Source organism: Psychroserpens citreus (assembly GCF_055686305.1).
Genome location: NZ_CM145999.1, coordinates 930687 through 1161372, shown reverse-complemented (window position 1 = coordinate 1161372; position 230686 = coordinate 930687). Strand labels below are relative to the sequence as shown.

Below are 230686 nucleotides of genomic sequence, written 5' to 3'. Positions count from 1 at the left end.
AACCTTAATCTGTTTCAACTTCCAAAGTTAACCTTACCGAGTTCATTAGAAGTTTATGAGCCAGAGCACAATGAAAAAATTCGAACTAACTTAGGTGGAATGCGAGGTTCAATTTCAGATAATTATACTATTGTACCTCAATACAAAGGCAAATATCCTATTCCGAGCGTGTCATTTTCTTATTTCGATTTAGAGACAGAAACTTACAAAAGGGTCTCTTCAGGTGAGATCATTATTGATGTTATTGAAGGCCCGATTAATAACTCTTCAGGGGATGATAATATTGCTACTTCAGAAGCTAATAAAACTGAAGTAACACTTAATGGAAATCAATTCGCTTTTATAAAAACAGATGCTAATTTAAAGCCAATTAGTAAGGATAGTTTCTTTAAATCAACTGGATTTTGGACGTCCTTACTATTGCCAATATTGGCAATTCCGTTGGCTATGGTTTATCGTAAAAAGAAAGAAGAACGTGATGCTGATGTCTTCGGAAATAGGATTAGAAAAGCCGATAGATTGGCCAAAAAGTATTTGAGTGAAGCTAAAAAATCATTAGGAAACAAGGAAGCATTTTATATTGCACTTGAAAAAGCCTTGCATAATTACTTGAAGGCAAAACTTCAAATTGAAACGAGTGATTTCAGTAAAGAAAAGATTCAAGGTATTTTATTAGAACGTCAAGTTAATGAAAATACAATACAAGAATTTATTGGCATTTTAGAACACTGCGAATTAGCGAGGTATACGCCAATTACTAATGTTGAAATGAAGCAAGACTATGAAAAATCGGCTTCTACAATCTCAATTATTGACAAGGAAATTAGATAGTGATGAAACAACTAATTTACATACTAATAAGTTTAATGTACACAATTGGCATTGCTCAAAACACCACTGTTTTTGAGCAAGCTAATACCTTATATAATGAAGGTAATTATACAGATGCTTTAGAAAAATATAAATCGATATTAAACACAGGACAGCATTCTGCTGAATTGTATTTTAATATTGCAAACGCGCATTATAAACTCAATCATATTGCGCCTAGTATATATTTTTATGAAAAAGCCTTACTGTTAAAACCTAATGATGAGGATATTCAAAATAATATTGCCTATGCAAGAAATATGACCATCGATGCCATTGACACCATACCTGATGTTGGCTTTTCTAAGGTATTAAATACTGCGACTCATACATTTAGTTTTGATAATTGGGCAAAGTTATCAGTGAGTTTAATGGTGCTATTTGTGTTGATTTTTCTAATGTATTATTTTTCGCATTCAACTACAAAAAAGCGTTTGGCATTTATTACGAGTTTTTGCGCTTTTGGCTTAGCATTAGTAAGCGTGTTATTTGCATTTCATAAGTATGAGTTAGATAAAAATGATCAACCAGCCATTGTATTTGCCCAAGAGGCACAAATTAAAACAGAACCCAATCTAAGAAGTAGTGAAGCATTCAAAATTCATGAAGGCACTAAAGTTCAAGTGATCGATACTGTTGATAATTGGAAAGAAATTAAACTGGCAGATGGGAAATCAGGATGGGTCATTAGTGATGATATTAAAATGTTGAAGATATTTTAAAGGTTCTTTAACAAAAAAATCAAAATCTAATTTTATATTTGCCCTTCACTAATAATATATGAGTAAGAAATTACCAGCCATTTTTTTTTCATTAGTGTTTTTGACACTAACTATTGTACCTACGATTATTCATATTGTCGATAGCTCTATCGATGTGTCTTTGCTGTGTGATATTTCTGAAGAAGAAGAAGAAAAAGAAAGTGAAAAGAACAAGGAGTTTGAAGTTTTTGTAATAGAATTTGACAATGAAGCAGAAGATATAGATACTGTTTATAAGCAACTAGCTTCATGTTATTCCTTCAAAACTTATCCTAAACCACATCTTAACTTAATATCCCCACCCCCCGAATTCATTTTGTAATTTTTTCGATCAAGGATAGACAACTTTATCCTAAAAAAGTATTACAAATTAGCTATTGGCAAAAATGCCTTTAGCACAAATGAATTATGTTATGTTTAAAACTCTTAAGAATGACTTACCAGCGAGTATCGTTGTATTTTTTGTTGCTTTACCGTTATGTTTAGGTATTGCATTAGCCAGTGGAGCACCACTATTTTCAGGTTTAATTGCAGGAATTGTTGGAGGTATTGTAGTAGGATCTCTAAGTGGTTCCAAAATAGGTGTTAGTGGACCAGCAGCTGGTCTAGCTGCAATTGTATTAACAGCTATCGGTACTTTGGGAGGCTATGAAAATTTTTTAGTTGCCGTTGTTTTAGGTGGAATTATTCAATTAATTTTTGGATTACTTAAAGCAGGTATTATTGGTTATTATTTCCCTTCTTCTGTGATAAAAGGTATGTTAACAGGTATAGGGATTATAATCATTTTAAAACAAATCCCACACTTTTTTGGCTACGATCCAAGCCCTGAAGGTGATTTTGCGTTTATCCAAGTTGATGGAGAAAACACTTTTTCAGAAATCATTAATGCCATTAACCATATTGCCCCTGGATCTGCTATTATTGGAGCTATTGGATTAGGAATATTATTACTTTGGGATAAGGTATTATCTGATAAAGGGAAATTTTTTAAATTAGTCCAAGGACCTCTTGTTGCCGTTATTGTAGGTATTGTGTTTTATGTATTGACACAATCACATGAGACTTTTGGTATAGACAAATCTCATTTAGTTAGTGTGCCAATACCAGAAGATGCTGCGTCTTTTTTAGGGCAATTTAGCTTACCAAACTTTGCTGCTATTACTAGAGCAGATGTCTGGATTGTTGCATTTACAATTGCCTTAGTAGCAAGTTTAGAAACTTTATTATGTGTGGAAGCTACCGATAAATTGGATCCTCACAAAAATGTAACTCCTACCAACAGAGAATTACTTGCTCAAGGAACTGGAAATATTATATCAGGTATGATTGGTGGTTTGCCAATTACACAAGTAATTGTTAGAAGTTCTGCAAATATCCAGTCGGGTGGACGCAGTAAAATGTCGGCAATAATTCACGGATTTCTCTTATTGATTTCAGTAATCTTAATTCCGAGATTATTAAATATGATTCCATTGTCAGTCCTTGCAGCAATATTATTAATTGTAGGTTATAAATTGGCAAAACCTGCGTTATTTAAAAAGATGTATGACTTGGGATGGAAACAATTTTTACCATTTACAGTAACTGTTTTGGGAATTGTCTTCACAGACTTACTTAAAGGAATTGCTTTAGGATTATTGGTTGGAATCGTCGTTATTTTAATAAAAAGTTTTCAAAACTCTCACTTCTTACATATTGAAGATAAAAGTAACGGAAAGCATAAAATAAAAATGACCCTTGCAGAAGAAGTGACATTTTTTAATAAAGGAGCTATTCTCAATGAATTAGATAGTTTACCAAGAGATACTTACTTAGAACTCGATGTTAGAAAAACAAGGTATTTAGATAATGACATTATTGAAATTCTCGAGGATTTTGCCTTCAAAGCTAAAGAACGACATATTGATATCAAGCTTATTTCAGAACGTGGAATTGTAGAGAATCCAGATAGTTTCATAGAGTTTTTCAAATTGAGACCAAAAACAGCTTAAAATTAGATAATTATGAAAAGTAATAAATATAAAATTCTGGTACTTTCTAATTTAAAAGGAAGTACAACAAGTACCTTAAAAAATACCATTAGCCTTTCAAAGATGATTGATGCTAATATTGAATTTTTTCATGTAAAAAAACCTACAGATATTGTAGAAACGGATAGTCAATTATCAGCTATGCGTACAATAAATAAAGAACGAATTGTTACCGAAAAGAAAATAAAACAACTCATTACTTCAATTTCCAATGATTATGATGTAGATATAAAGACGTCTTTTGCGTTTGGTAATATAAAAAACGAAATAAAAGACCATATTGAAAAAACAAAACCAGATATTATCGTTTTAGGAAAACGAAAACAAAAAGCGTTGAGTTTTATTGGAGATAATGTAACTGGTTTTGTGCTAGATACATTTGATGGGCCTGTCATGTTAGCTTCAGAAAAGTATGGCTTAGAACCTGAAAAAGAACTGTCATTAGGGTTTTTTAATAACAACAAGCACACATCCAATTTAGGATTCACAGAACATTTAATTAACCAAACGGATCAACCACTAATGTCATTTAATATTGTTGATAAACCAGGTCAACAAAATGAGAACTTGATAAGTAGCTCAAATAATACTGTAGATTTTGTATTCGAAAAAAATGATAATGCTTTTAAAACGCTTTCTAATTATTTAGAAAAAAACAATGTCAATCTATTGTGTGTTAATAGAAGTCATATTTCTGGTAGACAAAGCAAAGTAAAATCTGAAATTAAAGAGGTTGTAGATAAAGTTAATGTTTCTCTTTTTTTAACAAGATAGAAGCAATATCTTAGTTAGTAATTAAGTCAAAATGTATATGAAAAATCTAAACTACAGCTTTCTTTTCGTTTTTTTTATTGTTGTTATGTGTCCCAAAATGTCATTAGCTCAAGATAGCAATCTTGGAAATTGGCTCATCTATATTGGCAACAAGAAAATTGATGAAAAATGGAGTATTCATAATGAAATACAATACAGAAATTATGATGCTATTGGTGATTTAGAACAGCTGTTGTTGCGTACAGGATTGGGATATAATTTAACTGAAAACAATAATAATATTTTATTGGGATATGGATATATCTTATCTGAAAACTATATCGATGATTCGAGCGACAAGGTTTCAGTAGAAGAGCACCGAATATTCCAACAATTTATTACCAAACAAAAAATTGGTAAGGTTGGGTTAAGTCATCGTTACCGATTTGAACAGCGGTTTGTAGAAGATGATTTTAAAATGCGTCTTAGATATTTTCTGGGACTACGTATTCCGCTTCAGTATAAAGAGGACAAAAAAAATCCATTATACTTATCGGCATATAATGAGATTTTCTTAAATACTAAAAGTGCAGTATTTGATAGAAACAGGCTTTATGGAGGTTTAGGTTACGAATTTTCAAAAGCATTGCGCTTAGAGTTGGGCTATATGAATCAGTTTTTTAAATCTTCAGGGCGAGATCAAATTAATATCATTGCGTTTGTTAATTTCTAAATAAAGTTGGCTTACATTTTTTCATTTTTTTAAAAAATAAAGCTAACTTAGAAGATTAAGATAACAACCTAATTATGAAAAACTTATTTACAAACATCAAAGGAGATGCATTTGGTGGAATTACAGCTGGAATTGTAGCCTTGCCGCTTGCGTTAGCCTTTGGAGTATCATCAGGTCTAGGTCCTAGTGCAGGATTATATGGCGCTATATTTATAAGTTTTTTCGCAGCGCTGTTTGGAGGAACTAATACTCAAATTTCTGGGCCAACTGCTCCTATGACTGCTGTAAGTATGGTTATTATAGCAGGAATAATAGCAACTAATGACGGCAGTGTTGAAAAAGCGTTACCAGCCATTCTAACCGTGTTTTTACTGGCTGGATTGATGCAAATTGGTCTTGGTGCTATTGGTTTAGGTAAGTATATTAGATATATTCCTTATCCTGTAGTGTCAGGTTTTATGACCGCTATAGGTGTGATTATTTTAGTAACACAAATCTTGCCCGCTATTGGATATTATCCTAAAGAAGATGTAGATTTTGTTGAAAAATTTAAGCCTCAGGCCGAAGAAGTGATACTTGAGAATATTCTAAAAGAAGAAGCTGGTGAAGGAATTTTAGTATTAGAAGACTTTAAAGAGACAATAACTAGAGCAGAGAGGATCACTCAAGGTGATATATTGAAAGAGTCCCAAACACTAGCGGCTAAAAATGCATCTGGCGTACTCGGTGCTCTAAAGGTACTGCCTAGAGCGCTTAAAAATATTAATTGGTTAGAATTAGCTTTAGCACTAGGAACCATTTTTATTATTTATGGATTTAAACGAATTACCACCAAAATACCTAGTACACTGGTTGCTCTTGTTGTAATGTCTGCTATAGCGATGTTAGCAAAATTAGATTACAGAGCAATCCCTGAAATTCCTGAGGGCTTACCTATTCCTAATTTAGAAATTATTACAAGCTTTAATTTAAGTGCCATTACGCCTTATATTTTTACGGCATTAGCCTTATCTCTTTTAGGAGCCATTGATTCGCTTTTAACGAGTATTGTAGCTGATAATATGACCAAAACTAAACATAAGCCGAATAAAGAATTAATTGGTCAAGGTATTGGAAACAGTATTGCAGCTTTATTTGGAGGTATCCCAGGAGCAGGAGCAACGATTAGAACTGTGGTAAACATAAATTCTGGTGGTAAAACAAAGTTGTCAGGTATGATTGCTGGAATATTATTGTTTAGTATTTTAATGATTCCTGGTCTCCCAAATTTAGCATCCCAAATTCCAGCAGCAGTTTTAGCAGGTATTTTAATTACTGTAGGTATTGGAGTGATGGATTATAAAGGGTTAAGAGCTATTCCTGCAATGCCCAAAGATATTAAATTAGGGCCTTTAAAATTGAGTTCGGAAGTGCTAATCATGCTTGTGGTACTAGTGCTATCTTCGCTTTGGGATTTAGTATATGCTGTAGGAATTGGTTTAGTAATTGCTTCACTAATGTTCATGAAGAAAATAGGAGACTTAACAGCTGAGCGTTCAGATGTTAAATCGCTCAAAGAGGAAGCTTGGGACGATGAAGGAGGGTTTCCTGTTAGTTTAAAAGAAGAAGTTTTTGTAAAACACATTAAAGGACCGTTGTTTTTTGGATCAACAAGTGATTTTCAAGCGCTAACATTGCAAATTCCTGATACAGCTTCCATTGTAATTTTAAGATTAGATCGAATGCAATATATGGATCAATCTGGTCTGTATGCCATGGAGGATATGCTTCAAGATCTTAAAACTAAAGGGGTTGAGGTCTTATTCGTTAACGTCTTGAGACAGCCGCGTTATATGATGGAACGCATTGATATCATACCTGATTTTGTTTCTGAAGATCATATTTTTAAGTCCTTTAAAGATTGTTTAAAATGGATAAAAGAAAATGTAAAAGACGAATATTAATTATAAAAAATCAAACAAATGAAAAACATAGCAATAACAAAAGAAGTACAAAATACATTTACACCAAACAGTGTATTGAATGATTTATTAGAAGGGAATAATCGTTTTGTAAACGGAAATTCAGAGCCAAAAGATGATTCGGCTTTGGTAAATCAAACCACTACAGGTCAATTTCCTAAGGCTGTTGTTCTATCTTGTATAGATTCACGTGTACCAGTAGAAACCGTTTTAGACCAAGCAATTGGAGATATTTTTGTTGCGAGAGTCGCAGGAAACTTTGAAAATGTAGATATTCTAGGAAGTTTAGAATATTCGTGTAATGTTGCTGGTAGTAAGCTTATTTTAGTTTTAGGCCATGAAAGTTGTGGTGCAGTTAAAGCCGCTTGCGATGGAGTAGAACTAGGAAACATTACTGCAATGTTAGATAATATCATGCCAGCAGTAAGACAATCTGCAGAAGAAGTTGAAGGCGAAGCTAATTCTTCTAATGCCGAATTTGTAGCAAAAACAGTAGAAAACAATGTTAAATTAACGATAGATCGCATTCGTGAAAAAAGCCAAATCTTAACAGAAATGGAAGACAATGGTGAGATTAAAATCGTTGGTGGTGTATATAGCTTACATACTGGAAAAGTAAATATGCTTTAAAAGTAAAATCATATAAAACTATTAAAACTGTCTATTAAAGTAGACAGTTTTTTTATGCTTCAGTATCATCTTCAGATGTATCCTCATTAGGATCGTCTTTCCCTTTATTTAAAATACTAGGAAATATCATTGGCGCTAATGCTTTTACTGGCTTATAAAGAATAGATGCTTCTAAATCCTCTTTGTCTGCAAACGGAATAGAATTGTTCATATTATCAAAAACGATAAGCATTACACTAAGAATTAACCCAATTTTTAAGGCACCAAACACACCTCCTAGAAGCTTATTCAAAATACCAAGAGCAGCAAAATCTGCAAGTTTAGTCAATGCCTTTCCTGCAAGTGCAATGATTAAAACAATAATCACAAAGGTGATAGCAAAAGCTACGATATTAATATATTTTTCATCCCAATCTAATTTACTATCTAAAAAATCAGCAGCAAAATTACTAAAATGAATGGCGCCATATACACCAGCTACAAGTGCTACTAGCGAAGCAACTTCAACAAAGAGTCCTTTCATAAACCCACGAATGAGTCCAAATAATAACAATGCGCCTAAAATAATATCAATTAATGCCATAGTTCAGTTAGTTTTAACAAACGTACATAATTTTTACGATTTTAAACAGATAACGCTAAAATCCATCACTTAGTTTAGTAACTTTGACATCTTAATTATTTGAACATGATTTATGGCAAGAGATGAGCAATTAAAACAGCGATGGGAGTTGGTGGTTGAAAAATTATCAGCACGATTTTCTGATGGAGATCCTCTAGATTTAGATGCTATTATTTACTTGATTGGCGTTCAGGAATTAGGACAATTAGATCGTAAATTTAAGAAAGACCATAAACTCGATTTAATGCACATCGCCATATGTAAATTATTGTCGCCTTATGGCTACTATGAATTTGATTTTGTCGATGACGATGGCTGGCCACATTACACGGTTAAAGAGCAATTGCCACCTTTAAAAGCAGGAGAACAAAGTGTATTGATGAAAGATGCTATCGTTAACTATTTTATTGAAACCGAATTTATAGATTAGTTTTTGGCGTTACCCACTTTCGCTAAGTGCTACAGTGCGTCAGGCTCTCGGTAGTCGCTCTCTGCGAGGAGCTTCAACAAAACCTCCATCCTTAACGCAAATTTGGATAAATTCATTAAATTTGCGGTTCATTTTTAGGTATTATGATAGATAAGATAAAAGAACTCATAGCAGAAGCCGAAGCATTTACAGCTCAATCAAAAGAAGAGGTTGAGGCATTTCGCATCAAGTATTTAGGATCCAAAGGACTTCTAAAAGACTACTTCGCCGAGTTTAAAAATGTAGCAAACGAGCAGAAAAAAGAGTTTGGGCAAACCATAAACCAACTTAAAAAAACTGCTGAAGAAAAAGTTAATGCCTTAAAAGCCGAATTAGAAAGCCAAGAAGAGATACAAAGCGTGTATGGTGATTTATCGCGTCCAGGTGAACCTATAGAGATTGGTGCACGTCATCCTATTTCCATAGTAAAAAATCAAATTATTGATATCTTTTCACGTATTGGTTTTAATGTGAGTGAAGGTCCAGAAATTGAAGACGATTGGCATAATTTTACGGCACTCAACTTACCAGAATATCATCCTGCTAGAGATATGCAGGATACGTTTTTTATACAAACAGATCCAGATATATTATTACGTACCCATACCAGTTCGGTTCAAGTGCGTTATATGGAAAATAATAAACCGCCTATTCGTACAATTTCTCCTGGGCGTGTGTTTCGTAACGAAGCTATTTCAGCGCGTTCACACTGTTTTTTCCATCAGGTAGAAGGCTTGTATATTGATAAAGATGTGAGTTTTGCCGATTTAAAGCAAACCTTACAATATTTTACTACCGAAATGTTCGGGAAATCTAAGATTAGATTACGCCCATCATATTTCCCATTTACAGAACCAAGTGCTGAGGTTGATGTGTATTGGGGATTAGAAACGGAGACCGATTATAAGATGACTAAAGGAACTGGATGGTTAGAAATTATGGGCTGCGGTATGGTCGATCCTAATGTTTTGGAAAATTGCGGTATAGATTCTAAAGAATACTCAGGTTTTGCCTTTGGAATGGGCATTGACCGTATAGCATTGTTATTACATCAAATTAGTGATATCCGCTTATTGAGCGAAAATGATGTGCGTTTCTTAGAGCAGTTTAAGAGCGCTCTCTAACTAAAAATTTCGAGTTAATAATTTTTGTGTTTTCGAAGTCTTCAAGATCAATAACATAAACTTCTGATGACGCTGCTTTGGTGTGGGCATTTTCTGTAAACCCTCCAAGTATATAAAGCTTGTTTTGATAATAATGCAATTTAGGACTCTCTAAATCTACATTTAGATCATACATTTCTATAAGTCCAGATATAGTATCGAAACGAAACATTCTATTGGCATCATATATGTATATGATGTGATCATTAGTGGCTAAAGCTGGTTGTTCCATTGCTTGGAACAAATCTCCAATATGTGACCATGCCTTCGTTTTGATATTATAAGATTCTATCGTTTTTAGTGGCTGTCCATCATGTCCTCCTATAAGATAAATAGTATTGTCTATAATCACACCTTGTGTTTCTTTTTGTGTTGTCATTTTTGGAAGATCATACCAACTTCCGGATGTGATGTTATATATATGTGAGGCATCAGTGTAGATTTTTTTACCATTCTTATTTATTGATGTAGAACCTCCCATTAAAATCACATTATCATTGTAAATGAAGGAAGCAAAATTAATAGCTTGATGTGGATTGGTATGATCAATTATCACTTTGTCAGAAGCCATGTCAAATACTTCAATGGTATTTTCTAAATACTCCTTTTTTCTATTTGTTGATAATCGTTTTCCGCCAATGCTATATAGCGTATTACCATAGCAATTGAGATTGTGATACGCACGTTCTCTAAACGATATTTTAGAAACAGACCAAGAATTATTTATGATATCATATATCTGTAGTTTATTGCTATAACCTTCATAGTAAAACCCTCGTCTTAACTCTCTCAGTAAATCGGCAAGCGTTGCATTTGGTATGAGACTAACCTCCATAAGAGCTTTCTTCCCCATGTCTTGCAAATAAGAAGAGTTTCCGCTAACTACATAAATGTAATTACCAACAACTAGAGAACCAAAATCTGAAACTCTAGATCTTAAAGGAGCTAATCTTTTAAATTTTAATTTGTCGTTTAAACTTTCAGCAGAGTTAACAACAACCTGATCAAGATTTTCCAATTTTTTAGAAAGGAATATAGTTGACAGTTCGTTCTTAAGGTCTCGAATAGACACAGATTTAGAATGATAACCAATACAAGATATATTTAAACTATCAGTCTTTGATATTTTAGATTTTAATTTCAGATAGAATTTGCCGCTGGCATTAGTTACTGTACCAGAATTATCTTTTTTAAAAGAAATCGTCACATTTTCAATTGGGACTTTTGTTTCAGAATCTAATACAATACCGTTAATGCGTTGCCCAAATAAAAATTGTGTAAATAGGAAACATATCAAAAAATACCGCATAGCTTGAAGTTTTATCTGTTAATCAACATTTTACTAAGATCGACTAATTCTTTGAGATAATCAAAAGTAGTATGTTAACTTATTGCTTTACTTTTTTAAAGTCGTTTCAAATAATTTGTAAATGCGTCGGTATTCATCAGACCAACTAGAACTTTCTATAAAGCTATGACCTTCAAGGGGGAAAACGGCTAGCTCCCAATTTTCCTTTTTCAACTCTATGAGACGTTGAGACAAACGAACAACATCTTGGTAATGTACATTAGTATCAATCATACCATGCAACATTAATAAGTTTCCTTTTAAGCCTTCGGCAAAATATATAGGAGAACTACGTCTATAAGCTTCAGGGTCTTCAACAGGTGTATTTAAAATTGGAGCAGTATATCCATGATTGTAATGCGCCCAATCGGTTACAGAACGTAATGCAGCACCACTTTTAAAAGTATCTGGAGAATTAAACATAGCCATTAAGGTGATAAACCCACCATAAGATCCACCATAAATTCCAATACGATCTTTATCAATACCTTGATGTTTAACGAGATATTGAGCACCATCAATTTGGTCGTTTAAATCTTTCCCTCCCATATGTCTATAAATTGCCGTTCTCCAATCACGTCCATAACCTTCACTTGCTCTAAAATCTATGGCTAAAACAGTATATCCATTATCTACAAGGATATTGTGAAACATATATTCTCTAAAATAAGAAGGCCACCAACGATGTACGTTTTGTAGATACCCTGCACCATGAACAAATATAACCGCTGCACCATTTTTATTGTCTTCTTTTGGTTTATACAATGTGGCTGGTACTTGAGCACCATCACGAGCTGTAAAGTTGATAATTTCAGAATCTATCCAATTGTAAGATTCAAATGCTTTAGTTGTGGAGTTTGTTAGCTTGGTCATTGTTGCACCAGCTTTGTTTGGCATAACGAAAAGTTCCCATGGCTTGTTGGTGTAGGAATATCTAATGGCTAATTGTTCTTCATTAGGGGAAACGATGACCTCATAACCTCCAACCAACGATGTGATTTGTTTCATTTGCCCTCCTTTTGACGACAAATGATAAAAATGTTGTTCATGAGGACTTACTTTATTACTTACAATAAAAAAGGTCTTGTGATCTTTTGATAAGTTCACTTCTTGAATTTCAAATTTACCTTGAGTTAAGGCTTTTATCTTTCCTGTATTGACATTAGCCGAATATAAATGTGAATAGCCCGTTTTTTCAGATTGAAACCAAATGGTATCATCATCTATCCAACCAAGATTCCCATTGGAAAACCATCCAATTCCTGGACCTCCTATCCAAGCATCATCATGTTGACGATCTATCAATTTTAAACCACCATTGCTTAAATTTAATGACATGATCCAACGATCCTTGTGATCAGCAGATACGATATTCACGACCGCTTTCTCATCTTGAGAAAAGCTTAAATTATTGATATTAACTTCTCTTGCATCGTTGTAAGTCTCTTCATATTCTGAGACATTTTCAGTATAGTCTTTTAAAAAAGCGGGTTTGTCTTTAATACCTTCAATAGCATCTGTTTTAATTTGATAATGTGCTCCTGTTTTAAGGTTTAAAACCCAAGATTCATAAGTGTATTGTGGGCTACCAACATTTGATCTAGCGGTTAAATCTGTGGTATAACTACTTTCAGTAACATAATCAGGAACAATAGTGTTTTTGTCGTTAGGGGTTTCATATAGGTTATACACCACATAATTTAAATCTGGAGACACAGACAATCCAAATACATTTTTATCACCTAAATAAATCGGCTCTAATTGGTCCAATTGGGTTTGTTCGGCTCTATAAGAGCTCGCTTTACTTTCATTCTTTCGTTTTTCTAAGATATTGATAAGCTCCAATTGGTCATCCATAAGCCATTGATCTTGTGAGTTAGGTTTACGTTCAGGCTGCTCACTACCCGATTTAAAATTGGTTAATTGTGTCAATGTACCATCAGTTATTTGCCACTGATAAAGATTATTATTGAGTTGATAAATAATCGATTTTTGGTCACCCGAAAATCGAGGATTGGATTCATAAGCAGTTGTACTTGTTAGACGTTTGGTGGAATTAGTTAATAGATTTAACAAAAATAAATCACCACCTTTTTGATACACCTTTAAACGATAATCTTTTGAGAAATCACCATTGTTGTCGAGTGCTTTTAATTCATTAAATGATAATTTTTTAATTTGTTTTGTGTTAATATTAGCTTGATAGGTAGATCGTATAGTATCATTGTCTGGATTCCAACTAAAATTAATATGCTTGCTATCACTTGTCCAAGAGATATTGGTTGGTAAATAACCAACAAAATTATCACCTTGCATGATTTGATCAATGGTTAACTTTGAGTCGTTTTTTACTTGTGCAACACTTAAATTTGTCACTAAAAACAGTAGGAATATAGAACGGAGTTTCATTAAAACGTATTAAATGGGTTATTTTTGCTCTAAATTAAAGTATTTCCAAAGAAGCACGAAATGAGATGAGAAAAGATATTGAAATTCCAAGTGTTAAAGACGTTTATGTCGCAGTTGTTCAAGAACAACATCCTGAATATAAAACCAATGATTGGAATGCCTATATCATTAATAATAAAGATGTTGATTTAGAAACTGTTTTAATTGTGTCTAAAGGATATTCTGAGACCAAAATGACACCAATAATGCGTCATACTATTGCACTACTACCGGCAAGAAGTTATGCAAAAATTGAGTTCATGCAACAGGATGTTTTGGCGCTCAATAACGAATTTAAAGTGACGTTTTTTGAAGGCAATCAAATGCTAGATAAAACCTATTTGTTTAGAAAAAACACGATCAATACTAAAGCGTTACAACCTGTTCCTTTAATGCAATTAAAAGGGGTTTTGGTGAAATAGACATAGTCGTTTCACCTGAAATGAAGTTTAGTATAAGAAGAGATTTCTCGACAAGCTTGAAATGACAAGGAATGATTTAATGTAGTAGTGTATCATTTCGACCACAATGAAGGAATCTAATCCAGTTTTTCCGTCAATTTTTTGAATACTTTCTTCGGATTTTTATTCTCGTACAAAATACTATACACTGCATTGATTATAGGTAAACGCGTTTTTTTTGTGTTTTTAAGATTGAGTTCGTGAGCACTTTTTGTTGCATAATAGCCTTCGGCAACCATATTCATTTCCATTTGTGCCGACTTTACGGTGTAGCCTTTACCAATCATGTTACCAAACATACGATTACGAGAAAATGTAGAATAGCCTGTCACTAATAAATCTCCTAAATAGGCCGAATTGTTAATGTTACGTTTCATCTTGTGCATTTTTTTAATAAAACGTTTCATCTCACGAATCGCGTTACTCATTAACACACTTTGGAAGTTGTCTCCATAGCCTAAACCATGAGCAATACCGGCAGCTATGGCGTAAATATTTTTGAGCATCACAGCATACTCAGTACCGATGATATCATCACTAATTTTAGTTTTAATATAATTACTTGATAAAGCATCGGCTATGGTTTGCGCTTTTACGGCATCAGCACATGAAATCGTTAGGTAGGATAAGCGCTCTAATGCAACTTCTTCTGCATGACATGGTCCAGCAATAACGGCAATGTTTTCAAATGAAATCTTATAAATATCATGAAAATGTTCTCCTACTAATAATCCAGATTCTGGTATTATACCTTTTACTGCAGATACCACAGTTTTATTTGAAATATCTACACTGAGTTTTTCTAATTCACTATGAATAAATGCCGATGGGATTACAAAAATTAAAATGTCTGCCCATTCAGCAATGTCATTGATGTTGTTACTTAATTTAAGTTGTTCAATTTTGAATTCTACAGAACTTAAATAACTCGGGTTATGCTGCTCTTTTAATAAATGTTCTTTAGTGTAAACACTACGCATATACCATCCAACTTCGTCTAAGTTTTCACAAAGCATTTTTACAATAGCAGTTGCCCAGCTTCCAGCTCCAAAAACGGCATATTTTAATGGTTGATTCATAAATGGATTAAAATTAGAGTCTTTCAAAAATACACATTTTATATACGTTTTCCGAAGAGAATACTATAGACTTTTGATTTTTGGCACGCGTTTTGAAATCTAATTCATATAAACAATAAACAGGGAGATTATGAAAACGACTAAACTACTTTTGAGCTTTGCTTTAATTACAACTTTATTTACCTCATGCTATACAGAAGAGGTGATTGTTAATGATTTTGACAATCAACCAGGTATTTCATTAAATCAGTTGTTAAACTCATACGAATTGTGGTATGTAGATATCAACCAAACCTTAGGCCCTGGTGAAACGCCATTTTTGCAAATTGCATTTACATTATCGTTTAGAAACGGTTTGGTCTACGCAAATAATAATCTGGTTGGCTTTGGAAGTCAAGGTAATGGTTATGGTATTGATGTAGGAACCTATGATGCTTATGATATGATTTTAGACATTAATCATGATATTGATGGTTTTGAAACTTTTGATGTCTATCAGATAGATAATAATACTATAGAATTATACAATCCGTTTAACGATACATCGTATTTCTTAAATGGATATCAAAGAAGCACCTTTGATTACGACTTTGTATTCTATGATAATATTCATTATTTCTTACAAGAATATGAAGCATGGGAAAAAACATATACTAGTGAAATGGGCGTGTTGAATGAGTTTGATAATGAAAATTACCTTCAGTTTTTAGCTGGTGGAAATGATTCAGAATTTAGAAGCTCTCAAGATGTAAATGTTGGAAATCCAGATAATATCTACTGGGATTACACAGGTGTGTATGGCGTAGGAGATATCAGCGGAAACATGTATTTGAAAACATTAACACTAGATTATGATTTCTTCGACAATGAATACTTCGAATTAAGCGTTATTAATGATCAAAGGATAGAATTGTTTCATCCGTCGTCAGAAACCATATATGAATTTACTGGACGTGGATACATTCAATTCTTAAGAGAAACAGATGCTTTAGGACGTAAAGTTGAAGGGACAAAACAATTAAAGAAACGTAAGCAGAAGACTGCTAAAAAAGATAACCCTAGAGTAAATACAAGGAGCTAGATTTTGGTTGGTTATTTAGACTCCAGAGACGCCCACCTCATTCAGTTGAGTTGGGCGTTTTCTTTTACTTGTGTTTTATTGTCCTACGGAAAGTGACTTCAACATCAAAACCTGTGTCATAATAATTGAAGTTGAATATATAATTGGAATTGACACTAAAATTCACCAACTTTATAACACAAATTTATAACCTTAAAACATTACAGAAACATGGGATTATTTTCATTTATTAAAAACGCAGGCGCTAAAGTCTTCGGAATAGGAAAAACAACAGAAGAGGAAGCAGCTGAAGCAAGAGCTAAAGCAAAACGTGAAGCAGATGCGGCCGAGTTACGCTTAGAGGAAGCAGCAGCTAGAAACTTGGAAGAAACGATAAACGATTTGCAATTACAAGTAGACGGTCTAAATATCTTTGTTGATGATGATATGGCTAGAGTATCTGGAATGGCTTATGACCAAGCCACTAAAGAGAAAGTTGTTTTAGTGATTGGAAATACTGCTGGAATTTCTACGGTAGATGATCAAATGACTGTGGAGCATGTAGAGCCAGAAGCACAATTTCATACGGTAGCTAGTGGAGACACATTAGGAAAAATAGCAAAGCATTATTATGGTAATGCAATGAAATACCCTGAAATTTTTGAAGCTAATAAGCCAATGCTAACAGATCCTGATAAAATTTACCCAGGACAAGTATTACGTATTCCAAACTTAGATTAAGTTAAGTTTTAAATCAATAAAAAAGGCGCAACATTTTGTTGCGCCTTTTTTATTGATGATAATATCTAAGTCTTAAGATGAAACAATGTTATTTGATATGATTTTTATCAGGTTTTAGAATTTTTAATAGTCTTTCCTTTGTTATTAATGATAAGGAAATAGGATTGTTTTGAGGTGAAGGCACAAGTATAGATTATTAAATTGTTAAAAATCTTTTTTGTAGAATATATTCGCATATTTTTTCTTACATTTAAATCGACGTTCAAAGTTGAGATTGAATGTCCATCCTAATTAATTAATTTATTTGATTACAATCAATTCATCTGCTTTATGTAGAGCAAATTGTATTGTTATAAGTTGAACAACAACGTTTAATATAAACCAAATTAAATTAATTATGATTTCAAAAAGGTTATCACATTTTTTGGTATTACTTATTTTTCTAATACCAACTTCAAATTTTTCTCAAAACTTACTAGACACGTCTACTTGGACAGTTGGATCTGGTTCTGTTGTAGGGTTTTCACAGCATGGAGTTACATCAGAAAATATTAGGGAACTTGGTTTCGACCATGTCAATAATGAGGTGGTGCTCTGGACATCAGTTCCAGATGTTTCTGGAGGAGGTTCTGATGGTGGTTTTAATACGTCATATGTTAGTATTGATAATACTAAAACATATAGATTCTCCGTATGGATAAAGAAGACTAATTCAAATGATGGCGTTACTTTTTTTGGTACACGAAGCTATTCCTTTGGTTCTTATCATATTTTGACTTTAGGAAATAGTAACAATACAAATCCATATTTTTTAGCTGCAGATTTACCTGTTTTAAATAGATGGTACTTACTTGTGGGGTATGTACACAATAAAGATTATTCCTCATCTGTAAATCTTGGTAAAATATATGATGGAACTAATGGAGAAGTCGTTCAAAGCTTAACCGACTTTAAATTCAAAAGTACAGCAATTAATGTTTTGCATAGAGCATATTTATCTTACGATGGAAATACTTCAGATAGGCAATATTATTTTGATCCAAGAATAGATGTTGTTGATGGTAATGAACCTTCAATTTTAGAACTCTTGAGTATCAATGAAAATTCTCAATTACTATTTGCTTATGACAATATGGGAAGTCAAAAACAACGGTTTTATTGTTCCGATTTAGGGTGTTCTGTTCCTAATCCTCCATTAGGAAGAACCACAAATCAACAAAGTGTTGAAGACATGCTTCTAGATAATATTGAAGACAGTGTGTTTATATCACCAAACCCTACTAGTGATTTTGCAACATTAACAATATCTAATGATATATTTAAAAAAATTGAATCCATTTCTATTTATGATATAAACACTTCTTTAGTAGATCAAGTTTCATTTGATATTAAAAAAGGTAAACCTTTAGTGAACTTATCAGGTAAACCCGCAGGGATCTATTTTGTACACATACATTTTAATGATGGTCAAAGTTTAACTAAAAAAGTCATTAAAAAATAGCACAATATTTCTCAATTGTTACTCAAAATCAAATAAACATGAAAAAACTAATATTATTATACATATTCATTTTACCAATAATCTCGTATTCGCAAAACGATAACACAACATATGAAGAGGATAAATTTACTTATGAAAGAGAAAAAATATTAGAGTCTAGCGAAGGAAATATACTCTTAACAGGAGGTAATAAAACTATTCGGAAATCATCTAATTCTAGTGCTAATCGTTCAGGTACAGGTGTTGGAGAAACTTTAGGCCAGCTTTCAGTGTCATTGTCAGGGGCTGCACAATATAATATCCCAATCGCAGTACCTTCAGGAATAACAGGAATTGCTCCTGAAATATCCCTCTCTTATGATAGTCAAGGCGGAAATGGAATTGCTGGTTATGGCTGGAACCTTAGCGGTATATCTTCAATTTCTAGAATTCCATCTTCAAAGTACCATGATGATAATATTGATGAGGTAGATTTTAATTCTTTAGATCGCTTTGCATTAGATGGAGAACGATTAATTTTTAAATCAGGAGTATCCTATGGCGCTCATAGGGCTAAATATGAAACAGAGCACTTTTCTAATATAAAAATAGTTTCAGTTGGGACTTCTCCTTATGGAGCATCTTATGGTCCAAAGTATTTTAATGTATTCTATCCTGATGGTTCATTCGCTCAATATGGTAATAGTACAGATTCAAGATCTCAAACTGAATATGCAATAACCTATTGGGAAAACCCTCAAGGTGTTAGAATTAGTTATGAATACACTACGTTTGAAAATAGTTTATCCATTGATAAAATTAAATATGGAGGCTTGAATACGTCTAACCAGATTAATGAAGTTAGATTTATTTATGATAATAGTGGTTCTATAAGATCACGATGGGAACAATCGTATGTAGGGAATGTGTCAATTGCAAGGAAAAATATACTTACAAGGATAGAGTCTTTTAGTAATAATGTTAGGTTTAGACGCTATAACTTGTATCATGATACAACAGATTTAGAGTATAATAGATTAACTGGTGTTACTGAATATAGTGGTGATTTGTCTCAGTCACATTCTTCTGTGACATTTAATTATACGGATACAACACCCTCTGTAGGATATCAAGAAATTGTTACTAGTTTGGGTCTTGCAAATATTGAGCAGAGAAACTCCCAGATGGCTTCATTAGACCTTACAGGAAACGGCTCTATGGATTTTGTTATTTATCCAAATGACAAATCCAAATTTTGGTTGTTTAAAGATCTTCAGCCCGGAAGTAGTAATGCTCCATATACAGTTAATTCTGGTACATTTGAAGCAATATTTCCGACAAAACTTATTAATTACAACGACGTAGTTTTTCCTGGCCAAGGTTTAACTGTTGTACAAAATGGTTCTGGAGCCCAAGTAAACTTTAAAGTGTATGCAAATGGAATAATCAATCCAATTACTCTTCAGTATACAAAAACTTGGAACTCTTCGGTATATGTTAATGATGTCGATTGTAGTTTTTGGAATAACATTAATGTACCAAAAGAATATGTTTCGGGAGATTTTAATGGTGATGGTTTAACAGATGTTCTTGCCATACAAATCCCATATCAAAAGCAAGATTGTAATTATGAATCATGTGATAAATTTGAACTGCCCGATGGCCCTGGAGGAACGTGTTGTCATTGTTCTACATCTACAGTCTATGCCAAAGGGGTTTCATTTATAGATTTAAGACAAGATTTAACTACTAATTTTGCTTTTAATGCAGGGAGTCTTGATTTATCTGTAGGAGAAGATGATGTATTAACAACAGGTGATTTTAATGGAGATGGTAAGACAGATCTTTTTCATGTTAAAGAAGATAAAATTAAAATATATACATTAACAAGCTCAAATTCAATTATTCTTTTAGAAGAAGTAAATGATACAGGTATAAGTCCAAATGAACCGCCATTATTTGGCGACTACAATGGAGACGGGAAAACAGATTTTATTGATCCAATTTCTAATAACAATTATACATTTAAAGTATTTATTTCTACTGGAACAGAATACGAATCAAATCTTGAAATTCAACCATTCAAGTTTAGAAAAACAAACTTTGAAGCACTTCCTTTTGGGATAGACGGAATATTAGATTCTTACAACCTTATTCCTTTAGATGTTAATGGAGATGGTAGAACCGATATTGTCGAATATAATACCGTTACTTCTAACAATACCAATAATGGAACACAAACCATTAAGGTGTATAATAACGATGGGATTAAGAATAATATCTCATCTACTGGAGTTAGATTTTCTTATGTCGGCACTGCAACAAAAACAGGAAACTTAGATCATTATCCTATTCCAATATTTTTAACATCTACTCAACCTAACAAAAGCCTTGATTTTGCATCTATAAGTGACCAGTGGGTTACGCATTTTACATTCACCCAAGATCATCGAGAAGATGTTTTAATGAGGTCAGTAACTAATAATGGTGTTACCTATAATATAGATTATAGTAATTTAAATCCCGATGAAGAAAACAACAGTTTTGTGCCTGTATATGAATCATCCAATAGTATGACTTACCCGTATTCTAATATAAATTATGCTCCTGGGATTAAGCTAGTAAAAATGTTAGAGAGAGTTACCTCTGGTGCAACAACACTACAACAACAGTATAGGTACAGAGGCGCTATATTTAATTACGAAGGTCTAGGGTTTCAAGGTTTTGAAGGTGTTGCTATTAGTAACTGGCATACCAATAATATGGATAGAATTTATAATGTGTCAATATTTGACCCAGTTTCTAGAGGGATTATGTCTGCGTCCTATTCACAAGAAAATTTTGTAATATTTGACCCTATCCCCACATCTGGATATATAGATAAAACAACTTATGTGAATTCATCATCTATTTCAACCTCTAAGGTGTTTAAATCATGGGTGGATTCGAGTTTGTATCAAAATAGCTTAGAAGGAACTTCTATTAATAGTACTTATACTTATGATAGTTATTTAAATACAACAGGTATAACTACTCAGTATACAGGAGCAGGATTTGTTATCACAACTAACGAATATTCTAATAACATAGTCTCTAGTTATCATGTTGGCAGATTAACCAAACAAACTATTACATCATCTATTACCAACAATACTTTTAATACTGAAGTTCAATTTATCTATACAGATAATTTAGTTACAGAGAAGAAAATAAAAGGAAATGGAACAAATTTCGATTCTGAAACTTACGAGTATGATACATTTGGAAATGTTACAAAGAAAACAATAACGCCTTATAATGAGTCATCAAGATTTGTTGAATTTGAGTATGATACTTCTGGAAGATTTCTAGAAAAAACTATTGACTTAGAAGGCTTAGAAACTATTTATGTAAATAATCCAAATACGGGAACCTTATCTTCTGAAACAGATCCTTATGGAAATTCTACATCTTATGATTATGATTCTTGGTTAAGATTAACTAAAGTAACTGATTATCTCGGAAATGAATCTACAATGTCGTTTTCTGAAGACTCTAATAATATTTACACTGTTACTAGTGTTAGTGACGATGGCAGTAGTTCTATTACAATTTATGATCGACTTAAACGTGTTTCCCAAGTCAAAGAAAAAGACATTATGGGACAATGGGTGAATAAAAGTTTTGAGTATGATAAGTTTGATCGTTTGTGGAAAGAGAGTGAACCATATATTGGTAGTAATGCTACGCAGTGGAATGAAATTTTATACGATAAATATAGTAGACCTGTAACTCAAAACTTATATACAGGCAGAACAATTACGATGTCATACAATGGGTTGACAACAACCGTAAATGATGGTGTGAAAGTCGTGTCATCAATAAGAGATGCCATGGGCAACACCAAATCAGTAACCGATCCTGGAGGCACCATTAATTACACATATTATGGTAATGGTAATTTAAAAACAGCTAATAATAATGGTGTAATTGTTTCTTTAGAACAAGATGGATGGGGAAGAAAGACCAAACTTTCTGATCCTTCTGCAGGTGTGTATGAATATGAATATAATGGATTTGGAGAACTTACTCGTCAAGTAAATCCAAAAGGAGAAGTTGAGTATGATTACTCAAATTTTGGAAAACTTTTAGAAAAGGAAATCACAGGTGATAATACTGAAGTACAATTTCAATATTCTTACGATGCAACGAGTAAGCTTCTTGATAAAATAACAACAACTAATGTTGATGGTAATAATGGCATAATTGATTATAATTACGACACTAATAAGAGATTAAATAATGTCATAGAAACCAACCCTTATGCTAAATTTGAAAAAGATTATACCTATGATAACTTTGGTAGAATAGAAACTGAGGAGTACAAGGCTACGCTACTTTCTAATAGTAAAACTAGTAATAAGAAAATTAAAAATATCTATCAAAATGGAGGTGTAAAAGCAATTCAAGATTTCACATCTAATGCTGTATTATGGGAACTCACAGGAGTCAATGCTAGAGGGCAAATGACATCTGCCTCAATGGGGAATAATATGTTGGAAAATAAAACCTATGACAACTATGGGTATTTAACCAATAATACGGTGTTTAAAAACACTGGGCAACAATCTGTTGTGCTCATGCAATTGGCAAACGATTTTGATGTACAAAGAGGTATTCTAAATAGTAGAACAAGTAGTCTCTTCTCATGGTCTGAAACCTTTGGCTATGATAATTTAGATCGATTAATTACATTCAATGATAATGATGGTAACAATAGTTTAAGCTATGATACTTTTGGAAGAATTACTAGTGATAATACAATAGGAGACTATAACTATTCGGGGACTTCATACCAAATATCAAATGTAGATTTAAACCACACAGGAGATTTGTATTATCAGCAAAATGAATTACAGCAGGTGTCTTATAATGCATTCAAAAAACCTTTTGAAATCAATGAGGAAGGCAAAGAAAAAATAGGATTTCAATACAACGCATTTAACGGCAGGTCGCATATGTTTTATGGCGATACCGAGAGTGATATTCTAGACCGTAACAATCGTAAGCATTATTCTTTTGATGGTAGTATGGAAATAAGCTATGATGATGATGCTAACACGTCTACTTTTGTGACGTATATCGCAGGAGATGCCTATTCGGCCCCAGTCATATGGAGATCAAACCAAGTTGGGTCTAATACAGATGACGACTATTATTACATTGAACGCGATTATTTGGGAAGCATACTGCTTATTAGTGATGAAGATGGGAATCCTATGGAGAAACGTCATTTTGACGCTTGGGGTAATATTGTTAGAGTTGTAGATGGCAATAATGTTACTTTAGATAAACTCACATTTTTAGATAGAGGCTACACAGGTCATGAGCATTTAGATGGTGTCAAACTCATCCATATGAATGGGCGATTGTACGACCCAAAACTCAAACGCTTTTTATCACCAGATAATTACATACAAGATATAAGTAACACCCAAAACTTTAATCGTTATGGTTATGTATTAAATAATCCATTAATGTATGTCGATCCTAGCGGTGAAACGACTGAAACTCCAGGAGGAGGTTCAGGAGGGCAAGTTGCTGCTGGAAGTCTAGCAGGATCATTATATAATTCTCTAAGTGGTGTAGATTTTAGACCTGCACGCGAATGGATTGGTAGAAATGCTAGAAGTATCGTGAGAGATGCTAGTAATTTAGTAAGAGAAATAGGACGAGGTATTAAAGAACTTTTTGGAGGAGGTGATCGCATTACCTATATGGATAACCCAATTAACCAAAACAATGACCCACTAACAGGCTCGAGTTCTAATATGCAATCCTCATTTTTTGGGAGTTCTGGTAGTGAAGGTAATTTGGGATTGTCCATGTTTAAAAATCACTTATCTTGGCTTGGCGATAAATTTAATACTTTTGCACAGTTTAGCATGGGTGCAAGTCATGGTTTTGCTGCTGGAGGCAAGAGTACATGGGATTTTGTTAAAAGCTTAGGCACGATTAATGGGTGGTTAGAGTTAGGAGCTGGCGCCTTAAGGTCTTCTGCAATGGTTAACCCATTTTCAGATTATGGTGCAGGTTTAAGGTCTGATATGGCAAATTCTGTTGTGGGTTATATACAAAGTATTCCTAGTATGAGTGCCTATGAGGCTGGTTATCAAGTTGGTTATGTTACAGAAAAGGTTGCTGAAACCATTATTGTTAGTAAAGGCGTAGGATTATTAGCAAATACTGTTTTTAAAGCAAGTAGAGTAACTATGTATCGTAATTTCGGTTGGAATGAATTAAAATCAATCAAATCAGCAGAAGGTAAGTTTTCTATACATCCTAGACATTTTCAAGGAAAACAATTTTGGGTAGGCGAATCAGGATTGGAAATGTGGAGTCAAAAATCTAGTTTTGTCAAACCTTTTACAGCTAGAGTTACTATCCCTAAATCATACGTTACTCCTGGGCATAGAAATTATATTTTTATGGAGAATAATATGATAATTGATGGTCATCCTGGTGGAACAGTTTTACCTGCAAATTTAAAAAAATTCAATTCAGTAATAACTATTGATTGGATTCGATTTTAAAAACAAAATAAAATGAGAGAAATAATAATAACAGCAGAAATACTATTTTTTGAATTAGCTAAAGAAAGATTTAATTTCCCAATTGTAAATACAATAAGGACATCATTTTGGTTGTTAGAATCTAATCAATCTACTTTCTCTGAAATCTTGATGTGTAGCAAAAGGTTAGATGTAGGTATAAAAAGTTTGGTTCGAATTAAACTATTAGAACAGGAATTCTTGCAAGATAAAATTAAAGAAGATGTAGATTTTCAAATAGGAATATTTCCAGAAGTAATTGCAAAAGGTAAGATTCTCAAAGTTGAGTAGTTTGATTCTAATATGTTTTCTTATATGATAATAAATATTATAAAAAAAACAGCCCTACTCTTTTGTATACTCATAACCCATGTTGGCTTCACTCAAAATGAGGCCAATATTTGGTATTTTGGTGAATATGCAGGGATTGATTTTAATAGTGGTACTCCTATAGCTTTAACAGATGGAGAGTTAAATACTATAGAAGGCTGTGCGACCATTTCAGATGAAAATGGCAATCTTTTATTTTATACCAATGGTGTTTCGGTTTGGGACAGTACACATCAAGTGATGCCAAATGGTACAGGCCTCAATGGCAACGAATCTAGTACTAATGCCGCACTAATTATACCAAAACCAGAGAGCACAACGGTGTATTATGTGTTTACTTTAGATGAGCGCGGCTATGCTAATGGGCTGCAGTATTCTGAAATTGATATGACTTTAAATGGAGGTTTGGGAGATGTAACCGCTAATAAAAATATACTATTACATACACCAGTTGCAGAAAAAATTACAGCTACTAAAGTGCAAGATGAAGATGCCTTCTGGGTCGTGGCACATAAATGGAATAGTACTGAGTTTATATCTTATAAAGTTACTAGCACAGGGATTGATACTAATCCAGTGATTAGCAATGTAGGTAGTTATTTAGGAGGTTATACAAGCAATGCCATGGGAGCCATGAAAATCTCACCTGATGGAAGTAAATTGGCTGTTGCAAATTTAGGCCTATGGGAGTCTCAATTATTCGATTTTGATGACGTTACAGGCGTGGTGTCAAATGCTTTAACGGTCATGGACTTTGATTCAGAATCTTATGTTTATGGTGTCGAATTTTCTCCAAATAGCAACGTACTGTATGTTTCGGTTAGATTAAAGGGTGTTTTTCAATTTGATATAACAGGAAGTACTACAGAGATATTAAATTCTGAAACCCAAATAGGAACATTAAACATTAGTAATTCTGCCTTACAATTAGGACCAGATGGTAATATTTATTTATCTACTATTGGGTCGTATTACCTAGATGCTATTAACGCTCCAAATATATTAGGAGTTGGTTGTGATTATTTGAGTGATGCGGTTTATCTAGATGGCCAAAGATGTAATTCGGGCTTACCACCTTTTATTCAGTCGTTTTTTAATTTTGGTTTTAATGCTGAAAATGTGTGCTTTGGTGAAACGACTCAGTTTAATTCAAATATTTCTGAGCCTTATGATGCATTACTATGGGATTTTGGTGATGGTATAACATCAACAGATGAAAACCCTACACATACATATTCAAGTCCAGGTACATATAATGTGCAATTAACGCTTACAATAGGATCAGAATCTTCAAGTGACACAAAACAGGTAGTTGTTTATGAGCAACCTACAGCAAACCAACCTAATGATATTATCATTTGTGACGACGATAATGATGGGTTTTATGATTTTGATTTAACCTCTAAAGATGTAGAGGTATTAAATGGGCAAAGTGATGCTACATTTGAAATCGTTTATTATGCGTCTATGGATGATTATGACAATGGAATTGCTATACCGAATCCAGAGTCATATTCAAACACCAACGCATATACTTCCGAGATCATTGTTGCTAGTATTCGACATATATTAAATAGTTCATGTGAGGATATGACGCAGTTTGATATTCAAGTTTTTGAATCGCCAACTCCAAGTCTAAATGTACCAGAATTGTCATTTTGTGATAATGACAGTGTAGGTACTGATAACGATGGTGTAATTAGTTTTGATTTGACAGACAATGAGGCATCAATTCTAAATGGGCAATCTAATAGTGATTTTACAGTGTTATATTATACAGATAGTGGATTTACGAATGAAATCACAACCCCTGATAATTATCAAAATACGAGTTTGAGTGAAACGATATATGTACAGGTTGTAAATAATAATAACGCCAATTGTGTAGAAGAAACGTCTTTTAATATCAACGTATTTGAACTGCCAACAGTGAATTCACCTGTAACCTTAAGTCAATGTGACAATGATTTGGATGGCTTTTCATTATTTAATTTAAATGAAGTGGTTCTTGAAATCACAAGCAATAGTACCAATGAAGTCATTAGGTTTTATGAATCTTTAACTGATGCAGAATCCAACAACAATGAAATAACGAATATTGTTAATTATGAAAATGAAAATGTAAGTTCCGATACTATTTGGGCAAGAATCGAAAATTCAAATGGATGTTATAGAACATCTGAAATCAATTTGTTAGTGTCTACAACTCAAATCCCTAACACTTTCGAACGGGAATTCTATCAATGTGATGATGGTTTAGATATTACAGATGGCATTTCAACCTTTGATTTTAGCTCAGTTAATACCGAAGTTGAAGCTATGTTTCCAAGCGGTCAACAATTAACAATTAATTATTATAGAAATGAATCTGATGCATTATCTGAATCTAATCCAATACTTGATATTTCAAACTATCAAAATATAGGCTCTCCAAATATGCAGAACATCTACATTAGAGTTGATAGTATAGTAGATAATGACTGTCTTGGGTTTGGAGATTATATTTCCTTATATGTTGATCCAAGACCGCTAATTACAGGTCCAGTTATCATAGAACAATGTGATGAAGCTAACGATGGTACAGAATCTTTTGATACCTCTGGAATTGAATCAGAATTACTTCAAGGGCAAACAGAAACTATTACTTTTTCTTATATAGATGAATTAGGTAATGATTATGGAAGTACACTACCAAATCCGTTAACGATTAGTCAATCTGCATTAAATATTTTTGCGACAATGACCGCAACAAACCCTAATAATCCAAATGGAGGCTGTAGTGTTGAAACTACAATTACCTTGCTTATTGATAATGGTGCCATAGCAAATCCAGTTAACGATTTTATTGTTTGTGATGATGACAATGATGGTGAATTTGCTTTTGATACGTCTACTATTGATGCAACTATTCTAAATGGTCAAACCAATACCACAGTTCGCTACTTTGATGGAGATGGTGCGGAGTTACCAAGTCCATTGCCTAATCCATTTGTGACAAGTACGCAAACCATAACAGCTCGGGTTCAAAATACTGCGAGCACATTTTGTTTTAGTGAAACAACATTCGATTTTGTGGTTAGCTCGCAACCAATAGCAAATACAATTGAAGATGATATCGTTTGTGATGATATCAGCAATGATGGAGAATATGAATTTACACTGTCTGATTACAATTCTCAAATTTTAAACAATCAGTCATCTACAATATTTGAAGTGTTGTATTTTGAAAACAATACTGATGCAGAAAGCAACCAAAATGAGTTGTCTAACATCTATTTGGTAAATAGCCAATCTCAAACCGTTTTTGCAAGAATTCAAAATATCATAAACCCAGATTGCTATGATATTACCTCTTTTAACTTAGGAGTCATTTATCTTCCAATTGCAAATCAGCCAAATGATCAATTTGTTTGTGATGATGAAGTAAACGATGGTTTTGAAACGTTTAACCTAACAGACCAAAACATGTCGATATTTAATGGTCAATCTGAGACTGAGAATACGATTAGTTATTATTTGACTCAAGTCGATGCCGATAATGGAGTAAATCAAATTCCAAATGATTTTATGAATACAGAAAACCCACAAACGATATATGTGAGATTAGAAAGTAACATGTCATCTGAATGTTATACGACTACAAGTTTTAATCTAGTAGTTAATGAATTGCCAACTATATCGATTGATGATAAGGTGGCTATTTGTGAAGGTGAAGCGCTAGAATTAGAGGCTGATGCTGGATACGATGAATATTTATGGTCAACAGGTGAAACGACTAGAGTAATTACTGTTAATGAAGCAGGAAACTACAACGTAACTATTACTAATAATTATGGAACAGAAAGCTGTAGTACAACAAAAACAATTAGTGTTGTGGAATCTAACATTGCTAGTATTGTGGATATCGAAACCGTAGATTGGTCGCAAAGTAATAATACCATTACCATATTTGTAGAAGGGAATGGAGATTACCATTACTCGCTAGACGGTATTAACTATCAAGACAGTAATGTATTCACGAATTTGAGCATTGATGAATATACTGTTTATGTGAGAGATAAGAACGGTTGTGGTGAAGTCTTAGAAGATATTTATCTACTCTATTATCCTAAATATTTTACGCCAAATGGAGATGGCTATCACGATTATTGGCAACTCTACAGTGCAAACAGAGAGCCAGGCAATAAGCTATTCATCTATGACAGATACGGCAAGCTTTTAAAAATTTTAAAGTCCACAGATTATGGATGGGATGGCTACTATAATGGTAATAAATTGCCTGCAAGCGATTATTGGTTCACATTAGAACGTCAAAATGGTAAGCAATACACTGGGCATTTTAGTTTGAGATATTAATCTATTTTTTCAAAACGGTTTCCAAAGCCTCCACATCATAAGGTTTGGCTATGATATGTTTGTCTTTATCTAATAAAAAATACGATGGTGTAGATTCTATACCATAAGCCTTTGAAGTTGGGTTGTCCCATTTTCCTAAACCTAATACATGTATAAAATCTGGATAATCTGTAATCTTACTTTGCCAGTTCTCTGGCGCATCTTCTAATCCAAAAGCAATGACTTTAAGATTTGTCTTGTCGGCAAGCATCGCTTTTACTTTTGGGAGTTCGTCTAAACAATGTCCACAACCACTGCTCCAAAAGATAAGTAAGTATTGCTCAGCAATATCTAAATCGTGTAGTGTTGTTGTGATGGTTTCTCCATTTTTGGTCAAAGCCAAATCAAAATTTGAAGCTTTCTTACCAAGCGTATTGTTTTTATAAGCGATTAATTGCTCAGCTAAAGCGTCGTAGTTCGTTTTTTTGGTTAATTCTAGTAAATGATTATCAGTCACGTAATTTGCTAACTCGGCATTATCCATACTTTTAAAACGCCTCCAAATCATTTCAAATAAAATGGTTTTAATATCAGTATTACCATCTCCAATTGTTGCCATTAAATCATCGACATCTTTTTTGTAAACAGCATTACTGGTGTTTGCAGACATTCCGAAGATATAGGCTAAAACACGATCTACTAAGAAATCTGAACTTTGCAAGAGCGGATTGCTAAAATCAACATGTTTAAGATAGCTTTGTTTTAGGTTATTTGAATAGGTTGAAAGGTCTTCAAAGCTTTCAGGAATATAAGGTGCATTGGCTTTTATAAACACCGAAGCTAAGGTGCCTTCGGATGAGGTTTCGTATGCTGTTTGTGTGTCTTTTAGGGTTTTAATGATATCAGCATATGCTTTTTTATCTGTGCTTTCTTGAGTGTAAAAGTTGCTAATGGTCATATTCACCATTTCCATACTTTTGGTATACGACGCCCACAATTTATTGTCTTGTCCGTCAGTAAATTCGAGTCCATCATCAAGGCTAAACGTAAATGCTACTGATTCTTTTCCGCTGTAAATAAAATCGAAATTATTCTCCTCAGGCGGTAAGGCATAAACAATTTTATAAATACCTGGAGTGGCTGTAGAGTCTAAGGGAATACTAAAACTTCCATCTTCACCAATTTGAGCTCTGTTTACATAATCGGAACTTGTAGGTGTGGCATGGTATAAAAAGGCATAGGTAAATTCTTCTTTTGGTGTAAAAATTCCATTCACACTGTGTTGTGCAAAATGTATTGCTGGGAATAAAACAAATGCTAATAATAGTTTTTTCATTGGTATTTTATTTTAAAACACATAGTCAATTTCAAATATCAAGCCAAATATCTGAATTTTATTGTTTTAATCTATGTTTTGATCGTATACTTTCAATAATGACAGTTGAAATAATTAATGTGCCACCTATAAACGTGTTTAAAGTTGGGATTTCTTTCAGAAATAAAAAAGCTATAATGATTCCAAATACGGGCTGTGTACTGGCGATAATACTTGCTGTACTCACTTTAAAATATTTGAGACTATTTACAAATAGGGTATGCCCAACTGCAGTCGTAACTAAAGCTAAAATAATAACATAAGGATACTGCGTTGAAATCCCTGAAGTGTCCTTATAAAATAAGACTGGTAAAAGAACGATTGTAAGCATTACAACTTGATAGAGCATAATCATGCTGCCATTATATTCTGAAACGTGCTTTTTCAACATTAGAGTTCTAATAGCATAACAAATGGCAGAGATAATACCCCAAAACACACCTTTGAGCTGCGTGCTTTCTATGTCAAAATCGGGAGCTAAAAAGTAAACTCCAAGTAATACTAATCCACCAAGCACGATATGAATAGGATCAAATTTCACTTTTGAAAACAAAGGCTCGAGAATGGCTGTAAACATAGGAAATGTAAATAAAGATAACATCCCTATCGCAACGTTAGATACTTTTAATGCATGAAAATAGGTGATCCAATGTGCGCCTAAAAACAAGGCTGAAATAACAATTGTCAATCCATCTCTTTTAGAGTTGAATTTCAATTTAATGGTTTTGAATTTACAATAGAGGAAGAGAAATACGCCAGCTAAAGCACATCGCCACCAAATAATAACGGCAATTGGCATATCAATAAATTTGCCTAAAGCGCCAGATGTACTGATAAAAATTGTTGCCAAAGTAAGCCAAAGCACATGTTTTAGATGGGCATCTTTCATATCTCTTGAAGCCTTGTGAGCGCTTGCTTTACCGACTTGATATGTTCGAAAGTAAGAAGTAAACGCAATCCGTTTCTGGTTTGCTTTTCTTTCATCTTACAGTCTTTAGGTCGTGATTGAATGTACTGAAGCACTTTCGTAAATTGATCACTTTGATAAAACGGACTTTGTTGATTGTTTATAAAATAACCTACAAAACGACCATTTTTCATGATGATTTTTTCAAGACCAATATTGGTAGCAATCCATTTGATTCGAACACTATTGAGTAAATCAATGACCTGTATAGGTAACTCTCCAAAACGATCGACAATTTCGGTTTCGAAGGTGTTTAGTTCGGCTTCAGTTTTAAGTGTATTGAGTTTGGTATACAAATTTAAACGCTCTGTTATGCTATTGACATAGTCATCTGGAAATAATAATTCAAAGTCGGTATCAATGGTAATGTCTTTGACATAAGTTTTAACCTTACCAGTATCTTTATATAGATCTTTAAACTCATTTTCTTTGAGCTCCTCAATGGCTTCATTTAAAATTTTCTGGTAAGTGTCAAACCCAATATCATTAATAAACCCGCTTTGCTCACCACCAAGCAAGTCGCCAGCACCACGAATTTCTAGATCTTTCATAGCGATATTGAAACCACTTCCCAATTCGGTAAATTGCTCTAAAGCTGTAATACGTTTTCTAGCATCTGTAGTCATGGCCGAGTATTCTGGTGTAATAAAATAACAAAAGGCTTTTTTATTACTTCGTCCCACACGACCTCGCATTTGATGCAAGTCACTCAATCCAAAGTTATTGGCATTATTGATAAAAATGGTATTGGCATTAGGAACGTCTAGTCCGCTTTCCACAATAGTTGTACTCACAAGCACATCAAACTCTCCGTTCATAAACGCTAGCATGAGTTGCTCGAGTTTTTTGCCATCGAGTTGTCCATGACCAATAGCAATTTTTGCATCAGGCACCAGACGTTGTATCATTCCGGCGACCTCTTTTATATTTTCAATACGGTTGTGAATAAAGAAGATTTGTCCACCACGTTGAATTTCATAAGTTACGGCGTCTCTAATGGTTTCTTCATTAAATCGTATCACATGACTTTCAATAGGATAACGATTTGGAGGAGGTGTTGTAATTACAGATAAATCACGAGCTGCCATCAGACTAAACTGTAAAGTTCTTGGAATAGGAGTTGCTGTGAGCGTTAAAACATCTACATTATCTTTTAATGTTTTAAGCTTCTCTTTAACCGCTACACCAAATTTTTGTTCTTCATCAACGATGAGTAAGCCCAAATCTTTAAACTTGACATTCTTGTTAACGAGCTGATGCGTCCCTATAATGATATCGACATGACCTTTTTCTAATTTTTCTAAAGTTATGCGTTTCTCTTTTGCTGTTCTAAAGCGATTAAGGTAATCCACGGTTACAGGAAAATCTTTTAAGCGTTCTGTAAACGTCTTATGATGCTGATAAGCTAAAATAGTCGTCGGCACTAAAACGGCCACCTGCTTTCCATTGTCAACAGCTTTAAATGCTGCACGAATAGCGACTTCAGTTTTACCAAAACCAACGTCACCACAAACGAGACGATCCATTGGTCGTTCACTTTCCATATCGGCTTTAATATCGGCAGTGGATGTGATTTGATCTGGTGTGTCTTCATACAAGAACGATGCTTCTAATTCATGTTGAAGGTAGCTGTCGGGCTTGTGTTGATAACCTTTTTCAAGTTTACGTTTTGCATAGACTTTGATTAAATTAAAAGCAATTTCTTTGACCCGAGATTTAGTTTTTTGCTTGAGTGTTTTCCAAGCTTTGCTTCCAAGCTTATAAACTTTTGGAGGTTTCCCATCCTTACCATTAAACTTGGTGATTTTATGAAGCGAATGAATACTTAAATACAAGACATCTCGTTCGCCATACACTAATTTTATGGCTTCTTGCTTTTTTCCTTCAACGTCAATTTTTTGAAGTCCGCCAAACTTTCCAATTCCATGATCAATATGTGTTACATAATCCCCTACATCAAGATTTGTGAGCTCTTTAAGGGTAATGGCTTGTTTTTTAGCGTATCCATTTTTAAGATGAAATTTATGATAGCGTTCAAAAATTTGATGATCTGTATAGCATGTGATTTTTTGGTCATGATCTACAAAACCTTGGTATAGAGATAGGACTATAGTTTGATAATGAACATTTTGCTCGACATCCTCAAAGATATCATGAAAACGCTTAGCCTGTTGTTCACTTGAACATGCAATATAATTGGTGTATCCCTTATTGTGGTTGCTATTGAGGTCATCAATTAATAAATTAAATTGTTTATTAAATGACGGTTGAGGCGTCGTATTACATTCTATTGTGTTTTCTGAAAACAAACTTGTTGTGCCAAATTCAACTAATTTAAAATCTAGAAGCTGACGTTTCAGTAACTCAGAGTTACAGAATAACTCTTCAGGTTCAGAATGCTTTAATTCAGAAGATAAGTTCTTGAAGGTGTCTTCAGCTTTTCCGAAGAATTCATCAATTCTAGAATATAGGAGGTCTGTGTTTTTAGAAAACACAACTGTTTTTTGAGCTATGTATTTTAAGAAACTTTGCCTGCTTTCCTCTAAAAATTTATTAGCAACATTTGGGATTACGCCTATTTTTTTTATCTGGTCTGTAGAGAGTTGTGTTTCTACATCGAAGGTTCTAATACTATCCACATCATCGCCAAAAAATTCAATACGATAGGGTTCGTCATGAGAAAAGGAGAAGACATCTACAATGCCTCCACGCACTGAAAACTCACCAGGTTCGGTTACAAAGTCAACACGTTTAAATTGGTATTCAAAGAGCACTTCATTTACAAAATCGATAGATAATTGATCACCAATAGCAATTTTTAAAGTGTTTTTTTCGAGCTCACGACGTGTGACTACTTTTTCAAAAAGTGCATCAGGATAGGTAACAATTATCGCAGGTTTTTTTCGAGAGTTGATTCGATTTAACACCTCTGCTCTAAGAAGCACATTTGCATTATCAGTTTCTTCAATTTGATAAGGTCTTCGATAACTTCCTGGATAAAATAAGACATCCTTGTCATTGAGTAAAACTTCTAGGTCATTGAGATAAAAAGCAGCTTCTTCTTTGTCATTAAAAATGAGTAAAAAAGGGAGTTGAGAAGCTTTAAATGTTTCACTTATCATAAGTGAAAACGATGATCCAACAAGGCCTTTTAAATGAAGTTTTGTACTATCTCTAGCGGCATCTAAAGATTGAGTTTGGGCAATAGCAGTTTGCAGATTTTGCGTTTGCAAAGCCTGTGCATAAGTTTGCGAGAGAATGGTTTTACTCAAAGCATTTTATTTTGTGCAAATATAAAATTTTTGTGACATTGGTTATTGTTAAAATGTATTAATAGAACTATCTTTGTGGCACTTAAAATAAAACATATGTCATTTTCAGAATTATTCGAAAGCGGATTCAAAAAGCGTAATGAGGATCACTTTGCTGCTATTGTTAGAGTAGCCATGAGTGATGGGATTATTAATGAAGCAGAAAAAACCTTTTTAGACCGTTTAGCAACGCGTTTAGATATTACAGAATCCGATTATAAAGCCATACTTAAAGATTATCAAAGTCACCCAATTAACCCTCCAACATCTTATGATAAGCGTTTAGAACGTTTGTATGATTTAGCACGTATGGTTTGGGCTGATCATATTGAAGGAGAAGATCAAGTACGATTGTTAGAAAAGTTATGTATAGGTTTAGGATTTAATCAAGATAATGTAAAATATATTACAGATAAAGCATTGCATCTCGTACATTATGAAGTAGACTTAGATGATTTTGTTGATAGAATGAAAAAAATGAATCAGTAAGTAAATTACAATAAAAAAAGCGACTTTTAAAGTCGCTTTTTTTATGCTTTACGCATAAATTCTTCAGCTTTTTCAACCATATTTTTACTGCCACAAATAAATGGTACGCGCTGATGCAATTCTGTAGGTTCAATATCCATAATTCTTGTAAATCCATCGCTCGCTTTACCATTGGCTTGCTCGGCCAAAAATGCCATTGGATTGCATTCGTAGAGTAGTCTTAATTTTCCGTTTGAATTTTGAGAACTTTTTGGGTACATGTAGATTCCACCTTTAATCATATTTCTGTGGAAGTCGGACACCAAGGATCCAATGTAGCGACTAGTATATGGTCTGTCACCTTCTTCCATTTGACAATATTTGATATAATTTTTTATGCCTTGTGGGAAGTGAATATAATTCCCTTCATTTACAGAATAGATTTTACCGTTTTCTGGGAATTGCATATCTGGATGCGATAAATAAAAAGTTCCTATAGCAGGATTTAAGGTAAATCCATTAACACCATCACCTGTAGTATATACAATCATAGTTGAAGTTCCATAAATGATATAACCGGCTGCTACTTGCTGATTTCCTTTTTGCAGAAAATCATCAATCGTTACAGGTGTTCCAACGGGAGTTATTCGCCTGTAAATTGAAAAAATAGTTCCTACAGAAACATTAACATCAATGTTTGATGAGCCATCTAAAGGGTCAATTAAAACAACATATTTGTTTTGATGATTTTCATCCTGACTATTTATTGAAATAAAATCGTCCTCTTCTTCACTAGCAATACCACAAACAATATTACGTTTAGTCATAGTTTGGATAAACTTATTATTGGCATAAACATCCAATTTTTGTTGATCTTCACCTTGAACATTCGTGTCGCCAGCAGTTCCTATAATATCAACTAACCCTGCCTTATTTACTTCGTGGTTAACAACTTTAGCTGCTAAACGTATTGAGTTTATAAGACGCGATAATTCACCAGATGTGTATTTAAAAGAGGATTGATTCTCGATAATAAATTCACCTAGTGTTTGATTTTTTCTAGACATGTAGTGTGATTGTTTTTGCAAATATCTCATTTTTTTAATCAACTACAACGTTATAGTAAGATTATTATATGATAAAATTGATAAGTTTTAGATTATATTTGGGCTAAAGAAAATCTATGAGTTTCATAATCAGAAAAGCAGTAAAAACGGATATGCCTAGAGTGCTTGAACTCATTACAGAATTGGCTGTTTTTGAAAAAGAACCCGACGCAGTTGAGGTGAATTTAGAGACACTTGTCAAAGGTGGATTTGAAAACCCAAAACAGTTTGTGTGTTTCGTTGGTGAATGTGAAGGCTGTGTTGAAGGGATTGCTTTAGTTTATAATCGTTTTTCTACTTGGGTTGGTCCAATAATCCATTTAGAAGACCTTATTGTTAGTCAGAGAAAAAGAGGTGGTGGTTTAGGAACAGCACTTTTAAATGAGGTTGTAAAATATGGCTATGATTTAGGTGTTAAACGCATTAGTTGGGAGGTTTTAGATTGGAATGAACCTGCTATTGGATTTTACGAGAAAAAGGGAGCAGACGTTAAACGTGATTGGGATGTTGTTCATCTTAACGAAGACGGCATAAAACATTATATAGCAAATATTTAATATGCAAGTATTTAAATTTGGAGGAGCATCGGTAAAAAATGCCGAAGGAGTTAAAAATTTAGCTTCAGTATTGCAAAATGTAGGTTATGATAATACGTTGTTAGTGGTTTCAGCAATGGGAAAAACCACCAATGCTATGGAATTGGTGATAAAAAATTATTTTGACAATAAAACCGAATTGCAAAGTTCTATTCAGGATGTAATAAAGTATCATAACAACATATTAATTGACCTTTTTGAGAATACGCATCATCCAATATTTAAAAGGGTTTCGATAATTTTCGAAGATTTGGATTATTTTTTAAGACGGAATAAATCACCAGATTATAATTTTGTATATGACCAAGTGATTGGCTTTGGAGAACTAACATCTACAACAATTATATCGGCTTACCTTAATGAAATTGGATTAAAAAACAACTGGCTAGATGTTCGAGAGTTTATAAAAACAGATAATTATTATCGCACAGCTAATGTGGATTGGGAGCAAACCCAATTACATATTAAATCTAATTTTGATCCAAAGATTCTCAATATCACTCAGGGATTTTTAGGTAGCGATTCTAATAACTTTACGACAACTTTAGGCCGTGAAGGAAGTGACTACTCAGCAGCTATATTTGCGTATTGTTTAAATGCCGAAAGTGTTACGATATGGAAAGACGTTCCAGGTGTTTTAAATGCCGATCCTCGTTATTTTGAAAACGCCCAATTACTAAATAGTATTTCTTATAGAGAAGCGATTGAGTTAGCATTTTATGGTGCTTCTGTGATTCACCCTAAAACATTACAACCATTGCAACAAAAGGAGATACCATTATTTGTAAAATCATTTTTAAATCCGGAAGATTCTGGGACAAGAGTAGGAAAGGGCTTTGGTATAGAACCAAATATTCCTTGTTATATAGTTAAGAAAAATCAGGTGTTAGTGTCCTTATCCTCATTAGATTTCAGTTATATTGTTGAAGAAAACATCAGTGAAATTTTTAAATTATTACACCTGTATAAAATGAAAGTAGATGTGATTCAGAATTCAGCCATTAGTTTTTCGGTATGTTTTGAAAACACATATAATAACCTTGAGCGATTATTACAGCACTTAAAAGCAAAATTTAAAGTAACAGTTCACGAAAATGTGAGTCTTTATACTGTAAGACATTATAATGAACAAGCAATAGCTTCGATTGAAAAAGATAAAGAATTGCTGTTAAAACAGTTAGCTCAAGAAACCGTTCAAATCCTAACTAAATAAACATTTTAGTACTTTTACACTCATGACCAAACAACAAGATACAGGATTAGTTACCGCAAAAGAAGTTGCTAAAGCAATTAATGCTGATAAGTATGGTTTCTTAGGAACCTTTGTTGGATGGTTACTTATGAAGGTTTTGAAAATTTCGACGCTTAACAGAATTTATAAGCGAAATAAACATCTAAATGATGTTGAGTTTTTAGATGCCATTTTAGAAGACTTTCAGATTAAATTTGAAATTCCAGAAGAAGATTTGAAACGACTACCTAAGGATGGTGCTTATATTACGGTATCAAATCACCCACTTGGTGGAATAGATGGTATTTTATTGTTGAAATTGATGATTGAGCAACGCGAAGATTTTAAAATCATTGCAAATTTTCTATTACATAGAATTGAGCCTTTGAAGCCATATATAATGCCTGTAAATCCGTTTGAGGATAGGAAAGATGTAAAATCTAGTATTGCTGGTTTTAAGAATGCAATTCTTCATTTAAGAGATGGACATCCATTAGGTGTATTTCCTGCTGGTGAAGTGTCTACTTATAAAGATGGAAAGTTAGTTGTCGATAAACCATGGGAAGAAGCCGCAATGAAGCTCATTAAAAAGGCTGAGGTTCCTGTAGTTCCAATTTATTTCCACGCTAAGAATAGTAAATTATTTTATAAGCTATCTAAGATTAGTGATACTTTCAGAACAGCTAAATTACCCTCGGAATTACTTACCCAAAAGCATCGAACTATAAAAGTTAGAATAGGAAAACCTATTTCAGTAAATGATCAAAAAGAACACAAAACACTTACTGATTTCTCAGAATTTATAAGACGAAAAACGTATATGTTGTCTAATGCATTTGAAGATAAATCAAAGATTTTAGATAATTTATCAAATACATTAAAGCCTCCTGCAAAACCTCCAAAGCGTATTGTCGGTTCTGTTAGCACTGAGAAAATGGCGGCTGAAATTGACGCCTTGCGTGAAGGTGATTATAGGTTGTTAGTTAGTAAGAATTATGAAGTATATTTAACGCCTGCAGATCAAATCCCTAACATACTTCATGAAATTGGACGCCTTAGAGAAATTACATTTAGAGCTATTGGTGAAGGAACAAATGAAGCTATAGATTTAGATAGTTTTGATACCTATTACCATCATATGTTTTTATGGGATACAGAGTCTAAAAAATTAGCTGGTGCCTACCGAATGGGATTAGGCTCAAAGATTTATGCACGTTATGGTATTGATGGGTTTTACTTACAAGATTTATTTAGATTTGAACCTGAATTATACAAAATGATGAGTGAATCTATTGAAATGGGTAGAGCGTTTATCATTAAAGAATACCAACAAAAACCAATGCCGTTATTTTTGCTTTGGAAGGGTATTGTTCATACTACTTTGCGTTATCCTGAGCATAAATTTTTAATCGGAGGTGTGAGTATTAGTAATCAATTTTCAAACTTTTCAAAGTCCTTGATGATTGAGTTTATGAAGTCACATTACTACGATCCTTATGTGGCACAGTATGTACATCCGAAAAAAGAATTTAAAGTAAAATTGAAGGATGCCGATAAAGACTTTGTTTTTGATGCTGCTGAAGCCGATTTGAATAAGTTCGATAAAATTATTGATGAGGTAGAACCTGGAGCATTACGGTTACCTGTTTTACTGAAAAAATACATCAAACAGAATGCAAAATTGGTGGCATTCAATGTAGACCCATTGTTTAATAATGCGGTTGATGGTTTGATGTATATTAAAATCGCTGACTTACCAGAAAGCACAGTTCGTCCTGTGATGGAAGAGTTTCAAGCCGAGTTAGAACGTAAGTTTTCTAATGGCAATACAGAAGATTCTTAAAGATACTCTTTTACAAAGTTTTCAAAATAACTTTTAATTTCGTTTCTAGCTTTTAAAAACGCCTGGTGTTTTTCATCATCAGATCCTATTACTTTAGATGGGTCAAAGAAATTATGGTGTAATCTAATGGCATTTTTACTTGGAATATAAGGACAATTTTCATTGGCGTGATCACATACAGTAATTATAAAATCAAAGTTGACATGTGCGTATTCGTCAACGTGATTAGAGGTGTGATTTGAAATATCAATACCATCCTCTTTCATAATGACTGCTGCCTCAGAGTTGATACCATGAGTTTCTATTCCGGCACTATAAATATTGGCTTTTCCTTCAGTGAATTGATTAAGGTAGCCATGAGCCATTTGACTTCTGCAAGAATTTCCAGTGCAAAGTACGAGTATGTTTTTCATTATATGTCCTATTATTTTACTTCTTTTTTCTAAAAGTACATTATCAAACCAAGCATTGTTTAGTTGGCCTATTTTTTCTCGAGTTCCAACAATTCTAAACCCACAAGATTTGTGCAAATGTATGCTAACTTTATTAGTTGAGAAAATTCCAGCTTGTAAGGTCCAAAATCCATTGTTCTCACTTTCGGTAATGAGTTGTTGTAGTAACTTTTTGCCTATACCTTGACCTCTCAAGTTTTCGGCAACACATATACTAACTTCAGCAACACCTTTATAAACGGATCTATTAGATGCTAAAGATAATGCCGCAAATCCAACAACACTGTCCTTATGTTGGGCTACAAGTCGTGGGTTTAGAACATATTTTTTATTCCATTTTTGCCAATTAGGTAGCGTTGTTTCAAAAGTAGCTATACCAGTATGAATACCTTGCTCATAAATAGCAATTACTTTATTGAAATCAGCCTTCTGAAAGGTTCTAATGGTTATATCCATTACAGGTTTTAGCAACATCCACTTTCAGGAGAGCAGCATACTTCAACTGTGGAACTTGGTGCTTTAATTTGTTCTGTTATGCCACATGCCTCTTTAGCTTTGCAATCGGTTTTTTCGACGTTTAAACTTAGAATAAGATTGTTGTTTTCAATTTTGAAATCATTTACAAAGAGTTGAGCAGTATGAAATGTATTGTTACTATATTCAAATTTTATTTCAGCACCTAAATCGTAAGGTTTCATTTTTCCAACTTTTTTTAGAATTCCCAATGCTTTTAAAACAGACATATACTTTGTTTTGTGAAGTTCAGATGGGCTTTCCCATAATTGTATTATGGTTTCATTCCAAGAATCGGTTTGAGAGCCGCAATCGACTGAATCTATTGAGATGTGTTTTACTTCAGTAATGTGATAATTAGCGCCAACAAAATTATTTGGAGTGTATTCAAATAGTAATGATTTGTCTTGGTGTTGTTCTAGTAATGTAAAAAATTCTTGTGTTTTCATAATATTATATGATTTAGTTTATGCTTATGAGTGATTAAAAAAATACTTTTTGGCTTAGCAGCAATTGGCTGTTGTTTTAATAAAAAAAGAGTTTAATAAGATTTGAAATTCTTGAAATCGTTCAACATTAAGGCAGTAACATTTTTTCTTGCCTTCAAACCTTCCTTTAAGTAAGCCAGCATTTCCAATGACACTTAAATGTTGAGAAATAGTAGCTTGTGATAATCCAATTTCATCAACAAGATCATTACAAATACAGCCTTCTTGTTCACTAATATATTTTAAAATAGAGACTCTTGCTGGATGTGCAAAAACTTTAGCGATATTAGCTATTTCGTTAATACTATCTGTATAAATAAATCGTTTAGTTACTCCCATTGTTATGTATTTATGGTACAAATATAGTATTATTATCGTAATATAGCGATATTACGATAATAATATTTATCAAAAAAGCCAGAATTAAAGTTCTGGCTCTCTTAATTTATAATGATTTAAACCATTCTTGAAATTGTTTTCCGAATAAAAATGTTGGCTGCATTTTTCCTCCTAAAGCACTTATCAAACTCATTATCCATGCTACAAACACAACAATCCATAAGAAAAGTCCTAAAACTGGAATGATACCTACTAAGCTACAAAGAATTAAACCTAACATTTGTCTTACATAAAAAGATCCAAACTCTGTTTTATTTCCATTATTCATAACTAAAGCAATAATCCATCCAATTAGTGTGAAGTGAGCTATGATAGCAACATTTTTTCCATCACTAAATACTTCTTTTGCCTCACTAGCAAACTCTTTTGCTGAGGCTTTTGCTTCATCTGCAAATTCTGAAGCTTTTTCTCTTGCTTCTCCAGCAAATTCTTTAGCATCATCAGCAAGCTCACTTGCTTTTTCACTTACCTTATCGGCTGCCTTTTTTGCACTTTCTTTGGCATCTCCTAACATATCATTTAGGTCATTGCTTAAATTGTTGTTATCGTCAGACATTTGTTTATATAGTTTATGGTTAGACTATAAAGTTAATAAAAATGTAGTAATTTGTTATTTATTGCCAAATAGTCTTTTAAAAAAACCTTTAGTTTTCTCTTTGGTTTCGTCGTAAGCTTCTTTTGCGTCTTCAGCAAAATCTTCTAGTTTGTCTTCTGCTTTATCTGCTAATTCTGAGGCTTTGTCTTTGGCAATATCGGCATAAGTCTCTAATTTTTCGCCAGCATCTTCAACAAATTCAGAGGCTTTATCTTTTACTTCATTATAGGTTTCTTTTACATCATCTCTAAGTTCTGCTGTTCTTTCTTTTGCACTATCTGCAAATTCACTTAGTTTTTCACTAGCATCACTTGCTAGCTCTGATGCCTTTTCTTTAGCATCATTAATCATGTCTTTGCCTTCTCCTTCAAAAAATTCTGTAGCTTTATCTTTTACATTATTAAATGCTTCTTTAGCATCTGAGGCTAATTCATTGGCTTTGTCTTTAGCAGAATTTAAAGCATCACTAGCATTTTCTTTTAGGTCATTTGCTTTTTCTTCAATTGCTTCTGAAGTACTATCTATGGTATTTTCAGTAGATTTAACAGTTTTGTTTAATTCGCTGTCTAGGTTGTTGTTGTCTTCGGTCATTTTAATCGTTTATTAGTGAGTAGTTTAAAAATAATATTTGTTACAATATGACTACTTAAAAGCTTGATCAATTGGTTCCCAAAGCTCAATTTTGTTTCCTTCGTTATCCAGTATCCAACCAAATTTCCCATAGTCGTATTCTTCTATGTCTCCTACTATTGTGACCCCTTCTTCTTCTAAAGTCACTAATAATTCCTTTAAGTTTTCAACACGATAGTTAAACATAAACTCTTTTTTTGAAGGCTCAAAATATTTGGTATCGTCTTTAAATGGACTCCATTGTGTAGAACAATCATTTCCTTCTTTATCTTTCCACCAAAATGTACAACCATAATCATCAGTGTTAAACCCTAAATGTTTTTGATACCAATCTTTTGATGCATTTGGGTCTTTTGATTTAAAAAATAACCCTCCTATTCCAGTGACTCTATTTTTCATTTTTTAAGTATTGCATTTTCATAAATTTCTATCCATTCTTCAACAGTCATTTTCCCTAAAAGTTCTTTTATTAAATCATAAGGTATGTCTTCCATTTTTTTAAATCGAACACAACTTTTTCCCATATCTAATTTATATTTAGAGTATTTAGGATATTCAGATACAAACCAATCGTATAATTCTTTTTTGGCATACATACCAGAGTGGTAAAGCGCTATAAAGTTTTTTTGAGATGCTAAATTTATAAATGGCAAAGGTGGAAAAGGCTTACAATGATACCCTTTTGGATAAATAGATTTAGGAACATAATAAGCTAACATACCATATCCCATTCCAGTTTCAAGTCCTTCTGGCATATGTTTTTTAATTAGATTATCTAATTTGGTAATTGGTCCCTTTCTGTCCTCAGGTAACTGACTTATATAGTCTTCTGGAGAGGTTGCTTTGTATTGCATAATCGTTAGTTTTATTTGCGTTGAAGGATTAATCCTGAAATTAAAGATATAATAAATCCAATTATAGTTACAAGTATGAGCATAAATAGTGCGGCAGTTGTACTTGTGATTTCCATGATTTGATCTTCTTTACCTTGTTCAATTAATTGTTTTTCGAAATCACTAAAAAAAGATGGGTTAATAAACTTGGTATATATAAAATCTGCTATTGCAATACCTGTACCAACTAATAGTGATATTAGAACACCAATAATAATAGCTTTACCTAAAGAAATACTACCATTATTGATATGGTCTCTATAATGTTTTATACCAAAAAAGATAAATGAAAGGGATAGAAAAATAGATATATAACCTAATATTTCATTGGTTGAATAATCTAAATTATCGATACCAAAAACAAGGTGTAAGGTGAAAATGATAAAACCTGTAATAAGTCCATAAAGACCATATTTTTGAACTGTATGTTTCATAATTAATTAGTTTTAGTTAGCTTAAATTAAATGTGCTGATCAATAAGAATGGTATTGCCATCAGGATCATAAAGTACGATGCTTGCTGGACCTGAAGTACTACCATCAGTATCGCGCTCTAAAGGAATATTATTAGCTTTTAGATGTGTTTCAATAGATCTAATATCATCGTAATTGTCTAGTGTTTGTGCATTTTGATCCCAACCTGGATTAAAGGTTAGTATATTGTTTTCAAACATGCCTTGAAACAACCCAATAATGGCGTCTCCGTTTTTCATGATTAGATAATTGTGTTCTATATCTCCAGCAAATACTGAAAAGCCTAAAGTTTCATAAAACGTCTTTGAGGCATGAATGTCTTTAACATTCAAACTAGCCGAAAAAGCACCTAATGTCATAATAATTCGTTTTTGGGTTAATATACTACAAAACTATATGAAGCCGTTTAAAATGAGGTCATACTAAAGTACCAAAGGACTCATACTTTCGTTTAAAAGTAGATAAATTATATGATATTATAGTCTTTTGCAATTTGTAGGGCCTGTGTTCTACGTTTTGCATTTAATTTAGAGAGCAGATTAGATACGTGTGTTTTTATGGTGCTTTCAGATACGTATAATTTATCACCTATTTCTTTATTTGAAAGTCCTTCCGAAATGCCAATGAGCACTTCGTATTCTCTATTGCTTATTTCAAGTTCTTTTATTTTTTGATGATCAATATCTTCGGAAATTGGAGTGTTTTGATGTAGACTCTTTTTATTAATAATAACACCTATAGCAAAAAACACTATTGCAATCACAGCAATAATGATTTCTGTCTGTAAATCACCAGAGACAATTGCATATTTACTAAACTGAAAGAGTAATAGCAAAGCTAGAATAAGCAATCCAAAAACAAGAATAGTTTTTTTCATGACTTAAATTTAGCAAAATTCTGCTTTTATTTTATCTACAATAGTTTGAGCTAGTTTTTCTTTACTCTCGACAGTCCATCCAGCAACATGTGGAGATAAAATTACATTGTCTGCTGAAATGAGATATGTAAAAGCCTCTGGCATATTTGAAGAGAATAGGTTTTCAAAAGATGATTTTTCGTACTCTAAAACATCTAAACCAGCTCCTAAAATTTTACCCGATTTTAATGCAGATACCAAGTCTTTAGTTACAACACTCTTTCCTCTTGCTGTATTGATGAGCCAAAATGATTTTGAAAAGCCCTCAATAAATTTAGAATTGATCATATTAATAGTTAAAGGTGTCTCAGGAGTATGCAAACTTAATATATCACATTTATCTTGAAGTGTTTGTAATGAAACTTGAGTAGCATTCTCATCACCAACATGAGCTTTAATGTCATAGCAAAGTACTTCAACATCAAAGCCGAGTAGTTTTTTAGCAAAGGCTTTTCCCATATTACCATAACCAATGAGGCCCACTGTCTTGCCGTCTAGTTCTATTCCACGGTTGGCCTCTCGTTGCCATTGACCGTTTCTAACTTCTTTATCAGCTTTGTTTAGTTTATTGAAGAGGGAAAGTAGCATGGCCAAACTGTGTTCTCCAACGGCATTGCGATTACCTTCTGGAGCAGAAATGAGCGAAATGTTTTTTTGGATTGCGTAATCACAGTCTATATTTTCTAGACCTGCACCTACACGACCGATAAATTTTAAACGTTTAGCAGCATCTAAAAATGAAGCATCTATTTTAAAACGACTGCGAATAATGAAGCCATCATAATTATGAATTTTTTGAATAATTTCATCTTTAGAAGACGTATAATCTTCATCGTTTTTAAATCCTAAGTCATTGAGTTGCTCAATGAGTAAATCGTGATTGCTATCTAGATGTAATATTTTCATAAATATGGAGACACTTCGACTGCGCTCAGTGTGATATTTTAATTAAGTTTTAAATTTCGGGATATTCAGTTTGGGTCATTTCATCTTTGACGTTTCCAGTATGAGCTGTATCAAGTTTTTCAAACAATAATAAATGCACTTCTTCTCCATTTTTAGTCGAAGGGTTATGTTCAACTCCTTTTGGTACAACGATAATTTCTCCTTCGTTGACCACCTCTGTACGATCTCTAAATTGCATATATAAAGTGCCTTTAATAACTTGAAATAATTCGTCTTCTTTATCATGACTATGCCAGACAAATTCACCTTTAATTTTGGCTAATATGACTTGCATGTTGTCGACTGTAGCAATACGATGAGGGTGCCATTGTTTAGAAAACAAACTGTGTTTTTCTTTAATATTGATAGGTTTCATAATGAAATAACTTTGTTGAGTATAAAGTTACAATCTTTTTGCGTTAGTGATGGAACATTTGTTGGAGCTCCTCAAAGAGAGCGACTTGTGAGAGCACGACCTGAAAGGAAACGCGCTAATGATTAAATTCCTAGTATTAGTCTAGCGATCCAGAAATAGATTAGGATTCCGAAAATATCATTGCTCGTTGTAATAAACGGTCCTGTGGCAATAGCTGGGTCAATACCTCTTTTATCTAAGAAAAGTGGAACGAATGTTCCAATAATTCCGGCAACTATTATTACAGCGATTAATGATACCGAAATGGCAAGCGCTGTTATAAAATCTCCTTTTGAGATCCATACAAATAAGAATAAGAATAAGGCTAAAATGGTTCCGTTTAATGCCGCAAGGAACATTTCTTTTATTAAGCGATTATTGATACTACCTTTAACATCATCGTTGGCAAGACCTTGGACTATAATAGCACTAGATTGTACACCAACATTTCCTGCCATCGCGGCAATTAAAGGCGTGAAAAAGAACAGGACAAATGCTTCACCTTTAAATGCTTCTTCAAAACCTTCCATAATTAAAAAAGCACCAATACCTCCAATTAGGCCTAAAAACAGCCAAGGTAATCGAGCTCGGGTCAATTCGATAATGCTATCATCGGCTTCAACATCACCAGTAAGACCAGCAGCCATTTGATAATCTTTTTCGGCTTCTTCTTTTAATACATCAACAATATCATCAATAGTAATTCTTCCAACTAGTATTTGATCGTCATCAATCACAGGTATGGCCTCTAAATCATATTTTGCCATGACTTTTGCTACATCTTCAACATCGTCATTTACATTAACGTAATCCACATTATCTTTGGCGATATCGGCTATTTTTTGTTCACTTTTGGCAACGATTAAATCTTTAAGTGAAAGTCGACCAATAAGTTTATCGGTTTTATCAACCACATAAATGGAGTGTACTCTGGTCACTTCTTTAGCTTGCCCTCGAATACGACGTAAACATCCAGCAACTGTCCAGGTTTCGTAGACTTTAACTAATTCTTTGGCCATTAAGCTACCAGCCGTATCATCGTCATAAGTAAGTAATTCGGTAATTTCTTCTCGGTGCTCTTCATCTTCAATTCTTGAAATTACCTCAGCTTGTCGTTCTTCAGGAAGTTCGGCAATAATATCTGCAGCATCATCGGTATCAAGTTCTTCAACTTCCTCAGCAATTTCTTTCGCAGATAAGTTTTCAAGAATTTTTTCTCGAGTATCATCATCTAATTCTGTAATGATATCGGAAGTGGTTTCAGAATCTAGTAACTTGATGACGTAAACAGCATCCTCGAGGTTTAACTCGTCTAGAATTTCGGCAATATCAGCGTAGTGAAACTCAGACAACAGCGTTTTTAATTCCTTGTTACCTTGTTTAGCGACAAGAAGTTCTACTTGCTCTATGAGTTCATCGGTAAGTTCAAATTGAATATGTTCTTTCTCTTCGCTCAAATGGGATGGTCTTACTAGTTGATGGCGTCATTCTCAATGAGTTGTGTGAGTTCTATAAATGAATCCACATTTAATTGCTCAGGACGTTTGCCAAATATAACATTTGCTTTTAAATTATCTGAAAGATTAAAGGCTTTTAAGCTATTACGTAAGGTTTTTCTACGTTGCTGAAAAGCGGTTTTTACTACTCTAAAAAATAGCTTTTCATCAACTGGCAAGCTAAAGTTCGCTTTACGTTTTAGTATTAAGACACCCGAATCTACTTTTGGTGGCGGATTAAATACAGTTGGGGGTACTGTAAATACATACTCGGCATCATAAAAGGCCTGTGTTAAAACAGAAAGAATACCATATACTTTTGATCCTTCTTTTGAGCAAATACGTTGCGCGACTTCTTTTTGAAACATGCCCGAAAATTCAGGAATTTGTTCACGCATTTCTAAAGTTTTAAATACGATTTGTGTTGAAATATTGTATGGAAAGTTACCAATAATTGCAAAAGGCTCATTATTGAAAATTTTAGTTAAATCATATTTTAGAAAGTCTTGTTCGTACACGCGATTTGCTAAATTGAGGTAATTTGCTTTTAGGTATTCTACCGATTCGGTATCAATTTCAATAACATGAGTTTTTAGAGGCTTATCCAATAAATACTTGGTGAGCACTCCCATCCCTGGACCAATTTCTAACACATGCTCATAGCCATTTAGACTTAATGTATTGGCTATCTTTTCAGCGATGGACTCATCGGTTAAGAAGTGTTGACCTAAATGTTTTTTTGCTTTAACAGACATAGTTTTAGGTGAATTTCACAGAATATTCATCTACAATTTGAAGTTCGGTTCTAAAGGCTAGCATTTTATCAGCAAATTTTTTCAGTCCGTCAGTTCTCAATTGTTCTGCATCTTCTTTATAGTAGGCATCGAGTGCTTCTCTAGAATACGAGCGGTACTGAATAGAGTAGGTTTGTCCTCCCATTTCCTCTTCAACTAATACCTTTGATAAAGTGGCTTTTTCAAATTTTCCGGTTGCTAATACTTGCGGTATATGTTCTTTAATCCAGAGTAACCATTCGTCATGAATAGTATCGTCAACATTAACTGTTACGTTGTAGATATACATGTGTTTGTTTTATTGTGTTGCTCACTTCAATTAAAACCAGTGCTCAACATATTTAAAAGTTATAAATCTTTTGCAAATAACAGAAGTTCTTCGTCGTCATCAAAAGGTTTTATTCTTTTTTGGTAAGATAAGCCTAATTTTTCCAATAGATGAATAGAGGGTTTGTTTTCTGGAAGTGTAATGGCGCATATGGTTTTTATTTGAAAGGTATCTTTAGCCAGTTTCATCAAAGCAGAAGCACCTTCAAAACCATAACCTCTACCTTCATAGCTGGGAAGTAAAGAAAATCCAATATCAATATGCTCAAGAGTATCACGTTGCAATAATCCAAAAGATCCTATAGCTTTTAAACCTTCAGATTTTAATTGCACTTTATAATAGCCAAAATCTTGAGTTTCATAAGCTTTAAGTTGATTGTTTTTGAGATAGGTTTTAGCATCGTCAATAGTTTTGACATTACGATCACCTATATACTTTAACCAGCCAGGAGAATTCATAAGCTCGAGTATAAAAGGCGCATCATCTATTGTGATTTTAGTAAGAATGAGTCTGTTGGTTTCTGCAACAATCATAAATTATTAGTTTATCGCATCACCACGAAGCATTCTAAATCGCTTTCTGGCTTCAATAAAATAGATACTGTCTTGATGATTAAAGATGATTTTTTCATAGAGATCTTTTGCCTTCTCGGGTTGCTCTAGTTGATTTTGACAGAGTTCTGCCAAATAGTATAATGCATCATCGGCTAAAATTTCATCTCTATAATTAGCAATGATGTATTCGTAACTTGCTACAGCTTTGTTGATTTGTTTCGTTTTTTCGAAAAGTTTGGCTTGCATAAATAAAGCTTGATCTTCTATAGATTCGCCTTTGTGTTCGGTTAAGATTTTATCAATTAAAGCAATTGCATCTTCATTTTTATTTTGAAATGACATCAAATCAGCCTTTGAGTAGAGTTTTAAAGCCGTTTGAAGGGAATCCTCATCTTTATTGTCTGAAATGAGCAGCTTTAACTCTAAGGCATCATTTGCAATGAGTTGAGATGTGGATGCTTTTAAAATTTTTAGTTGAGATTCGGCCCAATCAAAATCCCCTTTATAGTAACTAGTTTTTGCTACTTTAAATCTAGCTTCTTGCGAAATCGTACTGTTTTTAAGATTAGCTTGAATTTGTGTGTAATAGATCAAGGCTTCATTAAAGCGCTCTTGAAAGACAAGAATATCTCCTAATTTTAGTTTTACTGTTGCTTCTTGAAAAGTTGATAGATTTAAGTCTAAGCTCTTTTTCAGAAAAGCACTCGCAGTTTTTGGTTGATGTTTGTGAAAAGCAAGGAAATTTCCATAGGCAATTTGCAATGCTATGGTTTGCTCGTAATTACCATACTGCTCAAAAAGACTATTAAATTTTTTATCAATATCATCAAGTTGAGAAGTATTAGCATTTTCGATTTCAATATCCAACATATATTGATGCGCTGTTAATCGTGTGTCGATATCTTGAGAATTTTCCAAAATGAACTCAAAGATAGAATTTGAAATATCACGTTCCTTTTCTTTAACAGTAGTTAATGCTAAATCCAAAATTCGACTCAAGCTTTCTCGAGTTCTACGATATAATGCTTTTTCTTGGGTAAAGGCTTTGTTGTATTCTTTTTGTTGAATGTACAACCAGCTTAATAAATCATACCAATATGGTTCTGGATTAGATTGCAGTTTTTTTAGCAATAACTTTCTTAAGATGAGATTGTTTTCATTTTCTTTGTTTTCGGAGACAAAATCACTAAACACACGCTTAGCATTACTTTGAAATGTTGGTTTGGCTTCAATATAGTCTAGGTAATTAGAAAATAATAATTCGATATTTCCTTGTTCGCCATAGATACGCGCCATTTGCATATTGAAGTTAAGTTCTGGATTAATTTCCATTCCTTTTTTATAGGCTATTAAGGCCTGTTCTAATAAAGAATGATCTTCAAATTTTTTAGCGATACTATAAGTATAAGTTGGCTTTTCTACGATTTTATCGATAGCTTCTTTAAAGTACTTGTTGGCCAGATCTGTACTATCTTTTAGTTGATAATTATAACCTAATTCTACTAAAAGCCCTGGGTAGTTGATTTCCTTTATGCGTTGTACGATAACCGCTTGTGCTTCGTCATAACGTTCTAATTGCTGCAAGGTTTCTATAATTTTATAGATATACTTTGAGCTTTTCTTTTTTTCGTTGAGCTTCTGATAAGATAGAAGAGCTTTCTCAAATTCACCGCGTTTAAAATAATCATCTGCCAATTGTTCACTTTGAGAAAACAAAAGGCCACAGCTAAAAAGAGCTAACATGATTAAAATATGACGCATACATGATTAATTTATGTAAATATAACAAATGCAATTACGAGATATTGTGAATGTTTTTATAATTGTTCTGTTAAACGGCAAAAAAAAATGCCTAAACGCAAGTTCAGGCATTACCAACAAAATAAATGTGCTATTAATCTATTCTTTACAAAATGATTCAATTATTCTGCTTTGGCTTTTTTAAGGTCGTATTTTTAATCTTTACTATTAAAGAAAGACTTTACTTGCCATAACAATTAAAGTTACAAGCAGTACTAGGCGTTTAATATTTTTCATAATAAGTAGGTTAGTTCTTATTGGGATTACTAACATCATAATTATAAATTGAAAAACAAAGAAAAATGCTAAAAAATCGTTGAACAACGTTATTTTTTAGCATTTAAACGATAATTAATAGTAAAATTCTTACAAATTATTAAATTGAATCAAATCCTGTGTATGGGATTAAAACTTCAGGGATTTGTATCCCATCTTTAGTTTGATAGTTTTCTAAAATGCCAGCAAGTACTCTAGGTAAGGCTAATGAACTTCCATTTAATGTGTGTGCTAATTCATTTTTGCCTTGGCTATTTTTAAAGCGAAGTTTTAATCTATTGGCTTGGTATGATTCAAAATTAGATACACTAGAAATTTCTAGCCAACGATCTTGAGCAGTAGAAAAGACCTCAAAATCATAGGTCATTGCTGATGGAAAACCAGTATCTCCTCCACACAAGCGTAAGATACGATATGGTAATTTTAATTCACGCAAAATATCTTTTACATGTTCAATCATCTCGTTAAAGGCTTTATAAGAATGATCAGGATGTTCAACTCGTATAATTTCAACTTTATCAAATTGATGTAATCTATTTAATCCTCTTACATGAGCGCCGTAACTTCCAGCTTCACGTCTAAAACAAGGTGTGTATCCAGTAATACCAATTGGTAAATCACTTTCAGCTAAAACCACATCCCTAAACACATTGGTGCCAGGAACTTCGGCTGTTGGGATTAAGTATAGGTCGTCTCGAGAGTCGTGATACATTTGTCCTTCTTTATCTGGCAATTGGCCTGTACCATAGCAAGAGGCTTCATTAACCAAATGAGGTAATTGATATTCGGTATAACCAGCAGCTGTATTTTTATCTAAAAAGTATGCAATGAGTGCACGTTGGAGTCTCGCGCCTTTTCCTTTGTAAACTGGAAAACCTGCACCAGAAATCTTATTTCCTAATTCAAAATCAATGATATCATGTTTCTTTGCGAGTTCCCAATGCGGGAGTGCACCTTCAAACAATGCTGGAATATCTCCTTCAGTATAGATCTCTTCATTGTCTTCATCAGAGTTGCCTGCAGGAACTGATGCATGTGGTACGTTGGGGATTTGATATAATACTTCTGTTAGCGCTTCTGCTTTAGCATTGAGCTGATCGCTTAGAGTCTTAGAGTCTTCTTTAAGTTGCTTGGTTTTTTCTTTTAGAATATTGGCTTCTGCAGCTTTTCCTGATTTGTATAGGTTGCCAATTTCTTTTGAGATACTATTAGATTCTGCAAGGGTATTATCTAATTGAGTTTGTAGCTGTTTTCGCTCTTCATCTAAAGCAATGGCGTTATCGACCATTTGAGACGCATCAATATTACGTTTGGCTAAACGTTTGATAACTTCTGCTTTGTGTTCTCTAATAAATGCAACTTGTAACATGGTGTTCTTCTATATTTTGAAACGCCAAATTTACGTAATTGTCAGTTATTTTCATCTTGATTTGAAGGTAAAATCCACTCGTGATGTTTAAAATGATACCATTCTTCATTGGCAAGGTCAACATTAGGGTCAATTAGTTGCTGACTTGGTTTTCCATTTACACTAACGTAGGATGATACATAGACCTCAATGTCTTGGCCTTTTTCTAAAAAATCCTGTTTTAACCGTTGTGCAAATTGCCACATAAAATCTGGTTTAACACTTACTGCTCTAATCTGCTTTTTGGTGAGATAATCTTTTAAATTAATTCGAGTGACATTTTTAGTTGCTTTGTCGACAACTTTAAAGCTAGTATTTCCACGTTTAGAACGAAGCATCATTCGCCAAGAGAGTCGATGACCTTCTTCTGTCCACAACACATTATCTTGAAATAGATGTTGGCGTAATGGTAACGCTATTTGAATTATAAAATAAATGGCTAATCCTAATTTTAGCGGCATAGCATAATTAGGCGTATATATTTTGTTTTCTATATAAAGCGGCTTTCGTTTTAAGAATAGCTTTTGAATGATTTTTGGTTCAAAAAAGAATACCGCAAAAGCTAAAGATAAATACGGAAATATGCCAACTTGAAAAACGATAGAGTTGAACAAGTGAAAGAAAATAGAAGCAAAAAAGGCTAGCTTACGTGTTCTTTTCCAGAGCAAAAGAGGTATGATGAGACCATCAAATAGAATGCCTCCATACGCTACCAGATAGTGCATAAATTTAGTTTGGAGTATGTCTCCTACAATATAATAATGTTGTTTAGCTTTCATTAATAATTCTGGAACCCTTAAATCTAGCCAGTCAGGATATATTTTTGCAATTGATGCGTAAGTGTATAGAATGAATAGTTGGACTATAAATATCCAACGGCACCAATTGGGCATTGAAATACGTTTAATATTTGGGTTGTTTTTAGCGTCGATTGATGCATAGCGATGCGCAGGTAAAATGACCATTATTGCACTTAGAATCATTAAGAAATAATAGTGGTTGTTATAAGATGATTTTTGCATCAGATAAGTTCCAGACCACAATAGCGTAAATCCTAACATACTCATTTTATATTTATAACCAAACATTACAAATATGCCAAAAATGCCCATGATGATATAATAAACATACATCCATTGACCAGGTAATGGCTGTAACCAATCAAAACCAATAAAGTTAAATGTAAATTGAGGTTCAACAAGTGTTCGTTTTATCCAACCCGTAAATATGGCACCTATACTTTCCAAAAATATTAAGGCACCAAAACATATTCTAAATACTATTAGCGAACTATTGTCTATATGTTTAAACAAAAATTTATTCATGTATTTTTTTTGATATAGTCTAAGGCTTCTCTTTTATCGATCTCAAGTTGAGATTGAAGTGCTTTAATAGATTCAAATTTATACTCATCTCTTAAACGATGAAGCAGGTCTACTTTTAAAGTATGACCATAAAGGTTGGCATCAAGATTAAAGAAATGCACTTCAATAGATCGTTTGTTCTGATTAAAAGTAGGATTGACACCTATATTCATCATACCAAATACATTGGTGTTATCGATAACCGATTTTACAACATAAACACCATTTTTTGGGATGAGTTTGTATGATTTTTCAATCGCAATATTTGCTGTTGGGAATGTTAAGGTTTTGCCGATGCCCTTTCCTTCAATGACAGTTCCTGTTAAGAAATAGGGATATCCTAAAAATGAGTTTGCTTTTTCTATATTTCCGTCTAATAGCGCTTGCCTTATTTTAGTTGAGCTTACAGCAACATTTTTAATATCTTGTGCCGAAATTTCCTCAACAGTAAAGTCAAGGATGCTTCCAAATGATTTAAGGTCTTCAATATTGGCCGTTCTATTTTTGCCAAAATGATGGTCATATCCAATTATTATGTGTTTTACATTGAGTTCTTCGACGAGAACCTTATTGACATAATCATGAGCAGAAAGGTTAGCAAAATCTTTAGTAAACTCTTTAATTATTAATTCATCTAAACCAAAGTTGGATAGAATGCTTTGGCGTTCATCTATGGTATGTAAAAGCTCCATTTTAAAATCAGGTTGCAATACCATTCTTGGATGCGGAAAAAAAGTTAGTACTACAGATTTTAATTGCTTTTCTTTTCCTGTATTGACTAAACGTTCAATGATTTTTTGGTGTCCAATATGTACCCCATCAAATGTCCCTATTGTAATTACTGAGCCATTTTTAAATTTAGTATTTGAACTATTTGAATGCAATTCTTGTTTTTTGGTAAAAATAACGATAAACCTAAAACTGTCATATTTCAGAATGCGATTAATTTGTAATTCGTAAAAAAAGTTAATCGAACTTCGGATTAGTCAATTTTAAACCGTTAAAAATTGATTTTTTGTTAAAAAAAACCTAATAAAATACATGATTTTCATTAGATTTGGTGAAATTTTACAGATTTCACATTTAAATTAATACAACCATTCTATGAAAAAGAACTTTACTTTTAAATCAATTTGTGCAATTTTAATACTCTTGTGTACGCTTATTGGCTATTCTCAGAATAGAACTTGTGCTACAGATGAGTACATGAAAGAAGCACTAAAAGACCCTGAGTTTGCTAAACAGCATAAAGCAAACCAATTAAAATTTCAAGCTGAATTAGACAGAAGAGCTAATGGTGACTATAGCCAGAGAGGTACTGGAACTATAGTAATCCCAGTGGCAGTACATTTTCCAACAGGAAATGAAGCAGATAGAGATTGTTTAGTGGCTTTGGCTCAATCTCAAGTAGATGTTTTGAATGCAGATTATTCTGCGACAAACGCAGATATTTCTCAATGGGCAGCGGCAAGTGCTTTTTATCCTGCACTACAACCAGGAGCGGCTAATATTGAATTTTGTTTAGCGGTATCAAATCACCCTCCAGGTGTGGATCCTGAATTACTTGAAGGCGAACCTGCGGTTACCATTGGATATAATTTTGCCAATGGATCTGGATTTCCAGAACAAGATGCCAATTTTGTGGGCTATATGAACTTTTTGGTTAAAAATATTGGAGCTGGTCTATTAGGATATTCTCCAGGAGGAGGAAGTTTAGCTAATGGAGGAGCTGTAGTAATGAATTTAGGTACTTTAGGAACAGGTGCTGGATGCCCTGGATCAGGAATTGTCCCTCAAGCACCATTTAATTTAGGTCGTACAACTACACATGAATTAGGTCATTTCTATACTTTGGCTCATCCTTGGGGGCCAGGTGGACCTTCTTGTGCTACTGATGATGGATTTACAGATACACCAAATACTGGTCAAGAGACTTATGGTTGTCCGGCTCCTGGATCTCAACCAGGTTGTGTAGGAGGACAAAGTGTATTACATATGAACTATATGGATTATGTAAATGATGCATGTATGTATATGTTTACTCCGCAGCAAATGAATGCAGTAGATGCTTATATCACAAGTGTCATAGCACCGGCAATTAAGCCTGGTGTTTGTGATCCGCCATTACCAGATTTTAATATTGCTGCAGATGAGAGTGAAGTGTTTAGTTGCCCTACAACAGACAATCAGGCTGTGTTTTCATTCTCTTATTCAACGATTATGGATTTTAATGAGACTACAACGTTTTCTGCTACTGGACAACCAGCTGGTACCACAGTTACGTTTAGTCCAACATCACTCAATACCGATGGAGACTTTACAATGACAATTGGTAATTTATCTGGTAGTACTTTAGGTGATTATACAATTACTGTGACAGGAACCTCAAACTCGGTAACAAAGTCAATAGACGTTACCTTGGCTAATAATTGTGTAGATTGTACTAATTTCACAGCTACAGATACACCGCTTTCTATATCGGCCTCTGGAACTCCAACTGTAATATCTACAGTATCTGTTGTACCAGATGTTCCAATTTTAGATATTAATGTTACGATAGATATTTCTCATACTTGGGTGAATGATTTAGATATAACATTAACTAGCCCAGCAGGGACTGTTGTGGAATTGACTTCAGATAATGGAGCTAATAACACAGCCAATTATACCAATACGGTTTTTGACCAAGAAGCTTCAACGTCTATAACAGCTGGGTCAGCTCCTTTCACCGGTTCATTTGTTCCAGAAGGCGATTTATCAACACTTTATGGAGAAATGTCTGCTGGAGATTGGGTGTTAACTGTTTTTGATGACACCAATCAAGATGGAGGTAGTATAAATGAATTTACAGTACAGATTTGTTTTGATAGTTCACTATCAGTAGGAGAAAATATCTTTGAAGGATTTTCAATGTTCCCGAACCCTAATAAAGGGGAGTTTACGATTACATTAAATTCGCCATCTAGTGAAGCTATCAATGTTGATGTATTTGACATTAGAGGACGAAGAATCTTATCTAATACTTATGAAAATACATCTAACTTTAGTGAAGTTGTTCGATTGAATAATGTTCAAACTGGAATGTATTTGGTAACTGTTAGTGATGGTATTAAGAACATCACAAAGAAAATCATAGTAGAATAATATATTATTATTATTCTGTCATTATTAAATAAAAAGAGCGACAATATTGCCGCTCTTTTTATTTTCCATTAAAGGTATTCATAGTATTGTTAACACCAGCTGTTCCGAAAGATTTTATGAGTTCTATAGATTTATCTAAACGCTCTGGAAGCTTTTCTGATTCCTCATTAGTCCATTCTCCTAAGACATAATCTACTTGTCTTCCTTTACTAAATTCGTCACTAATTCCAAATCTGAATCGATTGTATTTAGTGGTTTGTAATTTATGCTGAATGTCTTTTAGACCATTATGACCACCATCACTTCCTTTTGTTTTTAATCGGATATTTCCGAAGGGAAGGTTAAGATCGTCTGTAATAATGAGTAAATTTTCTAGCGGTATCTTTTCTTTTGTAAGCCAATAGAGTACTGCCTTACCGCTTAAATTCATGTAAGTGCTAGGTTTCAAGAGAATGAATGTTCGTCCTTTAAATTTATAAGTGGTTAAGTCTCCAAGCTTTTGAGTTTCAAACTTTAAATCTTCTTTTTCAGCTAAAGCATCTAAGACTTTAAAACCTATATTGTGTCTTGTATTTGCGTACTTGTCTCCAATATTACCAAGCCCGACTATTAGAAATTTTTTCATAGAGTCTGTATCTTCAACATCTAATGATGTCGAGTTCCAATTAAATAAATTACGTATAAACTTCCAGATAATAATTTAATTTACGTAAAAATAAAAAAGCATTCTAAATAAATAGAATGCTTTTAATAATTATAGAAAAATGTGTTCTATTCTTGAGCTGGCGCTTCAGCTGCTGGAGCATCTCCTCCTTCTGCTGCAGTTCCTTCTGCACCTTCTTCTAATTCATCTTCATCGTCTTCATCATCTATTACCGCTGTTCTAGCTGTCTTAATTTGAACAACAACAGTATTATCAGAATGTAAAAGTGAATAACCTTCTCCCGCTAATGCAGTTACATAAAGCTTATTTCCAATTTTAAGTGGAGTGATATCAGCTTCTAAGAAATCAGGTAAGTTTTTTGGTAAGGCTTTTACTCTTAACTTACGTCTGTTTCTACGAAGAACACCACCATTTAAAACACCTTTAGATGTTCCAATGATATGCACAGGAATATCCATAGCAATTTCTTTGTCTTCGAATAATCTGTAGAAATCTACGTGTAAGATTCTATCTGTTACTGGGTGAAACTGAATGTCTTGTAAAACAGCATCATAAGTTTCGCCATTGTCTAAGGCAATCACAACTGTATGCGCATTAGGCGTGTATACAAGTTTTGAGAAAGCCAATTCTGGTGCAGAGAAATGCACGTTTTGGTCTCCTCCGTATAATACGCAAGGAACCTGACCAGCATTACGTAGGGCTTTCGTTGCCTTCTTGCCCACGCTTTCTCTTTGAGATCCATTGATTGTAATTGATTTCATTTTAAAAATTTATAGTTATTATTAATATTCTAATTTATTACCATAGCTATACATTAGCTTTGGTTGTTTTGTGTAGTCGAAACTACATTAAAAATTTTGAGCTAATTGATTTGTTGTAATGTACATTATGCATTACTTCAGCAAATAAATTAGCACAACTTAACACTCTAATCTTTTCGCTGTGTTGTTTTAAAGGAATTGAATCTGTTACGATTAATTCTTCAAGTTTAGAGTTTTCAAGTTTATTATAAGCATCACCTGATAAAATTGGATGTGTGCAAATTGCGCGAACGCTAAGTGCACCTTTTTCCATCATTAAATCGGCAGCTTTTGTTAATGTTCCAGCGGTGTCAACCATATCATCAACCAATACGACATTTTTACCTGTAACATCACCAATGAGTTCCATATGTGAAATTACATTAGCTTTAGCACGTTGTTTATAACATATTACAACATCGCTTTCTAATGCTTTAGAATACGCATAAGCTCTTTTAGAACCTCCCATATCTGGAGATGCAATAGTTAAGTTATCTAATGCTAAAGACTTTAAGTATGGTAAAAATATGGTTGAAGCAAATAAATGATCTACAGGCTTCTCAAAAAAGCCTTGGATTTGATCTGCATGCAGATCCATAGTAATGATACGCGTTGCGCCAGCAGCTTCAAGCATTTTAGCAACTAATTTTGCTGCGATAGGAACTCTTGGTTTATCTTTACGATCTTGTCTTGCCCATCCAAAATAAGGAAGTACAGCTGTAATATGTCTTGCCGATGCACGTTTAGCAGCGTCAATCATTAGTAGCATTTCCATTAAATTTTCTGGACCAGGATGTGTAGATCCAATGATGAAAATTCGTGTTCCTCTTATAGATTCCTCATACGATGGTTGGAATTCGCCATCGCTATATGTGGATGTAATGACATTACCTAATGGGACACCAAAAGTGACCGCGATTTTCTCAGCAAGTTCTTTACTTTGTCCACAAGCAAAAATTTTAGCTTCAGTAGTTCCGTTTGGCATTGGTAATGAATTGTTTAAGTGCCGTAATACACGTTTTCTTTTAACAAGGTGCAAATTTAGGAATTTATTTGGACTGCAAAAGCATAAAAGCTACTATTTTTAATGGATTGTAATAAATTATTTTATAGTTTTGCAGTCCAAAATTGCTCAAGTGGCGGAATTGGTAGACGCGCTGGATTCAAAATCCAGTGACTTCGGTCGTGTGGGTTCGATTCCCACCTTGAGTACAAAAGGCTTTAGCATCACTGTTAAAGCCTTTTTTAGTATCAATTAAATCCCGTAACTTTGATATAACCCAAATAAAAAATTACTATGATTGACAATTTTCTATCAAATTTTCATGATGGTGTCTATCATATAGTCCATCTCAAGGCCTACGATCATATTTTGTTTCTAGTCGTTCTTACTATTCCTTTCCTGTTTAAGGACTGGAAGCGCGTGCTGTTGTACATTAGCATGTTTACTGTAGGACATTGTTTAGCGTTAGCATTGGCAGTCTATAGTGTTATTAGTGTTAATGTAAGACTCGTAGAATTTTTAATTCCAATGACTATTTTAATTATAGGGCTATTCAATGTGTTTACTGCTGGAAAAAAATCACATGGCTCTCTAATTGGACTATTATTTTTTGTGTCCTTGTGCTTTGGAGTTATTCACGGTTTTGGGTTTCTGGATACTTTTGAAAAAATGATTTCTAATTCTGAAAATGAACTTCTAGCACTTTTAGAAATTGGTATTGGTATTGAAGTTGGTCAATTATTTATCGCTTTTATTGCTATGTTCTTAAGTTTTTTATGTCAAACTATTTTCAGATTTTCTAAACGAGATTGGGTCATGGTTATATCGGCTATTGTTGTAGGTTTTGTATTACCAATGCTAATAGATAGTCAGTTTTTTAATTAGGTAATTGACATAACAATATAAGTTTTGGTAAAAATTTAACGTTATCAAAGTCTTAAAACAACTAAAACATTTTTAATAATTATTACATTTGAAATCAGCTTTTATGGTTGATTAGGCATTTCCGCAGGAATATTAAATACAGAAAACCGATACATGTCAGAACAAAAGCAATTACGATACGATAAAGCCTATCTAAGAATAGCCAAAGAATGGGGAAAGCTATCGCATTGTAAACGGAAGCAAGTAGGCGCTTTAATAGTTAGAGATAGAATGATTATTTCTGATGGGTATAATGGTACACCTACTGGGTTTGAAAATTATTGCGAAGACGATGAAGGGTATACAAAATGGTATGTATTGCATGCCGAAGCCAATGCTATTTTAAAAGTAGCATCTTCTACGCAATCATGTAAAGGAGCTACCTTATATATTACCTTGTCTCCGTGTAAAGAGTGTAGTAAGCTCATTCATCAAGCAGGTATTGTTAGAGTAGTATATCATGAAGCTTATAAGGATTGTTCTGGAATAGAGTTTTTGGAAAAAGCAGGGATCTCATTAGAATTAATAGAAGATGTTTCGGTATAAATGGCATTAGATAAAAAATACATACCACTAATTATAGGCATTGCAATTGCAACAGGCGTTTTTATTGGTGGTAAGCTTAACTTTTCTGATACTTCTGATCGACTATTCACTTCAAATAGCAAAAAAGACAAACTCAATCGACTTATAGATTATATCGATTATGAATATGTTGATGACATTAATACCGATAGTATTGTTGATGTTACTGTCAATGGTATATTAGACAATCTCGATCCGCATTCTACCTATATTCCTAAGAGTGAATTAGAACGCGTTACCAATAATATGAAGGGCGATTTTATAGGTTTAGGTGTTAATTTTTACACCTATAATGATACTATAACGGTGATTAGAACCATTGAAGGAGGGCCAAGTGAAAGAGCAGGAATTAGGGCTGGAGATCGTATTCTAATGGCTAATGGAGATTCTATCTTTGGAAGAGAATGGAGTAATGCTGATATTATCGCCAAATTAAAAGGTGAAAAAGGATCTAAAGTCAAGCTATCAATTTATAGGAAAGGAGAAGATGAATTACTAGAATTTAAAGTGAAGCGAGATATTGTTCCTATTAAAAGTGTTGATGCTGCCTATATGCTAACCGATAATTTAGGTTACATCAAAATTAATCGCTTTGCAGAATCTACATATAAAGAGTTTAAAAGAGCTCTGGATCAACTTCAAGACCAAGGTGCAACCCAGTTGGCATTAGATTTACGTGATAATCCTGGTGGATTTTTAGATGTTGCGCAACAAATTGTTGATGAGTTTTTAGAAGACAATAAGTTGATACTATTCACTAAAAATAAAACAGGAAAAGTAGAAAAAAGATATGCAACTAGACGCGGTGATTTTGAAGATGGTGACATCTATATATTAATAAATGAAAGTTCTGCTTCGGCAAGTGAAATTGTAGCTGGAGCATTACAAGACAATGATAAGGGAACCATAATTGGTCGTAGAAGTTATGGTAAAGGCTTGGTGCAACGCGAAATGTCCTTAGGTGATGGAAGTGCTGTTCGATTAACAGTGTCACGATACTATACACCAACAGGTCGATCCATTCAAAGGCCTTATGATAATGGTAGAAGCAATGATTATTACAACGATTATTACAAACGATTAAGTAGTGGTGAACTTGAAAATGCTGAAAGTATTGATATTGCCGATTCATTAAAGTTTAGAACGCCAGAAGGAAAAATCGTGTATGGAGGAGGAGGGATTATTCCCGATATTTTTGTGCCGTTAAATACAAGTGTTCAGAACGAAACACTTAATTATCTGAAACGTCGAGAATACATTAGCAATTTTGTATTCGAAGAATTAGATAAAGACAGAAGTATCTATGAAGGCGTAGAAGCAAATGATTTTGTGGCTAATTTTGAAGTGAGTGATGATATTGTCGTGAAATTTCAGGATTTTGTAAATCTTAAAGAAAGCACAAGTATCACTTTTGTAGCCTACTACAACCAAATGCAACGCTTAATTAAATCGGAACTAGCAGAACAGCTTTACGGAACCAATATAGCTGAAAAAATCTTAAACGAAACCGACGATATGATTGAAGAAGTCATTCTTTTAAGTAAAGGCGGTAATGATTTTGAAGTAAACTTTTCAGAAGATAATAACTAGAGTTTTTCAAACTTTATCATGTACCTTAGTATGTTTTCCATCATTCCAAAGTGTTAGAATATCTGTAGCGACTTGTGCTCCACTTCCTGATGCAATAGAAAACTGACTTCGCCATCCCGCTAACGTACCTGCTACATATAGTCCTTCTGCAACTAAGTGATTGTCATTTTTTAACCAAATACGATCTTTGTCTTTAATAGCTCTTGGATGAGGTTCAATATAAGGCTTCAAACCTTTTATAGTAATCAAATTTGTATAACCTACAGCCACAACTACAACTTTAGCATTGTAAACATTTTTATTCGTAATAATGGTAAATCCTTCTTTAGATGATCTTACAGATTTAACCTTTTCCTGATCTATTTGGTCTACATGCGGATATAAATCATTGAGCTGTGCTTTACCACTTTCTAGAATATCAGCTCCTAAAGTGCCAGGCGTTAAGCCTAGAACATTATTAAATAAGGCGTTTTGTAAATGTGATGAACGCTGATGTGTTACTATAGCTATACGTTTATTTTGAGCATAAGGTTTGGGTTTGGCAGATCCCAAAACTAAAGCACAAGACATTCCAGCTGCACCAGCACCAATTATAAATGCATCGTACATTAATTACGATCTTTAAGCTTTTGGTCTACGCGTTTTGATAAACGCAAAACTTGTAATAGTATAATCACACAAAGTGAGGCTAAAATGGTAATCAATGCAATAATACTTTCCCCTTCAAATAAGTTGTTAAAGTTGAGCATTCTTGCATTATTAATGATAAGTGCGATTGCTATGATTGTTGCTATAATGGTAAAATATTTCATCTCTATAGATTAAGCCAGTTCAAAAAGGGCTTTGATGTTATGAGCAAATAACTTCACAGCAATTGCTAAAAGAATAACACCAAACACTTTACGTATGATATTGATGCCATTTTGTCCAATAATACGTTCAATTCTGGATGAGGTTTTTAATACGATAAAGATAATGATAACATTTAGTATTACTGCTATAATGATATTTTCAATTCTAAATTCCGCTCTAAGTGACAGTAAGGTTGTTAAACTTCCTGGTCCAGCAATTAATGGAAAAGCTAAAGGAAATACAGAAGCGGTCATCGATGCATTTTCGTCTTGCTTATATAGAGTAATCCCTAAAATCATTTCTAAGGCTATAAAAAATAAAATGAATGCACCTGCTACGGCAAAGGAGTTAACACCTACACCTAAAAAGGATAAAATAGTCTTCCCAAGGAATAAAAAGAACACCATAATTATACCTGCAATAATAGAGGCTTTCTCACTTTGTATATGACCTACTTTTTTTCGTAAGTCGATAATAATAGGAATGTTTCCAATAATGTCAATTACAGCAAATAAGATCATAAATGCCGTAATAATCTCTTTTATATTTAACTGAATGTCCATGAGCTTTAAATTTTCGCCAAAAGTAGTGCTTTATTACAGATTTATAACATTAAATAATCGTAAAGTTTAATTACTTTTGTTATCGGTTTTTTCATCATAAAAAAGCATGTTTCAATTAGGTAAAACTATAGTTTCAGAAGATATCATTGATAAGGACTTTGTGTGCAATTTATCGGCATGCAAAGGAGCTTGTTGTATTGATGGTGATGCTGGAGCGCCATTAGACGCTGAAGAAGTGCAAATCCTCAAAGAGATATATCCTAAGGTGAAACCTTTTTTGCGCAAAGAGGGTATTATAGCAATTGAAGAACAAGGAATGCATATCACTACAGATTTTGGAGATTATGAGACCCCTTTGATTAATGGCGCAGATTGTGCGTATGTTATTTTTGACGATAAAAAAACAGCCTTATGTGGTATAGAAGAAGCTTATAATCAAGGTGAAGTGTCATGGAAAAAACCCGTTTCTTGCCATTTATATCCAATTAGAGTTAAAGATTATTCTGAATTCTCTGCTGTTAATTATGACAAGTGGGAAATTTGTGATGATGCTTGTACATTAGGAAAAGAATTACAAGTCCCTGTTTACAAGTTTGTAAAAGAAGCACTCATTAGGAAGTTTGGTGAAGATTGGTATACAGAACTAGAAAAAGTAGCTGAGAAATTTAATCGTTAATTTATTCTTTAATTTTTAAGGGCATCATTTAGTATATTTAATAAATATTATAACTAAATGAGAATCAGGTTTACAGTATTGTTGTTTTTAAGCCAAATGACTGTGTGTTTCGCGCAAAGCAATCAGTCTCTTTATAACACAGCTTTAAAACATTACGAAGCTGAAAACTATCAACAAGCTTTAGTAAATTTTCAATTGGCGAAGCAGCAATTTCAAAATCAGCAAGACGGTTTAAATACTGTGTATTGTTTATCTTATATCTCAAAAATTAAAAGTCTTCAAAATGATTATAGATCAGCTTTAGATAATGACGCAATGGCCTTAAATTATTTAAAGAATAATTCGATTAATAACGATAGTATTTATGGCGAATTAATGTCTAGTAAAGCATTGAATTTAAAGCTTCTTGGAGAATTTGAACTAGCATATAGTGTTATCGATTCGTTAATTAGTAGTATAAAAGAATCAACAGAATCAAAAGCAACTCTGGCTAATGCGTATCAAATTAAAAGTCGTGTAGAAATAGACTTAGGTAATTATGACGCATCAATTGTTTCAGCAAAAAAAGCAATGTCTTTCAATGCTAATAAAAATCAAGAACGTAAAGCTGCATTATTGAATATCATAGGAGTTGGGTTTTATTTTAAAGATCAATTAGATAGTACGTCTTATTATTATAATGCATCCTATAAGATAAAGACAGATATAAATGCAGACAATTATCAGCTTGCTATAACAACATATAATATTGGAATTGTACAAGAAGATTTAGGGGATTATGATAAAGCCATTGAGTTTTATAATAAAGCAGCACAGCATGATTTATTAGATAGAGGAGAAGAGGTTGGGTTTCTCTCAGATATTTATGTAGCATTAACGAACACTTATTTTAAAAAGAATGATCTTGAAAAAGCAGAAGAGTTTGCCGAAAAAGCTTTGCAAATTGCTAATAAAAGATATGGAGAAGATAGTCCAAACACCAGTTTTGTTTACATAGCCTATTCTAATATTTTTGAATTGAAAGGGGATTATAAAAAGAGTATCGAATACGTAAAAAAGGCTCTTAAAATAAGGCGAAAAACCTACGGAAATAATCATAGATGGACTGCCGAGAGTTTATTGTCTATTTCTGAAAGCCAAATAGAACTTAAGCATTTTGTTGAAGCTGAAAACAATTATAACGAAGCCATTACTATTGCAAAATCTATTAAAAATAATTTGATACAAGCTTATGCCGAAATGGGGCTAGGAACTATTTATATGGAAACTAATCAACATGATTTGGCTATAGCTACGTTAAATGCAGCTAAAGAAAAATTTATAAATGCTTATGGGGATTATCACGAAACACATTTAAGCATATTAGTACTTGAAGCTGAAAATTATTTTAAAAAAGGAGAACAGCAAAACGCATTACAAATTATAGACCTTATAAAAGTTAATGCTTCAGATTCTAATTTATTTTATGGTTTAGATGCATTAACATTAGAGTTTGATATCGCTTTAGATGATTATTATAAAGCAAAAGACACTAGACTTCTTAAAAAATGCATCCAAAATATTGATGAAGCGATTGAGGTAATATTCAAAATTAAAAAAGATTTCCCAAGTAGTAAATCACGTATTTATGTGAGCAACAGTATGAATGATTTTGTGGAAAAAGCTATTGAAGCTTCATATGTATTATACAATTCAACAGATGATTTTGAGTATGTAAAAAAAGCTTTTGTGTTATCTGAACTCAATAGAAGTAATGCTCTCGTTACTGGAATACAGGATGTTCGATTCAAAAAAATGGCGAATGTTCCTCAGGCTTTATTATTAAAAGAGAACAAACTAAATCACGAGTTAGCACGCTTAAAAAAGGAAATTTATTATGAAGAGAATGCAGACAAACCAGACGAGGAGTATTTAGACGAATTGTTGAGTGAACAGATTATTTGTAGATCTAGATTAGATAGTCTTTTTATAAAAATTGAAACAGAGTATCCAAAGTATTATCAGTTAAAATATAGTGAGAAAGGTATTGGTATTAATGAACTTCAAAATACGATTTTAAAAGATGGTGAAACAATTATAGAGTATTTTTTAGCTAAAAATCAAGTCTATGTGTTTACAATATCTAAATCTGAAATTAGTTTTATTGCACTTCCCAAAGCTCGACACATAGTGTCTGTTTTGAATTCATTTAGGGCTCGCTTAAATGAAAGAAAGGACATTACTCAAGAATCAAAAGATTTATACAATTTATTACTAAACGATTTAAATATTAAAACAAAGCGATTAATTTTTATTCCAGATAAAGAACTCAACCACTTACCATTTGAGGCACTAATTAAAGACGATACTTTTATGGTTGAAGATTATATTATTTGCTATTCGGGTTCGGCAAGTTTATTGAAAGCACAGCAAGATGATTTATTTGACTTTAAATTCACTACCAATTGGATTGGTTTCGCACCAGATTTCGAGGCAAATAACACGCTTACATCGAGTAAAGAAGAAATAGAATCTGTAGCAAAATTGATGAATGGTGATATATTTTTAGGCGATCAAGCAACAGTAGTAAATTTCAAAAAATCTATTCAAAACGCTTCCATTTTGCATTTAGCTACACATGCTGAAATAGATAAAACTAATCCACTGTATAGCAAGTTGTTTTTTGCTCAAGATTCTGTGCTTACAGCTTCAGATATTTATACTTTGCCAATTAATGCTGATTTAGCAGTTTTGAGTGCTTGTGAAACTGGTTTTGGCAAGTTAGAAAAGAGCGAAGGTGTTATGAGCATGTCTAGAGCATTTAAGTATTCTGGAGTGAGATGTACAGTTATGAGTTTATGGAAAGTTCCTGATCAAGAGACAGCTAAACTCATGGAGTCATTTTACAAACATTTAAAAGCAGGGAATTCAAAGGATGAAGCGCTTAAAAATGCTAAAATAGACTATTTAAATACTACAGATGATGAGACATTAAAACATCCTTTTTATTGGTCTGGATTTGTGATTTCAGGAGATGTTTCGCCTTTAAAAGACACTTCGAACACATTCTATTATATTTTAGTTGGAAGCTTTCTAATACTATTTTTTTTGTATAAATACCGTATTAAAAAAAATATTTAATCCATTTTCAAAACTAGATCTTCAATTTTTTTTAAGCGTTTCTCTAATGTCTTTTGATGTTCTTTTAGTTTAGTGTTTTCCTTCTTAAGTTCTATGCTATAAAGAAAAAGTTCTTCAATTTTTTCGAGATTAATTAATGTAGTTTCTGCAAGATTGATAGTCATGCTATTTTCTGCTATTGCACTATAAGATGATACACCTGGTAAGTGTCTATTTTTGATAATAAAGTTTTCTATCTCTTCTAAGTTTTTAAATGTATAACTGCTTTTTAATTTTGATACGCCATCAAAGTATGCTTCAAACACATAATCTGGATAGGTAGTTGTTGCTGAAATAAAGCTTGTAGCTTCTGCATTTCCATTGACAATTAATGGACTTCCTGTTCCTAAGTTGATGCTGACTCTTTCTGTGCCGCCACCTAAAAATCGAAATGAATCGTCACTATCTCTGTATTGTAATCCCCAATCGGTATATGTATTTGAATGCGAAAACACCATTCTATTAGAATTACTTGAGCCTCCATCAAACATGTAAACCATTGGACTTGGTGTTCCAGTAGTTTGAGGGAATGTTATGCTGGTTTGATCACTAGAAAAGCTGATGTTATCACCAGCAGTTGCTACATCTAAATTGGTTCCAGTTCTTGACCAAAATGAAGTTGATGGATCTACCCAATTCACATTTCCGGAGCCATCAGTTTGCATGATTTGATTATTAGTGCCTCTAGATGATGGTAAAATATAATAATCAGGAGATGCTACATTGTAAGCCAGTGTGCCTATGGCAACATCTCCTATAAAATATCCAGAAAAACTCCCTGCTTTTGATACTGTTGAATATAACCCAAAGTGAGTGCCTCCAGATGCAGGGTCAATATAGGTTGAAATTCCTGTTTTATTTCCAGTTCCAGATCCTAGAAGGGAATTAGATAGTCCTACATGATTTCCGTTCCCAGTTCCATTAAAATAATTGATAATACCAGTTCTTGGTGCATCATTAGATGAATCTATTACATTTCGAATTCCAATTTTTAGTCCAGTTCCAGAAGCAGGACTTAAATCATTATGAATACCATATTGTGATCCTGGCCCGCTAAGTTGCATAATATTACGAACACCATAGTTGCTTGAACTATTACTAGGTGAGGAGTTGATTACCCAATTAAATGTTCCGGTTTGAGATCTTGTTGAAGATCCATTTAAAACATTATAAACCCCATAATTATCAGATGTGCCGCCATTATTTATTGAGTTGTATGTCCCATATTTACCATAATTATTGGAAATACTTGAGCTTGTAATGTTATTATATGTACCATGGTCACTTGTATCGCTATTTGTACTCAATGAGTTATAAGTGCCATGTCTATTACTTGAACTTCCTGAGCCTGTAATGTTATTATAAACCCCAGTTTTAGTATTATTGCCTGTGCCAGCTATTAGATTGTAAAGACCTCTTTGCTGTTCTGCAGTCGTCATGTTACCACTTACAGTATTGAATATTCCCGAGATAACTCCTGATGTTGTTGTATTATCAAGGTTTATTGTTCTCGTGTTTGCGTTTTCAACTATATCTATATTAAAAACAGCATTATTCTTCCCAATTGCTACATTTCCAAAGGTGTAAATGTCGTTATTTATATCATCAGGAGCATTAGTTGTTCCTTCCTCATAAAAATCGTGATCTTCCATGGCTACTTGTGTAAGTGGTGTCCATTGTGCTCCATTAAAGAAATAAAACCCTGTTCCATTTCCTCCGGATACTATCGCATTTGTATTCCAAATTAATAAACCAGTAGCGGGAGAATTAATAGGTGTAGTTAAATTTGTAACATCTACTAAATTAATACGTGGAACCAAAACACCTTTATCATTTGCATTGATATCTAAAATAGATGTTGCATCTGGAGTTGTTGTACCAATACCTACCTGAGCATGAATAGAGGTTAGATTTAAAATAACTAATAGAGTGAACACAATTTTTTTCATCTTTCTGTACTTAAATTAGAACTCTTGTTCTAATTTGTATGACTAAAAGAAAGAAGTAAACATTAGTAGCGTATTATTTTAAAATTTTAAGTAGTTTTTTTGCTTCACTTTTTTTAAACGTATCCTCAGAATTAATTAATTGAGTTAATCGGTCTTTTGCATTTTTAATGTTATTAAGCCGCAATTCTGCTAAAGCAAGATACCAAGTGTTTTTTGCATCAAGACTATCGGGCGTTTTTAGATTAGTCTTCAAAATAGAAATGGCTTCTTCAGTTTTATTAAGCTTTAGTAATACATTGGCTTTATAAAATGCAATAGTTTCATTGGGGTTTTCTTTTAACATTTTATCAAAATAATCGAGAGCTTCAGTATATTTTTTAGTTTCATAAGCAGTAAATGCTTTTGTCTTTACATCGGTATTAGATTCTCCTCTAACTATAGGTTGTACGACGTTTCGATAAGGTTTAAAATTTTCAGCATAGAGTTTTTCTGTATCAATAGCACTAAAATACCAGAAACTCGATAATCCTAATAATACAACTACGGTTGCTGCGACCAACCATTTTTTGTAATTAAAACCTAAGTGTTCTTCGGCTTCAAAATCTTTCAATTGCTGCTTTACAGTATCATATTCTTCTTTTTCTATGGCAGCTTTTAAATCCTTCTGAAATGTTACTTCTTTAGCAAATTCAGTATCAGTAGACATAAGGTAATCAAACTCTTTCTGTGCTTCCTTGGAAAGTGCTTTGAGGAAATAATGTGCTATTAATTCTTTTTTGTCCATAACTAGTTTTTTAAAATCATCATTTTTAGTGATTTTATGCAACGTGATTTCTGACTTTTTACAACGTCTTTATTTGTATAGTTTAATTCGTTCATAATTTCTTCAAGATCGAAACCTCTATAATAGAATAGGGTTAATACATCTTTACACTTTTGTCCTAATGCTTTAAAAGCTACTTGTAATTGCTTTTGCCTACTAGTTAATTCATTAGTTTCAGTATCAAAAACAAATTCCGTTTCATTTTTAACAAAATGAGAGGTGTCTTCAACTAAATGCATTTTTTTTTGCTGTCTTAATTTGTCATAAATCATATACTTACCAATGCTAAATAAATACGTTTTTAATTCACTTTTTAGATTGTCAATAGTCCCATTTACAGCATTATTTCTTAAGGCAATAATCGCATCTTGATAAATATCGATAATATCTTCTTCTGCAATAGGATATTTTTTTGCAAAGGTCATAAAAGCCAATCTATTGTTTGAATAGATATGTTTTAGAGCATTTTGATCTCTGTTTTTTAGGGCTTGAATAACAGCAATGTCTGTCATATTAGTGTTGGATTCTTTTTGAAGTAAACATGAATAGTAAAAATATAAAAAACTTAGGTAGCATGTTTACCTTTTAAAAAACAGCATACTAATAAGTAGATTATTAACCAATAAAATCAAAAAATCATGGAGTTAAATGAAGACAAATTACACGACTTGCTAGGTAAGGTAGTAACCGAAATGGGAGCAGCAGCCAATGGGCCATTAGTAACAATTGGAGATAAGCTAGGGTTGTATACCACGCTGTCAGAGTTAGGTCATTTAACATCTCATGAGTTGGCCGTTAAAACGAATACAGCAGAACGTTATATTAGAGAATGGTTGTCGGCTCAAGCCGCTTCAGGTTATGTTCAATATGATGCTTCTACTGAGAAATTCTTTATGACACCAGAGCAGTCTATGGTGTTTGGAAACAGGCAAAGCCCTGTATTTATGACAGGTGCATTTTATGCCATTTCTTCAGTTTATCATGATGAACCTAAAATAGAAAAAGCGTTTAAAACTGGTGAAGGTGTTTCTTGGGGAGATCATAATTCATGTTTATTCTGCGGAACGGAGAAGTTTTTTAGTCCATCCTATGAAGGGAACTTAATTTCTAATTGGCTACCTGCAATGGATGGTGTTGTTGAAAAATTAGAAAAAGGTGCAAAAGTAGCTGATATTGGTTGTGGTCATGCAGCGTCTACAATTATTATGGCAAAAGCATTTCCAAAATCTACTTTTATAGGTTTTGACTATCATAAACCGTCTATAGAACAGGCAAATGAAAGAGCTAAAACTGCAGGTGTTACTAATGTTTCTTTTGAAGTCTCAACAGCAAAAGATTTTCCAGGAAACGATTACGATTTTATTACATTTTTTGATTGCTTACATGATATGGGAGATCCTGTTGGCGCTTGTGCGCATGCGAAATCTGTTTTAAAACCAGACGGAACATGTATGATTGTAGAACCATTTGCAAAAGATACTCTAGAAGAAAACTTAAACCCGGTTGGAAGAGCATTTTATGCCTTTTCAACAATGTTGTGTACACCATGTTCTTTAAATCAAGAAGTAGGATTAGCACTAGGTGCTCAAGCTGGTGAAAAACAGCTAAAGGATGTCATCTTAAAAGGCGGTTTTTCAAAATTTAAACGTGCAACCGAAACTCCTTTTAATTTAATTCTAGAAGCAAGACCTTAAAAAAGCCTCATGTTACATGTATTAAATCATTTGAAACATATGTCATACTCTTATTTAAATAGCTTAGATAGTTTTACTCTTTGCAGAGAAACCTAAAAACAATTAGAGTATGACTACTTTTTTAAAATTGTTACACAAATTAATTTATCAAATAAAAAACTATTAATCAATACTTTCTTTATTATGAAGACAAAACTACTCATATTAATATTATTACTCTCAATAATAGCAGAAGCACAAATTACAAAAGCCGAAACTTTTTTAACAGGGACTAAAGTTTCATTTTATCCTAATCAATGCGGAAACACAATACCAGAAGCAGCTGGAAAACTCACGTTTTGTGATGGTATTGAAAACCTAGGTGTTGTTGAGCGTAGCTATGGATTAAATGATAGACGTGTTGAGCGTATGTTGCCTAATCATTTTAACCAAGACGAAATGTTTGTTACAAGCAAAGGTTTGTCAATAAGAAATACTGATGGTACTTGGGAAAATATTCCAAATATTGCGATACCAACCTTTAATGCACAGGGCGATTGGACTAATGCTGGAAAGGTTCAAAATGGATTGGTGTTGCCAGATGGGAAAATTATTATTCAGTCTGTTAATGGAAGTATTGGTCCTATTACTCATGTATATGATAGAGTGTCAAAAACGTTTACTCTCATTGATTTTCCAAATAATAGATTCCCTCAATTATTTGTTTATGATTCTGATAGGGGTTTAACTTGGATTTTGGCTTTTAATTCATCAGACAGATTTTTGTATACATTTGATGGGAATTCACTATCGTTTGTTGCAAATATTACTGATATTCAAGGAACAACTATTCAAATAAACTCTGCGAACTTAATTTATAATCAGGATAATTTGTACTTAGGCAGTATTAATGGATTGCATAAAATAGATGTATCTAATTATGTATCACCTCCATTGCCAGTAACAAGTTATGACAGTAACACTACACCGAGTCTACCCTTTGATCGTGTAAGTGACCTTCAATTTGATTCGAATGGTGATTTATGGCTAACGCAAAGTGTAAGTGGAAATGGTGGTATTGTAAAGTTTGATGTTGTTAATGATACTTATGAATTGTATCAATTAGAAAGAGAAAATAATGCTACGTTAAACCATTCATTTGAAACTTTAGCTATTGATGACTTAGGAACGATTTGGGCAGCGGCAAATACTAGCTCCTCTCTATATAGATTAGACTTCCCTTCTAATAATGAAACATGGAATACTATAACTAATGGAGATTTAATAGGGCTAGGTGTTCCTGTAACGTATGTACCGAGTGAGATATATTTCAGGAACAATCAATTTTATTTTACAACCGTAGATTTTTCATCTAGCAGCAATTCTAATTATGAAGTGATCATTAATAATGATGGTGATTGGTTTGGGAGAAATGATAATGCTGAAAGTAATTTATCTCAAAGAATGAATAGACGGTTTACAAATGTTCTACCAGATGATAATGGTGGTGTTTGGTGGTTTAATGGCTACGATGATATTGTGGTATATAGGGATACTGACGATAATCATCAATCTATTCTTATTGAAAATATAGGCTATAAATCTGCAGCAATAGATACTGATAATAAAGCCATTGTTAGAGGGGGTAGCCCAAATGAGCTGCGAAAAATAGATTTCCCAAATGCAAATTCTATTCAGGTAAATTATAATGAAGCCAATGATATGAAACGTGTGTCAGATCAAATTTGGATTTATAATAGAGGAGGTAAAAAAATTGAAGCTTACAAAGATGATGCATTAGTACATACATATGACTTAGATGAAGATTGGTATCTTAACGCGTATTATTTTGCGGCTGATGATAATGGAGATGTTTGGTTTATAAGAAGCTATAATGGTATAGAAATTAAAAAATTTGATACAACTACATTGACGACTACCACATACGACGTGTCTTCTATTGGAGGCTTAAGTACCTTACGTAAAGTGGTTGCTGCACCAAATGGAGGAGTATGGTTTATTGGCACTTTAGGAGCTGTATATCAAGAAAATGGCGTTTTTTATCCCTTTTTGAATGCTGACCATCCAGAATTGTATTATGTGGTAGACATCGTTGTAGATACTAATGGGAAAGCCTATTTGCTTAATAATGATAGTGCTTCAATTACTACCATAGAAAACCCAACAGATGCTAACCCGGTATTAACCAATACAAGTATTGAAAACGAAAATTCAGTATTACCAGCTTTAGATCATTATAGACCAGATGCTCTAACAATAGATAGTGAAGGTAGTATTTGGACTCATGCATCACTGAATACTTTTAAATTGATAGATACAGATTTTGCGACTGAGTATATTCCACAACCAGAAGTTTTAAATACTACTGATGTTGATTTAAATAATAAGATTGCTATTTATCCAATACCAGCAAAAGATATACTCAATGTAGTTTCTAATATTCCTATGGACTCTTTGGAACTTTTTGATGCGTTAGGAAAGAGGGTTTTAAAAACTAAATCAACTCAACGTTTAGATCTAAGTCAAATCAAATCAGGATTATACTTTCTAAAAATAGTATCCGGAAATAGTGTACAAACAAAAAAAATAATCATCGATTAATGTCCGGTAACACATCAATTAAAGCTAACTATACATTTAGGTTTTGCTTTATGTAATGATTATTATAAATTAATGGTTTACAGGTAATTAATATTAAAAAAAAATCAAAAAAATGAAAACATCACGAATCATATCAATTGCTATTTGTTTTACTCTTTTAATGAGTTTTCAATTAGGTTTCTCTCAAAAAGCTTCCAAAGTAGAATTGCCTTCTACTTATGATTTTGATTATATCTACAAGCTTAAAATGACGCATAAAAAAGGGGACGTAAATTTTGACTATTACTTAAAAAAGGATAAAAAATATTTTGGTTTCGATTCTGCTGAAATGAATAAAGGAGCAGGAGATACTAAAATGTTTATGGTTATGGATAATGATCTTGCTGTCACAGCAATGTTTATGGAAATGATGGGGAAGAAAATTGTTCAAAAATCGAAACTTAAAGCGTCTGATTTTAAAAATGAAAAAGACGACTTTTCAAATTATGAGTTCAAAAAAATTGAGTCTAAATCTATTTTAGGATATGACTGTGAAGGATTTGTTAGTGAAAGCGATGCGGTAAAAATCACTTTCTATATCACAGATGATGTCCCAGTGAGTTTTAATCAAGTTTTTGGTGCTGACAAAAAGAATCTTCCAAAGGGCTTTGACCCAGCATGGATGAAAAAGTATGCAGATAACGGGTTAATGATGCAAATGATTTTTGTAGATAAGAAAAAGGCCAAAAACAGTATGACAATGGAATGTGTTGGTTTAGAAAAAACAGATTTTTCTATAAATGCTTCAGAGTATGGTTCAATGATGTCTGCTTTAGGTGCAGGGAATTAAGCTGTTTGTAAAACACTAGATTGTGTAGGGATGTCTACAATAACTTTGGTCCCAATTGGGCTTTGATTTCTGTCGTATAAATCTTTAATTTCAATCTTATAATCGTTGGTATACCCTTTGGAAAAGTTGGCTAAACGCGCTTTTGTAATCGCTATACCAACAGATTTCCTCTTGAGTAGTTTTTCTTGATTAATCTTATCGGCTTCTTTTCTGCCAATACCATTATCAGTTACCGAAATAGTAATGAAATTCTCCTCTGTTCGGTAAACATGTAATAAGATGTGCTTATCATCTTTTTTTGAAGACAAGCCATGCCAAAGTGCATTTTCTAAAAAGGGTTGTAATATAAGTGATGGCACTTTAATGCTGGCAGTATTAATGTTGTTATCAATTTTTATTTCAAAGTCTATTTCATTAGAAAATCTGATGTTTTCAATGTTCATGTATAATTGCATCGTGTCTAATTCGTCCTCCAGAGAATTTTCCTTTTCCGATGATGCCACTAATATTTTCCTAATAAGCTTAGAGAATTTGTTGAGGTAATACACAGCATTTTCCTTCTCATTATTAATGATGTATAGTTTAATTGAATTTAAAGAATTGAAAATGAAATGCGGATTCATTTGACTTCGTAACATGTCTTGTTCTAATGTCAAAATCTGCTTTTCTTGCTGTAATTGCCGATGTCTATATAAAGCAACCAAAACACTTCCAATAATGGCAAGAGCAAGCATAGAATACCAAAATATTTTTTTATTGCGTTCCAACTTTGATCTCACTATGAGGTTTTCATCTGCAAGCGCTTTTATTTCTTTGTTTTTAGCTTCGTTTTCATATTGAATAATCACATCATTAACATATCGAAGGTTACGATCATTATTTATTGTTTTCTCTATTTCAACAGATTCTTTGTAATGTTCAAATGCTAATTGATAATTGCCTTTTCTATTATATAAATCTGATAAATGCTTATCGGCTTCAACTATAGATGATTTTAAGCTATAGGCTTTTGCAACATCAAGTCCCTTTTTTAAATTGTTTTCAGCTGAGCTAAGCTCATTCATTTTTTCTTGAGCCCAACCCAAATTAATATAAGAAGAAGCAATATAAAACTGATCACCAATTTGAAGGGCTTTCTCTAATGCTTTTTCTATAATCACTCGTGCATCTGGATATTTTTTTTGTTTGATATATACCTGTCCAATACTGTTATAACAAATAACGCGACCTAAGTTTGAATTTATTTGATCATTATATTCTAATGATAATTTATAATTCCGAAGTGCATTTTCTAGATCACCTGTAGCTTCATAGGCATAACCTATGTTTTGATAGTTAATCGCTAAACCTAGACGATTTCCAGATTTTTTTTCAATGACTAAGGACTTTTGAAACTGTTTAGTCGCTAAATCATATTGCTCTAACACGAGGTAAATATTACCAATACTATTTTGGGATACTGCAATATTATAGGAAATTGTCTCAGAAGGGGTTTCTATTGATCGAGAGATGTCTAGAGATTTAGTATGATAATCTAAAGCAGGTTTAACAAGATCCATTCTTCGGTATGCGACACCTATGTTATTGAGACTTACAACTTGTAATTCTTGGTTATTGGTGATATCGGCCAAAGCTTTTGCTTTTTTATGAGTTTCAATTGAACGCTCGTAATAAGATACATTTCTATAAATAACTCCTAAAGCATTGAGGCCATAGCTTTCTCCTTCTGTATAGTTTAATTTATTTGACGTTTTTACCAAATTCTTCATCATTAAACTATCTGTTGAATGTTTTTTAAATAATGAATCTAAAGATTTGTAATTGGTAGGCTTCAAAGTTTTTAAAACCTCAAGATTGGTTTTAAATGATGAAGTGTTGTCGTCTTGCGCAACTCCAATAGTTGAGTTTAGTGAGACTAATAGTAGTATCACTAACAAAACAATTCTGTTGCTAGGCATTATGTGTAGGGAGAAATAATTCACTATAATTTTTCTAAGAAATCTGATTTACGTTGTCTAGCTACAGGAATTTTATGATTAGATTCCATAACAACATAACCTTCATTCTTTATAAATTCTTTAATTTTATTTAAGTTAATAATAAAAGAGTTATGTATCCTGAAAAAATAATGTTCTGGTAGGATTGCATTAACCTCTTTTAATTTTTTGGTAATGACAATGTTTTGCTGTTTTGCCGTTACAATAGTACTATAATTACCGTCAGATTCTACAAATAGTATGTCATCAATATCTAAGAAAATTAATTTTCCGTCAGTATTGATAGTGATTTTCTTTTTATCATACTTTTCATTAAAGCTTACAAGGACATCTTCAATCTTTGAAGAGTTTAGGAGTCTTGAATTAAATTTTTTAATTTTTACAATAGTATCTTGTAAATCATCAGAATCTATTGGCTTTAATAGATAGTCTATCGCTTCATGTTTAAGGGCTTTAATAGCATATTCATCATAAGCGGTAGTGATAACAACAGCAAAGTCTTTGTTCGAAAGCTTTTCTAAAAACTGAAACCCGTCCATAGTTGGCATTTGAATATCTAAAAACAAACAATCTGGAGTATTGCGATTCAAATAATGAATTGCTTCTTCGGGATTAGAAAAGGTTTCGATAATCTCAATGTCATTACTAAAATTAGTAAGCTCCCAAGATAGACCTTGTATGGCCTTAGGTTCGTCATCGACTATTACTGCTTTAATCATATATCAAATATAGAACATAAAATCATATCATATTTGTATTATGTATAGTTAGCACGATTTCCTGTGTAATGTGTTTTAAACTATGTATTAGTTTTCAAATTACCAATTATACACTTTTTATAACCAACCATACAAATTGAAACTTTTAAGCGAATATAATTTGTCATATTTGAACTGAAATTAAGATGGCCAATCGACTTATGTCGAAAAAAATAGAGTGATCGTGGGGATTCACTTTTTGATTAAATGCTATTAATCATAAAAAAGTCAGGGTCAAACCTGACTTTTTTTAAATCTTAATTTCAATTAACACGACTTCATATTAGTAAATAGTTTTAGTTAGTTTAGTTAATTATTAGGGGAAAAAAGAGAGCATGAAACTGCTCTCTTTTTTGTTTCATTTCGATTCAATTTTTCTATATCTATTTATCTAGGAAACATCACTGGTGACACTGATTTTAATAAGATTATACTTACGCTTTTAATTGTAATTTGTGTTTTATAACACCCTAATAATCAAATAGTTAAAATTATTTTTAACATTTCTTTGATTTTTTTGAGAATTCTTCATTGTTAAAAACTTGTTGAAAAGCTTTCTCAAAAAAGCCTAAAATATCTCATACATTTTTGAATCTTTGTTAGTCCCAAATCACACTAAAATTTTCAGCTAATTTTTTAATTAAAAAAACCAATTAATATGTCTCAAGTTGTAGAACCAATTTTGCAAGAAAACAAGGATAGATTCGTGATTTTTCCAATCCAACACCATGATTTATGGGAGTGGTATAAAAAATCTGAAGCAAGTATGTGGACTGCAGAAGAAATTGATTTACATCAAGATATTACAGATTGGACAGATAAATTAACTGATGATGAACGCTATTTTATCAAGCACGTTTTGGCATTTTTTGCTGCAAGTGATGGTATTGTAAACGAAAATCTAGCTGAAAATTTTGTGAACGAAGTACAATATAGTGAAGCCAAATTTTTCTATGGGTTTCAAATTATGATGGAAAACATTCATAGTGAAACTTATTCATTGTTGATAGATACGTATGTAAAAGACGAAAAAGAAAAAGCAAAGCTTTTTAATGCAATTGAAACTTTTCCTGCAATTAAGAAGAAAGCAGATTGGGCATTAAAATGGATTGAATCTCCAAGTTTTGCAGAACGATTGATTGCTTTTGCTGCAGTTGAAGGGATTTTCTTTTCTGGATCATTTTGTTCTATTTTTTGGTTGAAAAAACGTGGTCTTATGCCAGGTTTAACTTTTTCAAATGAATTAATCTCACGTGATGAAGGAATGCACTGTGATTTTGCAGTACACTTACACGAAAATCATTTGGTGAATAAAGTACCAAAAGAGCGTATCAAAGAAATTATTGTAGATGCTTTAAATATCGAAAGAGAATTTATTACAGAATCACTTCCTGTAAGTTTAATAGGAATGAATGCAAAACTCATGTCTCAATATCTTGAGTTTGTAACCGATGGGCTTTTAGCTGATCTTGGGTGTGATAAAGTTTATAATACAGCTAATCCTTTTGATTTCATGGATATGATTTCATTACAAGGGAAAACTAACTTCTTCGAAAAACGTGTGTCTGAATACCAAAAAGCGGGTGTTCTTAACAAAGAAGAAGAAGAAAACAAGTACGATTTCGGTTCAGATAATTTCGATTTCTAGAACCAATCAGTAAAGACAGAAGTATTTTAATTGGCCAACTAGACATATTGAAATTTTAAATTTCAGAAGACAGTACCAATTTTGATTTCAAAATAAAACCTAATAATTAATCCATTATTAATCAACTCCTTATTGATTAATAACTAACTAACCCTTTTTCTGAATGGTAGCTTCGAAAAAGGCCCTAAAAAATGTGTAACGTATGTATGTAGTTAAAAGAGACGGAAGAAAAGAACCGATAATGTTCGACAAAATCACGTCGAGAGTTCGTAAATTGTGTTATGGACTTAATGAACTTGTAGATCCAATTAAAGTAGCTATGCGAGTAATTGATGGTTTATACGATGGTGTAACCACAAGTGAATTGGATAATTTAGCTGCAGAGCAAGCGGCAACAATGACCACTGCTCATCCTGATTATGCACGTTTAGCAGCACGAATTTCTGTGTCTAACTTACATAAAAACACAAAAAAGACCTTTAGTGAGGTCATGACAGACCTATATACTTATGTAAACCCGAGAACTAATAAAAAAGCGCCTTTACTTAGTGATGAAGTGTATAAGGTGATTATTGATAATAAAGATAAATTAGATTCTTCTATCATCTATAACCGTGATTTTGGTTATGACTATTTCGGTTTTAAAACTTTAGAGCGTTCTTACTTATTAAAATTAAATGGTAAGATTGCCGAACGTCCACAACATATGCTTATGAGAGTATCTATTGGGATTCATCTTAATGATTTAGATGCAGCCATTGAGACTTATGAGTTAATGTCTAAAAAATACTTTACACACGCTACCCCAACACTATTCAATTCTGGAACACCAAAACCTCAAATGTCATCATGTTTCTTATTAACAATGAAAGATGATAGTATTGATGGTATTTATGATACATTAAAGCAAACAGCAAAAATTTCTCAATCTGCAGGTGGAATAGGTTTGTCTATTCATAATATTCGTGCTACTGGAAGTTATATTGCAGGAACTAACGGAACAAGTAATGGTATTGTTCCAATGCTTAAAGTGTTTAATGATACTGCACGTTACGTAGATCAAGGTGGAGGAAAACGTAAAGGAAGTTTTGCGATGTATATCGAACCTTGGCATGCAGATATTATGAGTTTCTTAGATTTAAAGAAAAATCATGGTGCCGAAGAATTACGTGCTCGTGACTTATTTTACGCCATGTGGATGCCAGATTTATTTATGAAACGCGTTCAAGAAGATGGTGAATGGACCTTGATGTGTCCTAACGAATGTCCTGGATTATGTGATGTGCATAGTGAAGAGTTTGAAGCGCTTTATACTAAATATGAGTCAGAAGGTAAAGGCCGTAAAAGTATAAGAGCTCGTGAGCTTTGGGAGAAAATTTTAGAATCTCAAATTGAAACAGGAACGCCTTACATGTTGTATAAAGATGCAGCAAACCGTAAGTCTAATCAGAAGAATTTAGGAACCATCCGTTCGTCTAATCTGTGTACTGAAATCATGGAGTATACCTCTAAAGATGAAGTTGCTGTATGTAATTTAGCTTCGATTGCACTTCCAATGTTTGTTAAAAACGGAGAGTTTGATCATAAAGAATTATTCAGAATTACAAAACGTGTAACAAAGAATTTAAATCGAGTAATCGATAGGAATTACTATCCTGTTAAAGAAGCCGAAAACTCTAACTTCCGTCACAGACCAGTTGGATTAGGAGTTCAAGGTTTAGCAGATACCTTTATCAAATTACGTTTACCATTTACAAGCGATGAAGCTAAAAAATTAAATCAAGATATTTTTGAAACACTATACTTTGCCGCAGTTACAGCAAGTATGGAAGAGGCTAAAGCAGATGGGCCTTACGAATCTTACGAAGGCTCTCCAATAAGTAAAGGAGAATTTCAGTATAACCTTTGGGGTATTAAGGATGAAGAATTAAGTGGACTTTGGGATTGGGCAAAATTGCGTAAGCAAGTGCTTAAAAATGGTGTGCGTAACTCACTATTAGTGGCACCAATGCCAACAGCATCTACGTCTCAAATTCTTGGAAATAATGAATGTTTTGAGCCTTACACATCCAATATTTACACACGCCGTGTGTTATCTGGAGAATTTATTGTAGTCAACAAACACCTATTAGAAGACTTAGTGGATTTAGGTCTTTGGAATGAAGGTTTAAAAAATGAAATCATGAGAGCTAATGGGTCTATTCAAAATGTAGAGAACATTCCTCAAGATATTAAAGAGCTTTACAAAACAGTTTGGGAGTTGAGTATGAAAGACATTATTGATATGTCACGACATAGAGGATACTTTATCGATCAGTCACAATCCCTTAACTTGTTTATGGAAGGTGCAACAATGGCAAAATTAACGTCTATGCATTTCTACGCTTGGAAGAGCGGTTTAAAAACCGGAATGTACTATTTACGTACCAAGAGTGCTGTAGATGCGAAGAAAGTAACAATTACAAGAACTGCAAAGACAGAACCGGTTGCCGAAGTTCAAGATGTAGCTGTTGAAAATGTCGCTCAAAAACAACAAAAAGCTGCTGAAACCGCAGCCAAGTTTGCAAAGCAAACAGCAGAAAAGGCAAAGCCTGAAACTGCAAATGTAGATGTAGAACCAATGAGTGCTGAAGAAATGAAAGCCTTAATTGCTCAGGCTAAAGAAGCCGAAGGTGATGATTGCTTAATGTGTGGTTCTTAATAATTAAGTGTTATTTAAAAAAAAGCATCTCAATTGAGATGCTTTTTTTTATGTTTGATGTCTCCTAACCATTAATTTTTTATGAATACAGAACCATTTATAATTACTGATGATCTTCTAGCCAGTAAAGGCCAACGTTTGTTGCATCATTTTATTGATTTAATTCCCCAATATGCGGTCATGTATGGTTTATCTTATGGATTCTTTTATATAGGTGAATTTACAGGCAACTATGCTTTAGATGACTATTGGAATGGAATGTCTGAATTAGAGGATTATGCATTTAGTTATTTATTAATGCTCGTATATTATTTTTTAATGGAGCGTTACACGTTTAGAACATTAGGTAAGTATGCAACCAATACTATGGTGGTATCATATGATGGAAGTGAACCTACCAATACGCAAATTCTTAAAAGAAGCTTTAGCCGATTAATACCTTTTGATGCCTTATCCTTTTTAGGTGCTAATGGTAAAGGTTGGCATGATTCTATTCCCAAAACATATGTGGTAAAGATTGATAAGTTTAAGGAAAAGAAAAATGAAGTATTCGAATTGGAGCAAATTGGTCAAATAGGAGAATCAATGTAAATTAGTTAGTATCATACATTTGAATTATGAAAATAAATCAAGGTAAGAGGCTCAAAGAAGTAGCCAGTGTGTTTTTTAAATTAGGTTGTTTTGCATTTGGAGGTCCAGCTGCCCATATTGCAATGATGGAAGACGAAATCGTTACCAAGCGTAAGTGGATGACTCGAGACTATTTTTTAGATTTAATTGGAGCAACTAATTTAATTCCTGGACCAAACTCTACCGAAATGACCATGCATTGCGGCTATGAACGCGCAGGTAAAATTGGCCTTTTTGTGGCAGGGTTATCCTTTATTGTACCAGCTACAGTTATTACGGCTATTTTGGCATATTTATATGTATCATATGGTAGCTTACCAGAAGTAGAGCCCTTTGTCTTTGGAATAAAACCAGCTGTTCTAGCGATTATTGCTTCTGCAATACTCAAATTAGGTAAGAAAGCTGTAAAATCTACTGAATTAGCTATTTTAGGGAGTTTAGTACTAATTGCTAGTGTTTTAGGTGTTAATGAAATTATCGCTTTGTTAACTGCAGGAATTTTAGGAATGCTATACTTTTCGATTAAAGAAAAGACTATTAAAAGTGCTAATAGTGTGTCCCCTTTAATATTGTTACCTGGTTTAGGAACTTCAGTATTAAAAGTGTCAACGTTGAATGTCTTTTGGGTGTTTTTAAAAGTTGGTGCTATACTTTATGGAAGTGGTTATGTTTTATTTGCATATCTAGATGCCGAATTGGTGACTAGAGGTTGGTTAACTAGAGCTGAATTGATTGATGCGATTGCTGTAGGACAATTTACACCTGGACCAATTTTATCAACATCAACATTTATCGGATATCAATTATCGGGATTCTATGGTGCATTAGCAGCAACAGCTGGAATATTTCTTCCCTCATTTTTATTCGTTTTGATTTTAAATCCGTTGATTCCTAAAATGCAAAAGTCTACAGTTTTGCGACACTTTTTAAGTGCTGTAAATGTGGCTGCTGTAGCTGTAATGCTAGCCGTATTACTACTAATGATGAAAGAAACTTTAATAGATTGGAAAGCTATACTTATTGCGTTAATTGCCGTTATTTTAACCTTTAAAACAAAAAAAGTAAGTCCTATATGGGTGATTGTTATTGGTGCCGTTATGGGCTATCTATTGATGACTTTCTTATCTTAGTGAGATAACGTATCGGTCCCTAAATACCCATCATCTTTATTATAATACCAAGCTCTATTTTTAGGAAGTTTAATATGATTAATGATTTCGGTTTCAGTAAGTAAAATATATTCACCGCTATCCTTTTTGAGGATTCCATTAGCATCAGTTTTAAAAAACTGATAGATTTCCATTGCATAGGTTTTTGGATTAAAATAGAAAAACCAAACATCGTTACCTACATTTTTTTCATAAGATACTTTTAGTACAAGATATGCTTTGCCTTTAAACGTTTTTAGTTCTACTTCATCATGTATAATGGTCCCCTCGTCATTTAATTTCATTGGTAATCCGTAGAGGTAAGTGTAATAATTTTTATAAAGTTCTGCACGATCACAACTCAAATTGTGAGTTTTTAATTGTGCTTCGGAAATATCCTCCGAACCATTTAATCGCATGCTGCACTTTCCTTTGTCTAAGGTGTATTCTGTAGTGACTGTATCTCGTTTGGCACTTACATAAAAATAATCTTGAGGCAAATTGATAATAATCTTACTGTCCCGATTTGGGTTATTTGGTGTTTCCATGGTGACAAGAAGTTCACCATTGAAGGTTGGCCACTGTCCTTGTGGGTCATGATATTTGATTGCTTTTTGAAGCAGTTCCTTTCCGCTAATATGTTGCGCGATGAGCGATTGAAAACTTAAGACAGCAATAATTGTTATAGATAATATTTTCATGAAATTCTATTTAGAATACGAATTTAAACTATTTGATTTTAATGTAAGAATCCTATATTTGAGGGCACTAACCAAATCTTTTATCTATGAATCATATAAAATATACAGTAACACAAGATGTTTTAGCAACTAAAGGTATTCGTTTTGCCAATGTTCTTATTGACTATATCATTAGATTTGTACTCGTAATTGTTTTAGGTATTTTAATTGGTGTTATTTCTGAGCTTACAGGAAGTTATGGATTATATGATTTGGTTGTGGAGTCTGATAGCCGTATAGTTGACTATGTTTTTGGAGGCATAATTATTTTAATCTATTACACAACAATTGAAACTTTAACAGGACGTTCTATTGGAAAATATATTACTAAAACTAAAGTGGTTTTATATGATGGGAGCAAACCTACCTTTAATGACATATTAATACGTTCGTTATCTCGCTTGATCCCTTTTGAGGCTTTTTCATTTTTTGGGGATGATGGTAAAGGTTGGCATGATTCTATTTCAAAAACTTATGTTGTTGACATCGCAAAGTTTGAAGCAAAGAAACAAACCTTTGAAGATTTAGACGACATTGGAAAAATAGGAGAATAGACCAATAAGAATAATAAAAAAAACCACCTATTAAAGGTGGTTTTTGTACTAAATATGTTGTTTAATTATTCGCTTTCTTCATCAGAAGTACGCTCATCTGAAACTGTTTCTTCTTCAACCACAGTAATTGTTGCAGGTTCAACAGAACTATCAAATGAGTTATGATATTCCTCCAATAAATTCATTGTCGCATCTAATAAATCTTCAGTTTCAAGAAGTAGACTAAAATACAATGTTGTATTCTTAGGACTCGATTCTTCTGTATGAGTTCGTTTAACTTGTTTTTCAATTTTTTCCTTCACAAGATTATAAACTTGAGATTTTTCATTTAAAATAGCTCCAATTTGTTCAAAAGAACTTGAGTTAAAAGCATCTTTAGTTTCATTGAATAAAACTTCTAAAGCATCATCAATCTCTTTAAGCTCCCTAATTTGGCTAAATTTAAGTTTCTTGTGATTATTGTTAATGTGCTTATGACTTACTTTTGAGATATACTCTAAAGACTGAGTCATGTCTTGTAAGTGACCTAGTATGTTGATGTAAAAACTACTAGCTCTAAGACTCGTTTCATCTAAGTTTTTAATAAAATAGAAAATATTATCGCGTAAGGTTTCTACTTCAGTAGATAGTTTATCTATTTGTTTTTGATTCTTTTTAAGAAGTGCCAAATCTTGAGAGGCTAAACCTCTAATTGCATTGGTGTAAATTTTATTCCCACGTTTTACTACGTTGGCAATGTTTGTAGCACTTTCATGAATGATACCTTGTACTGAGCGACTGCCTGTTTCTTTTATACTATCTTCATCAATAGACTTGTTTGCATTATTTTTATGAGATTTATAATTTCTATATAGTAAAAATGCCGTAATTAATAACAGAATAGGTGTCATTACTCTTGGCTCCCAATTGATTAAGAATACTACGATTCCTGCAGCAGTAAAGGCACCAATTGCAGTACCAAACCAACCTCCAATAACATTGAGAACACCAGCTACTCTATAAACTGCACTTTCTGCTCCCCAAGCACGATCTGCTAAAGACGTACCCATGGCTACCATAAAAGTTACATAAGTGGTAGATAATGGTAATTTCATTGAAGTTGCAATGGCAATCAATACACCAGCAACCATAAGATTGACAGATGCTCTAATCATATCAAAAGCAGGAGCTTCAACACTTTGAGCTTTAGTCAAGTTTTCTTCAGGTTTGTGGAAGCTTTTAGCTATACGTTCTTGAGTTGCCGTTGGGACTATAGAACTCAATGCTGTAGATAACCAAGATGTTCCTTTTACTACAGCTCTTGATAAAGCATTAGGCTCAAATTTTTCATGAGATTCACCTTGACGAGATAAACTAATTTCAGTTTCAGCTACTGTTTTAGCCTTTTTAGAAAACCATAATGTTATAACCATTATGCCTCCAGCTATAAATAATAAGAAAGGCTCTGCTGGCATTTTCTTATCCAAAACATCCATCATAAAACCAGTAGCTGCACCGCCATCTAAAACCCAAGCTTCGTAAGAGTGATACGCCGCCATTGGAACCCCAATAAAGTTCACTAAATCATTTCCAGAGAACGCTAGTGCTAAACCAAACGTCCCGACAGCAATGACAACAAGAAGAATACTCTTCTTTGTTATTATTTGAAACGCATGAGAGAATAAAGCAAAAATTGCAAATCCAATACCGATAATGTATAATTCGTTCCCTTCAACATATCCTTTTAAATCTTTATAATACGGTGTACCTTTTAATCCTTTCATGAAGATGAAATATAAAATGGCAGTCAATGCTAATCCTCCAAAAATTGCACCAAAGCTCTTCATCTTTTTCTCATATTGAAATGTGAAAATCAATCTAGAAATCCATTGTACAAGAGCTCCAACACTAAAAGCGATAACAACTGATAATAAAATACCACTTATAATTTCTAAGGCCTTGGCTGTATTAATGAAACTACCCAAATCTGAAAAGGTGTATGCTTCAGAATGTCCAATTTTAATTAAAGCTGTTACCACAGCTGCACCTAATAAATTAAATACAATAGATACGGTTGTTGATGTTGGTAGACCTAATGTATTAAAGAAGTCCAATAATAGAATATCAGTAATCATAACTGCCATAAAAATGAGCATGATTTCATGGAAATTAAACATGCCAGGAACAAATATTCCTTTACGTGCTACTTCCATTAATCCACTCGAATACACGGCTCCAATAAAAATCCCTAAGCTAGCAACTATCATGATAGTTCTCATAGAAATTGCTTTGGAACCAATAGCAGAATTCAAGAAATTAATTGCATCATTACTAACTCCTACTATAATATCTGCAATTGCTAAAACAGTAATAGCAATGAGCATAAATAAGTACATGTTATCCATAATTGTTTAATTTAAAAAGGTTTGCAAATATCTTAAAACTATTTCGGTAAAGTGTTACCTTATTGTTATGTTTTCCTTGCTTAAAAATGAAAATCAAATCCTAATCTAAATGTGATATTGTCTTCATTTCCATCCACTGTAGTGTAACTTATATCAGATTGAACTTTTAATTTATGTCCAACTATAAATTTATTAAATCCTAAAGTATATTGATCAGTTGGTAAAGCGCCAGTTACACTTTCGTAGTCTACAGTTGTAAAACGTGCAGCAATTTCATAATTACTTTTAAATAGGTAACCTGCTTGTAAGTTTAAGGCATTACCGGTTAGAACGATATCTCCAGTTGGAGTTGTTCCGTCAATTTCTGTTGCGATTTCATCATCTGCAGTTCGTTTCGCATATTCTCCCATAAATGAAAATCCATTGTATTTAAATACCGCATCGGCAAAAATTGTAGTCTGATCTGTTTTATATAATGAGCCATCTGCTCTCAACATATAATCTCCAGCAAAACCTCTTTCTCTAACAGCATCTTGGTTATAGTTGTATGTGAAACCGAGCATTAACTTAGGTTTTTCTTCACGTTTCAAATCTGAATGACTATAATCTCCTTTGGATTTAAATGTTCCAAACGGTAAAAATTCAACACGAGCAGTATATTGTAACCCTCCTTCATTGCCTTCGGTTACATTACGACCTTCACCTTGAGAAAGAGATAATTTTTCACGCATTAAAAAGTGCTCTCCCAATTTGGTTTTATGACGTAGCTGTATACCTAGATCACGATCGATATTAAAACGACTGTTTAATAAAGAACGATCAATCAATTGTAAATTTCCAGATGAGATAACACGTTCAACGTTACCAGGTAACTTTGTTTGTCCAGCCCAAAGTTCCCAATTTTCTGCAAAGTTCCACATAAGAACTGCATCCAAAATGTAACGAGGTGTATTTCTATTAAATTGATTAGCTCCAGATATATCACGGTTAGATAATCCTAGCTCAATTTTATATCTTAATTTTGGGCTATATGCGAAACCGTCAAATTTTAATCGGGCTCGCCGTACTATAAAATTATGCTCTGGGCTTCCGTACTGGTCTCCATCGTGATCCCATGATGAAACAGAGCGCACTTGAAAACGCGGTGCAAATTTAATACTGAAAGAACTGTCTTTAGCTGTAAAGTTTATAAGTCCTTTTCCAAATGAAGTATCACTAATTTCTTGTGAATTAGAATAACAGAAAACACTCAAAACGAGTATTAGGGTAAATTTAAATTTCATATTAAGTTATTAGTTTTTGTCGCTGCAAATAACCGACTCTAATGTTAACTTAATGTTTCCTAATAATTAATTTTACAATAGGATTTAATAAAAAAAAGGCTGCTTTTATTGTAAAAAGCAGCCTCATTAGAATTCATAAATTTAGCCGACAAAAACTAATAACATTATGAAAATCTAATTATAGTGTTTAAAACACTTGTCAAATATGAGAATGGAAAGTAATTTAAATGTAATGTTAGTATTATCTAATTATTAACATTTATAAATAATTGATAATCAGTGATTTAAAATTCTAATGTTAATTTAATGTTATCTAAATGTTTGATTATTGTAAAGTTTTTTTTAGCTTTGTTAAGCAACATGCCATAAATTCTAAAATCACTATGAAAAAGATACTTACTATTGCTTTAATGTTATGTGTTTCACTAACATTTGCTCAGGAATCAAAAAAAGTTGACATCAATAAAGATGGTGATTTAACTGTCGCTACATACTATTATGACAATGGAATGATTGAACAACAAGGCACTTTTAATGAAGCTGGAGAACTACATGGAGTATGGACAAGCTATGACCTTGAGGGTAATAAAGTTACAGTTGGAAAGTATGACAATGGGCATAAAACAGGTAAATGGTTATTTTGGTCTGATAATAAACTGAAAGAGGTTAACTATGTAGATTCTAAAATAACTAGCGTAAGTGAATGGACAGACAAAGTTGAATTAGCAGTGCATAACTGATAAAAATAAAATTTTAAAAATAAAAAGCCCCAACCAATACGGTTGGGGCTTTTTATAGAGACTAATTCAAAACTTTAGTTTAGAACTTATAAGAGTACCCTAATGATATTTCGGTGCCAGGTTCTCTTAAAGAGAAGGTTTGATTTTGAGCACGAAATGATTCGTAATCACTTTTACGCTTACTGTTCAAAATATTAGAGATTTTAAAGTCAATAGATGATTTTTTATCTTCACCAAATGCTTTATTTAAGGTGAAATTTAAACTATTAAAGGGTTGAGTATAAACATCAGGTACAAGTCCAATTCCAACTACTTGTAGTGTTTCTCCTTGAACATTATAAAATAAACCAGTTTGTAATCCTATGTCATCATTGCTATAATCTAATCCAAAGTTGATTACAAAAGGAGCTTGTCCTTGTAAATCTCGTTCTCTTTCAATAGTTTGACCTTCTCTTGCTGCCAGTTGTCGACTTGTAAATTCGGCCTCAGACATGGTTAGTTCTGATTTGGTTAATGAGATATTTGTAGAAAACTTTATATTATTTAAGCCTTCAGTTATAAAGCCTAAACGCTGTCTCAATTCAAATTCTAAACCATATACTTTGGCATTACCTAAGTTGGCAACGGTTAATTGTGTTGGTGCTTGTAAAAAGAAGGATTGTTCTATTGGATCTTTAAAATCTTTGTAGAATCCACTAATCGCATACATTTGACCTTCGTCTCCAAAGTGCTCATATCGCAAGTCGAAGTTATTCACATAAGTTGGGACTAGATCAATATTTCCAATGAATAACCTGTTGGTAATAGGGTCAAAAATTCGAGCTACAGATGATTCTTTAAAAGATGGTCTAGCTGTAGTTCTTGAATACGAGGTTCTTAAATTAGAATTATCGTTAAGCGCATAGATTAAGTTAGCAGAAGGGAACAGATCAATTTCATCGAGTATAGTTTCTCGTTCAAATGCTTTTTCATTGTTCTGACCTGTATAATACGATTGAAAAAATTCAGTACGAATACCTAAAACAGTTTTTAATGTTTCTGATATATTAAATTCTGCAGAAATATAAGTTGCACCAATATTTTGCTCGCCTTCATAGGCATCTATTGGATTAAATTGGTCGCCAAATACTAGAAACGTTCCAGAATCTGTTGTTGGATTCCATATATTTTCGAAAGCTAATAAATTATCAGCATTTCCATCGGCTACAAAAGAATCGTCTCCTTGAATATTAAATGTATAATCATCAATGCTGAAATCTCTAAACTTATAGGTATAACCTCCACCAAATTTTAATTTAGCAGGACGTCCAAAAAGTTCAATGGTTTTGTCAAAATCTACCTTTCCAGCCCAGTTTTCTTCAATTAGATTTCTCCATAGTTGAATTGGAAATGTAGATGCCGATGGACTCACAAAAAATTGACCTTCACCAGATTCCTGAAAAGGGGTTATTCGATGCGCTTTATCCATAACCTTAGAAAAGGTAGGAGATAATTTCCATTCAAAATTAAATGCGTTGTCATCATTACTCAAACGATGTTTACCACCAAGCAACACATTTGTTATAGAACGCTCTGTATAGGTTAGTGCATTTTTAATTAATGGTTCTATACCACCACCAACACCATCTTGTGAGATATCTTGTTCAAAAAAACCAGCAGTAGATTCACCATTTTGAATATGTAAAACATTTGCCTTGAATTTAGACTGGCCTGTTTTATATGTTAATCCTAGCATTCCATTAAGAATTACAGTATTAATCCCTTCAGAACCTCTTGAATCTAATACCGATTTTAATTCTGTATCAGTGGCATCATCAAAATTCTTTACAAAAGCTCCGTCGTTTCTGTTTTCGTAGAAAGTGGTTTCATTTTTATAGGAAAATGATGCTTGGTATCCAATTTTGTCATCTCCTAAATCATATTGATTGCCTAAGGTAAATCCGAAATCGAAGTTCATACCACTAGTTTCCTGTTTTGCTTGAAGCTCTTTTTGAAAACGATTGGTAAGCGTCGTTAATAATAATCTATTATCAAAAGTTCCGGGAATCTGCTGGTAACGATTAATGGGTAAGTTTCTTGTGCCATCATCAAAACCTAAAATATCAGTATCACTTCCTGTATAGGTTAAATATTTGTCATTAAAGTGCATGCTTGGGTTGTATCCAGTACCTAATGAAATGGTATATTCGGCTTTAGTTGGAAAGTCTTTAGTGACAATATTAACAATACCACCTGTAAAATCTGCTGGATATTCTGCTGAAGCCGATTTCAGTACAATGACATTGTCTAAAATATTAGTTGGAAATAGATCCATTTGAATGGTGTTTCGATCTGGATCTAAACCAGGAATATCGATTCCGTTTAGAATGGATTTGGTATAACGGTCACCCAAACCTCGAACATATACATATTTTCCGCCTTCAATTGATACTCCAGGAACAGCTTTTACGGCACTTGCTAAATTACTTGCTCCAGTACTTTTGATGGATTGAGCAGACAAACCATCCATTACTACAGCAGACTTCTTTTGCATATTTAATACGGCACTCTCAGTGTTACGTTTTACACTAGTAGTGACAATAATAGTATCTAAAGAGTTGGTTTCTAAGGTCACGTCTATTTGAGTGACTTCTCCTGGCTTAATAACAACATCACTAATCTCTTGCGTATTGTAACCAACAAAAGAAAATACGATGGTATAAGTCCCAGGCTCTAAATCTATGGTGTACTTGCCATCAAAATCTGAAGTTGTTCCTGTAGTTGTTCCTTTTACTAATACATTAGCAAAAGCCATAGGTTCTACAAACTCACCATCCATAATTGTTCCAGCTAATGTTCCTTCTTGTGCATTAACAAAACCAATACATGTTAGCAAGGTCATTATAAGTGAGTAAATATTTTTTTTCATAAGTGTTTAATTATCTAAACGATACTACTCATAAAAGATATTTAAGGGCAGCATCGTTAGTTTTTGACTAATACTAAGTGTTTTTTAGTTTAGAACCCTAAACCTCCAGCAGTATTAGAATACGTCCAAGCCAATTCAGAGGTTGTAGCACCAACTGTATTAGCACCTTGTGTTACTGCTGAAGCAGTAGATCCAAAACCAGATACCGTTACAGTTTCTGCTTTGTTTACAAAAATGTCTTCAACATTTGTAACACCAGTTGGTAACGCAATTTCCCAAGCCCCAAATACTAACTCTCCATTATTGTAATTAGTAGCAACGCCATCATTATCTAATTCAACATCTGAAGACGTTTTAAATCCGTAAGCATATATATTGTTGGTAGTTCCTGTTGCACCACTTCTATAATCTGCATATTCACCATTTTCAGTTACAGTATTACCAATGATTGTTGCATTTTGTAAGGTGAAAGTACCATCAGCAGAACCTTCAGGGCCATCAATTTCGAAAGCATGGTCTGAAAAATCTCCTAGCACGACAACAGCATTATCAATGGTTCCAGAATAGGCTTGGTCAATATCTAGAGCATCGTCACCTTGAGCCCACACTAATAAGTTTGAAGCATTTACTGTTCCTCCGAAGAATTCGATACCATCATCAACATTAGCAACAACTTCTATATTATTGATTATAGTTTCATTACCAACACCGCCAAGTGTTAAACCGTTGATTTCATTTCCTTCTCCAATTAAAGCACCTCCATGACGAATTGATACATATGAAATTACTCCTGAATTATCAGCAGCATCTGCCCCTCCATATAAACCAAAAGTATCGTCAGCAGGAATCCCTTCAATTTGAGCTTCAGAAATATCTCCGGAAAATGAACAAGGCGCATTTCCTAATATGATTAATCCGCCCCAAAGACCTCTATCATTTTGGTCTAAGTTAGTACCAGCAGTTTCACCGCAAGTAATATTATCACTGGTTGACGTAAATATTATCGGTTGTGTAGCTGTTCCAATAGCATTTATTTTAGAACCTCTAGCAACAATTAAAGCAGAGGCTAAAGAACCAGTTCCAGGAGTGCCTTTAATAATAGTTCCCTCTTCAATAGTCAACGTAGCACCATTATCTACGACTACTTTTTGGTTGAGTTGATAAATATTATCGTTAGTCCATGTCGTGTTTTCAACAATAGCTCCAGTTACTGAAACTGTAGCGCATTCTTCACCGTTTCCATTTCCACCGTTATTAATAATGGTTGTTTCTTCTATAATAATTGGTGTGTCATCATCTTTAAAACATCCAGTAAATACTAGTGAAGAGATAATTAATGCAGATAATACTAATTTTTTCATGATATACTTTTTAAATAGTTTTGTAAGTAGTAATTCAGCTGCAAAGAAAAAAGAAGTGTGTAAAGTTTAAGTTAATAGGATATTAAACGTAAATCATGAAACCGTTAATTAAGTGTTATGCAGAAACCTTATTTTTTATAGAAAGGAAACATTAAATTAACATTGAAAAAGTTTATCTTGCAAAGGCTAAATTAGACCTATGAATTGGGAACACTTACTCTCCTTAAAACGATTTGGAGATACTCATAAACGCTTACGAAAAGAACAAGACGAAACACGATTAGGTTTTGAAGTTGATTATGATCGTATTATTTTTTCTTCAGAGTTTAGAAGTCTACAAGACAAGACTCAAGTGGTTCCGTTATCTAAAACAGATTTTGTTCATACTAGATTAACACACAGTTTAGAGGTTAGTGTAGTTGGGCGTTCTTTGGGGAGACGTGTAGGTCAAAAGCTTCTAGAAAAGCATCCACATTTGCGTGATGTTCATGGTTACCAAATCAATGATTTTGGAGCTATTGTTGCAGCAGCTGCTTTAGCACATGACATTGGAAATCCACCTTTTGGACATTCAGGAGAAAAAGCAATAGGCGCTTTTTTTAAGTCTGGAGAAGGTCGTTATTTTGAAGATCAACTAACTAAAAAGGAGTATGAAGATCTATGCAGTTTTGAAGGTAATGCCAATGGATTTAAAATTTTAACCGAAAGCAGACAAGGTAGAGTAGGTGGTTTAAGATTAAGTTATGCTACTTTGGGGGCTTTTACTAAGTATCCAAAAGAATCATTACCCAAAAAACCAACGCAACATATTGCTGATAAGAAATATGGCTTTTTTCAAAGCGATAAGGCTATTTTTCAAGATATAGCCGATGAGTTGGGATTAGTGAAAAGAGGTGCTAACGATAGTATAAGTTATTGTAGACATCCTTTGGTGTATTTAGTAGAGGCAGCAGATGATATTTGTTACACCATTATCGATTTTGAAGACGGTATCAATTTAGGATTAATTCAAGAAGAATACGCATTAGAATATCTTATTAATTTAGTTAGAGACTCTATTCAAACTAAAACGTATAATGCATTAGAAAATGCTCAAGACCGCTTAAGTTATTTACGTTCTTTAGCAATAAACACATTAATTAATGAAGCTGTTGAATTATTTATGACTCATGAAGAAGCCATGCTTTCTGGAACGTTTTCTAAGTCTCTAATTGATTATAGTAAGTATGAAGCTCAGATAAACGATATTATTAAGCTTAGTATTTCAAATGTCTATCAGTCTAAAGAGGTTATAGATAAAGAAATAGTAGGTTATAAGGTAATTGATGAGCTCTTATCCGTATTTTCAAAAGCAGTCGTAAATAATCTTAACGGAGAGGCGTCTAACTTTGATAAATTGATTTTGAAAAGCTTAGAAAAGCATATCGATATTAAACAAAGCACAGTTTATGAAAGCTTGATGTCTGTATGTTATTACATATCTAAAATGTCTGATTCAAATGCAATGCTTACCTATCAAAAGTTAAGAGGAAATCATTTGTAGTAAGAATATAAGATTCGCTTTATTATATATTTAATGTATTGTTGATATTAGTGTTGATAATTATTATCAAACCAGCAAGAATTACGTTAAATAATTAAGATATTTACTTTGTGAAAAGAAGGGGAGCTTGTAGAGCTCTTTTTTAATTAAACGCATTTCGTCGATAAAACTTGTATTTAGACGATGTTTTTACTATATTTGTTTCACCTAATCTTTTAAACCTACTCAAATGAAAAAAAATATTCTTGGAGCTGCGGTCATCTTTTTTGTAACTCTTGCGTTTTTGTTAATGCTTGATGACATTACAAGTAAAGGTAATCAAGAGCCGCAGATTAATACGGTTGAAGTATTAGACGTAAATGATCAAGAACAGGCAGATATTGCTACTACTGATGAGGAAGAGCAATAGAATTAAAAAATAGTTTTAAATTATCAGCATCAATCTTTATCGATTGATGTTGTTGTTTTATAGAAGCATGTTCTATAAAATAATCGGGGTGTCCTAAAGTTGTTGTAGGTACATTATACTTGTGCTTTGAAGCAAATTCTAAAATGGCACTTCCAAATCCGCCAGTTACAACCCCATCTTCAATTGTGACTACATGTTGGTGTGTTTTAAAAATTGAATGAAGTAATTGCTCATCCAAAGGTTTTACAAATCGCATATCATAATGCGATATCATTTCATTAGACTCACAAGCTGTAATCGCTTCTTCAACATTCACTGCAATCGTACCTATAGATAATACTGCTATCGTTTTTCCTTTTCTAAGAGAGACAGCCTTGCCGATTTCAATTTCAGAAAATGGCTGCCTCCAATCTAAAATATGCCCGCGGCCTCTTGGATAACGAATGGCAATTGGACCATCTATACCTTTTTGAACAGTATACATGATATTCCGTAATTCTATTTCATTTCTCGGTGCAAAAATAGCGAGATTTGGGATGCATCTTAAATACGCTAAATCAAATACTCCATGATGCGTTGCACCATCTTCACCGACCAAGCCAGCACGATCCAAACAGAAAATAACAGGAAGATTCTGAAGAGCTACATCATGAATTACCTGGTCGTACGCACGTTGTAAAAAAGTGGAATAGATATTACAAAACACAATAAGTCCTTGTGTAGCCATTCCCGCTGCCAATGTAACAGCATGTTGCTCGGCAATCCCAACATCAAAAGCACGATCAGGTATTAGATCCATCATATATTTTAACGAACTCCCAGTTGGCATGGCTGGAGTAATTCCAACAATGTTTTCGTTTTGTTGAGCCAATTCAACAATAGTATGGCCAAATACATCTTGAAACTTGGGCGCTTGAACTTTAGTGTCTTTTGGGAGTAAGTCACCGGTTGCAGCATTAAATTTGCCAGGTGCGTGGTATTTTACTTGGTTGTCTTCAGCTTGTTTTAAGCCTTTTCCTTTTGTGGTAATCACATGTAGAAACTTTGGGCCTTTTACCGATTTTAAGCGTTTTAATTCTGAAACGAGAACAGTCAAATCATGTCCGTCTATTGGACCAGAATAATTAAAATTCAAGGCTTCAAAAATATTGTCTTGATTGTCTTTCCCCGTTTTTACATTAGTCAAATATTGTTTTAGAGCACCAACACTTGGATCAATACCTATGGCATTATCATTTAAGATGACCAAAAGATTAGTATCTGTAACACCAGCGTGGTTAAGACCTTCAAAAGCCATTCCGCTGGCAATGGATGCATCTCCAATCACAGCAATATGATGTTTGTCTTCTCCTTTCAATTGTGAGGCAATTGCCATTCCCAAAGCTGCTGAAATAGATGTCGAAGAGTGCCCAACTCCAAAAGTATCATATTCGCTTTCTTCTCGTTTTGGAAACCCGCTAATACCATCTAACTGTCTATTAGTATGAAATACACCTTTTCTACCAGTTAATATTTTATGACCATAGGCTTGATGGCCAACATCCCAAATGAGTTGATCTACAGGTGTGTTAAACACATAATGTAAGGCTAAAGTTAGTTCTACAACACCAAGACTTGCGCCTAAATGACCTTCTTTTGTGGCTACAATATTAATGATAAACTCACGCAACTCTTTAGCGAGTTGAGGCAATTCATTGGGATTTAATTGTCTTAAATCTGAAGGATTATTAATATGATCTAAAAGTGGGTTTTGCACTACACAAAAATACGAGAATTAATTACTCTTCAATAACAAAAACAATAGGTAAACTGAAAAGTAAATCAACTGGCTGATTATGATGTTTTGCTGGTTTGAATTTTGGAAATTGTTGTATGACACGCCTAGCTTCATTTTCTAGTTTTGGATGAGGTGATCTTATTCTAATATTTTCAATTATTCCTTTACCATTTATTGTAAATTGAGTTAATATACGTTGCCGTCCTTTTAGACCTAATTTGGATGCTATGTCCATATCAAAATTTTGTTTTACTATCTTACTTAATCTGTTATTAAAATAGCTTTCAACCTTTTCTTCGGAAAGATTTTTTGGCGCATCTATAAAATTGGGTTTTTCATCTACTGCGTACCATGAATGAGGTTGGTCTTCATAATTTACTTCGATCATACCCTCAACTTCAGGATATTCAGGTTCAATAATTGAATCTCTAGTAGTGTCTAATACTTCACCTGTAATAACCAATCCATTAATGACTGGTATTGGAGGAGGTGGAATCTGTTTTTTATGATCAATACTATCTGCTTTGACTTTAGGAGTACAAGTTGTTGTGGAGTCCAAGTGTTGTTTTAATTCTGCTTGAGTAGAATCTATCATCTTCTCTATAATCTCAATACTCTCTATTTTTTTAGTTTGCCCTTTATCATCTGAACAACTAAACAAGGTTGTTCCCATAGCCAGTAATAAAGCTAATAAGAATATCTTATGAAAGCTTAATCGTTGCTCGAATACTACTTCGGAAATCTGTAAATTAATGGTATAAAGCTGACTTTGTTTGATATGTCCGCATATACGTTGATGCTTATTATGATGGATGAAGGTTTGAATTTCAACCGTATTCATTTTAGTGAAATCAATAACTGTTTTAGAACACGATTGACAAAATCGCCCTTTATCTCTAGGTGTCATTTCTGACCAATTTTCATGACATGGTTTAGGGATAGAGATAGAATAATGTGGTTTCATAGTTGAAAGATTTCCTAAAAAGCATCAAATTTCTTGCCGATGTATGTTAGAATCGATTAGAATTGTATTTTTACGACTATGGAAAATCCTTTTGATGACACATATTATATGAAAAAGGCCTTACAAGAAGCTGAGGATGCTTTTGATAAAGGTGAAGTTCCAGTTGGAGCTATTGTGGTTATAAATGATCGTATCATTGCCAGAGCTCATAATCTTACGGAATTATTAAACGATGTGACAGCACATGCAGAGATGCAAGCCATTACTGCTGCGGCTAATTTTTTAGGAGGAAAGTATTTATCTAATTGTACGCTATATGTGACTTTAGAGCCTTGTCAAATGTGCGCAGGTGCGTTGTATTGGAGTCAGATTTCTAAAATCGTATATGGAGCAAGAGATCATGAACGTGGATGCATAAGCTTGAAGACCAAATTGCATCCAAAAACTACAATGGTTGGTGGTGTTCTTGCTGATGAAGCTGCAGACTTACTGAAACGTTTTTTTATTCAGAAACGAAATTTGAATTAAGCCGAAACCCGCGTTAAAGATGGAGGCTTTGTTGGAACTCCTTGAAAAGAGCGACTGCCAAGAGCCTGACCTTATGTAGCTTTTGCGAAGTGAGGTAACGCCAAAAAAAGAATAAAAAAAAACGCCTAACTTTCGTTAGACGTTGAAACTTGTAATATAAAGTATATCTCTTAAAGAACTTGTACGTTAGCCGCAACCATTCCTTTTCTTCCTTCTTCTTCTGTGTACTCTACATTATCGCCTTCGCGTAACTCAACACCATTAAGGTTTGATACGTGTACGAAAATGTCTTTTCCTGTTTCTTCGTTGGTAATGAATCCAAATCCTTTTGAATCATTAAAAAATTTAACTGTTCCAGTCATTGTAAAAAAAATATATTAATTAAGATGCAAATGTACGCTATAATACAATGCGATGTGTTAATTAATTGTAATATTTTAAAATATTGAAAGCTAATAAGTTAAAAACCTAGTGTTTCATTGACTTCAAGAGAATGTAGCAAATTTAATATTTTTTCTCTCTTTGGTTTTCTCTCATCTTTTCGAGATTTTCCTGAGTAAGCATATAATCTTTAACATTTTTATCTTTCCAACGATGGTAAGTAAATAAAGGAAAAACAACAAGAAAAATACCTGTCACACCAAATCCAATAAGCTTTTGTGAGTATTCGACATCTAAAAAGTAGCCACATAAGATACTTCCAAAGGAGAGTAAAAAAGCGATGAGAATGATGTATTTCATTTGTATCAGTAATATTTTGACTTAAACTTTAATTTTTGAAACATTTCGACTGTGCTCAATATGACAAATTTAGGCTAAGATTACGATGTAAAGTTAATTAATTCGCGTCTATACGCTGTTAATAGTTTTGATTTTGATACAAAACCATAATATTTTTCATTTTTTATAACTGGTAAATTCCATGCACCTGTGTCCTGAAACTTTTTCATAACGGCTTTCATGGAATCGGTTTCATAATGAATATGTTCTGGTGGGTTATGCATAAAGGTTTCTACAGACGTTGTGTCATAGAGTGTTTGATCAAACATCACTGTTCGAATATCATCTAATAGTATAATTCCAACTAAATACTGATGTTCATCTACGACTGGAAATAAATTCCGACTAGATTTTGCAACACCTTGATGTAGCATATCTCCAAGCGACATTTCAGAATTTAAAATGGTAAAATCTTGCTCAATCACGCTATCTAATTTCATTAGCGTTAAAACAGACTGATCTTTATTATGGGTTAATAAGGCTCCTTTTTCGGCAAGTTCTTTGGTGTATATTGTGTGATCAATAGCATTTTTAGTAATGATGAATGACATGGATACGGTAATCATTAGAGGAACAAATAGTTGATAACCACCTGTGATTTCAGCGATTAAAAAAATAGCAGTTAAAGGTGCATGTAGTACACCTGCTATTAATCCAGCCATGCCTATAAGTGTAAAATTAGATTCTGAGACTTGAAATCCTAATCCGATATTATTGATAATTTTTGCTACCACATTTCCTAAAGCACTTCCCATAACCATAGTTGGAATAATAATTCCACCCGCACCACCTGCAGCAAATGTCGTGGTCATGGCTACAGCTTTAAAAATAGTAATACCGATAAGTAATGCAATAACAACCCAAATATTGTCGAGATAATCATCAAAAGGTGTTTTACCTAAGGCATGTAAATGATTTCCATCTAGAAGATCATTAATAAAACCAAAGCCTTCACCATAGAGAGGAGGTATGAAATACAGCATCACACCGATAGCTAAACCGCCTACAATTAACTTTTGTCCATTAGTTTTAAAACGTTCAAAAAATTTATAAACGGCGAAGTATATTTTTGAGAAATATATGGAAGCAATGCCTGTCCCAATACCTAGAATGATAAAAAACAAAGTGTCTCTCAATGCAAATGTTGTTGCTACATTATAATTGAATAACACTCCGTTTCCGAGGAAGAAATAAGAGGTTAATACCGACGATACTGAAGCAATAAGTAGTGGTAATAAAGACGCAAAGGTTAAATCTAAACTAAAAACTTCTACTGCAAAAATGATAGCAGCAATTGGAGATTGAAAAATAGAAGCTATGGCTCCTGCAGCTGCGCAGCCAATAAGTAGAGTTCTCGTTTTTCTATCCACATGAAAGAGTTGTCCAATATTTGAACTCACAGCGGAAGCCGAGGCAATTGCAGGTCCTAGTAATCCAACCGAACCACCAAAACCAGCAGTTAAAGGAGCTGTAATAAGAGGCAAGTAAATGCGACTTCGTTTGAGCAAGCCATCTTTTTTAGATAGAGAAAATAGTATGCTTGGTATGGCATGTTCTACTTTCTTTTTAGATACATATTTTACAAATAGATATATAAGCCATAGTCCAATAACAGGTAGTATGAAATAAATGCTATTTTGTGATACAATGATTATTTTGGAGAGTAACCATTCAATACCATAAGTGATATTTTTTATGGTCACCGAAACTAGTCCGGAAAGTAAACCAATTAAAATAGCCAATAAGAACACAAAGTTTTTTTGCGAAATGTATTTATATCGCAAAATGAGTAAGCGTTTTATTAGGTTTTGGATTGGCATGTATTAAATCTACTAAAAAATCCTGCACGGAGCAGGATTTTTAATTTATGATTTTAAATTGAGTTTTAAGCTCAACTCTGTTAATTGCTCATCATCAATTGGAGCAGGTGCATCTATCATGACATCTCGTCCATTATTATTTTTTGGGAATGCTATAAAATCACGAATGGTTTCTTGTCCGCCAAGTATCGCGACCAATCGGTCTAAACCAAAAGCGAGCCCACCATGAGGAGGTGCTCCATATTGAAACGCATCCATTAAGAATCCGAATTGTGCTTTGGCTTCTTCAGGAGTAAAGCCTAAATAATCAAACATTAAGGCTTGAGTTGCTTTGTCGTGAATACGAATAGAACCACCACCAATTTCATTTCCGTTAAGAACAAGATCATAAGCGTTAGCTTTTACAGCTCCTGGATCTGTTTTTAATAAGTCTATTTGTCCAGGTTTAGGTGATGTGAATGGATGGTGCATAGCATGGTATCGCTCAGTATCTTCATCCCACTCTAAAAGCGGGAAATCCATAACCCAAAGTGGCGCAAATTCATTAGGTTTACGTAAACCTAAACGTTCTGCTAATTCCATACGTAAGGCACTCAATTGTGCTCTAACTTTATTAGTATTTCCTGATAAAACACAGATTAAATCTCCAGCTTTAGCTCCAGTTACTTCGGCCCATTTTGCGAGATCATCTTGATCATAAAACTTATCTACAGAGGATTTGTAAGTCCCATCATCATTACATCTACAATATACCATTCCTAAGGCGCCAACTTGAGGTCGCTTTACCCAATCAATAAGTTTGTCAATCTCCTTTCTGGTATAACTATTTCCACCTGGAACAGCAATACCTACTACTAGTTCAGCAGAGTTAAAAACGTTAAACTCTTTATGTTGGGCAACTGTGTTTAGTTCTCCAAATTGCATTCCAAAACGAATGTCTGGTTTATCATTTCCGTAGAGACGCATAGCATCATCGTAAAGCATTCTAGGAAATTTTTCAATCTCAACACCATTCACTTCTTTAAGAAGATGACGTGTTAAACCTTCAAACGCATTTAAGATATCTTCTTGCTCAATAAAAGCCATTTCACAATCAATCTGTGTGAATTCTGGTTGTCTGTCGGCACGTAGATCTTCATCTCTGAAGCATTTTACAATCTGAAAATATTTGTCCATTCCGCCAACCATCAATAACTGTTTGAACGTTTGAGGGGATTGAGGAAGCGCATAAAACTGACCTTCATTCATTCTAGATGGCACGACAAAATCACGAGCTCCTTCAGGAGTAGATTTGATTAAATATGGTGTTTCAACTTCGATAAATCCTTCTTTAGATAAATAATTCCTCACTTCTTGAGTCACTTTATGTCTAAATATTAGGCTATCTTTTACTGGATTACGACGAATATCTAAATAACGATATTTCATTCGTAATTCTTCACCACCATCAGTATCATCTTCAATTGTAAAAGGTGGTAATTGCGCTTCGTTTAAAATATTTAATTCTGAAACGAGAATTTCAATATCACCCGTTGGTATATTTGGATTTTTAGAAGCACGTTCAATGACTTTGCCTTTTACTTGAATCACAAATTCTCGACCAAGTTCTTGTGCTTGTTTCATCATGTCTTTAGAGGTGCGCTCTTCGTCAAAGACCAACTGAGTTATACCATAGCGATCACGTAAATCTACCCAAACAATAAATCCTTTGTCACGAGATTTTTGAACCCAACCTGCTAGTGTGACTTCTGTATTGATGTGTGATGCTCTTAATTCACCACAATTATGACTTCTGTACATATCGAAATTTTAATCCTGCAAATTTAATCAAGTTAATCGACTATTAAAATGAAAAAGCCATAACATTGTGTTATGACTTTTTCTGCTATTAATCAAACCTTTTCTAATTCCCTAAAAAGGTTCTTGTACAATGGTTTTTAAACCAAAGTATGCTGTTAGACTTGACCTTCAAGTCGTTTATCCATATTGAAGTTTTCTTGTTGAATCATTTCAGTTGAGGATGCACGAGACCCTTTAAACCACATTTTGAGTCGTGTCACTAGATAAAATAAAATTGGAACAACTATAAGTGTCAAGAATGTTGCTATGAATAGTCCATAGATAACAGTCCAAGCTAATGGTCCCCAAAAAATCACATTATCTCCACCAACATAAATATTAGGATCAAACTCACTAAACAATGTAAAGAAGTTAATATTTAGACCTGTCGCAAGAGGGATTAATCCCAAAATTGTTGTGATTGCAGTTAATAATACTGGACGTAAACGGGCTTTTCCACCTTTGACTATGGCATTAATTAAATCCTCTTTGATTAAGTATTGATCATCTTCAATGTCTTTTTCTAGTTTCTTTCTATCTATAAGGAGTTGAGTATAGTCTAAAAGTACAACACCATTATTTACTACAATTCCTGCAAGAGATATGATACCCATCATCGTCATCATAATAACAAACGCATTACCTGTTATAATTAAACCACCGAACACACCAATAAGACTCAAGAAAATAGCTAACATGATAATACCAGGCTTTGAGATGGAATTAAACTGAAATATTAAAATGAAGAAAATTAAGGCTAAGCCAAAAAGGAATGCAGTCATTAAAAACGCCATTTGCTTATTTTGTTCTTCAATTTGTCCCGTATAATCTACGCTAACACCATCAGGTTTTTCAGTAAAACTCTGCATTTCATTTTGTATTTGAGATACAATAGCAGCTGCATCAGTATATCCAGGTGCTAATGCCGAATATAACGTCACTACTCGTTTTACATCGCGATGTTTTATAGCACTAAATCCAGAAGTGTTATTTTGTTTGGCAACAGCAGAGACAGGAATCTCTCGTATTTGTCCGCTAGCCATGTCTCTAAAGGTTATTTTCTGGTTGAAAATTGCACTTTGATTATAGCGATTCTCCTCGTTGAAGCGAACATAAATATCATAATCTTCTCCTGCTTCTTTATAAATTCCTGCTTTGGCACCAAAGACAGCATTTCGTAATTGTTGACCAACTTGCCCAGCAGACACCCCTAATTCACCAGCTTTTTCACGATCTACAACAACTTGCATCGCAGGTTTAGAGCGATTCACGTCGATTTTTAATTCATCGATACCTTGGATGTTTTTAGAGTTAATATAGTCGCGCATTTTTTCTGCTGTTGTAATTAGCTCGGCATAATTATCACCTTCTAATTCTAAATTAATTGGCGCACCAGCAGGAGGTCCAACAGGGTCTTTTTCAACAGAAATTGTAACACCAGGATAAATATCTTTTAATGCCTCTTGAATATTTTTATAAAGCACTTTACTATCTTGGCCTTCTCTAAATTTAAATTCACGCATGGTTGCCGTGATTTTTCCGCGATGAGGCATTTCGGCAGCAGAACCACCATCGGTTTGAGGATTTCCTGCGCCTTCACCAACTTGGGATACCGCACTTTCTGTCATGAAATTATAAGTTCCCTTTTTATAAGCATCCTCATTGATAATACTATAAACGCGTTCTTCTACTTCTTTGGTTATTGCGTTGGTTTTATTAATATCGGTTCCTTCAGGGTATTCGATATACACTATAATTTGATTAGGTGTATTATCCGGGAAAAATTCGACTTTGGTACGTTGAGTTCCAATCGACATTCCAAAGCCCATAAAAGCAATAATTAGCAAAAGAAAAGTGCCTATAGTAATAGCGCCAGGTTTTTTTCCGCTCAAAGCAGCACGCAAAACTTTTTCATAAAATTGTTCCCATCTTGGTAATACTTTATTTTGAAAGCCATTGGCCCAATTTCTGAGGAATAGTCTGTAAGCCCAAAGTAATATGGCAGTAACTACCATTACAGACCCTAAAGCTCGATATGCTCCTCCAAATAGGATGATTAACAGGCCAATACCAATTAGAATTGAAGAGATTATAACCATATTTTTAACTGGCATTTCTTTATCTTCTGTTTTCATAAAGCGAGATACCAAAACAGAGTTAAAGAAAATTGCAACAAATAAGGACGACCCTAATACTACAGATAATGTAATCGGGAAGTACTTCATAAATTGTCCCATAACTCCAGGCCATAATCCAAGAGGGATAAAAGCTGCAACTGTTGTCGCTGTAGAAATGATAATTGGAAATGCAATTTCACCAATACCCTTCTTAGCTGCTTCCATACGACTCATACCTTCTTTATCCATTAGACGATAAACATTTTCAACTACCACAATTCCATTATCGACTAACATTCCTAATCCCATAATTAATCCGAAGAGAATCATGGTATTCATAGTATATCCAAGAAGATCCAATATCATTAAGGACATAAACATCGACATTGGGATTGCGAATCCTACAAATAAAGCATTTTTAAAGCCTAAAAAGAACATTAATACTGTGACAACGAGTATGATTCCGAAAATGATATTATTTACCAAATCGTCTACTTGCCCGATTGTTTTTGCAGATTGGTCATTAGCAATCGTCACCGATAAATCTGGCGGAAAGTAATTGGCTTTAGCGTTGTCTACAATCTCAACAATTTGTTCTGCAGCGGCAACCATGTTTTTTCCAGAACGTTTTTTAACATCTAGCATCACAACAGGAGCTCCAAATTCTCGAGCATAAGTTGTTTTGTCTTCATCTTTAAAGGTTACAGTTGCTACATCTTTAAGATAGATGGCATTTCCATTTTCAGATTTTACGACAAAATTTTCTAATTCTGAAGGCTTCTCAATTTCGCCTATAACTCGTATGGTTCGACGTTGACCACTAGTAATTAGATTACCTGCAGACATGGTCATATTTTCATTACTGATGGCTCCAATAAGGTCATTAAAACTTACTTGAGCGGCCATCATTTTATAAATGTCTACTGCAACTTCAACTTCTTTCTCCTGAGCACCACGGATGTCTACAGCTTTAATTTCTTTGAGACTTTCTATTTTGTTTTCAAGATACTCTCCATAGGTTTTAAGCTTTTCAACAGGATAATCTCCAGAAATATTAATATTAAGAATCGGAATTTCCTCAGACATACTTAAGTCGAAAATATTTGGCTCAACTTTAGCACCATTAAAGGTTGGCCAATCTTCACCAGAAGTTTCTGAGTCTACTTCATCTTTTATTTTTTGCTTTGCAGCCTCAACGGTAATGTTTTCGTCAAACTCAACAATGATAATAGAATAATCTTCTTGAGATGTAGAGGTAATCTCTACGACATTACTAACTGTTTTTATTTTATCTTCAATGGGGTCTGTAATTAACTTTTCAATATCTTCAGCTGTATTTCCTGGATAAACTGAACTGATGTAAATTTTAGTTTCTTTAATCTCAGGGAAATTTTCTCTAGGCATATTGAAATATGCTTTTCCACCAAAAAACAGGATTACAGCAATCAAAACATACATTGTTGTTTTATTATTGATGGCCCACGATGATAATCCAAACTCTTTGTTTACTTTATTTTGTTTTTTCTGTTTTGTCATGAGTAGTTTAGATTATTTAGTTTCATCATAATCAAGAATCTTAACATCTTGCCCGTCTTTTACACTTCTTGCGCCTTCTTGAATAATGTTATTTCCACTTTCTAAACCAGATAACACTTCAATATCGTCACCCTGTGTTTTACCTGTTGTAATAATGACACGTTGTGCTTTAGCTTTTCCTTCAGATGTACCCGAAACAGTATACACGTATTGGTCTCCATTTGCATTTTCTGAAATGATGCTTTGAGGAATAAGAATGGCTTTTTCGTTGGTATAATCATTAATTTTAAGTTTAGCTGTTAAGTTTGGTTTTATAGAATTATCCTTATTTGGAATAGCAACCTCTACTTTAAATGTTCGGTTAGCCGGATTGATAAAGTTGCCAGCCTGTCTTATTTTTGCCTCTAGTGATGTACCTAGAATAGGGAATTCTACCTGTACTTCTTTTCCGGGAGTTACATTAGAAATGTAACGTTCTGGAACGTCAGTTTCGATATACATATCATCTAGATTTACAATTCTAAATAATTGAGATTGACCAGGTGCAACTACACTTCCTTGTTCTGTTATGACATCATCAATTGTGCCTGAAAAAGGAGCTCTAACAATAGTTTTACTTATTTGTTGCTGTAACTGGTTTACGGCTTTTTGTTGCGCTTCGTAACTTGATTTAGCTTGTAAATATTGAATTTCACTGCCAATTTTTTGATTCCATAAACGTTCTTGGCGTTCAAAAGTGGTTTTTGCTAAATCGGCCTGAATTTGCAATTGAGCGACTTGTTGACTTAATCCTCCATCGTCTATTTTTGCAAGCATTTGTCCTTTTTTAACTTTTTGTCCCTCTTTAACATAGACTTGAGTTAAAATTCCTGAGTACTCTGGGAAGATTACCAAATTTTGTTTTGTGCTCACATTACCTTGAAGTTCAATAAAATGGTTAAAGACATTTTCCTTAGTTTGAATAGTAGTTACTAATGGAATTTTTTCTTGAGGGTCTAACACTTTAATTTTGTCTTCAAGTGTTTTTATTTGAGCCGCTAATGCTTGTTGTTCGGCATCTAATGTTGCTTTTTTACTTCGTATTTTTTCTAAATCATTAGTGGCAATAATGTCATCTACGCTTTGCGTTTTATTATTTCCACAAGAAACGAGTATAAGTGTGAATAATGATATGGCTATGATATGTTTCATTTGATAATGCGTTTAATTGTTGATTGGTGTATTTAATACAGTTTCTAATGCTGCTTTTGAATTGATGACATCCAACATGGCCTGAAGTAATTCTTGCTGTGCTGAATATAATTGTGTTTGTGCTTGTCTGAGTTCGAAACTAGACCCAATACCTTCAAAAAATTTCGTTTGGTTTTTAGTCTCTATTCGCTCTGCAAGTGCAAGATTATTTTTTTTGTTTTCATAGTCTTCAACAGCAAATTTAAAATCACTTTTTGCTGATGCTATTTGAAGCTTTATGGTTTGTTCGACTTCTAATAAATCGTCTTCGGCTTTTTCTAAATTAATTTTTGCACGTTGTGTACGAGCATTTTTTAATCCAGATCCAAAAATTGGGATGTCTATATTGAACCCAAATGCTGCTGTTCCAGCCCATGCTTGATTGCTATCAAGAAATCTAAATTTATCATTGTTGCCTATATATGATGCTGTAACAAAGCCACTAATGGTAGGTAATGCTCTGCTCTGCTCTAACTTCACTAATAATTCTTTAGATACTTTATCATTGTCGGCAATTTTGTAGTCAATGGTGTTTTCAATATTGCTATCACCTTCAATTAAACCTAATTGCAAATTCATGACAGCTAGTGTTTCAAGATTATCACTAAGAACAGTTGGGTTATCGACATCTAAGCCCAAAGAGATATTAAACATTTGATAAGCGATATCCTTTAATCGCTGCGTATTGCTCAAACTACTTTGAACTCCAGAAAGTGTAATTTGAAGTTGTTCTACACTTTCTTCTTCTTCTAAACCATTTTCGTATATTTTAGTAATTTCATTTAGGTTTTTTTCAAGCACTTCAATGTTGCGTTCTAAAATGAGGATACTCTCTTCTGCCAGCAAAACATTGCCATAGGCATTAATAACGCCTTTACGGACTTCTAAATCGGTTTTTACTTTAGCGTTTTCTGAAATTTCTAAAAAAACTTTTGCTGATTGCAATCCTACTAAATATGAACCATCAAAAATGAGTTGATTTAACGTAACTGAAGGTGTCATGTTTTGTTTGGCACCAATATCTTCTATCCCATCATTGTTAAAATCAATTCCAGGGAATTGGCGTTCAATATTGTTGACATAGCTTATTTGTCCGTTTATTTGTGGTAATCCAGTAGCTATGGTTTCCCACTTTTGTTTTTTTGCGGCTTCAATATCACGACTAGCGTTTTTTGATTGCCTGTTGTTTTCTATCGCATAATCTATAGCTTCTTTTAAACTGAAACTTGAAGGAGTGTCTTGGGCAAAACCAAAACTAAAACCTAGAAGCAATAGATAAATTACACTGTTTTTCATTTCGTATTTTTAAATTGTTTATGATTGATGTTTAGATATAAATTGACTTAATACGCGTTTTCCTTTATCTGTGGCGATGCCTCTTAAATGATATTCTAAATAATTATCCATAAGCATGTTCATAGAAAAGATTTTTAAAGGGAACAAATCCTTATCTTTAATAGCTAGTATAGAATTGAAATAAATTCGGGTTATGAATTCTATATTAATCGTGTCTCTGTATAATTCTTGGTCAATGCCACGACGTAAGTTTTCTTGAACACAATCATACATCACTTCAAACTGCTTGTCTCTAAGTGTTTTGTAAATTTTTGGATAATATTTTTGAAGTTGATATTGAGGTGAGGATTTTTCATCTTTTAAATGCTCCATTACAAAGCGTTTGATATCATAAAGCTCTTCAATTGGATTTTTTTCAAGAGCACAAATACAATCAATGCCATGTGATATTAACTCAAACATGTGCATTGTTGTGACTTCTATGAGCTTTGTTTTATTAGGAAAGTGCACATAAATGGTTTTTTTAGAAATTCCCATTTCGTTCGCAATGTCATCCATAGTCACACTTTTAAACCCAAGGTTTAAAAATAGTTCTGCAGATTTAAGTATTATTTTCTCTTTCATGATGGGGCAAAGATAAGAATGGAAACTTTAAAAACAATAAAAGTTTCCAAAGTTTTAATCTTTTTTTAACATTGCGTTAAAGAGTTGTGTTTGGTTTATGCATTTACATTATTTTTGCACAATGCAAAATATTTTATCCTATCACGACACTTTTGTTGAGTATTTAAAGACTTTTATAAAACCTAAAGATCCTAAAACGCTTTACGAACCAATCAGTTATATTTTACAACTAGGAGGTAAACGCTTACGTCCTATATTAACCCTTATGACAGCTGAAATTTTTGGTTGTGACTATAAGAGAGCATTAAACGCAGCTTTGAGTGTTGAGGTGTTTCATAATTTTTCGCTTGTACATGATGATATAATGGATGATGCTCCATTACGACGAGGACAAGTTACAGTTCATGAAAAATGGGATGTGAATACTGGGATTTTGTCTGGTGATGCTATGCTTATAATGGCCTATCAATTGTTTGAAAATTATAATTCGAATGTATTTCAACAGCTAGCAAAATTATTCAGTAAAACAGCCTTAGAAGTATGTGAAGGGCAGCAGTATGATGTGGATTTTGAGACTAGAGATGATGTGACTATCCCTGAGTATTTAAAAATGATAGAATACAAAACTGCTGTTTTAGTAGGAGCCGCTATGAAAATGGGAGCAATTGTTGCTGAGGCATCAGAAGAATGTCAGAATTCGATTTATGAATTTGGAAAAAATCTGGGTATTGCATTTCAATTACAGGATGATTATCTCGATGCTTTTGGAGATCCAAAAACGTTTGGAAAGCAAGTTGGAGGTGATATTATAGAAAATAAAAAAACATACTTATATCTTAAGGCTTTAGAGTTTTCTGAAGCTGGAGACGTATTACAACTTCAACATTTATATGGAGTGAGTCCTTCTGATCCTATAGAAAAAATTGAAACGGTAAAGCAATTATTTGTGTCGAGTGGTTCAGCAGAAGCCACTAAAGCTGAAATTAAAAATTATACGAATAAGGCATTTTCAGTATTAAATTCTATAAAAATTTCTGAAGAAAATAAAATTGCACTTCGTACGTTTGGTAGTGATTTAATGAATCGAAACGTTTAAATGAAATTACCTGCTACGTTTGAGAATCTCATTCAGCAAGCTGAAGATTTAGACCTCTATTCAAAACTTATTAAACAAATCAATAAGGATTTTTTATTGGCTAATATTGACGTCGACTTTACAGAAGATATTTTGCCTTCCAGCATGAAATATTTGTTGCATGAAGAAATTTACAAACTCATCCAGGAGAAATTTGCTGAATATTTAAACTTGCTTTACATCATTGATGTTTCCGAAGAAAAGATTAGGGAATTAGATGGAACTGACACTTTAAAATTGTCTGAAGAGGTCACATTTTTAATACTACAACGTGAGTGGCAAAAGGTATGGTTCAAAAGCCATTATGGAGCTAAATAAGCTAGAAGAATACTCTAACAAAAGGCATCCAAGGATCTGCATAAACACTTTTACCTCTATCATAAAGTAAATCATATCGCATGCCAATAGTAATATTATTAGCTCGATATCCTAAGCCAACAAATAACGCTGGTACCCAGTAATTTCGGTCTTCGAAGAGATTGTTATCAAACTTTTGATTAACGTTTAACTCCTCAAATTCACCTGAGACTTGTAATTCTGGAATAGGATTATACAATCCAATCATACTAGCGCCTAAGATGGTAGAACTGTAGTTGTTTTTTAAACTATTATATGTGCCGTTTAATCCAACACCAAGCCCGAAATCAGAATTAAACTGGTAAATGGCACTTGGAGCTAAGGTGCCGCTAAAAAAACCATCTCCAAAACTCAATCCTATCCCTCCTCCAAAACGAACATGTTTCCAAAAGGTATTGTTATCATCTTTATTTTGACTAAAAGAAGCTATTGAGAATGTCAATAAAATGACAAATAGGAACAATGTTTTTGATTGAAAAAGGCTAGAAAATTTCATATTCCAAATTTTGAGTTAAATAACTTCTATAAATATATCAAAATCACCCCTATTTTTAGTAATTGTTGTATTTTTGTTTAAATTTTGTTGAAGCGAAAACGACTTACACCAAATAATGGATAAATATTCCTTTTTAAACGCAGCACATACAGCATACTTTGCTGATTTATACGAACAATACCAAAAAAATCCAGATTCTGTTGAACCAAGTTGGAGAGCCTTTTTTCAAGGTTACGATTTTGGAAGTGAGAGTTATGGAATGGATGGAAACATTGTAGAAGGGGTTTCTGCACAAATTCCTGAACATGTTCAGAAAGAATTTCAAGTTGTAAAATTAATTGACGGTTATAGAAGTAGAGGGCATTTATTTACAAAAACTAACCCTGTTCGAGAACGCCGTAAGTATACACCAACTCTTGATATAGAGAATTTCGGTTTGTCAAAAGCAGATTTAGATACTGAATTTAATGCTGGCGAAACGCTTGGGATTGGGAAACAGACCTTAAGATTAATAATTCAACATTTAGAGAGTATTTATTGTGATTCTATTGGTGTAGAGTATATGTATATTAGAAATCCATTAGAAATTCAATGGATTCAAAATAAGTTAAACATTAATGATAATCAACCAAGGTTTTCAGCTGATGAAAAGAAATATATTCTCAAAAAATTAAACGAAGCGGTTTCTTTTGAAAGCTTTTTACATACCAAGTATGTAGGGCAAAAACGATTTTCATTAGAAGGGAATGAGTCTTTGATTCCTGCCTTAGATACGCTTATTGAAAGTGCAGCTAATCATGGTGTCAAAGAATTTGTTATGGGGATGGCACATCGAGGTCGATTAAGTACTTTGACTAATATCTTTGGAAAGTCTGCAAAAGATATCTTTAGTGAGTTTGATGGAAAAGATTACGAGCAAAAGGTTTTTGATGGAGATGTGAAATACCATTTAGGATGGACGAGTAATCGTGTTACAGATAACGGAAAGGAGATAAATTTAAATATAGCTCCAAACCCATCACATTTAGAAACAGTAGGTGCAGTTGTTGAAGGGATTGCTCGAGCAAAACAAGATGATAAATACAAAAATGATCCATCACAGGTATTGCCAATAGTTGTCCATGGTGATGCTGCAATATCTGGACAAGGACTTGTATACGAACTTGTTCAAATGGCCAAATTAGATGGTTATAAAACAAATGGTACCATTCATATCGTGGTTAATAATCAAATTGGTTTTACTACCAATTACCTTGATGGACGCTCAAGTACTTATTGTACTGATGTTGGTAAGGTCACATTATCTCCTGTATTGCATGTTAATGCAGATGATGCCGAAGCTGTAGTCCATGCTATGTTATTTGCACTCCATTTTCGTATGAAATTTAAGCGTGATGTGTTTATCGATTTATTAGGCTATCGAAAATATGGTCATAATGAAGGTGATGAGCCTCGATTTACACAACCTAAATTGTATAAGGCGATATCAAAACACCAAAACCCAAGAGATATTTACGCAGCAAAATTGTTAGCTGAAGGTGTGATTGATAAGAGTTATGTTTCTCAATTAGAAAAAGAATACAAGGATAAGCTTGAAGAGAATCTTGAAGATTCTAGAAAAATAGATAAAACGGTAATTACACCATTTATGGAAGACGAATGGGTAGATTTCCAAACGGTTATTGAAGATAAAATGCTTCAACCGGTAGATACAACATATCCAAAAGAAGGATTGGAAAAAATCACTAAAGTGATTTCAAATTTACCTGAAGATAAAAAGTTTATTCGCAAAATTGAACGTCTAGTTCAATCCCGTCAAAAAATGTATGATGACGATAAATTGGATTGGGCAATGGCAGAGCATTTAGCATATGGTACTTTACTCGAAGAAGGTTACGATGTGCGTATATCTGGCCAAGATGTAGAACGTGGGACATTTTCTCATCGTCACGCCGTAGTTAAAGTTGAGGATAGTGAGGAAGAAATTTTGTTATTAAATCAAATTAGTGAGTCTCAAGGTAATTTCTATATCTACAATTCTTTACTTTCAGAATATGGAGTTGTTGGTTTTGATTATGGTTATGCTATGGCTAGCCCAAAAACACTTACGATTTGGGAAGCTCAATTTGGAGATTTTAGTAATGGTGCGCAGATAATGCTCGATCAATATATTTCGGCAGCTGAAGACAAATGGAAGCTTCAAAATGGTTTAGTGATGCTACTACCTCACGGTTATGAAGGTCAAGGTGCTGAGCATTCTTCTGGTAGAATGGAGCGTTACTTACAGTTATGTGCTAAAGATAATATGTTTGTTATGGATTGCACAACACCAGCAAATATGTATCACTTGCTTCGCAAGCAAATGAAAGCAGAATTTAGAAAGCCTTTAATTGTATTTACACCTAAGAGTTTATTGCGTCATCCGTTAGTGGTGTCTACCGTTGATGATTTTGCTAACGGAAGTTTCCAAATGGTAATTGATGATACAACCGTCAAAGCCGATAAAGTAAAAACATTGGTATTTGTTACAGGTAAGTTTTATTATGATTTATTTGAGCAACGTGATGTATTAAAAAGAGATGACGTGGCTTTGGTTAGAATCGAACAATTATTCCCATTGCCAGAACAACAAATCAAAGACATCATAGCTAAGTATAAAAATGTAGATGATATGGTTTGGGCTCAAGAAGAGCCTAGAAATATGGGAGCATACAGTCATATGCTTATGCATCTAGATGAAGCAAAAAGATTCAGGGCAGCAACACGTAGACCTTATGGTGCACCTGCTGCAGGGAGTAGTGTAAGGTCTAAAAAACGTCATCAGGAAGTTATTGATTTTGTATTTGATAAAGCTAAAAATAATCAACGCTAGATGAGAAAAGTTGTATTCATATTATGCTTGATTAGTACTACGTTTTTGTTTTCTCAAGAAAAGGAAAACTATAATGTATTAGTGTCTCATTTTAAAACATTATATAATGATGACAATCATCAAGGTATATTTGATTTATTTAATAATGAAATGCAAAAGGCCTTACCTTTAGATAAAACTCAGGCGTTTTTCTCAGATATGAAATCGCGATTGGGTCAGATTAAATCTATAGAATTTAATACACTTAAACAAGGTGTTGCCCATGTTTACAAAACAACATTTGATTCTGAACTTAGAGATGTTTTGTTTTATTTAGATGATACAGATAAAATTGGAGGTTTACTAGTATCTCCTCACAAGCCTAATAATCTTCCGGTTATAGAAAGAAATATTACAAAAATGATCATCCCTTTTAATGAAGAAGTTTTTGTGTTTTGGGGTGGAGAAAATGTAAAACAAAACTATCATGTGGCTTACGATAATCAGAAGTATGCCTATGATATCATGATAATGAAAGATGGTGTGTCTCACAAAGGAGATCCAAAAGTAAATTCAAATTATTTTGTATTTGGGAAAGAGATTATTGCACCTTGTGATGCTACAGTAGTAAAAGTGATAACTGGAGTTAAAGATAATATTCCAGGAGAACTTAATCCAGAGCAATTAACAGGAAATACCATTGTTTTACAAACCGAAAATGAAGAATATATCTTGTTTGCGCATTTAAAAGAAAAGTCAATTCTAGTAAAAGAAGGTCAAAAAGTGAAACAAGGTGAAGTTATGGGGCAATGTGGAAATTCTGGAAATACTACAGAAGCTCATTTGCATTTAAGTCTTCAAAATGTCGCAGACATGAATATCGCAACAGGAGGAAAACTTTATTTTGAGAACATACAAGTTAACGGAGACATAAAAAACGATTACCTTCCAGTTAAGGGAGATGTTATAAAAAATATAAACTGATACAAACGCTAAAATAAAATTATAGAACGATGATTTTAGAAATGAAAGTTCCTTCACCAGGAGAATCAATCACAGAAGTAGAAATTGCTGAATGGTTAGTTTCAGATGGAGATTATGTTGAAAAAGATCAAGCCATTGCAGAAGTCGATAGTGATAAAGCAACTCTAGAATTACCTGCAGAAGCGAGTGGAACCATAACGCTTAAAGCAGAAGAAGGTGACGCTGTTGAGGTTGGAGCAGTAGTATGCTTAATTGATACAAGTGCTGCTAAACCTGAAGGCGGAGATGTAGCACCAGCAAAAGAAGAAGCACCAAAACCTGAGACTGCTACTTCGAGCGTAGTAGAGAAGTCTTCTAAAACGTATGCTACTGGAACTGCTAGTCCAGCAGCTAAGAAAATATTAGACGAAAAAGGTATAGATGCTTCATCGGTATCTGGTTCAGGGAAAGACGGACGTATTACTAAGGATGATGCTACAAAAGCTGTGCCTTCTATGGGAACACCAACTGGAGGAAGTAGAGGAACATCACGTAGTAAAATGTCTATGTTACGTCGTAAAGTTGCAGAACGTTTAGTAGAAGCAAAAAACACAACTGCTATGCTAACGACGTTTAATGAGGTGGATATGTCACCAATTTTTGACTTACGTAAGCAATATAAAGAAGACTTTAAAGCAAAGCATGGTGTAAGTCTTGGTTTTATGAGTTTCTTTACATTAGCAGTTGTGCGTGCTTTGAAAATGTATCCAGCTGTGAACTCAATGATTGATGGAAAAGAAATGTTGAGCTACGATTTTGTAGATATTTCAATTGCAGTGTCTGGACCTAAAGGATTAATGGTTCCAGTAATTAGAAATGCCGAAAACTTAAGCTTTAGAGGTGTGGAATCTGAAGTCAAACGTCTAGCGATTAGAGCTCGTGACGGACAAATCACCGTTGATGAAATGACTGGAGGAACATTTACAATTTCCAACGGAGGTGTTTTTGGAAGTATGTTATCAACACCAATTATAAATCCACCTCAAAGCGGGATTTTAGGGATGCATAATATTGTAGAACGTCCTGTAGCGATTGATGGCAAAGTAGAGATAAGACCAATCATGTATGTGGCTTTATCTTATGATCATAGAATTATTGATGGTAAAGAATCAGTTGGTTTCTTAGTGGCCGTTAAAGAAGCTTTAGAAAATCCAGTAGAATTATTAATGAATAATGATATCAAGAAAGCTTTAGAGATGTAATCTTTAGAACATATTTAAACATAAAAAAGCGCAATTCATAAGTTTGGATTGCGCTTTTTTCCCTAATAAAAAATAACTAACTAATAACTAAAAAAAATTAACAAGAATATTAATTGATATGATTAAAATGGCGCTAAAGATTAAGCCCACAATAAAGATCTTGTTAGTAAGGCTTTGGTTGTTTTTCATCGTTTCCATTTTTATATGTTTTAAATTGTGTTTTTCGTTTCAATAAAGCTCTGAGCTTATGAAGACACTCAGAGCCTTATATACCCTAATTAATTAATAGAGTTACTACAAAAAATCCCTCTAATCCTAATAACTCTGGTGTAAAATTCGTAATTATACTAATGTCAAACAATACGTAGTTCTACGTATATTTTAATTTTAAATGTTAAAATTTCAGAACTACAAACAAAAAAGCTCTAAGCCAAAAGACCTAGAGCTTTAATCCTTTATTTTATAAAAGGAAATTGATTAATAGCAATACAAACTTCGTGAATAAATCAACATCAAACAATACGTAGTTCTACGTATATTTTGTGTATTTTTTATCTAAAAACCTCTAGACTTTAAAAATCTAGAGGTTAGATTAAATTAAAATCTCCCTTAGAAATTAATAGTAAGTAAATATCTTTATTTATGCGGCTATCGGCAATAGGTATATATACCTGTTTTTATAAAAGCGAAAACTCTGAACCGATTATCCGATTCAGAGTTTTGTGATTTAATTCTCCCTATAAGAATTAATAGCTGAAGCAAATATCAGCATTAAAACTATGTGAGTCAATACGTAGTTCTACGTATATTTTGATAAAAATTCTTCATGTTCTTTAGCATATAATACAATACTATTAGATTTAGACTCCAATTGGAGCTTAGTACGGATATGACTTTTATGTTTTTCAACAGTACGATCAGATATAAATAAATCACGTCCAATTTCTTTAGCAGTTTTATTTAGAGCTATGAGCTTTAATACTTTCATTTCAGTATCAGTAAGTGTTTTTAAAGCTTCAGGGGTTTCTTTTATTTCTAAATACTCAATAAGCTCGGGGCTAAAATACGTATGTTCTTTAAGTACAGATGCAATACAGTGTTCAATTTCTGCGATTGCAAATTCTTTCAATATGTATCCGTAAATGCCTAATGATCTCGCTTTATTGTAAATATCATCACTTTTTTCAAAAGTGATGATTATGATTTTAGTTTTTAAACCAGCATCTTTACATTTTTCTGCAACTTGTAATCCAGTAAATATTGGCATTTGAATATCTAAAATGGCAATATCTGGCTGGTGTGCATTAATTAAGGTAAAGGCTTCTTTTCCATTTTTTGCACTCGCTATGACATTAAAATGTTTTTCTAGAAGGAAGTCATTGAGACCTTTAAGAATAAGTGGATGGTCGTCTGCTATAATAATTGACGTCGACATTGGGCTTTAGTTGTGAGGGATTCAAATATAAATATACTGAGATTTTTTTAATATCGGTATATAAGTTTTACAGTTTTAAATACAAGTATTTTTTGTCATAATCTATAATAGCTTTTGATTTTTTGAGAATATCTGCTCCAATAATACCATCTACAGGCTCTACATTATGAGTGGTTAAAGCCTTGTTTACATGAGTTAAATTAAATAGTATTAATGCGACCTTATCTTTTTTCCATTTTCCTATTTTTAGTGTATTTTTTTTAGAAACTTGGGTTGCTATATCTGTTGCACCTGCACCAGCCGCTTTTATTTTAGAATCTTTAGCTGTAAGATTGAAGGTTTCAATAGCTTCAAAACCCACACAGGAACTTGAAGCTCCTGTATCTAAAATAAAAAGACCTTTTACACCATTGATGGTGGCTTTAATTTCAAAATGATTGGTTTTGGTCAATTTTAATTTCACCTTCACGTAACCTTTATCAATTAAATACTCCTGTAACGATTCCATAGCTGTAATTTTAAACAAAGATAATAGTAAAGAATGTATTGTATTAGTAGACCTTATTATTAATTCATTTATTTTTGCAAAATGATAATTACAGATACCCATACACATTTATATAGTGAGGCTTTTGATGAGGATCGTTTCGAAATGATTAATCGTGCATTAGCTCAAAATATCTCAAGATTTTTTATTCCAGCAATTGATTCGAGTTACACCGAAGCCATGTTGAAATTGGAAAATGATTTCCCTGATCATGTATTTTTAATGATGGGTTTGCATCCTACCTCAGTTAAAGATAATTATCAAGAAGAATTAAGACACGTTGAAGGTTTATTGGCCAATCGTCATTTTTATGCGATAGGTGAGATTGGTATTGATTTGTATTGGGACACTTCTACATTAGATATTCAAAAAGCCGCTTTTAAACATCAAATTAATTTAGCAAAACAATATGGCTTGCCCATCGTAATTCATTGTAGAGAAGCTTTTGATGAAATTTTTGAGGTTTTAGACGAGGTTAACGATGATAAACTTTATGGAATTTTTCATTGTTTCACAGGAACCATAGAACAAGCACATCAGGCCATATCTTATAATATGAAATTAGGTATAGGCGGAGTAGCAACATTTAAAAATGGTAAAATAGATCAATTTCTTAAAGATATTGATTTAAAACATATCGTACTCGAAACAGATTCACCGTATTTAGCACCTAAACCGTTTCGTGGAAAACGTAATGAAAGTGCATACCTTATAAAGGTATTAGAAAAATTAAGTGAGATATATAATGTTTCCGAAGAAAAAATTGCCGAAATTACAACTCAAAATTCTAAGGATATATTCGGAGTTTAATAATGTCTACAAACCCACCTAACATATTACTAGTATATACTGGAGGAACTATCGGAATGATAAAACATCCAGAAACGGGAGCTTTAAAATCTTTTGACTTTAGAAATCTGCTCAAAAATATTCCAGAGCTTCAATTATTAGATTGTAATATTGAAGCTATTTCCTTTGATAATCCTATAGATTCTAGTAATATGAATGTAACCTATTGGATTCAAATAGCCGAAATTATTGAAAATAATTATGACGCATTTGATGGATTTGTTGTGTTACACGGAAGTGACACGATGAGTTATACGGCTTCAGCATTAAGTTTTATGTTTGAGAATTTATCCAAGCCAATCATTTTTACTGGATCACAATTGCCTATTGGAGATTTAAGAACTGATGCTAAAGAGAATTTGATTACGACAATACAAATGGCATCCTTACAACATCGAGGTAAGCCAGTTATTAAAGAAGTAGGTTTGTATTTTGAATACAAATTATACCGCGGAAATAGAACAACTAAAATAAATGCCGAGCATTTTGAAGCTTTTGAATCCATGAATTATCCGCATTTGGCTGAATCAGGAGTGCATTTAAAAGTAGAGTATGATGATTTATTCAAGCCTAATTTAAGAAAGAAGCTTGTAGTGCATAAGCAATTTGAAAATAATATCTTACTCGTAAAATTGTTTCCTGGCATATCAGAATCTGTGCTATCTCCTTTATTTAACTTATCTCATGTTAAGGGTATAGTTATAGAAACCTATGGGGCAGGAAATACGACTACAGAATCTTGGTTTATAGACTTATTAAAGCTGGTTATAAAAAGAGAAGTTCCAGTTGTAAATGTGTCTCAATGTGAAGGCGGAAGTGTTAGTATGGGGCAATATGAAACAAGTACACAATTGAAATCTATAGGTGTAATTTCGGGGAAAGATATTACAACTGAAGCAGCGCTAGCAAAAATGATGTTTATGTTAGGTGAAAAAGTGTCATTTAAAACCTTCAAGACTATTTTTGAAACCTCATTGCGAGGAGAGATGTCTTAAAATTAATCACAAAGTTTTATAATTATGATTTGAGTTGTATGTTTGCATGCTCAAAAAGAGAGGTGGCCGAGTGGTCGAAGGCGCACGCCTGGAAAGTGTGTATACTCCAAAAGGGTATCGAGGGTTCGAATCCCTTCCTCTCTGCGAATACATGAAAACACCCTTTAGAATTTGTCGAAGCTCGCTTCAGTAAATTCTAAAGGGTGTTTTCATAAGCAAACGCTAGTTTGCTTATAGTGTATTGCCAGCATAACCTAATAGGATGGACGAAGTCAATCCATGTATTTGTCGAAGTTTGCTTCAGTAAATTTGTAGGGGTGATTTGATAACAAACGCTAGTTTACTAATATAATAGGTTGTAGTGTTGTTCAATACTCTATTGAGACACATATCATCAACTTTATTAATGTTGAATGACTATTAAATTCAAATAAATGAGTGTTGTAGTAGATATGTTTATTGGTTGTTTTGAAATCAATTTACTGTCTTACTTATAGTTATAAACGAAACATGGTTTGATATTTTCCGAAGTAAAACTATAGTTACATTGTTAAAAGTGTGATATATACAGAGTTTTTAAAAGATTTTTTAAAATCAAAACCAATAATCCAAAACATTTTATTTAAATTCGTCATTATAAATTTTCAAATTGAGTGTAACAACGTTAAACCTCACTACTCAATTGGGATTTTTATTTTTTAATTACAATTTTTTTATATCTTTAACACTTTAACTAATAAAATTAAGAACAAGAACGATGAAAAGACTATTTTCTATCTTAGCCATAGCATGTATCATGGCTTTCGGTACTGTTAATGCAACTACAAATGCTTATACAGTAGAGACTGCAACTACAGCAGTTGCCACATCATTTCAAGAAGAACCAGCTGCAGCTGAAAAATCTTTTACACAAAAGGTAAAGGAGCGTTTTATTGAAGGTGGTCCATTTTTTATGGGAATTGTATTGCTATGTTTAATTCTAGGATTAGCCATTGCTATTGAAAGAATTATCTATTTAAATCTTGCAACAACAAATTCAAAAAAATTAACAGCAGATGTGGAAGATGCACTTAACTCTGGTGGAATTGAAGCAGCAAAAGAAGTTTGTAGAAATACAAAAGGTCCTGTTGCATCTATTTTCTATCAAGGATTAGATAGAGCAGACGAAGATATTGATGCTGCTGAGAAAGCTGTTGTAGCTTATGGTGGTGTTCAGATGGGACAATTAGAAAAGAATGTGTCTTGGATTTCATTATTTATCGCATTAGCACCAATGCTTGGTTTCATGGGAACAGTACTTGGTATGATTGATGCCTTTGATAAAATTGAAGCTGCAGGGGATATGAACCCTTCATTAGTAGCAGGTGGTATTAAAGTAGCCTTATTAACAACCGTTTTTGGTCTAATTGTTGCTATTATATTACAGATATTCTATAATTATATCATTTCAAAAATTGACAGCATCGTTAACGATATGGAAGATGCATCTATCTCACTAATGGATTTATTAGTAAGACACAAGAAGTAAGAAACCAATTATTAAATCAAACATAATATGAATATTCAAAAAATAATCAAAATTGTTGCTTTAGTAATCGGTCTAATTGCAGTGTTCTTTTTGGTAAGAATAATGATGTTAGGTGATGAGGCGATTGAGTCTGATGTAGCAAATCAAGGTGTTTTATCTGGTTTTGCGAACTTAGCTTATGTAGTCTTAGCAATCGCAACAATATCAGCTGTAGTTTTCAGTTTAATTAACTTGGTTAGTCAGCCTGATAAACTTAAAAAAGCATTAATGTCTTTAGGTGTTTTTGCTCTAGTTTTAGCAATCGCATGGTTTGCATCTTCAGGAGAAGAGCGACTATTAAGCGATGGTACAACTTTATCGGCGTCTGGATCGCAATTGATTGAAGCAGGAATTAAAGCATTCTATATTTTAATTTTGTTGGCAGCAGGTCTTATGTTGTTCTTCGGAGTTAAAAAGATGCTTAGTAAATAATTTAAAATTATGGCAAAACGATCAGCACCAGAAGTTAATGCTGGGTCTATGGCAGACATAGCATTCTTACTTCTTATATTTTTCCTAGTAACAACCACAATCCCAAAAGATTCAGGGATTAGTCGTAAGTTGCCACCTATAGAACCGCCTAATGAAGAAGACGTTGTAATTAAACAAAAAAACATCTTCACGGTTTTAATAAATGGTAAGGATCAACTCCTAGTTGAGGATGAATTAATGGAACTCAAAGACTTAAGAAAAGCTGCGATTGAATTTTTAGATAATGGTGGTGATGGTTCTTGTAACTATTGTAATGGAGGTAGAGATCCTAAATCATCAGATAACCCTGATAAAGCCATTATCTCTTTAAAAAACGAAAGAGAAACATCGTATAAGACCTATATTTCTGTTCAAAATGAACTGGTTGCAGCTTATAATGATTTAAGAAACAAAAGAGCTTTACAGATAGGACCTCAAAAAGGATTTAGAGACATGGATTTTGTGACCATGGAAAAGAATTATAAAGATCCTAAGTTTACTGGTAATACAGAGAAACTTAAAGAGATAATCGATCAAATTAGAAAAGAGTATCCGGAAAAGCTTTCTGAAGTACAATAAAATAAAACATTAAGAATATGTCTAAATTTAAGAGTAAAAAAGACAATGCTTTACCCGCTGTAAATACAGCATCACTACCAGATATTGTTTTCATGCTATTATTTTTCTTTATGGTAGTTACTGTGATGAGAGAAGATACACTTCTTATTGAAAACAGATTACCATTGGCAGATCAGGTTGAGAAGCTAGAAAAAAAGTATCCCATTAGCTATATCTATGCAGGAAAACCTGCTCGAGGGTATGAGAAATTTGGTACCGAAGCTAGATTACAACTCAATGATAAATTTGCTGACATCGGTGAAATTCAAGCATTTATTAATGCAGAAAGATCTGCATTGTTATCTGAAGACTTAATTCCTTATATGACTGTTTCTCTTAAAGTAGATCGAGAAGCAAATATGGGTATTGTAGGAGATATTAAACAAGAACTCCGAGAAGCTAATGCATTAAAAATTAATTATAGTGTAGGAACTGGTAGTGCACTCGAAAATTAGTTAAATACAAGATAAATGATAAAAGAGCATCCAAATTTGGATGCTTTTTTTATGTACGTGCTGAAATTTTCTATGAACTATTGAGTTATATTTGTGATATGAAACGATTGTGGTTACTCATTTTTGTATGTATGACCTTGTTTGGCTTGAATGCTCAACAAGGAGAAAATCCTCTTAAAGGAACTAAAGGTAAAGACAGCACCAAGGTTGTTGATGATAGATATAGAGAGGATCAATTTTATTTTTCGGTAACCTATAATTTATTAGGTAACAAACCTAAGGGTGTGTCACAGAGTGGGTTTTCGAGCGGATTTCATTTTGGATTTATTAGAGATATGCCTATCAATGAAAAACGTAATAAGGCCATTGGAATAGGTCTAGGATTGTCAACCAATTCCTATAATCAAACGTTATTAATTTCTGAAATAGATGGTAGCTTTAATTATTCAGTGATTGAAGGTGATGTGTCTTTTAGTAAAAATAAATTTACAACCTATCTTTTAGAAGTTCCATTAGAGTTTAGATGGCGCACTTCTACTGCTAGCGATTATGATTTTTGGCGTATTTATGCAGGTATTAAATTTGGTTATGTCGTGCATAATTCTTCAAAGTTCAATGGAAATCCAAATAATATTAAATTATCTAATATTGATCATTTTAATGATTTACAATATGGATTGACCTTAAGTGCTGGATACTCTAACGTTAATTTTCATTTTTATTATGCGCTAAATAGCATTTTTGATGACAATGCTACCTTGTCTGACACTAATAGTAGTATAGACATGAATGCTGTAAAAATAGGATTGATATTCTATATTTTATAACTTTGATCTACATCCAGTAATTTAAAAGTATCAATTGTGGCAATAAGCCCACAAAAAATCCAACGGCTAACTCAATGACTGTATGTGCTTTTAAATGTAGCCTTGAGGTTGCTATAGCGCCTAAAATGATACACATCAGTGCGATAGTTCCATTAATGTTTATTTTGAAGTGAATGGCTATTGCAATGGCAAACATAAAAAAACCAGCAGAAGCTATCATATGAATGCTAGCCTTGAATTTTACTACTGCAAGAACAAAACAGGTTATTGTTGACATGAGTATACCAATAAAAAAGAAATAGAGTTCTGGTATCTCATCTATCGGAAGTACTCGAATTAATATCAGGATAATTATCCCACAATTAATAAGTAAAGGTAAACGACGTTCTTCAACACTTTCTAAATGAAAAGATTGCACCTTATTAATGGTCTTTAATAAATAGAACAATAATATTGGTAAAACGATAGTAAGAATACTAATTGAAAAAAACTTGGCTCTCATCAATGGCTCTGGAATAAACCGTGGAGATTTAGAAAAATAAAAGATTACGCCAAGCAAGGGCATAAGCAGAGGGTGAAAAATGTATGATATGCTTTTGAGGAGCTGGTTCATTATATCTTCTTCCGTAACCTAGCCACAGGAATATCTAACTGCTCACGATATTTTGCTACCGTTCTTCGAGCGATTGGATAGCCTTTCTCCTTGAGAATTGTTGCTAATTTTTCATCGGTTAACGGTTTTTTCTTATCCTCTTCTTCGATAACGGTTTCTAAAATTTTCTTTATCTCACGAGTAGATACTTCTTCTCCTTGGTCATTGGTCATTGATTCGCTAAAGAATTCTTTAATCAATTTTGTGCCATAAGGTGTATCGACATATTTACTATTTGCCACACGAGAAACTGTTGAAACATCCATTTCAATCTCATCGGCAATATCTTTTAAAATCATTGGTTTAAGCTTGCGTTCATCACCTGTAAGGAAATAATCCTTTTGATACTGCATAATAGCACTCATTGTAACAAATAATGTCTGCTGACGTTGTTTTATGGCTTCGATAAACCATTTGGCAGCATCTAATTTCTGCTTAATGAACATAACAGCATCTTTTTGAGATTTACTCTTATCTTTAGATGCTTTGTAGCCTTTCATCATATTACTGTACTCGCGAGAGACATGAAGTTCAGGTGCGTTTCTTCCATTAAGCGTTAATTCTAACTCACCATCAACAATTTTAATTGCAAAATCTGGTACGACATGTTCTACTATTTTATTATTTCCAGAGTAAGAGCCACCTGGTTTAGGATTTAAACGTTCCACTTCTTCAATAGCATCTCTAAGCTGAACTTCTGTAATATCAAATTTTTGAAGTAGCTTCTTGTAATGTTTCTTTGTAAACTGATCAAAGGCTTTATCGATAATATCACATGCTAACTGTACATCTGGGTGTTTTTCCTTGCGATGTAGCTGAATACTTAAGCACTCTTGAAGATTTCTAGCACCAACACCTGCTGGATCTAATTGATGGACCTTTTGTAAAACATGTTCAATTTTATCTTCTGTTGTAAAAATATTTTGTGTGAACGCCAGATCATCCATGATATCACTTAAGGAGCGACGGATATAGCCACTTTCATCTACGCTACCTACAAGAAATTCTGCAATGTCACGTTCTTCTTCATTAAGTCTAAAGGTGTTTAGCTGGTTTCTTAGATGTTGGGTAAATGAAGTTCCTGCTGCATAAGGGACATTTTTCTCTTCGTCATCTGCACTGTAATTATTAGTTTGAGTTCTATATTCTGGAACAACATCATCACTCAAATACTCATCGATATTGATGTCATCAGTATTGATGGTCTCGCTATCGTCATACTCATCAGCTGAGTTGTCAAACTCATCAAATTTATCCTCGTCTTTAGTTTCCTTTCCCGTATCTAAAGCTGGATTTTCTTCCAATTCTTGCTTAATACGTTGCTCAAAAGCTTGTGTAGGCAGTTGAATCAACTTCATAAGTTGAATTTGTTGTGGAGACAACTTTTGTGATAATTTAAACTGTAAGTATTGTTTTAAAGCCATATAGTGTTAGCTCGTATTTAGTTGGTTTAATAGTTGATTGTAAAAACAATATCTATAAATCTACAAGAATTATTCCAACAACACAGATTTTTTTCTATTTGAAATGATTCTATATATAAAACTAAAAAAACCTGTTGGTATTTTATAACCTACAGGCTTTTTATTTTTTAAAATTCTGCGTTTTGAGGTGTTCTTGGATAAGGGATTACATCTCTAATATTGCTCATTCCTGTGGCAAACATTACTAAACGCTCAAACCCAAGACCGAATCCAGAATGTACTGCAGTCCCGTACTTACGTAAGTCTAAGTACCACCATAATTCTTCTTCAGGGATATCTAATGCCTTCATTTTTTCTTTAAGCACATCTAATCGCTCTTCACGTTGAGACCCTCCAACCATTTCTCCAATACCAGGAAATAAAATATCCATGGCGCGAACGGTTTTACCATCTTCATTTAAGCGCATGTAAAAGGCTTTGATGTTAGCGGGATAATCAAATAAAATCACAGGGCATTTGAAATGTTTCTCTACTAAGAAACGCTCATGCTCACTTTGAAGGTCAGCTCCCCATTCTTCAATGAGATACTTAAATTTCTTTTTCTTGTTAGGCTTACAGCTGCGTAAAATTTCAATTGCTTCGGTATAACTCACACGTTTAAAGTTGTTATCAACAACGAACTTGATTTTTTCAATCAAACTCATGTCTGAGCGTTCTGTTTGAGGTTTGGTTTTTTCCTCATCTAATAAACGCTTTTCTAAAAATTCTAAGTCTTCACGATTATGCTCTAAAACATAACTTAATACCGATTTCATAAAGTCTTCGGCTAAGTCCATATTCCCAGCTAAATCCATGAAGGCAACCTCAGGCTCAATCATCCAAAATTCGGCTAGGTGTCGTGATGTATTGGAGTTTTCGGCTCTAAAAGTAGGTCCAAACGTATATACTTTTCCTAAGGACATGGCATAGGTTTCAGCTTCTAATTGTCCAGATACAGTTAAGTTGGTCTCTTTTCCGAAGAAATCTTCAGTGTAATTTACTTGTCCGTTTTGATCTAAAGGAGGAGTTTTAGCATCTAAATTAGTTACTCTAAACATTTCACCTGCACCTTCAGCATCACTTCCTGTAATGATAGGTGTATGCATGTAGTAAAATCCGTTCTCATTAAAATACTTGTGAATGGCGAATGATAATGACGACCGCAAACGCATGACTGCACTAAATGTATTAGTTCTAGTACGTAAATGGGCATTCTCACGTAAGAACTCAAACGTGTGTTTTTTAGGCTGAATAGGATATTCATCTGGATCAGAATCACCAAGAATTTCAATAGAGGTTACTTGAATCTCTACCTTTTGACCTTTACCTTGGCTTTCTACCAATTCTCCTTTAATATGAACTGCAGCACCTGTAGTAATACGTTTTAGAATTGCTTCTTCAGTATTTTCAAAATCAACAACACATTGGATATTATTTATAGTCGACCCATCATTTAAAGCAATAAATCGATTAGCTCTAAAGGTTCTTACCCAACCTTTAATTTCTATGGGTTGGAATGTAATATCTTGTGTTAGTAATTGTGAAACTGTATAGCTCATTAGTTTAAAATTTTATGCAAATATAAATGTTTATAGAATTTATTTGTCTTAAGAATCTTCGTCTTCTTCTGGGATAATATTAATTGACGGCTCGCGCATCACTTCTTTATTGGCAATACTTCGTTCTAAAGAAAGTAATAGCGATGGCAATAAAAGTAAGTTGGATAGCATGGCAAATAACAGAGTTGCCGAAACTAGTGCACCTAATGCAACTGTTCCTCCAAAGCTAGAGGTTGTAAAAACAATGAATCCAAAAAATAATACAATTGACGTATAGAACATACTCACGCCAGTTTCGCGTAAAGCTGCATAAACTGACTTTCGTATTTTCCAGTGATTCGCTTGCAATTCTTGACGATATTTTGCCAAAAAGTGAATGGTATCATCTACAGAAATACCAAAAGCAATACTAAATACTAAAATTGTTGATGGTTTAATAGGGACACCTAAATAACCCATTAATCCAGCTGTGATAACTAATGGTAATACATTCGGAATTAATGACACAATAATCATTCTCACCGATCTGAACATATAGGCCATAAATAATGAAATAAGAAATATGGCTAATGATAATGAAATTGCAAGATTTTTTACGAGGTATTTAGTGCCTTTTTGAAACACTAATGCTTTGCCTGTCATTGTTACATTATAGTGATCAGCTGGCTGAAATGTTTTATCAATTTTATTCTGAAGATCTTCTTGGATGCGTTCCATTTTTTTCGTACCTATATCTTTCATAAAGGTCGTGATACGTGCATATTGGCCAGTACTATCTACAAAATTTTGAAGTAAGTCTACATCTGAAGAAGAGTTTTTAGCATATGATAAAATAAAGCTATTTTCTTGAGAGGTTGGTAGTTGATAATACTTAGGATTACCATTGTAATAGGCTTGTTTGCTATATTTTACTAAACTTACTACAGAAATAGGACGTGATAACTCTGGAGTTTCATCTATAAGGTTTTCCAGCGTTTCCATTTTTTTAAGTGTACTCAATTTCATAACGCCTTTTTTTCGCTTGGTATCAACCATAATCTCTAATGGCATAATGCCATCAAATTCATCTTCAAAGAATCTAATATCTTTAAAAAAGGCTTCTTCTTTTGGCATGTCTTCAATTAGACTACCTGATATTTCTATTTTGTAAATACCAATAATACTAGCGATAATGAGTATAAGAGAAGTGACATAAATTGCAATTTTTTGTTCTCTAACCATACGCTCTATCCAATTGACAAAGCCACCAATCCAACGTTTATTTAGGTGTTCTAAATGCCGTTCTTTAGGATACGGTAAAAAGGTATAGATGATTGGAATAATAAGTAAACACAACATGAAAATTGCTAGAATACTTAACGAAGCAACAATACCAAACTCTTTAAGAAGCTTACTTTCAGTTAAAATAAAGGTGGCAAATCCAGAAGCAGTAGTGACATTGGTCATTAATGTGGCATTACCAATTTTAGTAATAACTCGTTGTAACGATTTTACCTTATTACCATGTAGCTTAACTTCATGCTGGTATTTATTAATTAGAAAAATACAGTTAGGAATTCCAATAACGATAATAAGTGGTGGTATTAATGCTGTAAGTACAGTAATCTCATAATTAAGTAAACCTAAAATTCCAAAGGTCCACATCACACCAACGCAAACAACAATTAGCGATATGAAAGTTGCTCTAAATGATCTAAAAAAGAAAAAGAAAATTAAAGAGGTAACACCTAAAGCGAGCCCAATAAAGAGCCCAATTTCATCAACTATATTTTGAGAATTTAAAGTTCGTATATATGGCATACCAGAAATACGCACATCCAAATCATTAGCAGCTTCAAAATTTTTGATTTTATCATCAAGTGTTAGCATGATGAAATCTTTTCGTGCAGATGTATTTACAATATCTTTCTTTAAGTAGATGGCAGTCCTTATGGTTTTTGTTTCCGTATTAAACAAGAAATTATCATAGAACGGATACTGTTCAAATAATTCTTCTTGAAGCACATCTATTTGCTCGATAGATGTTATGGAATCTTTAATAAATGGAACCAGGTCAAATTTTTCCGCTTTCTTATTTTTAACCAATTTTTGTAAATCATTGATAGAAACTACAGTTTCTACTTCATCAAAAGCTTTAAAATCTTCTGAAAGCTTATTCCAAGCATTTAATTTATCAACAGTAAATAATGTGGAGTCTTTAACACCAAGAATAATTAAATTACCTTCTTCACCAAAGATGTTTAAGAAGTTGTTATAGGTAACATTCACTTCATGTTCATCAGGAAGCAAGTTAGCTTCTGTATAAGTGAAACGCATATGTTTCCATTGCGAGCTAAAGAATAATGTAGCTAGAATTATGGCAATTAAAATACCAATCTTGTTGCGTAAAATTAATCGCGCAACAATTTCCCAAAAATCCTTTGTAAACAATTTAAGCATCTTAGTTCTAAAACAAGCGCAAAGGTAGAAAAAACCTAGGGATTGTAAGGGGAAAAAGTTATTTATTAGAAGCTATAACTATAGTTTAACTTTTTTTTGTAAGATGAAATGGAGTCGATGTAAGACATTCAGAATTAATTGAAATGAAGTTATGATAAAAATTAATAACTTTATATCTACACGATTGTTATGTCATTTAATCATATTAACCTATTTATTTTATTCTTGTTTTCTAACGCGGCATTGGCTCAAGAGACGAAATCATATACTTATGATTCTTTTGCAGAGAAAATTTATTTACAACTAGATAACGAAGTTTACACCACTGATAAAACGATTTGGTTTAAAGCTATTGTGAGTAATGCTGTATTGCATAGCCCAGAGTTTTCTAGTGGTGTTTTGTATGTTGACTTAATAAATCCTAAAAAAGACATTGTCAAATCTAAAATAATCAAAATTGAAGAAGGGATTGGAAATGGTTTTTTTGATTTAGATAGAAGCTATGATGAAGGGCAGTATATTCTAAGAGCTTATACTGAATGGAATAAGAATTTTGGATCGGATTTTTTTTTCAAAAAAGATATACAGATTTACTCTGAAAATAGTAAATACCCTAGCTTGAAGCCTGTCCAGAATTTGAGACGGACTGATAGTTCATCAAGTGGATTTAATCTGAAGGCTGATATATTTCCTGAACATATAGATAGCCTACATAAAAATCAAAAGCTAAGAGTGGTTGTCATTCAAGATGGGGTTAGAGATACTATAAAGTTAAAAAGAGGACGAAATGGTTTTTTTGATTTTAGCCATTTAATTAAGAAAAACACAAAAGAAGTAACATTAGAATTAATCACTCACGATAAAAAACATTATTTGACGACGCTTTTAAAAAATCGTGAATCAATTGATCTACAATTTTTTCCTGAAAGTGGTTCCTTGGTTCATGGTTTAACGAGTAAAGTTGGTTTTAAGGCAATAGATCCTAACGGAAAAGGGACAGGTGTTAAGGGAGTTATTTTAGATAATCACGATAGAATAGTTACAGCATTCGAAAGTAATGTTTTGGGAATGGGACATTTTTTTTTGAAGGATGTTGATTCTTCTTTGACATATAAAGCACGTTGCTTTGGAGTCAAAGATTCAATAGATTGGCAAGTTAATTTGCCAAAAGTGAAGGGCAATGGTATACTAATGGCTGCATCTTTTAATGAGAATGCCATAAATATTTCAGTAGCATCTAATGATTCAAAAAATGATCAATCTATAATTTTAAAAGCATCTTGTCGTGGTTATACTTATTTTCATGAGTCTGGACGAATAGTGAACGGAAGCTTTGTGTTCTCCATACCAAAACAAAGTCTACCCGAAGGTATTATCGTATTTAGGCTAAGTGATAATGACAACTTTCCAATTGCTGAGAGGATGATTTTTAATGAAATGCCTACCAATAGAATCACGATAAAAGCTATAGCAAATAAAAAAGAGTACCAACAACGAGAAAAAGTTAACCTGAAAGTTGAAGCGGTTAATTCTGAAAATATACCTTTAGTAGTCAGCTTGTCTAGCTTAGTTGTTCAAAAGGAACAGTTTAATGATGTGCAAAATTTAAGAGAAAATATATTATCCTTCTTTTTACTTAGCTCTGACCTAAAGGGAACAATAGAAACTCCAGGGGCTTATTTTAATAATGAAGAACAATTAAATATTGACGACTTATTGCTAACACAAGGCTGGTCTAACTACAAATACATCAAGCTAAGTGGAAACTTTAATTTTGAGATGGAACAAAAACTTAAGGTTTCAGGAATAATAAACCACAAAAAAAAGGTTAAAAGCACAGAAGAATTAGAATTAATGTTAATGACATTTGATGAAATGAAAGTGCCATACATAAAGAATGTGAATGTACCTGGCACATTTAACTTTGAATTGGATGATATGTATGGTTCTGAAAAGGATATTTTGATTCAACCTATCAATGGTAGTAAAGATGAGAGAAAAAAATATGTTATTGCCTTAAACGAGAAAAAAAGACTTCCAATTAGTTTTAACTCTACTCCTAAACATAAGATTGTGATTAATGAGGAAATAGCGGATAAGATTGTTTCTCAAAACAGGAAGTATAAAAAAGAAGAGACCGATTTTTATTTTTCTACTTTTGGCAGAACAATACTGGATGAGGTTGTTATTGATGGTTATAAAATGACACCTAAAAGACAAGAAATGTTAAATACGTATGGAAAACCAGATGTTGTTATTGATGGGGAAGAGATTGTCGAAAAAACATCAGATTGGTCTTATGGTTTATATAGTGTGCTTCGTAATTCATTTTGGGATAAAATTACTATTCTCAGACAAGGTCGCGATTTAAGAGCGCAGATTTTTACGAATGAAGTAACTCTTGTAGTCATAGATGGTATCCCTGTTCTAGAACATGAATATCCTTTTGTTCAGTATTTGTCTCCCGATGAAATAGTTAGTTTTGAAGTTATAAAGTTTCCAAAAAACTTCAATGCGCTATATACAAGAGTTTTTCCACTAGCTAGACCACCATTCCCAGATGGAAGTATTATAAGCATTTATACAAAAATTGGTAAAGGTATATTTGGCGCTTTGGAACCCGCAAAAGATAGATTGGAATTAAATAGTATATCGGTATTTGCTCAGGAAAAAGAGTTTTATGTTCCCAAATATGATAATGATGATTTTAATTCAAATACATTAGATTTAAGGACTCCATTGTATTGGAATCCAGAGATAACTACAGATGATCAAGGTAGAGCTTTGATAGATTACTACAATTCTGATGTTAAAGGTGATTTCATCATCATTTTAGAGGCTATAACAAATTCCGGAATGCTAGGTTATAAAGTTGTGCCTTACAAGGTGAAAGAGCGTTTAAACTAAGCTGTATTATAAAGACACATTAAAAGTGAACTTAGCAGCAATATTATCTGCTATGGAAGGTAAATGATAACCTCCATAACGATAGGCGAAACTCAACCCAAATCCAAAAAGTAATTTATTAAGCTCAAACCCAGCTTCAGAATAGCCTTTATTTAAGGTTCCAAATTCAATATTTTGATGACGATTAATGTTGTGCATATCTCCTAGGGCCATTCTAGAGATGAGTACCAGTTGAGGTCTATAACGCTCAGTAATTTTAAATGGTTTTACAAAATGTTTAATTTGGAGCGTTGCAAAGCGATCTGAAAAGAACTCATTAAAATACATGGTTTCAAAGCTGTTAATTCCTGCTACCGAAAATCGTTGAAGAATAGTTTCTTTAGTAATATTATTTGGATAGGCATGGTATAAATGTGTTAAAGGTGTTTTTCCTGTGGCAAATCCACTTGTTAAAATGGCTTCGGTAAATACATCATCATTAAAAATAAAACGTTGTACAGTTCTAAAATCTATTTTCGAAAAATTAAAATCGCCCTTTAAAACGTTTTTAAAACTTTGAGTATACTGTAACGAAAATTTTGGATATCCATTTTTGACTTCTTTGGTAATGCCTTCGGAAATTTCAAAATCACTAAATGGGCTCCATTGTAAGGAGATTTTAGCCAAACTCACATCAAAATTTGTAAACGAATTGCCATTAATATTGAAGCTATAATTATAAGTTGGGTCTATTTTACTAATAGATAGTTCAGTTTCAGATAAAAGATGATTAGAAAATTGATGCTCTAAAGAAATCGCTTTTGTGATGTGTTTATGAAATAGATCGATATTTAATAAGCGTGGCTCAAAGAAAGAGAAGAAACGCTTATCTGTTAAAAATGTTGAGCTACCCGTTTCTTGTAAATCATCTGTATAAGACAAGTTTACCCAAGTGTTTGTGGCTTCATTAATTCTAAAACCGCCACCAATTTTATATTTAAACCGATGATCTAGAAATCCATAAACTGCATAACTATTTAAGCGATATCGTTTAGAGAAACTGTCGTTAGTTTCACCACCAAGCCCAGTTCTTAGTCCTTCATATTGATTGTATTTGACTAAATAGCGCATATCAATATTTAGGAATTTTGTAGGGAAAAACCCATTACCTAATTGTCTTAAAAATTCTCTTTTGCTCAAAGAGTCACTTTTTGTAGTCGTAGAATCTTTAAATGTGTTTGGGTTTTGCGAATGTAAAGCACAAGTAAATAGCGTAATGAAAATTAAGCAACAAATCTTATGCATTTAGAAATTAGAATAAAATGGATTAATAAAAAAAGCGACATTCATACGTCGCTTTTTGAGATTTATACGGTCATGATTTCGTTTTCCTTGACTTCAAAAATTTCGTCTATTCTTTTAACGTACTTGTCTGTCATTTGTTGTATGTCTATTTCAGCATTTTTTTGAAGATCCTCAGATACATCGTCTAAATTCTTAATATCGTTATTAGCCTCTTTACGAGCATTACGAACACCAACTTTGGCATCTTCAGCTTCAGCTTTCGCCTGTTTTGATAAATCTCGACGGCGTTCTTCAGTTAAAGGCGGAACATTGATAATGATACTTTCTCCATTACTCATTGGATTAAAACCTAAATTGGCAACCATAATACCACGCTCAATTTCTTGAAGCATACTTTTTTCCCATGGCTGCACTGTAATAGTTCGTCCATCTGGTGTGTTGACATTGGCTACTTGATTTAATGGTGTTTGTGTTCCATAATAATCTACCATTACACTTCCAAGCATTGCTGGACTTGCTTTTCCAGCTCTAATGTTTACAAATTGTTTTTCCAAATGCTTTAATGCAGCATCCATGGCTTCTTTGGCCGTATCTAATATAAATGTGATGTCTTCGTTCATAGTTAAAACTTTAATTTGTAAAATGCTTACCAAAAAATAAGCCAAACATTATAAATTCACTTTAGTTCCTATATTTTCTCCAGAAACTACTTTCAGTAAGTTTCCTTTTTTATTCATATCGAATACAATAATTGGGAGCTTATTTTCTTGACTTAAGGTGAACGCTGTAGTATCCATAACTTTAAGTCCTTTTCGCAATACATCATCAAACGATATATGATCAAATTTAACAGCATTTAAATCTTTTTCCGGATCTGCGGTATATATTCCATCTACACGTGTGCCTTTTAAAATCACATCGGCTTCAATTTCTATAGCTCTTAGTACAGCTGCAGAATCTGTTGTGAAATATGGGTTACCTGTTCCTCCGCCAAAAATCACTACACGTCCTTTATTGAGATGACTCATTGCTTTTCGTCTAATGAAAGGCTCTGCGACTTCATTAATTTTAATAGCTGTTTGTAAACGTGTTTTTACACCAGCGTCTTCCAATGCATTTTGTAAGGCTAAGCCATTAATTACTGTGGCTAACATTCCCATGTGATCTCCTTGAACACGATCCATTCCATTCATGGCACCAGCTACACCTCTAAAAATATTTCCTCCACCTATAACAATGGCAACTTCAACGCCTAAGTCTGTTATTTCTTTGATGTCTTTAGCATATTCTGCTAAACGTTCTGGGTCAATGCCATATTGGCGAGATCCCATTAAGGCTTCACCAGATAATTTAAGTAGGATTCTTTTGTATTTCATGTTTTACATTGAAAGTTTAGCAAATATAATCATTATTGTAATTTACAAAAGTAGAATTTAGATATAAAAAAACCTCTCAAGAATTGAGAGGTTAATTTTATATAAAGAATGATAAATAGGATTATCCTACTGTAGCACGTTTAAATCCAGTTACAGCTACATCGCCGTAAGATTCTACATATTGAGCAACAGTTTTCTTTTCATCTTTGATAAACTTCTGATCTAATAAACATTGTTCTTGATCTAAAGTGGTGTTATCAGAGATAAAACGCTCCATTTTACCTGGTAAAATTCTATCCCAGATTTGCTCTGGTTTACCCTCAGCTTTTAATTCTGCCTTAGCAGCTTCTTCAGCTTGAGCTAAAACTTCAGGAGTTAATTGTGCCATAGAAATGTATTGAGGTACATTTTTTAAGGTCTTTCCTAAACGTCCTAATTCGATATTATCTTTTTCGATAACTGCAATTCTAGCTTCAGTTTCAGAAGCTACATAAGCTGGGTCAAAGTCTTTGTATGATAATGTAGTTGCTCCCATTGAAGCTACTTGCATTGCTACATCTTTAACCAATACTTCAGCATTATCCACTTTTGCAGATAAACCAACTAAAGCGGCAATCTTGTTAATATGAACATATTGTCCAACATAAGGTGCATCTAACTTTTCAAAAGCAGTGATGTCTAATTTTTCACCGATAACTCCAGTTTGTTCTGTTAGCTTTTCAGCAACAGTCATTCCACCAAAATCAGCAGCTAAAAACTCCTCTTTAGTATTATAATTTAATGCGACTTCAGCTAATTGATTAGCTAATGCTACGAAGTTTTCGTTCTTTCCAACGAAATCAGTCTCACATCCTAATACAATAGCAACACCAGACGTGTTGTCTGCATTAATTTTTGCAATTGCAGCACCTTCAGAAGAGTCTCTATCAGCTCTCTTTTCTGCAACTTTTTGTCCTTTTTTACGAAGTACTTCAATGGCTTTATCAAAATCACCTCCAGCTTCAACTAGGGCTTTTTTACAATCCATCATACCTGCTCCAGTAGCTTGTCTTAATTTATTTACTTCTGCAGCTGTAATTTTTACAGTATTTTCCATAGTGTTATAAAATTTAAAAAAGTCGTTTAATTTAAAATTTCCGAAGAAAACAACTAAACGACTTATTTATATTGTGTAATTGTTATTTATTCTTCTTCATTAGCGGCAACTGGTGCAGCTACTTCAGCTTTTTTCTCAACCTTTGCTTCAGCTTTCACTTCTTTTTTCGCTGCTGGTGATTTTTCACTTTTAGCGTCTTTTTGAGCTTTGTCTGACTTTCTTTCGGCCAAACCATCAGCTACAGCCGATGTGACTACAGACATAATTTTGTCAATAGATTTAGAAGCATCATCATTTGATGGAATCAAATAATCTACTTCACGAGGGTCAGAGTTTGTATCTACCATTGCGAAGATTGGAATGTTCAATTTCTGTGCTTCTTTAATGGCAATATGCTCACGTTTAATATCTACTACAAATAACGCGCCAGGTAAACGTGTCATGTCAGAAATAGAACCTAAGTTCTTTTCTAATTTAGCTCTCTGACGATCTACTTGTAAACGTTCTTTCTTAGATAACGAGTTGAATGTTCCATCTTTCTTCATACGATCAATCATTGCCATTTTTTTAACAGCTTTTCTAATTGTTACGAAGTTGGTTAGCATTCCACCTGGCCATCTTTCAGTAATGTAAGGCATGTTTACAGCACCTGCTTTTTCAGCAACGATGTCTTTTGCTTGTTTTTTTGTAGCAACAAATAAAATTTTCTTTCCAGAAGCTGCAATCTTATGAAGTGCTTCTCCAGTTTCTTGAATTTTTGCTTGCGTTTTGTAAAGGTTGATGATATGGATACCGTTACGTTCCATATAAATGTAAGGAGCCATGTTTGGATCCCATTTTCTGGTCAAGTGTCCAAAGTGTACACCTGCTTCTAGTAAGTCTTTAACTTCTACTGATTCCATGTTGTAATTGTTTACGTTCTTTTAAATTAGCAATGATTAAGTGGTTGCTTTCGCTCGCCTCAATCATTTAGATGCTAAACTGCACCTGAACTCGTTTCAGGATTTTTAATGTAAAGCTGTTCTGATGTGTTTGACCAGAACAGCTTTAAGATTTTTATATTCCGAAGAAAATTCAGAATAATAAAAAAGGATAGGATTAACGTTTCGAGAATTGGAATTTCTTCCTTGCTTTCTTCTGACCGAACTTCTTACGTTCAACCATACGAGGGTCTCTAGTTAATAATCCTTCTGGCTTTAATATTAGTCTGTTTTCTGCATCAATCTCACACATTGCACGAGATAATGCTAAACGGATCGCTTCGGCTTGGCCTGTAATACCACCACCGTAAACGTTTACTGTAATATCAAAGTTGCCATCATTGTTAGTCATAGCTAAAGGTTGGTTTACCTTGTACTGCAATGTTGCAGTAGGAAAATAAACCGCCATGTCTTTTTTGTTCACCGTGATGTTTCCTTTTCCTTTGGCAACATACACACGAGCAACAGCCGTCTTTCTACGGCCAATTTTGTGAATTACTTCCATTAGTTAACTTTGTTTAAGTCGATTGTTTTAGGCTTTTGAGCTTCATGTTTGTGCTCAGAACCTACAACAACATTTAAATTACGGAATAAATCTGCACCTAGTTTGTTTTTAGGGAGCATTCCTTTTACTGATTTTTCTACGATTCTTGCAGGATCTTTTCCAAACAATTCATTCGCAGATAAACTTCTTTGACCACCTGGGTAACCTGTGTGACGAATGTACGTTTTGTCATTCCACTTGTTTCCTGATAAGTTGATTTTTTCTGCATTGATAACAATAACGTTATCTCCACAATCAACATGTGGTGTGAAGTTAGGCTTGTGTTTACCTCTTAAAAGTATTGCTACTTTAGAAGCTAAACGACCTAGCGTTTGATTCTCAGCATCAACTAAAACCCACTCTTTATTAACAGTAGCTTTGTTTGCTGAAATCGTTTTGTAGCTTAATGTGTCCACACTTATTGATTTTGTTATTAAACATTCCTCTCTCGAAAAGAGTTTGCAAATTTACGATTAAATATTTGATTACCAAATCCTATTTAAGCAATATTTCGATTGTAATCAAAAATATTTTTTTGATCCTATGTCATTGATGATTAATGGTTTCGTTAAAATTTTCTGAAACATAACAATTTAATGTAACAATCAACTTAAATTGAAGTCTTTAGAATAACAACCTAATCAATCAAATCAATGAGAATCCTTTCTCTCCTAGCTACATTATTGTGTAGTACCACCATTGTATATGCTCAAAATGATTCTATTCCAAAGCGTGTATATACCACAGCGCCAGTTAACGATCTAGCATCTCCTACCATCGATGCCATTTTAGATGAGCCCGTTTGGGACATTGTCGAATGGACATCTGATTATGTTGAATTTCAACCTGATGTTGGTACTCCGCCTTCTGAACAAACCAAAATGAAGATTGTGTACGATGATAAAAATTTGTATGTGGCCTTTAAGTGTTATCAAGCAGATCCATCAACAATTGAAAAGCGAATGGGTAGACGTGATGACTTTCCAGGAGATTGGGTCGAAATCAATTTAGGAAGCTATAATGATGATAGAACAGGTTTTTCATTTACCATTTCTGCTTCTGGAGTAAAAGGTGACGAATTTATATCGGATAATGGAAATTTTGATAGCAGCTGGAACCCAATATGGTATGCCGATACAAAAATTGATGATGATGGTTGGACTGCCGAAATTCGAATTCCTTTGAGTCAGTTGCGTTTTGGAGATTCTCAAGACCAAGTTTGGGGCTTGCAATCAACACGTCGTTATTTTAATAATGAAGAACGTTCTACGTGGCAACCTTTACCTGCAAATCCACCAGGTTGGGTAAGTGAATTTGGTGAGCTACGTGGTCTCGTTGGTCTAAAACCTCAGAAACAACTCGAAATACAGCCTTATACGGTAGCGCAATTAGATACCTATCAAGCTGAACCAGGAAACCCATTTCGTGATGGAAGTGATACCAAACTCACAGGTGGCTTGGATGCTAAAATTGGAATTACAAATGACCTTACAGTTGATTTGACTATTAATCCAGATTTTGGACAAGTAGACGCCGATCCAGGCGCCATTGCCTTGGATGGATTTGAGATTTTCTTTCAGGAACGACGACCGTTCTTTGTGGAGAATAAAAACGTATTTGACTTTAGAGTTGGTGGTGGTCGAGATAATGTGTTCTTCTCAAGACGAATTGGACGAACGCCTCAAGGATTCACTACTGCCGATGGAAGTTTAGGTGAATATGAAGATATTCCAAATTTCACTACAATACTTGGTGCTGCAAAATTTAGTGGTAAAACAAAAAATGGATGGGCTATCGGGCTCTTAGAAAGTATCACAGCAAAAGAGTATGCAGATATCGAATTAGATGAGCGCGATGATGTGATTAATAGTTTGCCCGAAGTAGGTGTACGTCGTGAAGAACTCGTAGAGCCTTTTACTAATTATTTAGTCGCAAGAGCTCAAAAAGATTTTAACGATCGTAATTCTTATATAGGTGCTATTGTAACGTCTACAAATCGAAAACTGGAAGGTAATTTAGATTTCTTAAGAAAGAGTGCTTACACTGGAGGTGTCGATTTTAGACACAATTGGAAAGATCGTAGATATTACATTCAAGGAAATCTCACATTGAGTAATGTAAATGGAAGTAAAGAAGCTATTACCAATACACAAACCTCACTAACGCATTTGTTTCAACGAACCGATGCAAGTCATGTAGATGTTGATCCCAATAAAACATCGCTTACAGGAACTGGTGGCCGATTAGAATTTGGGCAACGTGGTAGCGATAAATGGCGATATACTATCGGTGGAAATTGGAAATCCCCAGAATTAGAACTTAACGATATCGGGTTTTTGCGTCAGGCAGATATCATCTCTCAATATGCTAATGTGAGGCGCCTATTTAATAAACCTACAAGTTGGTTTAGACGCGCCAATATTGGTTTGGAACAATTTACCCAATATGATTTTGAGGGGAATTATAATAGGATTCAGTATGAAATGAGTGGTAATATTAACTTTATAAACAACTGGTTTGCCGATTTTGGAGCTGCTCATAAACCGAGAATTTTTAGTAATACGGTGTTAAGAGGTGGTCCAAGATGGCGTTGGAATGAAGAGAATTTTTGGTATATGTTTGTTGGGACAGATCAACGTAAAAAGCTAAGTACTACTTTAGGATATGTGAATTCAAGAGCAAAACAAAATAACTTTTCTTTAGATCGTTATGAGTTACGTTTTAGATATCAGCCATTAAATTCATTGAGTATGTCGTTAAATTTTCAGTATGAAGAAAACCCGAACAAAACACAATATGTTACCGAATCTGATTTCAATGGAACACCTCGTTATATATTAGGTGAAATAGATAATGAAAGTTTAAGTGCTACTTTGAGAGTAAACTATAATATTAATCCAAATTTGACCATTCAATATTACGGGCAACCTTTTATATTTAAAGCAAAGTATTCCAACTTTAATTTTGTAAATAATCCTACAGCCAAAAATATAAATGAGCGAGTTACTTGGTATGGTGCTAATCAAATTACCTTTGAAGATGGTGCTTACAGTGTTGATGAAGATTTAAACGGAACATCAGATTACAGTTTTGGAGACCCAGATTTTGCCTTCGTACAGTTTAGATCAAATTTGGTAGTACGATGGGAATATATTCCTGGTTCAGAAATATTTTTAGTCTGGTCACAAGGTATCACAGGTCTTGGTGATGTCAATAATGATTTTGGAGCCATTATCGATAATCAGATATTTAATCAGAAACCCGAAAACACCTTTTTAATTAAAGCGACGTATCGTTTTGTTTTGTAAAAAATGTCTATTTTAGTCTATAACACATCTGCAAGGTAAACCTTCAGTTTTAAATGTAGTTCCTTGCTCAGTAGTTGTGCCACTAGTCACTTTTAACCAAAAGGCTTTGGTGTCATCGTCTGGGTCCTCAGTTGAAGTATGAAACCATACATTGTCTCCAAGTCCTAGGAAATCATCATTAATATCACGGTTACCAGAAGGTAAGGCAGAAAATCCGCTAGAATTGGTTGCATTATCTGGTGAGTTATTCCATCCTGCCAAAGACTTCATTGCTTCAGCAGCAGTAGAAGAACCACCTAAAGAATTAACAAGAGAACTCCATTCATTTTTTGAAGGTATATGCCAACCTTGAGGGCATAGTTTCCCAGTTTCAACAGTAAACCAATTATATAACTTACCATGAACAGCACCTAAGGCACTATCATTATTATAATATGCCCAACTTCCTGTAGTTAAATTATTCCAATCTGTTAAATCTGTTGTATTGGCAATTGGAGTATTGTCATTATAATTGGCAGTATCTAAATTTTGTACAGTCCAACAAGTTCCATTAATACTAACGGTGTCATAAGTGTTGCCATCAACATCAACAATTTGGTCACCACAAGACCAGACATCAGGCGTGTTATTATCATCATTATCATTGCTGCACGAAAGTAAGCTTCCAAAGGCTACAAAAAATAGAACAATAAGGTGAGTTTGAGTTTTCATAATATGGGGATTTAAGTTTAAAATCTCATGTTACTACATGCGTATGTATTGATTTTGAACAGTTTAGTATATTTTAAATATATAAAAAAAAGAGAATATACCTATTTGTGCTACTTTTTTTTTCGCTAAAAAGCACTTTTTATTGTTTTAAGGTATCTAAAGATTAACGGTTGCACGCTGCAAACGATCGTTGATAGATTTCCCTAATCCAAAATCTGGGAAGCGTTCCGCAATAATAATATCTAAGTCTTGCTTATCAAGTTGATGCAAAGCATCATACAATTTTGAAGCTGCTTCTTGTAAATTGTTAGTTTCAGATAATATAATCTGAAATGTTATAGAATGATCAGTTTTAACATTCTGAAAAGCCAACACACCAATATGTTTGCCTTGATATTGTGCTATCGCTTCAGATATATCATCGACTAAGATTGTTTGAGTTGAAGGGGCATAATGGCGCTCCAGCATGCCTGGAGCATCAGGTGCATTTTCCTTTTTGTTTTTTACTGAAATTGGTCCGACTACATTTTCAATGGCTTCAATAGATGTAGATCCCAAACGGTAGATTATAGGTTCGTCATTTTCAAACCCAATAATGGTAGATTCGATACCACGCTGACAATGACCACCGTCGAGTACCATTTGAATATCGTTTTCAAAATAATCATTGACATGTTGAGCAGTTGTAGGGCTTATACTTCCAAACGGATTTGCGCTTGGTGCCGCTATCGGAAAATCTAATTGGTTTAATAATTCAAGAGTTAAAGGATGATTAGGTATACGAACCGCAACCGTATTCTTTCCTGCCGTAATTAAATCAGGTATAGTTGAATGCTTTGGAAGTACAAGCGTCAAAGGTCCAGGCCAAAATGCCTCTGCTAATAGTTTGGCTTTTTCTGGGATGTGCTTTACGATATCTGATAGCACATCAGTCGATGGAATATGTACAATTAGCGGATTAAAAAACGGACGCTGCTTGGTCTCAAAAATGGATGTAATTGCCGTTTCAGAATAAATATTACCTGCTAATCCATAAACTGTTTCGGTTGGAATAGCAACGATTTGTTCTGAAGTTAGTAGCTCAACTGCTTTTGATATGTCCTTAGAAATGATACTCATAACCTGTTTCGATTTGCAATATTACTCTAAAAAATCAAAATGAGATGTAAGATGAAGGCTAATATGCTCATATATTTGATTCTAACGCTAGAGCAGTAAATTTTGACTATTTTTGCAAAAGGATGAGCGAATTAAGACTTTCAGATTGGTTGCCTACCACAAATAAAGAAGTAAAGATACGTGGTTGGGATGCACTAGACGTTATTTTGTTTAGCGGCGATGCCTATGTAGATCACCCAACGTTTGGGCCTGCAGTCATCGGACGCTTGCTTGAAAGTTTCGGGTTGAGAGTGGCTATAGTCCCGCAGCCTAGTGTTCATGATAATCTTCAAGATTTTACAAAACTTGGTGCGCCAAAATTATTCTTTGGTGTTACAGGTGGTTGTATGGATCCTATGATTTCTAACTATAATGCTAATAAAAAGCGTCGTGATAAAGATGCGTACACACCAAATGGTGATATTGGGTTTCGACCTGATTATGCGACGACAGTATACTCCAAAATTTTAAAAGAGAAATGGCCAGATGTACCCATTTTAATAGGTGGCATTGAAGCGTCATTGCGTCGTGTTACACATTATGATTATTGGAGTGATACCTTAATGCCTACTATTTTAGAAAGTTCAAAAGCCGATTTGTTGGTTTATGGAATGGGAGAACAACCCTTACGAGAAGTCGTACGCTTAATGCAGAAAGGTGTGCCATTTTCAAGTATAACTACGGTGAAGCAAACAGCTGTACTTTTACAAAAAGATGCCAAAATTCCAAAAAATAGTAATTGGGATGATGTTGAAATTGCGTCACATGAAGTGTGTTTAAAAGATAAGAAACAATATGCTTCTAATTTCAAAATTATAGAGCAAGAATCAAATAAACTGGCAGCGAGACGTATTTTTCAAAAGGTTGGTGATAAAACCTTAATGATTAATCCGCCGTATCCTACGATGACCGAAGCCGAAATTGATGCGTCTTTCGAGTTACCATATACGCGATTGCCACATCCAAAATATAACAAGCGAGGTCCAATTCCTGCTTATGAAATGATTAAGTTCTCAATCAACATCCATCGAGGTTGTTTTGGTGGTTGTAGCTTCTGTACTATTTCGGCACATCAAGGCAAATTCATTGCGTCTCGAAGTCAGGAATCTGTATTGCGAGAAGTTGATACAGTTGCGAATATGCCTGATTTTAAAGGCTATTTGAGTGATATTGGTGGTCCTAGTGCCAATATGTATAAAATGAAAGGTAAAATACAGTCTATATGCGACAAATGCGTCGCACCAAGTTGTATTTCGCCTGTGATTTGTAGTAATTTAGATACGTCGCATAAACCGCTAACCGATTTATATCAGGCGGTCGATAGTCATCCAAAAGTGAAGAAATCCTTTATAGGTTCAGGAATTCGCCATGATATGTTGGTTCCTGAATTCAATAAAAATGCAGACCCGAAAGAGCTCGATGACTATACGGAAGAAGTGATGACCAAACACGTCTCCGGCCGACTTAAAGTAGCGCCAGAACATACCAGTGATCCTGTGTTGAAACTCATGCGGAAGCCGTCGTTTAGTTACTTTCATAAGTTTAAAGAACGTTTTGATAAAATCAATATCAAGAAAGGTTTGAAGCTACAGCTTATCCCATATTTTATATCCAATCATCCAGCATGCGAAGCGGAAGACATGGCCAATTTAGCTGCCGAAACCAAAGATATGGGCTTCCAGTTAGAGCAAGTGCAAGGCTTTACACCAACACCTATGACGGTTGCGACGGTTATTTATTATAGTGGCTATCATCCGTATACCTTAAAAAAGGTGAACACACCTAAAACACGAAAAGAGAAGGATGAGCAACATCGTTTTTTCTTTTGGTATAAAGACGAAAACAAAGCTTGGATTAGAAAGACCTTAAATAAGCTTGGGCGCCAAGATTTATTAGACGTCTTACTTCCTAAAAAAGATGAAAAGTGGCGTAAAAACAAACCGAAAGGTGAAGCCAAAAACACCTTTAATGATGCTGTGCCTTTTAACCAGAGGAAAAACAAGGTTAAGTATAAGGGGAAGAAGAAGCGGAGGAGGTAAGATATATCTACTTTGTTAATAGAATTTTATAACTACGAGTATATTTATTTTTCAATACTTAATAATGTTTTAAATTTGAAATATTTAAACATAATTGAAAAAAAATAAATATTTTAATTTTTTTATATTTGCATATATGCAAATAATTGTTCATTTTTACAAAAATTTTGCAATATGTTGTATTGGAATTATCATGCTAAATGTTTGTTGAAGGCGCAATTAAAGTTAAGAGGAATATCAAATTCTGATTTAGCTGAAATGTTTACGAAAGCTGGAGTAGAAGAAACAAAATCGGGTATTGATAGTAAAATAAGTCGAGGTTCATTCAGTGCATCATTTTTTTTACAAGCGCTGGCTCTAATTGGCTGTGAAAAAATTGAAATTAAGGATTATCAGAATCAAATGAGTTTGGCAGCAGAACCCGATGCCAATTATGGGTTATAATTTGAAAAATAACCATATAAAAGTACTTTTAAGAGAATAAAGAATTATGACTGAAAACAAAAAACCTACTGTTGCTGGATTATTTTCTGGTTGTGGAGGATTAGATTTAGGTTTTATACAAGCAGGATTTGATGTTGTTTGGGCAAACGACTTTTTTAAAGATGCTGTTGAAACATATAAAAAGAATATTAGCGAACATATTGTATTGGGAGATATAACTAAAATCCCTAGTTCTGATATTCCTAATGATTTTGACATACTTCTTGGTGGGTTTCCTTGTCAAGGGTTTTCTATCGCTAACATAAAGCGCTCAATGAAAGATGAACGTAATTTTCTATACAAGGAAATGCTTCGTGTAATTAAAGATAAGAGGCCTAAATATTTTTTAGCTGAAAATGTTAAAGGACTTTTATCAATGCAGAAAGGTAAAGTCATTGAGATGATTATTAATGATTTTCAAGAAATTGGTTACGATGTTGACTATAGACTTTTACGAGCGTCTGATTATGGAGTCCCACAACATAGAGAACGAGTTGTAATTATTGGAAATAGACTGGGGTTGAAAAATCCTTTTCCAAAGAAAACCCATGGTGATGATGAAGACCTATTACCTTACGTTTCTACAAAAGAAACCGTTGGGTTTCTTGCAGATGCTAGAATACGAGATGTTGATTTTAAATTAAACGGAAAAACAATAATTAATCACAAAGCTAGGACTAATGTACATGATAAGTTTTGGGGAAGAAAACACAAAGTTAATCAACATGATATTTGTGATTATTTAAAGCATTGGAGAAATATAAGTGGTTGGAGCACTAAAAGGGTCGACCAACACTTTGGATATGCACATACTGCAGGTCATTGGTTTAGAAAAGATAATAATTCTGGGAGTATACCAAATCCAAGTGATTGGTGGGAATTAAAGAAAATATTAGGGTTTGATGACAAGTATGATGTACAAGTTACTGAACTTGAATTAAAACCCATTACCTTTGAACAATCATTAAGGATTAATAATTGGGACACACCTAGTGATACTATTACTGCTACTGGTCCAGAAATTCATCCAAATAGAGAGAGAAGAATGTCAGTTAGAGAATGCGCATTGATACAAACGTTTCCTTTGGATTTTGAATTTGTTGGAAGTTTAGGCAATATGTATAAGCAAATAGGTAATGCTGTCCCTGTCTTAATGGCAAATAAAATAGCTGAAGAAATCAAAAAAGAATTAAGCAAATATGATGAGCAACAAAGAAATAGAACAGTTAGAACTGAAGTACTTAAATAAGTTCTATTACTTTTTAAAATATGCTGAAGATGAGATGATGCTTGGCTTCCAAACCAAAGAAAAGATAAAAGATGATTGGCACGATAAATATGGAACTAATATTTCAAATTTTGCTGTTGGTGCTGAACGTATAATTTATGCTTTGTTTAATGGTAAAGGAGTTGGTCAACCAAATTCTTGCCCTGTGGGTTCTGATATGTTTTTTGAGGTTGATGATGCTTACATTCACATTGATTTAAAAACAGTACAAACCAGGAATATAGGTGATATTACTAGGAGTATCTTTGTAGGAAGAAATCAAAATAGTTATAAAGGTACTATGTTGGTAAATACTAGTGATGGTATTATTGAAAGAGAATACGAGCCTGCTCTACCAACTTTCTATAATAAAGGGAAAGAGACTGAAAAAATATGTCTATCATATTTTGTTACGATTGTTTATGAGGATGTCGATTTAAATATACTTAATATCAATTTAATTTGCATGCCTAATGGAAATTTAGAAAGTCATTACAAAACAAGAGTTTTACAAGCTGGTAAAAACCTTGATAAAACTAGATTTAGGTTTACAAAAGTTCCAAATTTTGAGCTTTTAGAAGGAGAAAAGTCAAGAGTTAAGGTTGTTTATTTTGATAACGAAATGGAGGATGATTTATCAAAAAAGCTTTCTTTTTATAAAGAGATTTATTTAAATCAAGGAGATTTTTAAGTTTTCGAATGCATATTTAAATCATATCTAAATCTTTATATCTTTTCCATTTAAGATTATTGTTTATGTCATAATCTAAGAGGTTGAAATTTACTCTGATAGAACCCCTAGTACTTGAGGTTGTGCTTCTTCCAGCTTGAAAGAAATTTGTTCCTAAAACTGGATTGAACTTTCCATTTGGTACAGAGTAAAGGATTAATTTAAATTTTCTAAATGAATCTAATTCAGAATCTAAATCATAAATAAGTTTAACAAAATAAGTTAAACAAGGTATTTCTCCGTATGTTTTATGGTTATATATTGGAGGTAAATTTGATTGAAAAGTTTTATTTAAATATATCAAGGAATTTTCTGTACAATAAGAACATTGGTTTTTTTGTATGGTAATTTTATTGCCAATAGCGTCTTGATCTGTTTTTAAGACAGCTTTCGCATCAACATGAATTACAGCTTTTGCTGTTTGAAAAATACTGTCTGAGCCTTCTGGTGTTGAGGATAATTCCCAATCTACATTTTTGTATATTAAACTATGAACGATAGATTCTAAACCTTTTTGGATAAAAGTCATATCACCTGTATAATCATGCCAAGAATCTCTAAGTGAATATTGAGATAGTATGTTCTTTGTGAATGTAGTTGCTTTTGTTTCAAATAAGTTTGATATAAAATCAAAATATCTTTTTTCTAATCTATTTATTTCCTCAATATCCATTTACATGTTTTAATTATTATTTAATAATCAGATTTAAAAACTGTCTCTATTTTTAATGCGCCTCCAACCAATTAACACCAATATCTAAATCCACATCAAGAGGCACGTCTAGTGTGTAAGCATTTTCCATTTCCGTTTTGATAAGGGTTTTTAAAGTCTCAAGTTCAGGTTTGTAGACATCAAATACCAATTCATCATGTACTTGTAGTAGCATCTTTGATTTGTAGTCGCCTGCTTTTAGCTTGTCATGAATCTTAATCATGGCAATTTTGATGATATCAGCAGCACTACCTTGTATTGGAGCGTTTACCGCATTTCGCTCAGCAGCTCCACGAACCACAGCATTGCGTGAGTTGATGTCTTTTAAATAACGACGACGTCCTAAAATGGTTTGTACATAACCATTATCTCTGGCAAAATCAACTTGCTCACCCATATAAGCTCTCAATTTTGGATAGGTCTCATAATAGGTGTCAATGAGTTCTTTAGCTTCGCTTCGCGATAAATCGGTTTGGTTACTTAAGCCAAACGCAGAAACTCCATAAATAATTCCGAAGTTAACCGTTTTCGCATTACTACGTTGCTCACGAGTCACTTCTGAAATCGGAACATTAAACACTCGAGATGCTGTAGAGGCATGAATATCTTCTCCTTGTTTAAAAGCTTCTATCATGGTTTCCTCTTTGCTTAGTGCAGCAATGATTCTAAGTTCTATTTGCGAATAATCGGCAGCGAGTAAAGTGTAGTCTTCGTTTCTTGGTACAAAGGCCTTACGAACTTGTCGACCACGTTCGGTACGAATTGGGATGTTCTGCAAATTCGGATTATTACTACTTAATCGTCCTGTGGCTGCAACGGTTTGCATATAATCGGTATGCACACGATGTGTCGTTTCATCGACTTGTAAAGGTAAAGCATCGACATAGGTGCTTTTCAGTTTGGCGAGTCCGCGATATTCTAAAATATCACGAATAATTTTATGGTCTTTGGCGAGATAACTTAGTACATCTTCAGAGGTAGAATACTGTCCAGTCTTGGTTTTTTTAGGCTTATCAACCAGTTTCATTTTTTCAAATAAAATCACACCTAATTGCTTTGGTGAAGCAATATTGAATTCTTCGCCTGCGGCATCATAGATACTCTTTTCGAGATTGGCAATATCTGTATTCAGTTCTTCAGAAAGCGAATTCAAAAAATCTTTATCTAAATTGATACCTTCCAATTCCATTGTGGCTAACACACGCAGCAATGGTATTTCAATCTCATCAAATAGTTGTTGCGTATTGGCTTCTCCTAATTCCTTTTCGAAATGCTCCTTAAGCTGCAAGGTAATATCAGCATCTTCAACAGCATATTCAGTTTGTTTGTCTAAAGGGACGTCTCGCATCGATAATTGATTCTTCCCTTTTTTGCCAATCAATTCTGTAATAGAAATCGGTGTGTAATTCAGATACGTTTCCGCGAGCACATCCATATTATGTCGCATATCAGGATTAATGAGGTAATGCGCTAACATGGTGTCAAAGAGTTTGCCTTTGACGTCAATATTGTATTTGGCCAAGACCTTGATATCGTATTTTAAGTTCTGACCAATTTTTTCAATATGTTCACTTTCAAAAAACGGACGCAAGACTTCGATGAGGTCTTGTGCTTCATGTTTATCTTCTGGAAATGGGATATAAAACCCTTTGCCAGCTTCCCATGAAAAGGCAATGCCTACAAGTTCTGCAGTTAACGGATTAAGACTTGTTGTTTCCGTATCGAAACAAACAGCAGATTGATTTAATAAATTATTGACAAATAATTTCGTTGCCATACCTGAAGCAACACTCTGATAAAAGTGAGAGGTGTTTTCGGCAGTTTGTCGCGTATACTCTGAAGCAGTTTCTGTGCTATCCGAATCATCGCCACCAAATAATGAGAATTGTCCAGCTCCAGCCGATTTTTGTTGTTTAGGCGTTGCTTTTAGTTTTGATGAAGACTTCTCGGCAGAGCCTGTGCTGAGCGCAGTCGAAGTACTCGAAGTCGCAGTAGAAGTTTCAGTAGCAAATGTTTTTAGGAAATTATCGGTTAATCTACGGAATTCGAGATTCTGAAATATTTCTTTGACTTTGTCAACATCTGGATGATCAAGTTTAAAATCTTTTGCGTCAAAGGTTACAGGGACATCCAACATAATAGTTGCCAATTTTTTTGAAAGCAACCCTAATTCGCCATTAGCTTCTACTTTCTCTTTCATCTTGCCTTTAAGTTCATGCGTATTAGCTAACAAGCCTTCCATACTGCCATAAGCTGCTAAAAATTTCTTGGCTGTTTTTGGTCCAACGCCTGGTAATCCAGGAATATTATCTGAGGCATCTCCCATCATACCTAAATAATCAATGACTTGCAGTGGGTCTTTGACTTCAAATTTCTCTTGAACTTCTGGTATTCCCCAAGTTTCGTAGCCACCTCCAAATACTGGTCGGTACATAAAAATGTTATCAGTCACGAGTTGCGCAAAATCCTTGTCTGGTGTGACCATAAAGGTCTTGTAGCCTTCTTTTTCGGCTTGACGTGATAAGGTTCCAATAACATCATCGGCTTCAAATCCTTCCTTGTATATAATTGGGATATGCATAGCTTTCAATATCTCATAGATATATGGCACTGCGGTTTTGATACCTTCAGGAGTTTCATCACGATTGGCTTTATATTCTTGATACATTTCAACCCGATCCACACTTCCGCCTTTGTCAAAACAGACGGCTAAATGATCTGGTCGCTCACGTTTAATTACATCTAACAAAGAATTCATAAATCCCATAATTGCTGAGGTGTCCTCACCTTTAGAATTGATTCTTGGGTTTTTAATAAAAGCATAATACCCACGAAAAATTAGGGCATAGGCATCGACAAGAAATAAACGTTTTTGGTCTGACATAGGTAATGATATTACTAGTTGGAATTACATGTCACCTCGAGCGCAGTCTAGAGGTTGTTTTTAGTTCAAATTATTCTCAATTGCGCTTGAACAGACACGTGTCTCAAAACTACAAAAACTTATGCGTTTAATTGGAACAAATTGAACTACAATTTGTAAATTTCCGAAGTAAAAATATAACGCATGATACATTTTTCGATAGCTATTCATGGAGGTGCAGGAACTTTAGTGAAAGGCATGATGACTCCAGAGTTGGAAGCTAAATATAAACAAGATTTAAAGATTGCATTAGATGCAGGATACCAGCTTTTAGAAGCTGGGAAAACAGCTGTGGACGCTGTTGAAATTGCTGTTAAACTCTTAGAAGATTCGCCCTTATTCAATGCAGGGAGAGGGTCGGTGTTTACGGCGACCGAATCTCATGAAATGGATGCGAGTATTATGGATGGCAACACTTTAAATGCCGGAGCAGTGAGTTTGATTAGCGGAATCAAAAATCCAGTGAGTTTAGCTCGTGATGTTATGGAAAACAGTGAGCATGTGTTTTTAGCAGGTGAAGGCGCCATGCAATTTGCTGAAGAATTAAATTATAAGCTTGAGGATGAGGCCTATTTTTTTGATGAATTTCGTCACAAGCAATGGTTAGAGATAAAAGACACTGATAGTTTTCAGTTAGATCATTCAACAAAGAAGGATTCGAAATTTGGAACTGTTGGCGCTGTGGCATGCGATCAAGATGGTAACATTGCCGCGGCAACATCTACAGGAGGTATGACTAATAAAAAATGGGGACGTGTTGGTGATAGTCCGATGATTGGTGCAGGAAACTATGCTAATAATAAAACCTGTGCGGTATCTTGTACTGGAAGTGGAGAGTTCTTTATTAGAGGTGTTGTGGCTTATGATGTGTCTTGTTTGATGGAGCACAAGGGATTGAGTTTACAAAAGGCTTCGGAAGAAGTTATCCATAAACGTATTCTAGAAATTAAAGGTGATGGAGGCTTAATTGCTGTAGATGCCAAAGGGAATATCGCAATGCCGTTTAATACTGAAGGGATGTATCGAGCAAGTAAAACGTCTGAAGGAAAAGAAGAAATTTCAATTTACAAATTATGATAGTTAAGCATTTAGGACATACAGATTTTGAAAGTATTATGGAATGCTTTCTGTCTGCGTTTGCGAACTATTTCGTTACCATGCCTACAGATCATAATTTTTATAAAGAACGTTGGAAAGCTGCAAGGGTAAACTTTAATCTATCATATGGTATGTTTGATAATAACCAATTAGTTGGCTTTATTATTCATGCTATTGACGAACGTCATGGCGAACACATTGCATTTAATACTGGAACAGGTGTGATACCTGAATATAGAGGAAAAAAAATAGTAAAAACTATTTATGAGTATGCCATTCCAAATTTAAAGCGTCATGGGATAACAAAAAGTGTGCTTGAAGTGATTACAGATAATGAAAAAGCAATTAAGGCCTACAAAGGTGTTGGTTTTAAAATATGTAAGACCTTTAAATGTTTTAGTGGTGAATTATCTATCTCTGAAAGTCAGATGCAAGTCGAAGATGTCCCTTTTGAGAACATTGCTTGGGAAGACATACCTAATCAAGATGTTTATTCTTGGGACTTTCATCATAGGTGTTTGAAAGATGGAACATCAAAGTTTTATAATGTCTACTACAACAATAGTTTAGAGTCATTCTTTTCTATAAAACCTGATGGAACAATAAACCAGTTAGAGGTGTTTACTACTGAAAATGGCCAATGGGAACGTTTACTATCAGCTGTTCAATCTGTAAAAAAGCAGGTAAGAATTATCAATGTTGATGATCGATTGAATGCTAAACTCAACGCTCTAGAGCACGCAGGTTTAAACAATACAGTAAACCAATACGAAATGGAATTTAGTTTAACGTAAAATTAAATAAAAGGTGCTTCAATTGGAAGAACTGTTACCTTTCGATTCTTAATATCATACTTATCGCCATTAGATAATACATGAACAGTGAGATTAGCCATTGTCATTGGTGTACCTTCTTTAAGCACGTCTTCGTTATTGTGTGTCAGTGTGCTTCCGTCAAAAACAATGACCATTCCAGAACCAATAATAGTACAATCGTTTCCGTTTTTGATAATCAATCCAGTGTCCTCAGCTAGGCCTAATCCAACCAAATTTGGGTGTTTAGCAATAGCCTCACTTTGTCTTCCAAAGCGTCCACGTTTTATAAAATGGGTATCGATAATCAAACTTGGAATTAAACTTAATCCTTTGTACATGGCAACAGCACCTTTAATAAAAGATTCGGCGGCACTGCCTCCCGCAATCATTTCATTAGACATGGCCATTGCGCCTGCACTTGTTCCTGCAATTACAAATCCTTCATCATTTTTATAACGCTCCGATAAAATAGTATGAATAGATGTACCACCAATTTTATCAGTGATTTTTGATTGGTTTCCGCCAGAAAACATGACACAATCTGCGGATTTGATAAGGTCTATAGCGTTTTGTTTTTCAGAATCTTCTTTACTGCGAATGTCCAAAACGGTTACATCAGTACACCCTAAAGTTTTAAATGCAGACAAGTAATTATCTCCTACTTCTTCAGGAATACTAGATGCCGTTGGAATAACGACAATTTTAGAATTAACACCACCAGCTTCACGAACGACATGGTACAAAATACCTTCATCAATAAATTCTAAGGTGTACATTTCATTGTCTTCTAAACCTTTATCTTCATTTCCGCCAATGGGAATAAGCGTTCCTTTAATCTGCTGCATAAAACTTTCCTGTAGATTGAATATTGGACAAAAATAAACTAATTTTTTTATTGAAAAATGTTATATTTATAATCTTTTCACTTAAAAACCAACCCTATGGAAATACGCAGCATAAATGCAATGAGAGGACCAAATTATTGGTCTGTGAGACGACATAAATTAATAGTCATGGTATTAGACCTTCAAGAAATGGAAGAATCACCTTCAAATAAAGTTGATGGCTTTTACGATCGATTGAAAGCCATGTTTCCTGGAATGTATGAGCATCGCTGCTCTGTTGGAGAGCCAGGAGGATTCTTCCAACGTGTGGAAGAAGGTACTTGGATGGGACATATCATTGAACATATAGCATTAGAAATACAAACGCTTGCTGGCATGGATGTTGGTTTTGGTAGAACAAGAGGTTATGGAGAGGAAGGTGTTTATAATGTGGTGTTTGCTTATATGGAAGAATCTGTAGGGCGCTATGCCGCAAAGGCTTCTGTGAGAATATGTGAGGCTTTAATCGCTGGTGAAGACTACGATTTATCTGAAGATATTCAGGAAATGCGTGAGCTTCGTGAATCTGATCGCTTAGGGCCAAGTACAGGATCAATAGTCGCTGAAGCCGAAGCTAGAGGTATTCCTTGGATACGATTAAATAAATATTCTTTATGCCAACTTGGCTATGGTGCAAATCAAAAACGTATTCAAGCCACAGTAACAAGTGAAACTAGTAGTATTGGTGTAGAGTTGGCTTGTGATAAAGAAGATACTAAATATTTATTAGAGCAAGCTGAAGTTGAAGTACCAAGGGGTGATATTATTCGTCGCGAAAGAAGCTTAGAAGATGCTTGCCGCTATGTAGGTTATCCTCTAGTAATTAAACCTATTGATGGTAACCATGGTCGTGGAATTACAGTAGATATTCAAAATTATGACGATGCACTTGTAGCGTTTAGACATGCTAAAGATAGTTCTCGCAGTGGAGCTATTATAGTGGAAAAGTTTATTGTAGGTGAAGATTATAGATTATTAGTCATAAATAATAAATTAGTAGCCGGAGCCATTCGAACACCAGCACATGTGATTGGTGATGGCAAATCTACTGTTCAAGAACTTATTGATGAAGTTAATAGAGATCCTCGTCGTGGTTTTGGGCATGAAAAAGTGCTTACTCAAATTACAACTAATGAGTTAACTAAAACGATTATTAAAGATGCAGGTTATACTTTAGATTCCGTTATTTCTGAGGGAGAACGATTGGTTTTAAAGGATACTGCTAATCTCAGTACTGGAGGAACTGCTGAAGATATTACCGATATTATTCATCCAGCAAATGTCTCAATGGCCGAACGCATCTCTAAAATTATAGATCTTGATATTTGCGGTATAGATATCATGACAACAGATATATCTAAACCGTTGTCTGAAACTGGAGGTGCCGTATTAGAAGTTAATGCTGGACCAGGATTTAGAATGCATTTGGCACCAACTACTGGTTTGCCGCGTAATGTTGCTGCACCTGTTATTGATAAATTATTCCCTCAAAAAGGAGACACTGGACGAATTCCTATCGTAGCAATAACTGGAACAAATGGAAAAACAACAACATCACGTTTAATATCCCATATTGCCAAAATGAAAGGCTATCGTGTTGGTTATACTACTAGTGATGGTGTGTATATTCAAAACAGACTATTAATGACAGGAGATTGTACTGGACCATCGAGTGCAGAATTTGTTCTTAAAGATCCAACAGTAAATTTTGCAGTTTTAGAATGTGCAAGAGGTGGATTATTAAGAGCTGGTTTAGGGTTCAAAAAGTGCGATGTTGCTGTGGTAACCAATGTAGCAGCAGATCATCTTGGATTAAAAGGGATTCATACTGTCGAGCAATTAGCCAAAGTAAAAGGTGTAGTACCAGAAACAGTATTACCTGATGGCTATGCCATATTAAATGCTGATGATGATTTGGTTTATGATATGCGACGAAGTGTAGATTGTAATGTAGCACTATTTTCTATGGATGAAAATAATCCAAGAATAAAAGCCTTACAACGTTTACATGGTATAACAGCTGTTTATGAAAATGGATATGTAACCATATGTAGAGGGGAATGGAAAATGAGAATTATGAAGGCCGAAAATATTCCATTAACGTATGGAGGAAAGGCAAAATTTATGATTCAAAACGTATTGGCTGGAATACTTGCAGCACATGTACAAGGTATTAGTATTGAAGATATGAAAGCTGGTTTAGAAACCTTCATTCCTTCGGCAGCACAAACTCCTGGGCGATTAAATTTATTCGAATTTAATGACTTTACTATTCTGTTAGATTATGCACATAATGCAGCAGGGATGAGAGCACTCCAGAAATTTACTGATGAATTAGAGGCTACAGTAAAAGTTGGTATTATTGCTGGAATTGGAGATAGACGTGTTGAAGATAATAATGAAATGGGAGCTATTGCAGCCGAAATGTTTGATGAAATCATTATTCGTCAGGATAAACGTTTAAGAGGTAAAACGGAAGAGGAATTAATTAAAATGCTTGATGATGGTATTAAATCTAAGGATCCTAATAAGAAAACGACTATTATTCCATCTGAAAAAGAAGCAATTACCTATGCCGTTAAGAATGCTGTAAAAGGGTCGCTAATTATATTATGTAGTGATGTCATTCCAGATGCTTTAGACTTAGTTAAGACATTTAAAGACAAAGAAGCTAAAGGAGAATTGATCTTTTCTGAATAGTTTTTAGAGCATAATCATAAAAAAACCCGAAACATAATGTTTCGGGTTTTTAATTTTGTTGTATTTAGATTAGCAAAGTTTAATTGTTTTTACTTTAATCTGTAAACTTTTTCTATAAGCTTTAATACTTATAATCTCATTGCTCTTCTTTTTGTTTATCTTTAATAATTGTGCTTTAACAGCAGAATTAGAAGTAGTCTCTTTTTTTATTTTTTGAGTTTCTGTAGTCTTTTCGATTACAGTTTCTATAGTATCGCTATTTTTGATATCTACATTAGTGTCCTGTCCCATCGCAAGGATTGGTAATAATGTAAAGGCTAATATTGTTAATACTTTTTTCATAATCTTAGAGGGATTTTTGTTGTTAAACTCAGGTCAAAGAAACACAAGATTAGAGGTGAAAATGAATATATTAGATAAAACGGTCGATTTTTAGTTAAGATGAAAACGTTCGTAAAAAACATCGATGAAATGCATGAAAACGGCTTGCAGCCCAATAAAAACGTTAAGGATTAAATGACAGATTATTCAGATAACAGGTATTCAGAACTATTTAATAAGCAAAAATCTAATCAATTTGCGATAGGTAGGACAACATATAAAGAGCGAATTAAAAAATTAAAGGCTCTACAGGTTGCCATAGAAAAAACTTATCGACAAGAATTAACGGAAGCCATGTATCAAGATTTTAGAAAGCCTAAAATTGAAGTAGACCTCACAGAAATCTATTTGGTGGTTAAAGAAATCAAGTATGCTATTTCTAATTTAAAATCATGGTTGAAAAAGCAGCGTGTTGATACACCACTTACATTATTAGGCACATCATCTTATATCACTTATGAGCCTAAAGGAGTTTGTTTAATCATTTCACCATGGAATTACCCAATAACTTTAACTTTCGGACCCTTAGTATCGGCTATTGCCTCCGGGAATACTGTGATTTTAAAACCTTCGGAAATGACGCCAAATACATCAGCTGTTATGGCGAAACTAGTTAAATCATTATTTAGCGAAGATGAGGTTGCATTAGTTGAAGGAGAAGTTGAAGTATCACAAGAATTATTAAAATTACCTTTTAATCATATCTTTTTTACAGGGTCTCCATCGGTTGGGAAGATTGTGATGTCTGCTGCAGCAAAGCATTTGACATCAGTAACTTTGGAGTTGGGAGGAAAGTCGCCTACCATAATTCACGAGTCCACTAACCTAAATGCTGCTATCAAGAATTTAGTCTGGGGAAAATTCTTAAATAATGGACAAACCTGTATTGCACCAGACTATGTATTAGTTCATGAGTCTATTAAGGAAGCTTTTATTCAAGCATTTAAATCCAAGGTATTAGAGTATTATTCAGAGCATCCTGAAGCGTCAGAGTCCTATAGTCGCGTAGTCAATACAAAGCACTTTCAGCGACTCGTGTCGAGTATAGAAAATGCTAAAGACAATAACGCTATAATTGAATTAGGAGGAGATTATGATGATGCATCAAGCTATATAGCACCAACGCTTTTGTCAAATCTATCAGATGATGCAATTCTAATGAATGATGAAGTTTTTGGCCCAATACTTCCGATTAAAACCTATAAAACCATTGATGAGGTAGTAGGTTATATCAATTCGAAAGAAAAACCATTAGCATTGTACATCTACGCGCGTAATAAAAGGGTCATCAATACCATCATTAAGAACACTAGAGCTGGTAGTACTTGTGTTAATAGTAATGCCTTGCAGTATTCTAACCATTATTTACCTTTTGGAGGGTCTAATAATAGTGGTATTGGAAAAGCGCATGGATTTTTTGGATTTCAGGAGTTTTCAAATGCACGTTCGGTATTAAAACGACATACTGTTGGACCTTTATATTTACTATTTCCACCGTATAATAGGTTTAAGGAAAAAATAGCCAACCTCGCTATTAAGTGGTTTTAAAAAAAGCCGCTCCCTACGAACGACTTTTTTAAAAAAACATAATTGAACATACTAATTCCCTTCAATTAGTTATTTTATTCTTTCAATTTCAAAATAGCTTAATATGGGATCATTTGTCGATATGAAAACCCCTTCGTTGCCATCACTAAATATTTCAATATAATCTCCATTACTCAAATTTGCTAAGGTTGATATAGATCTCACTAGCCTAATATTTGTGCTTGATGATGGAGGAACCTGATCATATCTGACACTGCTTATTTTAGCTCCATTTACATAAATACTTATTCCGTATTCTCTTGGACTACTTGAACTAGATATAGACTCATTAAGTATGGTATATTGTGCTGAAATACGGTAAATTCCATCTTCGGATACATTAAATCTGGTATCAGTAGTGCTAAAATTATTATTAGTGTCAAATACAATAGTGTTAAAATTAACCTTAGTATTAAATCCAAGCGACTGTCCTGTTGCTAATCTTATTTTTGCAACTGCATAATTAGAAGAATTGTTTATCAATGTATTTGCATCTACAAAATTAACTTGACCAGCACCATCAGTTGCCATGACTTGATTTGCTGTACCATCTTGAGCTGGTAAGATGTATCTGTTGGCTGTTGTATTACCAAATGAAGAACGACCAATAAAATAACCTGCAAATCCATTATCTGTAGTTACAGAAGAATGTACACCATATTCAATACCTGTAGAATTTGTGCCTATCGATGTTTTTAGCCCATATAGATTAAATGTTCCAGCTTCAAATGTGGAAAGATTTGTTTGTATATTTCCAAGTGTATAAGAGGTGGCAATTGAAGATTTTGTTTGTAATATGAAACCACTTATAATATCTACGTTTAAACCGTTATTTCTGTCTCCATTATGGCTAATTGACATTACTGGGAAATTAATATCATTATTCCCCATTCTTATTTGACTTAAATTAGATAATGAATTGATTCCAATTTTATAATTTGTATCAGAGGTCAAGCCAACACTAATGTCACCACTACTGTGAAACCTAAAGGCTTCTGTTCCATTAGCAGAATATGCAACAGATGAATTAATAGGACTAAAGAAACCTGTGTCATCATCGGTAAACCGTACGCTTGGATCTGTTGTTGTTCCATTATCAAATTGTATTTCATTCATTCTAGTATCGCCAGCAGGATCCATTATGTAATTAACATTGTCCCAATCTATAATTCTATTACTTATATATAAATCGTTGTTTGTGCCAGAAGTGTTACCAATATAGACATCTCCATTTTGACGTTCTATATCAGTGCCAACTACAGTCCAATCATCATCTGAACTATGTATTGGTGTCCAAGATGTTGTGGAATGATTCCAATAATAAAATCCTTTACCAGAAAAGCTATTGCCCGTGTAGAAAACCATCATACCATCTTGATCTAGGGTCATAGCGCTTGGAATTGTTAAGTTTGAAACACGAGGAATTAATATACCATCTGTATTTAATGGAGAACCAGTATTAGAAGCCGAAATGTCTAACTGAGCATTGGGATTTGTATTGCCAATACCTACTTGAGCTACAGAAGATAAGCTTAAAAAAGTAAAACAGCATAGAACTAAAATTCGTTTCATAACTTAAAATTTAAATAGCAATCTGTTAAGCAAATACCTTATATTTAAATAAGGATGATTTGCGTAAATACATATTGTATTGATTAATAGCTAATTAAATTTACAGGTATCACAACATATGCACAATGTATTTTTAGTGAATGCTAGGAAATTTTTAGTAAACTTTAAAAAGGGTTAAAAATCAGGTGATAATAATTATTCGAGATTTTGTTTTAAAATAGGACGCTGTGATGCACTTAAAGGTATTGATAAATCATCTAGATAAACCATTTTATTATTAAATGAGGTTACATGTTTCAAGTTAACTACATAAGACCGATGCGACCTTATAAAATGATCAGAGTTTAACTTTTCAAAAGTATGCTTTAATGTGTGTGGCACTAGGTATTGAGATGTTCTAGTATTTATATAACAGTAATTATCATAAGCTTGTAAGTATGTTATATCCTTTTGATTAAGCTTATGTAATCTGCCCTCATGTTTTACTAAAAAATAATCATCAGAAGTTAACGAAAAATTGTGCCATGCAAGTTCAATATTACTTCGCAATCCCGATTCTGTAAATGGTTTTACAATATAACCTAAAGGTTGCGTTACTTTTATACGCTCAATAGTTTCAGGGTCGGTTTGTGAGGTTAAATACAAGTAAGGGATGCTCATTTGGTCTAATTTTAAAGCCAAATCAATACCATCTTTTATACCTTCTAATTGAATGTCTAATAAGACTAGGTCTGGCTGAAGCATTTTTATAGCTTGTAAGGCATCGAGGAAATTATCTGAATCTCCAACTACTTTAATACCCTGTTTACGCAATGCTGTTTCAATAGTTGCACAGATAAGTGGTTCATCTTCAACAATAAATATGTTTAAATTTTTACTCAATACTGAATTTTTAAGCAACATATTTATTATTTATTTTGTTTTACGTATTTATTTAGCGAATTACTCTTATTTTTTAGTGAGTACTCGAAATAATTTATGATACAACTTGAAATCTATTAATTATTAAGGTGGCAATTGTACCTTGCGAATCCTTTCGAGGTTTAATATCTAAAGTTGCTTTTAACTTTTTTGATAAGGCTTTCATTAGTGTAATTCCAAAAGATGTATCTGTTGTTTGTGTGGATAATCCTGTTCCATTATCTACAACCTGCAATACGAGTTGATTGTTCTCTTTTTTTAAGTCAATTTTTAATATGTTATCATTAATGTCAGAATAAGCGTGTTTTATGACATTAGTAATAAGTTCATTAAGAATAAGCCCAAATGGAGTTATAGTTTCGATATTTAAAATTAGAGGGACTATGTTTAATTGTACTTGTAACAAAGATGGGTTTGATACATGACTTTCAATGATGTCATGAGTTAAATCATGAACATATTCTTGAACATTTATGCCAACCAACTCATCTTTATTGTATAGTTTTTGATGAATTAATATCATAGAACGCACTCGGTTTTCTGCCTCTTTAATAGCTATTTTTGCTTCGTTGTCATCTGCATTTTCCGATTGTAAATACAGCAAGCTAGATACCATTTGAAAACTATTTTTTACTCTATGATGAATTTCTTTGAGAAGGAGGTTTTTTTCTCCTAAAGCTGTTTCTAATAGCATTTTTTGAGTTGCTAATTTTTTGTTTTTCAATCGGTTTTTAAAGCTAAAGACGCCTAGTAATAGTGCAATACAAATTCCTGCAAGGGAAAGCACTAAATAGAGTTGCTTTTGTTTTTTATTTTTTTCGCCTTCTACTTTTAAATATTTTAATTGAGTATCTTTTTTTTCGGTTTCATACTGAGTTTCTAATTGATGGACTATATCGTCGCGTTGATTCTCTTTAATTTTTTCAAATACTGTGATATATTGATCGCGATACTCTAAAGCTTGTTGGTAATCTCCAATTGATTTATAATAATCAGCTAAATTTCTTAAAAATAAGCTTTTATTCCTTGGCCCTACTACATTCTTTAATGCCAATTTAGCTCTATTTAAAATGGGTATACTTAGCGTGTCTTTGGATACAGCTTTTAAATGTAAGAGCAAGTATAGGTTTATTTCCGAATTTGGGTTATCCGAATTTTGTTCGATAGATTTTAATAAATATGGTAAAGCTTTATTGTATTTTTCTTGTTTAGTATATAGATAACCTAAATTAGAATAAGTGGTATAATCTAATTCTCTCCTAACGTTATAATCAAAGCTTTTCTCCATGTAGAAAACGGCCTTATCTAAATGCTCTAGCGAAGAATTTACACTGCCCAAATTAATAAGGCATTTTTTGATTAATACTGAATCATTTGCTTTAATTGCTAAATTGTATGAGTTTGTATAATATTCTAAGGCTTTATCATAATTGTCTGATGTATGAAACATAACACCTAAGGAGTGATATATTGATGATGCATAATTTAAACCATTCTCTTCACAAACATAGATGCCTTTGAAATAAAACGAGCTTGCTTCATCATAATTTCCAGTAACAAGTTCATGGTATAAGCCTTTGGATTCAAAGGCGATAGCTTGGCCTAAAGGGTAGTTGTTTTTAGTAGAAATTTTTAATGCTTCATTTGCGTATATGAGCGCACTGTCATTTTCAGTAATTATATATTCCCAAGCTAAATCGGCAAATAGTTGAACCTGATCTTTATAATCTTTTACACTGTCAATCTTAGATAGCAATCGTTCTTTTTCTGTGATTTGAGAAAAGCAACAAAAGGAAATTAGAAAGGCTAAAATGACTGCAGAAACTTTCAATTGTATAATGTTGGTTTTTACAATATAAGTATTTTAAACTTTATTATAATAATCTGATTGTATTTGCTCATTCACACCATCTTGGAATTTAGTCATACTAAACCATTGATGAATTGAATAGGATCCTGTTTCTCCTTTTTTATTCACTGCAATATAGCCTACCTGGAAATCCTTAAAATTACTATTAGGTTTATTGACAATTCTACCAATAGCTTCTTCACATGCTTCTTGAGGCGATTTGCCTTGTCGCATAAGCTCTACTACTAAAAAACTTCCTACCGTTTTAACTACTTCTTCTCCTAAACCTGTAGCCACTGCTGCTCCAATTTCATTATCTACAAATAACCCAGAGCCAATAATTGGCGAGTCACCAACGCGCCCTCCCATTTTATAAGCCAAACCACTTGTAGTACACGCACCAGAAATATCACCATTTTTATCAATAGCTAGCATCCCAATGGTATCATGATTTTCGATGTTTATTATAGGTTTGTATTTGGCTTCAACTTTCCATTTTTCCCATGCTTTTTTAGAAGCTTCAGTTAGTAAGTCTTCAGGTTCAAACCCTTCAGATATTGCAAATTGTTTGGCTCCTTCACCAGCGAGCATCACATGAGGCGTGTCTTCCATCACTTTTCTTGCTACAGATACTGCATGCGTAATGTCTTTTAGGTACACCACAGCGCCACAATTTCCATGTTTATCCATGATACAAGCATCAAGTGTTACATATCCATCACGATCTGGTAATCCGCCTTTACCAACAGATTGCCCTTTTTCATTAGCTTCTTCTACCATGCAACCTTGTTCAACGGCGTCTAATGCGTTACCACCTGCTTGTAGTACTTCCATGGCTTTAGCTGTAGCATCAATGACATGCCATGTAGCAATCACTAAAGGTAGCGAAGCGGCAGTGGTATCTTCTGAAGCTAAAGCACTTTTAGTTTTTTCATTGGAAGGGCTTTGAGCACAATTTATAGCCGAACTTCCAACAGCTAGGCCTACACCAGTTAATGAGGCTTTTTTAATAAAGTGTCTTCGTTTCATATCTAATTAATCATAATTAACCCCTTGTTTGTCTAATACTGTTTTGGTTCTAAATGCATAGAATAATAAATAAGCAAAACAAGCGACTGCTATCCAGTATGACGACTGAATCGTAAACACATCAGCTAATTTACCTTGTACAGGAGGTATAATTGCACCTCCTAAAATCATCATAATAAGAAATGCAGAGCCTTGTGAAGTATATTTTCCTAGGCCAGCAATACTCAATGTAAAAATACAAGGCCACATAATTGAACAGAATAAACCACCCGATAAAAAAGCATATAATGCTAAATTTCCAGAGCTAAACAAACCAATAAGCATTCCTAAAATTCCAAGGAAGCTAAATATTTTAAGCGTCTTAACAGGGTTGTCTTTTGCTAAAAAGAACCCAGCAATTTGAACAGCAATACAAGCCGCAAAGAATAAAATTTCATTAGTTGTAAATGTACTATTAAATGAATTTGCCAATAAGATCACACCAAAAGCAATATAAGGAACAATAATGAGTAATACTTTCTTGAGGCCCTTACTTGGGTTAAATACAGTTATAGCTCCAACCCAACGTCCTATCATTAAACCGCCCCAGTATAAAGAAATGTATTTTCCAATTTCAGAATCATTTAAAATAGGTAAACCTAGAGCATTTAAGTTTGAGTTTTCTGCGCCTTGTTTTAATAGCTCCCCTAAATTACTACCAATGGTAACTTCTACACCTACGTAAGTAAATATTGCTAACATACCCAAAACTAATTGTGGGTATTTCATAGCTCCCCAACCTTCAGGTTGTTTTGAGGCCATAGAGTTAGCTAGAAATACAGCTACAATAACTGCAAAAAGGGCAATAAATAGAATGATTAATCGAGTCTGTTCTAAATCTTCTGTAACTGTTATATCGCCAGAATAGGTGCTAAAAATATATCCAAAACAACCTACTACAACTAAGGTTAATAGGATTAATAAATTACGTGCTTTATTAGCAGGTTCGAAGGCTGTCTCAGATTTTAAAGCAGGTAGTTTTTTTGAAAAATAAAATAATGCAGCGGCTATTAAAAAAAGAACACCTACACCCAAATATAGTGTTTGAACAGTAACTAAAGTAATTTTGTTATCTGTTATCATTTGTGCTAACTCATCTGTACTCCAAGTCGCAGATCCAAAAATGACAAAACTCACAACAATAGGTCCTATGGTTGTTCCAAAGGAATTAATTCCACCGGCTAAATTTAAACGATGAGAACCAGTTTTTGGATCTCCTAACGCAATTGCAAAAGGATTTGCTGCTGTTTGTTGTAATGAAAAGCCTAAACCAACAATAAATAGAGCAATAAGAACTAAATAAAACACACTTGTTTGTCCCTGTTCAGCTCCTGCAGTTGCCGGATACATTACAAATGCGCCAACTGCCGATAATAATAAACCATAAACAATTCCTGCTTTGTATCCCCAATTATTCAAAATGTCTTTTTTAATAGCACTTGACATGATAAATAGTAAAAGCGCTCCAATGTAATAGGCACCATAAAATGCAAAATCAACGAGTTGAGATTGAAATTGATCGATATTAAAATAGGTTTTACAAAATGGTATAAATACACCATTTGAAGCTGCTATAAATCCCCAGAAAAAAAAGACGGTAACTAGAGTTGCTAATGCAGACTTATTGTTTTGATTTGTCATAAGTTAGTTATTGGTTTTATAAATATACTCTAATAAGTTTATTGAATTGAAATTTCATCCACAAAAATCCAGCTCCTTCCATCGTGAGGATAACCCAAGTGCCACTCTGGAAGTTCCCCCATTTTTTTAGCAATGATTTTAATGTAGCGTATTTTATGATAAGAGGGAATACTAAATGAGATAGTTTTAATTTTTGAGCCTTCTAATGGAACAGTATTATCAATTTTAATTTTCTCAATAGTTTTAAAATCTTTACCGTTAACTGAGTACAAACATTCTACATTATTGGGTAAGAAAATCCAGCTTTTTTGATCTTCCAAAAAGTTAATATTAACCTGAGAAAAAGGCTTTATACTTCCTAAATCTACTGTAGCAATGAGATCCTCGTCCCAATAGCCTTGCCATGTGCCAGTTCTAAAATCTTGTGTGCCCATAATACCATCAATTAGAGCGTCGTTGCCACCTGCATTGTATTGGTTAGCGTATTTAGTGTCGAGTTTAATAGATAGGTTGGGATCAATCTTATAAAACTTAGTTTCTACAATGGCGCTTTTATGTCCGTTTAGTTCTGAATACACTTTTAGCGATGTAGGTTCAGAAATTTTAAAAGGTGCTTCATAAGCTTGGTAATCTCCATTATCAAAGCTGTAGAGGATAGTGGTATTTGCATCAACATTTTCTAAAGTAACTTCGGTATTGCCTTTAAAAGCTACATCACCTTTAGCAATAAATGGTGCTGGGACAATAAGGTGATCAGTGATTTCAGTTTTTGGATGCTGACGCTCACGGCTACCCCATACAGCAGGATTGTCATTCATGTAGAATTCTAAAACACCACCTTGCATAATTTCATCGTGAGTGAGATAAGTTCTATCAAGTTTGTCTCCATTAAGATAAACATATTCAATATATATGTTCTTAGTACTTAAATCATGAGTAGCAATTGTAAACGTATTACCGTTTTCTATATTTATAGTGGCTTTCTCAAATAAAGGAGCTCCAATAATATATTGATTAGAACCTGGGGTTACGGGATAAAATCCCATAGATGAAAATACATACCATGCACTCATTTGTCCGCAATCTTCATTTCCAGAAATCCCATCAGGTTCGTTAGAATACAATTCGGTTAAAATTTGATAAACTTTTTCTTGTGTTTTATGAGGTGTTCCTGCAAAGTTATATAGATAAGCCATGTGATGACTTGGTTCATTTCCATGTGCATACTGCCCTATAAGCCCAGTAATATCTGCTTGATTTCTCCCAGAAGTTTCAGCTTCGGCAGTAAATAATTTATCTAATTGAGCTTCAAGTTTATCTTTTCCACCTAAAAGATTGGTAAACCCACTTATGTCTTGAGGTACATAAAAACTGTATTGCCAAGAGTTGGCTTCTGTATAATTAAAATTTACTTCATAAGGATCAAATGGAGCGAACCATGTATTTCTAAAACGCCCTCTCATAAATTGCGTTTCAGGGTCAAAAATGTTTTTGTAGAATTGTGCTCTTTCGGTATAGATTTTATAATCTTCAGTTTTACCCATTGCCTTAGCCATTTGTGCTATGGTCCAATCGTCATAAGCATATTCTAGTGTTTTAGAGACCGATTCACTTTCTAGTTCTACAGGAATAAACCCAAATTTTTTATAAGATTCGAGACCTAATTTGTCTCTTGTGGCTGAGTGCGTCATCGCTTCGAAAGCTTTTTTAGTATCATAGCCACGAATGCCTTTTAGATAGGCATCAGAAATCACAGGTACAGCATGATATCCTATCATACAACCTGTATAATTAGCACTTAAATCCCAAATTGGCATGATGCCACCTTCATCATGTTTTGCTAAAAAGGTATTTATAAAATCATTGGTTCGTTCTTGTTCAATAATAGTATATAACGGATGTGCAGCACGATAGGTATCCCATAGAGAGAATACTGTATAGTAATCGAAATCCGTAGTTTTGTGAATTTCTAAATCCATGCCGCGATAGCGGCCATCAACATCTTGATATAGGTTTGGAGCTATCATTGTATGATATAAAGCCGTATAGAAATTTGTTTTGTAATCCTTGTTTTTAGATTGGACTACTATTTTTTCGAGTTGAGTTTCCCATGCGTTTTGAGCTTCTTTTTTAACAGCTTCAAAAGTTTTAGTCCCTATTTCTTCATGTAGGTTTTTCGTAGCTCCTTTATTATCAACAGCTGAAATCCCTACTTTAACAAATACAGGCTCATTATTTGGATTGTCAAATTCGATAGCTGCTTGTTTACTCTGAAATTTATAGTTTTTGGAAATAGTTGTTCCGTTTTCTTCGTAAGTAATGCTCTTAATAGGTTCTGAAAATTGGATTGTATAAAACAAACGCTGGTCTGTAGCCCAAGCTTTAGAATGTCTAAACCCTGATAGTGTTGAATCGTTAATTTTTTGAATTTTATAATCGAGTACTTCATCTCGATGCTCTAAGTCTAGGATGACAAATTGATTTTGCGCAGAAGGGAATTGATATTTATGAATACCGCTTCGGTAAGAGGTAGTAAGTTCAACATCAATATTTGTAGAATCTAAATGCACCTTATAGAAACCAGGTTGGGCAAATTCATTATCATGAGAAAAATGGGTTCGATAGCCAGCTTTTCCATTACTTCCACTATTAAAATTAATCGCATTTGTTGGCATCAAAAGAATATCACCATAATCACTTACGCCTGTTCCGCTGAGATGTGTATGAGAAAACCCATAGATATAAGAATCGCTATAATGATATCCAGAACAGCCATCCCAGCCATCTAGTCTCGTATCTGGGCTTAATTGCATCATCCCAAAAGGCATAGTAGCTCCTGGGTAGGTGTGGCCATGACCTCCAGTGCCAATGAATGGGTTGACATATTCAATTAATGGCTTGTCTTTTTTAGCAGTTTCAATCTTGACTCGATTAGAACAGCTAACACTCAAAAGAATTATTAAAAGGAAGAGAATGTTGGGTTTCATCTGAAATGTGATTACATTTTAAAACCTCTAAGGTAAAAATGTTTAAGCAAATTATCGCAGCTTTCATTTTAAAACCTTTAACAATTTAATAAGATTTGAGGATAGCCATATTAGTATCTTTGTGAATTAAAATTTGTATATGATTAGATTGGTGATTTTTATTTTAATCATTGGGATATTAGACTATTATGCATTCCAATCGTTAAAGACAACCATAAGAGGTAATTGGTGGTATGTTTGGTATTGGATAATAACCATTGGTATTCTAGGGAATTTTATTTTCCAGATTTTTACTTTTGACAGATCAAATGGTATTCCTTTTAGGTTTTCAGTAGCTTTTAGTTTAATCGTTTTATTCTATGTCCCTAAACTCATAATTGGTATCACATTATTAGGTGAAGATGTTTATAGGTTGAGTACTTATGTCATAAATAATTATATCAAAACACCTGTAACGGATAATGTAACTAATTACGGTAGAAGAAAGTTTATTTCTCAAATTGCGTTAGGTCTTGCCGCTATTCCTTTTGCATCTGTATTGTATGGTGTTTTTAAAGGAAAATATAATTTCAAGGTATTAAAATATACCTTGCATTTTGAAGATTTGCCAGAGGCTTTTGATGGCTATAAATTAACACAGATAAGTGATGTGCATTCTGGTAGTTTTGATAATCTTAATAAGGTGGAGTATGCTATTGATCTAGTTAATGAACAAGAATCTGATGTTATATTATTTACTGGAGACATGGTTAATAATAAGGCTGAAGAAATGATCCCTTATTTAGATATATTTAAAAAACTGAAAGCCAAAGATGGTTTATATTCTGTGTTGGGGAATCATGATTATGGAGACTATGTAAAATGGAATTCGGTTGATGATAAGAGACAAAACCTAGAAGATTTAAAAGTGATCCAGAAGGATATTGGATTTGATTTACTTCTAAATGAAAGCCGATTCATTGAAAAGGGAAAAGAGCGAATTGCTCTCATTGGTGTAGAGAATTGGGGAGCTGGAGGGTTTAAAAAAGCTGGAGATTTAAAAAAAGCATCTGCGGAAGTTCATTCAGATGATTTCAAAGTTTTATTAAGTCATGACCCATCTCATTGGGATCAAGAAGTGGTAGATGACGACTATCATTACCATCTCACATTGAGTGGTCATACACATGGCATGCAATTCGGAATTGAAATCCCTGGTTGGATTAAATGGAGCCCTGTTAAATGGAGATACAAGCATTGGGCTGGGATTTATGAAAAATTCGGACAATATATAAATGTAAATAGAGGATTTGGCTATTTAGCGTTTCCTGGACGCGTTGGAATTTGGCCTGAAGTGACTGTAATTACACTAAAAAAGTCTGTAAAAAACACGTAATGCTATGGAAATGGTATATTTACTCTGAAATTGTTTATTTTTATAAATAAGTCAGAGTGAACCTACTAGATAGGGTAATTTAAAGTATTGCCAAAAAAAATGTGTAGGTTTGTATAACAATGTTTGATTTAAAAGTTTAAACGTATGTCAAAATTTGGGGAACTTATTGATGTTGATATTCCTGTTCTGTTAGATTTTTTTACCGAATGGAATGAGCAATCTACAGCAATGCATCCTGTAATGAGAGATGTTGCTGCTGCTCTTGGTGATAAAGCCAAAGTCATTAAAATTGACGTTGATAAAAACAAAGAATTAGCTGAAGCCCTTCGTGTTAAAGGTTTGCCAACACTCATAATTTACAAAAATGGTGAGATGAAATGGAGGCATAGCGGTGAGCAAGATGCTAATACGCTCATCGGAATTGTACAGGAGTATATCTAATTGCTTTTTAAGTATTGAAAGGTAAAGATTTAAACTCAAAACCTTCTTGACTAAATTTTTCTAAAACCTTCGGAAGTGCATGCATCATACGTTTTGATGCTTTTATGCTATCATGAAATACAATGATACTACCTGTTTTACTTTTTGAAATGACATTGTTAAGACATTGCGCTTCAGAAATTGTTTTGTCCCAGTCAAAAGATAAGACATCCCACATAATGATTTGATAGCCAAGTGCTGTCAACTTCCTGCCTTGTTTGGGTTTTATTTGGCCATATGGAGGTCGAAAAAAATTTGACTTATCATAACCTTGTAACTCGATAATCTTTTGAGTTTGGATAACCTCTTTTAAATACACGTCGGTTTTTGTAGTCCAGCCTTTAACATGAGTTTGAGTATGATTACCTATGGCGTGACCATTATTAATGATATTTTGAAATATTTCAGGATGCTTTTCAATATTAGCACCAATACAAAAAAAAGTGGCTTTAGCCTTGTATTGTTTTAGTAAGTTGAGTGTCCAATCTGTAATTTCAGGTGTTGGCCCATCATCAAAAGTGAGAAATAACTCCTTTTTTGTAGTTGAGATGTCCCAAATATAATTTGGGAACATCTTCTTAGCAACTACAGGTGTCTTTACGGGAGTTAACTTCAAAATACAATATTATTGAATTCCGAGTATACTATCTATGGTGTCTTTTGGCAAATCTCTTTCCTCCCTTGTTGGAGGTTCAATATCATCTGCCTCATCAGTGAAATGTTTGAAATCATCAAGAAAATTATTAAACTTTCTTGTTTCTTCCATAGCGAAATCTGTATCCTTATATATCACAAGTAAATCAACAAGATTTCTATAGCGTTCAATATCTGTTACAATGTCTTCTATATAACGCGTTTGATTTTTAATAGATAAATTACTCCAATAGTTGAGTCGCTCTTGATATTTTTTGGTAACATCTAAATACAGTTTTCGAGCTTTTTCTTTCTTATCCATTTCATAATAACCGCCTATATAAGGTTCAAGTAAAGTGTAGAATCCAAATTTATCTACAGGCATTTTCTCCATGGCCAAATCGGCTACTTTTTCAGCTTTATCTAATTGATCTTCATTGAGAAGTTGTTCCATTAACCTAGCCAAATTTCCACGATACGTAATTCCGTTTTTTCGGGTTTCTACGTCATGATAGATATTATCATTGCCACTATTTCCCCAATCCCAAGTCATGACTTTATCGTACATTAAATCTGAATCTACACGTCCCATATCAAAAGGATTTGCACGGTCAACAGGTGTTTTTATAGGTACTAATTTATAGCATAACCCATCTAATTGTAAATAATCTTTCATCCAGATATAGTCTTCATCACCAAAAGCACCACCAGTAAAATAAATTGGTCGTTTCCAATCATTATTGGCAATGATATCTAACATTAATAAACGATTTTTGTATAAAGCACCACCTGTGATTTTGATGTCAATATTAGGCACAATTTTATCAGCGTCTTTTTGTTTTACAACACCGTTTTCTATTACGGCATCTTTATTCACCGGAATTCTAATATATGACGTAGGTAAGTAATTAGAATTTTGCAATTGCTCTGGGTATCCATTTGGATCTTCCCCTCGACGTTGCATGCCGTATTTAAGACTATATTTTGGATCATCACTTGAGATGAAGTTCATGAAATCTTTAATTAACATCGTGTCTTTGGTGAGTTCGTATTTCATGATGTAATCACGAGTTCCAAATTTATATTGGTCATGTGTTAATTGAGACGGAATAGGGTCACTTTCGTAAGCTTTGCGCTTCATTTGGTCGATATACCAATCGGTTTGAAAGAGACTTGTATTCACAACACGAACATCGGTTCTAACACCTTCAATTTCCTGAAGATACCATAAAGGGAAACTATCATTATCACCAATAGTAAACAAAATTGAATTTGGAGCACAAGACTCAAGATACTTTCGTGCCATAGCTTGAGCGGTATATTTTTCTGAACGGTCATGGTCGTCCCAATTTTCAGCAGCTAAAATACCTGGTACTAATATCAGACAGACTATTGTTATTGCAGGCGCTAAAAATTTGGTGCTTGCATATTTTTTAAACAAATCAAAAATTGCATACACGCCAAACCCAATCCAAATTGCAAATACATAAAATGACCCTACTACCGAGTAATCACGCTCTCGAGGTTCAAAAGGCCTTACATTGGTATAAAACTGAATCGCTAAACCAGTCATTAAGAAAAACACTAACATGACCCAAAAACGTTTAGGATCTCTTGCCATCAAGAATAGAAATCCGATTATTCCTAAAATAAGTGGTAACATATAATAGGTGTTTCTGGCCTTGTTGTTTGCTACATCACTTGGTAGATTATCCTGAGACATTCCCAAATGGAATTCATCGATAGGGGCTATTCCACTAATCCAATTACCATGTAAATCGTCATACTTTCCTTGGATGTCATCTTGCCTTCCAGAGAAATTCCACATAAAATAACGCCAGTACATATAACCAAATTGATATTGTATCATATAAGATAAGTTATCACCAAAAGATGGTTTTTCAACATCTAGGAGATCTCTACCAAATTGTTTTAGAAAACTATTATAACCTTCGTAGTCTATTTTTCCTTGAGCTACGTCATTGCGAAATTCGTTAACCAAACGTCTAACATCGTTCTCCATTTGGTATTCAGGTTTAATTTGAAAATCAAGCAACCCAGTAAACATCATATAATTTTCTGCATGTTCTCCACTCCACATTCTTGGGAGTATGGCTGCATGTTCAGAATTATAGTTTTGCTTAGCATTTTTCCATTTATTTACAATCACATATTCTCCTTTTTCATGGTCTTTTTCATATTTAGGTTTGTCATCCAAATAGGGGTTGTTTTCATCTAAACCAGAATATTGATCGGTAAATAATGGACCATAGAATAAATGCGTTTCAGGGTATTGTTCTAGGTTGTAATAAGCTAATAACTCTCTCGCACTTGAAGGATTATTTTCATTAATAATCACATTAGCATTTGCACGAATAGGTAACATAACCCATGAGGAGAATCCAATAAAAATAAAAATCAAGCAGAGTATAAGTGTGTTAGCATATTTCAATCCACGATCCTTTGTGTATTTTAATCCGAAATAGAATGCAGCAATAACAAGTAGCCCTGCGATTATTGATCCAGAGTTAAAAGGAAGTCCAATAGTATTCACGAAGAATATTTCCGAAGCACTAAACAATCGCAATGCATTTGGTAACAGAAGTTTAAATATGAATAATAGAATCGCGGCCGCAATAATATTTGCTATTATAAAATTTTTAACGGTTACTGTTTTGTAATTTTTAAAGAAATAAATGAGCCCTAATGCAGGAATTGTCAATAGTCCCATAAAATGAACACCAAATGATAATCCAATAACAAATGCGATTAACACCAACCATCTATGACCACGAGGTTCGTGCATATCTTGTTCCCATCGCAGGCCAAGATAAAATAGGATAGACATAATTAGTGTTGCCATGGCATAAACCTCAGTTTCAACGGCGTTAAACCAAAATGAATCTGTAAAAGTGAATGCTAAACTACCTACTAGTGCACTGCCTAAAATAGCTACAGAAGCATTATTTGATATGCCTTTATCTTCTTTTTTTACAAGTTTGCGAAGCAACATTGTAATGGTCCAGAACATAAACAAGATTGTGAATGCACTTGAAACAGCACTCATCATATTTAACATAGCTCCAATTTGAGCAGGTTCGATAGCAAACATTGAGAAAAATGCTCCCAACATTTGAAATAAAGGTGCGCCTGGAGGATGACCAACTTGAAGTTTAGATGAGGTTAAGATGTATTCACCAGCATCCCAAAAACTAACGGTTGGCTCTATAGTTAGTGCATACGTAATTAGGGCAATGGTAAAAGCAAGCCATCCCATAATTGTATTCCATTTCTTGAAATTGAAATGTGTCATAAAAAATAGTCTATTTAATGCGAGCGAATTTAACAATAAATATGTTATGCATCACAGATTTTAAGTAAACGTTACCATTTTTTGATTTTTTTATAAAAAATTGTTTGTACAAATAAAACTTTGTACTAAATTTGCATCCTCTTTAAGAGATTGGCCTATGGTGTAACTGGCTAACACATCGGTTTTTGGTACCGAAGAGTCTAGGTTCGAAACCTAGTGGGCCAACAAAAAAGTCTTCCGTATTTATGGAAGACTTTTTCTTTTATATATAGTATCATATTAAATTTTAAAAGTAATGACAGGTCTATTTGCATGATTAACTAAATCTTCGCTAATGCTTCCATTAAAGAAATGGGCAATGCCTTGTCGACCATGTGTGCTAATTCCTATAAGATCTGCATCAATATGTTTTGAAAAGTTAAGCACACCTTTTTCTACAGTTTCATCATTATATATATTAACCGTATAATTTTTAAAACTATAATCTTCGATAAAATCATGAATACGATCATTAGCTTTTTTTGTTGTTGAAAAATTACTAGCAGTATTCACCATAAGCAAATGTATTTGTGCGCCAAATGCAGTTGCAAACTCTGTTGCTTGACGGTAAGTTTCTTTGTTGTCGTTTTTGAAATCTGAAGCAAACACAATGTCGTCAACGCTAAAATCATCATGATTATTTTTTATCACCAACACAGGAACATCTGAATTTCTTACTGCTTTTTCGGCGTTAGAACCAACAAACATTTCTTTGATCCCACTTGCGCCATGAGAACCCATTGTAATCATAGTAATACCGTGTTCTTTACAAATTTCTGAAATCCCATTAAAAGACCCGTCAGCTTTTACGATTTCATGAACAGTAAGACCATTTAAATAATCACTATTCATAATGTCTTGAAATTTCTGATGTGCCATTTTCATAAAAAACATGACTTCAGGGACATCAGCTTGCGAACTTACCGTGTCAACTTCTTGCATAGGAATTTCTAGCATATGCAGTAAATAGATCTCGCTATTGTGCTTTTTTGCTATTTGAGAAGCAACTTTTAAAGCGTGTTCTGCTTCTTGAGAGAAATCGGTTGGAACTAATATTTTTTTCATTTCGACTGAGTATATTTAAGTTACATAAATTTAATAATAAAAATCGAGACTACCGCACTTGTAGAAATCAATAAAAATATTGTATATTTGCAGCATTGTTTGAAGAAAAAAGAATAATGAGCGGACGGAAAGTCCGCTCTTTTTATACTAAAAATGTTCAGAGAAACCGTAAAACAATTATTAGACGAAGGATTAAAAACGCGTAACGACTTGTTTTTAATAGATTTTGACGTGTTAGGAGATAACAGTATTAAAATTGTTATTGATGGAGATAATGGTGTTTTAGTAGAGGATTGTATGTTTATAAGTCGAGCAATCGAACACAATCTAGATCGTGAGGAACAAGATTTTTCTTTAGAGGTGTTATCAGCTGGAGCTACATCGCCTTTAACAAACAAAAGACAGTATCAAAAAAATATTGGTAGAACACTTAGTGTAAAAACTATAGATAATCAAACTGTAGAAGGGACTTTAACTCAAGCCAATGAGGATACAATCCTTCTAGAGTGGAAAGTAAGAGAACCTAAGCCAGTAGGTAAGGGTAAAGTAACCGTTAAAAAGCAAGCTGAGATGACGTATGATACGATTTCGAAAGCTCAAGTTGTAATAAAATTTTAATTCATAGTTATGGAAAATATTGCGTTAATTGATTCTTTTTCAGAATTTAAAGACGAGAAATTAATCGATCGTGTAACGTTAATGGCGATTTTAGAAGATGTATTAAGAAATGCATTGAAGAAAAAATATGGAGATGACGACAATTTTGATATCATTATCAATCCTGATAAAGGAGATTTAGAGATCTGGAGAAATAGAGTTGTAGTGGCCGATGATGAAGTTGAAGAACCAAATCAAGAAATTGCATTATCTGAAGCGCAGAAAATTGAGCCTGATTTTGAAGTTGGAGAAGATGTAGCTGAAGAAGTTAAATTAGTAGATTTAGGAAGACGTTCGATTTTAGCCTTACGTCAAAACTTAATCTCTAAGATTCATGAGCATGACAATACCAATATCTATAAACAATTTAAGGAATTAGAGGGCGAAATATATTCAGCTGAAGTTCATCATATTCGTCACAGAGCAATCATTTTATTAGATGATGAAGGTAACGAAATTATCCTTCCAAAGGATAAACAAATTCCTTCAGATTTTTTCAGAAAAGGAGAGAACGTAAGAGGAATTATAGAAAGTGTAGAATTAAAAGGAAATAAACCTGCAATTATAATGTCTAGAACGGCTCCGGCATTTTTAGAGAAGTTATTTGAACAAGAAATTCCTGAAGTTTTTGATGGTCTAATTACCATTAAAAATGTAGTAAGAATTCCAGGTGAAAAAGCAAAAGTAGCTGTAGATTCTTACGATGATAGAATTGACCCAGTAGGAGCTTGTGTTGGTATGAAAGGATCTAGAATTCACGGTATTGTTCGTGAATTAGGTAATGAAAATATTGATGTGATTAATTATACAAATAACCTTCAGTTATTTATTACAAGAGCATTAAGTCCAGCAAGAGTAACATCTATTAAATTAGATGAAGACAATAAACGTGCAGAAGTATTATTGAAGCCTGAAGAGGTTTCAAAGGCTATTGGTAGAGGAGGTCACAATATTAGATTAGCTGGTAAATTAACTGGTTATGAAATTGATGTATTTAGAGAAGGTGCAGAAGAAGATGTTGAATTATCTGAATTCTCAGATGAAATCGAAAACTGGATTATTGATGAATTCAGTAAAGCAGGATTAGATACTGCCAAAAGTGTATTAGAACAAGATGTAGATGATCTTGTAAAACGTACAGATTTAGAAGAAGAAACTATTTTAGATGTTATAAGAATTCTTAAAGAAGAATTCGAAGATTAATACCTATTTTAACTCTGAAAAGTTAATTTGGTATAAAAGATTTTTAAGTTATATTACAAGCAATTTATGGCTCAAACTAGATTAAATAAAGTATTAAGGGAGTTAAATATCTCTATAGATCGTGCTGTTGATTTTTTAGAATCAAAAGGTGTCGAAATAGAGAAGAGCCCGAATACGAAAATTTCAGAAGAGGTTTACACAATTCTTTCCGATGAGTTTCAAACGGATGCTAATAAAAAAGCAGAATCCCAAGAGGTAAGTGAGGCAAAACTCAAAGAAAAAGAAGAGTTGCGTGAACAACGTGAGCGTGAATTGGAAGAAAAAGCGCTAAAAGAAGCGAAAAGCCGTGAAGTTGTTAAAGCTAAGGCAGAGCTTAGTGGTCCTAAACAAGTTGGAAAGATAGACTTGAATAAAGACACAGAACAGCCTGAAACTCCTAAAGAGATTAAAAAAGAAGCTACTCCTAAAGAGATTAAAAAAGAAGCTACTCCTAAAGTTAAAGAGGAAGCGGAAGCGCCAAAACCTAAAAAAGAGAAAGCGCCTGTAAAAGAGGTAAAGAAAGAGGTTGAAAAACCAAAAGCTGAGCCAAAATCTAAGCCGGTTGAGGAAGTGAGTGTTGAAGAGCCAATAGAAGAAACGCTTAAAACTCAGTATAAAAAACTATCTGGGCCTAAAATAGCAGGAGATAAAATTGATTTGTCTCAATTTAATAAGCCTAAAAAGAAAAAAGAAGAAAAGAAATCTGATTCAGATTCTGATAATAAAAAGAAAAGACGTCGTATAAGTAAAGGGCCATCATCTGGTGGAGATAACAGATCTAATAACAGAGGTGGTAACCAAAGAGGAGGTTACAAAGGTAAAAACCAAGGTAAACGTAACATTGTAAAAGAAGAGCCAAGTGCTGAAGAAGTTCAAAAGCAAGTACGTGAAACTCTTGAAAAACTACAGGGTAAGTCTAGTAAAGGTAAAGGTGCTAAATACCGTCGAGAAAAAAGAGAACAACACAGAGAGCAGTCTGAAATCGATCAAAAGATTGAAGCAGCAGAAAGTAAAGTTCTAAAAGTAACTGAGTTTGTTACGGCAAATGAAGTTGCAACAATGATGAATGTGTCTGTGACCGAAATTATTTCGGCTTGTATGTCGCTAGGTATGATGGTGACAATGAACCAGAGACTAGATGCTGAAACCTTATCGGTTGTTGCTGATGAATTTGGTTATAAAGTTGATTTTGTAACTGCAGATATAGAAGAGTCTATCGAGGTTGTTGAAGATAAGCCTGAAGATTTAGAAATGCGTGCACCTATAGTTACCGTGATGGGTCACGTTGATCATGGTAAAACATCATTACTAGATTATATTCGTGAAGAAAATGTAATTGCTGGAGAATCTGGTGGAATCACCCAACATATAGGTGCTTATGGAGTTGAATTAGAAGGCGGACAAAAAATCGCATTCCTTGATACGCCTGGTCACGAAGCCTTTACAGCGATGCGTGCTCGTGGAGCTCAAGTTACTGATATTGCAATTATTGTTGTGGCTGCAGATGATTCTATCATGCCTCAAACAAAAGAAGCTATTGCTCACGCGCAAGCGGCAGAAGTGCCAATCGTGTTTGCTATTAATAAAATAGATAAGCCTGGTGCTAACCCTGAAAAAGTAAAAGAAGGATTAGCAAATATGAATTTGTTAGTTGAAGATTGGGGAGGGAAAATTCAATCTCATGACATTTCAGCTAAAAATGGAACAGGAATTAAAGAACTATTAGAAAAAGTATTACTTGAAGCCGAATTATTAGAGCTTAAAGCGAATCCAAATAGAAATGCAACGGGTACAGTTGTTGAAGCTTTCTTAGACAAAGGTCGTGGATATGTATCTACAATCTTAGTTCAAGCAGGAACATTACGTGTAGGTGATTATGTGCTTGCAGGTAAAAACAGCGGTAAAGTAAAAGCAATGCATGACGAAAGAGGTCATGAAGTTGAAGCAGCTGGGCCATCTACACCTGTGTCTATCTTAGGATTAGATGGTGCACCACAAGCTGGTGATAAATTTAGCGTTTTTGAGGATGAGCGTGAAGCGAAGCAAATTGCAGCTAAACGTACACAATTACAGCGTGAGCAGTCAGTGAGAACTCAACGTCATATTACATTAGATGAAATTGGACGACGAATTGCACTTGGCGATTTCCAAGAATTGAATATTATTCTTAAAGGTGATGTGGATGGTTCTGTTGAAGCATTGACGGATTCATTCCAGAAATTATCTACTGAAGAAATTCAAGTGAATATTATTCATAAAGGTGTTGGAGCTATTACCGAAAGTGATGTATTGTTGGCAACGGCATCAGATGCGATTATTATCGGATTTAATGTGAGACCAATGGGTAATGCGCGTCAAATTGCTGAGAACGAAGAAATCGACATCAGAACTTACTCAATAATTTATGATGCAATTAATGATCTTAAAGATGCGATGGAAGGTATGTTATCTCCAGAACTGAAAGAAGAGATTACTGGTACTGCTGAAATTAGAGAAACCTTTAAGATTTCTAAAATTGGAACCATTGCAGGTTGTATGGTTACCAATGGGAAAATCTATAGAAATTCTGGTATACGTTTAATTAGAGATGGTGTTGTAATTCATACTGGTGAATTATTATCATTGAAACGTTTCAAGGATGATGCAAAAGAAGTTGCAAAAGGATACGATTGTGGTATGCAATTAAAAGGTTATAATGATATTCAAGTAGATGACGTTATAGAGGCCTTCCAAGAAGTTGAAGTGAAGAAAAAACTCAAATAAGAATACATATATAAATAAAAAAAGCGACTTGATAAAGTCGCTTTTTTATGTTTTGAAAATAAAACAATGTTTTTTAATCATCTTTTTTAGGTTCAAAAACCATTGCTTTTGAAAATGTCTTTTTGATTTTTAAAAGCGCGATGTCTGCTTCTAATCGCGTATTAAAATTTCCAACCCAAACTTTATAATTTGGTGTTTCATATACCAATTCTGATGGCCATTGCGCAAATGTATTTTCAAATTTTTCTCGCAGTGCTATTGCTTTAGATCGAGATCCAAAATCTAATTGAATTTTATATAAATCTGCAGTCTTAACGTCTTTTTTGTATTCCAACATTTTAGTAATGTCACTGTCTTGATCAATAGTAACCACCCCTTCCTGCGCCATTGTTAGGTTTGCAATGGCTAAGAAAGCAATTGAAAATAAATAAATTTTCATGTTTTTTAGTTTCATAAATTTTGAAATTTAGTACAAAGAAAACGATTTTTTTTGAGTGTTGTTTCCTTAGTGAAAATTAATAACTAAATTCGATGCAAAATTATTATTTAGAATCCATATAAATTAGCAATTAACAGTTCTGTAACATTTCTAAAATGGACTTTAAGTATTATTTTTGCGTGAGATTTTACAAACGTTTTTTTCAATAGCAATAATGAAAAAATCATACCAAAGTTTAGAAGATAATTCAACTAACAATATGATACAGGTGATTTACCGTCAACTAGCCTCAAAGATTCCTTATTTAGGATTGGTTATTTTACTTACGTTTACTACTTCACTTACTGCCCAAGAAGGCGACCCTGTAAAAGGGAAAACACTATTTAATACCAATTGTGCTGCTTGTCATAGTCTTGATCGAAAAATGACAGGGCCTGCGTTACGTGATGTAGAGGCAAGGCTAGCAGATGATCATGGTTTGGATAGAGAGTGGTTAAATGCATGGATTCGTAACAGTGCAGGCATGGTGAAATCTGGAGATGCGTATGCTAATCAGATTTTTAATGAATACAATGGAACCGCGATGACGGCGTTCCCACAATTGTCAGATCAAGATATTTCGGATATTTTGGCTTACACTGCTGAGCCTGCTCCAGTAATAGAAGATGATGGCGATGATGATGGTAAAACTAAAGAAACCTCAGAAGAAGGGATTTCAAATAAATTAATCCTTGGGGCTCTAGCAATTTTATTTGCCTTGTTAGCAATCGCTTTAGTTTTAGTTAGAAGAACATTAAATCGTTTTGCTGAAGAAAAAGGAATTGATGCTGTTTCAAAAGATAAAAGTGTTCCGCTATGGAAGGCTTTTGTAAAAAATCAGTTTTTGGTTTTAGTAACAGCAATTTTATTCCTATTAGCTAGTGCTTACTTTATATTTGGTTATTTGTCACAAATAGGCGTAGATCAAGGTTATGAGCCAGTGCAGCCTATTCATTATTCTCATAGAATTCATGCTGGTGATAATGGTATTGATTGTAAATATTGTCACTCGTCTGCTAGGGTGAGTAAAACTTCAGGAATTCCTTCATTAAATATTTGTATGAATTGTCATAAATCAATTTATGAGGTGTCTGCAGATACACAAAAAGAAGGCTTGAATGAATACGGTGTGGATTACAACGCCGAAATCAAAAAATTATATGCTGCAGTAGGATGGGATGAGGCTGAACAAAAATACACAGGCGAAACTCAGCCAGTAAAATGGATAAGAGTACATAATTTGCCTGATTTCGCGTATTTCAATCACTCGCAGCACGTTGAGGTTGCTGGTGTGCAGTGTCAAACATGTCATGGTCCAGTTGAAGAAATGGAAGTGATGTATCAGTTTGCGCCTTTAACTATGGGTTGGTGTATAAACTGTCATAGAGAGACAGATGTTAAAGTAAAAGATAATGCCTATTATACAAAAATACATGAGGAGTTATCTAAGAAATATGGTGTAGAAAAACTTACTGCTGCTCAAATGGGCGGATTAGAATGTGGTAAGTGTCACTATTAATAAAATTAATAAGAAGTAATTCAATTATATAATATGTCATCAAACAAGAAATACTGGAAAAGTGTTGAAGAGCTGAACGAAAATAGCTCTATTGTTGAGACGCTAAAGCAAAACGAATTCGTAAACGAAATACCTACGGATGAGTTTTTAGGAGATAAAGAAACGTTAGAAACTTCGTCTACTACGCGTCGTGACTTTTTGAAGTATGTTGGTTTTAGTACTGCTGCGGCTTCGTTAGCGGCTTGTGAAGGGCCAGTGATTAAATCAATTCCTTATGTAGTTCAGCCAGAATCTATTGTTCCTGGTGTCGCAAACTATTATGCAACAACCATTGCAGATGGATTTGATTTTGCAAGTGTTTTGGTAAAAACACGTGAAGGTCGTCCTATCAAAATTGAAAACAACAACTTAGCAAAAACACATGGTAGTGCTAATGCAAGAGTTAACGCTTCTGTTTTAGGATTATATGATAGTTTGAGAGTTAAAAGTGCCATGAAAGATGGTCAAGACATCTTATGGTCTACTTTTGATTCTGAAACAAATCAGAAATTAACCGATTTAATGAATGCTGGTAAAGAGATTGTGTTATTAACGCAAACTTATGCAAGCCCATCGACATCAAAATTGATTTCTGAATTTAAAGCAAAATACGGAAATGTACGTCATGTAGTTTATGATGCTGTTTCTGAGTCTGCTGCACTTGACGCATTTGAAGCTAAGTATGGGGAAAGAGGGTTAGCAAATTACGATTTCTCTAAAGCAATGACTATTGTTTCTGTTGGAGCTGATTTCTTAGGAGATTGGCAAGGTGGCGGATTTGATGCTGGATATGCGAAAGGTCGTGTGCCTACAAATGGCAAAATGTCTCGTCATATTCAATTCGAGTCAAATATGTCATTGTCTGGTGCTAATGCAGATAAACGTGTGCCTTTAACACCAAGTCAGCAAAAGCAAGCATTAGCTAAATTATATAGCATGGTAGTGGGTGGATCTGCATCTACCGATTTACCTGAGCATATCAATGCTGCAGTTCAAAAAGCAGCTACAGAATTAAAAAGAGCAGGAAGTAATGGTGTTTTAGTTACTGGAATTCAAGATGTCAATGCACAGTCTGTTGCATTAGCAATAAATGAGTCCCTAGGAAGTAAAGCTTTTGATGCTTCTGCACCTATATTAACAAGACAAGGTAGTAATGAAGCGGTAAGTAAATTAGTTGCCGATATGAAAGCTGGGCGTGTAGGAGGTATCATCATGAGTGGTGTAAATCCTATGTATACCCTTTCTAATGCAGCTGATTTTGCAGAAGGTCTTAAGAAAACAGAATTGTCAATTGCATTCTCTTTGAAAGCAGATGAAACGTCTACCTTAGCCCAATATATTGCTGCGGCACCTCATTATTTAGAATCTTGGGGCGATGTTGAGATTAAGAAAGGACACTATAGTTTGATGCAACCAGCAATTCGCCCGTTATTCGATACACGCCAATTTCAAGAGGCATTATTAAAATGGACTGGAAATAGTAAAAGTTACCGTGAGTACATTAAAGAGGCTTGGGGAGCTGGTATTTTGGGTGGATCTTCATTTAATAAAGCGTTGCAAGATGGTGTGTATGTGCCAGGAGTATTTGGCAACAATCCTAATGGATCGTCAATAAAAACTGTTACAACATCTACTACAGAATTAAAAGATAAGAAAGACAGAACTTTTGTAGGTGGAATTATTCATGATGTAGCTGTTGGTGTTGGTATCAAAGAGGAAGACAAAGATGAGTATGTTACTACAACATCAACAACAACTACTACTACAAGTAATTCAGGGTCTTCTGGCTTAAATGCAATATCTGCTGGAGCTGCTGCAAGAGCATTAGCTTCTTCTAAAGCATCGGGAGATTTAGAATTAGCTTTATACACAAGTGTTGGTATGGGTGATGGTCAACAAGCCAATAACCCATGGTTGCAAGAGTTTCCTGATCCAATTACACGAGCATCTTGGGATAATTATCTTACGATGTCTGCTAAGGATGCCGAAAAGTACGGCGTGAAAAACTGGCATGTTGCTAATGGGGCCTTAAATTCTAGTTTGGTAGAATTAACGGTTAACGGTATTCCAGTGACGATTCCAGTTATTATACAGCCTGGACAAGCTTCAGGATCTTTAGGTTTGGCATTTGGTTATGGTCGTAAAGATGGATTGAAAGAAGAAATGCAAACAGGTAAGAATGCTTACCATTTCTATAAAGATTTTAATACAGCACAAAGCGATGTGTCATTAAAGGTAGTGCCTGGAGAACATGAATTTGCATGTGTTCAGTTGCAAAACACCTTAATGGGGCGTGGCGATATTATAAAAGAAACTACTCTAGAGATATTCAATACTAAAGATAAAGAATATTGGAACCCTATTCCTAAGGTGTCACTAAACCATCAGGAAACTCCAGTAACATCTCCAGAGGTTGATTTATGGGATGAATTTGATCGTTCTATTGGGCATCACTTTAATTTGTCTATAGATTTAAATGCTTGTACTGGATGTGGAGCATGTGTTATTGCATGTCATGCTGAAAATAACGTACCAGTAGTAGGTAAAGAAGAAGTTAGAAGAAGTCGAGATATGCATTGGTTACGTATCGATAGATATTATTCTTCAGAAGATACCTTTGCAGAAGATGATAAGAAAAAAGATGATTTTTCTGGTCTTACTGGAGAGCATGGATCTTTGGGTGGATTTGCCGAATTAGAGCATCCAGCCGATAATCCTCAAGTTGCATTCCAACCAGTAATGTGTCAGCACTGTAATCACGCACCTTGTGAAACAGTTTGTCCTGTAGCGGCAACATCACATGGTCGTCAAGGTCAAAATCATATGGCGTATAACCGTTGTGTTGGTACACGTTATTGTGCAAATAACTGTCCTTATAAAGTGCGTCGTTTTAACTGGTTCTTGTACGCTCAAAACGATGAGTTTGATTACTACATGAATGACGACTTAGGACGTATGGTATTAAATCCAGACGTGACAGTGCGTTCTCGTGGTGTGATGGAAAAATGTTCTATGTGTATTCAAATGACACAAAAAACTATTCTTGATGCAAAGCGTGATGGACGTCCAGTTAAAGATGGAGAATTCCAAACCGCTTGTTCTGCAGCATGTAGTAGTGGCGCTATGGTATTTGGAGATATCAATAACAAAGACAGTAAAGTTGCAAAACTTAAAGAAGATGATCGTATGTATCACTTGTTAGAAAGTGTTGGTACTAAGCCTAATGTGCAGTATCATACTAAAGTGAGAAATACAACAGAAGCATAAAAAATTAATTAAGAAACAATTATAATAGATTATGGCGTCTCATTACGAAGCACCTATTAGAAGACCCTTAGTTACAGGAGAAAAATCATATCACGATGTATCGGTAGATGTGGCAGCACCTGTTGAAGGAAAAGCAAACAAAGCTTGGTGGATTGTATTTTCAATTTCATTGGTTGCATTCCTTTGGGGAATTGGGTGTATTATCTATACAATTTCTACAGGTATTGGAACTTGGGGATTAAACAAGACCGTAGGTTGGGCTTGGGATATTACTAACTTCGTTTGGTGGGTTGGTATTGGTCACGCAGGAACATTAATTTCTGCTGTACTCTTACTGTTCCGTCAAAAATGGAGAATGGCAATTAACCGTTCTGCAGAAGCAATGACGATTTTCTCGGTAGTTCAAGCAGGTTTATTTCCAATTATTCACATGGGACGACCATGGTTAGGATATTGGGTATTACCTATTCCAAACCAATTTGGTTCTCTTTGGGTAAACTTTAATTCACCACTACTTTGGGATGTATTTGCAATTTCAACTTACTTATCTGTATCCTTAGTATTCTGGTGGACTGGTTTATTACCTGATTTTGCGATGATACGTGATAGAGCTGTGAAACCATTTCAAAAGAAAATTTACTCTTTATTGAGTTTTGGTTGGTCTGGACGAGCAAAAGATTGGCAACGTTTTGAAGAAGTATCATTGGTACTTGCAGGTTTAGCAACACCATTAGTACTATCGGTTCATACTATTGTATCGTTTGATTTCGCAACATCGGTAATTCCTGGTTGGCATACAACAATTTTCCCTCCATACTTTGTTGCTGGAGCAATTTTCTCTGGATTTGCAATGGTAAACACGCTTTTAATCATCATGAGAAAAGTGTGTAATCTTGAAGATTATATCACAGTGCAACACATAGAATTAATGAATATCGTAATCATGATTACAGGTTCTATAGTTGGTGTGGCTTATATTACTGAGTTATTTATTGCTTGGTATTCTGGAGTTGAATATGAACAGTATGCATTCTTAAACAGAGCAACTGGACCTTATGCATGGGCTTATTGGATGATGATGTCTTGTAACGTATTTTCACCTCAGTTTATGTGGTTCAAAAAATTAAGAACAAGTATCATGTTCTCGTTCTTTATCTCAATTGTTGTAAATGTAGGGATGTGGTTTGAGCGTTTTGTGATTATTGTAACGTCATTACATAGAGATTATTTACCGTCATCATGGACGATGTTCCAACCAACATTTGTTGATATAGGTATATTTATTGGAACCATCGGATTTTTCTTTGTGTTATTCTTATTATACGCACGAACTTTCCCTGTAATTGCTCAAGCAGAAGTTAAGACCATTTTAAAGTCTTCAGGAGAACGATATAAAAATATTAGAGAGCGTGGAGATAGTTTAGTTGGAACAGGTGCAGATGAAAGGACCTCTGGGTCTAATACTGTTACTAGTAATGTTTCAGTAAATAGTTCTGAAGATGATAACTCGGCAAGAGTTAATGATTTACTTGGAAGTATTGGAGCCTTTGATGCTGCAACTCAATCCGCAGATGATTTGAAAAAAATCAATGGGATTGGCCCTAAAATGGAAGAAGTACTTAACAGTATTGGGATCTATACTTATGCTCAGGTAAGTAAAATGACAAAAAGAGAATACGACTTGTTAGATTCTATCACTGGTTCTTTCCCTGGAAGAGCTGAACGTGATGATTGGTCAGGACAAGCTAAAAAATTAATAAACTAAAAATAGTACATGGAAGCTTCAAAAGTAATTCACGCTATTTATACAGATGATGACGTCCTTATGGCTGCCGTTAAAAAGGTAAAGTCTGCTCATCATCATATTGAAGAAATATACACGCCTTTTCCAGTTCACGGACTAGACAAAGCGATGGGACTTGCGCCTACAAGAATAGCCATTGCATCATTTATGTATGGATGTGTTGGTTTAACAGTAGCAATTGTGATGATGAACTTCATCATGATTCAAGATTGGCCTCAAAACATTGGTGGAAAACCAAGTTTTAGCTATATCGAGAATATGCCTGCTTTTGTACCAATCATGTTTGAGTTAACTGTATTCTTTGCAGCGCATTTAATGGTAATTACGTTTTACTTAAGAAGTAGAATGTGGCCATTTAAAAAAGCTGAAAATCCAGATCCAAGAACTACAGATGATCATTTTTTAATGGAAATCCCTGTTCACGGAAATGAAAATGAATTAACAGATTTGTTGAAAGAAACTGGAGCAGTAGAAATTAATTTAATCGATAAAGCGCATTAATTTATACAGATGAAAAGTATATTTAAAATAGCAGTAGTATTAATAGTATTTGGAAGTGTTGTTTCTTGTAAAAAGGATTCAAGACCAAATTACCAGTTTATGCCTAATATGTACGAACCAGTTTCATACGAAACGTACCAGGACTCTGATGCCTTCCCAGGAGGTATGGAAGCTCAAATGCCTGCTGAAGGTTCGATTCCAAGAGGTGATTTTTTACCATTTGAAATTGAGAATACAACTGAAGGATATGAGTACGCAAAAACATTTTTAGTAAGTCCTTTAGACTCTATGAAAGTTGATACAGATAAAGGAAAAGAGCTATATGATATCTACTGTGGAATATGTCACGGTAACAAAGGTAAAGGTCAAGGTAAATTAGTTAAGCGAGAGAAAATTCTTGGTGTACCAAGCTATGATGATGCAGGACGAGCAATTACAGAAGGTAGTATTTATCATACTATTTACTACGGAAAAAATGCAATGGGTTCTTACGCTAATCAATTAAATGAGCAAGAACGATGGCAAGTTGTAGATTATGTTCTGAAATTAAAATCAGACTTAGAAAAATAAGATAGATAAAGATTATATATAGATATGTATACATTTTCAAGTAAATTAAGACTAGTAGCAATAGCCCTTATGATCATAGGAGCACTAGGTGTTACTTATGGTTTTATGACATCTCACAAATCTTTAGATGAAGTAAAAGAGATGATTGCTCATGAAGAAGCTGGACATCATGGAGGTGGTCATGCAGCCGCTGCAAACACCCATGCCGTTGCGACAGATGATCACGGTAATTCTCATGGAGATGAGGCGCATTCAGATGCAGGTCATCACGGTGATGAACATGCTGAGCATGTGATGCACCAAATTCATAACAGACCTTATGCTGCATTATATGTTGCCGCTTTTTTCTTTTTTATGATTGCTTTAGGAGCATTAGCATTTTATGCTATACAGTTTGCTGCTCAAGCTGGTTGGTCTCCAGTTCTTTTTAGAGTTATGGAAGGAATTACAAAATATGTTTTACCTGGTGGTTTAATAGTGTTAGCAATTGCTTTTGTTGCAGATAGTCATTTATTTGTTTGGTTAAAAGAAGGTGTTACAGAACCAGGAAATGAAAATTACGATGCTTTAGTTGCTGGTAAGTCTGGTTGGCTAAACAAAACAGGATTCTTTATAAGAGGACTAATCTTCCTTGGAGGATGGTCATTATATAGGTATTTTGCTCGTAAATTTTCTATTGCTCAAGATAATGCAGATGATAATAAAAACTTTAAAAAATCATTCCGTATTGCAGCAGGATTCTTAGTATTTTATATTTATACAGAATCTATGATGTCTTGGGATTGGATAATGAGTGTTGATCCTCACTGGTTCTCAACTTTATTTGGATGGTATGTATTTGCCTCTATGTTTGTGAGCGGAATTACAGTGATAGCTTTAATTACAATGTACTTGAAGTCAAGAGGACACTTACCATTTGTAAACGATAGCCACTTGCATGATTTAGCTAAATTCATGTTCGGTATTAGTATTTTCTGGACCTATTTATGGTTCTCTCAATTTATGTTAATCTGGTATTCTAATATTCCAGAAGAAGTAACTTACTTTGTTACTAGATTCCAGGATTATCAATTACCATTCTTAGGAATGGTAGTGATGAACTTTGTGTTCCCACTATTAGTCTTAATGAATAGCGATTACAAACGAATTCCTTGGTTTGTTGTAATGGCAGGTATTGTTATTCTTTGTGGACATTATATTGATGTATTTAACATGATTATGCCAGCAACAGTTGGTGATAGATGGTCGATAGGAATTCCAGAATTGAGTTCAATTTGTCTTTTTGCAGGATTATTCATATTCATAGTATTTACGGCCTTAACAAAAGCACCTTTACTAGCAAAACGTAATCCTTTCATTAAAGAAAGTGAACATTTCCATTATTAATAAAATATATAAAGAACAGAAACAACAATGACTGCTTTTTTAACACTCATAATAGTAATTTTCATAGCTGTTGCCATTTGGCAAATGGTTAAGATTTTTGATTTGGCTCAAGTAGGTGAATCAAACGATCAGGTTGCTACAGATAAGGATAATACAATCAATGGCTACTTAATGATGGGATTTTTAGCCTTCATTTATATCATTACTATACTTAGTTTTTGGTATTTAGGAGACTTGCCGTTAATGTCGAACTCAGCTTCAGAACATGGACCTGGTTTAGATAATTTAATGATTATCTCAATGGTCATTATATTTATTGTTCAAACCTTTACCCAATTCTTATTGCATTACTTTGCTTATAAGTATAAAGGTGAAAAAGGGCGTAAGGCATTATTCTATGCAGATAATAATACACTAGAAGCCATATGGACATTTATACCTGTTATAGTTTTAGCTGGTTTAATTATTTATGGATTATTCACATGGACTAGTATTATGAATGTTGATGAAAGTGATGACCCTTTAGTAGTCGAATTATATGCTCAACAATTTAACTGGAAAGCACGTTATGGTGGAGAAGATAATACTTTGGGTATGGCTAATGTAAGATTAATTGATATTGATCGTGCTAATATCTTAGGTCTTGATGAATCGGATCCTAATGCTCAAGATGATATCATTACTACAGAATTACATTTACCTGTAGGAAGGCCAGTTTTATTTAAAATGCGTTCTCAAGATGTATTACACTCAGCATATATGCCACACTTTAGAGCTCAAATGAACTGTGTTCCTGGTATGATTACTCAGTTTGGTTTTACGCCAACAGTTACAACAGCTGATATGCGTGAAAATCCAGATATCAAAGAGAAAGTAGCAAATATTAATGCTATTCGATTAGAAAATAAAGAAGAAATTGAAGCTAAAGGTCAAGAGTTAACCTATGAGTTTGATTATTTGTTATTGTGTAATAAGATTTGTGGAAAATCACATTATAACATGCAAATGAAAATTATCGTAGAAACTCAAGAGGAATATGATGCTTGGATTGCAGAGCAAACAACATTTAAGAATTCTTTACCAACTAACTAAAAAAGATTTAAAAAGAAAATAGATTATGTCAGCACACGCAGATACTCACGCACACGACGATCACGGACATCATCATCATAAAGAAACTTTTGTTACTAAATATATATTTAGTCAAGATCATAAAATGATTGCCAAACAGTACTTAATCACAGGTACTATTATGGGAGTTATTGGTGTTTTGATGTCAATTATGTTCCGTATGCAAATTGCATGGCCAGAACAACCCAATGTGCTTTTTGAAGCACTACTTGGGAAATGGGCACCAGAAGGGGTTATGGATGCAGATATTTACTTAGCATTAGTAACCATTCACGGTACCATTATGGTATTCTTTGTATTAACTGCTGGATTGAGTGGTACATTTAGTAATCTCCTAATTCCATTACAAATTGGAGCAAGAGATATGGCTTCTGGATTCTTAAATATGGTATCGTATTGGTTGTTTTTCCTATCTAGTGTAGTAATGGTTATTTCATTATTTGTTGAAGCTGGACCAGCGGCTGCTGGATGGACAATCTACCCACCTTTAAGTGCTTTGCCAATGGCACAGGGAGGATCTGGAGCTGGGATGACTTTATGGTTAGTATCGATGGCGATATTTATTGCGTCTTCATTATTAGGATCGCTAAATTATATTGTTACAGTAATCAACTTGCGTACAAAAGGAATGTCAATGACTAGATTGCCATTAACAATTTGGGCATTTTTTGTGACAGCTATTATTGGAGTAGTATCATTCCCAGTTTTATTATCTGCAGCTTTACTATTAATTATGGATAGAAGTTTTGGTACATCCTTCTTCTTATCAGATATATTTATTCAAGGCGAAGTATTACATTATCAAGGTGGATCACCAGTACTATTTGAACACTTATTCTGGTTTTTAGGTCACCCTGAAGTATATATCGTAATATTACCAGCGATGGGATTAGTTTCAGAAATTATGGCATCAAACTCACGTAAACCTATCTTTGGATATCGTGCAATGATTATGTCGATTCTTGCCATAGCATTCTTATCAACTATTGTTTGGGGGCACCATATGTTTATTTCTGGTATGAACCCATTCCTTGGTTCTGTATTTACATTCACAACATTATTGATTGCCATACCGTCGGCAGTAAAAGCCTTTAACTGGATAACGACCATATGGAAGGGTAATGTACAGATGAATCCAGCTATGTTATTTTCTATTGGATTTGTATCTACATTTATCACTGGTGGTTTAACTGGAATCATCCTTGGAGATAGTGCTTTAGATATTAATGTACATGATACCTATTTTGTTGTAGCGCACTTCCACTTAGTTATGGGTATTTCTGCTCTTTATGGAATGTTTGCAGGTATCTACCATTGGTTCCCAAAAATGTTCGGTCGTATGCTAAACAAAAATCTTGGTTATTTACACTTTTGGGTAACCGCTGTTTGTGCTTACGGAGTATTTTTCCCAATGCACTTTATAGGTATGGCAGGTTTACCTAGACGTTATTATACAAATTCAAATTTCCCATTATTTGATGATACAGCTAATGCTAATGTTGTGATAACAATCTTTGCTATTGTTGGTGGGATTTTTCAATTGGTATACTTATGGAATTTCTTCTATTCGATTTTCTTCGGAAAGAAAACAGTTCAAAATCCATGGAGATCTACAACATTAGAATGGACTGCACCAATCAAACATATCCACGGAAATTGGGAAGGGGAAATACCTCATGTTTATCGTTGGGCATATGACTATAGTAAACCAGGACACGATGATGATTTTGTGCCTCAAAATGTACCATTAAAAGATGGTGAGGAAGAATTACAACATTAATTTGATATTACCCTGAGCACTATCGAAGGGTCTTAATAATATTGAAAAGCCTTTCGTTACTATCGAAAGGCTTTTTGTTTATATTTGAAGAATAGATTCTTTTTAATAAGAAAGGAATTATTCTAAAACGCAAAGTATATAATTAAATGTTACCTTGAGCGTAGTCGAAAGGTCTCTGCTATGAACGAAAATCTAGATCCAACAAACGATAATTTTTCACATGAAGAATTGGATGTCGAAAAAAAATTGCGACCCTTATCCTTTGATGATTTTACAGGTCAGGATCAAGTATTGGAAAATCTTCAAATATTTGTTCAAGCGGCTAATGGTCGTGATGAAGCATTAGATCATACTTTGTTTCATGGTCCTCCTGGGTTGGGTAAAACAACTTTAGCACATATATTGGCGAGTGAACTTAATGTTAGTATCAAAGTGACCTCTGGACCTGTGTTGGATAAGCCAGGTGACTTAGCTGGTTTATTAACTAATTTAGATGAAAGAGATGTACTGTTTATTGATGAGATTCATCGATTGAGTCCTATTGTTGAAGAGTATTTATATTCAGCAATGGAAGACTATAAAATCGATATCATGATTGAGTCTGGTCCTAATGCTAGAACGGTACAAATCAATTTAAATCCATTTACATTGATAGGAGCTACAACTCGATCAGGATTGTTAACATCTCCCATGAGAGCGCGTTTCGGTATTCAAAGCCGACTTCAATATTATAATACCGAATTATTAACGACTATAGTACAACGAAGTGCTTCTATTTTAAACGTTCCTATATCTATGGAAGCTGCTGTTGAAATAGCTGGTCGAAGTCGTGGTACACCAAGAATAGCCAATGCGTTGCTACGACGAGTTCGTGATTTTGCTCAAATTAAGGGCAATGGAAGTATTGATATTAAGATTGCTAAGTTTGCTTTAGAGGCACTTAATGTTGATGCCCATGGCTTGGATGAAATGGATAATAAGATATTAGAAACCATTATCGAAAAATTTAAAGGAGGTCCCGTTGGAATTACAACGTTAGCGACTGCTGTTAGCGAAAGTGCAGAAACTATTGAAGAAGTATATGAGCCGTTTTTAATTCAACAAGGGTTTATTATGCGTACACCTAGAGGACGTGAAGTAACCGAACTCGCTTATAAACATTTAGGTAAAATTAAAGGACCAATTCAAGGAGGATTGTTTTAAATACAACACGTTGTTTATATCGCAAGATTTAAACGTATAGATCATGAATAAAAAAATAGGATTAAAAGAAGCCATATCTATTGGAATAGGTGGAATGGTTGGTGGCGGAATTTTTGCTGTCCTCGGCCTAGCTGCAGCATTAGCCAAAGGAGGAACTCCGATATCGTTTTTAATTGCTGGGTTAATTGCCTTAATAACATCATATAGTTATGTCAAATTATCTCTGAAATATCCTGATAGAGGAGGTACGGTTAAATTTATAAACCAAGGCTTTGGTATAGGATTATTTAGTGGAGGGATTAATAATTTACTCTGGTTTAGTTATATCATTATGCTAGCATTGTATGCCTCGGCATTTGGCTCTTACGCTCCGAACTTATTAGAACTTACAGGAGATAAAGTGGTTGATTCGCATATTTATGCTACCGCAATTGTTCTTATTGCGGCTTTTATCAATTATTATAGTATTGTTGTTGTTGGAAAAATAGAGTCTTACGCCGTAGTCATAAAATTAATTATTTTATTGTCTTTTGTTGGATTTGGTCTTTACGGCTTATTTGGCAATCCGCATTTGGAACAATTATCTCCAGAACATTGGGAATCTCCGTTTAAGTTACTTACTGCAGGAATGGTGATTTTTGTAGCCTATGAGGGTTTTGAATTAATTGCAAACGCTGCGCCAGATATAGAAAATCCTAAAAAGAATATCCCAAGAGCTTATTTTTGGTCGGTTATTTTCGTCATATTTTTATATATCATTATTGCCGCTATAACTGTAGGCTCATTAGCATTTAGTGAGATAGCCACTGCACAAGATTATGTATTGGCCGAGGCGGCAAAACCTATGTTAGGCAAAGTAGGGTTTACCATTATTACAGTAGCAGCATTAATTTCTACCTTTTCGGCAATTAATGCATCACTCTATGGTGGAAGTAAAGTTAACTATGAAATCGCTGAAGATGACGAATTGCCAAAACAGTTTACTTGTCAGCTTTGGAATCAACCTATAGGATTACTTGTAACGACAATCGCTACCATAATTTTAGTAAATACGTTAAAACTTGAGAGCATTTCAACAGCAGGAAGTGTTGGCTTCCTACTTATTTTTTCAATCGTAAATTTTACTGGATTTAAGTTATCAAAAGAAATAAATGGCAAGAAGAGCATTCCTATAGTTGGTGCAATCTTATGTTTTTTAGCCATGATAGCCTTATTAATTCAACACTATTCGGTAAATAAAACCGATGTGTTTATTGCAATTGGGATTATTGCTTTTAGTTTTTTGGTTGAATACGTTTACAAAAAGACAGAACGAAAGAAAGTATCATAAACTATGAATGACATTAAAAACATTAACCAATTATTAGACAAGTGGGGAGATTCGTTTGTAGGTTATTTACCTAAAGTAGCTCTAGCTATACTCGTTGTTGTTGTGTTTTACTTTATTGCTAAAGGATTTAAGATATTAGGTCTTCGATTTTATTCTAGAGTATTTAAAAAACAATCAGATCTCGCTAAGCTTATATCGGTTATTATCTACTTTTTCTTTTTATTATCAGGTGTATTCCTTGCGCTGGAAGTCTTAGGTCTTGAAAGTGTTTTAACTAAATTATTAGCTGGTGCTGGTATTGTAGGTATTGTTGCAGGTTTTGCTTTTAAAGATATTGCTTCTAATGCCTTTGCAGGGTTTTTGCTCAACATGCAACGACCATTTAAAAAAGGAGATTGGGTAGATATTGATGGAACTTTTGGAACTATAGAAGATATTGGAGGCATTACAACATCTATTAAAACGATATCAGGTCAAGAAGTATTTGTGCCTAATCAGCTTATCTATAACAACACATTTACCAATTATTCAACGTTTGGGAAAAGACGGGTTATTTTTAAAAGCGGTGTCTCTTATGGTGATGACTTAGATCTGGTAAGACGTGCTTCTTTGGAGGAAGTAGATAAAATTAATGCGGTATTGAAAAATGAAGTTGTAGATTTTTATTTTACTGAAATAGGCAGTTATTCTTACAATTTCGAAGTTCGTTTTTGGATTGAGTTTACACATCAGAAAGACTATCTAAATGCCATGAATGAGATTGTTATGAGAATCAAAAAGCGCTTCGAAAAAGAAGATATTTCATTAGCTTATGCCGTAACAACATTAGATTTTGGCGTAAAGGGAGGTGTGAATATTTTTGACAAACCTATGCATTTTGAGACTAATAAAAACAAAGTTTAAATGCTAAAGTTCCTGAAAGCCGTTTTTAATCATTTTCTAAATAGTAATACGTTCCAAAAAGGAGCGGCATTGGCTTATTATGCGGTGTTTTCAATATTTCCAATTATCATAATTGTCATATCTATATTGGGTATGGTATTTGGGAAACAAGCGGTGTCTGGAGAAATGTTTACACAACTTAAAGATACTTTGGGTGATACGGCAGCCTTACAAATTCAGGATATAATAAAACACCAACACATTAACCATAATTCTGTATTGACAAGTATTTTAGGTGTTGTAACTTTAATGTTAAGCGCCTCAGGAATATTTAGTCAAATACATAATGCATTTAATAATATTTGGAATATAAAGGCTAAACCTAAAAATAGTATTCTTAGATATTTTACTAAACATATGTCTTCTTTCCTGCTGCTAATGATTTTATTTTTCATATTAATCGTGAGCACATTTGCAAATACTTATTTGATAAAATATATGCCGTTTTTAAGTAAGGAATATAAATTATATGCATTCTATGAGCATGCATCGTCATTTCTAGTTATTTCCTTACTTTTTGCAATCATGTTTAAGTATTTAGGAGATGCCAAAGTAAAATTAAAGCCAGCCTTAATTAGTGGTGTTTTTACAGGTTTATTGTTTATGCTTGGTAAAATAGGTATAGCAATGCTCGTTAGCAGAAGTCATTTGTCAACCACATTTGGATCAGCAAGTATTTTAGCTTTAGTTATGCTTTGGGTGTATTATACATCCCAAATTATATTTTTAGGAGCATCATTTTTAATGATATTAAGTCGTAAATTAGGCTTAGAAATTAAGCCTAATGATAATGCGGTTAGTTATGTTCAGCAAGAAATTGAGAATTGAATATATACAGAACCTAATTATGCCCAAAGACTATTGTTTTAATAATGCCAAATAAACAAAATATACCTACTGTTTCTCTGTATAAATTTTTAAGACATTCTCTAGATATTCTTAAAAACCCACTTCCTTTTCATCATCAAAATTTTGAAGAACAAGGTGATATTTTCCGACTGAAAATAGGATTCAAAACTAGTGTTTATTTTTGTAGAGATGCTGCTTTTGCCGAATATGTACTTCAGAAAAATCAAAAAAATTACGTTAAATCTAAAATCCAAACGGAAGACTTAGCTAAGTATGTAGGTAAAGGCTTATTAACATCAAAAGGTGAACATTGGAAAAAACAGAGAAAACTTATTCAGCCAGCATTCCATAAAAAGCAATTAGCCAATCTATTGGATGTGATTCAAAATGCGATTGTTTCAGAATATAATCGTATAGTGCCTAATACGATAATTGATATTTTTCCTATACTCAATGATTTAGCATTTCAAACTGTAGTTAAATCTTTATTTAGTAGTGCTGCAAATCAAGATGACATTAATAGACTTCAATATATTACTGAAGCTGCTCAACAAATGATGGTTAAAGAGTTGAGACAACCTTATTTAAGATGGTGGTTTAAAGCCAATGGAGAAATTGAAAAGTCTATCTCTTTAACTCGAGAAGCAAGAATGATTTTAAGACGAATTGTGAATAACAGACGAGCGTCTAAAATTAAAGAGAATGATTTGTTAGATATGTTATTAGATACTAGGTATGATGATGGTAGTGCCATGACTGAAGAACAATTAATCGATGAAATTTTAATTTTATTTACAGCTGGACATGAGACCACATCAAATGCGTTGACATTTACAAGTCAATTATTAGCATTGCATCCCGAATGGCAAGACAAAATCTATAATGAAATTTCTGAAATAAAAAAAGAGACTAACGATTTGATGTCCTCTGTTATGCTTTCAAAAATATGCCAACAGGTTATTGAAGAATCTATGAGATTATATCCTCCAGCATATTTTATTGATCGTGTTAATGTTGTCGAAGACCATTTTAATGAGATGCGTTTTAAACCCGGTTCAAATTTATTGTTTTCTGTATATGAAATACACCGTCACCCAAAGCTATGGGAACAGCCTAATACATTTATGCCAGAACGTTTTCATGAAGGTGGTCGCATATTCTCATCACAATATTTCCCATTTGGGGCTGGGCCACGAAAATGTATTGGTAATAACTTCGCTATGTTTGAAATGATTATTGCGGTTAATGAGTTGATTTCAAAATTTAAAATTCATCCAGAGTTTGATAAGATAGATATTACACCTTTAATTACATTAAAGCCTAAAAACGCAATGCTTAGATTTGAGAAAAGGTGATTGATAACAAATCTACATATAGCCAATTTATTAAGTCTGAAGCTAAACGGCTTGGGTTTTTATCTTGTGGAATAAGCAAAGCACAGTTTTTAGAAGAAGAAGCTCCTCGGTTAGAACGTTGGTTAAAGACTAATGCACATGGAGAGATGCGTTATATGGAGAACCACTTTGACAAACGCCTTGACCCAACAAAGCTGGTTGAGGGATCAAAAAGCGTAGTGTCTTTACTGTTAAATTATTATCCTTCGGAAATGCAAAACCCTGAAAGCTATAAGCTATCTAAATATGCCTATGGAACAGATTACCATTTTGTAATTAAGGATAAATTGAAGCAATTATTACAGACGATACAAGATGAAATTGGCGAGGTGCATGGTCGTGCTTTTGTAGATTCGGCACCTGTATTAGACAAAGCTTGGGCTGCTAAATCTGGTTTGGGATGGATTGGAAAGCATAGTAATTTATTGACACAACAAGTTGGCTCCTTTTATTTCATTGCTGAGCTCATTATTGATTTAGATTTAGAATATGATCACGCCGTTACTGATCATTGTGGCACTTGCACAGCATGTATTGATGCTTGTCCCACAGAAGCTATTACAGAACCTTATGTGGTAGATGGGAGTAAATGTATTTCATATTTTACTATAGAGCTAAAAGATAATATCCCTTCAGATTTTAAAGGGCAGTTTGATGATTGGATGTTTGGCTGTGATGTTTGTCAAGATGTGTGTCCGTGGAATCGCTTTTCAAAAGCACATAATGAACCACTATTTAATCCACATCCTGAATTGTTATCTATGACCAAAAAAGATTGGGAAGAAATTACTAAAGACACGTTTAATAAGGTGTTTAAAAAATCTGCTGTAAAACGGACCAAGTTAGAAGGAATACGTCGTAATATAAAATTCTTAAAAGTAAATGATTAATTGATTTTGATGAAATATAAATGTTCAATTTGCTTTATTAATATTTATGAGCGACTCTTTATTTGCTCAGAATCAGTAATCTATTTAAAAAAAAGCATACAACTTGTAAAGACAGAAAATTTTTACAAATTTGTTTTGCACAGTTGAAAAAAGAAATTAAATTTAATATCCCTATAATGAGTTTTTTAGAAAAATAGCAAAAATTGAGTCATTACTAATGTCTTAAGATTAACCATCAAAGCTTATTTTTATGAAAAGAAACTATAATACACTTATTGTTGATGATCATCAAATTATCATCGACACTTATAGAAATGCTCTAAAAATTACAGAAGAATCAACAGATGCTTATGCTTTTAACATCTCTCAAGCCAAAAATTGTGATGAAGCGTATGAAATAGTTAAAGCATATTCTAATCTTGAAGAGCTTGATTTATTGTTTTTGGATATCCAATTGCCTCCTTCTTCAGATAAGAAAATTTTATCAGGAGAACATTTAGGAAAAAAAATAAAAGAACTTTATCCCAAGGCCAAAATTATTGTATGTACTAATTTAAATGATAATTTTAGGTTAAACAATATTTTTAAGACCATTAACCCAGACAGTTTTTTAGTAAAAAGTGATATCGACTTTGGGGACTTAATTGAGGCCATCAAGAAAGTGATATCCAATGATGTGTATTATAGTAGAACTTTACGAAGCTTATTGAGAAAAAAAGCAACTAATGATGTTGTATTAGATGAAATTGATATAAGAATACTTCATGAAATTTCTAATGGAGCACGAATGAAAGAACTACTCAACGTTGTTCCATTAACTAAAACTGGCATAGAAAAAAGAAAGCGAAATCTCAAAAGTTCTTTGCAAATCACTAATAATAGCGATCGTGATTTAATTCTTAAAGCCAAAGAAATTGGATTTATATAAATGTTGATATTTTTTCTTCAAAACGCTCACTTATTGTAAGCATTTTGATTTGCTTGTTTTAAAATAAAAAAAGAATTTTAATGTTAAATATTGAAAACATCCGTTTAGGTGAATCCTTTGTGAAATACAGATTATATTTTTATTTATTTATGGTAACAGTTAGTTGTAAGGTTGATAAAAAAGACACAATCGATTATATTGACTACTATTCATCTGTATATGAAGCAGACAGTCTCTTTATTGAAAAAAAGTATTCAGAAAGCTATAGCATTTTAAAAGAGATATTTGACAAATATGAACCGATAAATATGGATATTTATTACGAGTATGAAACATATTTATCATCTGCTGTGGAACTTGAGAAAACCTCAGAATTATGTGATGATTTAATCACTCTGGTTTCAAAATATGGTTATAATAAACAGAGAATCTTTGATAACCCTAATTTAAAAAAAATAGCAGATAGCTGTCCAGAAGTATCAAAGAAAATTGACGAGTTATATCAAGTTTTTGTTTCTAGTTTAAATTTAAGTTTAAGAAATGAAATGCATTTAATGGTTATAGAAGATCAAAAGTACAGAGGAAATGGAACATATCAAGATAATGTTGTTAATCAAGAAAAAATTGATGAAGAAAATACCAATAGATTAATTGAAATATTTAATGAATACGGATATCCAAACCAAGAACTTATTGGCGATTATTTTGTAGACCAAAAACACCTAATGTTTACAAGTATATTATTACATACAAATGACTCAGTAAGAGAAAATTATTTTATACCAAAACTCCTTGAATTTTTAAAAAAGGGGAAATGTAACCCAATCACTTATGCATCCATGGTAGACCAATTGTATTTGTACAATGGTGAGTCACAGATTTATGGAACGTATTCTAATAACATGAATATTTCAAATTTTGAAAAACTAGATACAACAAGAAAGAGTATTGGGCTGCCAGCTTATGGATATGAAGAGTGGAGGATCAAAAAACTTTACGGGCATATAGATTTTGAAAAACTTAAAGAAGAGTCTAAGACTAAATAAAAGAATTGAGAATAAATATTAACTTAAATATATAAATTATGAAAAAACTAAAATTATTATCTGAGTTTGAGTCTTTTGATGACGTAAAATTATCTGAAAAAGTTTCGACTTCAATATTTGGAGGCCAAACAGGTGAATTAAGAACAGTGAGTTTTTCCACTTGTGATGAATGGAATTGTGCAGACAGTGGTACAGCAACAATGATGGATAATAGGGTTCTTGCTTCTCATGTTACTACTACAGATCAGGATTGTTAACGAGTATTAATATTAATAAAACCAGAAATAATTATGAGAAAATTAAAATCATTATCCGAATTCGAATCTTTTAACGATTCAATTTTAACACCAGAAACACAAAATACAATTATTGGTGGGCAAGTAACAGCTAATTTCCATACTCATAGAACCGAAACATGTGAATGGAGTTGCTATGACGTAGAATCTGTAACCACTCAAGACGGAACTGTAATATCAACTGCTAGAGTAGATACTGATGCAGATTGTTAAAATAATAATTAAATAACACAAAACTCTTATGAAAAAATTAAAATCATTTTCAGAAATTGAATCTTTTAGAGATGCTTCAATATGTAAAAGTAATCAAGTGAACATTTTGGGAGGTCAAACTCTTGACTATTATGCAACGATTACTAGTACATGTGAATGGAGTTGTCAAGATTCTCAAATCGAAACTTATCAAGATGGTGTTCATACCGGTTCTCATAGATTAGAAACGGAGAATGATTGCTAGTATAGCCATTCACGTATATAACATAAATAAAAAGATATAATCATGAAAAAATTAAAGCCATTTTCTGAAATAGAAACTTTTGATGATGTTTCAATTTCTAGAGATAATCAGGTAAATATTTTAGGAGGTCAAACTTCAGATTATTACTCTATTACTGTTAGTACATGTGAGTGGAGTTGTCAAGACACTGAAGTGAGTACACTAAGAGATACTACTGTAGTGTCCACCAGAAGAATAGATACAGAAAACGATTGTTAAATTTAAAACACTTAAATATTGAGTGATAATACTCTCAATAAAAATAATAAACCGCTTTTGGGCGGTTTTATTTTTAATTTAATTTTTAAATAAATGGTTCTAATATTAAGTGAAAAAAATGATTTTTCTACAACCGAAATAATAGATTGGCTGTTGTATTATGACATTCCTTTTTTAAAAATCACTAATACAGATAAAGTCAAAATTGAATGGGTAAAAGATGATATTATCTTACTTAAAGATGGTGTGAAATATCCAGTTTCTGAGTTTAAATCTTATTGGTATCGAAGAGGACAAATCAATGATTTTATGAATGCCAAAAGTAATGACCCTTTTATTGATTTGATAAACATTGAACATATTAAATTAAAAGAATTTCTGTATTATAAACTGTCTAAAATTAAAAAGATTAATTCAATTGAAAGGTCAGACGTTAATAAACTAATTGTGTCTTCTGTGGCAAGAGAAGTAGGTTTGTTGGCTGCAGATGATTATATAGTTAATTCAAAAAAAGAGCTTCTTAAAATAATTGATAATAAAAATAAATTCTCTACAAAATCTATTAGTGGGCACGCTATACATGTTTTTGATAACTTATGCTCCTACTATTATACTGTCCTAGTTGATAAAGAAAAAATTGAAAACAATTATGATGATACTTTTTTCCCATCTTTAGTACAATCTTATATTGAAAAAAAGTATGAACTAAGAGTTTTCTATTTAAATAATAAAATGTATTCAATGGCAATTTTTTCACAAAATGATTCTCAAACTTCTATTGATTTTAGAAATTATAATAGAGTAAAACCAAATAGAACAGTACCATTTAAGTTGCCATTTGAGATTGAAAAAAAACTAAACCTTTTAATGAAAAAACTAAATATTAATTGTGGTTCAATTGATATTATTGTTACTCCAAAAGATGAGTATTATTTCTTAGAATTGAATCCTATTGGTCAATTTGGAATGGTCTCTAAACCTTGCAACTATAACTTAGAGAAAATCTTGACCGATGAATTAATAAATTACATAGAATGAATTCAGAAAAAAAAATAAAAAATCAGGTAATTAAAAATAAAGCCAACTACCCAATTGGGCTCAATGATTTAGTTATCAAACCCATTGATAAGACCAAATTCACAAAAGTGATAAAAGTAGATTTATATGAAACAGATAGGTACCCTGTTCACACATTTTATAAACATATAACACGATTCTTATAATGTTTGAAAGTAATAACTACCTCATACTTTTTGCAAATTGTATTCCCGTGAAAGGTCCTAAAAGAAGTGTGATTTGCGACTTGCAAAATAACCAGTATAAATATATACCTAATGATTTGTACGATATTTTAGTTCGTCCAAAAATTTCATTAAAATCTTTATTAATTGAATATGAAAATGAGAATGAAAGTGTATTGACCGAGTATGTTAATTTTATTTTGGAGCAAGGGCTTGGTTTTTTAGGAACCGATAAAGATTTAGAAAGATTACCGCATTTGAATTTAGAATTTAATACTCCTGCCTATATCACAAATATGATTTTAGAACTAAATAATAATTCTAAATATCTAAATAAAGATGTAGTATCACAAATTCAAACCTTAGGATGTAAGAACGTAGAAATATTTATTTATGACCAATTAGATATTGAAAATGTTATATCAATTCTAGAACTCTTCAAAAAATCAATAGTTAAGTCTATTGCCTTGTACGTCAAATTTAATGATCAAATAGATAAATCAGAATTGGAGAGATTAAGTGTGAGGTTCATGCAATTAACTCTTTTAGTATTTCATAGTTCACCAGAGAATTCAGTAAGTGAACTTGAACTGTTAAAAGTAGTTTATACATCAAAGATAATTAAAGATTTCTCTCATTGCGGAATTATAAATCAAACCTATTTTAGTGCAAATGTTGAGAAGTTTACTGAGTCTAAAAATTATAACTCTTGTCTTTACAAGAAAATTTCAATTGATGTTAATGGTAATGTTAAGAATTGTCCAGCACTTCCTTCTGAGTTTGGGAATATTTCATCAACTAAACTAAAAGATATTGTGGTTAATAATAAAAACTTTAAAAAGTTTTGGAACATTACCAAAGACTTAATAAGCACCTGTAAAGATTGTGAATTTAGATACATGTGTACTGATTGTAGGGCTTATGTAGAGAATACTGAAGATCATTATTCGAAACCTTTAAAATGCGGATATGACCCTTACACTAATAAATGGGAAGAATGGAGTACAAATACCTTAAAACAGGAGGCTATTAAACATTATGGACTACAAGATTTGATTAAAAACAATGATTAGCTTTCCAAACTATAAACAAGCCGATTTTAAAGATTGTGGTGCAACTTGTTTAAAAATAGTAGCCAAACATTACAAAAAAAGTATTTCCATTCAAGGTTTAAGGTCTCTTACCGAAACAACTAGGGAAGGAAGTAGTCTATTAGGTTTGAGTGAGGCATCTGAAAATTTAGGTTTCAGGAGTCTAGGAATAAAAGTGTCATTAGAGCGTTTGCAGGAAGCACCATTGCCTTGTATTTTACATTGGAACCAAAATCATTATGTAGTCTTATATAAAATCAAAAAAAATATATTTTATATTTCTGATCCAGCTCATGGTTTATTGAAATACTCAAAAGAAGAGTTTCTAAAACAATGGATTGGCAATAATGCCAGTGATGATACAGAAGAGGGAATTGCACTATTACTAGAACCTACTCCAAAATTTTATAATTCAGATTTTGATTCAAATAACATTGAGTTTGGTTTTAAATTCCTTGCGAAGTATATTTTTAAATATAAACGATTTTTATGGCAACTTGTAATTGGGTTAATTGCCGCTAGTTTATTACAAGTTATTTTTCCTTTTCTTACTCAAAATATAGTAGATATAGGTATTAAAAATCAAGATATACACTTTATCTATTTAATCTTATTTGCTCAATTAGCATTGTTTATTGGTAAGACAGCGATTCAAGTTATTAGAAGCTGGATATTATTGCATTTAAGTACACGTATCAATATCTCTTTGGTTTCCGATTTTTTCATCAAACTTATGAACCTCCCAATCGCTTACTTTGACACTAAAATGACGGGAGATATATTACAGCGAATAAATGACCATAAGCGCATTGAGAGAATATTAACTACCTCATCATTAAGTGTTCTATTTTCAATGGTTAATTTGATCGTGTTTAGTTTTGTTCTTTCCTATTATAGCTTAAAGCTATTTGGTATTTTTCTATTAGGAAGTTTTCTTTATTTTTTATGGATTATTATTTTCTTAAAGAAGCGTAGAGATTTAGATTATAAACGTTTCTCTGAGGTGAGTCAAGAACAAAGTAAAGTGATTGAACTTATCAATGGAATGCAAGAAATAAAACTACACAATGCAGAAAAACAAAAACGCTGGTCTTGGGAATTTGTTCAAGCTCGATTATTTAAAGTTTCCATAGAAGGATTAGTCCTTGAACAATATCAAAGTGTGGGTTCTGGTTTTATTAACGAGTTGAAGAATATTTTAATTACTGTATTATCCGCGAAATTCGTAATTGATGGAGATATTACTCTAGGTATGATGTTGGCTATCAGTTATATTGTTGGTCAATTAAATTCGCCAATTGCCCAATTAATTAATTTTGTTAGAGAGGTTCAAGATGCAAAGATTTCATTAGACAGATTAGCAGAAATTCATAATAAAGAAGATGAAGAGCAACAAAATATTAAAAAAATCACTGATATTCCATTAGATGCAAGTTTGATACTGTCTAAAGTGTCTTTTAGATATATTGGTTCAGATAACATGGTTTTAAAAGGATTGGACTTAGAGATTCCAGCTAATAAAGTCACAGCAATTGTTGGTGTGAGCGGAAGTGGTAAAACTACATTAATGAAATTGCTACTAAAGTTTTATGATCTTAATAATGGTCAGATAAAAATTGGTAATTATGATTTACAACATGTATCACAAAAAACCTGGCGACATCAATGTGGAGTGGTGATGCAAGAAGGATATATTTTTAATGATACAATAGCCAATAATATTGCTGTTGGAGAAGACTACATAGATAAAAAGAAATTAGCACATGCAGTCGATGTAGCTAATATTAAAGAATTTATTGAAAGCTTACCATTATCATACAATACTAAAATTGGGATGGAAGGGGTTGGTGTAAGTACAGGACAAAAACAACGTTTATTAATAGCAAGAGCTGTTTATAAAAATCCAAATCTTTTATTTTTTGATGAAGCAACCTCCGCCTTAGACGCCAACAATGAGAAAGTAATAATGAGTAAACTAAATACTTTCTTTGAAAACAAAACAGTTGTAGTTATTGCTCATAGGTTAAGTACAGTAAAAAACGCTCATCAAATAGTTGTATTGGATAATGGAAAAATTGTAGAAGTTGGTAATCACGAAACGTTGGTAAAACGAAAAGGGGATTATTATAATTTAGTGAAAAATCAATTAGAATTAGGTAATTAGTATGTCAGAAAAATTGGACGATTTAAAGCTGAGAAGCGAAGAGGTGCAAGAGATATTAACTCGTGTTCCTCATTGGATGATTCGATGGGGTAATGTTTTATTCTTATCACTGATACTCTTGTTATTATTTATTTCTTGGTTTGTGAAATATCCAGATATAATTTCTTCCAAAGCTTTACTCACAACACTAGTTCCTCCTCAAAAAGAATATGCCAAAACAACTGGGAAATTATCTGCAGTTTTAGTTACAGATAATGAAAAGGTAACAAGTTCACAACCTTTAGCAATAATTGAAAACACCTCCAATTATAATGATGTTTTTAAACTCAAAAGAATAATAGATACAATTACTATAAATAATAAAACATTTAATTTCCCAGTAGATAGTATTCCGGTTTTGTTTTTAGGTAATATAGACGCTCAATTTGCATTGTTTGAAAATAATTATATTCAATATATCCTTAATAAGGAATTGCAACCATTTTCTAATGAATCAATTGCGAATAGATATTCGATCTCAGAATTAAATAGAAGATTGCAAAGTTTGAAATCGCAAAAGGAAATTAATAGAACAGAACTGGAGTTTAAAAATAAAGACTTATTGCGCAATAAGGCGTTATTCGAAAAGGGCGTAATTTCAGCTCAAGCTTATGAGAACAAACAATTAGAATATGCTCAGGCTGAACGAAATTATAAAAACTTCGAATCCTCTATTTCTCAAATTCGTGAAGGATTAAGTAACGCCAGGAGAACAAATAAAGGTACCGAGATTAACAGAATAAAGGAGGAAATGATATTGTTGAAAAATGTTATTCAATCATTTAATCAACTCAAAAAAGCAATTAAAGATTGGGAACAGCAATATGTTTTAAGCTCCGATATAGATGGCAAGGTTTCTTTTTTGAATTTTTACAGCATTAATCAAACTGTTAACCAAGGTGATTTGGTGTTTACTATAATTCCTAAGGAATACTCTTCATATATTGCAAAACTAACAACACCTTCCCAAAATTTTGGAAAAGTTAAGTTAGGACAAAAAGTGAATATCAAATTAGAAAATTATCCAGAAGCAGAATTTGGCGTATTGATTGGTGAAATACAACATGTTTCGGTAATTCCAGATGATGAAGGTAATTACGTAGTAGATGTTTTGTTACCAGAAGAACTAATAACTTCTTACAATAAAAAAATTGACTTCAAACAGGAAATGCGAGGTTCAGCTGAAATCATTACTGAAGATTTGAGATTGATTGAACGATTCTTCTATCAATTTCGACAAGTTTTGAGTCGTTAACCTAATTAGAAAACAAAGGCTCTATCTTATTTCATTTCTCATAAAACATGTACCTTTGTAATTCGGTTTGTCCACAGGTATAATTACAAATTGATTAATTCACATAGTATATGAGCAAACAAAGTAAGCGCAGAGAAGCTTTAGTGTATCATGCAAAGCCAACACCTGGAAAAATTCAGGTAGTTCCTACAAAAAAGTATGCCTCCCAACGAGATTTATCTTTAGCCTATTCACCTGGTGTTGCAGAACCATGTTTGGAAATTGAAAAAGATAAAAACAATGTGTATCGATATACAGCTAAAGGTAATTTAGTAGCTGTTATTTCAAATGGAACTGCTGTGTTAGGTTTAGGGAATATTGGTCCTGAAGCATCTAAGCCTGTTATGGAAGGCAAAGGCTTATTGTTTAAAATATTTGCTGATATAGATGTCTTTGATATTGAAGTCGATACCGAAAACATTGACGAATTTATTGAAACCGTTAAAAATATTGCCCCAACTTTTGGAGGAATTAATCTTGAAGATATTAAAGCTCCCGAAGCTTTTGAAATTGAACGTCGTTTGAAGGAAGAATTAGATATTCCTGTTATGCATGACGATCAACACGGTACAGCAATTATTTCTGCAGCAGCATTATTGAATGCTCTTGAAATAGCAGGGAAAAATATAGAGGATGTTAGTATTGTTATTAGTGGCGCAGGAGCCGCAGCAATTTCTTGTTCTAGACTGTACCAAGCTTGTGGCGCTAAGCGTGAGAATATGGTTATGTTAGATAGCAAAGGTGTGATAAGAGCGGATCGAGAAAACTTAACCAAGGAGAAAGCCGAATTCGCAACACATAGAAAAATAGATACTCTCGAAGAGGCTATGAGTAATGCCGATGTATTTATTGGGTTATCAATGGCAGATATCGTTGAGCCAGAAATGTTAATGTCTATGGCAAAAAATCCAGTGGTATTTGCTATGGCTAATCCTAATCCAGAAATAAAATATCAACTAGCTGTTGATACACGAGATGATATTATTATGGCCACAGGTAGAAGTGATCATCCTAACCAAGTGAATAATGTACTTGGGTTTCCATTTATTTTTAGAGGAGCTTTAGATGTAAGAGCCACTAAAATTAATGAAGCCATGAAAATGGCTGCAGTTCATGCTTTAGCAAAATTGGCTAAAGAACCGGTGCCAGAACAGGTAAACATTGCTTATGGAGAAACACGATTAACTTTTGGTAAAGATTATATCATTCCTAAGCCTTTTGATCCAAGATTAATTGCTGAAGTCCCACCAGCTGTTGCAAAAGCCGCAATGGAAAGTGGTGTTGCCCAAGAACCTATTGAAGATTGGGAAAAATATAAAGACGAATTGTTAGAACGTTTAGGTTCTGATAATAAAATTGTAAGACTTTTATTAAATCGAGCCAAACTGAATCCTAAGCGTGTTGTTTTTGCCGAAGCCGATCATTTAGATGTGCTGAAAGCTGCGCAAATTGTATATGATGAAGGTATTGCCATTCCGATTCTTTTAGGGAGACGAGATAAAATTTTAAGCTTAATGGAAGAGATTGAGTTTGAAGCCAATTTAGAGATTATCGACCCTAAAACTGATGAGCAAGAAGCACAAAAAAATGAATACGCTAGAGTGTATTGGGAACAGCGTAAACGTAAAGGAGTCACCTTGTATTCTGCCCAAAAAGTTATGCGAGAGCGTAACTATTATGCTGCTATGATGGTTAATCAAGGTGATGCTGATGCTCTAATTTCTGGGTATTCTCGAAGTTATCCATCGGTAGTGAAGCCAATGTTAGAGCTTATTGGATTAGCACCAGGATCTACTAGAATTGCAACGACTAATGTGATGATGACACAGCGAGGACCTATGTTTTTGAGCGATACTTCAATAAATATAAATCCTTCAGCAAATGCCTTAACGCGAATTGCACAAATGACAGCAGGTGTCGTAAAAATGTTTGGAATGGAACCTGTTATGGCTATGATTTCTTATTCTAATTTTGGATCGTCAAAAGATCAAACTGCGACCAAAGTTAGAGAAGCTGTTGAGTATTTACACAAAAGGCATCCAAATCTAGTTGTTGATGGAGAACTACAAACCGATTTCGCTCTTAATAAAGAAATGCTACAAGATATATTTCCGTTTTCCAAATTAGCAGGACGAAAAGTAAATACATTAATATTTCCAAATTTAGAATCGGCAAATATTACGTACAAATTGCTTAAAGAATTAAATAAAGCAGATTCTATTGGGCCAATTATGATGGGTATGAAAAAACCAGCACATATTCTCCAGTTAGATGCAAGTGTTGACGAAATTGTAAACATGACTGCTATTGCTGTAATTGATGCACAGCAAAAGGAGAAAAGAAGAACCTCATAAGCCTACTGTTTTACCTATGCATTCACCTTTGAAATGTAAATAATTTTATTACATTTGAGTTTTTAACCCAAGCGCGTAAATGATTACACATATTCAAGGTAAATTGGTGGAAAAGAATCCAACAGATGTCGTTATAGATTGCAATGGAGTTGGTTACCTTATAAATATATCATTACATACGTTTTCTCAAATTCCAGACCGAGAGGCACTTAAATTGTATACACATTTAATTGTGAGAGAAGATTCTCATACATTATTTGGTTTTTCTTCGGTTGTAGAGCGAGAAATTTTCAGACTTTTACTTTCGGTAAGTGGTATTGGAGCTAATACAGCACGTACCATGTTATCATCCTTGTCTCCTCAACAGGTTAAAGAAGGCATAGCGCATGGTGATGTTGCTTTAATCCAATCGATTAAAGGAATTGGAGCTAAGACTGCTGCTCGAGTGATCTTGGATTTGAAAGATAAAGTTCTAAAAGTTTACGATATTGAAGAAGTTTCTGTTAATAAAAACAATACCAATAAAGATGAAGCGTTATCTGCTTTAGAAGTTTTAGGATTTGCAAAAAAGCAGTCCGAAAGAATAGTGGACAAAATTGTATCGCAACAACCTGACGCAAGTGTTGAGACTATTATAAAAGAAGCTTTAAAAAAATTATAAAATTTGATCACAACAAATCTAACTATATCAAAATCTTACCATCGTTTTTTACTAATCCTTACATTAGTGTTTTTTGTTGGTTTTAGCTATGCTCAAAACACGCCAACTACAACTCAGGATACTACCAAAACGGGGTTTTCTTTAGGAAAACTTAATATTCCAAATCCGCAGAGTATTGTTTCTAAATATACTTATGACCCTTTAACAGATAGATACATTTATACTGAAAAGGTTGGAAGTTTTAATATCAATTATCCAATTATATTAACACCTGCAGAATATCAAAAATTAGTCTTGGCAGAACAACAACGTCTGTATTATAAGCAAAAAATTGATGCGGCAGCAGGACAAAAGGATGGTACCGAAGATGAACAAAAAAATCTATTACCTGAATTTTATATTAACTCTGGTTTTTTTGAAACACTTTTTGGCGGAAATACAATAGAAGTGATTCCTCAAGGTTCTGTAGAAATGGATTTGGGTGTTTTATTTACAAAACAAGATAACCCAACATTCTCTCCTAGAAATCGAAGTAATTTTACATTTGATTTTGATCAACGTATTAGCTTGAGTTTATTGGGTAAAGTCGGAACACGACTTCAGGTTACAGCCAATTATGATACCGAATCTACATTTGATTTTCAAAACCTAGTAAAATTAGAATACACACCTACCGAAGATGATATTGTTAGAAAAATTGAGGTTGGTAATGTAAGCATGCCATTAAACAGTTCTTTAATAACTGGAGCGCAAAGTTTATTTGGTGTAAAAACCGAATTGCAATTTGGAAAAACTAGAGTGACAGCCATTTTTTCTGAACAACAATCACAATCACAATCTGTTGTTGCCCAAGGTGGTGGTACTGTGGAAGAATTTGAATTCTTTGGAAGAGATTATGATGAAAATAGGCACTACTTCTTGGCTCAATACTTTAGAGATGAATACGACGATGCGATGCTTCGTTACCCTTTTATAAATAATAATATTCAAATTACTCGAATTGAAGTATGGGTTACTAATCGAAGTAATCAAACTGATAATGTACGAAATGTTGTGGCGCTCCAAGATTTAGGTGAGTTTGAAACTATCGGTTTAAACGGAGGTATACCTCCTGGAGGTTTTTTAAGCCCTAGTGGCTCACAACTCCCTGATAATGATAATAATGCTTTTGATCCAGCAAATATTGGTAATGGAGGGTCTTTCTTGTCACCAGCTGTTAGAGATATTACGACTGCAGAACAAGGTATTTTAACTCCAGCTAATGAAGGTTTCGATTTCGGAAAACTCGAAAATGCAAGAAAATTAGAGCAAGGAAGAGATTATCAACTCAATCAACAATTAGGGTATATTTCTTTAAATCAACGTCTTTTAAATGATGAGATATTAGCCGTTGCATTTCAATATACAGTTGGAGGAGAAGTCTATCAAGTTGGTGAATTTGCTAATGATGGTGTTAATTCTACTGCCACAAATACAGATGATGATGGAGACGGGATTCCAAATGTTGCCGACGTTGATATCAATGGCGATGGTATAGCTGATAATGGTACCGATACTGATGGCGATGGTATTAATGATATTTCAGATTCTGATGTGAATGGCGATGGTATCATCGATAATGGACCTGATGTTAATGCCGATGGTATTAATGATGGTTATGTTGTTTTTGAGGGGTCTACACAAAGCTTAGTAGTAAAAATGCTGAAGAGCCCAATTACAGATGTCAATCAACCAATATGGGATTTGATGATGAAAAACATCTATGACACAGGTGCGTTTCAGCTTGATCAAGAAGATTTCAGATTAAATATCTTTTATACAGAAGCATCTCCACTAAATTATATTGCACCAGTAGAAGGGACAACATTTCCACCATTTGAAAATAATACACCTTTTGATAATTCAGATGATTCTGAAATTATCGATACACCGTTAATTCGATTATTTCATTTAGATCGTTTAAATTTTAATAATGATCCACAAGCAGGAGGTGATGGTTTTTTCGATTTTGTGCCTGGATTAACTGTTCTTACACAAAATGGAAAAATCATCTTTACTAAAGTTGAACCTTTTGGTCGTTATCTTTATGATATTTTGGATGATGATGGGAACCCTAATAACAATGAAGCCGATTATGATGCTGGAATATTCACTAACTTAAATCAAGAAAAGTACGTTTACGATATTCTATATAAGCAAACCAAAACAGCAGCATTAGATGAAGCTGAAAAAAATAAATTCCAGATTAAAGGGCGTTATAAATCATCTGGAGGAGATGGTATTCCATTGGGAGCGTTTAATGTTCCGCGAGGATCAGTAATTGTTACCGCAGGTGGACGGACGCTTCTTGAAGGTCAAGACTATACGGTAAACTATCAAATTGGTCGTGTATATATTATTGATGAAGCCTTAAAATCATCAAACATTCCTATCAATGTTTCTGTAGAAAATAATGCGGTTTTTGGCCAACAAACAAGACGTTTCACAGGTGTAAATGTTGAGCATCAGTTTAATGAAAACTTTGTTTTAGGAGCTACATTATTAAATTTAAATGAACGTCCAATAACTCAAAAAGCAAATTACAATACTGAGCCTATTAACAATACTATTTTTGGTTTTAACGGAAATTATTCCACTGAAGTACCTTTCTTTACTAGGCTAGTTAATAAATTACCAAATATTGATACAGACGCACCTTCAAACCTTTCTGTTAGGGGTGAGTTCGCTTATCTGGCTCCTGGAGCTCCAAAAGGAACGGATTTTAACAATGAAGCAACGGCCTATGTTGATGATTTTGAAGGGACACAAGGTGCTATAGATTTATTATCTCCTCAATCATGGTTTTTATCAAGTAGACCTAGAACGGTAAATGGTGTTACTGAAAATGATCCAGTAAATACACCTGGTATTCAAAATGGATATGATCGTGCCTTTCTGAACTGGTATACGATTGACCCTATTTTTTATAGCAATCAAAGACCTCAAGAAATTAGTGATGATGATGTCTCCGATCTATATACAAGACGTGTATTTATTGATGAAGTGTTTCCCGAAATAGACATTGCTCAAGGTCAAAGTACTGTGATAAATACATTAGATTTAGCCTATTATCCAACTGAAAGAGGACCATATAATTTTGATCCTGCTGCAGCTAATGATAATTTAGATCCTTCAACCAGTTGGGCAGGAATTACTAGGCAGATTACGTCTACAGATTTTGAACAAGCTAACGTAGAATATATTGAGTTTTGGTTACAAGACCCATTCTTAAATAGTCCTCCTGCAAGTGGGCTTTCAGGTAAGTTATTTGTTAACCTTGGTAATATTTCTGAAGATGTGCTTAAAGATGGTAAAAAACTGTACGAAAATGGCTTGCCAGAAGATGGGGATATAACACCATTATTACCTGAAACAGCTTATCAAACTGTAGTGCCGAGAAATCAAGCGTTAATTTATACATTCTCTACTACAGGAGGAGATAGAGATAATCAAGATGTTGGATACGATGGATATGATGACACAGAAGAAATTGCTCAGTTTGGAGGAAACTTTGGGCCAGACCCTTCAAAAGATAATTACCTCTATTATCTAAATACAAGTGGAAATATTTTTGAACGTTATAAGCAATATAACGGTCAACAAGGTAATTCTCCTGATGTTTTTACAGATACTAATCGTGGTTCTACACCGCAACCTGATGTTGAGGATATCAATAGAGATAATACGATGAATACGATTGATAGTTACTTTGAGTATGAAGTAGAAATCAGTCAGGCAACATTAAATGAGAGCAACCCACAAATTAATGATATTAAGGAACGTCAAGTCACTTTGCCAAATGGACAAACCGAACAGGTAAGATGGTATCAATTTAGAATTCCAATTGGAGAAGGACCAAATAGAACAGCTATTGGTGGAATTTCTGATATTAGATCGGTTCGTTTTGCACGACTTTATTTAGAAGACTTTACCCAAAACACAGTATTGCGTTTTGCAACTTTAGATTTAGTTCGTAGTGATTGGAGACGTTACCGTTTGACCTTAGATGATGAGCCAAATAATGATGATGATAATACAGAGTTTAGTGTTGGTGTTGTAGGGTTGCAAGAAAATGATGGTAATTATGTATTACCTCCAGGTGTTGTTTTAGAACAGTTAAATAACAACAATAATATTATAAGACAGAATGAACAATCACTGCAAGTTGAGGTTTGTGATTTAGAGCCTGAAGATTCTAGAGGTGTCTTTAAAAATATAAATGTAGACATGCGTCAATATAATAAACTGCGTATGTTTATTCATGCTGAAGAGGGTGAATCTGGAATGCTTAGTGATGGAGATTTAGTTGGTTTTATTCGTATGGGTAATGACTTTACTCAGAATTACTACCAAATTGAAGTGCCTTTACAAGTGTCATCTGGTATGTCCTCTCCAGAAAGTATTTGGCCAGAAGTTAATGAAATAAATATAGAACTAGATGTTCTTGAGCAAATGAAATCTCGTGGTATTGCCGATGGAACTCTAGCCAATGTTGATCCAACATTCTACGATCTTATTGATGGTGAATTATCTCCAACAGGAGAATTTGATCCTTATACTACTGGGCAACAGCGTTTGGCAATTATTGGTAACCCTAACTTTGGTGATATTAGAGTATTAATGGTTGGTGTTAAAAACTCAGGACAGTCTGGAATGGACGCCTGTGGTGAAATTTGGTTTAATGAATTGCGTTTGGCAGACCTTGATAACGAAGGTGGCTGGGCAGCAGTCGCTTCTATGGATGCAAATTTTGCTGATTTCGCTAATATAAGTGCAACAGGTCGAAAAAGCACTATAGGTTTTGGTTCTGTAGAACAACGTCCAAATGAACGAAGTCGAGAAGATGTTGAGCAATACGATGTTGTTACCAATTTAAATCTCGGTCAATTACTTCCTAAAAAATGGGGCATTCAATTGCCATTTAATTATGCCGTAGGAGAACAAATTATTACGCCTGAGTATGATGAGTTTTACAGGGATATTAAATTGGAAACACAATTAGAAAATTCGACCAATAGAGATTCAATTTTAAATGTCAACGAGAATTATACCAAGCGGAAAAGCATCAATTTTATTGGTGTAAGAAAGAATCGAACTACCGATAAGAAACCACGTTTTTATGATGTTGAAAACCTGACGTTTAATTATTCGTACAATAAAGAAGAGCATCGTGATTTTGAAATTGAAAACTCTCTGAGTCAAAATGTAAGAGCTGGTGTTAATTATAATTATAGTTTTGAACCTCTCAATATTGAACCGTTTAAGAAAAATGATTCTTTATTTAGAGGGAAATATTGGAAGATTCTAAAAGACTTTAATTTTAATCCTATTCCAACCAGTTTCTCGGTAAATTCAGATATTATTCGTCAGTTTAATAAGCAGAAATTTAGAGAGGTTGATTTAACAGGTGACAATATAGGGCTTGAAGAATTGTTCCGAAGAAATTATAATTTCAATACACAATATGCGCTTAATTTTAATTTGACCAAAGCCTTGAGTCTGAATTTTACCGCAGCCAATACCAATATTGTAAGAAATTATTTTGTTAATGATGTGATTAATGGACGACAAAATCCAGAACTTGATGTTTGGGACGGTTTCTTTGATCTAGGAGATCCAAATATTCAAAACCAACAGTTGCAATTAAATTATGAGATTCCGTTATATAAGATTCCTACATTAAGTTTTATGCGAGCCACCTATTCGTATACTGGAGATTTTCAGTGGCAAAAAGGATCGGATTTAAATAGTAATTTACCTATTCAAAATGAAGATGGAACCTTTACTACTTATAATTTAGGGAACTCAATTCAAAATGCGAATACTCATAATATCAACTCTACATTTAATTTGGAAACTCTCTATAAGTATATTGGGTTAACAAAAAAGAAGAAGAGAGGCTCTTCGACAAGACGAGGTGCAACTCCGGGAGGTTTGAGTAAAGACGGTCAGCCAAATGCAGCAGCAAAGCCTGGAGATGCTAAAAGCAAAACGAGCGGAGGAAATAAGATATTAAATGGTCTGGTTGATGTATTAACAGCAGTAAAACGTGTACAAATTAATTATACTGAGAACAATGGTACCTTATTACCTGGATACTTAAGAACACCTGGTTTTATTGGAACTTTGCGACCAACATTTGGATATACCTTTGGGAGTCAGCGCGATATTAGAGATTTGGTTGCTCGAAATGGTTGGTTGACAGTATTCCCAAATTTTAACCAACAATATAGTGAAACTACCAATAAGGTTTTAGACCTCTCAGCAGATGTAGAATTGATAAAAGATTTGAATATCGATTTAACAGGTGGTCGCGTCTATTCTGAAAATTTAACTCAAAACTTTAACGCTACAGATATTGATGGTGACGGATTTAGTGATACATATAACGCTTTAATTACGAATTCATTTGGAAACTTTAATATCTCTACATCATTAATTAAAACAGCATTTAGCAAGAGTGACGAAACACGCTCGGCAGCCTTTGACGACTTTAGAGCTAACCGATTAATCGTTGCAAGACGACTGGCAAGAAATTTCTATGGTAATGATAACTTCGCAACTGATGGAGAAGGCTACCCACTAGGATTTGGTAAGAATAGTCAAGCTGTGCTATTGCCTTCATTTTTAGCAGCGTATAAAGGCTCCAGCGCAGATAAGATTAGCTTGTCTGCCTTTAGAGATATTCCAATTCCTAACTGGCAATTAAAATATACTGGTTTCATGAAAATGAAATGGTTTAAAAAGAACTTTAAACGTTTTTCTATAACACATGGGTACCGTTCAAGTTATACTATTAATCAGTTCAGAACAAATCTTGATTTAGATGCTACATTATTACAACCAGGTGTTGCTTATGAAAATCAAAATCCTGAAGTATTAGATCAATCTGGTAACTTTAAAAATGGTACTATTTTCAGCAATATCAATTTAGAAGAACAGTTTAGTCCTTTATTTCGATTAGATTTCGAAATGAAAAACTCAATAAAGGTGCTTGCCGAAATGAAAAAAGACAGGATATTATCATTGAGTTTTGATAATAACCTATTAACAGAAATACAAGGCAATGAGTATATTCTTGGGTTAGGTTATCGTATCAAAGATTTGAGAATTCGTTCAAAACTTGCTGGACCGAAACAAGTCATTAAAAGTGATTTAAACATGAAAGCTGATGTCTCAGTAAGAAACAATAAAACGATTATTAGATATCTTGATATTGAGAACAATCAAATTACACAAGGGCAAACCATTTGGGGGCTTAAATATACTGCCGATTATGCATTTACTAAGAATCTAACAGCTATATTCTATTTTGATTACACATTCTCAGAATATGAAATATCGACAGCATTTCCGCAAACTACCATAAGAACAGGATTTACTTTGCGATACAATTTTGGAAATTAACCTAGTAATTAAAGTCTAAAAAAATTACATTTGTAACATACAATAATTTTTAATTTACAAGATGAATATACCATCAGATTTAAAATACACCAAAGATCACGAATGGATCAAAATTGAAGGTGATACAGCCACAGTTGGCATTACAGATTTTGCGCAAAGCGAACTTGGAGACATTGTTTATGTTGAAGTTGAAACTATTGATGAAACATTAGATGTTGATGAAGTTTTCGGAACAGTAGAGGCCGTGAAAACTGTATCAGATTTATTTTTACCATTATCTGGTGAAATCACAGAATTTAACGAAAGCCTAGAAGATGAGCCTGAAAAGGTAAATACTGATCCTTATGGAGATGGATGGATGATAAAAGTCAAATTTTCTGATGCTTCTGAAATAGATAATCTATTATCTGCAGATGATTACAAAGCTCTTATTGGTGCTTAAAAAATGGGCTTTGCCAATTGTTATTCTTTATGTGATAATCTTAACTTTGGCAAGTTTAATTCAATTAAAAGACATGCCTAGTTTCGGCTTTTCTTTTGATGATAAAATTTATCATACGCTCGCTTATCTTATTCTAACACTATTAGTGTATAATTACGTTAGTACTAAGAATTTTAAACGAAGTATGATCTTATCAGCAGGGATAGCTATTGGGTATGGCATAATTATTGAAGTTCTTCAATTTGTATTAACAACACATAGGTCATTTGATGTGTTTGATGCAGTGGCCAATACGCTTGGAGCATTATTAGCCGTGATGGTATTGAAATATTTAATAAAAACGAAAGTTAAAATGAATTAATAGCTTGCTTTTTTAACAAATAATTGGTTAATTTAGCATTCTTAAAACCTCTTAAGCACATGGAACCTAAAAAAAACATAAAAGCAGACGTGAGCAGAAATAGTTCACTCTATTTTGCAGTTGGAATGGTATTGATGTTAGCTTTAACGTATATGACAATTAATTATAAGTCATACGAAAAAGATAATATCGATATAGGACAATTAGATTTAGATGATTTGGAAGATGAAGAAATTCCAATCACTAATCAAGAAATAATTCCACCACCTCCACCACCTCCACCACCTGTAGTGCCAGAAGAGATTGAAATCGTTGAAGATGAAAAAGAAATCGAAGAAACAGTAATCGAGTCTACTGAAACAGATCAAGAAGAAGAGATTGTTGAAGTTGAAGAAATTGAAGTTGAAGAGGTTGAAGAAGATATTGATGTTCCTTTTAACGTCATCGAAAATGTGCCTATTTTCCCTGGTTGTGAGAAAGAAAAAGGCAATGAAGCAAAGAAACAATGTATGTCTGACAAGATCAGCAAGTTTGTAAATAAGAAGTTTAATACAGATTTGGCTGGTGATTTAGGATTATCAGGAAGACAACGTATCAATGTGATCTTTAAAATTGATAAGACAGGAAACATTGTAGGCATTAGAGCAAGAGCTCCACACCCAGGACTTGAAAAAGAGGCGAAGCGTGTGATTGGATTATTACCAAAAATGAAACCAGGTAAACAACGAGGAAAACCAGTAAACGTACCGTACTCTTTACCAATCTTATTCCAAGTACAAGACTAGTAAACACTAGTATATCATAAAATTTCAAAATCCCATCTAAGTAATTAGATGGGATTTTTACTTTGGTATGCTTATTGTGATTTTATCATAATATTAACATTATAAATTAAGTATTATGAAAGATTTTAAAAAATCGCACAATATTGCTGGTCAGAGCAATGGCGTGCAAAAATCACACAAGCACGATGCAAATTTACAAAAAAACTCATCGTTGTATTTTCAAATTGGACTTATTCTATGTTTGCTTGCAACATATGGCATGTTCGAAATGAAATTTGAAACGATCAAATCAAAGTACGATTTCGTAATGGTCGAACCAGATGAAACAATTCAATTCATCCCTAGCTTCGTCGTAGAGCCTGATGCTCCAAAAAAAGTAGAGGTCAAAAAACAAAAACCAGTTGTCATTAATAAAGACCCTAAAATTGTTGATGATGATACAAAGCTTGATGATGATACACCAGATTTTGTCACTGAGCCAGTTTCGGTATCAGAGCCAATTAAAGCAAGTGATTTTGTTGAGCCTGTTGAACCTATTGAGCACATTCCAGTAGTATTTACAACAGATAAAGTGGAAATAGTACCTATTTATCCGGGATGTGAAAAGAAAAAAACGAATGCAGACCGCATTAAATGTATGAACCAGAAAATAGGTAAACTCGTACAAAAAAAATTTGATATCGATTTAGCACAAGAGTTGGGCTTATATGGTAGACAGCGTATCAATGTACAGTTTAAAATAAATGAAAAAGGTGAAATAACTGAGATTAAAGCTAGAGCTGCACATCCTACACTTAGCAAAGAGGCAGAACGCGTTACTCATAAAATTCCTCAAATGAAACCAGGAATGCAAAGACAAAAACCTGTTTCGGTACTTTATAATTTGCCTATCGTATTTCAGGTGAATCAATAAATGAATTATATTTTACAAGAAAGAAGGTCGTTTAAATTTTAATTCTTTAAGCGGCTTTTTTTGTATTTCTATTTTGAAAAAAATAGTATCTTTCGGCAACTAATGCGTGTCGTACTATATGAAGAATTGCTTCTTGATTATTTTTATGATTTCTTTTGGAATGTTGTGGTCTCAAGAACCTTCAACCTATGAGAAATCGCCAGTTTTTCCTGAATGTGAATCACAACCTATAGAAGCATTAAAAGCCTGTTTCAACACCAAAATTAATACACATATTTTTAACACTTTCAAGGTGCCTCAAATTGTTTCTGACGACAGTTATAATGGCGAAGTTAATGTGCTTTTTGAAGTTGATAAAGAAGGCGTGATTTCAGTAATATACATTGATGCCGTTTATGATGAACTTAAAACTGAAACACAACGTGTATTTGAGGCTTTGCCTAAAGTGACACCTGGTACATATAATGGAAAACCTGCATTCTTTCAATATTCTTTAGGGATTAAAATCCCTTTAATAGACCCTTCCGAAATTCTTGTTAAACAAGAGGAGTCAACCATAGTCGATATCAAAGCAACTACTGATTTAAATGCTGATGTGAGTAAAGAATTCGACAATGTGAATGATAGTATCGTAAAGTATGAAAAGCTAGAATATAGCAGTCAGCTAAATATACCATTTACACATAATTACTATGCGCGATTCGATCAGCAAATGAATGGTTTGGGCACCAATAGTCATACGGCAGCTAAACCATTTATGTATGATGAAGTGGCTACATATTATGATTTTAAAGCTGAAAAGGAAGCTTTAGTCAAAGGAAGTGATAGTTGGTGGCTTAGGAAATTATGGGATGAACATTTGGTTGAAGTTCAGGGCAAAGGCTATTGGTTTACAGCCGACCCTGTTTTTGATTTACAAATCGGGAAAGATACTGAAGCCGATTTTAGTACAACCTACAACAATACGAGAGGAATTTTTATTCAAGGTGGATTAGGCAAAAAATTTAACTTTTCAGCGTCTGTGTATGAAAGCCAAGGACGATTTGCTCAGTATTTTAATGAATTTGCAGAAGCTTTAAGAGCCGAAGGTAACGAACCAATTGTTCCTGGAAGAGGTTTGTCTAAACGTTTCAAAAATCAAGGTTTTGATTATCCAGTGGCAGAGGCGTACTTATCCTACTCACCAGCTAAGTTTATCAATATTCAATTTGGACATGGTAAAAACTTTATCGGTGATGGATACAGATCTTTATTACAAAGTGATGTCACAAGTCCGTACCCATTTCTAAAACTGAATACCAAATTCTGGAAAATAAAATACACCAATACATGGATGTGGCTTCGCGATGTAAGAGCCGAAGTTACTGAAGATGGTGCTTTTCTGACGAAATATATGGCCAACCATTATTTAAGTTGGAATGTTTCAAAGCGTTTAAATATTGGATTATTTGAATCTGTATTGTGGACCAATGATAATGACCGAGGTTTTGATATTAATTATTTAAATCCAGTAATTTTTTATCGTGCTATAGAATTCTCTACAGGTCAAGACGCTGGTAATGCTATTTTAGGAGCATCTGCAAAATATAAGTGGAATAATAAGGTAAATCTTTATGGGCAATTTATTCTTGATGAATTCTCATTAAGTGATATTACTGGAGGCGAAAAGAGCTGGAAAAATAAGTTTGGATACCAATTGGGTGTCAAATATTTCGATGCGTTTAAGGTAGATAATTTACTATTACAACTAGAGTACAATCGTGTAAGACCATATACATATTCACATAATTCTATTGTACTCAATTATGCGCATAACAATCAACCTATGGCACACCTTTGGGGAGCTAATTTTAGTGAAGCGATTGTAATTGGCCGTTATAATTATAAACGTTGGTTTGCAGATGCTAAATTTCTTTTTGGAAAGCGTGGATTCGATTTCAATGAAGATGATGATTTTGCTAATTATGGGAGTAATATTTATAGAAGCGAAGTTGATAGAAATGCCGAAACTGGTATTACTGTTGGACAAGGAAATAGAACCAATGTCTTTCAAGCAGATCTAGCAGGAGGTTATATTATCAATACAGCTACAAACTTACGATTGTTTACTAATATTACCTTCAGAAATTATAACCCTCAAGCCAATACTGCTGCAGCATTAAATACGAGTACAACGTGGTTTACTTTTGGTGTAAGGACCGATTTATTTAATTGGTATAATGATTTTTAAAGAAGCTATTTCTTCAAACTCAAATACAATGTACGACGCATTTTTTCAGGATTGATATATCCCGTACCATAATTTAAATCGTCATAATATTTCGTTATAGCTTGGTTTTTAGCAACCTCTTCCTCTGTTTTTCCGGCTTTAATTTCAATAAGCATCTTAGTTCTTAAATCTTCGAGCATAGTTAAGAAGGATTGATATTCAACTTTATTGGATAGTTTGCCATGACCAGGAATAATTTTAGTGTCATCGTTGATATGTTGAAGCCCAGTTTTTACAGCTTTAATATAACCATCTATACTGCCTCCTGATTTTAAATCGATATATGGGTAGCGTCCGTTAAAATAGGTGTCACCTGTATGCAGTACATTGCTTTTAGTAAAATATAATAAAGCGTCTCCATCGGTATGTGCATGATCTACATGGAATACATCAACCTCTTCACCATTGATATGGATGCTCAATTCGTCATTAAATGTAATAATAGGTAAAGCGCCTTTAGGTTGCATGGACCCATCACGCTTTGGTGTTGTTTCTAAACGCTGTCTTACATTGTCATGGGCAATGATTGTAGCGCCGAGTTTCTGCATATTTTCATTTCCGCCAGTATGATCACCATGATAATGGGTATTGACTAAAAATTTAATGTCTTTATCACTTATGGCTTTAATTGCGGTATTGATCTTTTCAGTTAAAGGCGCAAATTGATCATCAATTACAAACACACCATCATCCCCAACTGAAACCCCAATATTACCGCCAGCACCTTTTAGCATGAACACGTGATCAGAAATTTTTACTGTTTCAATGGTCACTTGATCAAATTGAGCATTAGCTTGTGTTCCAAAGGATAAAAAAGCAATTACAAGAAGTGTTGGTATAAATTTCATAAGAATGTAGTTTTATACAAGAGTCTCATAAAGATACAGAAACTTACTTAGTTCCATTTATTTGTCAATAGAATTGCCCAAAAGCAATTTTCAGAGTATCTTTGCAGACGCAATAAAATCACTGGTATTGAGTACTGTAAATTCAAGAGTAAAATCCGCTTCTATATTTTCCGATTTTAAGGAAATTACAAAAATCAGACTTTCTGTAAGTGTGGTGTTTTCTGCTTTGGCTGGATATTTACTTGGTGCTGTAGAAGTGGATATTTATACATTGATTTTACTAGCATTTGGTGGTTATTTTATGGTTGGTGCTTCTAATGCGTTTAATCAAATCATTGAGAAAGATTTGGATGCCTTGATGGATCGTACTAAAAATAGACCTGTTCCAGCTGGGCGAATGAGTAAGCAAACAGCTTTCATTATTGCGAGCCTATTTACAATTGCTGGTATAGTTGTTTTATACACCATTAATGAGCGAACTGCTATGTATGGTGCAATTTCCATTTTCCTTTATACTTGTGTATATACGCCATTAAAGACAAAAACACCTTTAGCGGTTTTTGTTGGAGCCATTCCTGGAGCGATTCCTTTTATGTTGGGTTGGGTTGCGGCGAGTAATGATTTTGGCATCGAACCAGGCACCTTATTTGCCTTACAATTCTTTTGGCAATTCCCTCACTTTTGGGCGATTGGTTGGTTTTTGTATGAGGATTATGAAAAAGGCGGATTCTATATGCTGCCTACTAGAAAACGAGATAAAGGTACTGCTGTGCAAACTATCATGTATACGATATGGACCATATTAATTTCAATAGTACCTGTGTTTGGAGTGACTGGAGAACTAAAATTATCTATTGTTGCAGCAATCATAGTATTTGCACTTGGTTTGGTCATGCTATATTATGCCTTTGAATTATTTAAAAAACGAACTGCTAAAGCAGCAAAACAACTAATGCTGTCTAGTGTATCATATATCACATTACTTCAAATTGTATATGTGGTCGATAAATTTATAAGATAAATGGATTTAACAGAAGGGACGATAAAAGAAAAAAACGATAGAGCTAAACGCATGATGCTTTGGTTTGGGATAATATCTTTAGTTATGTCATTTGCTGGTTTAACAAGTGCTGTACTTGTGAGTAAAAAACGTGAAGATTGGATGCACGATTTTGCAATGCCTAAAGCATTTTTAATAAGTTGCATTATTATTATTGTGAGTAGTATCACGTTTATACTAGCCAAGCGTGCTATAAAAAACGGTTCACGATCTTTAGCAACAAGTATGCTATTGATAACCTTTGTGCTTGGTGTAGCATTTATTATATGTCAATTTTATGGCTTTCAGCAAATAGTAGATTCTGGTTATTATTTTACTGGAGAAGCGTCTAATGTGACGATGAGTTTTATTTATGTCATTGCGGCTGTACATATTTTGCACGTTGTGGCTGGACTTATTTCATTACTCGTTGTAATTTATAATCATTTTAAACAAAAATATTCAGCAACAGAACTCCTTGGAGTACAACTCTCTGCTACCTTTTGGCACTTTGTAGATATACTGTGGTTGTTCTTGTTTTTGTTTTTAACATTTTTAGCCTAATATTTCAATCATTTTTATAGGCTTGAACCTACTATATAGTCTAGACAAGCACTATGTTTTTAATTTTTAGAAACCAATGTTTTTTTAGATAGATAAAATGATTATTTTTGTGCAACTTTTAACAACTAAATGCTTTATATGGATACTACAGTAGCAAATACTGGAACAGAAGGCAAAACTTGGGGTGGCGGCAATAAGCCACTAAAAGCGAGTTATGGTAAAATGATGATGTGGTTTTTTATCGTATCAGATGCCCTAACATTTTCTGGATTTTTAGCAGCTTACGGATTTTCAAGATTTAAGTTTATTGGTTCATGGCCAATAGCTGATGAGGTGTTTACTCACATTCCGTTTTTCCACGGAAATTACCCGATGATTTACGTGGCATTTATGACATTCGTTCTGATTATGTCATCTGTAACAATGGTATTGGCTGTAGATGCAGGTCATCACATGAAGAAAAATAAAGTAACTTGGTACATGTTTTTAACCATTATTGGTGGTTTGATTTTCGTTGGTTCTCAAGCTTGGGAATGGGGAACATTTATCAAAGGTGATTTTGGAGCAGTGCAAACTAAAGGTGGAAATATTCTTCAGTTTGTAAATACCGAAGGCGAACGTGTTGCTTTAAGTGATTTTGTTGTTGCAGAAGAAAAATATAGAACTGAACATAATCGTAAAAATGGATTGTGGTTTGTTCAAGAATCTAAGTTACCAACATATACAGTTGACGAAGTTTATAAAGGATTGCAATCACATTCTGATGTTTTAGTAAGAACACAAACGATTAATGAAGAGGGTGAAAAAACAGTCTTATCACGTGAAGAATCATTAAGCCAGATAAAAAATAATGGTAAAATGGTTGTTGAAGGTGCTAACCTTCATGTTAACGAATATGGGACAT

General features: G+C 33.5%; 187 protein-coding genes and 3 tRNA genes (2 of these 190 only partly in view). 105 read left to right on the top strand and 85 right to left on the bottom strand.

Annotated features, from left to right (window positions below; translation table 11 throughout):
- The 8 genes from ACTU6T_RS05195 to ACTU6T_RS05160 form a co-directional block, all read left to right on the top strand.
- A protein-coding gene (locus ACTU6T_RS05195) for a BatD family protein (protein WP_460220198.1) crosses the window boundary here: on the top strand, positions 1-831 show its 3' portion. 945 nt of this gene lie to the left of the window's left edge; the window shows 831 of its 1776 coding nt (coding positions 946-1776); its start codon lies beyond the left edge, outside the window; its stop codon occupies positions 829-831.
- A gap of 2 nt (positions 832-833) precedes the next feature.
- Entirely contained in the window at positions 834-1592 is a 759-nt protein-coding gene (locus tag ACTU6T_RS05190) for a tetratricopeptide repeat protein (RefSeq protein WP_460220197.1), read from the top strand.
- Between the two features lie 58 nt (positions 1593-1650).
- Positions 1651-1953, top strand: a complete 303-nt coding sequence (locus ACTU6T_RS05185) for a hypothetical protein (RefSeq protein WP_460220196.1) — start codon at positions 1651-1653, stop codon at positions 1951-1953.
- 91 nt (positions 1954-2044) lie between these two features.
- Entirely contained in the window at positions 2045-3625 is a 1581-nt protein-coding gene (locus ACTU6T_RS05180; protein ID WP_460220195.1) for a SulP family inorganic anion transporter, read from the top strand.
- A 12-nt stretch (positions 3626-3637) separates the two neighbouring features.
- A complete protein-coding gene (locus ACTU6T_RS05175; RefSeq protein ID WP_460220194.1) occupies positions 3638-4438 on the top strand; it encodes a universal stress protein in 801 nt (266 codons plus the stop codon).
- A gap of 97 nt (positions 4439-4535) precedes the next feature.
- On the top strand, positions 4536-5150 hold the full coding sequence (locus ACTU6T_RS05170) for a DUF2490 domain-containing protein (RefSeq protein ID WP_460220193.1): 615 nt from the start codon (positions 4536-4538) through the stop codon (positions 5148-5150).
- A gap of 74 nt (positions 5151-5224) precedes the next feature.
- A complete protein-coding gene (locus tag ACTU6T_RS05165; RefSeq protein WP_460220192.1) occupies positions 5225-7093 on the top strand; it encodes a SulP family inorganic anion transporter in 1869 nt (622 codons plus the stop codon).
- Between the two features lie 18 nt (positions 7094-7111).
- Positions 7112-7741 (top strand): carbonic anhydrase family protein, encoded by a 630-nt coding sequence (locus ACTU6T_RS05160; RefSeq protein ID WP_460220191.1) that lies wholly within the window; start codon positions 7112-7114, stop codon positions 7739-7741.
- A 52-nt stretch (positions 7742-7793) separates the two neighbouring features.
- Here the strand turns inward: ACTU6T_RS05160 and ACTU6T_RS05155 are convergent, their stop codons facing one another.
- Positions 7794-8324, bottom strand: coding sequence for a CvpA family protein (locus ACTU6T_RS05155; RefSeq protein ID WP_460220190.1), 531 nt, complete (start codon positions 8322-8324; stop codon positions 7794-7796).
- 112 nt (positions 8325-8436) lie between these two features.
- Here ACTU6T_RS05155 and ACTU6T_RS05150 point away from each other — a divergent pair, with 112 nt between their 5' ends.
- Both ACTU6T_RS05150 and pheS read left to right on the top strand, forming a co-directional pair.
- Positions 8437-8793, top strand: a complete 357-nt coding sequence (locus tag ACTU6T_RS05150; protein WP_460220189.1) for a hypothetical protein — start codon at positions 8437-8439, stop codon at positions 8791-8793.
- A 143-nt stretch (positions 8794-8936) separates the two neighbouring features.
- Positions 8937-9956: a phenylalanine--tRNA ligase subunit alpha gene (pheS, locus tag ACTU6T_RS05145; protein ID WP_460220188.1), complete on the top strand. Its 1020-nt coding sequence runs from the start codon at positions 8937-8939 to the stop codon at positions 9954-9956.
- Here pheS and ACTU6T_RS05140 read toward each other — a convergent pair.
- Positions 9940-11304, bottom strand: a complete 1365-nt coding sequence (locus tag ACTU6T_RS05140; RefSeq protein ID WP_460220187.1) for a carboxypeptidase-like regulatory domain-containing protein — start codon at positions 11302-11304, stop codon at positions 9940-9942. The genes pheS and ACTU6T_RS05140 overlap by 17 nt on opposite strands.
- Positions 11305-11391: 87 nt before the next feature.
- Positions 11392-13752, bottom strand: coding sequence for an alpha/beta fold hydrolase (locus tag ACTU6T_RS05135; RefSeq protein ID WP_460220186.1), 2361 nt, complete (start codon positions 13750-13752; stop codon positions 11392-11394).
- A gap of 65 nt (positions 13753-13817) precedes the next feature.
- Between ACTU6T_RS05135 and ACTU6T_RS05130 the strand changes: the two genes are divergently transcribed.
- Positions 13818-14213, top strand: a complete 396-nt coding sequence (locus ACTU6T_RS05130) for a hypothetical protein (RefSeq protein ID WP_460220185.1) — start codon at positions 13818-13820, stop codon at positions 14211-14213.
- Between the two features lie 116 nt (positions 14214-14329).
- Here ACTU6T_RS05130 and ACTU6T_RS05125 read toward each other — a convergent pair whose 3' ends face one another.
- Entirely contained in the window at positions 14330-15331 is a 1002-nt protein-coding gene (locus ACTU6T_RS05125; RefSeq protein ID WP_460220743.1) for an NAD(P)H-dependent glycerol-3-phosphate dehydrogenase, read from the bottom strand.
- Positions 15332-15461: 130 nt separating this feature from the next.
- On the opposite strand from ACTU6T_RS05125, the gene ACTU6T_RS05120 reads away from it, so the two are divergent.
- The 6 genes from ACTU6T_RS05120 (at position 15462) to ACTU6T_RS05095 (ending at position 29888) form a co-directional block, all read left to right on the top strand.
- Positions 15462-16412: a nicotinic acid mononucleotide adenyltransferase gene (locus ACTU6T_RS05120; RefSeq protein WP_460220184.1), complete on the top strand. Its 951-nt coding sequence runs from the start codon at positions 15462-15464 to the stop codon at positions 16410-16412.
- 210 nt (positions 16413-16622) lie between these two features.
- A complete protein-coding gene (lysM, locus tag ACTU6T_RS05115; RefSeq protein ID WP_460220183.1) occupies positions 16623-17132 on the top strand; it encodes a peptidoglycan-binding protein LysM in 510 nt (169 codons plus the stop codon).
- Positions 17133-17529: 397 nt separating this feature from the next.
- The gene (locus ACTU6T_RS05110) at positions 17530-18633 is read left to right on the top strand and encodes a T9SS type A sorting domain-containing protein (protein WP_460220182.1); all 1104 of its coding nucleotides are present in this window, start codon (positions 17530-17532) and stop codon (positions 18631-18633) included.
- Between the two features lie 38 nt (positions 18634-18671).
- Entirely contained in the window at positions 18672-25184 is a 6513-nt protein-coding gene (locus ACTU6T_RS05105; RefSeq protein ID WP_460220181.1) for an RHS repeat-associated core domain-containing protein, read from the top strand.
- 12 nt (positions 25185-25196) lie between these two features.
- Positions 25197-25493: a hypothetical protein gene (locus ACTU6T_RS05100; protein WP_460220180.1), complete on the top strand. Its 297-nt coding sequence runs from the start codon at positions 25197-25199 to the stop codon at positions 25491-25493.
- Positions 25494-25517: 24 nt separating this feature from the next.
- Positions 25518-29888: a T9SS type B sorting domain-containing protein gene (locus ACTU6T_RS05095; protein ID WP_460220179.1), complete on the top strand. Its 4371-nt coding sequence runs from the start codon at positions 25518-25520 to the stop codon at positions 29886-29888.
- Position 29889: 1 nt separating this feature from the next.
- Here ACTU6T_RS05095 and ACTU6T_RS05090 read toward each other — a convergent pair whose 3' ends face one another.
- From ACTU6T_RS05090 to mfd, 3 genes are read right to left on the bottom strand one after another with little or no spacing between them, the layout of a single operon-like run.
- Entirely contained in the window at positions 29890-31203 is a 1314-nt protein-coding gene (locus ACTU6T_RS05090; protein ID WP_460220178.1) for a TlpA family protein disulfide reductase, read from the bottom strand.
- Between the two features lie 58 nt (positions 31204-31261).
- Positions 31262-32131, bottom strand: a complete 870-nt coding sequence (locus ACTU6T_RS05085; RefSeq protein WP_460220177.1) for a DMT family transporter — start codon at positions 32129-32131, stop codon at positions 31262-31264.
- A complete protein-coding gene (gene mfd / locus ACTU6T_RS05080; protein WP_460220176.1) occupies positions 32128-35481 on the bottom strand; it encodes a transcription-repair coupling factor in 3354 nt (1117 codons plus the stop codon). The genes ACTU6T_RS05085 and mfd overlap by 4 nt, the downstream gene beginning before the upstream one ends.
- 96 nt (positions 35482-35577) lie before the next feature.
- On the opposite strand from mfd, the gene ACTU6T_RS05075 reads away from it, so the two are divergent.
- Positions 35578-36009 (top strand): tellurite resistance TerB family protein, encoded by a 432-nt coding sequence (locus ACTU6T_RS05075; RefSeq protein ID WP_460220175.1) that lies wholly within the window; start codon positions 35578-35580, stop codon positions 36007-36009.
- Between the two features lie 41 nt (positions 36010-36050).
- Here the strand turns inward: ACTU6T_RS05075 and fbp are convergent, their stop codons facing one another.
- Positions 36051-37055, bottom strand: coding sequence for a class 1 fructose-bisphosphatase (gene fbp / locus ACTU6T_RS05070; RefSeq protein WP_460220174.1), 1005 nt, complete (start codon positions 37053-37055; stop codon positions 36051-36053).
- 116 nt (positions 37056-37171) lie between these two features.
- Between fbp and ACTU6T_RS05065 the strand changes: the two genes are divergently transcribed.
- The 3 genes from ACTU6T_RS05065 to ACTU6T_RS05055 are packed head-to-tail and all read left to right on the top strand — an operon-like array spanning position 37172 to position 40764.
- On the top strand, positions 37172-37651 hold the full coding sequence (locus tag ACTU6T_RS05065; protein ID WP_460220173.1) for a GNAT family N-acetyltransferase: 480 nt from the start codon (positions 37172-37174) through the stop codon (positions 37649-37651).
- 1 nt (position 37652) lies between these two features.
- Positions 37653-38903: an aspartate kinase gene (locus ACTU6T_RS05060; protein WP_460220172.1), complete on the top strand. Its 1251-nt coding sequence runs from the start codon at positions 37653-37655 to the stop codon at positions 38901-38903.
- A gap of 22 nt (positions 38904-38925) precedes the next feature.
- Entirely contained in the window at positions 38926-40764 is a 1839-nt protein-coding gene (locus ACTU6T_RS05055; RefSeq protein WP_460220171.1) for a GNAT family N-acyltransferase, read from the top strand.
- Here ACTU6T_RS05055 and ACTU6T_RS05050 read toward each other — a convergent pair.
- The 20 genes from ACTU6T_RS05050 to ACTU6T_RS04955 all read right to left on the bottom strand — a co-directional run bounded on the left by ACTU6T_RS05050 (position 40761) and on the right by ACTU6T_RS04955 (position 56387).
- The gene (locus ACTU6T_RS05050; RefSeq protein WP_460220170.1) at positions 40761-41672 is read right to left on the bottom strand and encodes a GNAT family N-acetyltransferase; all 912 of its coding nucleotides are present in this window, start codon (positions 41670-41672) and stop codon (positions 40761-40763) included. The two genes, ACTU6T_RS05055 and ACTU6T_RS05050, sit on opposite strands and share 4 nt — an antisense overlap.
- 8 nt (positions 41673-41680) lie before the next feature.
- Complete coding sequence (locus ACTU6T_RS05045) at positions 41681-42178, bottom strand: DUF6428 family protein (protein ID WP_460220169.1); 498 nt, start codon at positions 42176-42178, stop codon at positions 41681-41683.
- A 54-nt stretch (positions 42179-42232) separates the two neighbouring features.
- Positions 42233-42556: an ArsR/SmtB family transcription factor gene (locus ACTU6T_RS05040; protein ID WP_460220168.1), complete on the bottom strand. Its 324-nt coding sequence runs from the start codon at positions 42554-42556 to the stop codon at positions 42233-42235.
- A gap of 106 nt (positions 42557-42662) precedes the next feature.
- Positions 42663-43172, bottom strand: coding sequence for a YtxH domain-containing protein (locus tag ACTU6T_RS05035; RefSeq protein ID WP_460220167.1), 510 nt, complete (start codon positions 43170-43172; stop codon positions 42663-42665).
- A gap of 54 nt (positions 43173-43226) precedes the next feature.
- The gene (locus ACTU6T_RS05030; RefSeq protein WP_460220166.1) at positions 43227-43802 is read right to left on the bottom strand and encodes a hypothetical protein; all 576 of its coding nucleotides are present in this window, start codon (positions 43800-43802) and stop codon (positions 43227-43229) included.
- Between the two features lie 51 nt (positions 43803-43853).
- Positions 43854-44240 carry a VOC family protein gene (locus ACTU6T_RS05025; protein ID WP_460220165.1) on the bottom strand — a complete coding sequence of 129 codons (387 nt, stop codon included), beginning with the start codon at positions 44238-44240 and terminating at the stop codon, positions 43854-43856.
- A complete protein-coding gene (locus ACTU6T_RS05020) occupies positions 44237-44695 on the bottom strand; it encodes a DUF1801 domain-containing protein (protein ID WP_460220164.1) in 459 nt (152 codons plus the stop codon). Before ACTU6T_RS05020 ends, ACTU6T_RS05025 begins: the two co-directional genes overlap by 4 nt.
- An 11-nt stretch (positions 44696-44706) precedes the next feature.
- The gene (locus ACTU6T_RS05015) at positions 44707-45168 is read right to left on the bottom strand and encodes a DUF4199 domain-containing protein (protein ID WP_460220163.1); all 462 of its coding nucleotides are present in this window, start codon (positions 45166-45168) and stop codon (positions 44707-44709) included.
- A 26-nt stretch (positions 45169-45194) separates the two neighbouring features.
- The gene (locus ACTU6T_RS05010) at positions 45195-45566 is read right to left on the bottom strand and encodes a VOC family protein (protein WP_460220162.1); all 372 of its coding nucleotides are present in this window, start codon (positions 45564-45566) and stop codon (positions 45195-45197) included.
- Between the two features lie 107 nt (positions 45567-45673).
- Entirely contained in the window at positions 45674-46084 is a 411-nt protein-coding gene (locus tag ACTU6T_RS05005; RefSeq protein WP_460220161.1) for a response regulator transcription factor, read from the bottom strand.
- 9 nt (positions 46085-46093) lie between these two features.
- Positions 46094-47029: a 2-hydroxyacid dehydrogenase gene (locus ACTU6T_RS05000; RefSeq protein ID WP_460220160.1), complete on the bottom strand. Its 936-nt coding sequence runs from the start codon at positions 47027-47029 to the stop codon at positions 46094-46096.
- Between the two features lie 49 nt (positions 47030-47078).
- Positions 47079-47444: a cupin domain-containing protein gene (locus ACTU6T_RS04995; protein WP_460220159.1), complete on the bottom strand. Its 366-nt coding sequence runs from the start codon at positions 47442-47444 to the stop codon at positions 47079-47081.
- 122 nt (positions 47445-47566) lie between these two features.
- Positions 47567-48940, bottom strand: a complete 1374-nt coding sequence (gene mgtE, locus ACTU6T_RS04990) for a magnesium transporter (protein WP_460220158.1) — start codon at positions 48938-48940, stop codon at positions 47567-47569.
- A gap of 14 nt (positions 48941-48954) precedes the next feature.
- The gene (gene rsmA, locus ACTU6T_RS04985; protein ID WP_460220157.1) at positions 48955-49734 is read right to left on the bottom strand and encodes a 16S rRNA (adenine(1518)-N(6)/adenine(1519)-N(6))-dimethyltransferase RsmA; all 780 of its coding nucleotides are present in this window, start codon (positions 49732-49734) and stop codon (positions 48955-48957) included.
- A 4-nt stretch (positions 49735-49738) separates the two neighbouring features.
- A complete protein-coding gene (locus ACTU6T_RS04980; protein ID WP_460220156.1) occupies positions 49739-50062 on the bottom strand; it encodes a DUF4286 family protein in 324 nt (107 codons plus the stop codon).
- Between the two features lie 59 nt (positions 50063-50121).
- Entirely contained in the window at positions 50122-50634 is a 513-nt protein-coding gene (locus tag ACTU6T_RS04975) for a GNAT family N-acetyltransferase (protein WP_460220155.1), read from the bottom strand.
- 6 nt (positions 50635-50640) lie between these two features.
- A complete protein-coding gene (locus tag ACTU6T_RS04970; protein ID WP_460220154.1) occupies positions 50641-52416 on the bottom strand; it encodes a tetratricopeptide repeat protein in 1776 nt (591 codons plus the stop codon).
- A gap of 415 nt (positions 52417-52831) precedes the next feature.
- Positions 52832-54100: a serine--tRNA ligase gene (serS, locus tag ACTU6T_RS04965; protein ID WP_460220153.1), complete on the bottom strand. Its 1269-nt coding sequence runs from the start codon at positions 54098-54100 to the stop codon at positions 52832-52834.
- A gap of 41 nt (positions 54101-54141) precedes the next feature.
- The gene (locus ACTU6T_RS04960; RefSeq protein ID WP_460220152.1) at positions 54142-55464 is read right to left on the bottom strand and encodes an HTTM domain-containing protein; all 1323 of its coding nucleotides are present in this window, start codon (positions 55462-55464) and stop codon (positions 54142-54144) included.
- Positions 55461-56387 (bottom strand): bifunctional riboflavin kinase/FAD synthetase, encoded by a 927-nt coding sequence (locus tag ACTU6T_RS04955; protein ID WP_460220151.1) that lies wholly within the window; start codon positions 56385-56387, stop codon positions 55461-55463. The genes ACTU6T_RS04960 and ACTU6T_RS04955 overlap by 4 nt, the downstream gene beginning before the upstream one ends.
- Before the next feature lie 220 nt (positions 56388-56607).
- Between ACTU6T_RS04955 and ACTU6T_RS04950 the strand changes: the two genes are divergently transcribed.
- Positions 56608-58647, top strand: coding sequence for a zinc-dependent metalloprotease (locus tag ACTU6T_RS04950; RefSeq protein ID WP_460220150.1), 2040 nt, complete (start codon positions 56608-56610; stop codon positions 58645-58647).
- A gap of 58 nt (positions 58648-58705) precedes the next feature.
- On the opposite strand, the gene pth is transcribed toward ACTU6T_RS04950, so the two are convergent.
- The 3 genes from pth to ACTU6T_RS04935 all read right to left on the bottom strand — a co-directional run bounded on the left by pth (position 58706) and on the right by ACTU6T_RS04935 (position 61096).
- Positions 58706-59272, bottom strand: coding sequence for an aminoacyl-tRNA hydrolase (pth, locus tag ACTU6T_RS04945; RefSeq protein ID WP_460220149.1), 567 nt, complete (start codon positions 59270-59272; stop codon positions 58706-58708).
- Positions 59273-59418: 146 nt separating this feature from the next.
- Complete coding sequence (locus tag ACTU6T_RS04940) at positions 59419-60072, bottom strand: 50S ribosomal protein L25/general stress protein Ctc (RefSeq protein WP_460220148.1); 654 nt, start codon at positions 60070-60072, stop codon at positions 59419-59421.
- Between the two features lie 82 nt (positions 60073-60154).
- On the bottom strand, positions 60155-61096 hold the full coding sequence (locus ACTU6T_RS04935) for a ribose-phosphate pyrophosphokinase (protein ID WP_460220147.1): 942 nt from the start codon (positions 61094-61096) through the stop codon (positions 60155-60157).
- Between the two features lie 145 nt (positions 61097-61241).
- Between ACTU6T_RS04935 and ACTU6T_RS04930 the strand changes: the two genes are divergently transcribed.
- The 4 genes from ACTU6T_RS04930 (at position 61242) to ACTU6T_RS04915 (ending at position 64213) form a co-directional block, all read left to right on the top strand.
- Positions 61242-61323, top strand: a tRNA-Leu gene (locus ACTU6T_RS04930).
- 85 nt (positions 61324-61408) lie between these two features.
- Entirely contained in the window at positions 61409-61999 is a 591-nt protein-coding gene (locus ACTU6T_RS04925; RefSeq protein ID WP_460220146.1) for a HupE/UreJ family protein, read from the top strand.
- A 153-nt stretch (positions 62000-62152) separates the two neighbouring features.
- Complete coding sequence (locus ACTU6T_RS04920; RefSeq protein WP_460220145.1) at positions 62153-62584, top strand: deoxycytidylate deaminase; 432 nt, start codon at positions 62153-62155, stop codon at positions 62582-62584.
- Entirely contained in the window at positions 62585-64213 is a 1629-nt protein-coding gene (locus ACTU6T_RS04915) for a S41 family peptidase (protein ID WP_460220144.1), read from the top strand.
- Positions 64214-64219: 6 nt separating this feature from the next.
- On the opposite strand, the gene ACTU6T_RS04910 is transcribed toward ACTU6T_RS04915, so the two are convergent.
- The 3 genes from ACTU6T_RS04910 to ACTU6T_RS04900 are packed head-to-tail and all read right to left on the bottom strand — an operon-like array spanning position 64220 to position 65622.
- The gene (locus ACTU6T_RS04910; RefSeq protein WP_460220143.1) at positions 64220-64822 is read right to left on the bottom strand and encodes an FAD-dependent oxidoreductase; all 603 of its coding nucleotides are present in this window, start codon (positions 64820-64822) and stop codon (positions 64220-64222) included.
- Positions 64822-65025, bottom strand: a complete 204-nt coding sequence (locus ACTU6T_RS04905; RefSeq protein ID WP_460220142.1) for a hypothetical protein — start codon at positions 65023-65025, stop codon at positions 64822-64824. Before ACTU6T_RS04905 ends, ACTU6T_RS04910 begins: the two co-directional genes overlap by 1 nt.
- 9 nt (positions 65026-65034) lie before the next feature.
- Positions 65035-65622: a MarC family protein gene (locus tag ACTU6T_RS04900; RefSeq protein WP_460220742.1), complete on the bottom strand. Its 588-nt coding sequence runs from the start codon at positions 65620-65622 to the stop codon at positions 65035-65037.
- A 112-nt stretch (positions 65623-65734) separates the two neighbouring features.
- On the opposite strand from ACTU6T_RS04900, the gene ACTU6T_RS04895 reads away from it, so the two are divergent.
- Both ACTU6T_RS04895 and ACTU6T_RS04890 read left to right on the top strand, forming a co-directional pair.
- The gene (locus tag ACTU6T_RS04895) at positions 65735-66304 is read left to right on the top strand and encodes a DUF3109 family protein (protein ID WP_460220141.1); all 570 of its coding nucleotides are present in this window, start codon (positions 65735-65737) and stop codon (positions 66302-66304) included.
- Between the two features lie 57 nt (positions 66305-66361).
- The gene (locus ACTU6T_RS04890) at positions 66362-69424 is read left to right on the top strand and encodes a CHAT domain-containing protein (RefSeq protein WP_460220140.1); all 3063 of its coding nucleotides are present in this window, start codon (positions 66362-66364) and stop codon (positions 69422-69424) included.
- Here ACTU6T_RS04890 and ACTU6T_RS04885 read toward each other — a convergent pair.
- The 3 genes from ACTU6T_RS04885 to ACTU6T_RS04875 all read right to left on the bottom strand — a co-directional run bounded on the left by ACTU6T_RS04885 (position 69421) and on the right by ACTU6T_RS04875 (position 72747).
- Positions 69421-71412, bottom strand: a complete 1992-nt coding sequence (locus ACTU6T_RS04885; RefSeq protein WP_460220139.1) for an autotransporter outer membrane beta-barrel domain-containing protein — start codon at positions 71410-71412, stop codon at positions 69421-69423. The two genes, ACTU6T_RS04890 and ACTU6T_RS04885, sit on opposite strands and share 4 nt — an antisense overlap.
- Before the next feature lie 73 nt (positions 71413-71485).
- Positions 71486-72196 carry a tetratricopeptide repeat protein gene (locus tag ACTU6T_RS04880; RefSeq protein WP_460220138.1) on the bottom strand — a complete coding sequence of 237 codons (711 nt, stop codon included), beginning with the start codon at positions 72194-72196 and terminating at the stop codon, positions 71486-71488.
- Between the two features lie 2 nt (positions 72197-72198).
- A complete protein-coding gene (locus ACTU6T_RS04875) occupies positions 72199-72747 on the bottom strand; it encodes an RNA polymerase sigma factor (RefSeq protein WP_460220137.1) in 549 nt (182 codons plus the stop codon).
- A 126-nt stretch (positions 72748-72873) separates the two neighbouring features.
- On the opposite strand from ACTU6T_RS04875, the gene ACTU6T_RS04870 reads away from it, so the two are divergent.
- The 3 genes from ACTU6T_RS04870 (at position 72874) to ACTU6T_RS04860 (ending at position 77359) form a co-directional block, all read left to right on the top strand.
- A complete protein-coding gene (locus tag ACTU6T_RS04870) occupies positions 72874-73929 on the top strand; it encodes a class I SAM-dependent methyltransferase (protein ID WP_460220136.1) in 1056 nt (351 codons plus the stop codon).
- Positions 73930-74112: 183 nt separating this feature from the next.
- Positions 74113-76530 carry a T9SS type A sorting domain-containing protein gene (locus ACTU6T_RS04865; RefSeq protein WP_460220135.1) on the top strand — a complete coding sequence of 806 codons (2418 nt, stop codon included), beginning with the start codon at positions 74113-74115 and terminating at the stop codon, positions 76528-76530.
- A 112-nt stretch (positions 76531-76642) separates the two neighbouring features.
- Positions 76643-77359, top strand: a complete 717-nt coding sequence (locus tag ACTU6T_RS04860; protein WP_460220134.1) for a DUF4412 domain-containing protein — start codon at positions 76643-76645, stop codon at positions 77357-77359.
- On the opposite strand, the gene ACTU6T_RS04855 is transcribed toward ACTU6T_RS04860, so the two are convergent.
- A complete protein-coding gene (locus tag ACTU6T_RS04855) occupies positions 77356-79257 on the bottom strand; it encodes a tetratricopeptide repeat-containing sensor histidine kinase (protein WP_460220741.1) in 1902 nt (633 codons plus the stop codon). The genes ACTU6T_RS04860 and ACTU6T_RS04855 overlap by 4 nt on opposite strands.
- Before the next feature lie 83 nt (positions 79258-79340).
- Positions 79341-80075, bottom strand: a complete 735-nt coding sequence (locus tag ACTU6T_RS04850) for a LytR/AlgR family response regulator transcription factor (RefSeq protein ID WP_460220133.1) — start codon at positions 80073-80075, stop codon at positions 79341-79343.
- Between the two features lie 697 nt (positions 80076-80772).
- Here ACTU6T_RS04850 and ACTU6T_RS04845 point away from each other — a divergent pair.
- The 4 genes from ACTU6T_RS04845 (at position 80773) to chrA (ending at position 86223) form a co-directional block, all read left to right on the top strand.
- Entirely contained in the window at positions 80773-81762 is a 990-nt protein-coding gene (locus tag ACTU6T_RS04845; RefSeq protein WP_460220132.1) for a ribonucleotide-diphosphate reductase subunit beta, read from the top strand.
- A 202-nt stretch (positions 81763-81964) separates the two neighbouring features.
- Positions 81965-84463, top strand: coding sequence for a ribonucleoside-diphosphate reductase subunit alpha (locus ACTU6T_RS04840; protein WP_460220131.1), 2499 nt, complete (start codon positions 81965-81967; stop codon positions 84461-84463).
- Between the two features lie 81 nt (positions 84464-84544).
- Entirely contained in the window at positions 84545-85054 is a 510-nt protein-coding gene (locus tag ACTU6T_RS04835) for an RDD family protein (RefSeq protein WP_460220130.1), read from the top strand.
- A 26-nt stretch (positions 85055-85080) separates the two neighbouring features.
- Positions 85081-86223 carry a chromate efflux transporter gene (gene chrA, locus ACTU6T_RS04830; protein ID WP_460220129.1) on the top strand — a complete coding sequence of 381 codons (1143 nt, stop codon included), beginning with the start codon at positions 85081-85083 and terminating at the stop codon, positions 86221-86223.
- On the opposite strand, the gene ACTU6T_RS04825 is transcribed toward chrA, so the two are convergent.
- Positions 86220-86942 carry a DUF6503 family protein gene (locus ACTU6T_RS04825; RefSeq protein WP_460220128.1) on the bottom strand — a complete coding sequence of 241 codons (723 nt, stop codon included), beginning with the start codon at positions 86940-86942 and terminating at the stop codon, positions 86220-86222. The two genes, chrA and ACTU6T_RS04825, sit on opposite strands and share 4 nt — an antisense overlap.
- An 86-nt stretch (positions 86943-87028) precedes the next feature.
- Here ACTU6T_RS04825 and ACTU6T_RS04820 point away from each other — a divergent pair, with 86 nt between their 5' ends.
- Entirely contained in the window at positions 87029-87535 is a 507-nt protein-coding gene (locus tag ACTU6T_RS04820; protein WP_460220127.1) for an RDD family protein, read from the top strand.
- Between the two features lie 65 nt (positions 87536-87600).
- Here the strand turns inward: ACTU6T_RS04820 and ACTU6T_RS04815 are convergent, their stop codons facing one another.
- Positions 87601-89919 carry an inorganic phosphate transporter gene (locus ACTU6T_RS04815; RefSeq protein WP_460220126.1) on the bottom strand — a complete coding sequence of 773 codons (2319 nt, stop codon included), beginning with the start codon at positions 89917-89919 and terminating at the stop codon, positions 87601-87603.
- A gap of 80 nt (positions 89920-89999) precedes the next feature.
- Positions 90000-91202 (bottom strand): porin, encoded by a 1203-nt coding sequence (locus ACTU6T_RS04810; RefSeq protein WP_460220125.1) that lies wholly within the window; start codon positions 91200-91202, stop codon positions 90000-90002.
- A gap of 383 nt (positions 91203-91585) precedes the next feature.
- On the opposite strand from ACTU6T_RS04810, the gene ACTU6T_RS04805 reads away from it, so the two are divergent.
- Entirely contained in the window at positions 91586-91942 is a 357-nt protein-coding gene (locus ACTU6T_RS04805) for a toxin-antitoxin system YwqK family antitoxin (RefSeq protein WP_460220124.1), read from the top strand.
- A gap of 79 nt (positions 91943-92021) precedes the next feature.
- Here the strand turns inward: ACTU6T_RS04805 and ACTU6T_RS04800 are convergent, their stop codons facing one another.
- Complete coding sequence (locus ACTU6T_RS04800) at positions 92022-94850, bottom strand: TonB-dependent receptor (RefSeq protein ID WP_460220123.1); 2829 nt, start codon at positions 94848-94850, stop codon at positions 92022-92024.
- A gap of 89 nt (positions 94851-94939) precedes the next feature.
- Positions 94940-96211, bottom strand: a complete 1272-nt coding sequence (locus tag ACTU6T_RS04795) for a hypothetical protein (protein WP_460220122.1) — start codon at positions 96209-96211, stop codon at positions 94940-94942.
- Positions 96212-96410: 199 nt separating this feature from the next.
- Between ACTU6T_RS04795 and ACTU6T_RS04790 the strand changes: the two genes are divergently transcribed.
- Positions 96411-97754 carry a deoxyguanosinetriphosphate triphosphohydrolase gene (locus ACTU6T_RS04790; RefSeq protein WP_460220121.1) on the top strand — a complete coding sequence of 448 codons (1344 nt, stop codon included), beginning with the start codon at positions 96411-96413 and terminating at the stop codon, positions 97752-97754.
- 229 nt (positions 97755-97983) lie between these two features.
- The gene (locus ACTU6T_RS04785) at positions 97984-98163 is read left to right on the top strand and encodes a hypothetical protein (RefSeq protein ID WP_460220120.1); all 180 of its coding nucleotides are present in this window, start codon (positions 97984-97986) and stop codon (positions 98161-98163) included.
- On the opposite strand, the gene ACTU6T_RS04780 is transcribed toward ACTU6T_RS04785, so the two are convergent.
- Positions 98141-99919, bottom strand: a complete 1779-nt coding sequence (locus tag ACTU6T_RS04780) for a 1-deoxy-D-xylulose-5-phosphate synthase (RefSeq protein ID WP_460220119.1) — start codon at positions 99917-99919, stop codon at positions 98141-98143. The two genes, ACTU6T_RS04785 and ACTU6T_RS04780, sit on opposite strands and share 23 nt — an antisense overlap.
- Before the next feature lie 22 nt (positions 99920-99941).
- Entirely contained in the window at positions 99942-100904 is a 963-nt protein-coding gene (locus tag ACTU6T_RS04775) for an energy transducer TonB (RefSeq protein WP_460220118.1), read from the bottom strand.
- Between the two features lie 78 nt (positions 100905-100982).
- On the opposite strand from ACTU6T_RS04775, the gene ACTU6T_RS04770 reads away from it, so the two are divergent.
- A complete protein-coding gene (locus ACTU6T_RS04770) occupies positions 100983-101432 on the top strand; it encodes a nucleoside deaminase (protein ID WP_460220117.1) in 450 nt (149 codons plus the stop codon).
- Between the two features lie 170 nt (positions 101433-101602).
- Here ACTU6T_RS04770 and ACTU6T_RS04765 read toward each other — a convergent pair whose 3' ends face one another.
- From ACTU6T_RS04765 to ACTU6T_RS04730, 8 genes are all read right to left on the bottom strand, one after another.
- On the bottom strand, positions 101603-101794 hold the full coding sequence (locus tag ACTU6T_RS04765; RefSeq protein WP_008269621.1) for a cold-shock protein: 192 nt from the start codon (positions 101792-101794) through the stop codon (positions 101603-101605).
- Between the two features lie 142 nt (positions 101795-101936).
- Positions 101937-102173, bottom strand: coding sequence for a hypothetical protein (locus ACTU6T_RS04760; protein WP_460220116.1), 237 nt, complete (start codon positions 102171-102173; stop codon positions 101937-101939).
- An 80-nt stretch (positions 102174-102253) separates the two neighbouring features.
- Complete coding sequence (locus ACTU6T_RS04755) at positions 102254-104032, bottom strand: chloride channel protein (protein WP_460220115.1); 1779 nt, start codon at positions 104030-104032, stop codon at positions 102254-102256.
- Positions 104033-104077: 45 nt separating this feature from the next.
- The gene (gene aspS / locus ACTU6T_RS04750; RefSeq protein ID WP_460220114.1) at positions 104078-105832 is read right to left on the bottom strand and encodes an aspartate--tRNA ligase; all 1755 of its coding nucleotides are present in this window, start codon (positions 105830-105832) and stop codon (positions 104078-104080) included.
- Positions 105833-105987: 155 nt separating this feature from the next.
- Positions 105988-109524 carry an efflux RND transporter permease subunit gene (locus ACTU6T_RS04745; protein WP_460220113.1) on the bottom strand — a complete coding sequence of 1179 codons (3537 nt, stop codon included), beginning with the start codon at positions 109522-109524 and terminating at the stop codon, positions 105988-105990.
- Between the two features lie 12 nt (positions 109525-109536).
- Positions 109537-110715 carry an efflux RND transporter periplasmic adaptor subunit gene (locus ACTU6T_RS04740; protein WP_460220112.1) on the bottom strand — a complete coding sequence of 393 codons (1179 nt, stop codon included), beginning with the start codon at positions 110713-110715 and terminating at the stop codon, positions 109537-109539.
- 12 nt (positions 110716-110727) lie between these two features.
- On the bottom strand, positions 110728-112050 hold the full coding sequence (locus ACTU6T_RS04735) for a TolC family protein (RefSeq protein WP_460220111.1): 1323 nt from the start codon (positions 112048-112050) through the stop codon (positions 110728-110730).
- A gap of 18 nt (positions 112051-112068) precedes the next feature.
- Entirely contained in the window at positions 112069-112674 is a 606-nt protein-coding gene (locus ACTU6T_RS04730) for a TetR/AcrR family transcriptional regulator (protein ID WP_460220110.1), read from the bottom strand.
- A 121-nt stretch (positions 112675-112795) separates the two neighbouring features.
- On the opposite strand from ACTU6T_RS04730, the gene ACTU6T_RS04725 reads away from it, so the two are divergent.
- Both ACTU6T_RS04725 and ACTU6T_RS04720 read left to right on the top strand, forming a co-directional pair.
- Positions 112796-113770, top strand: coding sequence for a polyprenyl synthetase family protein (locus tag ACTU6T_RS04725; RefSeq protein WP_460220109.1), 975 nt, complete (start codon positions 112796-112798; stop codon positions 113768-113770).
- Positions 113771-114127, top strand: a complete 357-nt coding sequence (locus ACTU6T_RS04720) for a hypothetical protein (protein WP_460220108.1) — start codon at positions 113771-113773, stop codon at positions 114125-114127.
- 1 nt (position 114128) lies between these two features.
- Here ACTU6T_RS04720 and ACTU6T_RS04715 read toward each other — a convergent pair whose 3' ends face one another.
- Positions 114129-114662 carry an alpha-ketoglutarate decarboxylase gene (locus ACTU6T_RS04715; protein WP_460220107.1) on the bottom strand — a complete coding sequence of 178 codons (534 nt, stop codon included), beginning with the start codon at positions 114660-114662 and terminating at the stop codon, positions 114129-114131.
- Between the two features lie 115 nt (positions 114663-114777).
- Here ACTU6T_RS04715 and ACTU6T_RS04710 point away from each other — a divergent pair, with 115 nt between their 5' ends.
- The 3 genes from ACTU6T_RS04710 to odhB are packed head-to-tail and all read left to right on the top strand — an operon-like array spanning position 114778 to position 119738.
- Positions 114778-117534, top strand: coding sequence for a 2-oxoglutarate dehydrogenase E1 component (locus ACTU6T_RS04710; protein ID WP_460220106.1), 2757 nt, complete (start codon positions 114778-114780; stop codon positions 117532-117534).
- Positions 117535-118497: a peptidoglycan DD-metalloendopeptidase family protein gene (locus ACTU6T_RS04705; protein WP_460220105.1), complete on the top strand. Its 963-nt coding sequence runs from the start codon at positions 117535-117537 to the stop codon at positions 118495-118497.
- Between the two features lie 29 nt (positions 118498-118526).
- The gene (odhB, locus tag ACTU6T_RS04700) at positions 118527-119738 is read left to right on the top strand and encodes a 2-oxoglutarate dehydrogenase complex dihydrolipoyllysine-residue succinyltransferase (RefSeq protein WP_460220104.1); all 1212 of its coding nucleotides are present in this window, start codon (positions 118527-118529) and stop codon (positions 119736-119738) included.
- 799 nt (positions 119739-120537) lie between these two features.
- Here odhB and ACTU6T_RS04695 read toward each other — a convergent pair.
- Together ACTU6T_RS04695 and ACTU6T_RS04690 are read right to left on the bottom strand one after the other, a co-directional pair.
- Positions 120538-121173: a response regulator gene (locus ACTU6T_RS04695; protein ID WP_460220103.1), complete on the bottom strand. Its 636-nt coding sequence runs from the start codon at positions 121171-121173 to the stop codon at positions 120538-120540.
- A 67-nt stretch (positions 121174-121240) separates the two neighbouring features.
- A complete protein-coding gene (locus ACTU6T_RS04690; RefSeq protein ID WP_460220102.1) occupies positions 121241-121681 on the bottom strand; it encodes a retropepsin-like aspartic protease in 441 nt (146 codons plus the stop codon).
- An 81-nt stretch (positions 121682-121762) separates the two neighbouring features.
- Here ACTU6T_RS04690 and ACTU6T_RS04685 point away from each other — a divergent pair, with 81 nt between their 5' ends.
- From ACTU6T_RS04685 to ACTU6T_RS04650, 8 genes are all read left to right on the top strand, one after another.
- The gene (locus ACTU6T_RS04685) at positions 121763-122530 is read left to right on the top strand and encodes a TatD family hydrolase (RefSeq protein ID WP_460220101.1); all 768 of its coding nucleotides are present in this window, start codon (positions 121763-121765) and stop codon (positions 122528-122530) included.
- Positions 122531-122532: 2 nt separating this feature from the next.
- Positions 122533-123564, top strand: coding sequence for an asparaginase (locus tag ACTU6T_RS04680; protein ID WP_460220100.1), 1032 nt, complete (start codon positions 122533-122535; stop codon positions 123562-123564).
- 56 nt (positions 123565-123620) lie between these two features.
- Positions 123621-123708, top strand: a tRNA-Ser gene (locus tag ACTU6T_RS04675).
- A gap of 613 nt (positions 123709-124321) precedes the next feature.
- Positions 124322-125092, top strand: coding sequence for a MotA/TolQ/ExbB proton channel family protein (locus tag ACTU6T_RS04670; protein ID WP_460220099.1), 771 nt, complete (start codon positions 124322-124324; stop codon positions 125090-125092).
- Between the two features lie 27 nt (positions 125093-125119).
- Positions 125120-125563, top strand: coding sequence for a hypothetical protein (locus ACTU6T_RS04665; RefSeq protein WP_460220098.1), 444 nt, complete (start codon positions 125120-125122; stop codon positions 125561-125563).
- A 9-nt stretch (positions 125564-125572) separates the two neighbouring features.
- A complete protein-coding gene (locus tag ACTU6T_RS04660) occupies positions 125573-126181 on the top strand; it encodes an ExbD/TolR family protein (RefSeq protein ID WP_460220097.1) in 609 nt (202 codons plus the stop codon).
- 17 nt (positions 126182-126198) lie between these two features.
- The gene (locus tag ACTU6T_RS04655) at positions 126199-126675 is read left to right on the top strand and encodes an ExbD/TolR family protein (RefSeq protein WP_460220096.1); all 477 of its coding nucleotides are present in this window, start codon (positions 126199-126201) and stop codon (positions 126673-126675) included.
- 98 nt (positions 126676-126773) lie between these two features.
- Positions 126774-127502: a porin family protein gene (locus ACTU6T_RS04650; RefSeq protein ID WP_460220095.1), complete on the top strand. Its 729-nt coding sequence runs from the start codon at positions 126774-126776 to the stop codon at positions 127500-127502.
- Between the two features lie 7 nt (positions 127503-127509).
- Here the strand turns inward: ACTU6T_RS04650 and ACTU6T_RS04645 are convergent, their stop codons facing one another.
- The 4 genes from ACTU6T_RS04645 to ACTU6T_RS04630 all read right to left on the bottom strand — a co-directional run bounded on the left by ACTU6T_RS04645 (position 127510) and on the right by ACTU6T_RS04630 (position 133615).
- Positions 127510-128004: a hypothetical protein gene (locus tag ACTU6T_RS04645; RefSeq protein WP_460220094.1), complete on the bottom strand. Its 495-nt coding sequence runs from the start codon at positions 128002-128004 to the stop codon at positions 127510-127512.
- A gap of 110 nt (positions 128005-128114) precedes the next feature.
- Positions 128115-129578, bottom strand: a complete 1464-nt coding sequence (rpoN, locus tag ACTU6T_RS04640) for an RNA polymerase factor sigma-54 (protein WP_460220093.1) — start codon at positions 129576-129578, stop codon at positions 128115-128117.
- A gap of 167 nt (positions 129579-129745) precedes the next feature.
- Positions 129746-131176 (bottom strand): asparagine--tRNA ligase, encoded by a 1431-nt coding sequence (gene asnS, locus ACTU6T_RS04635; protein ID WP_460220092.1) that lies wholly within the window; start codon positions 131174-131176, stop codon positions 129746-129748.
- 48 nt (positions 131177-131224) lie between these two features.
- Positions 131225-133615: an efflux RND transporter permease subunit gene (locus ACTU6T_RS04630; protein WP_460220091.1), complete on the bottom strand. Its 2391-nt coding sequence runs from the start codon at positions 133613-133615 to the stop codon at positions 131225-131227.
- A gap of 189 nt (positions 133616-133804) precedes the next feature.
- Between ACTU6T_RS04630 and ACTU6T_RS04625 the strand changes: the two genes are divergently transcribed.
- Positions 133805-136522: a hypothetical protein gene (locus ACTU6T_RS04625; protein WP_460220090.1), complete on the top strand. Its 2718-nt coding sequence runs from the start codon at positions 133805-133807 to the stop codon at positions 136520-136522.
- 6 nt (positions 136523-136528) lie between these two features.
- On the opposite strand, the gene ACTU6T_RS04620 is transcribed toward ACTU6T_RS04625, so the two are convergent.
- From ACTU6T_RS04620 to rplM, 7 genes are all read right to left on the bottom strand, one after another.
- On the bottom strand, positions 136529-137701 hold the full coding sequence (locus ACTU6T_RS04620; RefSeq protein WP_460220089.1) for a DUF5686 family protein: 1173 nt from the start codon (positions 137699-137701) through the stop codon (positions 136529-136531).
- Between the two features lie 167 nt (positions 137702-137868).
- Entirely contained in the window at positions 137869-138426 is a 558-nt protein-coding gene (gene frr, locus ACTU6T_RS04615; RefSeq protein ID WP_460220088.1) for a ribosome recycling factor, read from the bottom strand.
- 48 nt (positions 138427-138474) lie between these two features.
- Positions 138475-139182, bottom strand: a complete 708-nt coding sequence (gene pyrH / locus ACTU6T_RS04610) for a UMP kinase (RefSeq protein ID WP_460220087.1) — start codon at positions 139180-139182, stop codon at positions 138475-138477.
- 121 nt (positions 139183-139303) lie between these two features.
- The gene (gene tsf, locus ACTU6T_RS04605; RefSeq protein WP_460220086.1) at positions 139304-140278 is read right to left on the bottom strand and encodes a translation elongation factor Ts; all 975 of its coding nucleotides are present in this window, start codon (positions 140276-140278) and stop codon (positions 139304-139306) included.
- A gap of 86 nt (positions 140279-140364) precedes the next feature.
- Entirely contained in the window at positions 140365-141180 is an 816-nt protein-coding gene (gene rpsB / locus ACTU6T_RS04600) for a 30S ribosomal protein S2 (RefSeq protein ID WP_460220085.1), read from the bottom strand.
- 196 nt (positions 141181-141376) lie between these two features.
- Positions 141377-141763: a 30S ribosomal protein S9 gene (gene rpsI / locus ACTU6T_RS04595; RefSeq protein ID WP_460220084.1), complete on the bottom strand. Its 387-nt coding sequence runs from the start codon at positions 141761-141763 to the stop codon at positions 141377-141379.
- Positions 141763-142218 carry a 50S ribosomal protein L13 gene (gene rplM, locus ACTU6T_RS04590; RefSeq protein ID WP_460220083.1) on the bottom strand — a complete coding sequence of 152 codons (456 nt, stop codon included), beginning with the start codon at positions 142216-142218 and terminating at the stop codon, positions 141763-141765. The genes rpsI and rplM overlap by 1 nt, the downstream gene beginning before the upstream one ends.
- Before the next feature lie 237 nt (positions 142219-142455).
- On the opposite strand from rplM, the gene ACTU6T_RS04585 reads away from it, so the two are divergent.
- The gene (locus tag ACTU6T_RS04585) at positions 142456-145110 is read left to right on the top strand and encodes a DUF5916 domain-containing protein (RefSeq protein ID WP_460220082.1); all 2655 of its coding nucleotides are present in this window, start codon (positions 142456-142458) and stop codon (positions 145108-145110) included.
- A gap of 12 nt (positions 145111-145122) precedes the next feature.
- On the opposite strand, the gene ACTU6T_RS04580 is transcribed toward ACTU6T_RS04585, so the two are convergent.
- Entirely contained in the window at positions 145123-145821 is a 699-nt protein-coding gene (locus tag ACTU6T_RS04580; RefSeq protein WP_460220081.1) for an FISUMP domain-containing protein, read from the bottom strand.
- A 156-nt stretch (positions 145822-145977) separates the two neighbouring features.
- A complete protein-coding gene (locus ACTU6T_RS04575; protein WP_460220080.1) occupies positions 145978-146940 on the bottom strand; it encodes an L-threonylcarbamoyladenylate synthase in 963 nt (320 codons plus the stop codon).
- A 122-nt stretch (positions 146941-147062) separates the two neighbouring features.
- Here ACTU6T_RS04575 and ACTU6T_RS04570 point away from each other — a divergent pair, with 122 nt between their 5' ends.
- The 4 genes from ACTU6T_RS04570 to ACTU6T_RS04555 all read left to right on the top strand — a co-directional run bounded on the left by ACTU6T_RS04570 (position 147063) and on the right by ACTU6T_RS04555 (position 151459).
- Complete coding sequence (locus ACTU6T_RS04570; RefSeq protein ID WP_460220079.1) at positions 147063-149018, top strand: YgiQ family radical SAM protein; 1956 nt, start codon at positions 147063-147065, stop codon at positions 149016-149018.
- 174 nt (positions 149019-149192) lie between these two features.
- Complete coding sequence (locus ACTU6T_RS04565; protein WP_460220078.1) at positions 149193-149462, top strand: DUF6471 domain-containing protein; 270 nt, start codon at positions 149193-149195, stop codon at positions 149460-149462.
- A 46-nt stretch (positions 149463-149508) separates the two neighbouring features.
- Positions 149509-150750 (top strand): DNA cytosine methyltransferase, encoded by a 1242-nt coding sequence (locus ACTU6T_RS04560; protein WP_460220077.1) that lies wholly within the window; start codon positions 149509-149511, stop codon positions 150748-150750.
- Complete coding sequence (locus ACTU6T_RS04555; RefSeq protein WP_460220076.1) at positions 150704-151459, top strand: PDDEXK family nuclease; 756 nt, start codon at positions 150704-150706, stop codon at positions 151457-151459. Before ACTU6T_RS04560 ends, ACTU6T_RS04555 begins: the two co-directional genes overlap by 47 nt.
- Positions 151460-151475: 16 nt before the next feature.
- On the opposite strand, the gene ACTU6T_RS04550 is transcribed toward ACTU6T_RS04555, so the two are convergent.
- Both ACTU6T_RS04550 and polA read right to left on the bottom strand, forming a co-directional pair.
- Positions 151476-152171, bottom strand: coding sequence for a PDDEXK family nuclease (locus ACTU6T_RS04550; protein ID WP_460220075.1), 696 nt, complete (start codon positions 152169-152171; stop codon positions 151476-151478).
- Between the two features lie 52 nt (positions 152172-152223).
- A complete protein-coding gene (gene polA / locus ACTU6T_RS04545; protein WP_460220074.1) occupies positions 152224-155094 on the bottom strand; it encodes a DNA polymerase I in 2871 nt (956 codons plus the stop codon).
- Between the two features lie 183 nt (positions 155095-155277).
- Here polA and ACTU6T_RS04540 point away from each other — a divergent pair, with 183 nt between their 5' ends.
- The gene (locus ACTU6T_RS04540) at positions 155278-156210 is read left to right on the top strand and encodes an isoaspartyl peptidase/L-asparaginase family protein (protein ID WP_460220073.1); all 933 of its coding nucleotides are present in this window, start codon (positions 155278-155280) and stop codon (positions 156208-156210) included.
- Positions 156207-157025, top strand: a complete 819-nt coding sequence (locus tag ACTU6T_RS04535) for a GNAT family N-acetyltransferase (protein ID WP_460220072.1) — start codon at positions 156207-156209, stop codon at positions 157023-157025. The genes ACTU6T_RS04540 and ACTU6T_RS04535 overlap by 4 nt, the downstream gene beginning before the upstream one ends.
- A 2-nt stretch (positions 157026-157027) precedes the next feature.
- Here the strand turns inward: ACTU6T_RS04535 and ACTU6T_RS04530 are convergent, their stop codons facing one another.
- Positions 157028-157891: a cyanophycinase gene (locus tag ACTU6T_RS04530; protein WP_460220071.1), complete on the bottom strand. Its 864-nt coding sequence runs from the start codon at positions 157889-157891 to the stop codon at positions 157028-157030.
- Between the two features lie 96 nt (positions 157892-157987).
- Between ACTU6T_RS04530 and cphA the strand changes: the two genes are divergently transcribed.
- A complete protein-coding gene (gene cphA, locus ACTU6T_RS04525) occupies positions 157988-160630 on the top strand; it encodes a cyanophycin synthetase (RefSeq protein WP_460220070.1) in 2643 nt (880 codons plus the stop codon).
- A 69-nt stretch (positions 160631-160699) separates the two neighbouring features.
- On the opposite strand, the gene ACTU6T_RS04520 is transcribed toward cphA, so the two are convergent.
- The gene (locus tag ACTU6T_RS04520; RefSeq protein ID WP_460220069.1) at positions 160700-160972 is read right to left on the bottom strand and encodes a hypothetical protein; all 273 of its coding nucleotides are present in this window, start codon (positions 160970-160972) and stop codon (positions 160700-160702) included.
- A 174-nt stretch (positions 160973-161146) separates the two neighbouring features.
- Here ACTU6T_RS04520 and ACTU6T_RS04515 point away from each other — a divergent pair, with 174 nt between their 5' ends.
- Positions 161147-162559, top strand: a complete 1413-nt coding sequence (locus tag ACTU6T_RS04515; RefSeq protein WP_460220068.1) for an aldehyde dehydrogenase family protein — start codon at positions 161147-161149, stop codon at positions 162557-162559.
- 69 nt (positions 162560-162628) lie between these two features.
- On the opposite strand, the gene ACTU6T_RS04510 is transcribed toward ACTU6T_RS04515, so the two are convergent.
- The 6 genes from ACTU6T_RS04510 to ACTU6T_RS04485 form a co-directional block, all read right to left on the bottom strand.
- Positions 162629-164170, bottom strand: coding sequence for a hypothetical protein (locus tag ACTU6T_RS04510; protein WP_460220067.1), 1542 nt, complete (start codon positions 164168-164170; stop codon positions 162629-162631).
- Positions 164171-164365: 195 nt separating this feature from the next.
- Positions 164366-165052 carry a LytR/AlgR family response regulator transcription factor gene (locus ACTU6T_RS04505; RefSeq protein ID WP_460220066.1) on the bottom strand — a complete coding sequence of 229 codons (687 nt, stop codon included), beginning with the start codon at positions 165050-165052 and terminating at the stop codon, positions 164366-164368.
- 94 nt (positions 165053-165146) lie between these two features.
- Complete coding sequence (locus ACTU6T_RS04500) at positions 165147-166922, bottom strand: tetratricopeptide repeat-containing sensor histidine kinase (RefSeq protein WP_460220065.1); 1776 nt, start codon at positions 166920-166922, stop codon at positions 165147-165149.
- 33 nt (positions 166923-166955) lie between these two features.
- Positions 166956-167969, bottom strand: a complete 1014-nt coding sequence (locus ACTU6T_RS04495; RefSeq protein WP_460220064.1) for a glycosylasparaginase — start codon at positions 167967-167969, stop codon at positions 166956-166958.
- A gap of 6 nt (positions 167970-167975) precedes the next feature.
- Entirely contained in the window at positions 167976-169649 is a 1674-nt protein-coding gene (locus ACTU6T_RS04490) for an MFS transporter (RefSeq protein WP_460220063.1), read from the bottom strand.
- 38 nt (positions 169650-169687) lie between these two features.
- Positions 169688-172636, bottom strand: coding sequence for a GH92 family glycosyl hydrolase (locus ACTU6T_RS04485; RefSeq protein WP_460220062.1), 2949 nt, complete (start codon positions 172634-172636; stop codon positions 169688-169690).
- A gap of 139 nt (positions 172637-172775) precedes the next feature.
- On the opposite strand from ACTU6T_RS04485, the gene ACTU6T_RS04480 reads away from it, so the two are divergent.
- Together ACTU6T_RS04480 and ACTU6T_RS04475 are read left to right on the top strand one after the other, a co-directional pair.
- Positions 172776-174011: a metallophosphoesterase gene (locus ACTU6T_RS04480; protein ID WP_460220061.1), complete on the top strand. Its 1236-nt coding sequence runs from the start codon at positions 172776-172778 to the stop codon at positions 174009-174011.
- Between the two features lie 144 nt (positions 174012-174155).
- Positions 174156-174452 carry a thioredoxin family protein gene (locus ACTU6T_RS04475; RefSeq protein WP_028871703.1) on the top strand — a complete coding sequence of 99 codons (297 nt, stop codon included), beginning with the start codon at positions 174156-174158 and terminating at the stop codon, positions 174450-174452.
- 7 nt (positions 174453-174459) lie between these two features.
- On the opposite strand, the gene ACTU6T_RS04470 is transcribed toward ACTU6T_RS04475, so the two are convergent.
- On the bottom strand, positions 174460-175107 hold the full coding sequence (locus ACTU6T_RS04470) for a polysaccharide deacetylase family protein (protein ID WP_460220060.1): 648 nt from the start codon (positions 175105-175107) through the stop codon (positions 174460-174462).
- Between the two features lie 9 nt (positions 175108-175116).
- A complete protein-coding gene (locus ACTU6T_RS04465) occupies positions 175117-178437 on the bottom strand; it encodes a glycosyltransferase family 117 protein (RefSeq protein WP_460220059.1) in 3321 nt (1106 codons plus the stop codon).
- A gap of 151 nt (positions 178438-178588) precedes the next feature.
- On the opposite strand from ACTU6T_RS04465, the gene ACTU6T_RS04460 reads away from it, so the two are divergent.
- A tRNA-Gln gene (locus tag ACTU6T_RS04460) sits at positions 178589-178662 on the top strand.
- 54 nt (positions 178663-178716) lie between these two features.
- Here the strand turns inward: ACTU6T_RS04460 and ACTU6T_RS04455 are convergent.
- A complete protein-coding gene (locus ACTU6T_RS04455) occupies positions 178717-179541 on the bottom strand; it encodes a universal stress protein (RefSeq protein WP_460220058.1) in 825 nt (274 codons plus the stop codon).
- A gap of 153 nt (positions 179542-179694) precedes the next feature.
- On the opposite strand from ACTU6T_RS04455, the gene rimP reads away from it, so the two are divergent.
- The 3 genes from rimP (at position 179695) to infB (ending at position 184203) form a co-directional block, all read left to right on the top strand.
- Positions 179695-180159 carry a ribosome assembly cofactor RimP gene (gene rimP, locus ACTU6T_RS04450; RefSeq protein ID WP_460220057.1) on the top strand — a complete coding sequence of 155 codons (465 nt, stop codon included), beginning with the start codon at positions 179695-179697 and terminating at the stop codon, positions 180157-180159.
- Between the two features lie 9 nt (positions 180160-180168).
- Positions 180169-181401, top strand: coding sequence for a transcription termination factor NusA (nusA, locus tag ACTU6T_RS04445; RefSeq protein ID WP_460220056.1), 1233 nt, complete (start codon positions 180169-180171; stop codon positions 181399-181401).
- 66 nt (positions 181402-181467) lie between these two features.
- Complete coding sequence (infB, locus tag ACTU6T_RS04440; protein ID WP_460220055.1) at positions 181468-184203, top strand: translation initiation factor IF-2; 2736 nt, start codon at positions 181468-181470, stop codon at positions 184201-184203.
- A gap of 73 nt (positions 184204-184276) precedes the next feature.
- Here infB and ACTU6T_RS04435 read toward each other — a convergent pair whose 3' ends face one another.
- A complete protein-coding gene (locus ACTU6T_RS04435; RefSeq protein WP_460220054.1) occupies positions 184277-184642 on the bottom strand; it encodes an SPOR domain-containing protein in 366 nt (121 codons plus the stop codon).
- A gap of 259 nt (positions 184643-184901) precedes the next feature.
- Here ACTU6T_RS04435 and ACTU6T_RS04430 point away from each other — a divergent pair, with 259 nt between their 5' ends.
- The 33 genes from ACTU6T_RS04430 to ACTU6T_RS04270 all read left to right on the top strand — a co-directional run bounded on the left by ACTU6T_RS04430 (position 184902) and on the right by ACTU6T_RS04270 (position 227292).
- Positions 184902-186200 carry a cytochrome c3 family protein gene (locus ACTU6T_RS04430; protein WP_460220740.1) on the top strand — a complete coding sequence of 433 codons (1299 nt, stop codon included), beginning with the start codon at positions 184902-184904 and terminating at the stop codon, positions 186198-186200.
- 33 nt (positions 186201-186233) lie between these two features.
- Entirely contained in the window at positions 186234-189506 is a 3273-nt protein-coding gene (locus ACTU6T_RS04425; protein WP_460220053.1) for a TAT-variant-translocated molybdopterin oxidoreductase, read from the top strand.
- Between the two features lie 31 nt (positions 189507-189537).
- Positions 189538-191271: an NrfD/PsrC family molybdoenzyme membrane anchor subunit gene (nrfD, locus tag ACTU6T_RS04420; RefSeq protein ID WP_460220052.1), complete on the top strand. Its 1734-nt coding sequence runs from the start codon at positions 189538-189540 to the stop codon at positions 191269-191271.
- A 9-nt stretch (positions 191272-191280) separates the two neighbouring features.
- Positions 191281-191811, top strand: a complete 531-nt coding sequence (locus ACTU6T_RS04415; RefSeq protein WP_460220051.1) for a DUF3341 domain-containing protein — start codon at positions 191281-191283, stop codon at positions 191809-191811.
- Between the two features lie 9 nt (positions 191812-191820).
- Positions 191821-192381, top strand: coding sequence for a c-type cytochrome (locus ACTU6T_RS04410; RefSeq protein ID WP_460220050.1), 561 nt, complete (start codon positions 191821-191823; stop codon positions 192379-192381).
- Positions 192382-192405: 24 nt separating this feature from the next.
- Positions 192406-193767 (top strand): quinol:cytochrome C oxidoreductase, encoded by a 1362-nt coding sequence (locus ACTU6T_RS04405; RefSeq protein WP_460220049.1) that lies wholly within the window; start codon positions 192406-192408, stop codon positions 193765-193767.
- Positions 193768-193794: 27 nt separating this feature from the next.
- Positions 193795-194859 carry a cytochrome c oxidase subunit II gene (locus ACTU6T_RS04400; RefSeq protein WP_460220048.1) on the top strand — a complete coding sequence of 355 codons (1065 nt, stop codon included), beginning with the start codon at positions 193795-193797 and terminating at the stop codon, positions 194857-194859.
- 25 nt (positions 194860-194884) lie between these two features.
- Entirely contained in the window at positions 194885-196678 is a 1794-nt protein-coding gene (locus ACTU6T_RS04395) for a cytochrome c oxidase subunit I (protein ID WP_460220047.1), read from the top strand.
- A 180-nt stretch (positions 196679-196858) separates the two neighbouring features.
- Positions 196859-197881, top strand: a complete 1023-nt coding sequence (ruvB, locus tag ACTU6T_RS04390; RefSeq protein ID WP_460220046.1) for a Holliday junction branch migration DNA helicase RuvB — start codon at positions 196859-196861, stop codon at positions 197879-197881.
- 43 nt (positions 197882-197924) lie between these two features.
- Positions 197925-199211, top strand: a complete 1287-nt coding sequence (locus tag ACTU6T_RS04385) for an APC family permease (protein WP_460220045.1) — start codon at positions 197925-197927, stop codon at positions 199209-199211.
- A 3-nt stretch (positions 199212-199214) separates the two neighbouring features.
- Positions 199215-200114, top strand: a complete 900-nt coding sequence (locus tag ACTU6T_RS04380) for a mechanosensitive ion channel family protein (protein ID WP_460220044.1) — start codon at positions 199215-199217, stop codon at positions 200112-200114.
- Positions 200115-200981 carry a YihY/virulence factor BrkB family protein gene (locus ACTU6T_RS04375; protein WP_460220043.1) on the top strand — a complete coding sequence of 289 codons (867 nt, stop codon included), beginning with the start codon at positions 200115-200117 and terminating at the stop codon, positions 200979-200981.
- 44 nt (positions 200982-201025) lie between these two features.
- Positions 201026-202357: a cytochrome P450 gene (locus ACTU6T_RS04370; RefSeq protein WP_460220042.1), complete on the top strand. Its 1332-nt coding sequence runs from the start codon at positions 201026-201028 to the stop codon at positions 202355-202357.
- Positions 202354-203286 (top strand): tRNA epoxyqueuosine(34) reductase QueG, encoded by a 933-nt coding sequence (queG, locus tag ACTU6T_RS04365; protein WP_460220041.1) that lies wholly within the window; start codon positions 202354-202356, stop codon positions 203284-203286. Before ACTU6T_RS04370 ends, queG begins: the two co-directional genes overlap by 4 nt.
- Before the next feature lie 250 nt (positions 203287-203536).
- Complete coding sequence (locus ACTU6T_RS04360; RefSeq protein WP_460220040.1) at positions 203537-204214, top strand: response regulator; 678 nt, start codon at positions 203537-203539, stop codon at positions 204212-204214.
- A gap of 80 nt (positions 204215-204294) precedes the next feature.
- Positions 204295-205260 carry a DUF6624 domain-containing protein gene (locus tag ACTU6T_RS04355; RefSeq protein WP_460220039.1) on the top strand — a complete coding sequence of 322 codons (966 nt, stop codon included), beginning with the start codon at positions 204295-204297 and terminating at the stop codon, positions 205258-205260.
- Positions 205261-205298: 38 nt separating this feature from the next.
- Positions 205299-205517, top strand: a complete 219-nt coding sequence (locus ACTU6T_RS04350) for a grasp-with-spasm system A modified peptide (protein ID WP_460220038.1) — start codon at positions 205299-205301, stop codon at positions 205515-205517.
- A 33-nt stretch (positions 205518-205550) separates the two neighbouring features.
- Positions 205551-205769, top strand: coding sequence for a hypothetical protein (locus ACTU6T_RS04345; RefSeq protein WP_460220037.1), 219 nt, complete (start codon positions 205551-205553; stop codon positions 205767-205769).
- A gap of 28 nt (positions 205770-205797) precedes the next feature.
- A complete protein-coding gene (locus ACTU6T_RS04340) occupies positions 205798-206013 on the top strand; it encodes a hypothetical protein (RefSeq protein WP_460220036.1) in 216 nt (71 codons plus the stop codon).
- Between the two features lie 42 nt (positions 206014-206055).
- Positions 206056-206271: a hypothetical protein gene (locus ACTU6T_RS04335; protein WP_460220035.1), complete on the top strand. Its 216-nt coding sequence runs from the start codon at positions 206056-206058 to the stop codon at positions 206269-206271.
- Between the two features lie 93 nt (positions 206272-206364).
- Entirely contained in the window at positions 206365-207309 is a 945-nt protein-coding gene (gwsG, locus tag ACTU6T_RS04330; protein WP_460220034.1) for a grasp-with-spasm system ATP-grasp peptide maturase, read from the top strand.
- Positions 207306-207494: a hypothetical protein gene (locus ACTU6T_RS04325; protein WP_460220033.1), complete on the top strand. Its 189-nt coding sequence runs from the start codon at positions 207306-207308 to the stop codon at positions 207492-207494. Before gwsG ends, ACTU6T_RS04325 begins: the two co-directional genes overlap by 4 nt.
- Positions 207494-208585, top strand: coding sequence for a grasp-with-spasm system SPASM domain peptide maturase (gene gwsS / locus ACTU6T_RS04320; RefSeq protein ID WP_460220032.1), 1092 nt, complete (start codon positions 207494-207496; stop codon positions 208583-208585). The genes ACTU6T_RS04325 and gwsS overlap by 1 nt, the downstream gene beginning before the upstream one ends.
- Positions 208578-210767, top strand: coding sequence for a peptidase domain-containing ABC transporter (locus ACTU6T_RS04315; RefSeq protein WP_460220031.1), 2190 nt, complete (start codon positions 208578-208580; stop codon positions 210765-210767). Before gwsS ends, ACTU6T_RS04315 begins: the two co-directional genes overlap by 8 nt.
- A 1-nt stretch (position 210768) precedes the next feature.
- Positions 210769-212061, top strand: a complete 1293-nt coding sequence (locus ACTU6T_RS04310; protein WP_460220030.1) for an HlyD family secretion protein — start codon at positions 210769-210771, stop codon at positions 212059-212061.
- Positions 212062-212171: 110 nt separating this feature from the next.
- Positions 212172-214454: an NADP-dependent malic enzyme gene (locus ACTU6T_RS04305; protein WP_460220029.1), complete on the top strand. Its 2283-nt coding sequence runs from the start codon at positions 212172-212174 to the stop codon at positions 214452-214454.
- A 79-nt stretch (positions 214455-214533) separates the two neighbouring features.
- Entirely contained in the window at positions 214534-215115 is a 582-nt protein-coding gene (ruvA, locus tag ACTU6T_RS04300) for a Holliday junction branch migration protein RuvA (RefSeq protein WP_460220028.1), read from the top strand.
- A 3-nt stretch (positions 215116-215118) separates the two neighbouring features.
- On the top strand, positions 215119-222561 hold the full coding sequence (gene sov / locus ACTU6T_RS04295; RefSeq protein ID WP_460220027.1) for a T9SS outer membrane translocon Sov/SprA: 7443 nt from the start codon (positions 215119-215121) through the stop codon (positions 222559-222561).
- 61 nt (positions 222562-222622) lie between these two features.
- Positions 222623-223003, top strand: a complete 381-nt coding sequence (gene gcvH, locus ACTU6T_RS04290; RefSeq protein WP_460220026.1) for a glycine cleavage system protein GcvH — start codon at positions 222623-222625, stop codon at positions 223001-223003.
- Positions 222975-223364, top strand: coding sequence for a VanZ family protein (locus tag ACTU6T_RS04285; protein WP_460220025.1), 390 nt, complete (start codon positions 222975-222977; stop codon positions 223362-223364). The genes gcvH and ACTU6T_RS04285 overlap by 29 nt, the downstream gene beginning before the upstream one ends.
- 59 nt (positions 223365-223423) lie before the next feature.
- On the top strand, positions 223424-224149 hold the full coding sequence (locus tag ACTU6T_RS04280) for an energy transducer TonB (protein ID WP_460220024.1): 726 nt from the start codon (positions 223424-223426) through the stop codon (positions 224147-224149).
- Between the two features lie 115 nt (positions 224150-224264).
- Positions 224265-225062 carry an energy transducer TonB gene (locus ACTU6T_RS04275; RefSeq protein WP_460220023.1) on the top strand — a complete coding sequence of 266 codons (798 nt, stop codon included), beginning with the start codon at positions 224265-224267 and terminating at the stop codon, positions 225060-225062.
- Between the two features lie 118 nt (positions 225063-225180).
- Positions 225181-227292: a gliding motility protein RemB gene (locus tag ACTU6T_RS04270; RefSeq protein ID WP_460220022.1), complete on the top strand. Its 2112-nt coding sequence runs from the start codon at positions 225181-225183 to the stop codon at positions 227290-227292.
- A 5-nt stretch (positions 227293-227297) separates the two neighbouring features.
- Here the strand turns inward: ACTU6T_RS04270 and ACTU6T_RS04265 are convergent, their stop codons facing one another.
- Entirely contained in the window at positions 227298-228179 is an 882-nt protein-coding gene (locus ACTU6T_RS04265) for an MBL fold metallo-hydrolase (protein ID WP_460220021.1), read from the bottom strand.
- 127 nt (positions 228180-228306) lie between these two features.
- On the opposite strand from ACTU6T_RS04265, the gene cyoE reads away from it, so the two are divergent.
- The 3 genes from cyoE to ACTU6T_RS04250 all read left to right on the top strand — a co-directional run.
- Positions 228307-229200 (top strand): heme o synthase, encoded by an 894-nt coding sequence (gene cyoE, locus ACTU6T_RS04260; RefSeq protein WP_460220020.1) that lies wholly within the window; start codon positions 228307-228309, stop codon positions 229198-229200.
- The gene (locus ACTU6T_RS04255) at positions 229201-229782 is read left to right on the top strand and encodes a cytochrome c oxidase subunit 3 (protein ID WP_460220019.1); all 582 of its coding nucleotides are present in this window, start codon (positions 229201-229203) and stop codon (positions 229780-229782) included. It abuts the gene before it with no gap.
- A 138-nt stretch (positions 229783-229920) separates the two neighbouring features.
- Positions 229921-230686, top strand: partial view of a cytochrome c oxidase subunit 3 gene (locus ACTU6T_RS04250; protein ID WP_460220018.1) — the 5' portion only. Its footprint extends 212 nt past the window's final position; only the first 766 of its 978 coding nucleotides appear in the window; its start codon is at positions 229921-229923; its stop codon lies beyond the right edge, outside the window.

Excerpts from the sequence above, each read along its gene's own strand:
- ACTU6T_RS05190 (WP_460220197.1), top strand. The coding sequence starts at position 834 with ATGAAACAACTAATTTACATACTAATAAGTTTAATGTACACAATTGGC.
- ACTU6T_RS05185 (WP_460220196.1), top strand. The coding sequence starts at position 1,651 with ATGAGTAAGAAATTACCAGCCATTTTTTTTTCATTAGTGTTTTTGACA.
- ACTU6T_RS05180 (WP_460220195.1), top strand. The coding sequence starts at position 2,045 with ATGTTTAAAACTCTTAAGAATGACTTACCAGCGAGTATCGTTGTATTT.
- ACTU6T_RS05175 (WP_460220194.1), top strand. The coding sequence starts at position 3,638 with ATGAAAAGTAATAAATATAAAATTCTGGTACTTTCTAATTTAAAAGGA.
- ACTU6T_RS05170 (WP_460220193.1), top strand. The coding sequence starts at position 4,536 with ATGTCATTAGCTCAAGATAGCAATCTTGGAAATTGGCTCATCTATATT.
- ACTU6T_RS05165 (WP_460220192.1), top strand. The coding sequence starts at position 5,225 with ATGAAAAACTTATTTACAAACATCAAAGGAGATGCATTTGGTGGAATT.
- ACTU6T_RS05160 (WP_460220191.1), top strand. The coding sequence starts at position 7,112 with ATGAAAAACATAGCAATAACAAAAGAAGTACAAAATACATTTACACCA.
- ACTU6T_RS05155 (WP_460220190.1), bottom strand. The coding sequence starts at position 8,324 with ATGGCATTAATTGATATTATTTTAGGCGCATTGTTATTATTTGGACTC.
- ACTU6T_RS05150 (WP_460220189.1), top strand. The coding sequence starts at position 8,437 with ATGGCAAGAGATGAGCAATTAAAACAGCGATGGGAGTTGGTGGTTGAA.
- pheS (WP_460220188.1), top strand. The coding sequence starts at position 8,937 with ATGATAGATAAGATAAAAGAACTCATAGCAGAAGCCGAAGCATTTACA.
- ACTU6T_RS05140 (WP_460220187.1), bottom strand. The coding sequence starts at position 11,304 with ATGCGGTATTTTTTGATATGTTTCCTATTTACACAATTTTTATTTGGG.
- ACTU6T_RS05135 (WP_460220186.1), bottom strand. The coding sequence starts at position 13,752 with ATGAAACTCCGTTCTATATTCCTACTGTTTTTAGTGACAAATTTAAGT.
- ACTU6T_RS05130 (WP_460220185.1), top strand. The coding sequence starts at position 13,818 with ATGAGAAAAGATATTGAAATTCCAAGTGTTAAAGACGTTTATGTCGCA.
- ACTU6T_RS05125 (WP_460220743.1), bottom strand. The coding sequence starts at position 15,331 with ATGAATCAACCATTAAAATATGCCGTTTTTGGAGCTGGAAGCTGGGCA.
- ACTU6T_RS05120 (WP_460220184.1), top strand. The coding sequence starts at position 15,462 with ATGAAAACGACTAAACTACTTTTGAGCTTTGCTTTAATTACAACTTTA.
- lysM (WP_460220183.1), top strand. The coding sequence starts at position 16,623 with ATGGGATTATTTTCATTTATTAAAAACGCAGGCGCTAAAGTCTTCGGA.
- ACTU6T_RS05110 (WP_460220182.1), top strand. The coding sequence starts at position 17,530 with ATGATTTCAAAAAGGTTATCACATTTTTTGGTATTACTTATTTTTCTA.
- ACTU6T_RS05105 (WP_460220181.1), top strand. The coding sequence starts at position 18,672 with ATGAAAAAACTAATATTATTATACATATTCATTTTACCAATAATCTCG.
- ACTU6T_RS05100 (WP_460220180.1), top strand. The coding sequence starts at position 25,197 with ATGAGAGAAATAATAATAACAGCAGAAATACTATTTTTTGAATTAGCT.
- ACTU6T_RS05095 (WP_460220179.1), top strand. The coding sequence starts at position 25,518 with ATGATAATAAATATTATAAAAAAAACAGCCCTACTCTTTTGTATACTC.
- ACTU6T_RS05090 (WP_460220178.1), bottom strand. The coding sequence starts at position 31,203 with ATGAAAAAACTATTATTAGCATTTGTTTTATTCCCAGCAATACATTTT.
- ACTU6T_RS05085 (WP_460220177.1), bottom strand. The coding sequence starts at position 32,131 with ATGAAAGATGCCCATCTAAAACATGTGCTTTGGCTTACTTTGGCAACA.
- ACTU6T_RS05075 (WP_460220175.1), top strand. The coding sequence starts at position 35,578 with ATGTCATTTTCAGAATTATTCGAAAGCGGATTCAAAAAGCGTAATGAG.
- fbp (WP_460220174.1), bottom strand. The coding sequence starts at position 37,055 with ATGTCTAGAAAAAATCAAACACTAGGTGAATTTATTATCGAGAATCAA.
- ACTU6T_RS05065 (WP_460220173.1), top strand. The coding sequence starts at position 37,172 with ATGAGTTTCATAATCAGAAAAGCAGTAAAAACGGATATGCCTAGAGTG.
- ACTU6T_RS05060 (WP_460220172.1), top strand. The coding sequence starts at position 37,653 with ATGCAAGTATTTAAATTTGGAGGAGCATCGGTAAAAAATGCCGAAGGA.
- ACTU6T_RS05055 (WP_460220171.1), top strand. The coding sequence starts at position 38,926 with ATGACCAAACAACAAGATACAGGATTAGTTACCGCAAAAGAAGTTGCT.
- ACTU6T_RS05050 (WP_460220170.1), bottom strand. The coding sequence starts at position 41,672 with ATGGATATAACCATTAGAACCTTTCAGAAGGCTGATTTCAATAAAGTA.
- ACTU6T_RS05045 (WP_460220169.1), bottom strand. The coding sequence starts at position 42,178 with ATGAAAACACAAGAATTTTTTACATTACTAGAACAACACCAAGACAAA.
- ACTU6T_RS05040 (WP_460220168.1), bottom strand. The coding sequence starts at position 42,556 with ATGGGAGTAACTAAACGATTTATTTATACAGATAGTATTAACGAAATA.
- ACTU6T_RS05035 (WP_460220167.1), bottom strand. The coding sequence starts at position 43,172 with ATGTCTGACGATAACAACAATTTAAGCAATGACCTAAATGATATGTTA.
- ACTU6T_RS05030 (WP_460220166.1), bottom strand. The coding sequence starts at position 43,802 with ATGACCGAAGACAACAACAACCTAGACAGCGAATTAAACAAAACTGTT.
- ACTU6T_RS05025 (WP_460220165.1), bottom strand. The coding sequence starts at position 44,240 with ATGAAAAATAGAGTCACTGGAATAGGAGGGTTATTTTTTAAATCAAAA.
- ACTU6T_RS05020 (WP_460220164.1), bottom strand. The coding sequence starts at position 44,695 with ATGCAATACAAAGCAACCTCTCCAGAAGACTATATAAGTCAGTTACCT.
- ACTU6T_RS05015 (WP_460220163.1), bottom strand. The coding sequence starts at position 45,168 with ATGAAACATACAGTTCAAAAATATGGTCTTTATGGACTTATTACAGGT.
- ACTU6T_RS05010 (WP_460220162.1), bottom strand. The coding sequence starts at position 45,566 with ATGACATTAGGTGCTTTTTCGGCTAGTTTGAATGTTAAAGACATTCAT.
- ACTU6T_RS05005 (WP_460220161.1), bottom strand. The coding sequence starts at position 46,084 with ATGAAAAAAACTATTCTTGTTTTTGGATTGCTTATTCTAGCTTTGCTA.
- ACTU6T_RS05000 (WP_460220160.1), bottom strand. The coding sequence starts at position 47,029 with ATGAAAATATTACATCTAGATAGCAATCACGATTTACTCATTGAGCAA.
- ACTU6T_RS04995 (WP_460220159.1), bottom strand. The coding sequence starts at position 47,444 with ATGAAACCTATCAATATTAAAGAAAAACACAGTTTGTTTTCTAAACAA.
- rsmA (WP_460220157.1), bottom strand. The coding sequence starts at position 49,734 with ATGTCTGTTAAAGCAAAAAAACATTTAGGTCAACACTTCTTAACCGAT.
- ACTU6T_RS04980 (WP_460220156.1), bottom strand. The coding sequence starts at position 50,062 with ATGTATATCTACAACGTAACAGTTAATGTTGACGATACTATTCATGAC.
- ACTU6T_RS04975 (WP_460220155.1), bottom strand. The coding sequence starts at position 50,634 with ATGATTGTTGCAGAAACCAACAGACTCATTCTTACTAAAATCACAATA.
- ACTU6T_RS04970 (WP_460220154.1), bottom strand. The coding sequence starts at position 52,416 with ATGCGTCATATTTTAATCATGTTAGCTCTTTTTAGCTGTGGCCTTTTG.
- serS (WP_460220153.1), bottom strand. The coding sequence starts at position 54,100 with ATGTTACAAGTTGCATTTATTAGAGAACACAAAGCAGAAGTTATCAAA.
- ACTU6T_RS04960 (WP_460220152.1), bottom strand. The coding sequence starts at position 55,464 with ATGAATAAATTTTTGTTTAAACATATAGACAATAGTTCGCTAATAGTA.
- ACTU6T_RS04950 (WP_460220150.1), top strand. The coding sequence starts at position 56,608 with ATGAAAAAGAACTTTACTTTTAAATCAATTTGTGCAATTTTAATACTC.
- pth (WP_460220149.1), bottom strand. The coding sequence starts at position 59,272 with ATGAAAAAATTTCTAATAGTCGGGCTTGGTAATATTGGAGACAAGTAC.
- ACTU6T_RS04940 (WP_460220148.1), bottom strand. The coding sequence starts at position 60,072 with ATGAAATCAATTACAATCAATGGATCTCAAAGAGAAAGCGTGGGCAAG.
- ACTU6T_RS04935 (WP_460220147.1), bottom strand. The coding sequence starts at position 61,096 with ATGCCAAACGGAACTACTGAAGCTAAAATTTTTGCTTGTGGACAAAGT.
- ACTU6T_RS04925 (WP_460220146.1), top strand. The coding sequence starts at position 61,409 with ATGATTGACAATTTTCTATCAAATTTTCATGATGGTGTCTATCATATA.
- ACTU6T_RS04920 (WP_460220145.1), top strand. The coding sequence starts at position 62,153 with ATGTCAGAACAAAAGCAATTACGATACGATAAAGCCTATCTAAGAATA.
- ACTU6T_RS04915 (WP_460220144.1), top strand. The coding sequence starts at position 62,585 with ATGGCATTAGATAAAAAATACATACCACTAATTATAGGCATTGCAATT.
- ACTU6T_RS04910 (WP_460220143.1), bottom strand. The coding sequence starts at position 64,822 with ATGTACGATGCATTTATAATTGGTGCTGGTGCAGCTGGAATGTCTTGT.
- ACTU6T_RS04905 (WP_460220142.1), bottom strand. The coding sequence starts at position 65,025 with ATGAAATATTTTACCATTATAGCAACAATCATAGCAATCGCACTTATC.
- ACTU6T_RS04895 (WP_460220141.1), top strand. The coding sequence starts at position 65,735 with ATGTTTCAATTAGGTAAAACTATAGTTTCAGAAGATATCATTGATAAG.
- ACTU6T_RS04890 (WP_460220140.1), top strand. The coding sequence starts at position 66,362 with ATGAGAATCAGGTTTACAGTATTGTTGTTTTTAAGCCAAATGACTGTG.
- ACTU6T_RS04885 (WP_460220139.1), bottom strand. The coding sequence starts at position 71,412 with ATGAAAAAAATTGTGTTCACTCTATTAGTTATTTTAAATCTAACCTCT.
- ACTU6T_RS04880 (WP_460220138.1), bottom strand. The coding sequence starts at position 72,196 with ATGGACAAAAAAGAATTAATAGCACATTATTTCCTCAAAGCACTTTCC.
- ACTU6T_RS04875 (WP_460220137.1), bottom strand. The coding sequence starts at position 72,747 with ATGACAGACATTGCTGTTATTCAAGCCCTAAAAAACAGAGATCAAAAT.
- ACTU6T_RS04870 (WP_460220136.1), top strand. The coding sequence starts at position 72,874 with ATGGAGTTAAATGAAGACAAATTACACGACTTGCTAGGTAAGGTAGTA.
- ACTU6T_RS04865 (WP_460220135.1), top strand. The coding sequence starts at position 74,113 with ATGAAGACAAAACTACTCATATTAATATTATTACTCTCAATAATAGCA.
- ACTU6T_RS04860 (WP_460220134.1), top strand. The coding sequence starts at position 76,643 with ATGAAAACATCACGAATCATATCAATTGCTATTTGTTTTACTCTTTTA.
- ACTU6T_RS04850 (WP_460220133.1), bottom strand. The coding sequence starts at position 80,075 with ATGATTAAAGCAGTAATAGTCGATGACGAACCTAAGGCCATACAAGGT.
- ACTU6T_RS04845 (WP_460220132.1), top strand. The coding sequence starts at position 80,773 with ATGTCTCAAGTTGTAGAACCAATTTTGCAAGAAAACAAGGATAGATTC.
- ACTU6T_RS04840 (WP_460220131.1), top strand. The coding sequence starts at position 81,965 with ATGTATGTAGTTAAAAGAGACGGAAGAAAAGAACCGATAATGTTCGAC.
- ACTU6T_RS04835 (WP_460220130.1), top strand. The coding sequence starts at position 84,545 with ATGAATACAGAACCATTTATAATTACTGATGATCTTCTAGCCAGTAAA.
- chrA (WP_460220129.1), top strand. The coding sequence starts at position 85,081 with ATGAAAATAAATCAAGGTAAGAGGCTCAAAGAAGTAGCCAGTGTGTTT.
- ACTU6T_RS04825 (WP_460220128.1), bottom strand. The coding sequence starts at position 86,942 with ATGAAAATATTATCTATAACAATTATTGCTGTCTTAAGTTTTCAATCG.
- ACTU6T_RS04820 (WP_460220127.1), top strand. The coding sequence starts at position 87,029 with ATGAATCATATAAAATATACAGTAACACAAGATGTTTTAGCAACTAAA.
- ACTU6T_RS04815 (WP_460220126.1), bottom strand. The coding sequence starts at position 89,919 with ATGGATAACATGTACTTATTTATGCTCATTGCTATTACTGTTTTAGCA.
- ACTU6T_RS04810 (WP_460220125.1), bottom strand. The coding sequence starts at position 91,202 with ATGAAATTTAAATTTACCCTAATACTCGTTTTGAGTGTTTTCTGTTAT.
- ACTU6T_RS04805 (WP_460220124.1), top strand. The coding sequence starts at position 91,586 with ATGAAAAAGATACTTACTATTGCTTTAATGTTATGTGTTTCACTAACA.
- ACTU6T_RS04800 (WP_460220123.1), bottom strand. The coding sequence starts at position 94,850 with ATGAAAAAAAATATTTACTCACTTATAATGACCTTGCTAACATGTATT.
- ACTU6T_RS04795 (WP_460220122.1), bottom strand. The coding sequence starts at position 96,211 with ATGAAAAAATTAGTATTATCTGCATTAATTATCTCTTCACTAGTATTT.
- ACTU6T_RS04790 (WP_460220121.1), top strand. The coding sequence starts at position 96,411 with ATGAATTGGGAACACTTACTCTCCTTAAAACGATTTGGAGATACTCAT.
- ACTU6T_RS04785 (WP_460220120.1), top strand. The coding sequence starts at position 97,984 with ATGAAAAAAAATATTCTTGGAGCTGCGGTCATCTTTTTTGTAACTCTT.
- ACTU6T_RS04775 (WP_460220118.1), bottom strand. The coding sequence starts at position 100,904 with ATGAAACCACATTATTCTATCTCTATCCCTAAACCATGTCATGAAAAT.
- ACTU6T_RS04770 (WP_460220117.1), top strand. The coding sequence starts at position 100,983 with ATGGAAAATCCTTTTGATGACACATATTATATGAAAAAGGCCTTACAA.
- ACTU6T_RS04765 (WP_008269621.1), bottom strand. The coding sequence starts at position 101,794 with ATGACTGGAACAGTTAAATTTTTTAATGATTCAAAAGGATTTGGATTC.
- ACTU6T_RS04760 (WP_460220116.1), bottom strand. The coding sequence starts at position 102,173 with ATGAAATACATCATTCTCATCGCTTTTTTACTCTCCTTTGGAAGTATC.
- ACTU6T_RS04755 (WP_460220115.1), bottom strand. The coding sequence starts at position 104,032 with ATGCCAATCCAAAACCTAATAAAACGCTTACTCATTTTGCGATATAAA.
- aspS (WP_460220114.1), bottom strand. The coding sequence starts at position 105,832 with ATGTACAGAAGTCATAATTGTGGTGAATTAAGAGCATCACACATCAAT.
- ACTU6T_RS04745 (WP_460220113.1), bottom strand. The coding sequence starts at position 109,524 with ATGACAAAACAGAAAAAACAAAATAAAGTAAACAAAGAGTTTGGATTA.
- ACTU6T_RS04740 (WP_460220112.1), bottom strand. The coding sequence starts at position 110,715 with ATGAAACATATCATAGCCATATCATTATTCACACTTATACTCGTTTCT.
- ACTU6T_RS04735 (WP_460220111.1), bottom strand. The coding sequence starts at position 112,050 with ATGAAAAACAGTGTAATTTATCTATTGCTTCTAGGTTTTAGTTTTGGT.
- ACTU6T_RS04730 (WP_460220110.1), bottom strand. The coding sequence starts at position 112,674 with ATGAAAGAGAAAATAATACTTAAATCTGCAGAACTATTTTTAAACCTT.
- ACTU6T_RS04725 (WP_460220109.1), top strand. The coding sequence starts at position 112,796 with ATGCAAAATATTTTATCCTATCACGACACTTTTGTTGAGTATTTAAAG.
- ACTU6T_RS04720 (WP_460220108.1), top strand. The coding sequence starts at position 113,771 with ATGAAATTACCTGCTACGTTTGAGAATCTCATTCAGCAAGCTGAAGAT.
- ACTU6T_RS04715 (WP_460220107.1), bottom strand. The coding sequence starts at position 114,662 with ATGAAATTTTCTAGCCTTTTTCAATCAAAAACATTGTTCCTATTTGTC.
- ACTU6T_RS04710 (WP_460220106.1), top strand. The coding sequence starts at position 114,778 with ATGGATAAATATTCCTTTTTAAACGCAGCACATACAGCATACTTTGCT.
- ACTU6T_RS04705 (WP_460220105.1), top strand. The coding sequence starts at position 117,535 with ATGAGAAAAGTTGTATTCATATTATGCTTGATTAGTACTACGTTTTTG.
- odhB (WP_460220104.1), top strand. The coding sequence starts at position 118,527 with ATGATTTTAGAAATGAAAGTTCCTTCACCAGGAGAATCAATCACAGAA.
- ACTU6T_RS04695 (WP_460220103.1), bottom strand. The coding sequence starts at position 121,173 with ATGTCGACGTCAATTATTATAGCAGACGACCATCCACTTATTCTTAAA.
- ACTU6T_RS04690 (WP_460220102.1), bottom strand. The coding sequence starts at position 121,681 with ATGGAATCGTTACAGGAGTATTTAATTGATAAAGGTTACGTGAAGGTG.
- ACTU6T_RS04685 (WP_460220101.1), top strand. The coding sequence starts at position 121,763 with ATGATAATTACAGATACCCATACACATTTATATAGTGAGGCTTTTGAT.
- ACTU6T_RS04680 (WP_460220100.1), top strand. The coding sequence starts at position 122,533 with ATGTCTACAAACCCACCTAACATATTACTAGTATATACTGGAGGAACT.
- ACTU6T_RS04670 (WP_460220099.1), top strand. The coding sequence starts at position 124,322 with ATGAAAAGACTATTTTCTATCTTAGCCATAGCATGTATCATGGCTTTC.
- ACTU6T_RS04665 (WP_460220098.1), top strand. The coding sequence starts at position 125,120 with ATGAATATTCAAAAAATAATCAAAATTGTTGCTTTAGTAATCGGTCTA.
- ACTU6T_RS04660 (WP_460220097.1), top strand. The coding sequence starts at position 125,573 with ATGGCAAAACGATCAGCACCAGAAGTTAATGCTGGGTCTATGGCAGAC.
- ACTU6T_RS04655 (WP_460220096.1), top strand. The coding sequence starts at position 126,199 with ATGTCTAAATTTAAGAGTAAAAAAGACAATGCTTTACCCGCTGTAAAT.
- ACTU6T_RS04650 (WP_460220095.1), top strand. The coding sequence starts at position 126,774 with ATGAAACGATTGTGGTTACTCATTTTTGTATGTATGACCTTGTTTGGC.
- ACTU6T_RS04645 (WP_460220094.1), bottom strand. The coding sequence starts at position 128,004 with ATGAGAGCCAAGTTTTTTTCAATTAGTATTCTTACTATCGTTTTACCA.
- rpoN (WP_460220093.1), bottom strand. The coding sequence starts at position 129,578 with ATGGCTTTAAAACAATACTTACAGTTTAAATTATCACAAAAGTTGTCT.
- asnS (WP_460220092.1), bottom strand. The coding sequence starts at position 131,176 with ATGAGCTATACAGTTTCACAATTACTAACACAAGATATTACATTCCAA.
- ACTU6T_RS04630 (WP_460220091.1), bottom strand. The coding sequence starts at position 133,615 with ATGCTTAAATTGTTTACAAAGGATTTTTGGGAAATTGTTGCGCGATTA.
- ACTU6T_RS04625 (WP_460220090.1), top strand. The coding sequence starts at position 133,805 with ATGTCATTTAATCATATTAACCTATTTATTTTATTCTTGTTTTCTAAC.
- frr (WP_460220088.1), bottom strand. The coding sequence starts at position 138,426 with ATGAACGAAGACATCACATTTATATTAGATACGGCCAAAGAAGCCATG.
- pyrH (WP_460220087.1), bottom strand. The coding sequence starts at position 139,182 with ATGAAATACAAAAGAATCCTACTTAAATTATCTGGTGAAGCCTTAATG.
- tsf (WP_460220086.1), bottom strand. The coding sequence starts at position 140,278 with ATGGAAAATACTGTAAAAATTACAGCTGCAGAAGTAAATAAATTAAGA.
- rpsB (WP_460220085.1), bottom strand. The coding sequence starts at position 141,180 with ATGGAATCAGTAGAAGTTAAAGACTTACTAGAAGCAGGTGTACACTTT.
- rpsI (WP_460220084.1), bottom strand. The coding sequence starts at position 141,763 with ATGGAAGTAATTCACAAAATTGGCCGTAGAAAGACGGCTGTTGCTCGT.
- ACTU6T_RS04585 (WP_460220082.1), top strand. The coding sequence starts at position 142,456 with ATGAGAATCCTTTCTCTCCTAGCTACATTATTGTGTAGTACCACCATT.
- ACTU6T_RS04580 (WP_460220081.1), bottom strand. The coding sequence starts at position 145,821 with ATGAAAACTCAAACTCACCTTATTGTTCTATTTTTTGTAGCCTTTGGA.
- ACTU6T_RS04575 (WP_460220080.1), bottom strand. The coding sequence starts at position 146,940 with ATGAGTATCATTTCTAAGGACATATCAAAAGCAGTTGAGCTACTAACT.
- ACTU6T_RS04570 (WP_460220079.1), top strand. The coding sequence starts at position 147,063 with ATGAGCGAATTAAGACTTTCAGATTGGTTGCCTACCACAAATAAAGAA.
- ACTU6T_RS04565 (WP_460220078.1), top strand. The coding sequence starts at position 149,193 with ATGTTGTATTGGAATTATCATGCTAAATGTTTGTTGAAGGCGCAATTA.
- ACTU6T_RS04560 (WP_460220077.1), top strand. The coding sequence starts at position 149,509 with ATGACTGAAAACAAAAAACCTACTGTTGCTGGATTATTTTCTGGTTGT.
- ACTU6T_RS04555 (WP_460220076.1), top strand. The coding sequence starts at position 150,704 with ATGAGCAACAAAGAAATAGAACAGTTAGAACTGAAGTACTTAAATAAG.
- ACTU6T_RS04550 (WP_460220075.1), bottom strand. The coding sequence starts at position 152,171 with ATGGATATTGAGGAAATAAATAGATTAGAAAAAAGATATTTTGATTTT.
- polA (WP_460220074.1), bottom strand. The coding sequence starts at position 155,094 with ATGTCAGACCAAAAACGTTTATTTCTTGTCGATGCCTATGCCCTAATT.
- ACTU6T_RS04540 (WP_460220073.1), top strand. The coding sequence starts at position 155,278 with ATGATACATTTTTCGATAGCTATTCATGGAGGTGCAGGAACTTTAGTG.
- ACTU6T_RS04535 (WP_460220072.1), top strand. The coding sequence starts at position 156,207 with ATGATAGTTAAGCATTTAGGACATACAGATTTTGAAAGTATTATGGAA.
- ACTU6T_RS04530 (WP_460220071.1), bottom strand. The coding sequence starts at position 157,891 with ATGCAGCAGATTAAAGGAACGCTTATTCCCATTGGCGGAAATGAAGAT.
- cphA (WP_460220070.1), top strand. The coding sequence starts at position 157,988 with ATGGAAATACGCAGCATAAATGCAATGAGAGGACCAAATTATTGGTCT.
- ACTU6T_RS04520 (WP_460220069.1), bottom strand. The coding sequence starts at position 160,972 with ATGAAAAAAGTATTAACAATATTAGCCTTTACATTATTACCAATCCTT.
- ACTU6T_RS04515 (WP_460220068.1), top strand. The coding sequence starts at position 161,147 with ATGACAGATTATTCAGATAACAGGTATTCAGAACTATTTAATAAGCAA.
- ACTU6T_RS04510 (WP_460220067.1), bottom strand. The coding sequence starts at position 164,170 with ATGAAACGAATTTTAGTTCTATGCTGTTTTACTTTTTTAAGCTTATCT.
- ACTU6T_RS04495 (WP_460220064.1), bottom strand. The coding sequence starts at position 167,969 with ATGAAACGAAGACACTTTATTAAAAAAGCCTCATTAACTGGTGTAGGC.
- ACTU6T_RS04490 (WP_460220063.1), bottom strand. The coding sequence starts at position 169,649 with ATGACAAATCAAAACAATAAGTCTGCATTAGCAACTCTAGTTACCGTC.
- ACTU6T_RS04485 (WP_460220062.1), bottom strand. The coding sequence starts at position 172,636 with ATGAAACCCAACATTCTCTTCCTTTTAATAATTCTTTTGAGTGTTAGC.
- ACTU6T_RS04480 (WP_460220061.1), top strand. The coding sequence starts at position 172,776 with ATGATTAGATTGGTGATTTTTATTTTAATCATTGGGATATTAGACTAT.
- ACTU6T_RS04475 (WP_028871703.1), top strand. The coding sequence starts at position 174,156 with ATGTCAAAATTTGGGGAACTTATTGATGTTGATATTCCTGTTCTGTTA.
- ACTU6T_RS04465 (WP_460220059.1), bottom strand. The coding sequence starts at position 178,437 with ATGACACATTTCAATTTCAAGAAATGGAATACAATTATGGGATGGCTT.
- ACTU6T_RS04455 (WP_460220058.1), bottom strand. The coding sequence starts at position 179,541 with ATGAAAAAAATATTAGTTCCAACCGATTTCTCTCAAGAAGCAGAACAC.
- rimP (WP_460220057.1), top strand. The coding sequence starts at position 179,695 with ATGTTCAGAGAAACCGTAAAACAATTATTAGACGAAGGATTAAAAACG.
- nusA (WP_460220056.1), top strand. The coding sequence starts at position 180,169 with ATGGAAAATATTGCGTTAATTGATTCTTTTTCAGAATTTAAAGACGAG.
- infB (WP_460220055.1), top strand. The coding sequence starts at position 181,468 with ATGGCTCAAACTAGATTAAATAAAGTATTAAGGGAGTTAAATATCTCT.
- ACTU6T_RS04435 (WP_460220054.1), bottom strand. The coding sequence starts at position 184,642 with ATGAAAATTTATTTATTTTCAATTGCTTTCTTAGCCATTGCAAACCTA.
- ACTU6T_RS04430 (WP_460220740.1), top strand. The coding sequence starts at position 184,902 with ATGATACAGGTGATTTACCGTCAACTAGCCTCAAAGATTCCTTATTTA.
- ACTU6T_RS04425 (WP_460220053.1), top strand. The coding sequence starts at position 186,234 with ATGTCATCAAACAAGAAATACTGGAAAAGTGTTGAAGAGCTGAACGAA.
- nrfD (WP_460220052.1), top strand. The coding sequence starts at position 189,538 with ATGGCGTCTCATTACGAAGCACCTATTAGAAGACCCTTAGTTACAGGA.
- ACTU6T_RS04415 (WP_460220051.1), top strand. The coding sequence starts at position 191,281 with ATGGAAGCTTCAAAAGTAATTCACGCTATTTATACAGATGATGACGTC.
- ACTU6T_RS04410 (WP_460220050.1), top strand. The coding sequence starts at position 191,821 with ATGAAAAGTATATTTAAAATAGCAGTAGTATTAATAGTATTTGGAAGT.
- ACTU6T_RS04405 (WP_460220049.1), top strand. The coding sequence starts at position 192,406 with ATGTATACATTTTCAAGTAAATTAAGACTAGTAGCAATAGCCCTTATG.
- ACTU6T_RS04400 (WP_460220048.1), top strand. The coding sequence starts at position 193,795 with ATGACTGCTTTTTTAACACTCATAATAGTAATTTTCATAGCTGTTGCC.
- ACTU6T_RS04395 (WP_460220047.1), top strand. The coding sequence starts at position 194,885 with ATGTCAGCACACGCAGATACTCACGCACACGACGATCACGGACATCAT.
- ruvB (WP_460220046.1), top strand. The coding sequence starts at position 196,859 with ATGAACGAAAATCTAGATCCAACAAACGATAATTTTTCACATGAAGAA.
- ACTU6T_RS04385 (WP_460220045.1), top strand. The coding sequence starts at position 197,925 with ATGAATAAAAAAATAGGATTAAAAGAAGCCATATCTATTGGAATAGGT.
- ACTU6T_RS04380 (WP_460220044.1), top strand. The coding sequence starts at position 199,215 with ATGAATGACATTAAAAACATTAACCAATTATTAGACAAGTGGGGAGAT.
- ACTU6T_RS04375 (WP_460220043.1), top strand. The coding sequence starts at position 200,115 with ATGCTAAAGTTCCTGAAAGCCGTTTTTAATCATTTTCTAAATAGTAAT.
- ACTU6T_RS04370 (WP_460220042.1), top strand. The coding sequence starts at position 201,026 with ATGCCAAATAAACAAAATATACCTACTGTTTCTCTGTATAAATTTTTA.
- ACTU6T_RS04360 (WP_460220040.1), top strand. The coding sequence starts at position 203,537 with ATGAAAAGAAACTATAATACACTTATTGTTGATGATCATCAAATTATC.
- ACTU6T_RS04355 (WP_460220039.1), top strand. The coding sequence starts at position 204,295 with ATGTTAAATATTGAAAACATCCGTTTAGGTGAATCCTTTGTGAAATAC.
- ACTU6T_RS04350 (WP_460220038.1), top strand. The coding sequence starts at position 205,299 with ATGAAAAAACTAAAATTATTATCTGAGTTTGAGTCTTTTGATGACGTA.
- ACTU6T_RS04345 (WP_460220037.1), top strand. The coding sequence starts at position 205,551 with ATGAGAAAATTAAAATCATTATCCGAATTCGAATCTTTTAACGATTCA.
- ACTU6T_RS04340 (WP_460220036.1), top strand. The coding sequence starts at position 205,798 with ATGAAAAAATTAAAATCATTTTCAGAAATTGAATCTTTTAGAGATGCT.
- ACTU6T_RS04335 (WP_460220035.1), top strand. The coding sequence starts at position 206,056 with ATGAAAAAATTAAAGCCATTTTCTGAAATAGAAACTTTTGATGATGTT.
- gwsG (WP_460220034.1), top strand. The coding sequence starts at position 206,365 with ATGGTTCTAATATTAAGTGAAAAAAATGATTTTTCTACAACCGAAATA.
- ACTU6T_RS04325 (WP_460220033.1), top strand. The coding sequence starts at position 207,306 with ATGAATTCAGAAAAAAAAATAAAAAATCAGGTAATTAAAAATAAAGCC.
- gwsS (WP_460220032.1), top strand. The coding sequence starts at position 207,494 with ATGTTTGAAAGTAATAACTACCTCATACTTTTTGCAAATTGTATTCCC.
- ACTU6T_RS04315 (WP_460220031.1), top strand. The coding sequence starts at position 208,578 with ATGATTAGCTTTCCAAACTATAAACAAGCCGATTTTAAAGATTGTGGT.
- ACTU6T_RS04310 (WP_460220030.1), top strand. The coding sequence starts at position 210,769 with ATGTCAGAAAAATTGGACGATTTAAAGCTGAGAAGCGAAGAGGTGCAA.
- ACTU6T_RS04305 (WP_460220029.1), top strand. The coding sequence starts at position 212,172 with ATGAGCAAACAAAGTAAGCGCAGAGAAGCTTTAGTGTATCATGCAAAG.
- ruvA (WP_460220028.1), top strand. The coding sequence starts at position 214,534 with ATGATTACACATATTCAAGGTAAATTGGTGGAAAAGAATCCAACAGAT.
- gcvH (WP_460220026.1), top strand. The coding sequence starts at position 222,623 with ATGAATATACCATCAGATTTAAAATACACCAAAGATCACGAATGGATC.
- ACTU6T_RS04285 (WP_460220025.1), top strand. The coding sequence starts at position 222,975 with ATGATTACAAAGCTCTTATTGGTGCTTAAAAAATGGGCTTTGCCAATT.
- ACTU6T_RS04280 (WP_460220024.1), top strand. The coding sequence starts at position 223,424 with ATGGAACCTAAAAAAAACATAAAAGCAGACGTGAGCAGAAATAGTTCA.
- ACTU6T_RS04275 (WP_460220023.1), top strand. The coding sequence starts at position 224,265 with ATGAAAGATTTTAAAAAATCGCACAATATTGCTGGTCAGAGCAATGGC.
- ACTU6T_RS04270 (WP_460220022.1), top strand. The coding sequence starts at position 225,181 with ATGAAGAATTGCTTCTTGATTATTTTTATGATTTCTTTTGGAATGTTG.
- ACTU6T_RS04265 (WP_460220021.1), bottom strand. The coding sequence starts at position 228,179 with ATGAAATTTATACCAACACTTCTTGTAATTGCTTTTTTATCCTTTGGA.
- ACTU6T_RS04255 (WP_460220019.1), top strand. The coding sequence starts at position 229,201 with ATGGATTTAACAGAAGGGACGATAAAAGAAAAAAACGATAGAGCTAAA.